The following is a 210,932-nucleotide window of genomic DNA, read 5'->3' as shown; positions in this document are numbered from 1 at the left end:
GTTGATCTGCCACACACATTTCACTTCCATCCTTGGCGGGGGCCCCCCCCCCCCCCCCCCCGCCGGCGGGGGGCGGCCGCCCCCCCCCCCCCCCCCCCCCCCCCCCACCGCCGTACCGGAATAACGTCTTCGCGCCGGGCGGACGCAGGTCCCGTGGGCGCCACCCGGCCGACATTCCGTTGTGGCCGAGCCAGGGAGAAAGGGGGCGTACACGTGCGTATCGCATTGCTCACCGAGGGTGGTTACCCGTACGCGCGAGGTGAAGGGGGTGCGTGGTGCGACCGGCTCGTCCGCGGTCTCGCGCACCACGAATTCGACGTGTACGCGCTCAGCCGGTCACCGCGGACGGAGGCGGGGGGCCGCGTCGAAGTGCCGTCGCACGTACGGCGGTTCCGCGCGGAACGCCTCTGGGGGGAGCCCCCGGCCGCCGCCCTCGCGCCGACGTGCGGCGGCGGCCGGGCGGCCAGACGCGCCAGACGCGCCGACTTCCTCACCCACTACCGCGACCTGGTCGCGGCGCTGGCCGGCGGCGCCGGGCTCGGCTCCGCCGACCGGGCGGACCGTTTCGCCTCCGGGCTGTACGGTCTCGCCGAGGTCGCCGCAGAACATGGCGGCCTGCCCGACCTGTTGCGCGGCGAGGACGCGCTCGCCGCCCTGGAGTCGGCGTGCCGCGCCCCCGGGGTGCGTCCCGTGCTCGGCGACATCGTCGTCACCGAACTCCTCGCCGTCGCCGAGCTGTTGGAACGCCAGCTCAGGCCGCTGTCCGCGCCCTGGTACGGGTCGAGCGAACTGGGCGCCGTCGATGTCTGCCACGCCGTCTCCGGGGGCCCGGCGGCCTTGCCCGGCCTGCTGGCCAAACGGTTCTGCGGAACGCCGCTCATCGTCACCGAGTACACCGTGCGGGTACGGGAGGCGCTGCTCGGGAACCGCGCGGCCGGACTGGCCGGAGCCGTACGGGTGGTGCTCGGCGACTACCACCGGCTGCTCGCCGGGGAGAGCTACCGGCAGGCCGCGCTCGTCACGCCCGGCTCCACGCATGTGCGGCGCTGGCAGGAGCGGTGCGGGGCGCCGCGCGACCGGATGCGGACCATCCATCCGGGGATCGACGCGGCGCGCTTCGCCCTCGCGGGCGAGGCCGCCGAGGCCGAGGCCACCGCGCCCGCCGCGCACGCCGACCCCACGCTCGCCTGGGTCGGCAGGATCGATCCGGCCAAGGACCTCATCGCGCTGCTGCACGCCTTCCGCGCGATACGCGCGGACGAGCCGCGGGCGCGGCTGCGGATCTTCTACCTGCGGCTGCGGGCCGCCGACGAACGCGCGGCCTCCTACCTCGGGCACTGCCGGACGCTCGCCGCGCAGCTCTTCCCGTACGAGGCCGCCGACGCCAACGCCGTCGGTGAGAGTCCCGTCAGCTTCGAGGAGATCGGGTCGCCCGGCGCGCCCGAACTCGCCGACGCGTACGCCGCGGGCGACGTCGTGGTGCTCTCCAGCAGCGCGGAAGGCTTTCCGCTGAGCCTGGTGGAGGCGATGTTCTGCGGGCGGCCCACCGTGTCCACCGACGTGGGGGCCGTCCGCGAGGTCATCGGCGGCACCGGGCTCGTCGTGCCGCCGCGCAACCCCAAGGCGCTGGCGGACGCCGTCGTCGATCTGCTGCGCGGGCCCGAGCGGGCGTCGCGGCTCGGGGCCGCGGCCCGGGAGCGGGCGCTCGCGCTCTTCACCGTCACCCGGTGCGTGGACGCCTTCCGCGAGAGCTATCTCGACGTGGTCGCGCACCATCCCGTGCGGCGCGAGCCGCTGCTCGACGCGGCGGGCGATCCGCGGCCGTTCACGGCCCCCGCCGAGTCGCACGTCCCGGCCCGCCTGGCCCCCACCCCCGCCCACCCCGCCTGGTCCCGCACCCCCGAACCCGTAGGTGCCCCGTCCGCTTCCGGAGGCTCCCCCTCATGACCACGCCGACCCCCGCCCACGCCTTACTCACCCGCCTCACCGCCCAGGCCGCCCCGCCCGCCTCACCCCTGCGGCTCCCGCCCCACGACCCCGACGACCCCACCGCCATAGACATAGACGCCTACGACGACGAGGCCACCCCCCACTCCCTCGACGAGACGGTCACGGCCCTCTTCGGCGCCTCCCGCCTCCCGGCGCGGAACCCGGACACCGACGAGCACCCGGCCGAGCTGCGTGCGGCCCCCCCGGACGGCGACCCGTCGCGCGTACGGTCCCGGACCGCCGTCGCGGACGACGCGCAACCGCCCGCCGCCGCGCCCGAGACCGCCCAGCCCCGCCCAGCCGCCCCCGCCGCCCCGACCCGCGCAGATTCGTTCGGAGCCGCCTCCCCACGCGCCGCCGCGCCATCGAGTCCGGACGCTTCCGCATCCGAAGTGACCGTCGCGGACCGGGACTTGGCGGTGCTTGGCGACCCCGCTCGCGAGCAGCGCGAGCCCCGCTCAGGCGCGGAGCCCCGCGTTACCGACGAGCCGCAGGCCCACGCGGATTCGGCGCGGCGGCCCGAGTCGGGGTCGGCGAAGCCGGGTGATGACGGGGCGCACGGCTTGCCTGACGCTCGCCTCGCGGACCCGGATGGTGCCGCATCCGTGAGCCGTGCGGACCTCGCGCGATCCGAGACCCGCCCGGGCGCGAACGTTTCCGTATCCGAAGCGCCCGTCGTGGACCGGGACTCGGGTGCGTTCGACGCCCCGGCTCCCGAGCGGGGCGGTCCGGTGCCGGTTGGCTTGGACGCCGACGACGATTCCCGCTCGGGCGCGGGCCTCCGCGTTGCCGAGGGGCCCGAGGCGGAGAAGGAATCGGCGCGCGCGGGCGCAAACGCTTCCGTACTCGAAGTGGCGGTCCTGGACGGGGACTTGGCCCTGCCTGGCGGCTCCGCTCGCGAGCGGCGCGGGCCGGTACCGGTCGGCTTGGACGCCGAGGGTGCGGGGCGACGCGGTGCTGGGGCGGGGGCGGGTGGGGAGGCGCGGCCCGGAGGGCGGTTGGTGGGGATCGACGGCGGGCGACGGGCCGCGCGGGGCGGGCCGCAGGCCGGCGGGCGGGTGGCGGACTTTCGGGCGGGGGCGCGGCCGGGCGGTGCGGACGAGCCGCGGCGCAGGGGGCCCGCCGACCCCGTACGGGGAGTGATGCACCGGCACGAGGCGCTGATCGCGGGCGCCGTGGACGAGTGGGAGATCGCGGCCGGGCTGGAAGCCCACGGCGTGACGGACGGAGCCGCGCGACGCCTGCGGCACCGGGACGTCTTCGGGCTCGCGGAGGAGCTGTACGCGCGGGTCCCGAGGGCGGTACGCCGACTGGAGGCGGCGCCGGGGGAGCGGGAACGGGCCCTGCCGCGCTGGCGGACCGGGGCCGCGCAGGCGGTGCCGGGCGCGGTGTGCGCGCTGGCGGCCGGAGCCCCCGGAAGCGTACGGCTGCCGCTGCTGGCGTTCGTCGCCGTCGTCGCGTGGGCCGCCGTACGGATCGGACCGCTGCGGGTCGAGCGCGGCGCGGGCGCCGCCGTATGGACGTACGGTCTGCTCGGCTACGCGCTGTACGCCGGGCACGCCACCGGCCGCACCGCCGGCGCCGCCACCCTCGCGGCGCTCACCTTCGCCCTGCTGCCCGCCGCGTACTGCGCGCACTGGCTCGCCGTCCGCTCCAGGGCCCAACTCGCCCCCAGCCACGGCCTGTCGGACTTCGCCGACGCCGTACGCCCCCGCCTGGCCGCGGCCCTCGCCGCGTACGCCGTCGCGCTGATCGCCCTGCTCGACACGGCCACCGCCGTCGCGGGCTCCGCGCCACTGGCCGGACCGGCCGCCCTCGGCCTGCTGCTCTTCGCCGCGCGCCTACTGTCCGTGCACGGCTTCCCCGGCCACGCGGCGGCCGGTCTCGGAGCGGCCTGCGCCGCCGAGGCGCTGACCCTCGCCGCGACCCCCCTGCACCTCGGCCCTGCCCCCGCCACCGCGCAAGCCGTCATCTGCGGCGCCGCCGCACTCGCGCTGACCGCGCAGGCGTTCCGCGTGCTGCCCCGTGCCTCCGCGCACCGGCCGCCGCCGCGCCACCACCCCTGACCTCAGCAGAACGAACGACCAGGAGAACACCCCTTGACCAGGTACCGAACCGCCCCGACCCCGACCGCGGCCCGACGCCCGGCACGCCCCCTCCTCGTCCGCGAGGACGGCCTTCCGCCCCGCGGGCGCACGACGGGACACTCGGCGCAGGCACTCGGAGGCACGCGATGAGAGTGCTGCTGCTCGGAGCCGACGGCTTCCTCGGCCGGCATGTCGCGGAGCGGCTCCTCGCCGACCCCGCCGTCCAGCTCACCGCGCTCGGCAGGAGCGACGACGCGGACGTCCGCTTCGACCTGGCGAGCGGCGCGCCCGGCGTCCTCGCCAGGTTCCTGGACGCCGTGCACCCCGGAGTGGTGATCAACTGCGCCGGTACGACCAGGGGCGGCGCCCGCGAGCTGACCCGGCAGAACACCGTCGCCGTCGCCACCGTCTGCGAGGCGATGCGCCGCAGCCAGGTCGACGCCCGGCTCGTCCAGCTCGGCTGCGGCTCCGAGTACGGGCCCTCGCCGCAGGGCGCGTCCACCGGCGAGGACGCGGTGCCGCGCCCCGGCGGCCCCTACGGCGTCAGCAAGCTCGCCGCGACCGAGCTGGTCCTCAGCTCAGGTCTCGACGCGGTGGTGCTGCGGGTGTTCAGCCCGGTCGGCCCCGGCACTCCGACCGGGGCCCCGCTCGGCCGGGTCGCCGAGACCTTGCGCCGCGCGATGCAGAACGGAGACGGCGAGCTGAAACTCGGCGGCCTCGGCGTCCAGCGCGACTTCATCGACGCCCGCGACGTGGCCCGCGCCGTGCACGCCGCGTCGCTGTCCGCCGCGCAGGGGGTGGTGAACATCGGCAGCGGCCGGGCCGTCCGGATGCGTGAGATGGCCGCGGCCCTCGCCCATGTGGCGGGCTACGAGGGCTCGCTGCACGAACTGGACGAGACGCCCGCCTCCGCCGGGCCGCCCCCGTACCCCGACGGCTGCGGCGGCTGGCAGCAGGCCGACGTCCGTACCGCCAGGGACCGGCTCGGCTGGCGGCCCCGGATCGGCCTGGAGGAGTCCCTGGCCGATGTGTGGATGGAGGCGGCATGTCGCGTCTGACGCGACCGCACCAGTGGGGCACGGGACTGCGCCGCCGTGCGGGCGCGGGCCGGGACGCGATGGGCTTCGGCGTCCCGGCGTTCGCGCACCCGCTGGTCGCCCCCACCGAATGGGCCGAACTGGCCCGGCCGGGGGCGCCGCTGCACTGGGCCGCCTTCGACGTGGCCCGCGGCCCCGGTACGCGGCCCGACCCGCTGTACGGAGAGGTCGTCGGCCGCGTCCGTGAGAACGGCGTCCCGGTCCTCGGACTGCTGGACTGCCGCAACGGCACCCGGCCCTTCGGCGACCTGCTCGCCGACGCCTCCCACTACCTGGACTGGTACCGGGTCGACGGCTTCTACCTGGACCGCGCCCCGACCGGCCGCGCCGACGCCGCCGAGTGCCGCCGGGTGGTGACCACGCTGCGGGCACTGCTGCACGCGGACGACGAGGACCCCGGGGGCACGGAGGTTACCGGGGGCACGGAGGGCAACGAGGGCAGCGGGGACAGCGGGGACAGCAGAGGCAGATGGGGCAGCGGGGCCAGTGGGGCCAGCGGGAGCGCGGGAGTCGCCGCCTCGCGCCTGCCGGAGAGCGGCGGCGGCCAGATCGTCCTCGGCCACGGCGAGCACCCGTGGCCCGGATACGCCGAACTGGCCGACCAGCTCGTCACCTTCTGCGGCCCCTGGACCAGTTACCGCTGGTCGGAGGCGCCGGAGTGGACGGCCGCGTACCCGCCGGAACGCTTCGTGCACCTGGTGCACGGCCTGCCCAGGTCCCATCTGGACACCGCCCTGCGGATCGCCCGCTGGCAGGGCGCGTCCACGGTGTGCCTCACCGACCGCACGGACCGGGACGGCGCCGACCCGTGGGCGGGCCTGGCCGGATACTGGCACGAAGTCGTCCGTATGCTGCGCAAACAGCCGTCGCCGAGCACGTAGCACCGGCGCGGCGGCCCCTCGGACCGGGCATGGCCAGGGCGCGGGGGGGAGCGCGGCCGGAGCGTGACCGGGACGTGACCGGGATGTGAGCCGATTCCGTCTCGGTCCTCGGACCGGGTGTCTTGGAATGAAGACCGGCGTGGCAGTGTTGCAGGGACAGCACGTACCGCACGTACTGACTGATGACCGACCAACCGTATTGCTGAGGTCCCTGTGTCGCTGCCACCCCTGGTCGAGCCGGCCGCCGAGCTCTCCGTTGACGAGGTCCGCAGGTATTCGCGCCATCTGATCATCCCCGACGTGGGAATGGACGGCCAGAAGCGGCTGAAGAACGCCAAGGTGCTGTGTGTCGGCGCCGGCGGGCTCGGCTCTCCGGCCCTGATGTACCTGGCCGCCGCGGGCGTCGGCACGCTCGGCATCGTCGAATTCGACGAGGTCGACGAGTCGAACCTCCAGCGTCAGATCATCCACAGCCAGGCCGACATCGGCCGCTCGAAGGCCGAATCCGCCCGCGACTCCGTCAAGGGCATCAACCCGTACGTGAACGTCGTCCTGCACGAAGAGCGGCTCGAAGCCGAGAACGTGATGGAGATCTTCTCCCAGTACGACCTGATCGTCGACGGCACGGACAACTTCGCGACCCGCTACCTGGTCAACGACGCGTGCGTGCTGCTGGGCAAGCCCTACGTCTGGGGCTCCATCTACCGCTTCGACGGCCAGGCATCGGTCTTCTGGTCCGAGCACGGCCCCTGCTACCGCTGCCTCTACCCGGAGCCCCCGCCCCCCGGCATGGTCCCCTCCTGCGCCGAGGGCGGCGTCCTCGGCGTGCTGTGCGCGTCCATCGGCTCGATCCAGGTCACCGAGGCCATCAAGCTGCTCGCGGGCATCGGCGAGCCGCTGCTCGGCCGCCTGATGATCTACGACGCCCTGGAGATGACGTACCGCACGGTGAAGGTCCGCAAGGACCCGGACTGCGCGGTCTGCGGCGAGAACCCGACCGTCACCGAGCTGATCGACTACGAGGCGTTCTGCGGCGTCGTGTCCGAGGAGGCCCAGGAGGCCGCGCTCGGCTCGACCATCACTCCCAAGCAGCTCAAGGAGTGGATGGACGACGGCGAGAACATCGAGGTGATCGATGTCCGCGAGCCGAACGAGTACGAGATCGTCTCCATCCCCGGCGCGAAGCTCATCCCGAAGAACGAGTTCCTGATGGGCAGCGCCCTGGAGCACCTGCCGCAGGACAAGCGGATCGTCCTGCACTGCAAGACCGGTGTGCGATCCGCGGAGGTCCTCGCCGTCCTGAAGTCCGCGGGCTTCTCCGACGCCGTGCACGTCGGCGGCGGCGTGATCGGCTGGGTCAACACGATCGAGCCCGACAAGCCGGTGTACTAAGCCAGTTGAAGCGGTCTCACGGCGGAGGGGCCCGGTGCCACGCACCGGGCCCCTCCGCCGTCCCGTCATGTCCTGTTGTTCCAGATGCCCTTGACGGTATCGAAACTGTGACGGACCCATGACCTGCCCATGAGAGAGCCGGGGGGCGAAGGAGGTAGCGTCAGGGGCTCCCGTGCGGAGTGATCCGTACGGAGCAGGGACATTTCACTGAGGGGGACCACTACGTGAAAACGCAGAAAAACCGGCGGACCGGACGGGGAATGAAGGCCAGGGCCGCCGCGGTGACGGCGGGCACGCTCGCCATGGTGCTGGGCGCCTCCGTCGCCGCCAGCGCCGAGGGCGGCTCGCCCGCGCTCACCACCGTCAAGGACGCGCAGAGCCACACCGCCGCACCCGGCGTCTCGACGTTCTCCACGAACGCCGCGCAGGACGACAAGATCTGGTCGTTCGGCATCGACGGCCGCGACTCCAGCGGCCGGATCTGGAGCTACCCGCCGAAGGCGAACGGCTTCGGCTCCCGCACCCAGACCGGCTACGGGATGGGCAGCGCCAACGCGTTCTTCAAGAACAACTCGGGCAACGACACGCACGTGAACGTCTACGCGCGGTTCGGCGGCACGCTCCGGATCTTCTCGGCGGCCTCGCCCGACGAGGGCACCGTGATCGGCACCGGCTGGAACGTCTACAACGCCTTCGTGACGCCGGGCAACGTCGGCGGCGCCGCCAACCCGGACCTGCTCGCCCGTGACAGCAGCGGCGTGCTGTGGCTCTACCTGTCCTACGCGGACGGCACGTTCGCCAAGAAGCGCAAGGTCGGCGGCGGGTGGAACACCTACAACCAGATCGCCGGCCGCGGTGACCTCACCGGTGACGGCAAGCCCGACATCGTGGCCCGCGACAGCAGCGGTGCGCTCTGGCTCTACAAGGGCACCGGCAACATCGACGCGCCGTTCGCCGCGCGGACGAAGATCGGCGGTGGGTGGAACACCTACAACAAGATCCTCAGCCTGGGCGACACCAGCGGTGACGGTCGCAACGACCTGATCGCCCGCGACACGTCGGGTGTCCTGTGGCTGTACAAGGGCACCGGCAACGCCGGCGCCCCGTTCGCGGCCCGCGTGAAGATCGGCGGCGGCTGGAACACGTACAACTACCTGTTCTAAGCCGCGCCGTCCTCCGGATCGCGCCGTTCGAACCGTGAAACGAGGCCCGCCGCCCGGAACTCCTCCGGGCGGCGGGCCTCTCGCATGGTCCGGTTCAGCGGTTGACGGTCTGGATCTCCTGGACCGTGACCGGGTGGTCCTGGGTGATCACACCGTTCGGCAGCGGCGGGTTGTCGGCCGCGCCGTCCGAACCGCGCCAGGAGACCTTCCAGGTGGCCGTCACATTCAGGTCGTACGCGCCGGTGCTCTGCGTGGAGCGCCGATACGTCACACCGCACGGCGGGTTGCCGGTGGCGCCCTCGGTGTACGGGGCGCCGACCTGGCCGCCCTTGCCGATGGGGCACTCGGCGGAGGACGGGTACACGGTGGCGTCCGACGTCCCCGGATCGATGTGGACGCTGGTCGGCGTGGCCGTCGTCTCGGCCCACATGGCCTGCGCGCCGGGGATGTTGAGTTCGGCCCTGACGGTGACCGGCGCGTAGTTCTCGTTCAGCGTCACCCAGGTGGGCAGATTGACGGTCTGGGTGCCCACCGGATTCGTCCGGATGTCCACGCCCGGCACCTTGGTGTGCGCGAAGGCGAGCCGGGCCAGCATCTCCGTGGTGATCACGTTCGGCGTACCGGCGGGCGGGCGCTGGCCGTTGGGGACCCAGAAGGGCAGCGTGCCGTTGCAGTCGAAGCGGTCGGGGCTGTCGGAGTTGGGATTCGTCACCGGACCCCAGAAAGCGCCCTTGCCCTGCTGGTCGAGATTGAAGTTCTTGTACGCCTTCTCGCCGTTGCCGCTCCAGGTCCTGCCCTCCGAGTAGTGCTTCTTGTACTCGTCCATGGCCTGCATGGCGTAATTGGCCTGGCCCGGATACTCGTTGGTCTCCTTGACCTGCTTCTCGACCATCTTCTTGAATTCGGCGGGACCGGCGACGGGGCCGATCCAGCACGGCGGCGGCGTCCACGTCACATTGTCGGCGGCGCCGAGCGAATGGCCTCCCGAGCCCTTCGTGCTGGTGTCCGTGGGATAGGTGACCTGGACGCCCGCGCTCAGATTGCCCTTGTCGTCACCCGAGCCGCTGGTCTTGCCGCCGGGCACGTCGGCGAAGGCCGGGGCGGCGACGGTGGCCGTGGCGGCCGTCACGAGGATCGCGGTGGCCGCGCCAAGAGCCGCACGGCGCAGGCCCGTTGCCGGGCCCGATGGGGTGGTCACTCCTTGCATTGCGTTGCCTTCGCTTTCGCATCGACGGACACGGCTTGCCACAGGTCGGCCCCCGCGGGGAACTTGGCCATGACGATCGTGAAGTACACGTAACTGCTGTCGGTGACCGCGGTGCCGAGGAGCTTGCCCGACCTGACGTCCTTGCCGTAGACCTTGCCCTGGAAGTCGCAGAAGCCGACCGTGGCGGCGGTCTTCGCCGAGGTCACCTTCACCGTGGGCCGGTAGAAGCGGTCGGTGCCGGTCTCGGTCCAGCCGCCGTCCACCGCCTGCCCGATCTGCGTACGGGCATACGCGGCGGCGCTGCCGCCCGGTTGCGCGTACTGCGCCACCAGCGGCTCGTTGACATTCCGCTTCACGATGCCGTGGGCGATGCTGCGCATGAAGTTGGCGGCGTTGCCCAGCGCGGCGGCCTCGGCGTGACCGGTCGGCGCGGGCCAGTCGAAGACCAGCTTCAGATCGCCCGGCAGCGCCAGGTTCGGATCCTGCGTCACGGGCGGCGCGGTCGGCTCGGCGGACGCCGACGCCGTGGGAGAGGCGGCCGTCGCGGTGGGGGAGGCGGTGTTCGCCGAATCCCCGTCGATCGTGTCGGAGCCGCCACCCCCACCGCCGCAGGCGGACAGCGCCAGGACGGCGGTCGCCGTCAACGCGGCGGCCGTGGCGCCGCAGTGGACTCGCATGGTCAACGCTCCCGATCGGTGCTCACCGGGCACCGACGGGCACCGGCCGAACAACACATCGAACGCCGAACACCCCTTGGCCCCGTATCCAAGTGGAATCCAACGTACCCAAGGCGGCGGCCCGTGTTGAGAGGGGAAGTGTGCTGATTCGGTCACGTGCGGGTCACCGCGACGGCACAGCCGCCGATTCCACCCGGATGCCGCGCAACCCGGCAAGGACACAACCCATCCTAACGGATATTCGGCGACCTATTGGATACAAGTGGTGGGTCCCGAACAAACGCCGTAAAAGCAGCGAATGGGCTCGAACGCGTCGAACACCGCGGAGAACACGACGACTTCGCGTGGCGCGGAGCACCCGAGCCCTCGAAGAACCTTCGAAAGGCAAGGCACGTCATGCAGCAGAGCCGCACCACCGGTACCCGCACCCGTACCGTCCGCCGTATCGCCCTCACCACGGCCGCGGTGGCGCTCGCGGTCGCCGTACCCGCCGCCGCGGCGCAGGCGCAGTCCCAGCCGCGGACCGCGTCCCACACGACCGGGCAGTCCCGCACGACCGGGCACGGGCACGCGGTCGCGCACCAGGCGCCCACGGCGCACAAGGCCCACAAGGGCGCCAAGGCCGAGCCGGTGATCGGCTCCGGCAGCCCGCAGTCCACGACGGGACGCGTCGCCGACTTCTACGGGTCCTACATCGACGCCGTCTGGGACACCGACAGCGGCCACCTCGGCGCCGACCTGCGGTCGCACTTCCTGACCAAGGGCCTCCAGAAGAAGCTCGCCGCGTGGGAGAAGAAGAACCACGCGGACGGCGTGCTGCGCGCCCAGGACGTACCGACGGCGTGGCGCGTGACGTACGCGGGCAGCGGCGCGGGACACGCCTTCACCAATGTGCGCCTGACGTTCGGCGGGAAGGGCCACGAGACGTACCAGACGCTCAAGGTGCGGTCGGACCTGGCGACGAAGAAGATCTCCGACATCAAGTAGCGCGCGGGGCCCGCTGATTCGGTCCTTCGGACCGGTCGGCGGGGCCGGCCGGCCACGGAGTACGTCAACCCGCCCGCTACAGCTCGCCCTTGCGGGTGAGGTGGTGGAAGGAGACCCAGCCGGGCAGCACCGGCAGCCAGAAGGTCAGCAGCCGGAAGAAGAGCACGGCCGGAGTGGCGACCTCCTTCGGCAGCCCGGCGGCGATCAGACCACCGGTGAGGGCGAGTTCGACGGCCCCGACGCCACCGGGGGTGGGCGCGGCGGACCCCAGCGCGTTGCCCGCGAGGAAGACGACGGCGATGGCCGCGTAACTGAGGTGGCCGCCGAAGGCCCGTACGCAGCCGTCCAGGCAGATCACGAAGGTGACCGTCAGCATCAGCGTGCCGCCGATGCCGGTGATCAGCTTCGCGGGCCGCTGGAGCACGTCCAGCATGCGCGGCACGACCCCGGCGAACAGCGCGCGTACCCGCGTCGAGACGAACTTCCGCAGCGCGGGCACCGCCGTGACGACCAGCACCAGCACGCCCGCGGTCAGCAGCCCGGCCATGACCGTACGGGACGGCGACAGCGACGGCGTCTTCTCCGTACCGGTGATGAAGCCGAACGCCATCAGCAGCACCACGTGCGAGCCGAGGCCGACGAGCTGGGAGGCGCCGACGCTCGCCACCGCCAGGCCGGGCCGTACGCCCGCCTTCTGCAAGTAGCGGGTGTTGAGCGCGACACCGCCGACCGCGGCCGGGGCGACCAGCTTCACGAACGACCCGGCGACCTGCGCGAGCACCGTCTTCACCAGCGACAGCCGCTCCGGTACGAACCCGGAGAGCGCGCACGCGGCGGCGACGTAACTGGCCGCGGAGCCGAGGACCGCGATCACCGCCCACCGCCAGTCGGCGTTGGCGATGGCGTCGCCGATCGGCACGGAACTGAGCTGGGAGAGCAGGAAATACGCGGCGAAGGCGCCCGCGATGACCGTGATCAGCGTGCGCGGCTTGATGCGTTCGAGACGGACCGGCTCGACCGGCGCCTGCGGACGGATCAGCAGCACCTGCTGGCGGATGAGGGAGAGCAGGTCGTCCTCGCGGGCCTCTTCCAGCGCGTCCTCTATGGCCCGCTTCTCCGCCTTGCTCTCGGCCTTGCGCTCGGCCTTCCGGCCCGCCTTGAGCTTGCCCGCCTTGAGGTCCCCGGCCTTGAGGTCCCCGGCTCTGAGGTCTCCGGTTCTGAGATCCCCGGTCTTGAGGTCCCCGGCTCTGAGGTCCCCTGGCGGCACCGCCGCCGTCGCGCCGCCGTGCGCCACCTCCGCGCCGTGCGCGCGCTCCGCGGCCCGTGCCTCCTTCTCCGCCGCCGACGCCGCGAGCACCGCGTCCCGCTCGCGCTGCGCGCGGGCCCGCCCGAGCACCTTCAGCCGCGCCCGGGTCTCCCGGCTCAGCGCGATCGGCTGGAGCAGCGGCAGCGAGTTGGCGACCCGGTCGGGACCGAGCACCGCGAGCCCCGAGGCCACCGCGCGCTCGGGCCCCACCCGCAGCGCCAGCGTCGTCAGCATCTGCGCGATGTCCATCCGCAGCACGATGTCCCCGGCCGCGATCTCACCGCCGCGCAGCTCGGTCAGCACGACCTTGCCGGAACGATCCACCAGCAGCGACTCACCGACCAGCCGCCGGTGCGCGATCCGCCGCGACTGGAGCGCCCGCACCTGCGTCCACGCCTCGCGCAGCAGGTCGTCGGTGATCTCGTCGTCCGCGAGCGAGTCGAACCGCCGGCCACCGATGTGCTCGTAGACCAGCATCACCGCGTCGGGGCCCAGCTCGGAGGTGGCGATCAGCTTCGGCGCGTTGGCCCCGGCGGCGATGGCCGCGTACGCCAGCAGCGCCTCCTGCTCCAGCGCCTGCCGCAGCGACAGCAGACTGCGCCGCTGCGTGATCCCGCCGACCAGGGCGAGCCGCCGCCACAGCCGGTAGAAGAAACCGTGCGCCTGCTGCTCCCGGTCGACCACCGTGACGTCCAGCGGCGGGCCGTCCTCCAGTGTCACCAGATACGCCCGGCCGCGGTCGGAGTCCGCGGTCTCCGGGCCGTCCAGCTCGACCCGGCGCGCGGTCTGCGGCGCGAAGCCGACCCGGCGCAGGCCCGCGAGCAGGTGCTGCCCGGTCGGCCGGACGTTCGGCGAGCCGACCGCGTAGACCGTGCCGTAGGCGACCGTCCAGCCGATCAGCACGGTCACGGCGATCGAGAACGGTGTCGTGTAGCCGCCGACCAGCACCGCGAAGGCGTCCAGCAGCAGCACGAACCACAGCGCGACCCGCCAGCGCGGTCTGCGCGCCATCCCGACCGCCGTCACATAGGCGATGACGGGCGCGAGATAGCCGTGCACGGGGTCGGTGAGGCCGGTGCCGCCGGGCGCGCTGTGAGTCAGCGCCTCCTGGATCGGATTCGGCGCGGAACTGGTCACCCACAAGTCGGTGGCGAGCGCGGCGCCGTGCGCGAGGACGGCCGCCAGGACGCCGTCGGCGATCCGCAGCCCGTCCCGTTTGACCAGCCGCTCGATCGCGAAGGCGACCGGCACGATCAGTACGGCGATGCTCGCGGTCAGGCCCGCGAAGGACGACAGGGCGTCGGGCGCGTGGTCCGCGCCCTTGGAGATGTCCGTCTCCAGGCCGGTGGTCGTCGCGTGCGCGAAGCCCGCGATGGCCAGCACGACCGCGATGCCCAGCAGCCCGAACAGGAAGCGCATCAGGTCGGCGGGGCGGTGCACGCGGGCGGCGAGCAGCGGTTCGTCGACCAGGACGGTGCCGGGTCCCGGCCCGGGGGTCAGGGTGGGAGCGGGGCCGGGGGCGGTGCCGGACGCGGTGTCCGGGGTCTTCTCGGGCGTGGCGCCGGACGCGGTGCCGGGCGCGGTGCCGGGTGTGGCCTCGGGCGTCGTGTCGTCTGCGGCGGCCCGGTCGGCGTCCGGGCCGGTGTCCGTCGCGGGTTCGGCCACGGCGTCACGCGTGGTGTCGGGCACGGGCAGGTCGGACAGGCGCGCCCTGTGGGCCCCGTTCGCGGCCGGCGCGGCGGGGTGCGCGGGCAGCGCGTCGGGGGCGCGGTCGGCCGGTCCGGCCTGCTCCGCGCCCGGCTGCTGCTCCCCAGCCGTCTCTTCTTCTTGATCTCGTATCACCAGTCACCGCCCGGACGATGGTGGCATGAGAGGTCTGCGAATGGGACCGGAACCCCCCGTTGTCGGTGGTCTGGGGCAGGATTGTTCGGATGAGCGAGGAGTACGACCCCGGTGCCCCCACGGAGTACGCGGAGCGGGTGCTGGACACCGTAGAACTGATCCCGCCCGGCCGCGTGATGACATACGGCGATGTCGCGGAATACCTGGGCGAAGGCGGTCCGCGACAGGTCGGCCGGGTCATGGCGCTGTACGGCGGCGGCGTGACCTGGTGGCGTGTCGTGCGCTCCGACGGGACGCTGCTGCCCGGCCACGAGCTGAGCGCGCTGGACGCGTACCGCGCCGAGGGCACCCCGCTGCGTGAGCGCGGCCCGGCCGCCGAGGGGCACATACCGCGCGTCGACATGCGCAGGGCCCGCTGGGACGGGGGCGCCGCCGACCTCGCGGGGGGCGGCAGCGGCTGACGGCCGGGGACTCATGTCCTCCAGCTTCCGTCATCGGCGCCGCCGCGATGGCATCGGCCGTCCGTACGGAGTACATCCCGCGCGTGGCGTAGCGTCGACAGCTCCCGTCCGGGAACGCGATCCCGGCGGCGTACGTGACCCGGTACGCGGTCCCGTACGCGTCCCCGTACGACCGCCCGAGCCCATGACCGACCCCGTGACCGATCCCGCACCCGAATCCGTACGCGCATCTGATCCTGGCCCCGACAGAACCGGCGAACCACGTGACATCCTCCTCGGTCTCCTCCGCCTCCTCCGCCACCTCGGCAGTGCCGCACCAGGCGCACCGGGGTGCGGGCGGTGGCGGGTACCGGTTGGTGCGGACGCCGCCGGTGGCCGCGACGCCTCCTGTGCTGGACGCGGCACAGCGCGCGGTGGTTGAGCACGGGCAGGGGCCGCTGCTGGTGCTGGCGGGGCCCGGCACCGGCAAGACGACCACGCTCGTCGAGGCGGTCACGGCGCGGGTGCGGGCCGGGACGAATCCCGACCGGATTCTCGTGCTCACCTTCAGCCGCAAGGCCGCCGTCGAGCTGCGCGACCGGCTGGCGGCGCGGGCGGCGGCGGAACCCGACGGTCCGGGCGGCGCGACCGGCGGAGTGGTGGCACCGCACGCCACCACCTTCCACTCCTTCTGCTACGCCCTGGTCCGTGAGCACCAGGCGCCCGAGCTGTTCGCCGACCCGATCAGGCTGCTGTCGGGCCCCGAGCAGGACCTGCTGGTCCGCGAGCTGCTGGCCGGAGAGGCCATGCTCGAACGCGACGGGCGCGGCAAATTCCGCTGGCCGGACGACCTGCGGGCCGCGCGCACCACGCGCGGATTCGCCGACGAGGTGCGCGCGGTGGTCGCGCGCAGCCGCGAACTGGGGCTCGGCCCGCGCGCCCTCGCGGACTTCGCCCGCCGCATCGGGCGGCCCGACTGGACCGCGGCGGCGGCCTTCCTGGACGAATACCTGGAGGTCAGCGACCTTCAGGGGGTCATCGACTACACCGAACTCGTCCACCGGGCCGCGCTGCTCGCCGAACGCCCCGAGACGCACCGGGAGCTGGCCGGGCGGTACGACGCCGTCTTCGTCGACGAGTACCAGGACACCGACCCGGCGCAGGTACGGCTCCTCCAGGCGCTGGCGGGGCAGGGCCGCACGCTGGTCGCCTTCGGCGACCCCGACCAGTCGATCTACGCCTTCCGCGGCGCCGACATCAACGGCATCCTCGACTTCCCCACCGACTTCCCGCCCCGCGACGCCAAGGCCGCCGCCGTCCGCGTCCTCACCGTCTCCCGCCGCGCCGGGGCCGAACTCCTGGACGCCACCCGGCGGCTCACCACCCGCATGCCGCTGCCCAAGCTGCCCGCCGCGGCCGTACGACAGCACCGCGCGCTGCACGCCGTACGGTCCGACGGCGCGGTCGCCGTCCGCACGTATCCGACCTCCGGCGCGGAACTCGACGGCATCGCCGACACCCTGCGCCGCGCGCATCTCGAAGACGGCATCCCCTGGCACGACATGGCCGTCCTCCTGCGCTCCGCCTCGCCCCTCCCGGCCCTGCGCCGCGCCCTCACCACCTCCGGTGTCCCCGTCCACCTCGACGCCCCCGACATCCCCCTCCACGCCGAGCCCGCCGTCGCCCCCCTCCTCCTCGCCCTCCGCCTAGCAGCCGAGTCGGCTGCCCCTGAGCCCCCCACCCTCCCCGGCGCCCCGGGAACGCCCGACGGGGGCGTGGACTCCGTTCGGCCTGGCGGCTTGGGAGCGTCCGGCGAGGACGCAGACTCCGCTCGGCCGGGTGGGCTGGGAATCCCCAGCGGGGATGTGGACGCTGCTCTGCCCGGCGGCCCGGGAACGCCCGACGAGGACGCGGACCCCGCCCGGCTTGGCGGCTTGGGAGCGTCCGGCGGGGACGCGGTCGCCCTTCTGCCCGGTGGGCCCGGAACGCCCGGCGGAGGCGTGGACTCCGCTCGGCCGGACGGCCTGGGAGCGTCCGGCGAGGACGCGGACGGGGGGTCCGCCGAACCCGCTCGGCCGGGTAGGCCGGGAATCCCCGGCGAGGACGCGGACGCCGCTCGGCCGGGTGGGCAGGGTGCGTCCGGCGAGGACGCGGGCGGGCGGTCCGCCGACCCCGCTCTGCCCGGTGGGCCGGGAGGGCCCGGCGCCTCCTCGGCGTCGGCGGCCGGCCCCGCCGAGCCCGGCCGATCGTCGGCCCCCCTTTCCGGGCCTGCGCCGTTCGGCGGCCCGCAGGGGCGGGGCGAGGTCGCTGCTTCGTCGGCGGCACCCGACGGGTATTCGCGGGGCGACGTGCGGGGGGTGGGGCGGGTGGTTGTTGGAGTGGAGGACGCCGTCGCGCTGCTGACGTCGCCGTTGGGGGGGATGGACGCCGCGGATCTGCGGCGGTTGGGGCGGGCGTTGCGGGAGGAGGAGTGGGCCGCGGGCCACGCGGTGCCGCGGGGGTCGGACGAGCTGATCGCGGAGGCGGTGGGGGAGCCGGAGCGGCTGGTGGCGCACGACCCGGCGTATGCGCGGGGGGCGCTGCGGGTGGGCGGGCTGCTGAGGGCCGCGCGGGACACGCTGGCGGGCGGCGGCACGGCGGAAGAGGCGCTGTGGGGCCTGTGGGACGGCTCGCCCTGGCCGGGGAGGCTGGAGCGGGCGGCGTTGCGGGGCGGGGCGGGCGGACGCCACGCCGACCGTGACCTGGACGCGGTGTGCGCGCTGTTCGAGACGGCGGCGCGGGCCGAGGAGCGCACCGGCGGCCGGGGCGCGCTGAACCTCATCGAGGAGCTGTCGGCGCACGACATCGTCGCCGACACGCTCGGCGGCCCGGCCGTACGCCCCGACGCCGTACGCCTGATGACCGCGCACCGGTCGAAGGGCCTGGAGTGGCGGCTCGTCGTGGTGGCCGGGGTGCAGGACGGCGTCTGGCCCGACCTGCGGCGGCGCGGCTCGCTGCTGGAGGCGGACCGGATCGGCACCGACGGCCTCGCGCCGCCGCTCAGCCAGGGCGCGCTCCTCGCGGAGGAACGGCGGCTGTTCTACGTGGCGGCCACCCGCGCCCGCGAGCGCCTGCTGGTCACGGCCGTGAAGTCGGCCAACGACGACGGCGACCAGCCCTCCCGCTTCCTGGCCGAGCTGGGCGTGCCCCCGCAGGACGTCACCCACCGCTCGCGCCGCCCGCTGGCCGTCGCGGCGCTCGTCGCCGAACTGCGCGCCACCACCGTCGACCCCGCCGCGTCCCCGGCCCTGCGCGACGCCGCCGCGCGCCGGCTGGCCAAGCTCGCGGCGCTCAACGACGACGGGTACGCGCTCGTGCCCGCCGCGCACCCCGACCGCTGGTGGGGCCTGTACGAGCCGACCCGCTCGACGGTCCCGCTGCGCGACCGCGACCAGCCCGTCGTCCTGTCCGGCAGCGCGCTCGACCAGCTCGCCAACACCTGCGCGCTCCAGTGGTTCCTCGGCCGCGAGGTCAAGGCGGAACCGCCGTCCACCGCCGCCCAGGGCTTCGGCAACGTCGTCCACGTCCTGGCCGACGAGGTCGCCTCCGGACGCGCCCCCGCCGACCTCGACGTCCTGATGGAACGGCTGGACTCGGTCTGGGACGCCCTCGCCTTCGACGCGCCGTGGAAGTCCCGGCAGGAGAAGGAGAACGCCCGCGCGGCCCTGGAGCGCTTCCTGCGCTGGCACGTCATGGAACGCGGCCGTACCCCCGTCGCCACCGAGCACGGCTTCGACGTCACCTTGGAGGCGGGCAACGCCCGGGTACGGATCCGCGGCAGCATGGACCGCGTCGAGACCGACGCCGAGGGCAACGCGTACGTCGTCGACTTCAAGACCGGCCGTTCCAAGCCCACCGCGGCCGAGGTCACCCACCACCCGCAGCTCGCCGTCTACCAGCTCGCCGTGCGCGAAGGCGCCGTCGACCCGCTCTTCAACGACACCCGCCCGCCGTCCGGCGGCGCCGAACTCGTCCAGCTCAGGCTCGGCGCGACGCGCAAGGCGGGCGGCGAGACCGTACCGGCCGTGCAGCGCCAGGAACCGCTGGCGGGGGAGTGGGCGCAGGAGCTGCTGGCCGAGGCCGCGGGCCGGGTCCTGGACGAGCGCTTCACCCCGTCCACCGGCCAGCACTGCGCCAACTGCGCCTTCCGGGCGGCCTGTACGGCGCGACCGGAGGGACGCCAGGTGGTGGAGTGAACGACGGCCGCGCCCCGGTGTGAGCGACGGCCGCGCCCCGGTGCGAACGACGGCCGCGCCCCAGAGTCAGCGACGGCCGCGCCCCGGTGCGAGCGACGGCCGCGCCCCGGTGTGAGCGACGGCCGCCGTACGGGCGCCCAGCGTGCGTACGGCGGTGTCGTACGGATCGCGGAATGAGGGGTTCCGCCGCCACGGCTGTCGGCGGAGCCGGATAGCCTCACCCGAGTGGCAACCCCCCTCACCGACCCCGAGCAGCTCAAGGAGCTGCTGGGCATCCCGTTCACCCCGGAGCAGATGGCGTGCGTCACCGCACCCCTCGCGCCGGGAGTGATCGTGGCCGGGGCCGGGTCGGGGAAGACGACGGTGATGGCCGCGCGGGTGGTGTGGCTGACCGGCACCGGGCAGGTGGCGCCCGAGCAGGTGCTGGGCCTGACCTTCACCAACAAGGCGGCGGGCGAGCTGTCCGAGCGGGTCCGCAGAGCCCTCGCGCGGGCCGGGATCACCGACCCCGACCCGGACCCGGCGGCGGAGGGCGACCCCGAACACCCGCCGGGCGACCCGCAGATCGCCACGTACCACTCCTTCGCCGGGCAGCTCCTGAAGGACCACGGGATGCGGATCGGCCTGGAGCCCGGCGCGCGGCTGCTCGCCGACGCCACCCGCTACCAGCTCGCCGCGAAGGTGCTGCGCCGCGCGCCGGGACCGTATCCGGCGCTCACCAAGGGCCTGCCCACACTCGTCGGCGACCTGCTGGCGCTGGAAGGCGAACTGGCCGAGCACCTGGTGCCGGTCGAGCGGCTGACGGCGTACGACACGCGCCTGGCCGAGGAGCTGGCCGACATCGACCCGGCCACGCGCGGCTACGCCTGGGCGCGCGAGGTGAAACAGGCGGTACGCGCCCGGCTCGACCTCGCCGGGCTCGCCGCCGACTACCGCGCCGAGAAGCGCTCCCGCGACCTGCTGGACTTCGGCGACCAGATCGCGCTGTCCGCGACGCTCGCGCAGGACAGGGCCGAGGTCGGCGCGATCCTGCGCGACCAGTACCGAGTGGTGCTGCTCGACGAGTACCAGGACACCTCCGTCGCCCAGCGGCTGCTGCTCGCCGGGCTGTTCGGCGGCGGCACCGGACACGCCGTCACCGCCGTCGGCGACCCTTGCCAGGCCATCTACGGCTGGCGCGGCGCCTCCGTGGCCAACCTCGACGACTTCCCCCGGCACTTCGCCCACGCCGACGGCCGCCCCGCCGACCGCTACTCGCTCAGCGAGAACCGCCGCTCCGGCGGGCGCCTGCTCGACCTCGCCAACACCCTCGCCGTCGAACTGCGCGCCCGCCACGAAGGCGTCGAGGCCCTGCGGCCCGCCCCCGGCGCCGAACGCGACGGGCTGGTGCGCTGCGCCCTGCTGCCCACCCAGGACGACGAGACGGCCTGGCTCGCCGACTCCATCGCCCACCTGGTGCGCACCGGCACCCCCGCGGGCGAGATCGCCGTCCTGTGCCGTACGGCCGCGCACTTCGCCGACTTCCACGCCGCGCTCGTCGCCCGCGACATCCCCGTCGAGGTCGTCGGCCTGTCGGGGCTGCTGCACCTGCCCGAGGTCGCCGACCTCGTCGCCGTCTGCGAAGTCCTGCACGACCCCACCGCGAACGCCGCCCTCGTCCGCCTCCTCACCGGCCCCCGCTGGCGGATCGGCCCCCGCGACCTGGCCCTCCTCGGCCGCCGCGCCCGGCAGCTCGTGCGGTACGGGGCCGCGGGGGACGGGCGCGATCCGCTGGCGGCGGCCGTCGAGGGCGTCGACCCGGCGGAGGTGATCTCGCTGGCGGACGCGCTGGAGACATTCCTCGCATCGGCGTCCCCGGGGTCCGACGGGAGCGACGGCCCGGACGACGACCTGCCGTTCTCGCCCGAGGCACGGGTCCGCTTCGCCCGGATCGCCGCGGAGATACGGGATCTGCGGCGCGCGCTCGCCGACCCGCTGATGGACGTGCTCCACCGGGTCCTGGCCGTCACCGGCCTCGAAGTCGAGCTGTCCGCGTCCCCGCACGCGCTCGCCGCCCGCCGCCGCGAGACCCTGCACGCCTTCCTCGACATCGCCGCGGGCTTCGCCGCCCTCGACGGCGAGGCCACGCTGCTGGCCTTCCTCGGCTTCCTGCACACCGCCATCCAGTACGAGAAGGGCCTCGACAGCTCGCTGCCCGGCGGCGAGAACACCGTCAAGGTGCTCACCGCCCACAAGTCCAAGGGCCTGGAGTGGGACGTCGTGGCCGTGCCGGGCCTGGTCGCCAAGGGCTTCCCGAGCGAACGCGGACGCGAGCTGTGGCCCGCCAACGCGAAAGTGCTGCCGCACGGGCTGCGCGGCGACGCGGCCACCCTCCCGGACGTGGCCGAATGGAGCCGCGCCGGGCTCGACGGCTTCCGCGCGGCCATGAAGGAACACCAGCGCGTGGAGGAGCTGCGCCTCGGCTACGTCACCTTCACCCGCCCGCGCTCCCTGCTGCTGGGCTCCGGCCACCGGTGGGGCCCCACCCAGAAGAAGCCGTTCGAGCCGTCCGCCTTCCTCGACGCCCTGCGCACCCACTGCGAGGCGGGCCACGGCGAGATCGAGCACTGGGCGGAGCCCCCGGCCGAGGACGAGCAGAATCCCGCCCTCGCCGCCCCCGTCGAGCCCCCCTGGCCGCTGCCCCTCGACCCGACCGCCCTGGAACGGCGGCGCCGGGCGGCGAAGACCGTCCTCACCTACCTGGAGTCCGGCGCGGGCCCCGAACCCGGCGCGGATTCCCCGGCGCCGCTGCCGTACGAGCCGTCGTACGAGCCGGACGATCAGCCGGATGACGAGCCGCCGTACGACGACGTGGGTGACATGGACGACGTCGCGGACTGGGACGCGCTCCCCACGCAGCGCCCGCCGGTACGGGAGCCGGACGGCGTACGCGAGGACGTACCGGCGCGCGGCCCCGTGGCGCAGGACGCACCCGTACGTGAACCGGCACGGGACGGTGAACCCGCACGGGACGCTGAACCCGGTCTCGTAGCGGAAGAGGCGCGGCTGGTGGCGTCCTGGGACCGGGACCTCGACGCGCTCGCCGACGAGCTGCGGCGGGCGCGGGCGGGCGTACGGGACGTGCCGCTGCCCGCCGCGCTCACCGCGACGCAGCTGCTGCGGCTGGCCGCCGACCCCGACGGTCTCGCCCGCGACCTGGCCCGGCCCATGCCGCGCCCCCCGGCGCCCGCCGCCCGGCGCGGCACCCGCTTCCACGCGTGGGTCGAGTCGCGGTTCGACGCCCGCCCGCTCTTCGGGCCCGAAGACCTCCCCGGCATCGAGGGCGACGACGACATCGCCGACGAACGCGACCTCGCCGCGCTCAAGGACGCCTTCCTGCGCGGTCCGTACGCCGACCGCACCCCGTACCGGGTCGAATTCCCCTTCCACCTGGTCCTGGCGGGCCGCGTGATCCGCGGCCGGATGGACGCGGTGTACCGGGACGGCGACCGCTACGAGATCCTCGACTGGAAGACCGGCCGCGCCACCGACGCCGACCCCCTCCAGCTCGCCGTCTACCGCCTGGCCTGGTCGGAGCACCAGGGCGTCCCGCTCGACCGCGTCAGCGCCGCCTTCCTCCACATCCGCACGGCGACGGTCATCCGGCCGCCGGACCTGCCGGACCGGGAGGGTCTTGAGCGGCTGCTGGGCCCGACCGCGGGAAAGCGGGGCCCGACCGCGTAAATCGGGACCACCCCCGCCAAGCTAGGCTGCACGTATGTGCACGACCACCGGGAGTTGAAAGCAGCCTTGACCGGATTCGACGCTATGTCGCAACCGCTCGCCCTCACCCACGAGGGCGTCGACCGAGCCGCGCACCACCGCCTGGACGAGGCGTGGCTGGCCGCTGCCTGGAGCCACCCGACAACCCGCGTCTTCGTCGTCTCCGGCGGCCAGGTGCTGGTCGAGGACGGGCCCGACGGGCGTACGGCCCTGGTGATGACCCCCGCCTTCGACGCCCCGGAAACCGAGACGCACCGCTACTTCCTGGGCACGGCCCCGGACGGCGTGCGCTACTTCGCGCTCCAGAAGGACACCCTTCCCGGCCGGATGGACGAGGAGGCGCGTCCCGCGGGGCTGCGCGAGGTCGGCGGGCTGCTGTCGCCGCTGGAAGCCGGACTCATGGTGCACGCGGTGGCGCTGGAGAACTGGCAGCGGATGCACCGCTTCTGCTCCCGCTGCGGCGAGCGCACCGTCATCGCCGCCGCGGGCCACATCCGCCGCTGCCCCGCCTGCGGCGCCGAGCACTACCCGCGTACGGACCCGGCCGTGATCATGCTGGTCACCGACGAGGAGGACCGGGCCCTGCTCGGCCGCCAGGTCCACTGGCCCGAAGGCCGCTTCTCGACCCTCGCGGGCTTCGTGGAGCCCGGTGAGTCCATCGAGCAGTCCGTACGCCGCGAGGTCTTCGAGGAGGCGGGCGTCGTCGTCGGCGACGTCGAGTACGTCGCCAGCCAGCCCTGGCCCTTCCCCTCCAGCCTCATGCTGGGCTTCAACGCCCACGCCACCTCGTCGAAGATCACCGTCGACGGCGAGGAGATCCACGAGGCCCGCTGGTTCTCCCGCGAGGATCTGCGCGCCGCCTTCGAGTCCGGCGAAGTGCTGCCGCCCTTCGGCATCTCCATCGCCGCCCGGCTCATCGAGCTGTGGTACGGCAAGCCCCTGCCCCGCCCCGGCGCCAACGCCTGAGCCTGCTGCTGCGCCAACGCCTGAGCCCTCAGCGGCAGCAACGCCTGAGCCCGCCGCGCCTCACGGCGACGACGGGCTCGTACGTACGGTGCGGGTCAGGCGCCGATCTTCTGCTTCACCTGCGCCAGCGACGGGTTGGTGAGGGTGGAGCCGTCGGGGAAGAGCACGGTCGGCACCGTCTGGTTGCCGCCGTTCGCCTTCTCCACGAACTTCGCCGACTCCGCGTCCTCCTCGATGTTCACCTCGGTGTACGCGATGCCCTCGCGGTCCATCTGGCTCTTCAGCCGACGGCAGTAGCCACACCAGGTGGTGCTGTACATGGTCACGGTGCCCGACATCGCTTCTCGCTCCTCGTCGCCTGCGGGTGAAGGGGGTTCTGCGCCAGTAGAACACCATGGCGGGAGTGGGCATTCCGGGGGGCGGCCGGCCGGCCGCGAGGGGGTTACGGGGCGGCTTGCGGGTGCGGGTCCAGGGGCAGGTTCCGGGGCGGGGTGCGCGGCGGGTTTCGCGGGCGGCTGTGGATAACTTCGCCGGGGTGTCGGTCGGACCTGGCAGAGTGGCGGGGTGACTGCGACAACCCACGAATCGCTCTTTCCCGCGCAACCCGACTCCGCGGACGCGGTGCTCGCCGGACTCGACCCCGAGCAGCGCGCCGTCGCGACGGCGCTGCACGGGCCGGTGTGCGTGCTGGCGGGGGCCGGTACGGGCAAGACCCGGGCGATCACGCACCGGATCGCGTACGGGGTGCGGGCCGGAATCCTGCAACCCGCGAGCGTGCTCGCGGTGACCTTCACCGCGCGGGCGGCGGGGGAGATGCGGGGGCGGCTGCGGCAGCTCGGCGCGGGCGGTGTGCAGGCACGGACGTTCCACTCCGCGGCGCTGCGGCAGCTCCAATACTTCTGGCCGCGGGCGATCGGCGGGGAGATCCCGCGGCTGGTGGAGCGCAAGGTGCAACTGGTGGCGGAGGCGGGAGCCCGCTGCCGGATCAGGCTGGACCGCAACGAACTGCGCGATGTCACCGGCGAGATCGAGTGGTGCAAGGTCACGCAGACGGTGCCGGAGGAGTACGCGGCCGCGGCGGCCAAGACCGGCCGTGACGTGCCGCGCGACCCGGCCGAGGTGGCGAAGATCTACACCACGTACGAACAGCTCAAGCGGGACCGCGGGGTGATCGACTTCGAGGACGTGCTGCTGCTGACCGTCGGGGTGCTCCAGGACCGGCCGGACGTGGCGGACACCGTGCGGTCGCAGTACCAGCACTTCGTGGTGGACGAGTACCAGGACGTCAGCCCGCTCCAGCAGCGGCTGCTGGAGCTGTGGCTCGGCGGCCGGGACGACCTGTGCGTGGTCGGCGACGCCTCGCAGACCATCTACTCCTTCACCGGCGCCACCCCGGACTTCCTGCTCGGCTTCCGCTCCCGGCACCCCGACGCGACCGTGGTCAAGCTGGTCCGCGACTACCGCTCCACCCCCCAGGTCGTCGGCCTCGCCAACGGCCTGCTCGGCAAGGCCCGCGGCCAGGCCGCCGCCCACCGGCTGGAACTCATCTCGCAGCGCGAGGCCGGACCCGAGCCGGTGTACTCCGAGTACGCGGACGAACCCGCGGAGGCCGAGGGCGCCGCGCGCCGGATCAAGGAGCTGATCGCCGCCGGCGTACGCCCCAGCGAGATCGCCGTCCTCTACCGGATCAACGCCCAGTCCGAGGTCTACGAGCAGGCGCTGGCCGACGCCGGGGTGCCGTACCAGCTCCGCGGCGCGGAACGCTTCTTCGAACGGCCGGAGGTGCGCGAGGCCGGGCTGCTGCTGCGCGGCGCCGCCCGCGCGTCCACCGACCCGGAAGAGGCCGACAACACCGTGCCGCAGCAGGTGCGCGCGGTGCTCAGCTCCCGCGGCTGGGCCTCCGAGCCGCCGGCCGGCTCCGGGGCGGTACGGGACCGCTGGGAGTCGCTGGCCGCGCTGGTCCGGCTGTCGGAGGACTTCGCGGCGGCCCGGCGGGACGCCACCCTCTCGGACTTCGTCGCGGAGCTGGACGAGCGGGCCAACGCGCAGCACGCCCCGACCGTCGAGGGCGTCACGCTCGGCTCGCTGCACGCCGCCAAGGGCCTGGAGTGGGACGCGGTCTTCCTGGTCGGCCTCACCGAGGGCACGCTGCCGATCACCTACGCCAAGACCGACGAGCAGGTCGAGGAGGAGCGGCGGCTGCTGTACGTCGGGGTGACCAGGGCCCGGCTGCACCTGTCGCTGTCCTGGGCGCTGTCCCGCTCACCCGGCGGGCGCGGCGGGCGCAGGCCCTCGCGCTTCCTGGACGGGCTGCGCCCCGGCTCCGCGCCGCGCGGCGCACGCGGCGCGGGCGCGGGCGGCAGCGGCGGCGCGGAGCGCGGCTCCGGCGGTCGCAAGCGGCGCGGCCCGGTGCTGTGCCGGGTCTGCGGCCGGACGCTGTCCGAGGCGGGCGAGATCAAACTGATGCGCTGCGAGGACTGCCCCTCGGATCTCGACGAGGCGCTGTACGAACGGCTGCGCGAGTGGCGGATGGAACAGGCCAAGGCGCTCGGCCAGCCCGCGTACTGCGTCTTCACCGACAAGACGCTGCTGGCCATCGCCGAGGTCAGGCCGGGCGGCGAGGCGGAGTTGTCGCAGATCGCGGGGGTCGGCGCGCGGAAACTCGACAAGTTCGGCGCGGACGTTCTGGCGCTGTGCGCGGGGGAGGAACCGGGCGGAAACGAGGCCGCCGAAGGATCTTCCGAAGAAACTGAAGAAGAGGCGGAAAAATAGTTTGCGCATCCCGAGGAAGTCCCCATAGCCTTCGGGAGCACGGTCGAGAGCGGCTCTTCCAAGAGCGGGTCTGATCGTGATGTACTAGCAGTCCGTTCCATCCGCACTACGACGCCGAGAGGAGGCGAGCCCAATGATCAGCATCATGACCACCGTGAAAATGACCGATCGTTCGGTCGTCGCCACCTGCCCGCTCGGCGTTTCGCCGCGTGCCACCCGTCTGTCCTCCGCCCTGCTCCCGGTTCTGCCGATCCGTGAGCGGAACGAGCGACCGATGCAGGCGCCCGCGGCAGCGGTAGCGGCGAAGGTTCTGGCGCATGCCTCTGCCTTCGCGGCGGCGGCCAACGGCGCCGGCGCTGGTACCGCCAAGGCTGCGATTGAGGCCAAGGGTGCTATCGACGGCTTCGCCAGCGGCGGCTTCGCCAATGGCAATGGACAGCAGAAGACGCAGCAGTACGGCAAGTGGGCCTTCCGCGGGCTCGAACCCTGGAGTGATCCAGCCTGATAACGCATCAGGTCGGCGCCTCAGGGCCGCGGAATCCCAGACCGGGATCCGCGGCCCTTCTGTTTTCTCTCCAGACAGAAAGCCTGTTCCGCAGGACAGGCAGAAACAGAAAACCGGCCCACCGGCCGGACCGACAGACGAGGAACGAACCAACCGTGCCTACCGCCCAGCACGCCCCGTCCGGACCCCAGCCCGACCTGAACCGCTCTCCCGCAGAAGCACACCACGACCCGGAGACTCCCTTGCTGCCCCTCACCGAGCTCGACGACGAGATCGAGCGACTCGGCGTGCCCGTCCCGTGCCGCACCTACGACCCGGAGGTCTTCTTCGCCGAGTCGCCGGCGGACGTCGAGTACGCGAAGTCCCTGTGCCAGACCTGTCCCGTCCGTGAGGCCTGCCTCGCCGGGGCCAAGGACCGCCGCGAGCCCTGGGGTGTCTGGGGCGGCGAGCTGTTCATCCAGGGTGTAGTCGTGCCCCGCAAGCGGCCCCGTGGCCGTCCGCGCAAGGACGCGGTCGCGGTATGACCGCCAGGAGGACCCGGCCGACCCGGAACGTCAGGAAGGCCCGCACCACCCGAAGCGCCACCACGGCGCATCTGCCCGGAACGATTGACCGCCCACTCACGCTCGACCCGAAGAATCAGGCCCCGATGAACCCCACACTCACCGAGATCCCCGCAGCCCGTACTTCCGACGCCCCCGCGTCGTACCAGAACAGGAACCTCGAAATGCAACTCATGCCAGAAGCACTGGCGCGTGCCCATATGCAACAGCGCCTGTACGAGGCCGAACACGAACGAAGGTCCGTGCGGCTGCTCGCCGCCCGCCGACTCCAGCGCCGTGCCGAACGCGCCTCGCTCCGTGCCCGCCGGGCACTGGCGATGGCCGTCATGCAGTAACCAGTCAGGCAGTTACCAACATTTGACGCGGGGCCGGTCCGAAAGGACCGGCCCCGCGGTGCGTTACGGCGACAAACGCGGCGCATGCGGAGGTATCGTCAACCAGTGGATCAGAAGAACTCTCAGACCACGACCACGACCACGTGCGCCCGCTGCGGCGAGACCCACGATGGCCTGCCGCTGACGTGGACCTGCTCCGTCGAGAACGGACACCGCGTGTACTTCTGCGTCACGTGCGCGCGCCAGCACCTCCGCAGCATCGAGAGCCGCCTCGACTCCGCGTGGTGGTAGCGCGGCTCCCAACCGCCGGCCGCCCAGCCGCCCGGCCGCCCCAGCACCCAGCCTTCAGCGCCAGCCGTCCGCCGCCGCCCGGCGTCCGTGCCCGCTCAGGCCGACTCCGCCGTGCCCTCGGGGTCGAAGCCGGGGAGCCACGCGTTGAGCTCGTCGCGGAGCCGGACCGTCGCGCCGAGCTGGCACAGCACCCCGACGGTGCTGAGGGTGACGCGGTGGATCAGCAGATAGGAGGGCGGCAGATTGAGCTGCTTGCCGAGCTGGTGCGCGGGTGAGCGCGGGTCGGCGATCCGGGCCGCCTGAGCGCGCATCCACGCCCGGTCGAAGGTGAACTCCTCGCGCCCGGCCGGCTCGATGATCGGCCGCAGATAGTCCAGCACGGCCTCGGCGTCCAGCTTGATCGTCGGCTTCACGAAACCCTCCTGGCGGAGCATCGCGTAGACCTCGTCGGCGTCGCTCTCCAGGGCCAGCCGCAGGGCGGTGCCGATCGGCAGCGGCAGCCCCTCCGGCAGCCGGTCGACGGTGCCGAAGTCCAGCACGCCCAGCCGCCAGCCCTCGGCGGGCCCATCGTCGACCAGCAGCCGGAAATTCCCCGGATGCGGATCGGCGTGCAGCAGCCCGGTGCGGGCGGGCCCGGCGAACAGGAAGTGCGCCAGGAGCTGCCCCGCGCGGTCCCGCATCTCCTGACTGCCCCCGGAGATCACCTCCGACATCGGCACGCCGTCCATCCACTCGGTGACCAGCACCTCGTCGGCCTGGTGCACCACATCCGGCACGTGGACGTCCGGGTCCTCGGCGAACTCCTCCGCGTGCGCGTGCTGCGCCCTGGCCTCCAGGGCGTAGTCCAGCTCCTCCTCGACCCGCTCGCGCAACTCCACCAGCAGCGGCTTCACGTCCACCCCCGGCACCAGCGGCCCGAACAGCCGTGCCACCCGGCCCAGTTGCGTCAGGTCGGACAGCAGCGCGTCGCCCGCCCCCGGATACTGGACCTTCACCGCCACCTTGCGCCCGTCGCTCCACACCGCCCGGTGCACCTGGCCGATCGACGCGGCGGCGGCCGGGGTGTCCTCGAACTCGCTGAACAGTGAGCGCCAGTCCTTGCCCAGCCGCTCCGCCAGCACCTTGTGCACGGTGCGGGCGGGCATCGGCGGGGCGGCCTCCTGGAGCTTGGTGAGCGCCGCCCGGTAGGGCCCGGCGATGTCCTCCGGCAGCGCCGACTCGAAGACCGACAGGGCCTGGCCGAACTTCATGGCCCCGCCCTTCAGCTCGCCGAGCACCTTGAAGAGCTGTTCCGCGGTCCGCTCCTGCAACTCGGTCGCGACCTCGTCGGCCGGTCTGCCCCCCAGCCGCTTTCCCAGTCCGAGCGTGGCCCGTCCGGCGAACCCGAGAGGGAGCGCCGCCAGCTTCGCGGTACGGGTCACAGCCTTGCGCGGAAGATCAGACATGCGCCCCTCATTTCCCGTCGGTCACATGGCCATTGTGCCCCCCGCCACCGGCGCCCCGTCCCAGCGAGCACCGGTTGTCGTCGGCTCCGCCGCTTTGCCCCCGTCTGCGTCGCCCCAGGTGTCCCGGCCGTCCCGCGCCCCGCGGGCGGTCCCGGCACCGCACCCGCAGCGGCTGTCACCGGACAGCGCCCTGACCTTGGTGGTGAGCCGGGACAGCGACATCTCCACCCGGCCGCCTACCCCCGGCGCGACCCGTCCATCCAGGTGCGCCAGCACGTGTCCGGCCGCCAGCCCGGCCACCGAGGTGGCCAGCGCGATGTCGCAGGCGGGCACCGCGGGCTGCCGCCCCGACCTGAGCTGGGCCAGTATCCGGGGCCAGGCCGGGTCCTCGTCGGCCAGCCGCAGCCCCAGGCACTCCCCGCACGCCGTCCGCCCCGGCAGCACCAGCGGACCGACCACGCCCGTCCCCTCGACCACACCCGTGTAGAGATGCGGCACCCCGGAGGCGACCAGCCGCCGGGACTCGCCCGGATCCGGTGCCCAGGCGTCCAGCCCGTCCCTCGGCGCGATCACCACCACCGTGGCGCCGGGTCTGCCGCGCTCGCCCGGCGTCGTACGCGGGCCCGGCGCCGCCCGCCGTACCGCGCCACGGGCCGCCGCGTCCCGCCGGTCCCCGATGTGGTCGGCCGGGATGCCGCAGGGGCCGGTGTCCCACGGCTCGACGCGCCCGCTGTCCAGCACGTCCACCGAGCCCACCCCGGCCGCCGACAGCACCGAGGCCACGGCGGCGCCGACCCGCCCGGCCCCGTGCACCCGCACCCGTGCCGCCCTGCGGTGCCGTATCCGGCCCGCCGCCCCGCCGGGACCCGGGTGGACCACCGAGAGCGCCGCCAGATCGGGTCTCAGCCGGTCAAGGGCCGCCGCCCGGTGCCGTACCGCCTCCGCCAGCGCGCCGTGCGCCGCCGCGTCGTCCAGCACGCCGCCCTCGGCGAGCAGCCCCAGCAGCCGTCTGACCTGCGCGGGCCCGAGGCCCAGCGCACCCGCGTCACGGGTCAGCCTGTCGGCGCCGCGCGTGCCGTCGAGCAGGTCGAGAAAACCGGCCGCCGCGCCGTCGACCGGCTCCAGCACCACCGCGTGCGCCGGGTCCACCCCGAACTGCACGCTCTCCCTGTCCCGCCAACTGCGGCGCAGCGCGCTCTTGAGCATGGGACGCATGACCGTCACCCCCGTCCATCCGTTCACTCGATCCACCAGGAGGTCCACCGGGAGGTCCACCAGGACGTCCGCAAGAAGGTCCACCGGGAGAGCCGCCCACCGGCCAGCCCGTCCCGTCCATCCGGCCCGCCCGGCGAAATTCCCCATTCCGACTTCCCTCGTCACTCTCCGTAAGCGACAGAACTCAGCATGCCATTTCCCGGCGAAACTCCCGGAGAGTTATCCACAGGTTGTGGGGGATAGTCGTTCAATATGCGTATGAAGCGAGGTGATTCCCATGCGAACCGGCCGGGAGACGGGACTTCCCGGACACGCAGCGGGTAACGTCGAAGGCGTGTCCGCCGATCCAGCGCGTAGCCTCTCCAGCCAGCCCGCAAGCGGCCTACGGACCAATGCGGTGGAAGTACGCCGCAGTGCCCGCAGGCGCCGAACGGTTTCGGCATATCGCGACGGCGACCGAACTGTCGTGCTGATTCCGGCCCGAATGTCGGCGGCCGAGGAGCAGCGCTGGGTGACCACGATGCTGGAGAAGCTGGCGGCGCAGGAGAGCCGCCGGATGCCCGGCGACGACGAGCTGGCCGCCCGCGCGGAACGGCTGTCCGAGCAGTATCTGCTCGGCCGGGCCGTGCCCGACACGGTCCGCTGGGTCACCAACCAGAATTCCCGCTGGGGCTCGTGCACGCCCTCCGAGGGCAGCATCCGCCTGTCGCACCGCCTCCAGGGGATGCCCGAGTACGTCATCGACTACGTGCTGCTGCACGAGCTGGCGCACCTGCTCGTGCCGGGACACGGCCCGAGCTTCTGGCGACTGCTGGAGAGCTATCCGCGCACCGAGCGCGCCCGCGGCTTCCTGGAGGGCGTCGTGGCGGCCGACCGGCTGCCGCATCCGCCTGGTTCCCGCGAGGAATAGCCGCTGTCGGCACGACCGGTTAGCCTGTCGCCACGTCGGCGCGGCAGCACAAGCGCCGCATCGCGAGCGCAGCAATGAGGGGATGGGGGACGGTCGTATCCATGGCCAGGGAATTCCAGCGTGGCCACAAGGCCAAGATCAGTGATCTGACGGCGGGGACGGATCTGTATGTCGGTGTACAGATCTCCGGCCCCGGCCTGACCTTCGACATCAGTTGTTTCGGGCTCGACGACAAGGAACAACTGTCGGACGACCGTTACTTCATCTTCTTCAACCAGCCCAAGTCGCCCGAGGAGTCGATCCAGCTCCTCGGCGCGCAGTCCGGCGACACCGAGTCCTTCCGCGTCACTCTCGACCGCATACCGGCGAACGTGCACAAGCTGGCGTTCACCGCGACGATCGACGGCAACGGGCAGATGTCGCAGGTCGCCCCCGGTTATCTGCGGCTCGTCGCGGGCGGTGAGGAAGTCGCGCGGTACGCCTTCACCGGCGCGGAATTCACCACCGAACGCGCCGTGATGGTCGCGGACATCTATCTCAAGGACGTGTGGCGTTTCGCCGCCGTCGGCCAGGGCTTCGACGGCGGGCTCGACGCGCTGCTGCGGAATTTCGGCGGCGAGGTCGCCGAGGACGAGCCCGCCGCGCCCGAGCAGGCCGCGGCCCCCGGTTTCGCGCCGCCCGGCGCCGTACCCGGCTTCGCACCCCCGCCCGGCCCCGCGGCGGCCCCCGCTCCGGCCTTCGGAGCACCCGCGCCGGCCGCCCCCGTACCGCCCCCGGCTCCCGCGCCCGCCTTCGGCGCGCCTCCCGGCCCGCCCGCCGCGCCCGCGCCCCAGGGCTTCGCGCCGCCGCCCGGCAACCCCGGCCTCCACCAGGCGCCCACCATGGTCGCGCCCCTGACCGCGCCGCCCGGCCAGGCCCCGCCGGGACAGCCGCCCTTCGGCCAGGTCCCGCCGCCCGGCGCGCCCCCCGCCGCCCCCGGATTCGGCGGTCAGCCGCCCTTCGGCCAGGTGCCGGGCCAGCCGGGTCCCCCCGGCCCGCCCGGCGGCGGCTACGCGGCCCCCGCCGTCCCCGCGCAGAACGCGGGCCTCGCCGCCGCCATGCAGAAGTACCGCGAGACGCCCACCGGCCAGCGCTGGACGCAGCAGAATCCGAAGATGATGCGCGCCGACCTCGGCCAGGGCGGCGGCCAGCCGGTCCTCGCCCGGCAGGGCAGCATGGTCCTCTACCAGGGCAAAGTCGATTTCGGCTACAAGGGTGCCGGTTTCACCGGCCGCATCGTCGGCAACGCCACGGGCCAGGAGATGCAGCTCATGCGCTGCACCGGGGGCGGCCAGGTCTTCTTCGCGGAGAACGCCGCCTATCTGCACCCCATCGAGCTCCAGGGCGACGCCATCTGCGTCTCGGCGGAGAATGTGCTGGCCTTCGACGAATCCCTCCAGCACGAGGTGCGCAGGATCGAGGGCCACGGCATCCCCGGCGGCGCCCTGTTCACCATGCAGTTCCAGGGCACCGGCACGGTCATCGTGAAGACGCACGGCACCCCCGTCGTGCTGCCCGTCACCCCGACCACCTACGCGGACAGCAACGCGATCGTCGCCTGGTCGGCCGCCTCACAGGTGATCGTCTCCAGCCAGGTACGGCTGCGCAGGACCGCGTATCCCGGCCACAGCGGCGAGACCGTGAACCTCCAGTTCCGCGGCGCCCCCGGTAATTTCATCGTCGTCCAGCCCTACGAGGTGTGACCCGCCATGGACCAGCAGATGATCGCGGGCTACGCACCGGCACCGGTGGCCGCCCGGATGGAGAACCACGGCTCGTCGATGCTCAAGGTCGCCATGGTGACCGGCCAGGACCTCTTCGCGCGCACCGGCTCAATGGTCGCCTACGAGGGCTTCGTGCAGTACGAGCCCAACCCGCCCGCCGTACGGCAGATGGCCTCGGCCTGGCTGACCGGCGAGAGCGCCCCGCTGATGAAGTGCAGCGGTGACGGCCTGCTCTACCTCGCCGACTACGGCGCCGACGTGGTCTGTCTCAATCTCAACAACGAGTCGGTCTCCGTCAACGGCACGAATCTGCTCGCCTTCGACGCCCACCTCACCTGGGGTGTCGAGCGGGTCAAGGGGCTGGCCAAATTCGCCGGTCAGGGCCTGTTCAACGTCGGGGTCAGCGGTCAGGGCTGGGTCGCGGTGACCTCGCGCGGCACGCCGATCGTGGTCGACTGCGGCAGCGGCGCCGACGAGACCTACGTCGACCCGGACGCGCTCGTCGCCTGGTCGTCGGGGCTGAAGATGAAGGCCAAGCGCAGCTTCAGGGCCGGGGCGCTGATCGGCCGCGGCAGCGGGGAGGCATTCCAGATCGCCTTCTCCGGCCAGGGCTTCGTGGTCGTCCAGCCCAGCGAGGACAGCACTGACCGTCTCCGGATCCGGGGCTGAGGGGGAGCGACACCATCATGCAGAGCCCGCTTTTCGCATTCACCGAGGTCCAGAACCAGGACCACTACACCCTGCAGAATTCCTACCTCCTGCGGGTCCGCCTCGACGGCAACACCGGCCCCGACTGCCTGGCCCGCAAGGGCTCGATGGTCGCCTACCAGGGCATGATCGAATTCGACGGCGAGTACCAGTCGCAGGGCCAGCGCGGCGCCCGCCGCCACACCGGCGAGGGCCTCGACCTGATGCGCTGCTCCGGGCAGGGCACCGTCTACCTCGCCAACCTCGCCCAGCAGATCCACATCCTGGACGTCGACCACGAGGGCCTGACCGTTGACAGCGCGTACGTCCTCGCGCTCGACTCCGGGCTGCACTGGGACGTGATCGCGGTGGACAGCCAGTTCGGCCTGTCCGGCACGGGCGCGTACAACCTCAACATCTCGGGGCAGGGCAAGGTCGCCCTGATGACGTCGGGCAAGCCGCTGCTGATGCCGGTCACGCCCGACAAGTACGTGTCCTGCGACGCGGACGCCGTCGTCGCCTGGTCGACCAGCCTGCGCGTCCAGATGCAGGCCCAGACCAGCAGCTCCTCCGTCTTCCGCCGCCGCGGCAACACCGGCGAGGGCTGGGAGCTGAACTTCGTCGGCCAGGGATACGTCCTGGTCCAGCCCAGCGAGCTGATGCCGCCGCAGAACGCGGTGATCGGCCAGGGCGTACGCGCCCAGTACGGCATGGGCCCGCAGGGCCACGGTCAGAACCAGGGCAACATCTGGTCCAACTGACCTCGCCGTACGAGAGCCGCCGACCTCGTCGTACGAAGGCCGTGAAAAGCCGCACAAAAGAGGTGGCCGTTCAGGACCCGGGTCCTGAACGGCCACCTCTTTCCGGCCGGTGTCAGGCGCTCCGCGTCAGCGCGCGTATCCGGCCCAGCAGCGCCTGTACGGAGCTGTCGGCGACCGCCGCGACCTCGTCGTAGCCGAACCAGCGCAGATCCAGCGACTCGTCGCTGATCGCCTCGACGGCGCCCTCGGGGGCGACGACCGCGTACTGCACGTCCAGATGCCACGCGCAGGGCGTACGGTGCCGGTCCAGAGCCACCGGCTCGGGCCGCAGCAGGCCGAGACCGGCGATCCCGGACTCCTCCGCGCTCTCCCGCAGCGCCGCCCCGGCCAGGGTGGTGTCCTGCGGCTCGCAGTGGCCGCCGGTCTGGAGCCACATGCGCAGCTTGGCGTGCAGCGTCAGCAGGGCGCGCTCGCGCGGCGGGTCGACCACCAGCGCGCTCGCCGTGATGTGCCCGTCGGCGCACGCCTTCCACATGCCGTCGGGATACGCCGCCAGGTGCGCCAGATACTCCTCGCGCAGCCGCTCCTGCCCCTCGTCGGGCGCACTCCACCGCTCCAGGACGCCGACCGCGTCCGCGTGCAGAAGGCTCACTTGCCGGAGTCGCCGTCCTCGTCGGGGTTCTCGCCCTTGTCGGCCGCGTCGCCGGGCGCCTCGGGCTTGCGGTCGCCGCCGCTCGCGGCCTCGCCGAGCATCTTGTCCAGCTCGGAGAAGTCGACGCCCTCGCTGTGCACGAAGCCGTCCGGGTCGTCCAGGTCGGCGGCGGTCGGCAGCATGTCGGGGTGCGCCCACAGGCCGTCGCGGCCGTCGACACCGCGGGCGTCGGTCAGCGAGGCCCACAGCCGGGAGGCGTCCCGCAGCCTGCGGGGCCGCAGCTCAAGACCGATCAGGGTGGCGAAGGTCTGCTCGGCGGGACCGCCGGTGGCGCGGCGGCGGCGCAGCGTCTCGCGCAGCGCGCCCGCGGACGGCAGGTGCGGGGCGGCGGCCTCGTGCACGACCGCGTCCACCCAGCCCTCGACGAGCGCGAGGGCCGTCTCCAGCCGGGCCAGCGCCGCCTTCTGCGCCGGGGTGTCCTCGGGCTGGAACATGCCCTGCTGAAGCGCTTCCTGAAGCTGCTCGGGCTGCGAGGGGTCGAGCTGCCCCACCGCCTCCTCCAGCCGCGCGGTGTCGACCTTGATCCCGCGCGCGTAACCCTCCACGGCGCCGAACAGATGCGCGCGCAGCCACGGCACGTGCGCGAAGAGCCGCTGGTGGGCGCTCTCGCGCAGCGCCAGGTAGAGCCGCACCTCCTCCTGCGGGACGCCCAGGCCCTCGCCGAAGGCGGTCACATTCGCGGGGAGCAGCGCGGCCTTGCCCGCCGGGCCCAGGGGAAGGCCGACATCGGTGGAGCCGACGACCTCACCGGCCAGGGTGCCGAGCGCCTGCCCGATCTGGGAGCCGAACATCGCGCCGCCCATCGAGCGCATCATCCCGATCAGCGGGCCGGACATGGCCTGCATCTCCTCGGGCAGCACATCGCCCATCGCCCCGGCGACGCGCTCGGCGACCGGGTCGACCAGCTCCTTCCACACCGGAAGCGTCGCCTCGACCCACTCCGCGCGGCTCCAGGCCACCGCGGAGCCGGACCCGGACGGCAGCGAGGTGGCGCTGTCCAGCCACAGATCCGCCAGCCGTACGGCCTCCTCGACCCACGAGCGGTCGGCGCGGCCGACGGTCGCGTCCTTGACGCCGTCCTGGGTGCCCTGGGCGACCGTCTGGCGGGCGATGTCCTTGGCCATGTCCCAGTTCACCGGGCCGCCGTCGTAGGACAGCATCTGGCCGAGCTGCTGGAAGGCGGCCCCCAGGTCGTTGGGGTTGAGCGAGCCGAACATCGCCGCGAACGGGTTGTCGCCGGCGGCGCCGCCGCCGACGCCACCGAAGCCGAACGGGTTCGGCGCTCCGCCCTGGCCCCCTTCGCCCTTGTTCTTCCGGCCGTCGTCCCCGTCCTCGGGCTCCTCGGGAGGGACGCCGAATCCGAATGGGTTGTCACTCACGGGATTCCTCGGCTCTGTGTTGTGATGGGCTGGGGTTGTGTCGGGCTCGGTGTACGGGCAGTACCTCCAGCCTAGACACGTGTCAGGCAGGATGGCTGCGTACCGACGTCACGCCGATGGCGTGCGCCAGCCGCACCCGTACTTGAAACAACCGTGGGAGACACCCGGTGAGTTCCCCAGAAGGACACGTTCGCCCAGAGCGGAGCGCGGGCAGGGCCGCGTCGGGACCGGTGGTCGCGATCACCGGCGCCGCGTCCGGCGTGGGCCGCCAGCTGGCGCTCAGGCTCGTGGAATCCGACCAGGTCAAGAAGGTCGTGGCGATCGACGAACGGCGCGGTGACGTGCCCGGTGCGACCTGGCGGGTGCTCGACGTGCGGGACCCGGCCATCGCCGACAAATTGCGCGGCGCGGACGTCGTCGTCCACCTCGCGCTCGACCTGGACCTGGAATCCGACGCCAAGGCGCGGTCCGCGTTCAATGTGCGCGGTACGCAGACCGTACTGACCGCCGCCGCTGCCGCGGGCGTGCACCGCGTGGTGCTGTGCACCTCGGCGATGGTCTACGGCGCCCAGGCCGACAACGACGTGCCGCTCGCCGAGGACGCCCCGCTGCGGGCCACCTCGGAGGCCAGCTTCGTGGACGACCTGCTGGAGATCGAACGGCTCGGCCGCCGCGCCCCGCGCGCCCACCCCGGCCTCAATGTGACGGTTCTGCGCCCTGCCGTCCTGGTCGGCGGCACGGACACCGCGCTGACCCGCTACTTCGAGTCGCCGCGGCTGCTGGTGGTGGCGGGCAGCAGGCCGTGCTGGCAGTTCTGCCACGTCGAGGACCTGGTGTCGGCGCTGGAGTACGCCGTCCTGGAGAAGGTCGACGGCGAGATGGCGGTGGGCTGCGACGGCTGGCTGGAGCAGGAGGAGATCGAGGAGCTGACCGGGATCCGGCGCATGGAGCTGCCCGCGGCCATCGCCTTCGGCGCCGCCGCCCGGCTGCACCGCCTCGGCCTGACCCCGTCGCCCGCGGGGGACCTCGCGTACACGATGCACCCGTGGGTGGTCAGCGGCAGCCGCCTGCACGAGGCGGGCTGGCGCCCGCAGTGGTCCAACGAGGAGGTGCTGGCCGAGCTGCTCGCCGAGGTCGAGGGCCGCAATTCGCTCGCGGGCCGCAGGCTCGGCCGCAAGGACGCCACGACGCTGGGCGCGGCGGGCGCCACGGTCGCGCTGGTCGGTACGGCGGCGCTGGTGCGCAGGGCCCGCAAGCGGCGCGGCCTCTAGATCCGATAGATCCGAAGGCGTGTCCGTCGCCCCGCGGCGGTGGAAGCCGCTTTCCGTATCGCGGGCATATGAGGCAGCATGTGCCGCATGGCATCCACGCACGGCGAACACGCCGCCCCCGCCGACCGCGCCCGGGCCGCCGACGGTCCGATCCGGCTGCTCGCGATCCGCGACACCCCGCTGTCGCTGGACGAGGTCTTCGCCTCGGTCGGCGACGACGCGGCCGGCGGCACGGCGCTGTTCGTCGGGACGGTACGCGACCACGACGGCGGTTCGGCCGCCGAGGTCACCGGTCTGGCGTACTCGGCGCACCCCAGCGCGGAGGCCGAACTGCGCGGGATCGCCGAGAAGATCGCCGCCGACTACCCGGTACGCGCGCTGGCCGCCGTCCACCGGGTGGGTGAACTGCGGGTCGGCGACATCGCGGTGATCGTCGCCGTCTCCTGCCCGCACCGCGGCGAGGCGTTCGAGGCCAGCCGCCGCTTCATCGACGACCTCAAGAGCGAGGTCCCGATCTGGAAGCACCAGACGTTCACCGACGGCACCGAGGAATGGGTCGGCGTCTAGGGCCTGTCCGGCGGATCGTGAGCGACGCGCGGGGGCGTAACCCCGTACCCCACCGGGCCGTTGGTGCACAGAGCGGTTAATCTGCTCATACGTCCGTTTTGGTGTACATGGGGTCGGGAGTTCGACGTGGCAGCACTCGCTTGGTTGCTCATTCCGTTGGTCGCCGCGGTGTTCGCCGCGGTCTGGGCACGCTGGGCGTCGCACACCCGCACCACCGGGGACGGCGCGTCGCTCGCCGGGTACGAGCGGTTCCGGCAGGCCATGCAGGCCGAGTCGGCGGAGAAGCCGGACACCGAGACGGTCTGAGGACCGGGCACCGGGACGGCAGAACAGGCGCCGCACGGCCGCGTACCCGTCCGGACTCACCCCGCGGGCCGGTTGTCCGGCGGTTCCCGTAGGGTCGTGCCATGCCACGCCGCACCGCGACGCTGCTCGCCTCGACACTGACGCTGATAGCGCTGCTGTGCATCGCGCTGCTGGCTCCCGCACCGTACTCGGAGATGTCGCCGGGACCGACGGTGAACACGCTCGGGAGCTACGACGGCGAAATGGTCATCCAGATCGGCGGCCACAAGACGTACGCGACGTCGGGTCACCTCAACATGACCACCGTGCGGGTCACCGGCGCCGACTACTCCATGAACCTGGTGGAGTCCCTGCTCGGCTGGGCGCGGCGGGACGACAAGGTCGTGGAGCACGACACGCTGTACCCGAAGGGGCAGACGGCCCAGGAGGCCGACCAGCAGAACGCCGAGGAGTTCAGCCAGTCACAGGACAGCGCCAAGTACGCGGCGCTGACCTCGCTGAAGATCCCCGTGCCCTCACGGGTGATCGTGGCGGCCGTCGTCAGCGGCGGGGCGTCCGAAGGCGAACTGCACGCGGGCGATGTGATCAAGGCCGTCGACGGCACCGAGATCACCAAGGCCGACCAGGTCGCGGGCCTGGTCACCAAGCACAAGCCGGGCGAGAAGGTGGTCTTCACGATCATCCCGGCCGCCGACGCGAAGAAGAAGCTGGACACCACGCAGAAGGTGACCATCACCACCCGCGCCTCGGACGACGGCGGCCCGTCGCGCGCCGTGGTCGGCATCCAGGCGGGCGTCGAGCACCTGTACCCGTTCACCATCGACATCAAGCTCGCCGACGTCGGCGGACCCAGCGCGGGCATGATGTTCGCGCTCGGCATCATCGACAAGCTGACGCCCGACGACCTGACCGGCGGCAAATTCGTCGCGGGCACCGGCACCATCGACGACAACGGCAAGGTCGGACCGATCGGCGGCATCAGCCTGAAGACGATCGGCGCGCGCGACAAGGGCGCGCAGTTCTTCCTCACCCCGGCCGACAACTGCGAAGAGGCCGCCAAGAGCATCCCCTCGGGCCTCACCCTGGTGAAGGTGAAGACCCTCGACGACGCCTTGGCGGCGCTGAAGGACATCAAGTCGGGCAACGACGCGGCGCTGCCGAGCTGCAAGAGCTGAGACCGGCTCGGTCCCGGTCAGCTCAGACCCGGTCAGCTCAGGTCGGTTCAGCCCGGCGGCGCCACCGGGCGCTCAGACCTCGAAGGTCGCCGACAGCGCCTCCGCCAGACCCGGCACCAGATCGGAACCGGTCAGCACCTCGGTCGGCGTGTCCTTGGCCCGCAGCCGTACGGCCGACTCCCGCGCGCCGTCCCGCAGCACCGCGACCGTCATCCGCACCTCCTGGCGCTGCGGGTGCGCCGCCACCCACGTGGCCAGCGAGGCGTCGTCCAGGCCCTCGGGGATGGCCGCCTCGGCGGCGGGCGGCAGCATCAGCCGCTCCACGGTCAGCGCGCAGCCCGCGATCACCTCGGGCCACGCGATCGTCGCCAGGAACTCGTCGAGCGCCGTACCGGACGGCAGCTCGTCCTGCTCGATCGGGGTCAGCGACCCCGTCTCGTTCGTCTCGGTCAGGCCGAGTTGATCGGCGAGGCCGGGTTCCTGCGTACGGAGCTGCGCGGTGTCGACAAGGGCGAACAGCCGTGCGGGCCGGTCCCAGCCGAGGCCGGACGCGTACTCGTCGATTTCCAGTACGGCACGGGTCAGCGGGCTCGCCGCGAGCGGTGCACCATCGGTCGCATTGTTGGACATGGTCAGTATCCTGCCTCTTCCCTTGCCGGAATCGGGAACCGGCCAAAGCGTAGGTAAGTTGCACCAGTGGGAGTCCGACCCGGGACACCCCAGAAATACGGACAATTCGAGGTGCGCACCTTGGTATTCGAGATGCCGGACCGCGGCGGAGGATCGTCGGGGCCACGGATCAGAGTCGGCCGCCCATCCCGGCGGACCCGGACGTTGCTCATCACGATCGGCGTGCTCGCCGGTCTGATGATCGCGTTCGTGATCTTCGCGGGATTCTGGACCGACTGGCTCTGGTACCGATCGGTTCACTACTCGTCGGTCTTCACCACCACGCTCTGGACCAAGGTCGGTCTGTTCTTCGTCTTCGGCCTGCTGATGGCCGGAGCGGTCGGCGTGAACATCTATCTGGCACACCGGCTCCGCCCGCCGCTCAGCGCGATGTCGCTGGAGCAGCAGAGCCTCGACCGCTACCGGATGGGTCTCGCGCCGTACAAGAAGTGGGTGCTCCTCGGGGTCTGCGCGGTGGTCGGGCTCATCGCCGGCGGATCGGCCTCGGGGCAGTGGCGGCTGTGGCTGCTGTGGACGAACGCCACGAAGTTCAACGTCAAGGACCCGCAGTTCCACAAGGACGTGTCCTTCTACGCCTTCGACCTGCCCTGGTACCGCTTCCTGCTGAGCTTCGGCTTCGCGGCCGTGGTGCTCTCACTGGTCGCCGCCGCCCTGGTGCACTACCTGTACGGCGGGCTGCGGATCACCTCGCCCGGCGGCCGGGCCACGGCCGCCGCCACCGGGCATCTGTCGGTCCTGCTGGGCATCTTCATCTCGCTCAAGGCGGTCGCCTACTGGCTGGACCGCTACGGCCTCGCGGTGAAGTCCAGCGGCTTCAAGGCCACCGACAACTGGACCGGTCTGCGGTACGTGGACGCGAACGCGTATCTGCCCGCCAAAACGATCCTGTTCTGCATCGCGGTGATCTGCGCGCTGCTATTCTTCGCGACGCTCTGGCGCCGCACCTGGTCGCTGCCGATGATCGGCTTCGGCCTGATGGTGCTCTCGGCGATCCTGATCGGCGGCCTCTACCCGGCCATCGTGCAGAAGTTCCAGGTGCAGCCGAACGAGGCGGCCAAGGAAGCGCCGTACATCCAGAAGAACATCGATGCCACGCGGGCCGCGTACGGCATCAAGGACAGCCAGGTGAAGCCGTACAGCGGCACCAGCGAGTCCAGTACGGAAAAGCTGCGGGCCGACGCGGACACCACGGCGAGCGTGCGCGTGCTGGACCCGAACGTGGTCTCGCCCACGTACCAGCAGTTGCAGCAGACGCGCGGCTACTACGCCTTCCCCTCCACGCTCGACGTCGACCGCTACAGCGACGCCAAGGGCAAGGAGCAGGACACGGTCGTCGGCCTGCGCGAGCTGAACATCAACGGCATCCCCGAGAACAACTGGATCAACGACCACTTCAAGTACACCCACGGCTACGGCATCGTCGCCGCCAAGGGCACCGACGTGTCCGGTGACGGCTCACCGGCCTTCACCGAGAAGGACCTGCCGACCACCGGCCAGCTCGGCACGTACGAGCAGCGGGTCTACTACGGCGAGCGGACGACGCAGTACTCGATCGTCGGCGGTCCGACCCAGGAGATCGACTACACCGACGCGGGCGGCGAGAAGCCGTTCACGTACACCGGCAAGAGCGGCGTGGACCTGTCCAACCCGCTGACGCGGGCGGCGTACGCGGTGCAGTTCGGCGAGCCGCAGATCCTGTACTCGGGGGCGATCGGCAAGGGCTCGAAGATCCTCTACAACCGCACTCCCAAGGAGCGGGTGGAGTCGGTCGCGCCCTGGCTGACCATCGACGGCGACCCGTACCCGGCCGTGGTCAACGGCCAGGTGGAGTGGATCGTCGACGCGTACACCACCACCAACGGCTATCCGTACGCGTCGCGCACCACGCTCGGCGACACCACGACCGACTCGCTCACCGACGACCAGCGGTCCGTCATCGCGCAGCAGAATCAGGTCAACTACATCCGCAACTCGGTCAAGGCGACCGTGAACGCGTACACCGGTGAGGTCACGCTCTACCAGTGGGACACCCAGGACCCGGTGCTCAAGACGTGGATGAAGGCGTTCCCGCACACGGTGCAGCCGAAGGACAAGATCAGCGCCGAGCTGATGGACCACCTGCGCTACCCGCAGGACCTGTTCAAGGTGCAGCGGCAACTGCTCACCAAGTACCACGTCACCAAGGCGTCCACCTTCTACACCGGCAGTGAGGTGTGGGAGGTCCCGGACGACCCGGCCGCCCAGACGGGCAAGGCGGTGCCGCCGTACTACCTGAGTCTGAAGATGCCCGACCAGTCGGAGCAGGCGTTCTCGCTGACGTCCACCTTCACGCCGAACGACCGCTCCAACCTGAGCGCGTTCATGGCGGTGAACGCCGACGCGTCCAGCAAGGACTACGGCACGATCAGAGTGCTGCAACTGCCGCCGAACACCACGGTCGACGGGCCCAAACAGGTCCAGGCCAAGCTCAACTCCGACAACAAGGTCGCGCCGCAGATCAACCAGCTCAAACGGGCGGGCGCGGACACCACCGTGGAGTACGGCAATCTGCTCACCGTGCCGATGGACGGCGGGCTGATGTACGTGGAGCCGGTGTACGTACGCGGCGCGGGCAACAACTACCCGCTGATGAAGAGCGTGGTGGTGCTCTTCGGCGACCGGATCGGCTTCCAGCCCACGCTGAAGGCCGCGCTGGACGAGGTGTTCGGCCCCGACGGCGAGTCGACGACGAAGCCGCCGCCGGACGACACCACGCAGCCGCCGACGACGACCAGCCCGCCGACCACCAGCCCACCGGGCGACGCGACGCTGGAGCAGGCCCTGACGGACGCTCAGAAGGCGTACGACGACGGTCAGGCGGCGCTGAAGAAGGGCGACTGGCAGGCGTACGGCGAGGCGCAGAAGAAGCTCTCCGAGGCGCTGAAGCAGGCGCGGGAGGCGGAGAAGGCGGCCAAGGGGACATAAGGCGGGGCCGATCGACCTGATGGGTCGACAAGCGGGCTGATCGGGTGACACTCCGCGTCGTGGTACGGTGAGGACACAACGACGCGGGGTGGAGCAGCTCGGTAGCTCGCTGGGCTCATAACCCAGAGGTCGCAGGTTCAAATCCTGTCCCCGCTACTGTACGAAGAGGGCCAAAGTCAACTGACTTTGGCCCTCTTCACTTATATGGGGGATGTTCGGCGAACGGGGTTTCGCAAGCCGCCTTGTCGGGAAGTCGACAAACCGCTGAAGTGACCAATCGGGTTGCGGTATACCAGGTGTACGGCGGTAGTGGACGGTGCGACGATGGACCTCATGGGGGATGGTGCAAGACTGCTGAACACTCGTCAGATCCACGAACGGCGTGGTTCTACGGGCGATGTCGACATGTCGACCGAAAGGTTGGCCCAGGAGTCGGCTTCGACGCCCGTGACCGCGTCCGCGACCGTGCCCGTCACCGCGACCGCGCTGCTGCCCGCACCGCGCCCGTCGGCTGAGCAGCCCGCGTCCGCCGAACTCACCGCGTCCACCGGGACGGTGGCCACCCGGTCCCTGGGGCCCGTCGCCGCCCCGGTCCCGGCCGCCGGGCTCAACGACCTGCCCGGGCTTCCCGAACCGACCGACGAGGACGGCCTCGCGCTCCGCGAGGAGGCCGAGATCGAGGCGCGCCACCGGCACGCCGCCGACCTCGGCGACCCGTACGCCATGAGCGCGCTCGGCACGCTGCTGCTGCGCCGCGGCGACCTCGACGGCGCGGAGCCGTACCTGCGCGCCGCCGTCACGCACGGGGACCGCGCCGCCGCCAACAACCTGGCCCTGCTGCTGCACCAGCGCGGTTACGCCGACGAGGCGGCCGACTGGTGGCGGACCGCCGCCGTGGCGGGCTCCGCGCCCGCCGCGCACGCGCTGGGCCGGCACTACCGCGAGCGCGGCGACGAGCCCGCGGCCGAGTACTGGCTGCGGCAGGCCGCCGAGTCCGGCCACACGCTGGGCGCGTACGCGCTGGCCGACCTGCTCGAACACCGGCGCGAGAGCGGCGCCGAGCGCTGGTTCCGCGCCGCGGCCGAGCACGGCCACCGCGAGGCCGCGTACCGCCTCGCCCGGATATGCGCCGCGCGCGGCCAGAACCACGAGGCCGAGCAGTGGTACCGGCAGGCCGCCGCGCGCCGCCACCGGCGGGCCGCGCTGCGCCTGGGCACGCTCCTGGAGGAGCGCGGCGAGCAGGCGGAGGCGGGCCGCTGGTATCTGACGGCCGCCAGGGACGGCGAGGCGCGGGCCGCCTGCGCGCTGGCGTTCCTGCTGCGCGACGCGGGCGACATCGACCAGGCCGCCACCTGGTGGCGGCGCGCCGCCCAGGCGGGCGACGGCCAGGCCGCCAACGCGCTCGGCGCGCTGCACGCCCAGGAGGGCGAGACGCAGACCGCCGAGCGCTGGTACCGCACGGCCCTGGACGCGGGCGACATCAACGGCGCCTACAACCTCGGCCTGCTCTGCGCGGGCCAGAGCCGCAACGCGCAGGCCGAGCAGTGGTACCGCAAGGCCGCGTACGCCGGACACCGCGAGGCCGCCAACGCGCTGGCCGTGCTGCTGCTCCAGCGCGGCGACGCGATGGGCGCCGAGCCGTGGTTCTCCAAGGCCGCGGAGGCGGGCAGCATCGACGCCGCCTTCAACCTCGGCATCCTGCACGCCGGGCGCGAGGAGGCCGACACCGCGCGCGCCTGGTACGAGCGGGCCGCCGCCGCCGGGCACGCCGAGGCCGCCCTCCAGGTGGCCATCGCGCTCCAGCGCGACGGCGACCACCACGCCGCCGAGCGGCACCTGCGGTGCGCCGCGGGCGGCGGCAGCCCGGAGGCCGCCTTCCGGCTCGGCGCGCTCCTGGAGCGCAGGCAGCGCGAGCGGGACGAGGGCGACGCGGGCGTGGAGGCCACGGGCAGCGTCGAGGCCGAGGAGTGGTACGAGCGGGCCGCCCGGCAGGGGCACCGCCGCGCCCAGGTACGGCTCGGCATGTGCGCCGCCAAGCGCGGGGACGTGGTGGACGCGGCGCACTGGTACCGGCAGGCCGCCGAGGCCGGTTCCCGCAACGGGGCCTTCAACCTCGGGCTGCTGCTGGCCCGCGAGGGCGCCGAGCCCGAGGCCGCCATGTGGTGGACGCGGGCCGCGGACGCCGGGCACGGCCGCGCCGCCCTGCGGATGGCGCTGCTCTCCGCCCGGCGCGGCGAGCTGGCCGAGGCGCAGCACTGGTGCTCCCGCGCGGTCACCTACGGGCCCGCCGAGGTCGCCGAGCGCGCGGCCCGGCTGACCGCCGCGGTCAAGCACGAGCTGACCGCGTGAGCCGACGGTCGTCAGCGGCGGTTGACCAGGTCATCCGTACGGTTCCTGACCGTTTCCGGCTGAGGGGCGCCCCGCCCGGGGCACCCCTCAGCCGGAATGGCCACCCGCTCCGACGGTCGCCCGCCTATGGATTTGCGCTGGTCAGGAACGCTGGTCTACAGTGAGGGCACAACGACGCGGGGTGGAGCAGCTCGGTAGCTCGCTGGGCTCATAACCCAGAGGTCGCAGGTTCAAATCCTGTCCCCGCTACGGAAAAAGAAGGCCCGGAAGCCATTGGCTTCCGGGCCTTCTTCCTGTGCGACACCGGTCGTCGGCCGGGCTCCGGGGCCGGGTCGCTGGGCGCTGCGCGCGCGGCGGCACCACGCGCTTTCTCTTAGTCTCCTTGTGCGGGCTTCTTATTCGGGCAAAGACCCGCCGAACCGTCTTGGGCGCGGCACCTTCGCGCGCGATCCTGGTCGGGTACGACGGGCGAGGAGGCGGGATTGCTGCGCAGGCGGCGAGGGCGATCCGAGGCGGGTGTCACCGTGGTGGACACGGGACGCTGGCAGCGCTGGTGCGAGGCCGCGCTCGGCGGGCGTCGCGAGGACGCGGTGACCTTGCTCGCGGGCCTGCGCGCCGTCGTCGAGGACGGACCGCCGTACGACAGGGCCGCCGCGCTCGCCGCGCTCGGCGACGCTCCCGCGGACCTCCTGCTGCTGCTCGACCGGCACGCCAGGCCCTGGCACGGCGGCGGCGCCCACCGCTGGGCCGCCGGCGGCCACGCCGGTGTCGATCCGCTGCGTCTGCTGCTGGCCTCGCTCGACGAGGACGGCCGGGTGCGGGCCGGGGCCGTCGAGAGCCTGGCCGGGTGCGGCGGGCCGCTGGCCGTGGCCGCGCTCGCCCTGCGGACGGTCGACTGGGTGCCGGAGGTGAGCGAGCGCGCCACCGCCGCCCTGGTGGCCCGCAACGCGCCGGACGAGGTGGCCGCGGCCGTCCGCGTCCTGCTCAGGCTCGGCGGCAGGCGCCGGGCGGGCGGGCTGCTCGCCTCGTACCGCGCGGTGCTGAGCGAGCCTCCGCACCGCCGCGCCGTGCGGGCGCTGGCCGCCGACTCCGACCCGCTGGCCCGCCGCTTCGGCGTCGAACTCGCCCTGGACCTCGGCAGTTACGTCCGCGGCGACCTGCTGCGGACCGCGCTGCACGACCGCGACCAGGTCTGCCGCAGGCTCTGCGCACAGCGGCTGCTGGAGCTCGACCCCGACCAGGCGGGCCGGTTGATGTGGGCGCGCGGCGCGGGCGTACGGGAGCTGGCGGTGGCCGCGCTGCCCGGCGACGTGCCCGCCACGCGGCTGGTCGCGCCGCTGGCCGACCGGGCCAGGATGGTACGGGCGCAGGCCCGTTGGCAGTTGTACCGGCGCGGGGAGCCGCCCGCCGACGTCTACCGCAGGCAGCTCCGCAAGGTCGGCAGGACGACCGCGCCCCGGCTCGTCGCGGGACTGGCGGCCGGTCTCGGGGAGTGCGGGGACGCCTCCGACGCGGCGCTGCTGACGCGGCTGCTCGGACCCCGCGAGCGCGATCATGCCGAGAACTGGCCGCCGATGGTGCGCAGGGCCGCCGCCCGCGCGATCGGACGGCTGGCCAAGCCCGCCGAACTGGTCGGCCTGCTCGGCCCGTTGGCGACCGACCCCGATCCGGGCGTGGCGCGCGAGGTGTTCGAGGCGCTGGCCCGAGTGCCGGCCGATGTCCCGGTGGAGACCCTGTGGGTCGGCAGGACCCGTACGGAACCGGCCGTACGCAGGGCCGCCGAGCGGATCGGCGGCAGGGCCTGCGAGCGGACCGTGCCTACGAGCAGTCCGGGCACAGTCCCCGGTAGGTGACCTCGGCCGCCTGGACCGCGAAGCCGAAGCGTTCGGTCGGGGGGAGGGCCGCGAGCGGGTCGCCGTGCGGGTGGACGTCGCGGATGGTGCCGCAGCGGGAGCAGACCAGGTGCTGGTGCGGCCGGTGCGCGTTGGGGTCGTAGCGCTTGGCGCGGCCGTCGGTGGCGACCTCGATGATCTCGCCGATGCTCACCATCTCGCCCAGCGTGTTGTACACGGTGGCGCGGGAGATCTCCGGCAGCCGTGCGATGGCACGCGCGTGCACCTCGTCGGCGGTGAGATGGACATGGTCGCCGTCGAGGACCTCCGCCACCACGCGCCGCTGGGCGGTCAGCCGCCAGCCGCGTTCGCGCAGTCGTTCCAGCAGGTCGCTCATGCGAGCCAGGGTAACAGCGGGGCAACCTGGATCGAAAGGGTCTGTTCCTGACCCCCATCCTCTATTGGCTCTCTTCTTGACTTAGACATTGTCCAGAGTAGGATCGGCTCCGGCGCGAGTCGATGGGCATGCCGGGGGGCCGGACGATCTGGAGGAGAAGCACGTGACGGTTCAGGAGACGGGTCCGCTGACCACGAGTGCGCTGACCACGGAGGCCGGAGCGCCGGTCGCGGACAACCAGAACAGCGAGACGGCGGGCCTCGGCGGCCCGGTGCTCGTCCAGAGCCAGCACCTGCTGGAGAAGCTCGCGCACTTCAACCGCGAGCGCATCCCGGAGCGGGTCGTGCACGCGCGGGGCGCCGGTGCGTACGGCACCTTCACGCTGACCCGGGACGTCTCGCGCTGGACGCGGGCGAAGTTCCTGTCCGAGGTCGGCAAGCGGACCGAGACGTTCCTGCGCTTCTCCACCGTCGCGGGCAACCTCGGCTCGGCCGACGCCGTCCGCGACCCGCGCGGCTTCGCGCTGAAGTTCTACACCGAGGAGGGCAACTACGACCTCGTCGGCAACAACACCCCGGTGTTCTTCATCAAGGACGCCCTGAAGTTCCCCGACTTCATCCACACCCAGAAGCGCGACCCGTACACCGGCTCCCAGGAGGCGGACAACGTCTGGGACTTCTGGGGGCTCAGCCCGGAGTCGACACACCAGGTGACCTGGCTCTTCGGCGACCGCGGCATCCCGGCCAGCTACCGGCACATGAACGGCTACGGCTCGCACACCTACCAGTGGAACAACGAGGCCGGAGAGGTCTTCTGGGTCAAGTACCACTTCAAGACCGACCAGGGGATCAGGAACCTCGCCACCGGGGAGGCCGTGCGCGTCTCGGGCATGGACCCCGACTCCCACCAGCGCGACCTGCGCGAGGCGATCGAGCGCGGCGCGTTCCCGTCCTGGACCGTGCAGGTGCAGATCATGCCCGCGGCGGACGCGGCCACGTACCGCTTCAACCCGTTCGACCTCACCAAGGTGTGGCCGCACGCGGACTACCCGCCGGTCGAGATCGGCAGGCTGGAGCTGAACCGCAACCCGGAGAACGTCTTCGCCGAGGTCGAGCAGTCGGTCTTCAGCCCCGCGCACTTCGTGCCCGGCATCGGCCCGTCCCCGGACAAGATGCTCCAGGGCCGCCTGTTCGCGTACGGCGACGCGCACCGCTACCGGGTCGGCGTCAACGCCGACCACCTGCCGGTCAACCGTCCGCACGCCACCGAGGCGCGGACGCACAGCAGGGACGGCGCCCTCTACGACGGCCGCCACCAGGGTGCCAAGAACTACGAGCCGAACAGCTTCGGCGGCCCGGCCGAGACCGGCCGCCCGCTGTGGGAGCCCGTCGAGGTGTCCGGCGCGCCCCGGTACTCCGCCGCGCCCGCGCACGCCGAGGACGACGACTTCGGGCAGGCGGGCACCCTGTACCGGCTCATGTCCGAGGACGAGAAGACCCGGCTGATCGACAACCTGGCGGGCTTCATCGCCAAGGTCTCCCGCGAGGACGTCGTCGAGCGCGCCGTCGACAACTTCCGCCGCGCGGACCCCGACTACGGCAAGCGACTGGAGGCAGCGGTCCAGGCCCTCCGCACCTGACCCGTCGCTCGCCGTTGGCCGAAGAGGCCGGACGCCAAAGGGCTCCGGCCTCTTCTGCGCGTCCGCGTGCGGAACCGAAGGCGCGTGTGTGCCGTTCCGAAGCCGAGCGTGCCGGCCGTTCCGAAAAGCGGTTACGCGCTGGTCAGGGCGGTCGCGGTCGGTGTCGTGGACGGCGACGCGGACGGCGTCGTGGACGGTGTCGCGGGCCGCTGCGCGGACCAGCAGCGGATGATGTCGCGGACGGAGACCACGCCGATCGGATCGCGGCCCTCAAGGACGACCAGGTGACGGAAACCGCCGTGCAGCATGGCGGCGGCGGCCTCGTCGAGGGTCCACTGCGGGGCGGCGAAGACGACATCGGTCGTGGTGTGGGCGTGGGCGAGTTCGCGGTCGGGGCTGAGACCGTCCCCGATCGCGTCGAGGACGTCGCGCTCGGTGAGGATGCCGAGACCGCAGGTGTCGGTGTCGAGGACTATGGCCGCGCCGACTCGGCGGGCGGACATCAACTGGGCGGCCTGGCGGAGGGTGTGGGCGGGGCCGATGGTGAGTACCACCGTGCTCATCGCGTCGCGGACCAGCATGGGATGGGCACCTCCTTGTGTGAAGCCCTCACACGGGACCGCCGTCCGGCGAGCCGGGAGACGCTCGCGTGAACGGTTTCACAAGTTCACAAGCGGGGGCACCTTCATAGTCACACGCCCCCGGAGGACCGGCAAGGGGGCGCGCGAAGCTCCCGCCGCGAGGTGACCCGCCGCCGCGCGCGGCTCGCGCCGCGCCGCTCCGACCTGCTAGGCGACGCCGTCCGAACCGCCCACGTACCCCAGCAGCTCCTCGTGCAGCAGGCCGTTGGAGGCCGCCGCGTTCCCGCCGAAGGGGCCCGGCTCGCCGTCGAGCGAGGTGAAGCGGCCACCGGCCTCGCGCACGATCACGTCGTTGGCCGCCATGTCCCACGTGCTCAGCTCGGGCTCCGCGCAGATGTCCACCGAACCCTCGGCGACCATCATGTACGGCCAGAAGTCGCCGTAGCCGCGGGTGCGCCAGACGTCGCGCGACAGGCGCAGGAAGCCGTCGAGCCGCCCCCGCTCCTCCCAGCCGCTCAGCGAGGAGTACGCGAAGGACGCGTCCTCCAGCCGGCTCACGCCCGAGACGTGCAGCCGGGTCGCCGACGACAGGCTGCGGCCGGTGTACGCGCCGTCGCCCTTCGCCGCCCACCAGCGGCGGCCGAGCGCGGGCGCGGAGACCACGCCGACCACGCTCTCGTCGCCCTGCTCGCGGCGGACCATCAGCGCGATCAGGGTCGCCCACACCGGAACGCCGCGCACGTAGTTCTTGGTGCCGTCGATCGGGTCGATCACCCAGCGGCGCGGCCCCGCGCCCTGGCTGCCGTACTCCTCGCCGAGCACCGCGTCCCGCGGGCGCGCCCGCGCCAACTGGCCCCGGATCAGCTCCTCGGCCGCCTTGTCCGCCTCGCTCACCGGCGTCAGGTCGGGCTTGGTCTCGACCTTGAGGTCGAGCGCCTTGAAGCGGGCCATGGTCGCGGCGTCGGCGGCATCGGCCAGCACGTGGGCCAGGCGCAGATCGTCGTTGAATTCGGGCATAAGCCGAACAGTAGCGATCTCGCCTGGTCCCGGTCATCTCCGCCCTGCGCGCAACCTTGACAGACCAGGACAGCGCGTCAATTCTTTCCGCACGGCCGCTGTCCGCGCCATCGCGCGGACACCTCGTGGCGCCTTGGAGGCAATGATGCCTACAGCGCGGGAATCGCTCCTGGACGCGGCGTTCGCCGCGCTCGGCGACCGGCCCTGGGAAGCCGTACGGATGGTCGAGGTCGCGGCGGCGGCCGGGGTGTCGCGGCAGACCCTCTACAACGAGTTCAGCAGCAAGGAAGGGCTCGCGCGCGCCCTCGCCCGGCGCGAGACCGAGGGCTATCTGGCCGGTGTCGACCGCGAGTTGGCCGCCGCGGGCCGGGTCGGCGCCGACGCGGGGGAGTGCTTCGCGGGCGCCGCGGGCTGGACCCTGCGGTCCGCCCGGCGCAGCCCGGTGGTCGCCGCCGCCCTCACCGGCGCCGACGGCGGCCTGGTCGAATCCCTCAAGGCCCGTACGGTCGACGCGCTCGTCCGCGGCTACCCGCGGCTGCGGCCCCAGGACATCGGATGGGCCTGCGAGGCGGCGATCCGGCTCACCCTGTCGTACGTGATCGCGCCCGCCGCAAGTGACGAGGAGGCGTGTCTGCGGGTGGCGCAGCTCGTCCGCAGCCTGCTGTCGTGGCCCGCGACGGGGGAGGAGCCGTAGCGGGCCACGGTCCGCGCGGGCGCCGCCCGTGAACCGTCAGTGCGCCGAGCCGGAGATCTGGAGGCCGATGACGCCCGCGATCACCAACGAGATGGACACGATCTTCAGCGTGGAGACGACGTCGCCGAGGAAGATCATGCCGTAGATCGCGGTGCCCGCCGCGCCGATGCCGGTCCAGACGGCGTACGCCGGGCCGACGTCCAGCTTCTTCAGCGACAGCGTCAGCAGACCGAAGGAGCCCAGCGCGAACAGGGCGAAGGCGATGGTCGGCCAGATACGGGTGAAGCCGTGCGACAGCTTGAGGCAGACCGCGAACCCCGTCTCAAGGATGCCTGCGACCACCACGAGCAGCCAGGCCATCGGGTGCCTCCCGTTCCCACTCCGTCTCCGAAACCTGTGTGCGCTGTCGATCATCACACAGCCTGCCCGGAAACCGCCCCTCCGGTCGCCGAAAGCGCGTCAGTCTCCCTCGCGCCGCTCGCGGGTGGCCAGCAGCCGCCGCAGCGAGTCCAGCCGGGCGGGCTCGGCGTGCCCCGCCGCGACCCACGCGTCCAGCGCGCACTCCGGCTCGTCGTGCGAGCAGCCGCGCGGGCACTCCTCGGTGCCCGGCTCCAGGTCGGGGAAGGCGTGGATGACCCGCGACGGATCGATGTGGTGCAGGCCGAACGACCGTACGCCCGGGGTGTCGATCACCCATCCCGTGTCGCCCGGCAGCGGCAGCGCGAGCGCCGAGGTGGTGGTGTGCCGGCCGCGCCCGGTCACCGCGTTCACCGAGCCGGTGGTGCGCTGACGCTCCACCAGCGCGTTGACCAGCGTGGTCTTTCCGACGCCGCTGTGGCCGACGAAGGCCGTCACATGCCCGGCCAGCCGCTCGCGGATCTGGTCGACCCCGCCGGTCAGGAAGTCGTCCCTGTTGGTCACCACATACGCCAGGTCCAGCGCGCCGTACGTCTCCAACAGCGGCGCGGCCGGGGCCAGATCGGACTTGGTGAGCACCAGCAGCGGCTTCAGGCCCGCGTCGAAGGCCGCGACCAGGCAGCGGTCGATCATCCGGGGGCGCGGCTCGGGGTCGGCCAGCGCCGTGACGATCGCGAGCTGGTCGGCGTTGGCGACCACCACCCGCTCGAACGGGTCGTCGTCGTCGGCCGTCCGCCGCAGCACCGACTTGCGCGGCTCGATCCGTACGATCCGGGCCAGGGTGTCCTTCGCGCCCGACAGGTCGCCGACGACCGCGACCCGGTCGCCGACCACCATCGACTTGCGGCCCAGTTCGCGGGCCTTCATCGCGACCACCTCGCGGTCGTCGACCAGCACGGTCAGCCGCCCGCGGTCCACGGTCAGCACCATGCCCTCGGTGGCGTCCTCGTGCTTGGGCCTGATCGTGCTGCGCGGCCGGTTGCCCTTGGCGTTGGGGCGGACTCTGACGTCGTCCTCGTCGGGGTTCTTTCCGTAGCGGCGCACGGCGGTCCTCAGCCCCGGCCCGGTGCGGTGGTGTCCGCTGTGTCTGCCGTGTCCGTCGCGTCCGCCGTATCCGTCGGGTCCGCTGTGCCGGTTGTCTCCGCTGTCTCCGGTGCGGCGGCGCCCGGGGTGACGGCGCCCGGCGTGGAGATCCCCGGCGCGGGCGCGCGGCCCGCGAGCATCGCCGTCCACAGCTCGGGGAATTCGGGCAGGGTCTTCGCGGTCGTCGCCACGTTCTCCACCTGGACGCCGTCCACGGTCAGGCCCAGGACGGCCGCGGCGGTCGCCAGCCGGTGGTCCTCGTAGGTGTGGAAGACCCCGCCGTGCAGGGTGGTCGGCCGGATGCGCAGGCCGTCCTCGGTCTCGGTGACGTCACCGCCCAGCTCGTTGATCTCCTTGGCCAGCGCGGCCAGCCGGTCGGTCTCGTGCAGCCGCAGATGCGCGATGCCGGTCAGCACGCTCTCGCCCTCGGCCAGCGCCGCGACCGCCGCGATCACCGGGGTCAGCTCGCCGACCTCGTGCAGATCGGCGGTGATGCCGAGCACCCGGCCGGTGCCGCTGAGCGTCAGCCCCTGCTCGGTCAGCTCGTACGAGCCGCCCATCGCGGTGAACAGCGTGCGCAGCGCGTCACCCGGCTGGGTGGTGCGGCGCGGCCAGTCCGGGATGGTCACCCGGCCGCCGGTGATCAGCGCGGCGGCCAGGAACGGCGCCGCGTTGGACAGGTCGGGCTCCACCGTCAGGTCCCGGCCGAGCAGCGCGCTCGGCGCCACCCGCCACACATTGCGCGCGCCGCCGTCCTGCGGGGCGTCCACCTTGGCGCCGGCCTTCCGCAGCATGTCCACGGTCATCCGGATGTGCGGCTGGGACGGCAGGGTGCGGCCGGTGTGCCGCAGTTCGAGGCCCCGGTTGAAGCGCGGCGCGGACAGCAGCAGCGCGCTGACGAACTGCGAGGACGACGACGCGTCCACGGACACGCTCCCGCCGGACAGCGAGCCCGCGCCGTTCACGGTCAGCGGCAGGGAGCCGCGGCCCTCGTCGTCGATCCTGGCCCCCAGCGCGCGCAGCGCGTCGATCACGCCGTGCAGCGGACGCTCGTACGCCCGCGCGTCGCCCTCGAAGCGGACCGGGCCGTCGGCGAGCGCGGCGACCGGCGGCAGGAAGCGCATCACGGTGCCCGCGTTGCCGACGTCGATCCGGGCGGGGCCGTGGAGCCCGGCGGGGATGATCCGCCACGCCTCGCCGCCGGACGGGTTGACCGTCTCGTCGATCTGCACGCCCATGGCGCGCAGCGCGTCGGCCATCAGGACCGTGTCGCGGCTGCGCAGGGGACGGCGCACCCATCCGGGTTCCGTGGAGTGCGCGGCGAGCACCAGAGCGCGGTTGGTCACCGACTTCGAGCCGGGCACCGTGACGGTCGCGTCCACGGCGCGGGGCGCGGTCGGGGCCGGCCAGAGGGCGGTCTGCGCGGTGCTGTCGCTCATGGGGCCCAAGCGTAGTGGCTCAGGCACAGGGAGATAGGACGGCGAATGCGGCGAAATCTGCCGGAAACAGGTGCTGTCACTCTCGGCCACATGCGCCGGGGTCGTGCGCCGGGCTCATGCGCGGGGCCAGTGCCGTGGGTCTGTGCGCCGGTCTGCCCCCGTTGCCCCGGCCGTTCTCTCCGCCGGGGCCGCCACGGCCGCCACGGTGGGTGTTCCCCGTCACTCCCGTCACCGCGGTCACCGCGTTATTGGAGGAGCAGCCACCGGGCGCCGCCCACCAGCGAGCAGATCGCGACCGCGTAGAAGAGGAGCAGCCACAGGGCCGCCGGAGTGTGCGTGAGCCGGGCGAGCTGGTCCGCGTCCGAGGTGCCGGAGCGCTCACGGCGCCGCGTACGTTGCAGCTCGGCGACCGGCCGCGCGCCGCCGACCAGCAGGAACCACACCACCAGATACGCGAACGCCGCCTGTACCTGCGCCTTGGTCAGCCAGGACACCAGCAGGAAGATCGCGCCGGTGACCACCACGGTCAGCGCCCCGTACGCGTTGCGGATCATCACGAGCATGACCAGCAGCAGCGCCGTCGCGCCCCACAGCAGCGCGGTGATGTGGCCGGATGCCAGCAGCCCCGCGCCCGCAAGGCCCAGCAGCGGCGGCGCGGTGTACCCGGCGGCGGCCGTCAGCACCATGCCCACCCCGTGCGGCTTGCCGCGCGAGACGGTCAGGCCCGAGGTGTCCGAGTGCAGGCGTATGCCCTCCAGGCGCCGCCCGGTCAGCAGCGCGAGCAGCCCGTGACCGCCCTCGTGCGCGATCGTCACCGCGTTGCGCGTGACGTGCCACACCCGCCGCAGCAGTACGGCCGCCAGCGCGAGCAGCGCCGTCGCGCCGATCAGCCAGCGCGAGGGATCGGGCTGTGTCCCCGTCAGCCGGTCCCACATCTCGGTGACGCTCGCGACGTTCATGACGTGGCCAGTCCTTGCTACTAGGGGGCTGCGGAGGGGAGTGCCGGGGGCTTGCGAAAGGGCGGACCGTGGGCCGTTCGGGTCCACGGTCGTGGCAGTCTGGCACCTATGTGCGGTCGATATGCGGCGAGCCGGAAACCAGAGGATCTCGCAGGACTCTTCGAAGTCCGTAAGTGGGACCCCACCGAGACCATCGCCCCCGATTGGAACGTCGCGCCGACGAAGGACGTCTACGCGGTGCTTGACCGTCCCGTGCGCGACTCCGGTTCCCCGGAACCGGTCAGACAGTTGCGCGTGCTGCGCTGGGGCCTGGTCCCGTCGTGGGCCAAGTCGCCGGAAGGAGCGGCCAAACTGATCAACGCGCGGGCCGAGACGGTGCACGAGAAGCCGTCCTTCCGCCGCGCGCTCACCGCCCGGCGCTGCCTGATACCCGCCGACGGCTATTACGAGTGGGTGACGGCGCCCGAGGAGCGCGCGCTGGAGGAGCAGGGCAGGAAGAAGCGGTCCCGCAAACAGCCGTATTTCGTGACGCCCGCCGACGGCTCGGTGATGGCGATGGCCGGGTTGTACGAGTTCTGGCGCGACCGGACGCTGCCCGACGACCACCCGATGGCCTGGTGGGCCACCTGCACGGTGATCACCACGGCGGCCGAGACCGACACCCTGGCCGGATACGCGGGCGAGGGTCCGCGCTCGCTCACCGACATCCACCCCCGGATGCCGCTGATGATGACCCCCGACCGCTGGAACGCCTGGCTCGACCCGGCCACCACCGACCCCGACACGCTCGGCGCCCTGCTCGCCCCGCCGCCCGGCGGCCTGATGCGCGCCTATCCGGTCGGCACCGGTGTGAGCAGTGTGAAGAACAACGGACCGGAGCTGCTGACGGAGCTGGAGGCGCCCGAGGAGGAGACGCTGTTCTGATGACAGCACGCGCAGCACACACAGCGTCCCCGTCCCCCGAGCGGTCGGTGGAAACGGTCGGCACCCCCGCGGGCGAGGCCCGCGTCACCTGGCACCGCGCCCGCGCCGCCCGCGCGGTCCTCGCGCTCGGCCACGGCGCGGGCGGCGGCATCGAGGCCCGCGACCTGGCCGCGCTCGCGGCGGCGCTGCCCCCGCACGGCGTGACCGTGGCACTGGTCGAGCAGCCCTGGCGGGTGGCGGGCAAGAAGCTGGCGCCCGCGCCCAAGACGCTGGACACCGGGTGGACGGCGGTATGGCCCGCGCTGGCGGAGCCGGGGCTGCCGGTGGTCGCGGGCGGACGCAGCGCCGGCGCCCGGGTGGCCTGCCGTACGGCGAAGGAGCTGGGCGCCGCGGCCGTCCTCGCGCTGTCCTTCCCGCTGCACCCGCCGGGGAAGCCGGAGAAGTCCCGCGCGGCCGAGCTGGACCTGGGCGCCGCGGCCGGGCCGCTGCTGATCGTGCAGGGCGGCAACGACACCTTCGGGCGGCCCGCGGAGTTCCCCGCCGGGTACGAACCGGTCGAGGTGCCGTACGGCGATCACTCGTTCGCCGTACCCAAGCGCGCGGAGTTGACGCAGGACGCGGCGCTGGCCGTGCTGACCGGGGCCGTCAGCGACTGGCTGGCCGGGCTCGGACATGCATCCGCTCGCCCTGGCGGCCGAAAAGGCTGAGCACCTCGACGGTCTCGTCCCCCGCGGGCCCGAACCAGTGCGGCAGCCGGGTGTCGAACTCGGCTGCCTCGCCCGCCCGCAGCTCCAGATCCTTGTCGGCGAGCAGCAGCCGCAGCCGCCCGGAGAGCACGTAGATCCACTCGTAGCCCTCGTGGGTGCGCTGCTCACAGGGCTTGTTCGGCTCGATGATCATCTTGTACGCCTGAAGCGCGCCGGGGTGCCGGGTCAGCGGCAGCACCGTCATGTGGTCCATCTTGCGCGGCACCGTGCGCACCCGCGGGTCGCCGACCTCGGGCGCGCCCACCAGCTCGTCCAGCGGCATCTGGTGCGCGCGGGCCAGCGGCAGCAGCAGTTCGAGGGTGGCGCGCCGCTGCCCCGACTCCAGCCGCGACAAGGTGCTCACCGAGATCCCGGTCGCCTCCGCCAGCGCGGCCAGCGTCACCCCGCGCTCCAGCCGCGCCGCCCGCAACCGCGGCCCGACCTCGGCCAGAGTGCGCTCGACGCCGTCGTCCGTGCCCTTGGGTGCTTTCTCCGCCATGCGTCGATTTTGCCATACCGGCAAGCACGTTTGCCGTACGACCCCGGCGCGGACTGCGGACGACCGCCGTGCGACTTCCGCGCGATCCGCCCGCGCGCCCCCTGTGCCACCGGGAATGAGCCGCGCGATACCGGTGTTGTGCGAATCGGCAGAACGATTCGATCCCGCATTGACGAAGCAATCCGTGAGATCTGTGAGAGAGGCAGCCGCATGGTTTCAGCCGCTTGCCGGTCCCGCGCAGAGGCCGCACAGGCCACCGCGCGACCGGACGCAGCCGCGCCCTACCTGAACTGGGCCGAATGGCCGGTCAAGGACGACGGCAAGGGCGCATCCGGCACGTCGATCTCCAGCGGGATATCCTCCGGAACAGGCGTGGCCGCTTTTGGGCGCGCTGACGTTTCTGAGGAGGTGGGTGCGGTCACCGGCACCGACGACAGCACGGCGGAAAACGCGAGTGCGTCCGGTGAGGCAGCACAGGAGAGCAGCGCGGAGCGCACCGAGCGCTTCGAGCGGGACGCCCTTGGCTTCCTCGACCAGATGTACTCGGCCGCGCTGCGGATGACCCGCAATCCGGCCGACGCGGAAGACCTCGTCCAGGAGACGTACGCGAAGGCGTACGCCTCCTTCCACCAGTTCCGTGAGGGCACCAACCTCAAGGCGTGGCTCTACCGCATTCTCACCAACAGCTTCATCAACTCCTACCGCAAGAAGCAGCGCGAACCGCTGCGCAGCGGTTCGGAGGAGATCGAGGACTGGCAGCTCGCACGAGCCGAATCCCATATGTCGACCGGCCTGCGCTCCGCGGAGTCCCAGGCGCTCGACCACCTGCCCGACTCCGACGTGAAGGCGGCGTTGCAGACGATCCCCGAGGAGTTCCGCATCGCGGTCTACCTCGCGGACGTCGAGGGCTTTGCCTACAAGGAGATCGCGGACATCATGGGAACACCCATCGGCACAGTGATGTCCCGGCTGCACCGCGGGCGTCGCCAGTTGCGTGAGCTGCTGGAGGACTATGCGCGGGACCGCGGTCTTGTACCCGCGGGCGCGGCGGATGAGAAGGGCGCGGATTCATGAGTTGCGGCGACGCACATGAGACGGACTGCTCGGAGGTGCTCGGCCACCTCTACGAGTACCTCGACAACGAGATGCCCGACGAGAGCTGCGCCAAGTTCAAGGAGCACTTCGACGAGTGCCACCCGTGCCTGGAGAAGTACGGCCTCGAACAGGCCGTCAAGAAGCTCGTCAAGCGGTGCTGCGGCTCCGACGACGTGCCGACCGACCTCCGTTCGAAGGTCATGATGCGGATCGAGCTGATCCGCTCCGGTGAGGTCGCCCCGGTCCCGGACCAGGCGCCCGACATCCTCGCCACCCCGACCGAGGCCGAGGCCCGCTAGCTCCTGTCTCCACCGCCGGGCGCGCCAGGGCTTCCCCGCCGCCGTCGGCCACCGCCGGGACACCCCCCGGCACCCCTTCGTCCCGGCTCGTACCCCGTTGCGCTTGTGGACGGGGTTCGGGCGTTCGGACGAGGGCGCATACGCCTCACGTCACCCGTGCGGGTGAGCGTCGGGTCCCACGGACGGCCCAACGCCGGCAAACGCCTCTTCCACGACGGGCGCGGCCCTATCCTCCTGACTCTCAACGGGCCGGGAGCCGATCGGGCCGCGCCCGCCGCGCGTTCGCGTACGGAGGAGGCCGCCTCTCGTGTCCGCCATGCCGACACCCGCACGGGTCACCGTGGCCGCCGTGTGCGCCGCCGGGCGCTGTGCGCCGCGCCCGCCCTGCGGCCCGCCACCGCGTGGGGGACCGTCGCCGTACTCGCCGCCCTGTACGCGCTGTGCGAGCCCGGCGTGCTCCCCGACCGCGCCGCGGGCCGCCACCCGCCCGCCGCCGTCGGCCCGTTCCTGCCCGTCCTGCTGGCCGCCGCCCTGCTGCTGCCCCCGGCCGCCGCCGCGCTGGTGGCCGTCCCCGGCTCGCTCGCGGGCCGCGTGGAGCAGGAGCCGCGCCGCGTACGGCGGCTGTGGCGCGCCGCCCACCTGGCCGTCGCCGTCTGGGCCGCCGCGCTCGCCGCCCGGCTGCTCGACGGCCCCCGCGCGCTGGCCGCCGCCGACCTGCCGTACGCGCTGCTGCCCGCGACCGCCGCCGCGCTCGTCCTCTGCGTCACCGCCACCGCCCTCACCGGCGCCGTCCTGTTCACCGCCGAGGGCCGCACACCGCGCGCGGCCTGGGGCGCCCCGCTGCTCGGCGCCCTCGCCCCGCACCTGACCTACGGCCTCGTCGCCCTCATGACCGCCGTCCTGTGGCAGGCCCGCTACGGCGCCTTCGCCGCGGTGCTCGTACCGCTGCCGATGTACGCGGCCTGCTGGGGATTCGCCCGCGCCCGCCGGGAACGCGACGCCCACCGGGCGACCGTGCGCGCGCTCGTCCAGGCCGTCGAGATCAAGGACCACTACACGCGCGGGCACAGTGAACGCGTGGGCCGCGCCTCGGTGTTCATCGCCCGCGAACTGGGCATGCCCGAACCCCGCGTCGACGCCCTGCGGTTCGCGGGAATCCTGCACGACATCGGCAAACTCGGCGTCCCCACCCGCCTGTTGCGCAAGAACGGGCCGCTGACCCCGGCCGAGCGGCGGGTGGTCGAGCTGCACCCGGAGTACGGGCACGAGATGGTCCGCGGCATCGCCTTCCTCGGCGAGGCGCGGGACGCGATCCTGCACCACCACGAACGCCTCGACGGCAGCGGCTACCCGCACGGGCTCGCGGGCGACCAGATCCCGGAATTCGCCCGCGTGGTCGCCGTCGCGGACGCCTTCGACGCCATGACGTCCACCCGCTCCTACCGGCGCGCCCGGCCGGTTCGCGCCGCGCTCGACGAACTCCACGCCTGCGCCGGTACGCACTTCGACCCGGCGATGGTCGCCGCCCTGACGCGTGCGCTGGCGCACCACTCCTGGCCGGTGGCCGCCTCGGGGCCGGTCGGTGCCACCACCGCCGGGCGGGGCCCGCTGCTTCTTCCGGCCGCCGTCTCCGCGCCGGTGCCGCGATGAGGGCCCGGCTCGTCCGGGGCGTGTACGGCGCCGCCCTCACCCTGACGGCCGCCGCCGTCGCGCGTACCGCCCTCACCGGCCTCTCCGCGCCCGGCACCGCCCTCGCCTTCGCCGCCGTCATCGCCGTGGGCGTCACCTTCCGCCTTCCCGCCCCCCTCGCCCCTCTCGCCTTCGGCGTCGACCGCGACACCGCGCCTCTCGCCACGGCGACGGCTCTCGCCTACGCCCTCCTGGCGCCGGGCCGCCACAGCCTCGCCCAAACCGTGGCCGTCTCCGCCCTCGCGGCCGCCGCCCCGCTGACCCTGAGCCGCCCCCGCCACGCAGCCGCCCCCGCCCCGCCCCCCTCACCCAGGTGGGCACCCCCCAGGGCCGCGGCGGCCGCGGGTCCCTTGCGCAGATGGCTGCCCCCCAGGGCCGCGGCGGGTGAGGGCCCTTTGCGCAGGTGGGTGCCCTCCAGGGCCGCGGCGGGCGCGGGTCCCTTGCGCAGGTGGGTGCCCCGTAGGGGCGCGGGGCTGCATCTGATGTGCGGCTGCCGCCGCGTGGGCGCGGCCGGCCGCGATGGGGCTGTGCCCTCCAGGGGTGCGGCGGGCGCGGGCCCTTTGCGCAGGTGGGTGCCCCGTAGGGGCGCGGGGAACTGCGCGCTCAGCCACGACGCTCCCGCAGGTCACCACCCGCCCCGGCGGGGCAGTTCGGTGGTCTCCGGACCACCGGCCGGTGGGGGCGGGCCGCGCAGTTCCCCGCGCCCCTACGGGGCGGACCCTCCTGGGCAGGCGCGCCCGCGCGGCGGCAGCCGCACATCAGACGCAGCCCCGCGCCCCTTCGGGGCGGACCCTCATGGGCAGGCGGACCCTCCTGGGGAGGCGGGACCTTCTGGGGAGGGGCGCCCGGGTTCGGGGCGGCATGGGGGGCCGGGGGCCAAGGGGGACGGTGAGGTGCGGCGGGTCGCGGCAGCGACCTTCGCCGGGGTGTGCGCCCAACCCTTCGCGGGAGGCGAAGGCCCCGCGTACGCCGCCGCACTCCTGGCGGTCCTCGGCCTGACGGCGCTGTGCGACGCGGCGCTGGCGGCGGCCCTGGGCGCGGCCAGGACCGGCCACCCGTACGCCCCGGCGCTGCGCGACGAGGTGCGGGCACTGGCGGGGATGGCCAGCGCGGTGTGCGCGGGCGGTGTGGTGATGGCGCTGGCGGTCGCGACCGCCGGGCTGTGGGCGCTGCCCATGGCCGCGGCGCCGCTGCTGCTGGCGCAGATGTCGCTGCGGGGCCAGGCGGCGGTGCGGGCCACGTACCGGCAGACGATCGGGTCGCTGGCGCGGGCCACCGAGGTGGCCGGGTACACACCGGAGGGGCACGCGCGGCGGGTGAGCGAGCTGGCGACCGCGGTCGGCAGGGAGCTGGGCCTGCCCGCCCGCCATCTGATGCTGCTGGAGTACGCGGCGCTGATGCACGACATCGGCCAGCTCTCGCTGGTCGACCCGGTGCCGCGCGGGGCGACGGAGCCGCTGGACGGCGAGCGGCAGCGCGCCATCGCCGCGCTCGGCGGCGAGGTGGTGCGGCAGACCGGCGCCCCGGCCGAGGTGGCGCTGATCGTGGAGCGGCAGGCGCACCCGTACCGGGAACAGCCGTTGGCGGGCCGGATCGTCCGGGCCGTCAACGCCTACGAGGACCTGACGGGGGAGCCGGGCGCGGCCCTCGGCCACCGGCTCGCGGCGGTCGAGCGGCTGCGGTTGGCGACCGCACGTGAGTACGATCCGCAGGTGGTGGCGGCACTCACCAGGGTGCTCGCACGGCGCCCCACCTGGGCATGGTTGGATGCCCACGGGAGTGGCAAGGGTGTCGAGTGAGGAAGCGCGCTCACCGGGGAGCCGCGGACCGCACGGACCGGGTCGCCGGCCCCGGGGGACGGGGGCGACGGCCGGGCTGAGACAACGGCCAAAATGTGCAAGGTTGGAGTCGTACGGGGGGACGCGATCGTAGTGGTGCGGGAAGGCGACGTCCTGGCAGTGATCGGCTGAGCGGGCAGGCGGGTAACGACGTTGAACATCTTCGGAAGAGTGCGGCACCGGCCGTCGCCCACGTGGCGGCAGGCCACTGACCGGGCGTTCTCGCTGATCGGCGACGGCCGTTACGAGGACGCCGGAGCGCTGCTGACCCGAGCCGCCGATCTGGAGCCGTGGCTGTCGGAGTCCTGGTACAACCTCGCGCTGCTGCACAAGTTCCGGCACGACTGGGCGCAGGCCCGGATCGCCGGGCTGCGCGCGGTGGCGCTGCTCGACCGCCCGGTCGGCTCCCCCGACTGGTGGAACCTGGGCATCGCCGCCACCGCCGTGCAGGACTGGCCGCTGGCCCGCCGCGCCTGGCAGGCGTACGGCCTGCGGATGCCCGCGGGCACCGCGAGTCACAACGGCGAGGAGTCGGTACGGCTGCCGCTGGGCAGCGCCGCCGTACGGCTGTCGCCCGAGGGCGAGGCCGAGGTCGTGTGGGGCCGCAGGCTCGACCCGGCGCGGGTCGAGGTGCTCTCCATCCCGCTGCCGTCGTCCGGGCGCCGCTGGGGCGAGGTCGTGCTGCACGACGGCGTCCCGCACGGCGAGCGCGCCACCGCCGACACCGCGGGCGGCGCGGTCTACCCCGTCTTCGACGAGATCGAGCTGTGGGCGCCGTCCCCGGTGCCGACCTGGCTGGTGCTCCTCGAAGCGGACACGGCCGCCGACCGCGACGCGCTGGAGCGGCTGGCGGCGGAGGCCGGATACGCGGCCGAGGACTGGTCGTCGTCCGTCCGGCTGCTGTGCCGCACCTGTTCGGAGAGCCGGATGCCCACCGACGACGGCTCGATGGCCACGCGCGACCCGCACGACCACGGTGAGCCCGGTCACCCCGGCCATCTCAGCCACCACAGCGCGGGTGTGCGCTGGTCGCCGGAGCGCGAGTGCGGGATCGCCGCCCCCGCGTCCCTGGTCCGCGGCCTGCTCGACGGCTGGGTCGCCGACAGCCCGGACACCCGGGACTGGCGGGACCTCGAAGAGGTCTGCTGAACCGCACGCCCTGAACCGCGTGCCCCGAACGGCGAGGTGCGACGAACCACGAGGTGTGGGGAACACCGTCGTGCGCGGGCCCGTACCCTAGGGGGGTTCGTTTACGGGTTCGCGGAAGGCGTACGGCGCAGATGTCCCAGCAGCACACCGAGCACGGCCACGGTCACCAGCACCACCACGGGCATGACCACGACCACGCGCACAGCCACGACGCGGCCACCGAAGGCTTCCTCGACGACGTGACCGACGCGCAGGCGCGCGAACTGGCGTACCGCGAGCGCGGCACCGTCCGCCCGATCACCGTGGTCGGCAACCCGGTGCTGCACCGGGAGTGCAAGGACGTCACGTCCTTCGACGACGACCTGGACGCGCTGATCGCCGACATGTTCGCCAGCCAGCGCGCCGCCGAGGGCGTGGGCCTGGCCGCCAACCAGATCGGCGTCGACCTCAAGGTCTTCGTCTACGACTGCCCGGACGACGACGACAACCGGCACGTCGGCGTCGTCTGCAACCCCGTACTGGACGAACTGCCCGCCGACCGGCGCCGCCTGGACGACTCCAACGAGGGCTGCCTGTCCGTCCCCGGCGCCTACATGGAACTGGCCCGCCCCGACTACGCGGTGGTGCGCGGCCAGAACGCCAAGGGCGAGCCGATCGTCGTCCACGGCAGCGGCTACTTCGCCCGCTGCCTCCAGCACGAGACCGACCACCTCTACGGCCGCCTCTACATCGACCGTCTCTCCAAGCGCGACCGCAAAGACGTCATGAAGCAAATGGCCGAGGCCACCCCCAAGTTCGAGACGGTCCCCAACGACTGACCCGCCCCGCGCGCCCGCCCGACGGGAAAGGGGCGGCGGAAGGCTCATCGCCTTCCGCCGCCCCTTTCGCCGTTGACCGTTCCAACCCGGGGTCTAGAAGTCCTCGTCCAAGGCGAAGCTGCCCTCCACCGCGACCTGGTAGGCGGACGGGCGGCGCTCGAAGAAGTTCGTCAGCTCCTGGACGCCCTGCAACTCCATGAAGGAGAAGGGGTTCTCCGAGCCGTAGACCGGGGGGAAGCCGAGGCGGGCGAGGCGCTGGTCGGCGACGCACTCCAGGTAGGCGCGCATGGACTCGGTGTTCATGCCGGGCAGGCCGTCGCCGCACAGGTCGCGGCCGAACTGGAGCTCGGCCTCGACGGCTTCGCGCAGCATGTCGGTGACCTGCTGCCGCAACTGCTCGTCGAAGAGGTCCGGCTCCTCCTTGCGGACGGTGTCGACCACGTCGAAGGCGAAGCTCATGTGCATGGTCTCGTCGCGGAACACCCAGTTGGTGCCGGTCGCGAGCCCGTGCAGCAGGCCGCGCGAGCGGAACCAGTAGACGTACGCGAAGGCGCCGTAGAAGAACAGGCCCTCGATGCACGCGGCGAAGCAGATCAGGTTGAGCAGGAAGCGGCGGCGGTCGGCCTTGGACTCCAGGCGATCGATCTTCTCGACCGAGTCCATCCAGCGGAAGCAGAACTGCGCCTTCTCGCGGATCGAGGGGATCTCCTCGACCGCGTCGAAGGCCGCCGCGCGGTCCTCGGGATCGGGCAGGTAGGTGTCGAGCAGCGTCAGATAGAACTGGACGTGCACGGCCTCCTCGAAGAGCTGGCGGGACAGGTACAGCCGCGCCTCGGGGGAGTTGATGTGCTTGTAGAGCGTGAGCACCAGGTTGTTGGAGACGATCGAGTCACCGGTCGCGAAGAACGCGACCAGGCGGCCGATCATGTGCTGCTCGGCGGGGCTGAGCTTGGCGAGGTCGGACACGTCGGAGTGGAGGTCGACCTCCTCCACGGTCCAGGTGTTCTTGATCGCGTCGCGGTAGCGCTCGTAGAAGTCCGGGTAGCGCATCGGACGCAGGGTCAGCTCGAAGCCCGGGTCGAGCAGATTCTTGTCGGTGGACGTCATTACTGGCAGGCCTCGCAGGACTCGGGGTTCTCAAGGGAGCAGGCGATCGCGTCGGCGTCGGCGATCACCGGTACGGGGACGGGGGTGGCGGCCGTCTGCTGCTGGGCGCGGGCCGCGCGGGCGATCCGGGTCGCGGGCCGGGACCGCAGGTAGTACGTCGTCTTCAGGCCCTGCTTCCAGGCGTACGCGTACATCGAGCTGAGCTTGCCGATGGTGGGCGTCTCCAGGAACAGGTTCAGCGACTGGCTCTGGTCGAGGAACGGCGTACGCGCCGCCGCCATGTCGATCAGGCCGCGCTGCGGGATCTCCCACGCCGTGCGGTACAGCTCACGGATCTCGGCCGGAATCCAACTGAAGCCGTTCACCGAGCCGTTGGCCTCGCGCAGCGCCTCGCGGGACTGCGCGTCCCACACGCCGAGCCGCTTGAGGTCGGCGACCAGGTACGAGTTGACCTGGAGGAACTCACCCGACAGCGTCTCGCGCTTGAAGAGGTTGGAGACCTGCGGCTCGATGCACTCGTAGACACCGGCGATGGACGCGATGGTCGCGGTCGGCGCGATGGCCAGCAGCAGCGAATTGCGCATGCCGGTGGCCGCGATCCGGGCGCGCAGCGCCGTCCAGCGCTCCGGCCAGTTCAGCTCGGTCGCGTAGTGGTCGGGGTGCAGCACACCGCGGGCGGTACGGGTCTTGTCCCAGGCGGGCAGCGGGCCCTGCCGCTCGGCGAGGTCGCAGGACGCCTCGTACGCGGCGAGCATGATCCGCTCGGCGATCCGGGTGGACAGCTCGCGCGCCGCGGCCGAGTCGAAGGGCAGCCGCAGCTTGAAGAAGACGTCCTGAAGACCCATCACGCCCAGGCCCACCGGGCGCCACTTGGCGTTGGAGCGGCCCGCCTGCTCGGTCGGGTAGAAGTTGATGTCCACGACCCGGTCGAGGAAGGTCACCGCGGTCCTGACGGTCTCGTCGAGCCGCTCCCAGTCCATCTCGCCGCCCGCGCCGCCCCCCGGGGTGGCGAAGGCGCCCAGGTTCACCGAACCCAGGTTGCAGACCGCGGTCTCGCCGTCGTCGGTGACCTCCAGGATCTCGGTGCACAGATTCGAGGAGTGCACGGTACGGCCGGGCTCCGCCGTCTGGTTGGCCGTACGGTTCGAGGCGTCCTTGAAGGTGATCCAGCCGTTGCCGGTCTGCGCGAGGGTCCGCATCATCCGGCCGTACAGCTCGCGCGCCGGGATCGTGCGCTGCGCCAGGCCCTTGGCCTCGGCCCTGCGGTACGCGGCGTCGAAGTCGTCGCCCCACAGGTCGACCAGCTCCGGCACGTCGGACGGCGAGAACAGCGACCAGTCGGCGTCGGTCTCCACGCGGCGCATGAACTCGTCCGGGATCCAGTGCGCCAGGTTCAGATTGTGGGTGCGGCGCGCGTCCTCACCGGTGTTGTCGCGCAGTTCGAGGAACTCCTCGATGTCGGAGTGCCAGGTCTCCAGGTAGACCGCCGCGGCGCCCTTGCGACGGCCGCCCTGGTTGACCGCGGCCACCGACGCGTCCAGCGTCTTCAGGAACGGCACGATGCCGTTGGAGTGGCCGTTGGTGCCGCGGATCAGCGAACCGCGCGAGCGGATCCGGGAGTAGGACAGGCCGATCCCGCCCGCGTGCTTCGACAGCCGCGCCACCTGGTGGTAGCGGTCGTAGATCGAGTCCAGCTCGTCCAGCGGCGAGTCCAGCAGGTAGCAGGAGGACATCTGCGGGTGCCGCGTGCCGGAGTTGAACAGGGTGGGGGAGCTGGGCAGGTAGTCCAGCGCGCTCATCAGCCGGTAGAGCGAGGCGACTTCCTCGGCGGCGCGCACCGAGTCGTCCTCGGCGAGACCGCAGGCCACGCGGAGCATGAAGTGCTGCGGGGTCTCGATCACCTGACGGGTGATGGGGTGCCGCAGCAGGTAGCGGCTGTGCAGGGTGCGCAGGCCGAAGTAGCCGAAGCGGTCGTCCGCGCCGGCGGCCAGCGCCTCGTCCACCAGCGCGTCGAGCCGGGGCTTGTGCAGGGCCACGAAGGCGGCCGTGCGGTCGGCGATCAGGCCCTCGCGGTGCCCGACCGAGACGGACGCGGAGAACGACACCGCGCCCTGGCCCGCGGCCTCTTCGGCGATGGTCGAGGTCAGCAGCCGGGCGGCCAGCCGCGAGTACGCCGGGTCCTCGGAGATCAGGCCGGCCGCCGCCTCGGTGGCCAGGCTGTGCATCTCGGCCGCGTCGGAGGCGGCGTTACGGCCGCGCAGCGCGGCGGCGGCGACCCGGCCGGGGTCGGTGTCGGTCAGGTCGGCGGTGAGCCGCACCAGCGTACGCAGCAGGTCCGCGCCCGGGCCCTCGTCGGGACCGGCGGGAGGTCCGGGGAGAGGTCCGGAGGGGGGAGCCGAGGGAATCCGGGGGGCGACGGTGCGGAGTTCGGCTGAAGCGGGGTCTGCGGGCGCGATGGTCACGGTGGTGCTCTCTCCCTCGAACGCGGCGACGGCCAGGCGGGAGGAGCGGGTACGCGTGCGGAGGCGCACCCCTGCTCAGGCATGGGCGTGCCGCGACGCGTCCGCCGGCCCAATCCGCGAGGCCCGGACACAACTGCGCCCGTCGCTTGTGGGCGCTACGGGCGCGCTGGCGGCAGGTCCTCGGGCTGTGCGGGCGTACGCCCGCTCACCGTTGCGGGGCAGCGCCGGATTCGCACCGGCTTCCCCTGCTCGACAGCGAAGTTGAGCATACATGTAGTGCCGCGGTTCGCGTGGAAGCCCAGATGTTGTGTCGTGAGGGCGGGTCGCCGGGGCCGGCGCGCAAGCGCCGGAGGGGATTTTATTCCCTCCGGCGCCCTCAGATCCGCGGGGCCGCGACCGCTGTGAGGGCCGGTTCGCGGCCTGGTTCGCGGCCTGGTTCGCGGCCTGGTTCGCGGCCTGGTTCGCGGTCCGCGCGCGCGGCGCGTCTCGCGTGCGCCCGGCGTGTCGCCTCGGCCTCGCGGGCGGCGTCGGCCGCGCGGATCTGGCGGGTGATCCTGGCCTCGGCGCGCAGGCCCAGGACGGGGACGAAGGAGAGGATGAGGAGGAGGGCGGAGAGGGCTGCGATGTCCAGGAGAACGGTCATGGGTCAATCGTGCTCGCGCCGCTTACCCGCGAACAGTGGCAGGACCGCCGTACTACCGCGACATCCTGCCAAGTGGCATCCTCGGGAGCATGCTGAAGAACGTGGCCGCGGTACTGCTCGACGGTGTCCACCCCTTCGAACTCGGGGTGATCTGCGAGGTGTTCGGCCTCGACCGCAGCGAGGACGGGCTGCCCGTGTACGACTTCGCGGTGATCTCCGGCGAGGGCCCGACGCTGCGCACGCACGCCGGGTTCGAGCTGTCGGCCTCCTGCGACATGGACCGGCTGGACGAGGCGGACCTGATCGCCGTACCGGCCGGGGACTCGTACATCGACCGGGACTTCCCGCCGCAGGTGCTCACGGCGCTCAACCGGGCCGTGGAGCGCGGCGCGACGGTGCTCAGCGTGTGCTCGGGCGTCTTCGTGCTGGCCGCCTCCGGCATGCTCGACGACCGGCGCTGCGCCACGCACTGGCGGCACGCGGAACGCCTCGCGAGCCGGTACCCGCAGATCAAGGTCGAGTCCGACGTGCTGTACGTGGACGACGCGGGGGTGATCACCTCGGCCGGTACGGCCTCCGGCATCGACGCCTGCCTGCACCTGGTGCGCAAGGAGCAGGGCAGCGCCGTCGCCAACGGCATCGCCCGCCGCATGGTGGTGCCGCCGCACCGCGAGGGCGGCCAGGCGCAGTACGTGGACCGGCCGCTGCCGCGCGGGCAGAGCGACACCGTGGCCGGGGTGCTGTCCTGGATGGAACGGCACCTGGACCGCGAGGTGACCGTCGAGGAGCTGGCCGCCCGCGCCCACATGTCGCCGCGCACCTTCGCCCGCCGCTTCCAGCAGGAGACCGGCACCACCCCGTACCGCTGGCTGCTGGGTCAACGGGTGCTGCTGGCACGGGAGTTGCTGGAGGCCACCGACCACACCATGGACGCCGTCGCGCTCCGCGCGGGGTTCGGGAACGCGGCGACCATGCGGCATCACTTCGCCCGCTGGACGGGGACCACGCCGCAGGGGTACCGGCGCACTTTCGCCTCGCGCTGAGGCGCGGGTCCCCAAGGCGCGGGTCCCCAAGGCGCGGGCCGCACACCACAACGCGGCCTCGCGCCCCCGGGACCCGCCCCCTCGCGCTCTACTACGCCGGTGCGGGAACCGCCTCCTTCGCCGCCTCCTCCGCCTCCACCACGTAGTCGCCCTTCGCCGTCTCGTCCACGCCGTCGGGGGCCTTGAGGGCGCGCAGGACCAGGGTGAGGACGACCGCGACCGCCGCGTTCAGGACGAAGGCGGTGAGGCCGATGTAGCCGAGCTCGCCGATGCCGGGGATCTTCGCGGAGTTGCCGCCGAAGTGCGACTGGCTGGCGCTGGTCTGCTCGTACGCCTTCCACGTGCCGTACGCCATGCCCGCCGCCCAGCCGGCCAGCAGCGCCCAGCGGTGGAACCAGCGGGTGAACAGGCCGCCGACGATGGCCGGGACGGTCTGGAGGATCCAGATGCCGCCCAGGAGCTGGAAGTTGATCGCGACCGTCTTGTCCATCGACAGCACGAAGACGAGCGCGCCGACCTTGACCACCAGGGACGCGGCCTTGGAGACCTTGGTCTCCTGCGCGGGGGTGGCGTCCGGTTTGAACAGGTCCTTGTAGATGTTGCGGGTGAACAGGTTGGCCGCCGCGATCGACATGATCGCCGCCGGGACCAGCGCGCCGATGGCGATGGCGGCGAAGGCCACCCCGGCGAACCAGGAGGGGAACATGTCCTCGAAGAGCTGGGGGATGGCCAGTTGGGCGTTGTACCCCTTGACGCCCTTTCCGACGCCCGCCGCCAGCGCCATGAAGCCGAGCATCGCCAGCAGGCCGAGCATCAGCGAATACAGCGGCAGGATCGTGGTGTTGCGGCGGATGGTGTTGCGGCTCTTGCCGGAGAGCACGGCCGTCACCGAGTGCGGGTACAGGAAGAGCGCCATCGCCGAGCCCATCGCGAGCGTGGCGTACGCCCATTGGGCCTGCGGCGCCGACACCAGTGAGCCGCGCGGCTTGCCGGTGGCGGGGTTGGTCACCTTGTAGGCCGCGTCCGCCTTGTCGAAGATGTCGCCGAACCCGCCCAGTTTGTACGGGATGTAGATGATCGCGACCACGATGACGATGTAGATCAGCGCGTCCTTGACGAAGGCGATCAGCGCGGGCGCGCGCAGCCCCGAGGAGTACGTGTACGCGGCCAGCACACCGAAGGCGATCAGCAGCGGCAGGTCCTTGACGAACCAGTTGGTGGAGTCGCCGCCGCCCACGCCCATCACGTCCAGCACGGCCTGGATGCCGACGAGTTGGAGCGCGATGTACGGCATGGTCGCGACGATCCCGGTGAGCGCCATCGCGACCGACAGGCTCTTCGAACCGAACCGGCCGCGGATGAAGTCCGACGAGGTCACGTACCCGTGCTTGTGCGAGACCGACCACAGCCGCGGCAGGAAGAGGAACACCAGCGGGTAGGTGATGATCGTGTACGGGACCGCGAAGAACCCGGCGGCGCCCGCGGAGTAGATCGCGGCGGGCACGGCGACGAAGGTGTACGCGGTGTAGAGGTCGCCGCCGAGCAGGAACCAGGTCACCCAGGTGCCGAAACTCCGGCCGCCCAGGCCCCATTCGTCCAGGTGCAGGGCGTTCTCCGCGCGTCGCCAGCGGGCGGCGAGGAAGCCCATCACCGTGACCAGGAGGAAGAAGAAGACGCAGACGCCGAGCGCCACGCCGTTCACGTCGTTCGTCACTTGCCCGCACCCCCCTTGCGCGCCCGCTCCTCGCGGCGCACCAGGACGTACGCGGTGTACGTCAGCAGCGCCGCCGCCGGCACCCACGCCATCTGGTACCAGTAGAAGAACGGGATGCCGATGAACCTCGGGGTGAGCCGCGAGTACGAGCTGACCCAGAGCAGCGCCACGAAGGGCGCGACCAGGCATGTCCCGGCGATCACGCGCGACGCGGTGACCACCGGCCGCCGCGGCGGTGCGGGGTGTTCCTCAAGTGATAGGTCGTCGGGCATACGTGCGGCTCCCGTCCCCTAGAGCTACGAGTGTGACTCGCGGGAATCTAGGGGAGGGGAGTAGCGCACGTCACCATGTGTGCGGCGATCTCACTCGTGAGAAGTCAAACCGACGGTCTCAGTCGGTGGGGCGGCTCAGTCGTGCCACGAACTTGTAGCGGTCGCCGCGGTAGACCGAGCGCACCCACTCGACCGGTTCGCCGACGGTGTCGATCGAGTGCCGGGAGAGCATCAGCATCGGCAGGCCGACGTCGGTGCCGAGCAGTCCGGCCTCGCGCGGGGTGGCCAGCGAGGTCTCGATGGTCTCCTCCGCCTCGGCCAGCCGCACGTCGTAGACCTCGGCCAACGCCGTGTACAGGGACGTGTACTTGGCGAGGCTGCGGCGCAGCGCGGGGAAGCGCTTGGCCGACAGGTGCGTCGTCTCGATCGCCATCGGCTCGCTGTTGGCCAGCCGCAGCCGCTCGATCCGCAGCACCCGGCCGCCGGCCTTCATGTCGAGCAGCCCGGCGAGCCGGTCGTCGGCGGTGATGTAGCCGATGTCCAGGAGCTGGGACGTGGGTTCGAGACCCTGGGCGCGCATGTCCTCGGTGTACGAGGTCAGTTGGAGCGCCTGGGAGACCTTCGGCTTGGCGACGAAGGTGCCTTTGCCCTGGATGCGTTCGAGCCGGCCCTCGACCACGAGTTCCTGGAGCGCCTGGCGGACCGTGGTGCGCGAGGTGTCGAACTCGGTGGCCAGCGTGCGCTCCGGCGGTACGGGCGTGCCGGGGGGCATGGTCTGGGTGATGTCCAGAAGATGCCGCTTGAGCCGGTAGTACTTGGGCACGCGTGCGGTACGGCCCGCGGTGCTCGCGGTCCCCGCCGTACTCTCCGCGCCACTGCCCGCGTCGCTGTCCATGACGTCTACTCCCGACTGCTGTCGTGCTGCCGTCACCGGCTCCTCCGTTATATGCGGCTCACATCGTGGCACGGCCTGACCTGGAGCGGGGAGGCGGTAGTGGTCGCTTCCCGCTCAGGTGTCGGTCCGATAACAGAGCCGACATGGGTTCTTATACACCCTTGACACCCCCAAAGGTCTAGGCCAAGCTCCGGGTACTGGTCTAAACCATTAACGACCAAATCCCAGACCCACGAGCAGGACGCGGCTGCACACGTGTCTCGCGGTAGCCGACATTTCGGGTGGTGGGGGGAGTTTCGGGCATCCTGAGGAGGGTGGCGTGAAGCGCAAGCTCATCGCGGCGATCGGCGTCGCGACCATGATTGCTGGTATTGCGGCCTGTGGGTCGGACAAGAAGGACGACAAGGCCGCTGAGAAGCCGGCCGACCAGACCGGCACGGTGACCGTCTGGCTGATGGCCGAGGCGCAGACCGCCTGGCCCGAGCTGGTACAGAACACCACCGCCCAGTTCAAGGCGAAGTACCCGAAGGTCAACGTCAAGATCCAGTACCAGCAGTGGAGCGACAAGGTCCAGAAGCTGGACGCCGCGCTCTCCGGTTCCAGCGCCCCCGACGTGGTCGAGCTGGGCAACACCGAGACCCAGACGTACATCCTCAACGGCGCTCTCGCCGAGCTGGACAAGAAGACCTTCCAGAACTCGGACACCTGGATCAAGGGCCTCGAGGACACCTGCACCTACCAGGGCAAGCTCTACTGCGCGCCCTACTACGCCGGTGCCCGCGTCGCGATCTACAACACCGCCGACTTCAAGGCCGGTACGGGCTCCGACGCCTTCCCCGCCACCGAGGACGAGCTGACCGCCGCCCTGGACAAGATCGAGGCGAAGAAGGGCGGCGACAAGACGTACTCGCCGCTCTACCTCCCCGGCCAGTACTGGTACGCGGCCATGTCGTACGTGAAGGCGTACGGCGGCCAGATCGCCAAGACCGACGGCAGCAAGTGGACCGCCGACCTGGAGAGCCCGCAGGCGCAGCAGGGCATCCAGCACTTCATCGACCTGGTGAAGAAGTACAACCACGGCGACCAGACCAAGGACGAGGCGGACCACGCCAACGTCATGGCCCACGAGAAGGCCGGCGTCATCTACGGCAACGGCTGGGAGTCCGGCTCGGTCATCACGCCGCCGAACGGCAACGCCAAGCTCAAGGACGTCATCAAGACGGCCACGATGCCCGGCCCGAACGGCAAGGCGCTGCCCTCCTTCATCGGCGGCTCCGACCTCGCCGTGGTCAACAAGTCCAAGGTGAAGGACCTCGCCAAGGAGTGGATCGCGGACTTCACCGACGAGAAGAACGAAGCCGCGCTGGTCACCAAGGCGACGCTGCCGAACAACACCAAGCAGCTCGAGCCGATGAAGGCCGACCCGGCCACCGCCGCCGCGGCCAACGCCGTGCCGGACGCCTGGTTCACGCCGATCGCACCGGGCTGGGCCGCGATCGAGAAGCAGGGCATCCTCAAGTCGATGCTGCTCGACATCCTCAAGGGCAAGTCCGTCGCCGACGCCACCAAGGCCGCCGACGACAAGATCAACTCGCTGATCAACACCGCCTCCTGACACGGCGGTCGTCACCAGGGGAGGGCGGTCCGCGGTCGCGGGCCGCCCGCCCCGGTATCCCGGCATGGACACCGAAGAAAGGTCAGAGCGGATGAGTGCCGCCGACACGCATGCCACCGAGCCGGTGACGGGGGGCCGCCCGCAGATCCCGCCGCCGCGCTCGACCGGTCCGGTCGCCACGACAGCGGGCCGCGCCGCCGGGCGCAACCGGCAGAGCAGATCGCTGCCGTATCTGCTGATCGCTCCGGCGCTGCTGATCATGATCGGCGTGCTGGGCTACCCGCTCGTCGACACCATCGTGCTGTCCTTCCAGGACGAGCGCCGCAACAACCTCTGGAACGGCGTCGCGGCGCCCTGGGTCGGCTTCGACCAGTACAGCTCGATCCTCGGCGACAGCGAGTTCTGGGCCGTGGTGCTGCGCACCGTGGTCTTCGTCGTCGTCTGCGTCGTCGCCACCATGTCGCTCGGCCTGCTGATCGCGCTGCTGATGCAGCGGGTCTCCAACTGGGTCCGGGTCACCATGAGCAGCGTGATGATCGCCGTGTGGGCGATGCCGCTGCTGGTCGCCACCTCGGTCTTCAAGTTCATGTTCGACTCCGACTACGGCCTGGTGAACCAGCTCCTCACCCGGCTGCCCGGCGTCGACTACACCCGGCACAACTGGTTCCTCAACCCGACCACCGGCATGGCGATCATCGCCGTCCTGGTCGTCTGGGGCGCCATCCCCTTCATCGCCATCAGCCTGCACGCGGCGCTCACCCAGGTCCCCAAGGAACTGGAGGAGGCCGCGCGGATCGACGGCGCCAAGGGCTTCGGCATCTTCCGCTACGTCACCTTCCCGATCATCAAGCCGGTCTTCGTGATGACCAGCACCCTGTCGGTGATCTGGGACTTCGGCGTGCTCGGCCAGATCCTGCTGATGCGCGGCGGCCAGCCCGAGCAGGACTACCAGACGCTCGGCCTGTACGCGTACACCCAGGCGTTCATCTCCAACTCCTTCAGCCGGGGCGCGGCCATCTCCGTGGTCTCCGTCCTGCTGCTGTCGGGTGTCGCCGTTTACTACCTGCGCCAGCTTCTGAAGATCGGAGAGGTCGAGTGAGCACCGCTGTCAAGAGCGGCCCCGCGACCCAGGGCCCCACGGCCGGAGTCGTCTACCGCACTCCGAAGAAGAAGCGCAACGGCTGGAACGTGCTCGGCCTGATCGTCACCGTGATCATGGGCTTCCCGGTGTACTGGATGGTCATCACCGCGCTCCGCCCGAGCCAGGAGATCCTCAGCTACCACCAGAAGCTCTATCCCAGCTCCGTCACGTTCAACCAGTTCAAGCGCGCGATGGACATGCCCAACTTCTGGGACAACGTCAAGAGCAGCGTGATCATCTCGGCGTGCAGCGTCGTGATCGCCATCGGCATCGGCCTGCTCGCGGCGTACGCCATCGGCCGGTTCAAGTTCTGGGGCCGCCGCGGCCTGGTCATCGCGCTGCTGGTGATCCAGCTCATCCCGGCCACCTCGATGCTGATCCCGATCTACATCCAGCTCAACAAGATGGGCGGCCTCAACCAGTACTGGGGCGTCATCGTCGTCTACGCGGCGAGCACCCTGCCCTTCGCCGTATGGATGCTGCGCGGCTTCATCGTCAACATCCCCAAGGAACTCGAGGAGTCGGCGATGGTCGACGGGTGCAGCCAGATGGAGGCGTTCCGCCGCGTCGTCCTCCCGCTGCTCGCGCCCGGCCTGGTCGCCGCGTCGATCTACGCGCTGATGACCGCCTGGAACGAGTACCTGTTCGCCTACGTACTTCTCCAGGACAATGACAAGTACACGTTGAGCATCTGGCTGCTGAAGTTCACCGGACAGCGCGGTACGGACTACGGAGCCCTCATGGCGGGCTCGATCCTGATCGCCCTGCCCGTCGTGATCTTCTTCCTGTTCGTCCAGCGCAAGGTGGCCTCCGGCCTGACCGCAGGCGCGGTGAAGGGATGACCGTCATTACCGTCGACACGCCCGCGGACGTCCTGGCCCGCGACGCCCTCACCGTCCTCCAGCCCGGCTTCCGCGGCACCGAGGCCCCCGACTGGGTGCTGCGGCTGCTCGCCGAAGGGCTCGGCGCGGTCGCGCTGTTCTCCCGCAACATCGAGTCGCCCGAGCAAGTCGCCCGGCTCACCGCCCAGTTGCGCGCGGTACGGGCCGACGTGCTCGTGGCCGCAGACGAGGAGGGCGGCGACGTCACCCGCCTCGAAGCGCGCGGCGGCTCCTCCTTCCCCGGCAACCTCGCGCTCGGCGCCGTCGACGACGTCAAGCTCACCCGGGCCGTCGCCGCCGAACTCGGCCGCAGGCTCGCCGCGTGCGGCGTCAACCTCAACTGGGCGCCGTCCGCCGACGTCAACTCCGACCCCGGCAACCCGGTCATCGGCGTCCGCTCCTTCGGCGCCGAGCCCGAACTGGTCGCGCGCAACACCGCCGCCTACGTGGAGGGAATGCAGTCGGCGGGCGTGGCGACCAGCGTCAAGCACTTCCCCGGCCACGGCGACACCGCCGTCGACTCGCACCACGCGATGCCGCGCATCGACGTCGACCTCGACACCCTGCGCGACCGCGAACTCGTGCCGTTCAAGGCGGCCGTCGCCGCTGGCACCAAGGCCGTGATGAGCGCTCACATCCTCGTCCCGGCCCTCGACCCCGACCTGCCGGGCACGCTCAGCTCCGCCGTCCTCACCGGCCTGCTGCGCGCCCCGCGCGAGCAGGGCGGCCTCGGCTACGACGGCCTCATCGTCACCGACGGCATCGAGATGCAGGCCATCTCCGCCGCGTACGGCATCGAACGCGGCACCGTCATGGCGCTGGCCGCCGGGGCCGACGCGATCTGCGTCGGCGGCGGCCTGTCCGACGAGCAGACCGTGCTCGGCCTCCGCGACGCCATCGTGCGCGCGGTGCGCGAGGGCGACCTCCCCGCCGAGCGGCTGGCCGACGCCGCCGCCCGGGTGCGCGACCTCCAGGTGTGGGCCGCCGAGCGGGCGGCCGCAGCGGAGGGGACCGCGTCCGCCGCCCCGGCAGGGGAGTCCGACATCGGCCTGGAGGCGGCCCGCCGCGCCCTGCGGATCACCCGCCGCGCCGAGTTCACCCCGCTCACCGAGGCGCCCTACGTCGCCGCCCTCACGCCGGTCGCCAACATCGCCGTCGGCGACGTGACCCCCTGGGGCATCGCCGCCGACCTCGCCAGGCTCCTGCCGGGCACAGTCACGGGCACCTACCCCGGCCGCGAGGTGGAGGAGCTGGGCGTCGAGGCGTTCGCCGCCGGACTCCTCGACGAGGCCGGCGACCGTACGATCGTCGTCGTCGTCCGCGACGCCCACCGGCACCGCTGGATGTCCGAGGCGCTCGCGGCGGTCGTCTCCCGCCGCCCAAGCACGGTCGTCGTGGAGATGGGCGTGCCCCAGGCGCCCGCCACCGGCGCCCTCCACATCGCCACCCACGGCGCGGCCCGCGTCTGCGGCACGGCCGCCGCCGAGGCCATCGTGGGCTCCGTCTGACGCGGGCTCCGTCTGACACGACAGAGCGCCGGACGGACTGCGATCAGTCCGTCCGGCGCTCTGTCGCGTTCCGCCGGGCAGGCCCTAGACGCCCTGCCAGGCGGGCTTGGCCGCGAAGGTGGCGCGGAAGTACGGGGCCAGCTTCAGCTTGGAGGCGGCGGCCTCGTCCACGACCACGGTGGCGTGCGGGTGGAGCTGGAGCGCCGAGGCGGGAACGACGGCGGCGACGGGCCCCTCGACGGTCTGCGCGACGGCCTCCGCCTTGCCCTCGCCGGTGGCGAGCAGCACCAGGTGCCGGGCCTCCAGGATGGTGCCGATGCCCTGCGTGATCACGTGGTGCGGCACCTGCTCGATGTCGCCGTCGAAGAAGCGGGCGTTGTCGACCCTGGTCTGCTCGGTGAGCGTCTTGATCCGGGTCCGGGAGGCGAGCGACGAGCAGGGCTCGTTGAAGCCGATGTGCCCGTCGGTGCCGATCCCCAGGAGCTGGAGGTCGACGCCGCCGGCCGCGGCCAGCGCCGCGTCGTACGCCTCGCAGGCGGCCTGCACGTCGTCGGCGGCCCCGTCGGGCCCCATGAAGGACTCCTCCGACAGCCCCAGCGGCTCCACGACCTCCCGCAGCACGACCGAGCGGTACGACTCCGGGTGGCCGGTGGGCAGGCCGACGTACTCGTCGAGCTGGCAGACGCGGGCACGGGCCGCGTCGACGGCGCCCGAGCGGACCTTCGCCGCCAGCGCCTCGTAGATGGGCAGCGGGGTGGATCCGGTGGCCACGCCGAGCAGAGCGTCCGGCTTGCGGCGCAGCAGCGCGGCCATGGCCTCCGCGATCAGCTCGCCGCCTGCCGCGGCGTCCGGGACGATGACAACTTCCACGCTGGGCCTGCCGTTCTGGAGGGGACTTGTGTGGTATAGACCAATCTAGCAGAGCAGGGCCCCGTCGGCGCTGCGCCGGGGCACCTCTGCCCGCCACCCAGACCTCCACCGCGGAACTGCTGGTCCTCCACCTCCTCGTGGAGGGCCTGCGCGGTGGGGTTCACCGCTCGGGTGCGGCTGCGCGTGGCGCTGAGCCCCTGGGCCACGTGTGCGCGAGGTGGGTGCGCCGGATCTAAGCGCCCGGAGGCGAGAGGGCGGCAATAAAAAGGGAATTACGGCGCCCCCACAAAAGACGGCTCCCACCCCACGGCGCCCCCACAAAAGAGCCCCCCCGCCCACAAAAGAGCCCCCCCGAAAAACCCACGGGCCGCGGTGCGCAGCGGGGACCCTCAACCCCGCCGGCACCGCAGCCCGGAGCAGCCGTCGGCACCTGGCCGGCGGGGTGTGCGGTTCCCCCCGGCGCGATGGGCCGACCTTGAGGTCAGGGCGTAGTCAGGGCAGAGAACGCCTTGCCTCGGTCCGTCCTCCTGTGCGGGGAGGACGGAGGTCTGATGCCACGCGTGTCCGCGACACACGAGGTGTCACGTTCGACGCGCGGTACGCGCCACGCGTGGTGTCACGCTTCATTGTGGACTAGACCATTCGGCCTTGTCTACGGTTCCCGGCGACGCTTCCTCGCCAGGCCCCCGGCGGGTCGATGCACCCTCCAGCGAAATCATCTCCGAAAACGGCTCGTCCCGCACCCCCCTCCCCGGCCGGTACGCTCACAGGCGTGCCCTCCATGAACGACCTCGTACGCGAGCACACGGCCCTCGACGACTCCGACCTCGAATGGCTTCATCTGCTCGTCTCGGAGTGGCAGCTGCTCTCCGACCTGTCCTTCGCCGACCTCGTGCTGTGGGTCCCCACCCGCGACGGCACCCGGTATGTGTCCGTCGCGCAGATGCGGCCGAACACCGGTCCGACCTCGTACCAGGACGACATGGTCGGCCACCTGGTGCCGCGCGGACGGCGTCCGCTGCTGGACATGGCGCTCGACGAGGGCCGTATCGTCCGCGAGGGCGACCCGGAGTGGCGCGAGGAGGTGCCGGTACGGGTCGAGTCGATCCCGGTGCGCCGCGACGGCCGGGTCCTCGGGGTGATCGCGCGCAACACCAACCTGCTGACCGTACGCACCCCCAGCCGCCTCGAACTCACCTACTTGCAGAGCGCCAGCGACCTGGCCCAGATGATCGCCCAGGGCGCCTTCCCGTTCCCGGCCGAGCAGGTCGACATGGACGCCTCACCGCGCGCCGGTGACGGCCTGATCAGGCTGGACGCGGACGGGCTCGTGCAGTACGCCAGCCCCAACGCGCTGTCGGCGTACCACCGGCTGGGCCTGGCGGCCGACCTGGTCGGCCACCACCTGGGCAAGGCCACCGCGGAACTGGCCCCGGCCCGCGGCCCGGTGGACGAGGCGCTGGTGAAGCTGGCCAGCGGCTGGGCGCCGCGCGAATTCGAGGTCGAGGGCGGCGACGGCGTCATCCAGCTGCGCGCGATCCCGCTCAAGCCCAAGGGCGTCCACACCGGTTCGCTGGTGCTGCTGCGGGACGTGACGGAACTGCGCCGCCGCGAGCGCGAGTTGATGACCAAGGACGCCACCATCCGGGAGATCCACCACCGGGTGAAGAACAACCTCCAGACGGTCGCCGCGCTGCTGCGCCTCCAGGCCCGCCGGATGGACTCCGACAACGCCCGTGAGGCGCTGGAGGAGGCGGTCCGCCGGGTCGGGTCGATCGCCATCGTGCACGAGACGCTCTCCCAGACCCTGGACGAGCGGGTCGAGTTCGACGAGATCGCCGACCGCGTGCTGTCGATGGTCGCGGAGATCTCACCCGGCCGGGTCACCCCGCGCCGCACCGGCCGGTTCGGCATCCTGACCGCCGAGATCGCCACTCCGCTGTCCATGGTCCTGACCGAACTGCTCCAGAACGCGCTCGAACACGGCTTCGGGCCGGGGGAGTCGGGCACGGTGGACGTCACCGCCACCCGCGGCCGGGAGCGGATCACCATCTCGGTGCAGGACGACGGCCGGGGCCTGCCCGACGGCTTCGACGCCCAGGAAGCGGGCAACCTCGGCCTCCAGATCGTCCGCACCCTCGTGGTCGGCGAACTGGGCGGCACCTTCGACATGGTCCCCGCCGAGCCGCGCGGCACCCGCGTCGTCCTCGAACTGCCCCTGGAGAGCTGAGAGTTCGCCCTTCCTGCGCGAGGGCACAGCAAAGGACCCCGACCTGGAAGGTCGGGGTCCTTCATGATGCTGTGTGCTGCGCGTGTTGGTGGGTGCTGCGCGCTGCGGCTCGGGGGGAAGCGGTAAGTGCGCGTCAGGCGCTGGCGTTGCGGGCCCGGTTGCGAGCGGCGCGGCGCTTCATCGCGCGGCGCTCGTCCTCGCTGAGGCCACCCCAGACACCGGCGTCCTGGCCACTCTCCAGCGCCCACTGCAGGCACTGCTCCATGACGGGGCAGCGGCGGCAGACGGCCTTGGCTTCCTCGATCTGCAGCAGCGCAGGACCGGTGTTGCCGATGGGGAAGAAGAGCTCGGGGTCTTCCTCGCGGCAAACGGCGCGGTGACGCCAGTCCATGGCTGCTCCAACTCCTTGTGTGACAAGCACGTTGCTTGTGAATGTGAACGCTTTCACGAATCCCTACGCAGGCAACGGGACGCCGCCCAGTCTTCACTGGTGCTGGTCCCGCTGAGTGAGGTAGAAGATTCGGGCTCTCAAGGGGGTCGTTGTCAGACCGTCCCGAGCGCCACCTAGAGACTCGCAAACCTCGGCTGGAGATACAACCCCTTCAGAGAAGTTTTTTTGGATTCCTCGGTGTCGCCTCGGTCACAGCCGTACTTCCATGGGGTGCAGGGCAGTCTAAACGTTCGAGTAAAAGGACTTTAGGCTCTTCGACTTACACAATCACACGCAGTGCACGGCGTACGCCTGTGAAGGTCGCGCTCGTTCGCAGCCCCAGGTGGTCACCGTCCACCTGGAAGGGCAGTGCCGCCTGCGATTGCAAGGTGAAGTCGGTCAGGTCGTGGAGCGCCAGCGCGTTCTTCCCGCGCGGTCCCCGCTCCGGAGTGGAACGGAGCAATTGCGCCGAGTAACGCGTGGCAGAGGCCATGGACATCTTTGTCACGCCCAGCAGATCGAGGGCGGTGTCGAAGGACGCGCCGGGGGAGGCGTACACCGGTCTGTTCCCGAGATAGGTCCACGGCGAGGTGTTGCAGATTATCGCCATCGCGAGCCCCGACACCGGTTCGCCGTCCGGGCGTTGCAACGAGATCGTGCCGTGCCTGCGGTGCGGATCGGCCAGAAACTGACGTGCGACCTGGCGCAAATACAGCGCGTGCGTGGAGCGCTTGCCCAACTCCCGCTGCTGTTCGACCCGTCCGACCACCCCGGCGTCGAACCCCAGACCCGCGCAGAAGGTGAACCAGCGCGGCGGCACCCCTTCGTCCTCGGTGCCCGGCGTCCCGCTCACCAGACCGAGCCCCACCGTCCGCGAGGACCCCTCGCGCATCGCGTCCAGCAGCGCGCCGGTCGCCTCCACCGCGTCGTTGGGCAGCCCGAGCGCCCGCGCGAAGACATTGGTGGACCCGCCGGGCACCACCGCGAGCTGCGGCAGCGCCTCCGGGTCGGGGCCGTGGTGCAGCAGCCCGTTCACCACCTCGTTGACCGTGCCGTCGCCGCCGAGGGCGACCACCAGGCCCACCTCGCCGCCTTCCGCGGCCCGCCGCGCGAGGTCCCGCGCGTGCCCGCGGTACTCGGTCGTCGCGACGTCCAGCTTGAGGTCGCTCGCCAGTGCGGTACTGATCACATCACGCACCCGCGCGCTGGTGGTGGTGGCGGCAGGGTTGACCACGAGGAGAGCGCGCATGGTCGACAGCGTACCTACCGTCTGGTACAGCGGGCTACGCTGGCCGGTGTGAGCCAGCCCTCGAAGAAGACGCGGAAGCCGCCTCAGCGGGTGGCGGAGAAGATGCAGAAGTTCGTGCCGCCGATGCGCGAACAGCCCACCGAGCGCGAGCGGGAGGCAGCCGCCGCCGCGAAGGCCGCCGCCGACGCGGACGCGGGACCGCCGCCGCTGCGGCTGACCGCCGCTGCCGCCGTCGCCGCCGTGGAGGGCCTGGCCGTGGTCGCCTGGGGCGTCACGATGTTCTTCGGCGGCTCGGGCAAGGCCGTGCTCGCCGGGCTGCTTGTCCTCGTCCTCGCGGGCTTTCCGCTCGGCGCCGCGTACGGGCTGCGCAAGGCCCGCCGGTGGAGCCGCGGGCCCGCGCTGATCATTCAGCTCCTGTCGCTGCCGATCGCCTGGACGCTGCTGCACAGCGACGGCGGCGGCTTCGTCGCGGGCGGCGCGGTCCTGGGCGCCCTCGCCCTGACCTGCCTCGTCCTCCTGGCCCACCCCGCCACCACGGACGCCCTGGGAATGAGCCGGACGTCGTCCTGACCGCCCGGACGTCGTCCTGACAGCCTGACGTCGTCCTGACGGACCGCGCGCCCCGGCGGTCCGCGGCCGGTCTCTCGCGGGCGTGCGGGTCCCGGTCGCCCGGGCGGGCCTGGTCGTCGGCCGCCCGCCCGGCGAGGGCTACTCCTCGATCAGCAGCTTGTCCCGGAGCTGGGCCAGCGTGCGGGCCAGCAGACGCGAGACGTGCATCTGCGAGATGCCGACCTCCTGGGCGATCTGCGACTGGGTCATGTTGCCGAAGAACCGCAGCAGCAGAATCGTCTTCTCCCGCGGCGGGAGCTGTTCCAGCAGCGGCTTGAGGGACTCGCGGTACTCCACGCCCTCCAGCGCCTCGTCCTCGGAGCCGAGGGTGTCGGCGACGGCGGGCGACTCGTCGTCGGTGTCCGGGACGTCCAGGGAGAGCGTGCTGTAGGCGTTGGCGGACTCCAGGCCCTCCAGCACCTCCTCCTCGGAGATCTTCAGGTGCTCGGCCAGCTCGTGCACCGTCGGCGCCCGCCCGTGCCGCTGGGACAGCTCACCGGTCGCGGTGGTCAGCGCCAGCCGCAGCTCCTGGAGGCGGCGCGGCACCCGTACCGCCCAGCCCTTGTCCCTGAAGTGACGTTTGATCTCGCCGACCACGGTGGGGGTCGCGTACGTCGAGAACTCCACGCCGCGGTCCACGTCGAACCGGTCCACGGACTTGATCAGCCCGATCGTGGCCACCTGCGTCAGGTCGTCCAGCGGCTCACCGCGGTTGCGGAACCGCCTGGCCAGGTGCTCGACCAGCGGCAGATGCATCCGTACGAGCTGATTGCGCAGCTCCGCGCGCTCGTTGGAGCCCTCGGGGAGCTTGCTCAGCTCGACGAAGAGGGCGCGGGCGCCCGCCCGGTCGTGCGGGTCGTGCGCCTCCCGCTGCTCCTCGCGGTCGGATTCCCGGTCGGACTCGCGGTCGGAGCCCCGGTCGGGCTCCTGGTCGGCTTCCCCGTCGGACCGGGGCTCCGCCTCCTGGCGCGCGGACGGGGGCCCGGCCGGCTCCGCCTGCTGCTCCGGCGGCGCGTCCCGTCGCTCGGGCGGCTCGGGCTGTCCGGGCCGCTCCGGCTGCTCGCGCTGGTCCTGCTGCTCCATGGGGTCCGCCTGCTCCGCCTGCTGCGCCGCGTCCATTCCGTCCATACGGTCGTCCGTGCGGGTCTCCCCGCCGGGTTCGGGGTGCTGCCTGGCCGTGTGCCGCCGCCCGGCCGGCCCCGCGGGATCGGGTTGGGCCGGTACGGAGGCGCGGCCGTGCACCGCGGGCGACTGACGCGCGTCGTGCGCGTCGTCGTGGCCCGCGGGCGTGCCGGGGTCTTCACCCCGGGATAGCTCAGCGCTCATGGCGATTCCCCGTCTTCCCGCACGCGAGAGTCACGACAGCCCTGGACCGGCGCCGCGCTTCTTGTGGAGGCTGATGCTGACGGTCTTGTCCTCGGCGACGGTGGAGTCCACCTCGCCGGCCAGTGCCGACAGCACCGTCCACGCGAAGGTGTCCCGCTCCGGCGCCCTGCCGTCGGTGGTGGGCGCGGAGACGGTCACCCACAACGAGTCCCCGACGAGCCGGAAGACACAGCTCAGCACGGACCCGGGGACGGCTTGCTGCAACAGGATCGCGCACGCCTCGTCCACGGCGATCCGCAGATCCTCGATCTCGTCGAGGGTGAAGTCCAGCCGTGCCGCGAGTCCGGCCGTGGCCGTGCGCAGCACTGACAGATAGGCTCCCGCCGCGGGCAGCCGGACCTCGACGAAGTCCTTCGACCCGGGCTCGCCTGCGATCTGGGACACCCTCACCTCCACGGTGGCACACAGTGATTGCTCTGGTTCGCAGCGACGCTATCGCGATCCGTACCCCGCTGTCGCCCGGACGGCGCACGGTAGGGGAACGGTACGGTATCCGTATCTCTGTCACCCATGGTAAGCGCACGAGCACGGACCGTGGGTAGTGGTCTGCCGACTCAATTCGCATGAGAATCCGCCCGGTTCACCGAGCGTGCGCCAGCGCGGCCAGTTCGGCCAGCGCCGGGCCGGAAAGCCGCTGTACGGTCCACTCGTCCTGCGGGCGGGCGCCGATGGAGCGGTAGACGCCCAGCGCCTTCTCGTTCCAGTCGAGGACCGCCCACTCGAAGCGCTCGTAGCCGCGCTCCACGCAGACCGCCGCGAGCGCGGCCAGCAGCGCCTTGCCGTGCCCGCCGCCGCGCGCCTGCGGGCGTACGTACAGATCCTCCAGGTAGAGGCCGGGGGTGCCGGTCCAGGTGGAGAAGTTCCGGAACCACAGCGCGAAACCGACCACGGTGCCCGCGCCCGAGTCCGAGTCCGAGCCCGCGCCCTCGCCCTCGCCCTCGCTTGAGCCGTCGCCCGCACCGTCCGCCGCGGGCTTCGCGGGCTCCTCGGCGATCAGCGCGTGCGCCACCGCGTCGGGGCCGAACAGGGCCGCGTGCAACTGCTCCTGCGTGGCCCGCGCCTCCTCCAGCGCCCGCTCGTACTCGGCGAGTTCGCGGATCAGCGCGTGGATCACGGGGACGTCGTCCGGGGTCGCGGTGCGGATCATGCCACCAGGTTACGGCTCGATGATGTGACGCAGGTAAGCGCGGGGGTCGGCCAGATAGCGACGCCAGTGGTCGACGATCGCCAGGTCCTCCCAGGCCGTCTCGCGCACACCGCGCTCGCCCACCTCCAGGATGGCCGCGTCGGGGGTCGCGGTGAGCAGCGGGGAGTGGGTGGCGCAGATGATCTGCGCGCCGGAGCGGCCCAGCTCGTGCATGAGGCCCACCAGGTGCAGACAGGCCGTGAACGACAGCGCGGACTCCGGCTCGTCCAGCACGTACAGGCCCACCGGGTGGCTGAAGCGCTCCCGGAAGGCGAGCAGGAAGCCCTCGCCGTGGCTCATGGACTCCACCGGCAGGAATTCGCGGCCGAGCGCGTCCATCGCGGTCTCGGCGCGCAGGAAGAAGCCGCGGCGGCCGGTACGCGGCCCGCCGAGCATCCGGCCGCCCGCCGCCGTGGTGTCGAAGCGGATGCGCTCGCCGAGCGGGGAGCGGGGGCGGTCCGAGACGTAGCGGTAGCCCGCCCGGCCGCCGTGCGGGTCCAGGCCGAAGCCCTCGGCGATGGCCTCGACCAGCGTGGACTTGCCCGAGCCGTTCTCACCGACCAGGAAGGTGACGGGCGCGGTGAAGCGCAGCCCGTCGCGCAGCAGCCCGGCGACGGCCGGGACCGACCACGGCCAGCGGTCCCCGCGGAACTCGTCGTCGCCCTCGGCGGCGGGGATGTGGGCGTACGCCCTCTCGATGATCATGCGGTCCCTCCGGGGTCGGTGCCCGTGATCACCGCGGCCACCCGGGTGCCCGGCGGGAAGACGCCCTCCTCGGCCAGGGAGTGGACGCCGTGCAGCATCTTCGCCACGTAGACCGGCTCGGGGCGCAGTCCGTGCCGGGCGGCGAAGTCGGCGGCGAAGGCGTCGAGTTCGGGGGTGGTACGGGCGTAGCCGCCGTGGTGGAAGCGGTCGTCGAGGCGCCACCGACCGCGTCGGCCGCCGAACGCCTCCTCCTGGAGCCGCAGCACCTCGGCGGCCAGGAAGCCGCCGCCGCGCAGGACGGGGAAGCCGATCGCCTCCGCCCGGCCGAGCCCGGCCGCGAGCCCGGCCAGGGTGCCGCCGGTACCGACGGCGACCGCCACCACGTCGGCCTCGCCGTCCAGCTCGCGCCCCAGCTCGGCGGCGCCGACGGCCGCCAGCGCGTTGCTGCCGCCCTCGGGCAGCACATAGGCGGGCCCGAACCGGTCGGTGAGCGCGGCCAGCGTCTCGGGCTCGGCCTTGCGGCGGTACGTGGCCCGGTCGACGAATTCCAGTCGCATCCCGTCGGCCGCGGCCCGTGCCAGCGAGGGGTTGAGCGGCCGGTCGGCCAGTTCGTCGCCGCGCACGACGCCGACGGTGCGGAAACCGAGCAGGCGACCGGCCGCCGCCGTCGCCCGCAGGTGGTTGGAGTAGGCGCCGCCGAAGGTGAGCAGCGTGGTGTGCCCGGCCTCGGCCGCCGCGGCCAGATTCAGCCGCAGCTTGCGGTATTTGTTGCCCGGCAGGTCGGGGTGGATCAGGTCGTCCCGCTTGAGCGCGAGCCGGACCCCGCGGGCGGCCAGGCGCTCGTCCGCCACCTCGACGAGCGGCGACGGCAGCCGGGCGTCCAGCGGGTCGGCGGCACCGGAGCCGGCGGATTCCGGGGCGGCGGGCGGCGGTAGGGTCACGCCGACATTGTCACCCGGACGTGTGACATTCGCCGGGGGCGGCCGGGTGCCGCGACGATCCCCTGGCGGCACAAGAGAATCCTCCCGGCAGGTCCCACGCGGAGGATTCACGGTGCATTCTTTCCCCGTGCACGAAAAAGTCCCGGGACGACCGGCCACCAGAGCAGCCAGCGTCACTGCGGCCAGTGACGCCGGTGACGCGCTCACCGCCACGGTGCGGGGGCTGCTGCCCTCGCTCACCCCGGCCGCCGCCAGGATCGCCTCGCTGATCGTGGAGGATCCGGCGCAGGTCGCGCGCAGCACGATCTCCGAGCTGAGCGCCCTGGCGGGCACCAGTGAGTCGTCGATCGTCCGCACCGCGCGGGCGCTGGGCTTCGCCGGATACCCCGAGCTGCGGCTGGCGCTGGCCGCGTCCGCCGCGCGGCAGGCGCCGCGCTCCACGCTGACCTCCGGGATCACCGAGGACGACTCGCCCGCCGAGGTGATCGCCAAGCTCGTGCACACCGAGTCGCAGGCGGTGCTGGAGACCGCCACGCAGCTCGATCCCGAGCAGCTCGCGGGCGCCGTGAAGGCCGTCTGCGGCGGCGGGCAACTCCACATAGCCGGGGTCGGGGCGTCCGGCCTCGTCGCCCAGGACCTCCAGCAGAAGCTCGCGCGTATCGGGCGGCCCTGTCACGCCCACGGCGACTCCCAGTCGGCGCTCACCAGCGCCGTGCTCCTGGGGGCGGGGGACGTCTTCCTCGCCGTCTCGCACTCCGGCGAGAGCCGTGACGTCCTCGCGCCGCTGCGGCGCGCCGCCGCCGAGGGCGCGACGACCGTGGTGATCACCAACCACCCGCTGTCCACCGCCGCCCGGCTCGCCGATTTCATTCTCGTCTCGGCGGGCCGGGAGACGACGTTCCGTCCCGGTGCCATGGCCAGCCGCATCAGCCAACTGGTCGTTGTCGACTGCTTCTTCGTCTGCGTCGCCCAGCGCACCTTCGACACATCCAGCCGCGCCCTGCGCGTCACACACGCCGCCCTGGAGGGCGACCGCACCGGCTGACCCCGGTGGTGCCGCCCGCCCCGCCGGGCCAGTCCGGTTGTCGCCGGACCACCCGCCGGTGGGGGCTGGCCGCGCAGTTCCCCGCGCCCCTGACGGGGCGCACCGTCTTTCGTCCGGACGGCGAGCCGATCTTTTAAGGGGCGCGGGGAACTGCGCGACAAGCCACGACGCTTCCGCAGGTCACCGCCCGCCCCGGCGGGGCAGTTCGGTTGTCACCGGACCACCGGCCCGGTGGGGGCGGGCCGCGCAGTTCCCCGCGCCCCTGACGGGGCGCACCGTCTTTCGTCCGGACGGCGAGCCGATCCTTTGAGGGGCGCGGGGAACTGCGCGACAAGCCACGACGCTTCCGCAGGTCACCGCCCGCCCCGGTGGGGCAGTTCGGTGGTCGCCGGACCACCGGCCGGTGGGGGCTGGTGGCGCAGTTCTCCGCGCGCCGGAAGAAGCCGGCCTGCCCGGGCGGGGAACTGCGCGCTCGGACAGGGCGGGCTGCAAGCCATGCTAGTGGGCCGGGATGACGTCGACGTCGGCCGCGTTCACGAAGGCGACGCGGTGGTTGTAGACGATCTCGTACACCTTGGTCGTGCCGACGAAATCGTGCTGGTCGTAGGGGGCGGAGCCGTCGTAGTAGATGGCGAAGTAGGAGTCGGTGTACTCGGCGGGGCCGGCGGAGACGTAGGACTGGCCGGCCGGGATGGTGTATTTGGCGCGGGCGAGCTGGGCGCGGGGGGCGACGCCGCCCTCGAAGGCCACGAAGTCCGGCGGGTAGACGGAGGCTTCGGGGTAGGCCGTGGTGTATACCGGGATCGAGGTCTTCCCGGCCTTGGGGACGATGCGGGACGCCTTCACCGGGACGGTGGCCGGGTGTTGCGCGGAGTCCTGGAGCCAGGCCTCGGTGCCGCCCCACCAGATCGCGGTCCAGCCGGGCCTGCGCTCGGCGACGACGTACTGCTCACCGGCCGGTGCCTTGTCGCCCCAGTCGTTCATCGCGGTGGTGCCCGCGCTGCCGTCCGGGTGCAGATACGGGTCGGCGACCAGCGGCGCGCTCGTGCTGGGCGCGGTGTGGAGCGGTACGAAGCTCGACGGCGTGTCGGTGGACGTCACCGGGCAGTCGAAGGCGCGGTACGGGCCGGGGAACTGCTTGTAGCCCTGCACGTCGTCGCAGTACGTGGTGGTCTGCTTGTTGCGCGCGTAGCCCGGCTTGATGGCGACGACGGCGCTGCCCGGCTTGGCGGTCGCGCGGATCGGCGCGCCGAGCAGGTCGAAGAAGTGCTCCCAGTCCCAGCCGGGTCCGGGGTCCCAGTGCTGGGTGGCGACGCCGCTCTCGGTGCCGCCGGGGATGTTGTCGTGGCCGAGGATGTGCGCGCGGTCCAGCGGGATGTCGTACTTCGCCGCGAGGTAGCGCACGAGCTGGGCGGTGGAGCGGTACAGGTTCTCGCTGTACCAGCTCGCGCCGTGCGTCGCCCAGCCCTCCTGCTCGATGCCGATCGAGTGCTGGTAGAAGGAGCGGTTCGCGCTGTCCCACGCGATGTCCTTGGTGGGGATCATCTGCGTGACGTGGCCGTCCTGCGAGCGGACGACGTAGTGCGCGCCCGCCGCGTAGGTCGGGTCGCGGAAGAGGTCGAGCGTGCCGTCGTACGTCTCGTCGGTGCTGTGCAGCGTGATGTAGCGGACGTCGAGGTTGCCGTGGGGACGGTCGGCGAGGTCGTGGCTGCCGTAGTCCGCCAGGTCCGACGGGTCGAGCAGGGTGTACGCGCCGGGTATGAAGTCGCAGTTCAGCGACGTGGGGCACTCCGGCTTCCGAGAGCTCTTGGGCGGAGTGACCTCCTTCAGGCCCAGCTTGCGCACGTCGTCGCGGTTCGGGCGCAGGTGCCCGGTCGGCGCGAGGGTGATGTGCTGGCCGTCCTGCGTGGTGCGGGTCGCGCCGGCGCGCATCGTGTCCCACACGCCGTCGGCGAAGGTCTGCGCGACCTTGTTCTCGGTCGACTGGCTGTAGCGGGCGGCGGCGGCGTACCAGCCGTCGATGTCACGCGGCAGCCTGCCGCGGCCGTAGCCCTTGGCGTACGAGGCGAGCAGCGCGGCGCCGCCGCGGATGTTCAGGGTCTCGTCGCTCTGCACGGCGGCGGTGTCGGTGCCGAGGAGTCCGGCCGCGACGGCGGCGGTGTGCTCGGCTGGGGCCTTCAACAGGTCGGCGTAGCGCGGCGACTGGGTGGTCAGGCCGTCCGCGTCGAGTTCCCCGGCGGTGAGGTTCGTCAGGTTCATCGGGCCGTATCCGGCCTCGGCGTTGGACTGCCCGGCGTGTGCCTCCCACCGGGTCTCGTAGAACGACACGGCTTCCAGTACGGGCAGCGGTACGCCGAACTCGTGGGCCGCCGCGGTGAATTCCGCCTGCCGGGCGGTCCGCGGGTCGTCCGCCGTGGCGGAGGTCGTGGTGACGGCGGTCACCGAGAGGCCGGCCAGCAGGGAGAGCGCGGCGGCCACGGTGAGGGTTCTGCGGCTGCGCGGTTGTCTGAGCGGGCGGTGCATCCGTGCTCCTCGCGTGTGCGTGGGTCTGCGTGGTGGGGCTGTCATCCGGGGGCGTATGCGGGGATGTGCGGGGCAAAACTGTCGGGGGTACGTCAAGAAACTGCTCCGCGCAGCCTGTCGAGCCGGACTGGCAGTAAGCAACCACCTGGACGTAAATCTTGGAACTTTTTGCCAGCGCGGCCGGAAATCGTCCTGGCCTTGACGCGTACGTCAAGGTCTAACGTCGTCCGTATGCGCATCGGCGAACTCGCGGAACGGGCGGGCACCACCACCCGGACCCTCCGCTACTACGAGTCCCTGGGCCTGCTGCCGCCGGCCGACCGGTCGGGCAACGGGTACCGGTCGTACGACGAGGAGCATCTGCGGCTGCTGGAGCAGATCCGGGTGCTCCAGGACTTCGGCTTCGGCCTGGAGGAGACCCGGCCGTTCGTGGACTGCCTGCGCGCCGGGCACCCGGCGGGGGACACCTGCGCCGCCTCGCTGGAGGTCTACCGGCGCAAGCTCGCCGAGCTGGACGCGGTCGTCGACCGGCTCCAGGAGGTACGGGCCCAGGTCGCCGCCCAGCTCGCCCGCGCGGAGCTGGAGGCCGGGCCGGGCGGGGTGGGGAACGCCGCCGAGCCGATGTGCGAACTGTCCGTCAGTGAAAGGGATTCACCATGACCAGTACCGCCACATCCGTCCCCGCCGTCACCGACGCGACCTTCGCCGCCGAGGTGCTCGGCTCCGACCTGCCCGTCCTGGTCGACTTCACCGCCGACTGGTGCCCGCCGTGCCGGATGATCGCCCCGGTGCTGGCCGAGATCGCCGCCGAGGAGTCGCACCGGCTGCGGATCGTCCAGCTCGACGTCGACACCAACCCGGCGACCCAGGCCGCGTACGGCGTGATGTCGATGCCCACGCTGCTGCTGTTCCGCGCGGGCGAGCCGGTCAAGGTGCTGGTCGGCGCGCGCCCCAAGCGGCGGCTGCTCCAGGAGCTGGCCGACGTCCTGTGAGCGGGCGCCCCGAGACAAAAAGCCCCCGTCCGCCGGTACGGGGGACCTGACGGACGGGGACGTTCTGTGATCGTGCCGGTTTCCTCCGGCGCTACATAAGAGTGCGCCGGACGGCACGATGTGACAGCACATCGCTGTGGCGCACGCCACATTCTTGAATGATGACGGGGACTAGAAAAACGCCCGCGCTCGGCCGTATGGGTGACGGCCGGGCGCGGGCGGTTGACGCTCCGGGGTGAACCGGGGGGTCAGGCCTGCTTGGTCTCCCAGAAGATCTTGTCGATCTGGGCGATGTAGTCCAGGGCCTTCTGTCCGGTCGCCGGGTCGTTCGACGCCTTCGCCGCGCTGAGCGCCTTGAGGGTGTCGTTGACGAGCTGGTGCAGCTCCGGGTACTTCTCGAAGTGCGGGGGCTTGAAGTAGTCGCTCCAGAGCACCGAGACGTGGTGCTTGGCCAGCTCCGCGCGCTGCTCCTTGATCAGAACGGCACGGGTGCGGAAGTCCGCGTCCTCGTTGGCCTGGTACTTCTCCTGGACCGCCTTGACGGACTCGGCCTCGATGCGGGCCTGGGCAGGGTCGTATACGCCGCAGGGCAGGTCGCAGTGGGCGCTGACCTTGACCTTGGGCGCGAACAGGCGAGTGAACATGGCTGTCCTTCCTCGTGATCGTCTTTCCACGTGGGAGATTACTCCCTGGGAGAGTCGTTTTCTCGGGTGCCCCAGGTGGCTTAGGACAAAAGTCTGGTGCCACTCTGGGGTCGGTGGAGGAACGAACCAGGAGGCGCAGGATGCGGGAGCAGGGGGCCAGGCTGTCGTGGCAGTTGGTCGAGGTCACTGGTCCGTCGATGGCACCCACGCTGCTGCACGGGGACTGGCTGCTGATCCAGCGGATCGCCAGTGGCGCCGAGCAGGTGCGTGAGGGCGACGTGGTGGTGCTGCGGCACCCGTTGCAGCAGGACCTGCTGATCGTCAAGCGTGCCGTGGAGCGGCGCGAGGGCGGCTGGTGGGTGCTGGGCGACAACACGTTCGTCGAGAACGACAGCCGGGAGTTCGGCGCGGTGCCCGACGAGCTGGTCATGGCACGTGCGCGGGGCCGGTTCCGGCCACCGGGCGAGGTTCAGCGGTCGGTGGCGGGGGCGGCCTCCTGGGCGGCGTCCTGCGTGCGGCTGCTGCGGCCCGACCGGTCGTTCTCCAGGCGCTTGCGGGCCCGGTAGGCCGCGACGTTGGCGCGGGTGGCGCACCGGTCGGAGCAGTAGCGCCGGGAGCGGTTGGTCGACGTGTCCACGTACGCGTTGCGGCACGGCGCGGCCTCGCAGATGCCGAGCCGGTCGACGCCGAGCGTGGTGAGCTGGACGGCCAGGCCCATGCAGGCGGTGGCCGAGTACGACGCGCCGGCGTTCGCCGCGTGGTCGGCCAGGTGCATGTGCCAGTCGGGGCGTCCCGTGGCGTCGTCCGGATAGTCGTGCCCGGAGATCTGCGGGCTGACCGGGAACTCCAGCATCAGCGCGTTGAGCAGGTCCACCGCCCGGACCTCGTCGCCCTCGTCGGCGGCCTCGAAGATCCCGCGCAGCCGGATACGTACCGCCCGCAGCCGGGCCACATCGGCGTCGACCGCCCGCGCGGCGGCCTGCGTACCGGCGCCGATCAACTCCCGTACGGCCTCGACCGAGGTCAGCGCGTCCGTGCCGCGCTTGGGCTCCTCGGTGTTCACGAGGCGCACGGCGTATTCCGAGTAATAAGCCAGTTCCACTTGTGGTCCTTACTGGGGGCGGTCTAGTCTCGGTAATGGCTGAACGGGCTATCAGGGTATTACGAAACGGAGGCTGGTGTGGCTGTGGCGACGGAGAGTGTCTGGCAGGACTGGCAGCGGAGCTGGGACCGCCAGCAGGAGTGGTACATGCCCGACCGCGAGGAACGCTTTCGGGTGATGCTGGACATGGTCGAGGCACTGGTCGGCACCGCGCCCAGGGTGCTGGACCTCGCGTGCGGTACCGGAAGTATCACGGACCGGCTGCTCCGGAGGTTCCCGGCAGCCAGGAGCACCGGCGTCGACCTGGACCCCGCGCTGCTCGCCATCGCGGCCGGTTCCTTCGCCGGGGACGACAGGGTCACCCTTGTGACCGCCGACCTCAAGGACCCGCGCTGGACCGAGAAGCTGCCGCACGACTCGTACGACGCCGTGCTCACCGCGACCGCGCTGCACTGGCTGCACAGCGACGCGCTCCGGACGCTGTACGGGCAGCTCGCCGGACTCGTGCGCGAGGGCGGGGTCTTCCTCAACGCCGACCACATGCCGGACCCGGCGACCCCCGTCCTCAACGCGGCCGACCGCGCGCAGCGGCACGCCCGGATGGACCGGGCCAAGGCCGAGGGCGCCCTGGACTGGAGCCAGTGGTGGCAGCTCGCCGCCGCCGACCCGGTGCTCGCCGAGCCCACCGCCAGACGGTTCGAGATCTACGGCGAGCACGCCGACGGCGACACCCCGCCGCTCGAATGGCACGCGCGCACACTGCGCGAGGCGGGCTTCTCCGAGGCCCGGGGCGTGTGGAGTTCGCCCAGCGACGCCCTCGTGCTCGGCCTCAAGTAGCCCTGATCGCGCGGGAGTTGACGCCGGGCGTACGACGGAGGGGGTACGGGCCCGAGGCCCGTACCCCCTTGTGGTCCCGCGTCGCGTCACAGTACCTTTGATAGAAAGGCCCTCGTGCGCTCGTGCTGCGGATTGCCCAGCACCTCCCGGGGATGACCCGACTCGACGACGACACCGTCGTCCATGAAGACCAGAGCGTCGCCCACCTCACGGGCGAACCCCATCTCGTGCGTGACCACGATCATCGTCATGCCGTCCTCGGCCAGCCCCCGCATCACGTCGAGGACGTCGCCGACCAGCTCCGGGTCGAGCGCCGACGTCGGCTCGTCGAACAGCATCAGCTTCGGCTCCATGGCCAGCGCCCGCGCGATGGCCACCCGCTGCTGCTGCCCGCCGGAGAGCTGCGACGGGTAGTTCGCCGCCTTGTCGCCGAGGCCGACCCGGTCGAGCAGCCGTACGGCGCGCTCCCGCGCCACCGCCTTGGGCTCCCGCTTGACCTGGACCGGACCCTCCATGACGTTCTCGATCGCCGTCATGTGCGGGAAGAGATTGAACCGCTGGAAGACCATCCCGATGTCCCGGCGCTTGGCCGCGACCTCGCGGTCCCGCAACTCGTGCAGCCGGTCGCCCTGCTGCCGGTAGCCGACCAGCTCGCCGTCGACCCACAGCCGCCCGGCGTTGATCTGTTCCAGGTGGTTGATGCACCGCAGGAAGGTGGACTTGCCGGAACCGGAGGGACCGATCAGACAGAACACCTCGCGGGGCGCGACCTCCAGGTCGATGCCCTTGAGAATGTGCGCGGCGCCGAACGACTTGTGGACGGCCTCCGACTTCACCATCGGCTGGACGCTCATCAGGCCACCTTCGGTCGGCGCAGGGTGGACAGGTTGGACATGACCTTCTGCCACGGCGTGAGCGGCAGACTCCGCAGCGAGCCACGCGCGTAACGCCGTTCCAGATAGAACTGGCCGACGCTGAACACGCTGGTCAGCACCAGGTACCAGACGGAGGCCACGAACAGCATCTCCATCACGGCGCCGGAGTCGGACCCGATGTCGGAGGTGGCGCGCAGCACTTCGGTGTACTGCACCACCGACACCAGCGAGGAGGTCTTCAGCATGTTGATGAACTCGTTGCCGGTCGGCGGGATGATCACGCGCATCGCCTGCGGCAGCACGATCCGCCGCATGGTCCTGCCGCCGGTCATGCCGAGCGCGTGCGCCGCCTCGGTCTGGCCCTCGTCCACCGACTGGATGCCGGCCCGCACGATCTCCGCCATGTACGCGCCCTCGTTGAGGCCGAGGCCCAGCAGGGCGGCCACGAAGGGGGTCATGACGGCGACGGTGTCGTTCTTGTAGATCGGCCCGAGGTTGATCACCGGGAAGATCAGCGACAGGTTGAACCACATCAGGAGCTGCACGTACACCGGGGTGCCCCGGAAGAACCAGATGTACAGCCAGGACACCGCCCCCGTCACCGGGTTCTTCGACAGCCGCATGACCGCGAAGAGCACGCCCAGCACCAGGCCGAGCGCCATCGAGCACACACTGATCAGGACGGTGTGCCACAGACCCTTGAGCACCTGCTGGTCGAAGACCTTGTCCCCGACCGTGCCCCAGATGACATCACCCTGCGAGAACGCGTAGACCAGCCACCCCAGCAGCACGACCACCACGACGGCGCTGACCCAGCGCCCGTAGTGCCGTACCGGGACCGCGCGGATGGCCTCGTACGGCGTGGCCGGCCGTGTGTCCTTCCGCAGCGGGTCCTGCGGCGGGGTGTCCCGGGGCGGGGCGTCCTGCGGCGGGGTGTCGCCCGACGGTTTCTCGAAGGGGGTCGGTGTGCCCGATGCCACGTCAGGAACCGCCGTTGATCGCGGCCGACGCGATGGCGCCGCTGCTCGCGTTCCACTTCTGCAGCACCTGCGCGTAGGTGCCGTCCGCGATGATCGCGTCCATGGCCGCCTTCAGCGCGTCCCTGAGCTGCGTGTTGTCCTTGCTGACCGCGATGCCGAACGGACCGGCGTCGGCGGGGGAGCCCGCGACCTCGAAGTCGTTGCCGTTGCCGGACTTCTGCGCGATGTACGCGGCCACCGGCGTGTCGTTGAGGTCGGCGACCGCGCCGCCCGCCTTCACCCGGGTCTGCGCCTCGGAGTCGGTGTCGAACTTCTGGATCGTCAGACCCTTGGAGCCGCACTCCTTCTTCTGGGCCTCGAACGCGTCGTCGTAGATCGTGCCGCGCTGGACGGCCACGGTCTGCCCGCACACGTCGGCCAGGGACTTGACGCCCTTCGGGTTGCCCTTCTTCACCAGCAGGGAGGAACCGGAGGTGTAGTAGTCGACGAAGTCGACGCCCTTGCCGATCTTCTTGCCCTTGTCGTCCAGACCGCCCTGGCGGGCCTTCGTGTCGCTCATAGCGGACATCACGATGTCCGAGCGGCCGGTGTAGATGGAGGTGATCAGGCCGTCGAACTTGCCGTTGGTGAACGTGAAGGTGACGCCGAGCTGCTTGGCCAGCGCGTCCGCGATGTCCGGGTCGATGCCGACGATCTTGCCGTTCTCGGTCTGCTCCATCGGCGCGTACGAGGCGTCCGTGCCGACCTTGATCGTCTTGGAGTCCTGGTACTTCTGGGGGAGCTTCGAGAAGAGCGGGGCGACCGCCGAGGTCGCCGAGGACCCCGTCCCACTAGGGGTGACGGTGTTCGCGGGCTTGTCCTTCTTGGTCTGGTCGCCGCATCCGGTCAGTACCAGAGTGCCGGCGACCGCTATGGCGGCGACCGCGGTGAGACGAGTGAGAGCGGCCGAACGCCGGGTCGTACATGCGGTCATCGCTGTGTCCTCCTGCGGAAGTGAGGGGGTCGTGCAGTGGACATGGCACACGCCATCGAGTACCGCCACCGTGTGTGATCTGTGCATCTTGCCATCCGGACACCCCCGGGCAGGGTTCCCGTTGTGTCAAAATCGGATAACGGGCGATCCCCGGGCCTCCACCAGGCCGGCACACCAAGGCCGGACCACGCGGAGGCCATGCCGATCAATTCCCACTCGTCGCCGGAACCGACTTCCGGTAGAACGGGTCCTCACCCCTCATCCGGGGCCCATGGCGTGCGTGCGGCGCGCCTGGCGTCGGCCGTCACCTTGCTCACTCGTACCTGGTGACGCGGACGCCGAGCCCACCTCCACCCCCTTCGGGCGGAGTACCCTCATTCATCATTCAGACAAAGGGGTCAAAAAGTGGCAGCGGAGATCGTCAATCCCCGGACCGATGCGGACAGTACGGACAGCGCCGACAGTGCGGACGGCGCCGACCGTGCGGACGGCATGAGCGGTACGGACGACGCGTTCCCCATCGATCCGGTCTTCGCCCTGCACCGCGGCGGCAAGATGGAGGTCACCTCGACCGTGCCGGTCCGCGACGCCGACGACTTGTCGCTCGCGTACACACCCGGTGTCGCCGAGGTCTGCACCGCCATCGCGAACAAGCCGGAGCTGGTGCACGACTACACCTGGAAGTCCCAGGTCGTCGCGGTCGTCACCGACGGCACCGCGGTGCTGGGCCTGGGCGACATCGGCCCCGAGGCGTCCCTGCCGGTCATGGAGGGCAAGGCCATCCTCTTCAAGCAGTTCGGCGGCGTCGACGCCGTGCCGATCGCGCTGGCCTGCACCGGCGTGGACGAGATCGTGGAGACCGTGGTCCGGCTCGCCCCGTCCTTCGGCGGCGTCAACCTGGAGGACATCTCCGCCCCCCGCTGCTTCGAGATCGAGCGCAAGCTCCAGGAGCGGCTGGACATCCCCGTCTTCCACGACGACCAGCACGGCACCGCCGTCGTCACCCTCGCCGCGCTGCGCAACTCCTGCACGCTCACCGGCCGTACCCTCGGCGACCTGCGCGCGGTCATCTCCGGCGCGGGCGCGGCCGGGGTCGCCATCGCCAAGATCCTCGTCGAGGCGGGCATCGGCGATGTCGCCGTCACCGACCGCAAGGGCATCGTGCACGCCGGACGCGACGACCTGAACCCGGTCAAGCGCGAGCTGGCCTCGTATACGAACAAGGCGGGTCTCACCGGGCCGTTGGAGGCCGCGCTGGACGGCGCCGACGTCTTCATCGGGGTCTCCGGCGGTACGGTCCCGGAGTCCGCGGTCGCCACGATGGCCCGTGGCGCGTTCGTCTTCGCGATGGCCAACCCCACGCCGGAGATCCACCCGGACGTCGCGCACAAGTACGCGGCGGTCGTGGCGACCGGGCGCAGCGACTTTCCGAACCAGATCAACAATGTGCTCGCCTTCCCCGGGATCTTCGCGGGCGCCCTCCAGGTGCGCGCCTCGGCCATCACCGAGGGGATGAAGATCGCCGCCGCCGAGGCGCTGGCCGCCGTCGTCGCCGACGAGCTCTCGCCGCAGTGCGTCATCCCGTCGCCCTTCGACCCGCGGGTCGCCCCCGCCGTGACCGCGGCCGTCGCCGCCGCCGCGCGGGCGGAAGGGGTGGCGCGCCGCTGACCGCGGCCCGGGGTGCGCGGAGCGTCACATGCCGTGGCGGTTCCTCGGGCGCCGGGACCGACCGTAGGGTCGACGGCATGTATGCCGCATACGCCGCACGTATTGACGCCGACAAGCCGTTGAGCGGGTTGGAGTTGGGGGAGCGGCCGGAGCCGTCGGAGCGCCCCGGCTGGACCACCGTCACGGTCAAGGCCGCCTCGCTCAACCACCACGACCTGTGGTCGCTGCGCGGGGTGGGCCTCGGCCGGGAGAGCCTGCCGATGATCCTCGGCTGCGACGCCGCCGGGATCGACGAGGACGGCAACGAGGTGGTGCTGCACTCCGTGATCGGCCAGACCGGTCACGGGGTCGGCCCCACCGAGCGCCGCTCCATCCTCACCGAGCACTACCAGGGCACCTTCGCCGAACGGGTCTCCGTACCGGCCTGGAATGTGCTGCCCAAGCCGAAGGAACTCTCCTTCGAGGAGGCGGCCTGCCTGCCGACCGCGTGGCTGACCGCGTACCGCATGCTCTTCACCAACGCCGGGGTACGGCCGGGCGACGCGGTCCTCGTGCAGGGCGCGGGCGGCGGTGTCGCCACCGCCGCGATCGTGCTGGCCCGCGCCGCCGGGCTGCGGGTGCACGCCACCAGCCGGGACGCGGCCAAGCGGGAACGCGCGCTCGAACTGGGCGCGCACGCGGTGTACGAATCGGGCGCGCGGCTGCCGGAGCGGGTGGACGCCGTCATCGAGACCGTCGGGGCGGCGACCTGGTCGCACTCGGTCAAGTCGCTGCGGCCCGGCGGCACGCTCGTCATCTCCGGCGCCACCAGCGGGCAGAATCCGCCCGCCGCCGAGCTGAACCGGATCTTCTTCCTGGAGCTGAAGGTGGTCGGTTCGACCATGGGCTCCAAGGAGGAGCTGCGGGACCTGCTGGCCTTCTGCGCGGCCAGCGGCATTCGGCCGGTGATCGACTCCGTACTGCCGCTGGACCGCGCCCGCGAGGGCTTCGAACGGCTCGCCGCCGGGGAGCTGTTCGGGAAGGTCGTGCTGACCGTGTAAGCGGTCCGCGTTACGTGGGCGGGAGGTGCAGGGCCGCCGCGATGTGCGCCGCCGCGGCGGACAAGTGGCGCCTCACCTCGCGCAGTTGGGTGTCGTCGACGCCCAGGTCGCGGGCCGAGTCGCGGATGTCGTCGCGGAAGCGGTCCAGCAGGCGTTCGAGGTCGCGGAAGGGGTCGGCGGACGGCGGGGTGTCGTCGTCCGCGGGCTCGGGCGCTTCCGTGTCCGCGTCCGACGTCGCCGACGTGTCCCCTTCCCTCTCCGTCTCCTCCTCCGTCTCCTTCTCCGTCTCCTGGGCGGGCTCGGCCGTGGCGTCGGCCCAGACCGGGGGCGTACCGGGCGCGCCCCAGGGCGTGGTCGGTACGTCCATGCCCTTGCCGAACCGGCCCAGCTCCTTGGTGAGTTCGGCGAGACCGTCGCGCAGCCCCGCCTGCCAGTCGCCGGAGCGTACGTGCGACTGAACCTGCTCCTGGACCTGGCGGGCGATCCGCTCGACCTCCTCGCGCGCGGCCTTGGCCTGGCGGCGGGCGTCGCGCGCCTCCTCCTTGGCCCGGCGGCTCTCCTCCTTGGCGCGCGCGGCCTGCTCGCGCCACTCGTGCTTGGGCGACGGGGGCGTACGCGCCTCCTGCGCGGCGGCGCGCACCTCGCGGCGCAGATCACCGGCGGCGCCCCGGACGTCCTCGCGGATCTCGGCGGCCAGCGTGGAGACGGACTCGCGGATCTCCGCCTCCAGGCCCGCGATCTCGTCGGCGCGGTCGGACAGCTCGCCGCGGCCCGCGTCGGTGAGGGCGTAGACCTTGCGGCCGCCCTCGGTGGAGTGCGTGACCAGGCCCTCCTTCTCCAGTTTCGCCAGCCGCGGGTAGACGGTGCCCGCGGAGGGCGCGTACAGCCCCTGGAAACGCTCTTCCAGCAGCCGGATCACCTCGTAGCCGTGCCGGGGCGACTCGTCCAGCAGCTTGAGCAGGTAGAGCCGGAGTCGGCCGTGGGCGAAGACGGGCGCCATGTCAGATGTCCTTCCGGAACGAGGGCGCGTCCTCCAGCGGCGGCCTGCGCAGCAGGGCGATGGCGCCGGAGACGGTGGTGGCTCTCAGGCGCGCCCCGCCGGAACCGATCCGGCCGGTGATGCGCTTGGCCCCCCACTGCCCGGTGACGCGCAATTCGTCGAAGGCGCAGGAGACATGGCCGCTGGTGGTGTTGGCGTCGACCTCCGCGTCGCCCGGTTCCGGGATACGGATGGCGATCTCGCCGGAGACGCTGGTGAGCCGGACGTCCGCCCCCGCGGACGGATCGAGGTCGAGCACCATGTTGCCGCTCACGGAGTCCGCTTTGACCTCGGCGCCGCTGCCCTCGACCACGGTGAGGTCACCGGAGACGGTGTTGATCCGCAGGCTGCCGGAGACGGACTGGGCCTCGACGCTGCCCGCGACGGTGTTGGCCCGCACCGGGCCGCTGAGGCCGACGAGTGTCGTGTCCCCGTTGACCCCTTGGACGCTGGTCTCCCCGGCGATCCCGGAGATCACGGCGCCGGCGCCGACGACTCCCACTTCGACCTTGGTGTGCTGCGGGACGGCGAGCGTCACGACCGCGTGACGCTGCCAGCCCTTGGGGTCGAGCCACTTCAGGAAGCCCTTCCACGGCAGGTCGTCGTAGGTCACGGTGAGGGTGCCGCCGCGGTGGTACACCTTCAGCGGCGGGCCGTCGATCTCGGTGACCTCGACCCGTGCGGGGCCGTCCTCGGTGCCGACGACGTTCACGGCGCCGTTGACGATGCGCACGCAGAGGGTGTCGACGGGCTCCTCGAACACGAACTTTTCCGGCTCCGCCACGGTCCGGTCCGACGACATGCCGCTCATCGTGCCCCTCCTCGGGTGCGCCTTGGGACGCAACATATCGCGTCTCGTGCATTCACGATATATCGCGTGGCTCACAAGTCAAGTGGTGTCTTTTTTGCCCGCCCGCCCACCCGTGCGGGTGTTTTGTCGTCTGCGGGTGCCGCTTGTGCCTGGTCGGTGCCGGTCCGGGGCACCTCCTCGAAATGCGGCTACCTGGCCTTGCCCATCCGGCACCCTCCCTGTCACCGCATTTCTGCGGGGGCACCCCGGCCCGTCCCCTCCCGGTACGTCGGCGTCCGACGGTCCGGTGGGGGTTGCCGGGAGGGGGGTGGGCTTAGGTACGTCGGCGTCCGCCTGCCGGTGGGGGTGGCCGGGAGGGGGGTGGGCTTGGGTACGTCGGCGTCCGCCTGCCGGTGGGGGTTGCGGAGGGGGGTGGGTGGGGTCGGGTACGTCGGCGGCTGACGGTCCGCTGTGGTGGTGGTGGAGGGGGTGGGTGGGAGCCCGGCCCCTGCGCCCCCGACCTTCCGGCGGGGTAGGTGACGGGGGTGGGAGCCCGGGCCCTGCGCGCCCGACCGTCCGGCCGGGTGGGCGAAGGGGGGTGGGGGGAGTCTGGGCCCTGCGCGCCCCGGCCTTCCGGCGGGGTGGGCAGGGGCTTTGTTGGGCTCTTGGAGGAAGGGCCCGAGCATTCCGACTCACCGGGAGGGGGACCGGCGCAGGGCGGCACGCCGAAAGAACCCCCCTCCCCGGCAACCCCCACCGGACCGTCGGACGCCGACGTACCGGGAGGGGGCGGGCCGGGGTGCCCCCGCAGAAATGCGGTGACAAGAAGGGCACCGGATACAGGAGACCAGGTAGCCGCATTTCGAGGAGGTGCCCCGGACCGGCACCGACCAGGCACAAGCGGCACCCGCAGACGAAAAAGCACCCGCACGGGTGGGCGGGCGGGAAAAGACAAAGACCAAGGACCGAGCCGGAGGCTAGTCCTCGTCGTCGAGCCGCGCCAGCCACGTCGCCAACCGCTCGGTCGGAATCTCGAACTCAGGGTTGAGGTCCACGAATTCGCGCAAGCGCTCGGCCAGCCAGTCGAAAGAGACTTCCTCCTCGCCGCGCCGGGTGGCGAGCTCCTCGATGCCGCGGTCGGTGAAGTACAAGATCTGCTCCGGAACGGGGTGGGACGGTGGTGGACGGGGAAGAACGGGAGGGACGAGACGGGACGTACACCGCAAGGATAGGGAGTATGTCCGAAGGTCCTCGCGCCGGTCCTGGCCGCGGGCTAGCCTTCGGAGACGATCAGTCACTGGGGGTGGGATGGGGGCGCAGACGGCTGCCGCCGCGGCACCGCGATTAGGGCGGGGCGCGCGATGACGGCGTTCGGCGGTCCCGGAGGGCTCGACGAGCCCGCCGACCCCGCCGAGATCCTGACCCCGCTGGTCAGCGAGGCGACCGTACGCGTTCACGGCCGGGAACCCGGCTACCCGCTGCGGGGCAGCGGCTTCTTCGTGGCGCCGAACTGGGTGCTCACCTGCGCGCACGTCGCGCTCGCCCAGAGCGGCGAAGGCGGTGACGGCGGCGGCGGTGACGGCGGCGGCCCGGCCGGCCGCAAGGTCTCCGTCGGATACGGCGACCGCATGCTCAGCGGTGTCGTGGAGTGGGCGGAACCGGCGGGCCACACCGGCACCGGCCGCTGGCCGTCCCCCGACCTCGCGCTGATCCGGCTGCTGGACAGCGTCGACCACCCCTGCGTCTGGCTCACCGAGCGCACCGCCAAGGGCTACACCACCAACCAGGTCGCGTACTTCGGCCACATCCCGATGGAGGGCGAGGTCGTCGCGTACAACGGCCGCTGCTCCATCAGCGGCCAGCTCGGCAGCGGCGGACTGCTGAAGCTCGGCAATGAGGACGAGATGCCCAACGGCGTCTCGGGCGGCCCGGTCGTGGACCTCGTGCGCGGCGAGGTGATCGGGGTGCTGAAGGCGCGCCGTACCGGCCAGGACGGCGGACTCGCCATCGGCGTGCAGGAGTTGCGCAGGCTGCCCGCCACCGGCACCGCCGCCGACCTGTACCACCGCGTGATGACGGCGCACGACCTCTACCACGCCGACCGTTACGCCTTCGTCGGCGGCCAGGAGGTCACCTGGACCGACGCGCACGGCGAGATCGGCGCCGCCGCGGGCCGCGCCCTGACCCCGGGCCAGCGCACCGCACTGCTCGGGATGCTCGCCCAACTCCCGCCGCCCGCCAGCGCGAAGAGCCTCCAGGACATCGTCGGAGCGGTCCGCGGCAGCCCCGCGCAGGGCCTGCCGACCGCGCCGCGCGCCTGGCGGGACGGCCTGGGCCTGCTGTACGACCTGCGGCGCGGCACCAGCGAGTTGGAGGCGGTGCTGCGGTTCGCGGTGCAGGCCGCGACCGCCGACCGGACCCGCGCCGCGGACGAGGCGGCCGAACGCGTCCTGTGGCACTGGGCGCAGGACACCGCCGCCGACGCGATCGGTCTGACCCGGCTGTTCCGCAACACCCTGGTCACCGAGCGCAAGGCCCGGCTGCGCGCCCGCGGCACCCTGGTCACCGGCCTGACCGGCGACCTCGGCGCCGGACTCGGCGCGGACCCGGACGTCGGCCTCGGCACCGGCTTCGGCGGCCCGGGCACGGACCTCGACGATCAGGGACCGGACAGCGGTACGACCGCGGACGCGGCCACCGCGACCGCGGCCGACGCAGGCCCCGGCGGCCGGCCGGACCGCCGTATCCGCCCCGAGGCCCTGCTGGAGATCATCCCGCGCGGCTGGGAGCCGGGCCGCCTCGACTGGCGGGTCTGCGTCGTGCCGGAGAACGGCGAAGTGGAGTGCGTCGAGGAGGACTTCCGCGGCACCGCGCTCGACGACCTGCCGGTCCGGCTGCGCGAGCCGCTGGACGAGGTGTTCCGCCGCTGCGACCAGCCCGGCTACCCGGCGCCGCTGCAACTGGCCGTCCCCGGCGCCCTGGTGGGCTTCCCCGTCGAGACCTGGCCGCTCGGCCCCGGCGGGCGCGCGCTCGGCGCCGTACGCCCGGTCGTGGTGCGCCGCACCGACGCGCCGCCCGACGACGACCCGGCGGTGACCGAGGCCAGGCACGGCCGTTGGCACACCCTGCACCAACAGCGGCCGCGCGCCGACCTGTTCGACTGCGACGACGGTACGCCGGGCCCGCTCCCGGCCGACAACGAGCTGCGCGACCGCGCGCGCGACACGCTGCCGGCGCTCTGCCGCAGCGCCGCGACCGCCCCCGAGGAGCTGCACCGCCTGGTGACCTCCGGCTACCCGGTCGCGGTGTGGCGCAGGGAACCGGTCGCCCCCGAGACGGCCTGCGGCGACTTCCACCGGGGCGTGAACCGTACGGTGCGCGCCGCGCGCACGGCCGCACGGCTGCCCCGCGCCCTCGCCGTCCTGCGCGCGGCGGTGGACGCGGGCGTGCCCGAGGCGTTCTGGTCGGTGGGAATCACCCTGCTCTACGACGATCCGACTCGCCCCCTACCGGGGACCGACGAGCTGTTGGAGACTCCATGAGGACGAGGTATCGAGGTGAGTGAGATGACCGACGCCAGCCCCGCCGGCGAGTGGCTCATCTACCGGGGCACGGGAGAACCGCACACCGGCATCGACGGACTGCCAGAGCCGCCGCCCTGGCGGGACTTCGACGGCGGCCCACTGGTCCAGCAGGGCCCCGGGCCCGACAGTTCCTCCGCCCGCAGGCTCGGCGCGTACCGGCACATGGCCGAGATGCACCGGCCCAGCCCGGAGGAGCTGGAAATGGTCAACGCGGCGCTGTACCTGCGCCGTCCGCTGCTGGTCACCGGCAGCCCCGGCACCGGCAAGAGCACCCTCGCGCACGCGGTGGCGTACGAACTGGGCCTCGGCCGCGTGCTGCACTGGCCGATCGTCAGCCGCAGCGCGCTCCAGGACGGGCTGTACCGCTACGACGCGATCGCCCGCCTCCAGGACACCCAGATCGCGGCGAATTCCGGCACCGCCCCGCCCGGCGGCATCGGCAGCTACATCCGGCTCGGCCCGCTGGGCACCGCCCTGCTGCCGACCGCCAAGCCGCGGGTGCTGCTCATCGACGAGCTGGACAAGAGCGACATCGACCTGCCCAACGACCTACTGAACGTGATGGAGGAGGGCGAGTTCGGCATCCCCGAGCTGGAGCGGCTGGCCGAACGCGAGCCGCAGGTCGAGGTGTTGACCGACGACGGCGCCAAGGTCTCGCTCCGTGAGGGCCGCATCCGCTGCCGGGCCTTCCCGTTCGTCATCCTCACCAGCAACGGCGAGCGCGACTTCCCGCCGCCGCTGCTGCGCCGCTGCATCCACCTGGAGCTGGGCCGCCCCGACCACAAGCGGCTGTCCACCGTGGTCCGCGCCCACCTCGGCGACGAGGCGGCGACCGTCGGCGACGACCTGGTGACCCGCTTCCTGGAACGGTCGCGCAGCGAACTCCTCGCCACCGACCAGCTGTTGAACGCGATCTTCCTCACCCATCACGCCGCGCCCCCCACCCGCAGCCGGTTGGCGGACATGCTCATCCAACGGCTCGACCGGCCCAGGTGAACCGGCCATGGCCACCCGGAGACCCGACCCGCAGGCCCCCGACCCGAGGACGCCCGACCCGAGGACACCACCCTCCGCAGACACCGACACCGACACCGCCACCGAGCGGCCCGACCCGCTCGCGTCCGTCGTCGGCGCCCTGACCGAGGCCGGACTCGACCCGGGACCCACCGAGTTGGCCGACGCGCTGTGGCTGGCCCGCTGGTCCCGCCCGACCTCCCCCGCGAGCGCCGCGGGGGAGGCCCGCGACCCCGGCGGCGCCGGTACGGGCAGCGGCGCGCACCACCCGGGACTGTCCGGCGTCACCGACCCCACCCCGCCCGGCGGCACCGTACTGCCGCGCAGCCTCACCGACCCGGACGACGACCGCCTCGTCCAGCTCTATCCGGGCGTCAGCGCCCCCGGCCGGGCGCGTACGGGACCGGCCGCCGCCGCGCTGTCGGTCGCCGTGCCCGAGGCGGCGACGCTGCCCCGGCTGCTCGAACTCCAGTCGGCACTGCGGCCGTTGCAGCGCTACCGCAGCCCCGCGCGGCCGTTGCGCGAAGTGCTCGACGAGTCGGCCACCGCGGAGAACAGCGCGCGCGCCGCCGGACTGCTGCTGCCGGTCTTCCGGCCGGTGCTGCGCGGCGACGCCTCGATGCAACTGCTCATGGACGCCTCGTCCTCGATGTACGTGTGGGAGCGGATGCTCCGCGAGCTGAGCCAGGTCTTCGAACGGCTCGGCGCCTTCCACGAGGTGCAGGTCCGCTATCTGCACGCCACCCCGGACGGCGACCCCGCGGTCAGCGGACGCTTCGACCCCGAGGCGGTCGGGATGCGCTCCGCCGAGCAGTTGAGCGACCCCACGGGCCGCCGGGTGACCCTGCTGGTCAGCGACTGCGCGGGGCCGCTGTGGCGGTCGGGGCAGGCGCACCGGCTGCTGCACCGGCTGGCCAGACACGGCCCGGTCGCCGTACTCCAGCCGCTCCCGGCCCGGTTGTGGGCCCGGACCCGGCTGCCCGTCTCGTACGGCGTGCTGCACCGCGGCGAAGGGCTGCTGCCCGCCTCGCCGCCGCGCTTCTCCTCGGGCACCGGCGGCTCCTCCCACTACGTGCCGGCCGCACCCGCGGGCGACGCGCTGCCGGTGCCCGTACTGCCGCCCACCGCCGAGGCGTTGGGCGCGTGGGCGCGGCTGCTGGCGGGCACTGGCGCGGCCCGCGTGCCCGCCGCCGTCGGCTGGGTGCGCTCCGACCAGCCCGCGACCCCGGCGCCCGTACGGCAGTCCCCGGTGCCGCCGGTCGCCCTGGTCGGCCGGTTCCGCTCGGCCGCCTCGCCCGCCGCCGCCCAGCTCGCCGTCTACCTCGCCGCCGCCCCGCTCTTCCTGCCCGTCATGCAGCTCGTCCAGCGCACGATGCTGCCCGACTCGGGGCCCGCCGAATTGTCCGAGGTGCTGCTCAGCGGCCTGCTCAAGCGCATATCGGGCGACGACGCGCGCGACCACCGCTGGTACGAATTCGCCGACGGCGTACGGGACGTGCTGCTCGGCCCGCTCGGCAGGGACGAGGCGCTGCTGGTGCTCAAGCACTGCTCGGAGTACGTCGAGCAGCGTTTCGGCAAGAGCGGCCCCAACTTCCCCGCGCTGGCCATCACGCAGCTCACCGAGGGGCCGGGGGACCGGCTCGCGGACGCCGCCGTCGCCACCGCGGCCCGCGCCACCGCGCTCGCCGAGCAGGCGTCGACCGTCGTCGCCGAGTCCCCGCAGCCCTTCGCGGAGGTCGCCGCCCGGGTGCTGGAGCGCTTCATGCCGCTGCCGGGGAACACCGGCCACGACCGGCTGGCCGTGGGAGCCGGTACGGGACAGCCGTCGTCCGCGGTGCAGCGGGCCCGGCAGTTGGTCGCGCGCTTCACCGAGGAGGGCATGGTCCAGAATCTGCTGGACGCGGTGCAGTTGCTGCGCCGCGCGGCGGACGAGGAGCGGGTGCGCGGCTCGGACCCCGACCTGTGGAGCGAGCTGGCGCAGAATCTGATCACGCTGTGGCGGCTGCGCGGCGGGGCCGCGCTGCTGCGCGAGGCCCAGGACGCGGCGGCGACGGCCGCGGCGCACCCGGGCTCGGTACCGGCCCGCGCGGTGCGCGCCCGCGTGTTCCAGGCCGCCGCGGACGAGCGGGCGGCGAACGGGGACACGCGGGGCGCGTTGGAGCTTCTGCGGCGCGCGGACCGGGAGTTCAGCGCGGTCTGCGCCGCCCCGGGACTCGACCCGCAGGACGTGCTCGGCGCCACCCTGGAGCGGGTCAGGGTGCTGGAGGACCAGTGGCAGCTCAGCGGCGACGCCGGGCTGCTCCAGGAGACCGTGGGGATGCTGGAGGCGTTCGCGGACTCCTGGCCGCTGTCCGACGCCCGCCCCAGCGCGCTGTCGCTCGCCCACGGCCGCGCCCTGCTGCGGCTGGCGGGCACGGCGGGGGAGCGGGAGCGCGAGCAGGTCTACGCGCTCCAGGCCGCCGAGTACTTCGCCGCGGGACTGGACGCGCTGGAGCGCGAGGAGGCGGCCCTCGAAGCGCGGACCGCCGCGCTGCTGTCGCTGGTCGACGCCCATCTGCTGGTCGGCGGACGGCTGCCGGAGGCACAGCGGCTGGTCGACCGGGCGCTCGGCGAGACCCGCGACCGGCTGGCGCGGGCCTCGATCCTGCTGCGTGCGGGCCGGATCAGGGTCGCCCGGCACACCGAGGGCGGCCCGGCCGGTGAACTGGAGGCGGCGGCGGGGCGGTTCGCCGAGGCGTGCCGTCTGACCCCGCGCGACCGCCCCGAGTACAGCGAGATCGTCGCCGAATGGGGCGACGCGCTGCTCGGCCGCTCCGCGCTCCCCGGCGGCGAACTCTTCGTCAACCGGGCCGTGCAGGTCCTGCGGGACTGCCGGATGGAGACCCCGGAGAGCGACCCGCGGCTGTCCGGCAGGCTGCTGATGCTCGGCCGGGCCCTGGTGCTGCGCTACCGGGCGGAACAGGACCTGGTGGACCTGCGCGAGGCCGAGCACGTCTTGGGCCTGGCCGTGCAGCCCGCCGTGGACCCGGCGCAAGTGGCGCGGATCTGGTACGAGTTGGGCGAGTCGCACCGGCTGGGCTACGCGCACACCCAGCGCGGTGAGCGCCTCGACCAGGCGGCCGACGCCTACCGCCGCGCCGCGGAGGCCGCGGGCACGGCGGCCGACCGGTCGGCGGAACCCGGCCCCATGGTGCGGCTGTCGGCGCTGGCGCATCATTGGCGTGGCGTGGTCTACGAATTCGCCCGGCGCCCGCGGGCCGCCGCCGACGCCTACCGGGCCGCGCAGGCCGAATGGCGGCGGCTGCCGGACGACGGAGGGGACGGCGCCGCGGACGAGGAGGCACGGCAGCGGACCGCCGAACGGCTGGCGGCGCTGACACGGACGAACTGAGCCCGGGGCGACCGGCCCCGGTCCGGCCGCCTCGGACCGACCGGCCAGGACCCCGCGCGAATCCGGGCCGCGACAACTGCATCCCCCCACGAGCCACCACGGGACGAGAGCTGAGGCCGACGATGGACGACCGAGCGTACGGCGGGGCCGAGCGGCCCCCGGACGAACCCGCTCACCACGACGAGGCGTTACCCGAACGCGCCGTTCACGAAAGGGCTGTTGACGAAAGGGCGGTCGCCGAGCGGACGGTCCCCGAACGGGCGGTCCCCGAGCGGCCAGCCCCCGAGCGGGCACCATCCGACCGGGCGATCCCCGAGCGGGCACCTTCCGACCGGGACCTTCCCGAGGCGGCGTCGCCCGAGCACGCCCCCGCCTACCGGATTCCGGCGGACGCCGACATCGACCTGCTCGGCCTCGACCTGGAATCGCTGCGCACCGTCGAACACCCGGTGCTGTCCGCCCTGGTGAGCGATCTGCGGGCGCGCGCGGCCGGTCCCGGCGGCGAGGCGCTGTGGGGCTTCGAGAGCGACCCCAGCGCGCCGGAGGCCACCGGCTGACGCCGCCCGGCGCACCGGGCACCGGCGCGCGCGACCACCGCCCACGTACCCCCGTATCGCGTGAACTCCTGACGGAACGCCGCTTTTGGCCGTGCTCCAGGGCGAATACGGCCAATTCCTTGCCGAGGTGTTTACTTCCGGCCGCCCAGCGGGAACAACCGCTGGGGCCGACGGGGCGGCCTGAGGTACACGGGGGAGGTGATGTGGTGCGTCATCCGGCCGACGACAGGCCGCGGACCGGCAGTACGGCGGCCGAAGGGGCCTTCCCCCTGCGGCAGTTCATCCTCAAGACGCACAGCCGCTGCAATCTGGCCTGCACCTACTGCTACCTCTACGCGGGCCCCGACCACGGCTGGCGGGACCGCCCCCGCGCCGCCCCCGACGCGGTGACCCGGCGCACCGCCGAACGCATCGCGGAACACGCCGCGACCCACCGTCTGCGCGATGTCGCCGTGGTGCTGCACGGCGGCGAACCGCTGCTCAACGGCGCCGACGCCCTCGCCGCCGACGTCGACCTGATCCGCCGCACCGTCCCCGCCGACTGCGCCGTGCACGCCAGCGTGCAGACCAACGGCACCCTGCTCACCGCCGACCGGCTGCGCGTCCTGCGTGACGCGCGTATACGCGTCGGCGTCAGCCTCGACGGCGGCCTGCCCGCCCACAACGCCGCGCGCGTCGACCACGCCGGCCGCCCGTCCTGGGCCGCCGCCTCCGCCGGGGTGCGGCTGCTCGCCGAGACCGCGCCCGAGGCGTACGGCGGACTGCTGTGCGTCGTCGACCTCGCCCACGACCCGGTCGAGGTGTACGAGTCGCTGCTGGCCTTCCGGCCGCCGCGGATGGACCTGCTGCTGCCGCACGGCAACTGGACCGCGCCGCCGCCGGGACTGCCCGCGTCCGCCGACGACCCCGCGCCGTACGGGAGTTGGCTCTCCGCCGTCTTCGACCGCTGGTGGGGCGCGGAGCGCCGGGAGACCAGGATTCGGCTGTTCGAGGAGTGCGTGGCGCTGCTGCTCGGCCTCCGGTCGCCCGTAGAACGGCTCGGGCTCCAGCCCTTCACCGCCGTCGTGATCGAGACCGACGGCAGCATCGAGCAGGTCGACTCGCTCAAGTCCGCGTACGAGGGCGCCGCCGCCACCGGGCTCGACGTCTTCCGCAACAGCTTCGACGACGCGCTCGCCCACCCCGGCGTCGCCGCCCGCCAGGCCGGGCTCGCCGCCCTCGCCGCCACCTGCCGCGCCTGCCCGCTGGTCACCGTCTGCGGCGGCGGCCACTACGTCCACCGCTACCGGGAGGGCTCCTGCTTCCGCAACCCGTCGGTCTACTGCGCCGACATGGCGCTGCTCATCCGGCACATCGCGCGCCGCCTCGCCGAGGCGGCGGCCCCGGCGCCCGCCGCGTCCCGCGTACGGCGGGAGACGCCGTGACCACCGCCGCTGCGCCCGTGCTCGACGCGGTGCTGCCGGTGCTCGGCAGCACCGGCAGCGGGCCGGACTCGCTGGAGCTGCTGGTCAGCCACCAGCGCGGGCGGCGGCTGCTGGTGCTGCGCGCGCTGCTCGACGCCGTGCGGACCGCGCCCGCCGGGTCGCTGCCCGAGGGGACCGCCGAGCGCGTGCTGGGCGACTGGCGGCTGCTGGAGCGGGCCGAGCGCGCGGACCCGGCCGCCGCCCGGCGCGTCGTGCACTACCCGCTGACCGGCGCGTGGGCCGAGCGCAGCCTGCGGGCGCTCACCGTGGCGGGCCAGGCGCCGCGGGCCGCGGAGGCGCTGCCGCACCTGGGCGCGCTCGCCGCGTCCGCCGCCGCCCGCGCGGGCCTGCGCTTCAGCGCCGACGTACCGGTACGCGACGGCCTGTTGACGCTGCCGACGCTCGGCGGCTACCGGCTGCCGGCCGCGGGCCCCCCGCGCAAGCCCGGCGCCGCCGCGCCCCGGATGCGGGTGGACGGCGACGGCAACCGGCTCTGGCTGCGCCCCGAGGAGCGCACCCGCCACGCGGTCGAGGTGCGCAGGGGAACCGACGGCGTGTGGCGCTCCGCCGCCCCCGGCTGGCGCCCGATCCAGGCGCTGTGGCCGCAGGAGGACCGCCCCGACGGTCACCCGGTGCTGATCGACGACGCCGACCCGTACCGCGCGGAGGGCCGCCGCGCCAATCCGTACGGGCTGTCCGCCGCCGACCGGCTCGCCGACGAGGACCGGGCCAGATGGCGTACCGCCTGGCGCGAGGCCCAGCCCTGGCTGCGGCTCGGCGACGGCACCCGGGCCCGCGAAGTGGCCGCGCTGCTCGACTGCTTCGTGCCGCTGGACGGCGCCGCGTCCGCGCAGTACAGCGCCACCCTGGGCGACGCCTTCGGTGCGCTGCTCAGCAGTACGCCGATGGGCGGCCTGAAGATGGCCGCCGCGCTCGTCCACGAGTTGCAGCACACCAAGCTGCTCGCCCTGGCCGGCGTCACCGCGCTGCACACCGCGGACGACACCGCCCGCTACTGGGCCCCCTGGCGGCAGGACCCGCGCCCCTTCGACGGCGTCTTCCAGGGCGCGTACGCCCACCTCGCGCTCGCCGACTTCCACCTCGGCGTCGCGCTGGCCGCCGCGGACCCCGCACAGCGTGACGCCGCGTGGGCCGCGCACTGCCGCTGCCGCCTCCAGGTCGAGGCCGTCCTGCCGCAGCTGCTCGGCTCCAACCGGCTGACCCCGCAGGGCCGCACCCTGGTCAACTCCATGGCGGCGTACCACACTCGGCTGGGACGGCACACGCCGCCGGAAGGCCACCTGGCGCGCGCCACGGCGTACGTCGAGACGGCCCGGGTCATCTGGCGGCGAAAGCGGGTCTGAACGGGCGTCTTTGGGCGCGCGAAACGGCATGACCGTACGTCAACGGGGGAGTAAAGCAGTGTAGTTTCTGGCGAAAGTCACCTGTGCCGTCGGGCGCACCTGGCTCACTGTCGATCCACTGACCCGCCAGAGCACTACGCGCGTATCACGAGGGAGTCGCACGCATGGCCGGAGGGCGTAACGCCGCCTCAGCAGCACGGGGGCCGGGAATCGTCACGATCAGTTACGCGGGCTACAACAGGGCCTGGGCGGCGTGGATCGCGAGCAGACTCGAACGGCACGGCCAGCAGGTGGCGCTGCAACGCTGGGACGCCGACCCCACGGACTCCATCGAGCGGATGTTACGTGACCTGCTGCTGTCCGAGGGCCGCGTGCTGATCGTGCTCAGCGAGTGGTACTTCCGGCTCGGCCCGCGCACCCACGAGGAGTGGAACGTGGCGCTGCGCGCGGTCGTCCCCGACCACAGCGAGCGCTTCGCCGCGGTCTCCGTCACCCCGGCCGCGCTGCCCAGCGCCGTCGCCTCCCTCGGCGCCGCCGACCTGTGGGGCCTGGGCGCGGCCGAGGCCGAGCGGCGACTGCTCGGCAGGCTCGGCATCACCCCCTCCCGCGCCTCCTCCAGCGACACCCTCAGCGGCTCCGGCGGCCCGCGCTTCCCGCTGGAACAGCCCGACGTCTGGGGCGGTGTCCCGCGCCGCAACACCCGCTTCACCGGCCGCGAGGAGCTCCTCGGCGACCTGCACAACCACTTCACCCAGGCCGAGCCCGGCGCGGGCGTCGCCACCCTGCACGGCCTGTCCGGGGTCGGCAAGACCCACATCGCGACCGAGTACGTCTACCGCTTCGGCCCGGAGTACGACGTCGTGTGGTGGGTGCGCGCCAGCGAGCGCGGCACCCTGCGCGAGAAGCTGGCGGGCCTGGCGCCCGCGCTCGGCCTGGTCACCGGCCGCGAGTACGGCGAACGGCTGCGCGCGGTACGCGACGCGCTGCGCCGGGGCGAGCCCTACTTCCGCTGGCTGGTGGTCCTCGACGGCGCCGACCAGCCCGAGGACATCCACGACCTGGTGCCCACCGGGCCCGGCCACGTACTGATCACCTCCCAGAACCGCGAGTGGGCCGAGCACAACAGCGCCCTGATCGAAGTGCCCGTCTACAGCAGGGCGGAGAGCGTCGCCTTCGTACGGCGGCGCGCGCCGCGGCTGGACGACGCCGACGCCGACAAGCTGGCCGACGCCCTCGGCGACCTCGCGCTGGCCCTGGACCAGAACGCGGGCGCGCTCAACGACTCGTCCATGCCGGTGGACGACTACATCGAGCTGCTGCGGCACGGCGCGGACGTCGAACCCGGCCTCAAGGTCGCCGCCGACTTCCAGATGACGTACTACACCGCCTTCTCGATACTGCTCAACCGGCTCCGCGAGGACAAGCCGGAGGCCGTCGACCTGCTGCGGCTGTGCGTCTTCTTCGCGCCGGGGCCGATCCCGGTCCGGCTGCTGCGCGACCTGCCCGTGCGCGACCTGCCGGAACAGCTCACCGGGCTGATGGAAGACCCGCTGCTGTGGAACTCGGCGATCAGCAAGCTCGCCCAGTGGGCCGTCGTGCAGTCCGACCCGCCGGAGGCCGAGGACGACGAGGCCGCGGGCAGCGCCGAGGTCGTCCAGATGCACCGGCTGGTCTACCAGGCGGTGCGGGCCGACATGCCCGCCGCCGAGCAGAACCTGTACTCCCAGGTGGTCCGCAAGATCCTGGCCGCCGCCGACCCCGGCCGCCCCACCGACACCCGGCTGTGGCCGCGCTACGCCGAGATCGTCCCGCACCTGGAGGCGTCCGGCGCGCTGCGCAGCACCAACCCCGACATCCAGCTCATGATCGTCAACTGCCTGCGCTACCTGCACCTGTCGGGCGAGTACCGGGCCGGACTGCGGCTCGCCGAGGCCACGGCCAAGCACTGGCCCGAGCTGCTGGAGCCCGGTCACCCGCGGCTGTGGGACCTGGTGAACAACCGGGCCAACATGATGCGCGCCATGGGCGACTACGTCGCCACCGAGGCCCTGGACCGCGACGCCTTCGAGACCCTGCGCGCCGACCGCGGCGAACAGGACCTGCTGACCCTGCGCGCCGCCAACGGTCTCGCCGCGGACCTGCGCAACCTCGGCCGCTACGACGAGGGCCTGGAAACGGCCCGGTTCGTCGAGCGCGGCTACGCCCGACTCGTCGGGGAGCAGGACCCCCGCACCCTGCTCGCCAAGAACAACCTGGCCGTCACCTACCGGCTGCTCGGCCGCTACCAGGAAGCCCTCGACCTCGACGGCGAGATCCTGGAGGCGCGCCGCGAACTGCTGCGCGCCCGCAACATCGTCACGCTCTCCTCGGAGAACTCCTACGCGTACGACCTGCGGCTGCTCGGCCGCTACGACCAGGCCACCTCGGTGCAGGAGCGCAACGCGGAGACCCACCGCACCGTGCTGGGCGCCGACAACCCCCAGACGCTGCGCGCCGAGCACAATCTGGCGCAGTGCTACTACCGGGCGGGCGACCGGCCGCGTGCCGCCCATCTGATGGGCCGGCTGCTGGAGCGCTGCGAGCGGGTGCTGGGCAGCACCGACCCGCTGTCGCTGCGGGTCGCGGTCACGTACTCCAGCTTCGAGCGGGAGCACGGCGACCTCGACCGGGCCAGGGAGCTGTCGGAGTTCGTACTGCGGCACTACCGCTGGCAGTTCAACGCCCGGCACGCGTTCGTCGCCGGCGCGCTCGCCAACCACGGCCTGCTGCTGCGGGCGGCCGGAGAGCGGCAGCAGTCGCAGATCGAGATCGAGGACGCGCTGACCGGCATGTCCCGCGCGGTCGGCGACGACCACCCGTGGACGCTGGGCTGCGCGCTGAACGCCAGCGGCGCCCGCAACTTCGCGGGCGACCCGGAGAGCGCGGCCGAACTCTCCCGCGCCACCGCCGAGCGGGCCACCGCCCGGCTCGGCAAGGACCACCCGCTGACGCTGTCCTGCCGGATCGCGCTCGCCACCGACCTGCGCAACATGCGCAAGCGGCAGGAGGCCGACAAGATCGAGGAGGAGGCGCTGGCCGCGCTCTCGGCCACCCTCGGCCCGCAGCACCCGCACACGGTGACCGCCCGCTCCCGCACCCGCCCCTACTGGGACTTCGAGCCCATCAGCTCCTAGGGCGTGTCCGGAAAGTCTCGTCTGGCTGGCGGCGCCTGGCACGCGCCCCGCGCGAACGGCCGCCGGCCCCGTACCCCTTGAGAGGGTGCGGGGCCGGCGGCCGTTCGCGACGGGCGGGAGGTCAGATCGAGAAGACCTCTTCGATCAACTGCTGCTGCTGCTCCTGGTGCCGCTTGGCGGAGCCCACCGCGGGCGAGGACGACGCCGGGCGGGACACCCGGCGGAGCCGGTCCGCGTTGTCCGGGGCCGCGCCGAGCAGCAGGTCCAGGTGGTCGATCAGATTGAGCGCGATGAACGGCCACGCGCCCTGGTTCGCGGGCTCGTCCTGCGCCCACACGAACTTCTGCGCCTTGGTGTACGGCGCGATGGCCGCCTGGATCTCCACACCCGGCAGCGGGTACAGCCGCTCGATGCGGATGAAGGCCACGTCGGTCGCCCCGCGCCGCTCCCGCTCGGCGATCAGGTCGTAGTAGACCTTGCCGGAGCAGAAGACGACCTTGCGGACCGCCTCGGGCTGCACCGAGGTGTCGCCCATCACCGGCTGGAACTGCCCGGTGGTGAAGTCCTCGGCCTTCGACGCCGCCGCCTTCAGCCGGAGCATCGACTTCGGGGTGAAGACGATCAGCGGCTTGTGGTGCGGGTTGTGCACCTGCCAGCGCAGCAGGTGGAAGTAGTTGGCCGGGGTGGTCGGGGTGGCGACCGTCATGTTGTTCTGCGCGCAGAGCTGGAGGAAGCGCTCGATCCGGGCCGAGGAGTGGTCCGGGCCCTGGCCCTCGTAGCCGTGCGGCAGCAGCAGGGTGACGCCGGACGTCTGGCCCCACTTCTGCTCGGCCGCGGTGATGTACTCGTCCACCACGGTCTGGGCGCCGTTGACGAAGTCGCCGAACTGCGCCTCCCACAGCACCAGCGCCTCGGGCCTGGCCAGCGAGTAGCCGTACTCGAAGCCCATCGCCGCGTACTCGCTGAGCAGCGAGTCGTAGACGTTGTAACGGGCCTGGTCCTCGGACAGGTACAGCAGCGGGGTGAAGTCCTCGCCGGTCTCCCGGTCGATCAGCACCGCGTGCCGCTGGCCGAAGGTGCCGCGCCGCGAGTCCTGGCCCGCGAGCCGGACCGGCGTGCCCTCCAGGAGCAGCGAACCGATCGCCAGCGTCTCGCCCATGCCCCAGTCGATCGTGCCGTCCTCGACCATCGCCGCGCGGCGCTGGAGCTGCGGCAGCAGCCGCGGGTGGACGGTGACGTGCTCGGGGATGTTGACCTGCGACTCGGCGATCCGCTTGACGACCTCGGCGGAGACCGCCGTGGGCATCGCGACCGGGAACTCCGGCTGCACGGACGTCTCGTGGCTCGCGGGCGGCGCGGACGCCGCCTCGCGGACCTCGGTGAAGACCTTCTCCAACTGCCCCTGGTAGTCCTGGAGCGCCTGCTCCGCCTCTTCCAGGGTGATGTCGCCGCGGCCGATCAGCGACTCGGTGTAGAGCTTGCGCACCGAGCGCTTCTTGTCGATCAGGTCGTACATCAGCGGCTGGGTGAACGCCGGGTTGTCCGACTCGTTGTGCCCGCGGCGGCGGTAGCAGATCAGGTCGATCACGACGTCCTTGTTGAACGCCTGCCGGAACTCGAAGGCCAGCCGCGCCACGCGGACCACGGCCTCCGGGTCGTCGCCGTTGACGTGGAAGATCGGCGCCTCGATCATCCGGGCCACGTCGGTGCAGTACATCGACGAGCGCGCGGACTCCGGGGCGGCGGTGAAGCCGACCTGGTTGTTGATCACCACGTGCACGGTGCCGCCGGTGCGGTAGCCGCGCAGTTGCGACATGTTGAGCGTCTCCGCGACGACGCCCTGGCCCGCGAAGGCCGCGTCGCCGTGCAGCGCGATCGGCAGCACCGTGAAGTCGGTGCCCGCCTTGTTGATGATGTCCTGCTTGGCGCGGGCGATGCCCTCGATGACCGGGTCGACCGTCTCCAGGTGCGAGGGGTTCGCGGCCAGCGAGACGGTGATCTGCTCGCCGTCGAGACCGGTGAAGGTGCCCTCGGCGCCCAGGTGGTACTTCACGTCGCCGGAGCCGTGCATCGACTTCGGGTCGAGGTTGCCCTCGAACTCGCGGAAGATCTGCGCGTACGACTTGCCGACGATGTTCGCCAGCACGTTGAGCCGCCCGCGGTGGGCCATGCCGATCACGGCCTCGTCCAGCCGCGACTCGGCCGCCGCGTCGATGACCGCGTCGAGCAGCGGGATGACGGACTCGCCGCCCTCCAGCGAGAAGCGCTTCTGGCCGACGTACTTCGTCTGGAGGAAGGTCTCGAACGCCTCGGCCGCGTTGAGCCTGCGCAGGATGCGGAGCTGCTCCTCGCGCTCGGGCTTGGCGTGCGGGCGCTCGATCCGGTCCTGGATCCACTTGCGCTGCTTGGGGTCCTGGATGTGCATGAACTCGACGCCGACGGTGCGGCAGTACGAGTCGCGCAGCACCCCGAGGATGTCGCGCAGCTTCATCAGCGACTTCCCCGCGAAGCCACCGACCGCGAACTCGCGCTCCAGGTCCCACAGGGTCAGTCCGTGCTCCAGCACGTCCAGGTCGGGGTGCTTGCGCTGGCGGTACTCCAGCGGGTCGGTGTCGGCCATGACGTGGCCCCGGACCCGGTAGGAGTGGATCAGCTCGAAGACCCGCGCGGCCTTGGTGACGTCGTCGTCGTGCGCGGTGTCGATGTCGGTGCGCCAGCGGACCGGCTCGTACGGGATGCGCAGCGCGGCGAAGATGTCGTCGAAGAAGTCGTTCTCGCCGAGCAGGAGCTGGTTCATGATCCGCAGGAACTCGCCGGAGGCGGCGCCCTGGATCACCCGGTGGTCGTACGTGCTGGTCAGCGTCATGACCTTGGAGATGCCCAGCTTGTTCAGGGTGTCCTGCGAGGTGCCCTGGAACTCGGCCGGGTAGTCCATCGAGCCGACGCCGAGGATCATGCTCTGGCCGGGCATCAGCCGCGGCACGGAGTGCACGGTGCCCAGGCCGCCGGGGTTGGTCAGCGAGGCGGTGACGCCGGTGAAGTCGTCCATCGTCAGCTTGCCGTTGCGGGCGCGGCGGACGATGTCCTCGTAGGCCTGCCAGAACTCGAAGAAGTTCAGCGTCTCGGCCTTCTTGATGGCCGCGACGACGAGCTGGCGGTCGCCGTTGGGCTTCACCAGGTCGATGGCCAGACCCAGGTTGACGTGGTCGGGCTTGACCAGCGTCGGCTTGCCGTCCTTCTCCGCGAAGGAGTGGTTCATCGCCGGCATCGCCTTGAGCGCCTGCACCATCGCGTACCCGATCAGGTGCGTGAAGGAGACCTTGCCGCCGCGGGCGCGCTTGAGGTGGTTGTTGATGACGATGCGGTTGTCGAACAGCAGCTTCACCGGGATGGCGCGGACCGAGGTGGCGGTCGGCAGCTCCAGCGAGGCGTTCATGTTCTTGGCGACCGCGGCGGCCGGGCCGCGCAGCGTCACGTACTCGGTGCCCTGGGGCTCCGGCGCGGGGGCGGCCTGCCGGGGCGCCGCCTGCTTCGGGGCGGGCGCGGGCGCGGGAGCGGCCGGAGCCGCCGGTGCCTGGGCCGCGGGGGCCGGGACGGGCGCGGGGGCCGCCGCGGGCGCCACGGGGGCGGCAGGCGCGGCGGGGGAGGCCACGGGGGTGCCGTTGGCGACCGGCTGCGCGGGAGCGGGAGGGGCGGCGGGCGCCGGGGCGTCCGTCGCGCCCGCGGGGACCGGCTGCGCGGCGCCTACGGCGCTGCCCTCGTCGGGGGACGTCGCGCGAGCGGCGGCGCCGGAGGCGCCGCCCTGGCCGGGGGCGGCCGCCGAATCGGCGGAGCCGTCCGGCTTGTAGTCGGCGAAGAAGTCCCACCAGGCTCGGTCTACCGAGTCCCGATCCTGGAGGTACTGCTGGTAGATCTCATCGACCAGCCACTCATTGGGGCCGAAGCCCGCTGCGGGGCCTTCGCCCTGCGCTTCGTGGTCGGTCGAGACACTAGAGCTATTGGGGGACTGTGACGACACGGCGGCAACCGCCCTCTTCCGCTTCACAAGATGGTGGACAGCGGAAATAAAGGCTACGCCTACTGGAGGGGTCGATGCAGGCCCGGGGCCCTTACGTCGCGCATGTCACACCCGAAGACTGGTTTCAGTGCTGTTCCTGGCGGGAAATTGATCCCTCTTGGGGGTCGTTCGATCAGCCGCGCTCGCACGGCGTCGGTGCGGCGGAGGGCGGCTGGGGGGCGGCCGCGAGCGGCTCGCCCCAACTTTAGGTCAAGGTTGCGCCGTGGAGACACCCGGAAGGGTGACGTGGATCCGGCAGCCGCGAGGGGATTCGGCCACTTCTATCCGCCCGCCGTGCAGGTCCACCGCCCAGCGCGCGATGGCCAGACCGAGCCCCGTCCCGCCGTCGCCGCCCGGATGCGCGCCGCGGTGGAAGCGGTCGAAGACGCGGGTGCGGTCGGCCTCGGGGATGCCGGGCCCCTCGTCGCGCACGTCCAGGTCGAGGCTGCCGGGCGCGCCGCCGCGCCTGGCCCGTACCGTCACCCGGCCGCCCGGCGGGCTGTGCTTGACCGCGTTGTCGACCAGGTTGGCCACCACCTGGTGCAGCCGCTCGCCGTCGGCGTAGGCCGTCAGTTCCGGGGGTGACACGTCCAGGTGCAGGTGGACGTCGGCGCGCGGCCGGGAGCGGGAGCCGGTCGCGGAGGAGCCCTCCATGCCCAGGCTCGCGGTGCGCAGCACCGCCGACAGGTACGGCCACACCTCGAAGCGCTTGGCCTCCAGCCGGACCGCGCCGCTGTCCAGCCGCGAGAGGTCCAGCAGCTGGGTGACCAGCTTGCCGAGCCGTTCGGTCTGCTGGAGCGCCAGCCGCATGGTCTCGGGGTCGGCGGCCGACACCCCGTCCACCACGTTCTCCAGCACGGCCCGCAGCGCGGCGATGGGGGTGCGCAGCTCGTGCGAGACATTCGCCACGAGTTCCTTGCGGTGCCGGTCGACGGCGGCCAGGTCGGCCGCCATCTGGTTGAAGGTCTCGGCCAGCTCGCCGACCTCGTCCCTGCGCACCCGCGCCACCCGGCGGCTGTAGTCGCCGCCCGCCATCGCCTTGGCGACGGCCGTCATCTCGCGCAGCGGCGCGGTCAGGCCGTTGGCGACGATCTGGGTCAGCAGCAGCGAGGCGATGATCGAGAAGATCGTGATGACCCGCAGCTCGGTCGCCGAGTGGATGGCGACGATCACCAGCAGGGTGGTGATCAGCACCGAGATGATCACCAGGAGCTGGAGCGCGGCCTTGATGGAGCGGTACGGGTCCCAGGGCCGCAGCGCGTCCCACACGCGCCGCCACAGCCGGCGCCACCACCGGGTCATGGCGCCGGGGTCTCCAGCGCGTACCCGACGCCGTGCACGGTACGGATGCGCTCGGCGCCGATCTTGCGGCGCAGCGCCTTGACGTGGCTGTCGACGGTCCTGGTGCCCGACGCGTCGGCCCAGTCCCACACCTCGGCGAGCAACTGCTCGCGGGAGAGCACCGCGCGCGGCTGCTGCGCCAGGCAGACCAGCAGCTCGAACTCGGTCGGGGTCAGGTGCACGTCGGCGCCCCTGACCCGGACCCGGCGCTGCGCGTGGTCGATCTCCAGGTCGCCGAGCTGCATGCTGGCGCCGCGCGGGTCGTGCGCGGCGATCGAGGCCCGCTCGACCCGGCGCAGCAGGACGTGCACGCGGGCGGCCAGCTCGCGCATCGAGAACGGCTTGGTCATGTAGTCGTCGGCGCCGACGCCGAGCCCGACCAGCATGTCCGTCTCGTCGTCGCGCGCGGTGAGCATCAGCACCGGCACCGGCCGGTCGGCCTGCACCCGGCGGCAGACCTCGAGGCCGTCGTAGCCGGGCAGCATGACATCGAGAACCAGCAGGTCGGGCTGCCAGGTGTGCGCGGACTCCACCGCGGAGGGACCGTCCCCCGCCGTCCGCACCTGGAATCCCTCGGCCTGCAGCCTGGCCGCGATGGCCTCCGTGATGGTCTGGTCGTCCTCGACCACCAGCACCCGGCGCTGCGTGCCCGTCGTCTGCGCGCTGTCCAATTCCGCCCCACAAGGTCGTCCTGGTTACGGGGGAGCCTACGGGGCAGGTGGGCGCCCTGACTACGCGGCGTTGATCGCCAGGTGCACGACATCCGGAACCCCACGCGTCACTTCCACCTCCAGAGTGCGTACTCCGGAGAAGCCCGCGGCCCGCAGCGCGTCCTCGAAACCGGCCGACGGGCTCGCCGACCACACGGCAAGGACGCCGCCGGCCGTCAGCCGGTTCCGGCAGGCCGCGAGGCCCGCGGGGCCGTACAGACCGCCGTTGTCGTCGGTGACCGTCCAGTCCGGGCCGTTGTCGATGTCCAGGCAGAGCGCGTCGTACCGCTCGCCGGGCTCCGCCACGTACGCCACCAGGTCCCGCTCGACCACGGTCACCCGCGGGTCGTCCAGCGCGCCCGCGGAGAACGGCGCGAGCCGCCCGTCGCGGTGCCAGCCGACGACCGCGGACTCGCGTTCGACGACGGTGATCCGGGACCAGCCCGGCCGCGCGGCGGCGCGCGCGAGGGAGAATCCGACGCCGAGACCGCCGATGAGCACCGAGCGGCCGGGCCGGTCCGCGCTGTTCGCCGGTTCTTCGTCCAGGTATTCCAATGCCGCGTCGACCAGAAGGCGTTCGGACCGCCCGTCGGAGGTGTCCATGAGGAAACACCCGTTCGCGATGATCTGGAGCAGGTCGCCGTGCCGTCGCAGCACCACCTCCCCGTACGGGCCTTCCTGCCGGTCGAGCACCACGGGAGCGGTGTGGTCGAAGGCGCGGGTTCCGCTGTAGGAGGATGGGTGTTGGAGGGTCATACGGCCAGTTTGGCGTATGCCGCACGAGGTCATGACCTTATGTCGGCCACCTTTCCATCGGGCGTTAACTGCTCGGTCGTGAGAACTTCATTTCCTCTGCATCGGGGCATGACCTGGGCGGCGAACCGGCGGCGTAAATTCCGCGCATGTCCTCCCTACTGAAGAATCGACTGACCAGGCGGGTGCTCGCCCCCGCTGCCGCACTGGTCGACCGTCGCGTGCAGAGCTCCGCCTCCAAGCTCCGCAAGGAGATCGAGAGCGACCGCAGGTCCCGGGTCGCCGATCTCGACTCGATGCGCAAGAAGGTCGCGGAGCTGGGCGACCAGCAGTTCGCGATCGGTCTGCTCTTCGACAAGACCGGGCGCAGCGGTCCCCGGCTGCCCACCCCGGACCGGATCGACACCCTGGTGCGGGAGATGGTCGCCGTCTCGGGCCGCGACGAGGCCGACGCGCGGCGCAATGTGACGATCGCCTTCCGCAATGTGATCGCGCTCGAAGCCCTGGCCGTCGGCCGCCTGGCCGGTTCCACCTACAACATCTGCGGGAAGCTGGCCACGGTGCCGCTGCTCGACCCGCCCAACGAGGACGTGCTGGAGATCGGCACGTTGCACGGCCTGTTCTCCGCCGCGCTGATGCGGATGCTGCACCGGGCCGGTGTCGAGGCGCGGCTGACCATCGTCGACCCGCTGGCCGGGACGCAGCTCCAGCCGGGCGCCCGGCCGGTCGGCGAGCCCACCGGCACGCCGGTGCGGATGGACGTGGTGCGCGCGAATCTGGCGCTCGGCGGCAAGGCAGGGGAGCGGGCCAGGATCGAGCAGGGCTTCTCCGGCGACCCGGACACCCAGGCCGCGGTCTCCGACCGGAAGTACGGCGTGATCATCGTCGACGGCGACCACTCGGCCGAGGGCGTCATGGCCGACCTGGAGTGGGCAGAGAAGATCGCGGCGCCCGGCGGCATCGTGGTGCTCGACGACTACGGGGACGCCGCCTGGACCGGTGTCCAGGAGGCGGCGGACAAGTACCTGGAGACCGGGGAGTCCCGGTTCGAGATGCTGGGCCGGGTCTCCACCTCGGCCTTCCTGCGCGCCAGGAGCTGACCGGGGGAGCTGCGGGGGACCGCCGGGGTCGGGGATCGCCGGGAGTTGGATCGCGCAGGTCAGGACCGCCGAGGCCGGGGATCGCTGAGAGCGAACGCGCCCCGGGGAACATTCGAAGTGCCCCACGCATTGAGTCGACATAGCTCAACTTGATTGCCGAAGGGGAGATCATGGCTTCGACGCCCACAACGCTCACTCTGCCCGTGCTGCCCCTGTCCGACGAGGTCGTCCTGCCCGGCATGGTCGTGCCGGTCGACCTGTCGGACACGGAGGCGCGGGCCGCGGTGGAAGCCGCGCACGCCGCCGCCGGAACCGGCGGCCTCGCCGGTGACAGCGGCGACAACAAGCCGAAGGTGCTGCTCGTTCCCCGCGTGGACGGGACCTACGCGGGGATCGGGGTGCTCGGCACCGTCGAGCAGGTCGGCCGGCTGTCCGACGGCGACCCCGGCGCCGTGATCCGGGGCCGCTCACGCGTGCGGATCGGGGCCGGTACGACCGGGCCCGGCGCCGCTTTGTGGGTGGAGGGCACGCCGGTGGAGGAACCGGCGCCCGCGGAGTCGCCCGGCACGGTCGCCGAGCTGATGAAGGAGTACAAGGCGCTGGCCACGAGCTGGCTGCGCAAGCGCGGCGCCTGGCAGGTGGTGGACCGGGTCCAGCAGATCGACGACCTGTCCCAGCTCGCCGACAATTCCGGCTACTCCCCTTACCTCACCACCGAGCAGCGCGTGGAGCTGCTGGAGACCCTCGACCCGATGGCCCGGCTCAAGCTGGCCGTCCAGTGGCTGCGCGACCACCTCGCCGAGCAGGACGTGGCCGAGAGCCTGCGCAAGGACGTGCAGGAGGGCATGGAGAAGCAGCAGCGCGAGTTCCTGCTGCGCCAGCAGCTCGAAGCGGTCCGCAAGGAACTGGCGGAGCTGAACGGAGACCCGGAGAACGAGAGCGAGGACTACCGCGCCCGCGTCGAGGCCGCCGAACTGCCGGAGAAGGTCCGCGAGGCCGCCCTGAAGGAGGTCGAGAAGCTGGAGCGCTCCTCGGACGCCTCCCCCGAGGGCTCCTGGATCCGCACCTGGCTGGACACCGTCCTGGAACTGCCGTGGAACACCACGACCGAGGACACCTACGACGTCCCGGGCGCCCGCGCGGTGCTGGACGCCGACCACTCGGGCCTGGACGACGTCAAGGAACGCATCACCGAGTACCTGGCCGTGCGCAAGCGGCGCGCGGACCGCGGCCTCGGTGTCGTCGGCGGCCAGACGGACGCTGCTTCCGGCAAGAGCGGCGGCGGGCGGCGGGCGGGCGGCGCGGTGCTGGCCCTGGTCGGGCCGCCCGGAGTCGGCAAGACCTCCCTCGGCGAATCCGTCGCGCGCGCCATGGGCCGTACCTTCGTCCGGGTGTCGCTGGGCGGCGTCCGCGACGAGGCGGAGATCCGCGGCCACCGGCGTACGTACGTCGGCGCGCTGCCCGGCCGGATCGTGCGGGCCATCAAGGAGGCCGGGTCGATGAACCCGGTGGTGCTGCTCGACGAGATCGACAAGGTCGGCTCCGACTACCGGGGCGACCCGGCGGCGGCGCTGCTCGAAGTCCTCGACCCGGCGCAGAACCACACGTTCAGGGACCACTACCTGGAGGTCGAACTCGACCTGTCCGACGTGGTGTTCCTGGCCACCGCCAACGTCCTGGAGACCATCCCCGAGCCGCTGCTCGACCGGATGGAGCTGGTCAGGCTCGACGGCTACACCGAGGACGAGAAGGTCGTCATCGCCCGCGACCACCTGCTCCCGCGCCAGTTGGAGCGGGCGGGCCTGGCCGAGGACGAGGTGGCGCTGGAGGAGGAGACGCTGCGCAGGCTGGCGGGCGAGTACACCCGCGAGGCGGGCGTCCGCAATCTGGAGCGCACCGTCGCCCGGATATTGCGCAAGATCGCGGCGCGGCACGAACTGGGCGACCAGGAACTGCCGTTCACCGTCCGCCCCGACGACCTGCGGGCGCTGATCGGACGGCCGCATCACGTACCGGAGTCCGCGCAGGACCCGGAGGAGCGGCGCACGGCGGTGCCGGGCGTGGCCACCGGGCTCGCGGTGACCGGCGCGGGCGGTGACGTCCTCTACATCGAGGCGTCGCTGGCCGACCCGGAGACCGGCGGATCGGGACTCCAGCTCACCGGCCAACTGGGCGACGTCATGAAGGAGTCGGCGCAGATCGCGCTGTCCTTCCTGCGGTCGCACGGCGCGGAGCTGGAACTGCCGGTCGGCGACCTCAAGGAGCGCGGCGTCCACCTGCACGTGCCCGCGGGCGCGGTGCCGAAGGACGGGCCGAGCGCCGGTGTCACCATGACCACCGCGCTGGCGTCGCTGCTCAGCGGGCGCCGGGTCCGTACCGACGTCGCCATGACCGGCGAAGTGTCCCTGACCGGACGGGTGCTGCCGATCGGCGGCGTCAAGCAGAAGCTGCTCGCCGCGCACCGCGCCGGGATCACGACCATCGTCATCCCGAAGCGGAACGAGGCGGACCTGGACGACGTCCCGGCCGAGATCCTGTCGGCCCTCGACGTCCACCCGGTCAGCGACGTCCGCCAAGTCCTGGCGCTGGCGCTGGAGTCGGCCTCCGCCGAGGCCGCCGAGGCGGAGGTGCCGCTGGCCGCCTGACGGCCTCCGGCCGCGGGTCCGGTCGAAGACCGCGGTCCGGCCGTGAAGACCGCGGTCCGGCCCTGAACACGCGAGTTCCCCGCACCCTTGGGACGAGGGTGCGGGGAACTCGTGCGTGCGGGAGCCGCCGCGAGGTGACTAGCCCAGGGCGAGGGCCTGGAGACGGGACAGGTCTCCGTTGAAGCGGTCCTGGTCACCGGGGAAGGTGCCGGCGTCGCCGTACTGCCAGAAGGTGTAGAAGCCGTAGCCCGCGGGCAGGGTGCCGACCGTGCTGGTGTACTTCGCGATCCAGATCGGGCTGGTGGTGGCGAAGCCGCTGTTGTTCCCGGTGCAGGTGTTCCACCAGTCGAAGGTGGTGTAGATGACCGGGTAGACACCCTCGCGCGCGTGGTACTGGTTGGCGAAGGCGTGGATCCAGCTCACCATGCTGGCCTGGCTCAGGCCGTAGCAGGTCGCGCCGTAGGGGTTGTACTCGATGTCCAGCGCGCCCGGCAGCGTCTTGCCGTCGCCGGACCAGCCGCCGCCGTGGGCGATGAAGTAGTCGGCCTGCGCGGCGCCGCCGGAGGTGTCGGGGGTGGCGAAGTGGTACGAGCCGCGGATCATGCCCACGTTGTACGACCCGTTGTACTGCTGCGTGAAGTACGGGTTGGTGTACGACGTGCTCTCGGTCGCCTTGACGTAGGCGAACTTGCCGCCGTTCGCCCACGCGGTGGCCCAGTTGACGTTCCCCTGGTAGCCGGAGACGTCCATGCCGAGCGTCTGCGTCGCCATCGGGGTGACGGTCCCGGCGGACGACGACGAGGAGGCGCTGGAGCCCTCGTGCGCCTTGATGGTGGAGCCCATCCAGTCGAGTTCGGGGTGCGTGAGGTGCCCCGTGCCGCTCGCCGCGCTGGCGGAGCCGGGCAGGACGAACACCATCGCGAGCATGGTGACGAACAGACCGGCCAGCAGGCCGAGCCTCTTCCGGACCGAGCCGGGGCCGTGCACGACGGAGAGATCTCCGTGGGACATTCGTGCCTCCATGGTGGGGACTCGGCATGGCCTTGCAGTGGCCATGACAGATTTGAAGGTAGAGGCGCGACTCCGGGCGTGAAAGGGGGTCAGGAAACCGCCGATGGTCTACTCCTGCGAAATACTTGACGTGCTGCGGAAACAACCGTGAGTGAAGGAAACTTTCAGGCGTTGAAAGCGGGAACGGTGTGAACGAGGCGAGACAGGCGGCGGAAGCGGCCGGATCCGACGACAGCGACATGGACGCGCTGGAGCGCGAACTGACCGTGCTGTTCCGGCGCGCCCGCGCCACCTCGGGCGACCTCGCCCGCGCCGTCCACCCGGAACTGGAACCCGCCGCGTACGGCCTGCTGGTCCGGCTGGAGGAGACGGAACCCGAGCGCGCCACCGAACTCGCGGCGTACTTCGGGGTCGGAAAGGCCACCATGAGCCGCCAGTTGCGGGCCATGGAGGAACTGGGCCTGGTCACCCGCGAGCCCGACCCCGCCGACGGCCGCGCCTTCCTGATGCGCCTGACCGCCGAGGGCCGCGAGCGCTTCTCCCGCGTCCGCACCGCCCGCCGCGAGCGCTACCTGCGCCAGCTCATGGCCTGGGACCGCACGGACGTCGCGGAGCTGGCCCGCCTGCTCCAGCGCCTGAACAACGAGGAGTAGCGCGCCCCCGCGCGGCTACAGCTCCACCAGGACCGCTGTCGCGTCGTCGTGGCGCTTTCCGCCGGGGGACTCCTCGGCGGCCTCGCGGGCGCGCACGCGGGCGATCAGGGCCTCGGGGCCCGCCTTGCGGAGCAGGGTGAGGACATCGGGCCAGGCGTCGTCGCCGAACACCTCGACGGTACGGGCGGCGCCGTCGGTGAGCGCGGCCAGCGCGCGGACCCGGGAGCGCGGGGTGCGGCCGGTGACGGCCCGCGAGACGACGGCGGGATCGGCGGCGGCGGTGAAGAAACCGCCCTCCAGATTGCGCAGCGGCCCGACCCGTACGCCCGCGGCGCGCAGCCGGTCGATCCGGTCGTCCAGCACCGCGGTCACCTCGCCGTCCGGCGACTCCAGCAGCAGCGCCGAGTCCGACAGCACCAGGTGCTCGACGTACTCCTCGTCCCAGCGGACGGCGACCACCGTGGCCTGCGGGGTGAGCGGGTGAGAAAGATCACAGGTGTCACGGTGTGCCGCGGCCGTCCTGCCGATCGCGGCGGACAGAGCGTCGGGAAGCGTCATCTCCGGCCGGGAAACGGACAGTTCGAGCAACGCGCCGCCGAGCCGGGCGGTGAACCACGGCACCGAGTGCACGCAATCTCCGTTGTCCGGCGGCGGCGTCACCCCGTCCAGCAGGACCACGGCGCCGCCCTGCCCGGAAGCGGGCAGGGCCACGGAGACGAAGTCCTCGTTCGGACGGTCGGGGGTGCCGGGCGCGGTGGCCGTCTCGATGCGCATGGGACCAGTGTGCGGGACCCGCGGGTACGGACGGCGGCCCGCGGGTGTCCCGGCGGTGGCCGGACGGCGGCTCCCCGGCACCCCGCGCGGCGGCCCGGCGTTCGAAACCGCGCCCCCCGCGGACGGCCCCATTGGTACGGACCGGGGCGCACGGGCCTATGCGCGCGGGCATCCTGCCAAAGGTCGCAGCACCGCGCCAGTGCCGTCCACGCCGGGCGAAGTGTCCCCGCGCACGCCGGACTTGTCGGTCAACTCCTCGTTGCGATTCACTCGTTCGAGTGTCCGGGGGAGCGACGCGTGGCACCTCTCCGGGCGGGGCTGCAAGGGTCGGAGGGACTTCTGCATATTCCCCGGGGACACTCCCGGGCCCGCCGGCGATACGTGATTGCGAGCACCGAAGTTGCGTGAACGACGTCAACCGCGAGAGCGGAGGGTCCGGCAGCGTCTGCTCGCCGCCCTGCTCGTCTGCGCCGTGACCGTCCTGGCCGCCGCCGCTCCAGGCGTCGCCCTCGCGGTCCGCGACCTGTCGCGGGCCCAGGACCGGGCGGACGCGGCCCAGCTCACCACCCGCGCCACCGTGCTCGCCCACTCCCTCGCCGACGAGCGCGACGACCTCGCCGCCTTCGCCGCCGACGGCCGTGACGCGGCCAACGGCGACGGCCTGCCGGAGGACAGCCGCTCCCGCGTCGACCGCCAGGTCCAGGACGTCGCCGCCGACGCCCCCGCCGGCCTGCGGACCGCGCTCGCCGCGCTGCCCCGCGTCCGGCAGGGCGCCCTCGGCGGCGACGGCGGCCCGCAGAGCGTCATCAGCGCCTACCAGCCGCTGCTCGACGCCCTCGGCAGGACCGCGGGCCCGGTCACCGCGCCGCTGACCCGCGCCGTCACCGCCGCCGCCGTCCAGCGCGGCCTGCTGGTCGCCGCGCTCACCGCGGGCGGCACCCAGCCGGAGCTGACCGCCGCGGCCCAGGTCGCCCACGTCCAGGAACAGGCCGCGCTCGCCGAATTCCGCGCCACGGCCCCCGCCGACCTGCGCGGCCAGTACGACCAGACCGTCACCGGCGCCGACACCGCGCAGGCCGACCGCGACCTCGCCCAGCTCCTCGACGGCGGGCAACTCACCCGCTCCGACCGGGCGCTGGGCGCGAAACCGGTCAACGCGGCGCTGACCGCCAGGATCGGCCTGATGCGTACGGTCGAGGCGTCCGCCGCCACCGACGAGGCCCGCGCCGCCGCCCACGACCGCGACGACGACGTCACCGCGCTGGAGCTGCGGGCCGCGCTCGCCGCGCTCTGCCTGCTGCTCGTGGTGGGCGTCCTCGTCACCGTCTTCCGCAGCCTCACCCGCCCGCTGGCCGCGCTGCACCGCTGGTCCCGCGCCGACGCCGAGAGCGGCCAGGGCGCCGAGGTGACCGGCACCGACGAATTCGCCGCCGTCGCCCGCCGGGCCAACGCGCTGACGCAGGAGGCCCAGGCGCTGCGCTCGCGCTCCGCCGACCTGGCCGCCGACCGCATCCGCGCGCTCGGCGTGCACGGGGCGCTCTCCGCCGAGCGGGACACGCTGCTGCGCCGCCAGGACGAGCTGACCCGGCAGCTCGCCGCCGCCACCACGCAGGGCGCCGCGCAGCTCACCTACGTCAACCTCAGCCTGCGCACCCTCGGCCTGGTCGAGCGTCAACTCACCCTGATCGAGGGCCTGGAGGACCAGGAGCAGGAGCCGGACCGGCTGGAGACCCTGTTCAAGCTGGACCACCTCGCCACCCGCATGCGGCGCAACAGCGAGAACCTGCTGGTCCTCACCGGCACCGAGCACAGCCACGGCGCCGCCGCCCGCCCGGTCCCGCTGGTCGACGTGGCACGCGCCGCGATCTCCGAGATCGAGCGGTACGACCGGGTACGCATCCAGGTGCTCGCCGTCGCCCGGATCGCGGGCCGCGCCGCCGACGACATCAGCCACCTGCTGGCCGAACTCCTCGACAACGCCACCTCCTTCTCCGCCCCGCACGCCGAAGTGCACCTGTCCGGCTGGCTGCTGGAGAGCGGCGAGGTCATGCTGTCGGTCGAGGACGCGGGCATCGGCGTACCGCCGGAACGCCTCGGCGAGCTCAACGCGGTACTCGCCGACCCCGACCCGGCCCCGCCCGGCACGGTCTCCGGCATGGGCCTGTACGTGGTCTCCCGGCTCGCCCACCGGCACGGCGTCCGGGTGCAGTTGCGCCCGCAGAAGCTCGGCGGCACCGCCGCCGTCGTCGTGCTGCCGCGGGTCCTGCTTCCGGCCGCGCAGCCCGACGAGCAGCCCGCCACGCCGGTGGAGGCCGCGCTGGCGGGCGAGCCGATGCCCGCGGCCACGACGCCGGCCGGCGCCGGGGCCGACGCCCCGTCAGCCCCGGAACCGGCCGCCGAAACCGCCACCGCCGCACCGGAGTTCGGCCGGGCGCCCGCGCCCGCCGCCGACCCGGCCGTACCGCGCCAGACCGAGCACACCCGCCCGGCTCCCGACGGCGGGACCGCGCCAGGACAGGGCGCCTCCCGGCCCAGGCACCGTAGGGTGTCCGCAGCCGACACGCCTGCCGCGCCCGTCGGCGGCAGCCTCACCGGCAAGGGCCTGCCGCAGCGGACCCCGCGCAGCACCGGTCTGACCGGAGAGCCCGCGACGCGCGAGCCACAGCGCGGGGGACCGGTCGACGCCGAGGCGCTGCGGCGCAAACTGGGCGGTCTGCAAAGGGGATTGCAGGCCGGACGGCGGGACGTCGAGGAGGAGATCACCAGCGGATCAGGACCGGTCGCCGGGGCAGGAGTGGTGATACCGGAGCAGGGAGCCGGAGCGGGACCGGGAGCGGTGGAGGGCACCGCGGTCACGACCACGGACGTGCGAGGGGACGACCAGGGGGACGCAGGCCCAGCCGAAACCGTTGAGGAGGCGACCCGTTGAACGCGGTCGGCACGCAAACGAAGGACTTGAGTCATGAGGCGCGCAATCTCCAGTGGCTGTTGCAGAGCTTCGTCGAGGAGGTGCACGGCGTCCGCTCGGTCGCCGTGGTCTCCTCCGACGGTCTGCTGCTGATCACCTCGCACGCCGAGGCCGACGCGTCGCCGCCCCCCGCGCCGCCGGCCGACGAGGACCCGGCGGTCCCCGCCCCGCGGAAGAACCCCGCGGGGGACCGCGGCGACCTCGCCGCCGTCGTGTCGGGCCTGGCCTCCCTCACCGTCGGCGCGGCGAAGCTGATGGACGGCGGCAAGGTCCGGCAGACCACCGTCGCGATGAGCGACGGCGCGTTGTTCGTCATGTCGATCAGCGACGGCTCGCTGCTGGGCGTGCACGCGGGCGCCGACTGCGACATGAGCGTCATCGCCTACCACATGGCCCTGTTCGTCGGACGGGCCGGACACGTCCTGACCCCCGCACTGCGCAGTGAGCTGCGCCACGCCCTGGAGAGTGCCCGCTGATGCCGTCGCTGCCCCAACGCGGAGCCGACCGGCGCACCGCGCGCGTACGCCCGTACGCTTTGACCGGCGGTCGCACGCGGTTCGGCCATGTGCTCATGGTCGAGACGTTCGTGGCCACCGTTGACGGTCCGGGCGAACAACTCGCCCTCACCAGGGGCGACTGGGCCGAGCGCGTGATGCCCGAGCTGCGGGCGATCGTCGAACTGTGCCGCAGAATGCGGTCGGTGGCCGAGATCTCCGCACTCCTGCGGATGCCGCTCGGCGTCGTCCGTGTCCTGATCAGTGACCTGGCGGACCAGGGAAGGATCCGCGTGTACGGAACCGGGCACGGGCCCGGCAGCCCCGACCGCGCGCTGCTCGAAAGGGTGCTCAGTGGACTTCGCAGGCTCTGACCAGCAGGACGGCCTGCAAGAGTGGCAGAAGGAACGCGGCAGGGCGCCGGTCTCCACGAAGATCGTGGTGGCGGGCGGCTTCGGCGTGGGCAAGACCACCTTCGTCGGCGCCGTCTCCGAGATCGCACCGCTCACCACCGAGGCGGTGATGACCCAGGCCAGCGAGGCCGTCGACGACCTCGCCGCCACTCCCGACAAGACCACCACCACGGTGGCCATGGACTTCGGCCGGATCACCCTGGACCAGGACCTGGTGCTGTACGTCTTCGGCACGCCGGGACAGCAGCGCTTCTGGTTCATGTGGGACGACCTCGTGCGCGGCGCGATAGGCGCGGTCGTGCTCGCCGACACCCGCCGACTGGCCGACTGCTTCCCGGCGTTGGACTACTTCGAGGGCACCGGTCTGCCCTACACGGTCGCCGTCAACCAGTTCGAGGGCACGGCGCAGTACACCCCGGACGACGTCCGTGAGGCACTGGCCGTACCCGCCCACATCCCCGTATTGGTGATCGACGCTCGCAAGCGGTATTCAGTGGTGGAGGCGCTGCTGGCGCTGGTCGGGCACGCGCTGTCCGAACAGCCCATGTAGTGGCCGCGGTTGCCGCCGCCTTACGAAGTCCATCGACCTGAAGCGAGCCGTTGTGCGCAAGATACTCATCGTCGGAGCCGGGCAGGCCGGGCTCCAACTCGCCCTGGGCCTCCAGTCCCAGGGCTATGACGTCACCGTGATGTCCAACCGGACCGCCGACGAGATACGCGGCGGCCGGGTGATGTCCACCCAGTGCATGTTCGCCACCGCGCTCCAGCACGAACGCGACCTCGGGCTGAACTTCTGGGAGGACCAGGCGCCGCGCATCGAGGGAGTGGGTGTCTCCGTCTCCGCGCCCGACGCCTCACGGCCGATCGACTGGGTGGGCAGGCTGCGCGGTCACGCGCAGTCCGTCGACCAGCGGGTGAAGATGGCCGGCTGGATGGAGACCTTCGCCGAGCGCGGCGGCAAGCTCGTCATCCACGGTGTGGCCGTATCGGATCTGGACTACTTCTCCCGCGCCTACGACCTGGTGCTGGTGGCCGCGGGCAAGGGCGAGATCGTCTCCATGTTCCGCCGGGACGCCGCCCGTTCGCCCTACGACGCCCCCCAGCGGGCGCTCGCGGTGTCGTATGTGCACGGACTCGGGCCGCGCCCCGAGCACCCCGACTTCTTCGCGGTGCGCTGCAATCTGGTGCCGGGCGTCGGCGAGTTGTTCGTGATGCCGACGCTGACCACCTCGGGCCCGGCCGACATACTCTTCTGGGAGGGCGTGCCCGGCGGCCCGGTCGACGTCTTCCAGGGCGTCAAGGACCCCGCGGAGCAGCTCCGCCTCACACTTGACCTGATGCGCCGCTTCACGCCGTGGGAGTACGACCGGGCGGGCTCGGTCGAGCTGACCGACGCGGGCGGCACGCTCGCCGGGCGGTACGCGCCGACCGTGCGCGAGCCGGTCGGTGAACTGCCCTCGGGCGGGCTGGTTCTGGGCGTCGCGGACGTCGTGGTGGCCAACGACCCGATCACCGGCCAGGGTTCCAACAACGCCGCCAAGTGCGCGGCCTCGTACCTGGCGAGCATCGTCGAGCGCGGCGAGCTGCCCTTCGACCGCGCGTGGATGCAGAGCGCCTTCGACCGCTACTGGAACCACGCGGCGCCGGTCACCAAGTGGACCAACGCGATGCTCTCGCCGCCGCCGGAGCACGTCCTCGGCCTGATCGGCGCGGCGGGCGGGCTCCAGCCGGTCGCCGACCGCTTCGCCAACGGCTTCGACGACCCGGCCGACTACGAGGAGTGGTTCTTCGACCCGGAGCGCGCCGGGGCGTATCTCGCCGAGGCGCAGGCCGCGGCGGGCGCCGGGCCCTCCGCCTAGGCGTCGGACCCGGCTCCCACGAGCCGCCGGACAGGCCCTAGCTCGCGCCCCCGCTCGCGGTGGCGGAGGGCGTGGGCGTCGGGCCGCCGGACGGGGTGTCCGAGGGCGTCGGCGTCGGGGTGATCCTCGGCGGCGGCGTGCTCTCGCCCGGGGTCGGCCGGGTGACGGGACCCGTGGAGTGCGGCGGCGGCGTGGCCGGCGCGGTGCCGGTCGACCCGCCGGAGGTCCTGGGCTTGGGCGCCGGGGGCGTCACCTGCGGGCTGAACGGCGTCGGCTGCTCGGCCTGCTTGGGGATCTTCGGCAGGGTGTAGTCCCCGGCCGGGGCGCTGCCGAGGTCGGGGCGGACGGCGCCCAGTATCGGGTTGGCGGCGATCGGCGAGACCTTCACCACCGAGCCGGGGCGCGGCGCCTGGACCACCAGGCCGTCGCCGATGTAGATCGCCACATGGGTGGCGCCGGAGAAGTAGATCACCAGGTCGCCGGGGCGCAGCAGTTCGAGCGGCACGTGCGGGAGCCGCGCCCACTGCTCCTGGCTGGTGCGCGGGATGGTCACCCCGGCGTGCGACCACGCCTGCGAGGTCAGCCCCGAGCAGTCGAAGGAGTCCGGACCCTGCGCGCCCCACACATACGGCTTGCCGAGCTGCATGAAGGCGTAGCTGATGGCCCGCTTCCCCGCGTCGGACGGCAGGCGGCTGTCGGCGTCGGAACCCAGCGCCTTGGAGTCGAGGAACTCCTGCTGCGCCTTATTGACGCCCTTTTCCTCCAGCGACTGCAATTCGCTGATCTGCACGCCGGTGAGCCCGGCCAGTATCGACTCGACCTCCTGGAGGCGCTTTTCCACCGTGTTCTTCTGCGCCTGCTGGACGGCCAGCGCGGACTGCGCCTTGTCCAGCGCCTGCTGCGCCTGGGTGTTCAGCTCGTTCAGCCGCTGCTCGCCGCTGGTCAGCTCGGCCAGCACGTCCTGCTGGTGGTCGGCGGCCCGGTCCAGGACGTGCCGCTGCCCGAAGAAGTCCTGCGGGGTCTGGCCGGTCAGCATTGACAGGTACGGCGACACGCTGCCGTCCTTGTACATCTGGCGGGCCATCAGACCCACCTCGTCGCGCTTGTCCGCGACCGAGACCCGCTGGTCGGCGAGTTGTGCGTCGACCTGGTCGGCCTGGGCGCGCTGCCGGTCGGCGGTCTCCTTGGCCTTGTTGAACGACTCGGTCGCCGTCTCCGTCTGCGCGTAGAGGGTCTGGAGCCTGGTCAGCAGATCGGGCAGCGAGACCTCCGCCGCGGGCGGTGGGTCGTAGGGTCGCGCCGCCGCTTGCTGGGCCGGCAGGGCGAGTGCCGCGGCGGCGAGCAGAGTGCCGCAGACCGCGGCCGAACGCAGCCACCTCCTGGTACCTCGGGCCACTGACTACCCCTCATCTCCCGTAACCGGTCGGTAACACGCTACGCGATCCGCATCCTGCCACGAATTGTCATATGTTCGACAGAGGGAATAGGCGATTCCGCGCAACCCGGTCACTCTCACAGGTGATCTTCGCCGTGCGATCACCTTCCGGACATAAAAAGCGTACGGCCCGGTCACCGCCCTCGGCGGCCGGGCCGTACGCGTTTCAGGAGCCGTCACCGGCTCGGTCGAAGGCCGCCGACGGATCGGCGGGGGGATCTGCGGGCGGTTCAGCCGAAGTAGCTGGTGAAGTTCTTCTGGAACTCCCAGTTGCTGAACTTGTCCCAGTTCACCGACCACGTCATCAGGCCGCGCAGCGCGGGCCAGGTGCCGTGGGTGGTGTAGCCGCCGCAGTTGGTCTTCTTGGTCAGGCAGTCGAGCGCCTGGTCGACGGCGGCCGGGGCGGTGTAGCCGTTGCCCGCGTTGACGGAGGCGGGCAGGCCGATCGCGACCTGCGAGGGGGCGAGCGCCGGGAACATGTTGGCGGTGTTGCCCGCCACCGGGAAGCCGGTGAGGAGCATGTCGGTCATCGCGATGTGGAAGTCCGCGCCGCCCATGGAGTGGTACTGGTTGTCCAGGCCCATGATCGAGCCGGAGTTGTAGTCCTGGACGTGCAGCAGCGTCAGGTCGTTGCGCATCGCGTAGATCACCGGCAGGTACGCGCCGCAGCGCGGGTCCTGGCCGCCCCACGGGCCCGAGCCGTAGTACTGGTAGCCCATCTGGACGAAGAACGTCTCGGGCGCCATCGTCAGCACGAAGCCGCTGCCGTACTTGGCCTTGAGCGTCTTCAGAGCCGAGATCAGGTTGACGATCACCGGGGTGGTCGGGTTCTTGAAGTCGGTGTCACCGGTGTTCAGGGACAGCGAGTGGCCCTCGAAGTCGATGTCGATGCCGTTCAGGCCCCAGGTGTCGATGATGCCGCTCACCGAGGAGACGAAGGCGTCGCGGGCGGCCGTCGTGGTGAGCTGCACCTCGCCGTTCGCGCCGCCGATGGACAGCAGCACCTTCTTGCCCTTGGCCTGCTTGGCCTTGATCGCGGCCTTGAAGTCCGCGTCGGACTCCACTCCCGGGCACTCGCTGGCCGAGCAGCGGGTGAAGTGGATGCTGCCCGAGGTCGGCGAGCTGGTCTCGCCGAACGCCAGGTCGATGATGTTCCAACTGTCCGGCACGTCCGCCAGCTTGGTGTAGCCGGAGCCGTTGGCGAACGTCTCGTGCAGATAGCCGACCAGCGCGTGGGTGGGCAGTCCGCCGGAGGGCGGGGGCGAGGTCGGGGGAGTGGTCGGCGGCGTCGTGGGAGGCGTCGTCGGCGGGGTGGTGGGGGGAGTGGTCGGGGGCGTCGTGGGCGGAGTCGTGGGCGGCGTGGTCGGCGGGGTCGTGGGCGGCGTGGTCGTGCCGCTGCCGGGGCCCTGGAGCGAGACGTCGTCGGCGAGGTACGCGGGCTGGCCGTACCAGCCGTGCACGTAGACCGCCGCGCTGGTCTGGCTCGCACCGGTGGTGAAGGACACGCTCAGCGCCGCGTAGCCGCTGCCCGTGCCGGGCGTCCACGTACTGGTGCCGCCGTCCACGCCGAGGTAGACGTACGCGCCCTTGACCTGGGCGGTCAGGGTGTACGTGGTGTTCGGCGCGACGGACACGTTCTGCTTGCACTGCGCGGTGCCGCTCGCGCTCGGGGTGCCCTGGAGGGCGTAAGTGCCGCTGTGCGCCTGGCCGCTGACGACGGCGGCGGTGCCCGCGTCGCAGCTCCAGCCGGACAGGCCGCCGGTCTCGAAGCCGCCGTTGGTCAGGAACTCGCCCGCGCTGGCGGACGGGGCGAGCGCCACGAGCCCGCCGAGCGCGACGGCGCCCGCGAGGGTGGCGGAGGCGGCGATGAAGGTTCTGCGTCTGTTGCGCGGTGCGGTGGAGAGCATGGGGGGATGCTCCTTCGGTGAGGACGGCGCATGTCACCGCGCAGCAAACAGGTCCAGACCAATGCGTGTCAATGGTCCGGACCAATACCCGGCCCTTTGACCTGTGGAACCGTCCGGTTCGGCCGCCTTTGCGCCGCGCGCCGCGCGGCCCGGTCCGACGCGATGTCCCGCGTGGCCGCGCGGGCCCGTCCGGCGGGGCGTCAGGCGCCTTTGCGCCAGGGCCACTTGGGGCCGTCCGGGCGGTTGCCCTCCGGGTCGTACACGAAGACCCAGCGGGTACGGCGGGAGCCGCGCGGGCCGGGGCTGGGCTCGCGGTGGTAGACGTGCACCACCGGCGGACCGCCCTCGGGCGTGGGTACGGGCACGGTGTAGACGCGCGGCGGCTGCCCGGTCATCCCGGCGAGCACGCCGAGCACCCGCCCGTCCAGCGGGCCCCCGACGAATTCCGTGTCCTCGTGTCTCACCCGCTCAGGATGGCACGGCGGGCGGCGCGGGGTTCCCCGGTCGGGGTCAGGAGGGGTCGGGGAGCAGATGTGCGACCGCGTCCGCGATCGGCGCGAGCCGCCGCGCCAGCCCGCCGGCCGGGCTGCTCGGGGTCTCCAGCGCCAGCGCGCGGGCGGCGGCCTCCGCGGCCTCCGGGTCGGTCGTCGCGGTCACCAGCAGCAGCCCGATGAAGTGGTCCACCAGCCACGCCCGCAGCTCCGCGACCGGCGGCTGCTTGCCCTCGTCCAGCCAGATCAGCGATATCGCCTCCACGCAGGCGATCCACGACCTGACCATCATCGCCAGCCGCGGCCCCGGCGCCGTCACCCCGAGGTGGTGCAGCACCTGCTCCGCGGCCCTGCGCCGTACGTCGTCCACGATCGCGTCCGTACGGCTGGTCTCGGCGACGCTGCCGCCGCGCAGCAGCGCCCCGTACGCCGCGTCGTGCTCGTCCACATACGCCAGGTAGCGGTCCAGCGCGTCCGCGAGCCGTTCGGTCGGCGGCCCCTGCGAGGGGACGCCGAAGCGGCCGATCAGCTCCTGCGCCGCGTCGTGCACCGCGGCCTCGTACAACTGCTGCTTGCCGCCGGGGAAGTAGCGGTAGACCAGCGGCCGGGAGACCCCGGCCGCCGCCGCGACGTCGTCGACCGACACGTCCTCCGGCCGCCGGTGGCCGAACAGGTCGACGGCGGCGGCCAGCAACTGCGTACGGCGCTGCTCGACGCTCATCCGGCGGTATGCGGGCGCCGCGCTGCTGGTCATGTCCAGCAGACTATCCGCCCGCACACGTGAACGGGTCGGCCCGGGCGCGGGGCTTCGCACGGGTGTCCGGGTCCGCGGGCGCGGCCGGGTCAGCCGAGCAGTCCGGACGAGCGCCACAGCTTGCGGCTCGGGCCCTTGATCAGCCCGATCTCGTCCAGGAAGTCCATCAGCCGCTTCGCCGACTGCCGCATCACCTCGCGGCGGTGCGGGCTGGTGCGGGCCGCCTCGGCCGCCCGGACGGGGTCGAGGCCCACCGACGCGTAGACCTGCGGGCTGATCAGCGAACGGGCGATGGTCCTGGCGGCCTGCGCGGAGGTCAGCCGGGTGAATTCGACCTCCCAGCGCGGCGCCGTCACCATCTGGCGGCGCAGCTCCTCGCGGGCGTAGCGGATGTGCCGGGCCTCCTCGACCACGTGAATCCGGGTCACACCCTGGACGAAGGGCTGCACGCGGTCGTCGGGGAAGGTCAGCCGCTGCATCCAGTCCAGGATCTCCTCGGCCAGCAGCGTGCCGGTGAAGGCGCCGGGCGTGGTGGACACCGTCTTGATCAGCCGGCCGAGATTGTGGTCGAGCCTGCTGGGGCGGTAGGTGGGCGTGCCCATCTTCGTCACGGCCCGCGCGAACATCTTCGAGTGCCGGCACTCGTCGGCGATCTCCGTCAGCGCGTACCGCACATGGTTGCTGGTCGGGTCCAGGTCGTAGGTGTGCCGCAGCAGGAGCTGCATGAGGATCGTCTCGAACCAGACGCCGATCGAGCACAGCGACGCCGCCTCGTGGCGGCTCAGCTCGACGCGCTGCTCCTGCGACATCCGCTGCCACAGCGGGGTGTCGTACAGCGACACCAGCTCCGGCGGCCAGAACCACTTGCCTTCCTCGAAGGGCGCGTCCCAGTCCAGCTCGGTGTCCGGGTCGAACGAGTGCTTGGCGGACGCGGCCAGCAGCCGCTCCGCGGTCTTCTCGCGGTCGATCAGGCTGGTGTCCATCGTGAAGTGGCCTCCGGCGCATGAGGGTTACCTGCGGTACGACTCTTATGAGACTCTGTGTCAACAAGCCCGTCAAGACCCCGCGCACGTGGAATGGAGCCGCCGATGTCGACGGAAGCCCTGTACACGCAACCGCCCACCGAGTGGATCTGGCAGGTCCCGGCCCAGGGCGCCGCCCGCTTCTCCTGGGAGTACGGCGACGGCCGCGAACGCCTGCTCGCCCTCTACCAGAAGGGCAAGGACAAGCAGTGGGACGCGGCCAAGCGCATCGCCTGGGACCTGGAGGTCGACCCGTACGACCCGCTCGGCACCCCCGACGAGGCCATGTCCATCTACGGCAGCCGCTACTGGGACGCGATGAACGCCCGCGACCGCGGGCTGCTGCGGCAGCACTACACCTCCTGGCAGTTCAGCCAGTTCCTCCACGGCGAGCAGGGCGCGATGATCTGCGCCGCCCGGATCGTGGAGTCCGTCCCCGACCTCGACGCGAAGTTCTACTCCGCCACCCAGACCATGGACGAGGCCCGGCACGCCGAGATCTACGGCCGCTTCCTCCAGGACAAGGTCGGGATGGTCTACCCGATCAACGACAACCTCCAGGCGCTGCTCGGCGACACCCTGCGCGACGCGCGCTGGGACATGCCCTACCTCGGCATGCAGGTGCTCATCGAGGGCCTGGCGCTCGCCGCCTTCGGCATGATCCGCGACACCACCACCAAGCCGCTGCCCAAGCAGATCCTGGCCTACGTCATGCAGGACGAGGCCCGGCACGTCGCCTTCGGACGGATGGCGCTGCGCGACTACTACAAGCAGCTCACCGACGCCGAACTGCGCGAGCGCGAGGACTTCGTCATCGAGGGCTGCTACCTGATGCGCGACCGGCTGCGCGGCCTCGAAGTCCTGGAGAACTTCGGCATCCCCACCGCCGAGGCCGCCGAGATGACCGAACGCTCCGAATTCCTGCACCTGTTCCGCAAGCTGCTCTTCAGCCGCATCGTGCCGTGCGTGAAGGACATCGGCCTGTGGGGACCCCGGCTCCAGAAGGCGTACCTCGACATGGGCGTCTTCGACCTCGGTGACTCCAACCTCGACCAGCTCATGGACGAGGACGAGGAGATCGCGGAGAAACTCGACGCGGAACGCTTCGCCGCCGAGGAGCAGGCCCGCGTGGCCGAGGTCACCGACGCCATCGCGCAGGGGGCGGCCCCGCACTGACCTACGGCGAGCGGATCGTACGCTTGTCCGATGAACGAGGGAGCCGGACCGGAATCGCGGCGCGAGACCCGCCGGGCCAGAGCACGCCGCCGACGCAGAAACACCGTCGTCGGCGGTACGGCGCTGCTGCTCGTCGCCGCCGGTTCCCTGTACGTGGCCTACGGCCGCGGCGGCTCCACCGAGGCCGGACCCGCACCGGACTCGCGCACCGCCGCGACCGGCGGCGCCGCGCCCTCCTCGACGCCGCCGGCGGCCGCCGCCGCGCGCCCGGCCGAGCCCGTCGGCACCGTCACCCTCGCCTTCGCCGGGGACGTGCACTTCACCGAGCGGACGGCGAACCGGCTCGGCATCGACCCGGCGCTCGGACCGATGTCGACGGCGCTGGCCGCCGCCGACTTCTCGATGGTCAACCTGGAGTCCGCGATCACCACGCGCGGCACCCCGCAGCCGAAGAAGTACCACTTCAGGACCGGCCCCGACGCGCTCGCCGCGCTCCAGCGGTCCGGCGTCGACGCCGTCACCATGGCCAACAACCACGCCGTGGACTACGGCGCCCAGGGCCTGGCCGACAGCCTCGCGGCCAAGCGCGCCGCGCCGGTCCCCGTGGTCGGCATCGGCGCCGACGCGGCGGAGGCGTACCGCCCGTACACCGAGACGGTCAACGGCGTACGCCTCGCGGTCGTCGCCGCCAGCCAGGTCTACGACATCACCAACGAGAACTTCCGGGCCACCGCCACCGCCCCCGGCATCGCCTCCGCGCTCGACCGCCCCCGGCTGCTGAAGGCGGTCAGGGACGCCAAGGCGCACGCCGACGTCGTGGTGGTCTATCTGCACTGGGGCACCGAGGGCCAGAGCTGCCCGGGGCCCGAGCAGAAGTCGATCGCGGCCGACCTGTCGGCGGCCGGGGCCACCGCGGTCGTCGGCACCCACGCCCATGTGATGCTCGGCTCCGGCATGCTCGGCCCGACCTATGTGGCCTACGGGTTCGGCAACTTCCTCTGGTACGGCTCCTCGCCGTACCCGCACTCCGACGAGACCGGCGTCACCACACTGACCGTCCGCCGCGGCAAGGTCACCCGCGCCGTCTTCGCGCCCGCCCTCGTCGACGGCGCGGGCGTACCGCAGCCGCGGACCGGCGCGGCGGGGCAGCGGATCACCGACCGGTACGAGCAGTTGCGCCGGTGCGCCGGGCTGACGTCGCCACCAGGGAGTTAGCCGGACGTCCGGGTTCTGTAACGGCAGTGTCGCCGACGTGCCCATGGCGGAACCGACGCGGAGGCAGCAGCATCTATTCGGTCGCGGAGCCGGGGGGACGGCCGGCCGTGCGGACAGCGCGTGGAACACGGCGCGGACCGGGTCGATGGAATCAACGAGGCGGGCGGGTACAGACGATGACCGGAGGGCGATTCTCGGTGGGGCGACTGAGGACGATGCCGCAGGCGGCGGCCATCACGATGGCGGTCCTGGTGGTGGTGATCGCGTCGGTGGCCACCGCGGTCCTGGCACACGGGCACGGCAAGGCGTCGGCGAACAACGGCACCGGCGTCATCGGGGGGGTGAACGGCGGCGGCAAGGGCGGCGCCAACGGGAGCGACGGCGGCGGTACGGGCGCGGGTTCGACCGGCCCGTCCAGTACGCCCACCAGCCACATACCCACCGTGGCCGCGGTGCCCGACACGATCGTGCACGCGCCGGAAGCCGCGGGCAAGGCCGTCAACATCACCATCGACGACGGACCCGACCCGGTCTGGACGCCCAAGGTGCTCGACGTCCTCAAGCAGCACGGCGTCCACGCCACCTTCTGCATGATCGGCCCGCAGGCCAAGGCCCACCCCGATCTCGTACGCGCCGTCGTCGCCGCGGGACACCGGCTGTGCGACCACACCGTGACCCACGACGAGTCGATGGACCACAAGCCCTTCGCGTACCAGCAGAAGGAGATCATGGACGCCTACGCCATGATCGAGGAAGCCTCGGGCGGCGCGCCCGTGCAGTACTACCGCGCCCCCGGCGGCGCCTTCACCCCGGCCAGTCGCGCGCTCGCCGCCCAGCACGGCATGCGCCCGCTCGGCTGGAACGTCGACACCAAGGACTACACCAAGCCCGGCGTCGGCACGATCGTGCAGACCATCAAGTACGAGCTGAGCAACGGCCCGACGATCCTCTTCCACGACGGCGGCGGCGACCGTGAGCAGACCGTGGACGCGCTGGAGCAGATCCTGCCCTGGCTCAAGGGGCAGGGCTACGCCTTCAGCTTCCCCAAGGTGAAGTGACCGCCGTCGCACGGTACTTGTCCCCGACGGCACGTCAGCGCGCGTTCAGCACCGCCTGCATGACCGCCCGCGCGACGGGCGCCGCGTTCCCGCCGCCGGAGATGTCCGCCCGCACCGCCTCCGCGTCCTCGACGACCACCGCCACCGCCACCGACGCCTGCGTACCGCCCGGCGGCTTCGCGTAGGAGATGAACCAGGCGTACGGCGTCCCGGTGTTGTCCACACCGTGCTGCGCGGTGCCGGTCTTGCCGCCGACGACGACACCGGGGATCGCCGCGTTGGTGCCGGTGCCGTCGGTGACCACCGCCTCCATCAGCTGCTGGAGCTGCTGCGCGGTGCCCTCGCTCATCGCCCGGTGCAGCGTCCGCGGCCCGTCGGCGGAGACCGTCGCCCCGCTGTGGTTGGTCACCGAGTCCACCAGGTACGGCGCCATCAGCACCCCGCCGTTGCCGACCGCCGCCGCCACCATCGCCATCTGCAACGGCGTCGCGGTCGTGTCGAACTGCCCGATCGAGGAGAGCGCCACCTGGTCGGGGCTCATCCACGTGTCGAAGTTGCTCTTCGCGACGGACGGCGGAATCCGCAGCCGCGTGTCGTTGAAGCCGAACGCCTGCGCCTGCGCCCGCATCCCGGCCAGCCCCACGTCGGCGCCCAGCTTGGCGAAGACGGTGTTGCACGACACCCGGAAGGCGTCGTACATGCTGGCGTTGGCGCAGCCGCCGCCCTCGTTGGTGAGCGTGGCCGTCGAACCCGGCAGCCGGTACGGATCGGGGGAGCGCGTCGGCGCCAGCAGATCGGTGACCTTGCCGCTCTGGAGCGCGGCGGCGGCCGTGACGACCTTGAACGTCGAACCCGGCGGATACGTCTGCCGGATCGCCCGGTCCAGCATCGGCTGACTTGTGTCCGTGGTCATCCGCGTCCACGCGTCGTTCACCGCCGCGCCGGTGCCCGACAGCGCCGCCGGGTCGTAGGACGGCGACGACACCAGCGCCAGAATCCGCCCGGTCGCCGGATCCACCGCGGCCACCGCGCCCCTGCGGCCCGCGAGGCCGCTGTACGCCGCCCGCTGCGCCGCCGCGTCGATCGTGGTGTGCACATCGCCGCCGCGCTGCCGCGCCCGGGTGATCTCGTTCCACAGCGGCACCGACGCCAACTGCGAGGCCGTGCCCGACAGCACCCCGTCCTCGGTGCCCTCCAGCAGCGTCGTGCCGTACGTCTGCGAGGCGAAGCCGGTCACCGGCGCGTACAGCGGCCCGTCCGCGTACGTCCGCTGGTACCTCAACTGGCCGCCCGCGTCGCGTGATCCGGTCACCGGGGAGCCGCCGACGAGGATGTCGCCGCGCGGCTGGTGGTAACGGGTGATCGCGATCCGCCGGTTGGCCGGGTTGCCGTCGTACGCGGACGCCTTGACGACCTGCACCCGCGCCGCGTTGAGCAGCAGCGCGACCAGCAGCAGGAAGCAGAAGGCGGCGGCGTGCCGCACACAGCGGATCACCGGGTCCGCTCCAGCGGCGTGAGCTGGTCCGGCGGCCCCTCGGGCAGATCGGGCGCCGGGCGGCGGGCGCTGTCGCTGAGCCGGATCAGCAGCGCCACGATGATCCAGTTGGTCACGACCGACGAGCCGCCCTGCGCGAGGAACGGCATCGCCATGCCCGTCATCGGAATCAGGTCCATCACCCCGCCGGTGATCACGAAGACCTGGAGCGCCAGGATCGAGGCCAGGCCGACCGCGAGCAGCCGCCCGAAGGGGTCGCGCAGCGCGAGCCCGGCCCGGAAGCCGCGCGCCACCAGCAGCGCGTACAGCAGGAGCAGCGCGGTCAGTCCGAACAGGCCCAGCTCCTCGCCCGCGGTGGCCAGGATGAAGTCCGACTTCGCGGCGAAGCCGATCAGCGCGGAGTGGCCCTGGCCGAGTCCGGTGCCGAGCACCCCGCCGTTGGCGAAGGCGAACAGCGACTGCGAGATCTGGTTGGGGCCGATGCCCGCGTCGATGGTCGCGAAGGGGTGCAGCCAGTCCTGCACCCTGCTGTGCACGTGCGGCTCCAGCGCGCCGACCGCGCACGCGCCCACTCCGGCGAGCAGCAGCCCCACGGCGATCCAGCCGGTCCGCCCGGTCGCCACGTACAGCATGATCACGAACAGGCCGAAGAAGAGCAGCGAGGTGCCCAGGTCGCGCTCGACCACCAGGACGCCGACGCTGAGCAGCCAGATCGCCACCACCGGGCCCAGCACGCGGCCGGTGGGCAGTTGCAGCCGCCACACCCGGCGGCCCGCGTACGCCAGCGCCGCGCGGTTGGCCGACAGGTAGGCGGCGAAGAAGACCGCGAGCAGCACCTTGGCGAACTCGCCCGGCTGGAAGGAGAATCCGGCGACCCTGATCCAGATCTTCGCGCCGTTGATCGCGGGGAAGAAGATCGGCAGCACCATGAGCAGCAGCGCGGCGGTCACGCTGATGTACGCGTAGCGGGCCGGTGTCCTGTGGTCGCGCAGCGCCAGCACCACCGCGATGAACAGCGCCACCCCGAGCGTGGACCAGATCAGCTGGGTGGGCGCCGCCCGGCCGCCGAGCACCGGCTCCAGGTCGAGGCGGTAGATCAGCACCAGGCCGAAGCCGTTGAGCAGCACGGCGATCGGCAGCAGCAGCGGATCGGCGTAGGGGGCGCGGGCCCGGACCGCGAGGTGGGCCAGGAGCGCGAGCACGCCCAGGCCCGCCCCGTAGGCCGCGGCGTCGGGCGGCACCGCGCCGTTCCTGGCCAGGCCGACCTCGGCGTAGCCGTACACCGAGATCAGTACCGCGGCGACGATCAGCGACAGCTCCACACCGCGGCGGCGGGGCATCCGCAGGGCGGCCGGGGGAGCGTCCGCCGCCGCGGCGCTGGTTGCGCTCATGGGCTGCAACCTAGCAAGGGGTGGGGTGTATGTCCCTTAAGTCGGCTTCCCGGTGGGCCGCCGATGCCTCACGGGGCGCTGTCGGAGGTGCCGCGTACGCTGGCCGAGTGACACCCCCGGACGAACTCGCCGACCTTCCGTACGCCGATCTGCTGCGTCCTCACACCGGCCCGCTGGCCGTCGAAGGGGACTACGACACCGTCCACTTCGACCGCCTCGCCTTCGAGGACGAGGCGGCCAACGGCTCCCGCTTCCTGGAGTGCGCGGTCACCGACTGCACCTTCACGGACACCACCCTGCGCCGGTCCCGGATCAACGACCTGTGGGCCACCGGCAGCCGCTTCACGGGCGTCTCGCTCGCTGAGAGCGACTGGCTGGACTCCTCGCTCACCGCCTGCTCGCTGGCGGGCGTGGAGGCGTTCGGAGCCGTGCTGCGCCGGGTCACCTTCCGGCGCTGCAAACTGGACTCCGTGAATCTGCGCGCCACCGCCCTGTACGACGTGGCCTTCGAGGACTGCGTCCTGCGCGACGTCGACTTCGGCGAGGCCAAGCTGAACGGGGTGACCTTCCCCGGCAGCAGCATCGAGCGCGCCCGGCTCGGCCGCGCGACGCTGAAGAAGGCCGACCTGCGCGGCGCGGTCACCATCGACCTCGCCGACGGATACGAGTCGCTGCGCGGCGCCGTCATCAGCTCCTCGCAGCTTCTCGACCTCGCCCCCGCGCTCGCCCAGACCCTGGGCATCACGGTCACGGACCGATAGGAGAATTCACTCATGAGCAACCCCGCAAGCCTCTACGACATCCCCCTGAACACCGTCGACGGCGACCCCACCACCCTCGGCGCCCACGCGGGCAAGGCCGTCCTGGTGGTCAACGTCGCCTCCAAGTGCGGCCTGACCCCGCAGTACGAGGGCCTGGAGAGGTTGCAGAAGCGCTACGCCGACCGCGGCTTCACCGTCCTCGGCGTGCCGTGCAACCAGTTCGGCGGACAGGAGCCCGGCACCGCCGAGGAGATCCAGACCTTCTGCTCCACGACCTACGGCGTCAGCTTCCCGCTGCTGGAGAAGGCGGATGTCAATGGCGCGAACCGGCATCCGCTCTACGCCAGGCTGACCGATGTGCCCGACGCGGCCGGAGAAGCCGGTGACATCACCTGGAACTTCGAGAAGTTCCTGGTCAGCGCCTCGGGAGAAATCGTCGGGCGTTTTCGGCCGCGGACCGAGCCCGAGGCTGCGGAGGTCGTTGGGGCGATTGAGGCACAGCTTCCGTCGTGACCTTGCCACGTGCTTAGATGCGCGATTGCGCCATGGCAGAATCCGGCCGGTCCGTGGACATTGTCCGGATCACCCTGTTCCTGGTTCGCTCTTCTTACCGCCCCAAGCGAGGAAGGGACAGCGGCAGTGCAGGAGATTGATTTCCGTAGCGGACACCTTTGTGTCGAGACGGACCCTGCCCTGTGCGTTCCTTGCCAGGAGCGGTTGGATCGGCAACTCGCCTTGCTTCCCCGGGTATACGGCGAGTTGGAGGTGGCACTCGTACCGGCGCCGAACTCCGGCGACCGACTGACCGGCACTGCCCGGCCCGGCATCCCCCTGAACGGGCCGGCTGTCGAGGCGCGCGCCGCCATACGAGGCACACTCGCCTCCTGGGCCGATCTGATTGTCGAGGGCCGCACCGTCCGTCTCCCCCTACGGACGGTGCCGGCCCTCGCGGCCTTCCTGCGCCGCCACCTCGGGTGGCTCGCCGTACATCCGGCAGCCGAGGACGCGGCCACGGACATCGATGAACTGGTGCGGCGGTGCCTGCGGATCGCCCGCCCCTGTCAGGAAGTGACATCGGCTCCCTGAGCCCCCAGGATTCCCCCCACAATGCAGGAAACGCTGTACGGCCCGTGAATATCGCTCACGGGCCGTACAGCGCTGTGCGGGTCTTGGCGGGTCTTGCGGCGCCGGGGTCCGGCGGGGAAACCAGGACCTGGTGGCGCGGAGAGCTCGGGGAAATTAAACCGACAGTGATGACACGGTCACATCGGTCGGGGCGATATTCGGGAACCAGTTCCCGGCGGGGACGGCGTTCGGGAACCAGTTGTCGGGGGAGACGGCCACGGCGCTGGGGAACCAGTTCACGGGTACCGCACCCGGGAACCAGTTGTCGGGGGATACGGCGCTCGCGGTGGGGAACCAGTTCGCCGGTACGGCGTTCGGGAACCAGTTGTCCGGGCCGGTGTCCGCGCTGGCACCGGGGAACCAGTTCGCGGGCTGAGCACCGGGGAACCAGTTGTCCGGGGCCACCGACGTGTCCGCGGGTGCACTGGGCGCCGGAGCGGAATCCGAACCGGCGTCGGCGAAGGCGACGGTTGTTCCGATAGCCGACGACAGAGCGAGCACCAGGGCGGCGACGGCGGAAATCTTGGTCGTGTGCCGGATGCGCGACATCGTGATCCTTCGTTGGGAGGGCAGGCGCTCAAGGGGGTGATAGGTACGCGTAGCCCTGCCGATGATGTCAAAATCGGACAGGGCCAGGCCAGATTCCGGTTGTGCGTAAGTGCGCAATGGCGCGAATGCGCAGGTCAAATTAGCCCATGGGCCGCAGCGAGGACTCCCGCCTGGAACCGGCTGTCCGCCTGGAGATATCGCATGATCTCTGATACCAGGCGACTCACAGTGCGCAGGGACACCCCTAGTTTGCGCGCGATCCGCTCATCTGTCAGCCCGTTGGCCAGAAGTCGCATCGTCGTGCGGTGCTGTTCGGTCAGCTCGCCCCCCGAGTCGAAGCTCCCCGCCGACTTCGCCGAGTACGGCACCGCGCGCAGCCAGCAGTCCTCGTAGAGCGCCACGTACGACCGGACCAGGGCCGCGCCGCGGACGATGACCGCGGGGCCCGAAGGGTTGTCGGGATTGGCCGAGACAAGCGCGCTGTGCGAATCCGCTATCAGGAGGTCGAAGGGGACCTGGGTCGCCAGCCTGACCTCGACTCCGACCGCCGAGAGTTCCGTCAGGTATTTACGTTGACGTGGCGCGGAATTAATGCTCTGCCCGTATACGGCGCGGACTTTCACACCCCGCTCGATAAGCGCGCTGTCCGCGGCGATGGAATGCACGAGAACTTCGGCGGGCGGCAGCGGTCCCGGATGCATCGAACCGGTGGATTCCGTGATGCGCGCATTGAAATCGCCGATGGACTGCCGCTTACGGTTTTCCCCGATGAGGAGTTCCACCTCGATCTCCGCCGCGTCGCGCAACACCGCGGGGCGGTAGCGCTCCATCAGCGACTCGGCCGCCCGCACGATCGAGGACAACTCGTCACGCTGGGCCTGGAGCGCCTCGCGCTGCCGGGCCAGCAGGCCGATCAGGGCGGTGTCGGGCTCCACCGAATCGACCTCCTCCGGCACCCGACCGGCGCGTATGAGCCCCAGCTCCCGCAGCTCCGACCAACCGGCCCTGGCCTCGGCGTCGGTCAGCCCGATGCCCGCGGCCGCCTTCTCCGGGGCTATGGATCCGTTGGTGCGCAGCGTCTGGTACAGAGCGAGACCGATGTCCTCGGCATCCGCCCCGCCACTGCGAACAACTCCCGCCACGGCTAGCCCCCTCTCGTCACCGCGGACCGGTCCCGTGGGTCGGCCCGCGGCGTGCCGACAGCACCCGAAGCGACTCTAGCAACGGTTCTGTCCTAAGCCGGCGGACGAGTGTTCGCCGCCGGTTCCATGAGTGCTTCCAGGAGTGAGGGGTATTACCGGCGCGGCCCGGCGACCGGAAGCCCGCAAGTGCGACTTTTCCGGTTGCACATCGCCTATTCGTCGCCCGCGTCGAATGGGTGCGGAGGCGCAGGGCGCCAACGTGGGAAACATCCTCTTGGGCACACGTCGGCATGTCAATACCTGTTTTTGACACTGGCCACCGCATCGTCGCACCTCCACGCATACATGGTCGGGCACCATCGGTCGCCACGCCAGTGACCCTCACCCCGGCGGGCGCGCGCCGCCCGCCGTGTGATGCGCTGGGAGAGAGACGGAAAAGGGGTGCGGACCGATGGGACAACCGGTTCCCGTGGCGTTGATCGGCGCGGGCAAGGTGGCGCACGCGGCGCATCTGCGCGAGATGCGGGACCTCCCGGAGCTGCTGCGCCCGGTCGCCGTCATCGACCCCGATCCGGCGCACACCGCGGCCGTACGGGCCTGGTTTCCCGGTACGCGGGCGGGCGCCGGGTCCTGTGCGGCGGACGGGGCCGGTGGGGTGACACCGGCCGGAACCGGGAGCCCGGTCGGTGGCGTGCGCCCGGCGGACGGTGTCGCCGTCTGCCGGACGCTGGACGAGGCGGTACGGGCCGGGGCGCGGGCCGCGCTGGTCTGCACGCCGTGGTGGACGCACCGGGATGTGGTCCTGGGGTGTCTGGAACGGGGCCTGCCGGTGCTCTGCGAGAAACCGGTCAGCCTCGACCTCGCGGAGATCGACGAGCTGGCGGCGGCCGAGCGGCGCTCGGGGGTGCCGGTGGCGGCGGGTTACATGAAGCGGCACGACCCGGTCGTGGCCCGCTTCCTCGACCACTGCCGGGAGCACCTGCCCGCCGTCCGCCGGATCACCGCCGACATCCACGACCCCAACGCGCCGCACCAGGTCGAGCACCTGCTGCCGTATCCGCCGCCGCCCTTCGGCCCGCAGCCGCCGCCGGCCGAGGCGGCGCTGGTCCGCGCGCTCGGCCCCGGAGTGACGGAGGCGGTGGCGGAAGCGACGGAGGCGACGGAGGCGACGGCGGTGGCGGCGCGGCGGCGTGAGGCGTACGCCCGCGGCCTCGGCGGCTCGCTGATCCACCAGGTCAATCTGGTGCACGCGATCCTGGCGGGCGGGGACCTGCGGCTGCACGGGCGGCTGCTCGACGCCACCGGCTGGGCGGGTACGAGCGCGGTGAGCGCGCGCTGGCGCCCGGCCGACGGCCTGCTGGTCGACCTCACCCATGTACGGCTGCCCGGGCACCGCCGCTACCGGGAGACGCTGGAGTGCGTGGCGGAGGACTCGGTGGCCACGCTCACCCTGCCCTCGCCGTACGCCCGCGACGAGGCGGCCACTCTGCACGTCGACACCTGGGACGCCGGGCCGGCCCTCGGGACGCGGCGCACGTACACGGCGGAGCCGGGGCGTACGGGTTTCCGTCGGCAGCTGGTGGCGTGGGCGGGGAGCCTGCGCGGGGACGGCAGCGGCGGGGCCGGGGTCGGGGTCGGTGCCGGGATCGGGGTCGGCGGGGGTGTCGAGGGCGGCGTCGGGGGTGGTGCCGCGCTGCCCGGTCTGCGCGAGGTCAGGCAGGACACGCTGGCCGTCCGCGAGGCGGCGCTGCGCCTCACCTGACCCACGAGGGCCATCCGTCGGCTGCTGTCACACATTGGCCTAGACCTATTGCTGCGGCCTGTAGTCAACGGCTAACGTTCGATCACGGCGCGCGGCCCGAACAGCTCTGATCTGGACGTCTGATCCGCACACGCAAGCCCCCTTCCCTCCCCCCGCAGGCGCTTTCGCCTGCCCGGAAAGGAGTTGTGCACATGACCAAGCGACTGATGGCCCGCACCGGAACACTGGTGGCCACCGCCCTGCTCGGCCTCGGCGTCTTCGCCGGCGCGGCCCAGGCTTCCCCGCCGCCCGGCAGCGGCTTCATGTTCATGGGCTACTTCCCGACCTACGCGTCGTGTGTCGCCCAGGCACAGGCCAACGCGCCCATCCACGGCCCGGTCTACATCTGTGAGTTGGGCACCAACAACTTCTACCTGCTCTGGATGCACTGACCTCGCGTCAGGCACAGGGCGAGGCGGGCCGGTCGTTCACGGGGGCGGCCGACTCGCTCGTACGAAGGGGTGTTCCGCCGACCGGGCGGGGCGCCCCTCGGCGTTCTCCCCCAAGTCCGCGCGTCCGTAGGGCCGTACGTCGGTACGTCGGTACGTCCGCACGTGCCGCGAGGCCGTGTTCGCGTCACGTACGCACGCTCGCCGTCAGACCTCGTGGCGGTCGGCGGCCGGGTGGTCGAGGGCGACCCTGGCCAGATCGACGCGCGAGCGGACGCTGAGCTTGCGGTAGGCGCGGGTGAGGGCGGCCTCGACGGTCTTGACGCTGATCACCAGGGTCGCGGCGATCTCCCGGTTGCTCGCGCCGCGCGCCGCCAGCGCGGCGACCCGGCGCTCGGCGTCGCTGAGCGCGGTGAGCGGCGCGGCGCGGTCGTGCGCACGGCCCGGCGGGTCGACGCGGTCGAACCCGTCGTACCCGCCGAACCGGTCGTACCCGCCGAACCGGTCGAACCGGTCTGCGCGGTCGACGCGGTCGGCCTCGGCGTCGGTCAGCGCCAGCCACGGGTGCGCGCGGGCCGCGCGGAAGACCCGCGCCGCCGCGTCGAGCGCGGCCCGCGCCGCCCGCGGATCGCCACGCCTGGCGTGCAGCCGGCCCAGCGCCAGCCGCGCCCTGCCCTCCTCCAGCGGATACGGCAGCGCGGTCAACGTGGTGACGGCCGCCCCGAGTTGGGCCACCGCCGCGTCCGAGTCGCCGCGCGCCTCGGTGACCAGCGCGGCGGCCCTGTCGAGCACCGCGAGCAGCCCGCGGCGGCCGAGCCGGGCGGCCTGCGCGCGGGTCGCGGCGACCAGGTCGGCGGCCTCGTCGGTGGCGCCCGACCTGACCAGTGCTTCGGCGAGGTCCGCCTGCCAGCGGCGCATCGCCGGATCGCCCTGCCCCTGTCCCGTCTCCAGCAGCCTGGCCCGCTGGAGCGCGTGCACGGCCGCGGCCGTCTCGCCGCGCAGCAGCCGCACATGGCCCTCCGCGTGCAGCGCCCTGGGCAGGAAGAGCTGGTCGTCGTCGTCCTCGCTGTGCCGTCTGGCCCGGTCGGCGGCGGCCAGCGCCCGTTCCGTACCGCCGCCCGCCGCCTCCGCGAGCGCGACCGCGTACCAGGCGGGGCCCTGGCTCAGCCCGCCCTGTTCCGCGATCCGCAGGCTCTGGTGGGCCAGGTCGAGGGCGCGTTCGCAGCGGCCCCGCAGGATCTCCACCTGGGCGAGGCCCGACAGGCACTGGCACAGGCTCTCGGCCGAGCCGCGCCGCCGTACCGTGTAGACCAGCGCCCGCAGTTCGGTCCGCGCGTCGTCCAGCCGGTCGTGCAGCAGATGGCGGCGGTGCTTGAGGAAGACCGGGCCGTTGTGGTCGAAGAGCACGCGCGGGTCCTGCGGCCCCGCCAGCGCGGCGGCCAGGGTGTCCTCGGCCTCCGGGCGGCCGAGGTAGAACTCGACGGCCGCCTGCTGGCTGAGCGCCGACAGTTCGGTGCGGCGGTCGCCCGCGCTCCTGGCCAGTACGGCCGAACGCGCCGCGTGCGTATGGGCCTTGACCGCCGTGCCCTCCACCATCCAGGCCCGCCAGCTCATCCGGTGGTGCAACTGGGCCAGCAGCCGCGGGTCGTCCCGCGCGTCCTCGAGCGCCTGCGGGAAGACGTCCGCCACTTCGGCCATCGCCTGGCCGCACGAGTCCACGATGACCATCCACGCCCTGACCCGGTCCGCGGGCCTGCCCGGTTCGGCCGGCGGTTCGTGCAGCACCTCGTGCGCGATACGGCGGGCCAGCGGGTAGTCGCCCGCCGCGACCGCGTCCTCCGCCGCCGTCAGCAGCCGGTCGGTCTCGGCCGCCGCGTCCCCCGGCGGAGTGCGGTCGGCCGCGAGCCGCCCGAGTCTCGCCGCGGTCGCGGGGGAGCCCCGGCGGCGCGCCGCGGTCGCCGCCGCCGACAGCGCGGCGGCCACCTCCGCGTCCCAGCCGGGCGTCAACGACGCCAGGTGGTGGGCCCGTTCGACCGGATCACCGGCCGCCGCCGCGAGCGCCGTGTGCACCCGCCGCCGCGCGTCGGGCTCCGCGTCCTCGTACACCACCCGCGCCAGCAGCGGCGGTACGAAGCGCACCGCCCCGCCGTCCGGCACCGGCTCCACGACCCCCTGCCGTACCGCCTCGGCCAGTTCGGCCACCGCGTTCTCCCGCCCCGCCCGGCGCAACAGCCGTACGGTCGGCCGCTCGGCGGCGCTCGCGGCGAGCACCGTGGTCCGCGCCCCGGCCGTGAGACCTGACACCCGGCCGAGCAGCGACTCGCGCAGCGAACGGGGTACGGGGAGCGGCCCCGCCGTCTCGCCCTCGCCGAGCGCACGGGTCAACTCCAGCGCCACGTAAGGGTTTCCGCCGCTCTCGGCGTGCACGCGGGCCGCCACCGCGCGCCCGCCGAGCAGTTCGGCCACCTCCCGCTCGGTCATCGGCGGCACGTCCAGCACCGCGGCCCCTTCGGCTCCCGTCCACGCGGCGCCGTCCGCGCGGAGGGCGACGGCGGTGGTCAGCGGCAGGCGGGCGGCGCGGCGGGTGGCGAAGGCGAGGAGGGCGGCGGTCGGTGCGTCGAGCCACTGGACGTCGTCCACGGCCAGCAGGACGGGGGAGCGGGCGCAGAGCGCGGTGAGCAGGCGGAGCAGGGCCAGGCGCAGGGTGAGCGGGTCGGGGGGAGCGGCCCCGGCCGCTGCGGGCGGGCGGCGCAGGGCGGCGCGCAGCGCGTCGCGTTCCGGCGGCGGGAGGTCGGCGAAGGCGGTGTCCCCGACGTCGGACAGCAGGTCGATGAGGCCGACGTACGGCAGGTGCCGCTCGGCGGGGGAGGGCGCGCAGCGCAGGACGCGGTGGCCGGCCGCGGCGTGTTCGTCGGCCAGCGCCGTCAGCAGGGTGCTGCGGCCGATTCCGGCGGGGCCGGTGAGCAGGACACCGGCGCCGCCGCCGAGTGCGGCCCGCGCGGCGGTCATCAGCGCGGCGCGGCTGCGGACCGCAGCCCGCCTCGTGGGGGTGGGGCGGGCGGCGGTCCTGCCTGCGGAACGCGTCGCTTCTGTCATGCCCGGGGCCCTCCCGACACGGTGTGGGCCCCGATCATCAGCTTCGATCGTGCACCTGTCAAGAAGGCGTGACGGTCGTCGGAGGCGTCGCGTGTGGGGCACCCCGTCCGGGAACCGCCGCGGCTCCCGGACGGGGGCGAGAAGTGAGGGGCCGGGTCCCGGCCGGGCCTGGACCCGGACCCGGCCCCTCGGCCTTGAGGGCCGGCGGCCCGGGGCCGGTGGCGCGGCCCCGGCCGTCGATCCGCCGGACAGGCCCTAGCCGTCGATCCGGTGCTGCGTCCAGAAGGACGTCAGGTCGACCGTGGTCGCCGCCTGGGCCGCGGCCTTGAACTCCGCGGTGGTGGAGACGCCGTACCAGTGCGACTGCGCGTAACCGCGCAGGAGTTGGGTCATCGCGGTGTCACCGATGAGGCGCCGCAGGTCGTGCAGGGCGCACTTGCCGTAGTTGTAGACGACCGTGCCGTAGCGCGAGGAGTGCGCGTCCCAGTACGCCATCGAGTTGGTGATCTTCTCGGCGGAGGACGCCCAGGAGACGCTGTTCCAGCAGCTCGCGCCGGTCTTGCCGAGCGCCAGGTCGGTGGAGTAGTCCGCGAACGACTCGTCCAGCCACGGGCTGTTGTACTCGTCGTCGCCGACGATCCCGTACCACCACTGGTGCCCGATCTCGTGGGTCAGCGCGGTGGTGTCGACCAGGTCGAGGACGAAGCCCGGGTACTCCATCCCGCCGAACCAGAAGTTGTTGTCCAGCACCGCGTCGATCTCGCTGTACGGGTAGGCGCCGAAGCGGCCCGCGTGCGCGTCCACCGCGTTCTCCGAAACGGTCAGCATGGAGTTGGAGTTGGCGGTGCTGATGCCGCTCACCGCGTACACGTTGACCTTCACGCCGCCCGGCGACGTACCGGAGACCTTGCTGAACGGGCCCGCGGCCCAGGCGAAGTCGCGGACCTTGCTCGCCGTCGCCTTGGTGACGGTGCGGCCGGAGGCGCCGGGGGTGTCCACCGAGGTGCCGGTCGCCGGGACGGAGATGCCCGTCGGGTGGTCGAGCGTCACCGAGAAGTCGGCGGCCAGCGAGTAGAACGCCTCGCCGTTGTTGGTGTACGGGTCGAGGTGCCAGCCCGCCGCGTCCCGGATCGCCAGCACCGGCAGCGCGTTGCCGATGAAGCTGAAGGAGCCGTCCTTGCCGAACCGGTCGGCCCCGCTGGGCACCACGATCTTCAGGTCGAACCCGACCGTGCCGCTCTGCCCCTGGGCCAGCGCCGCGGGCAGCGTCACCTTCAGCGCGGTGCAGTTGACCGTCAGGGCGGACGCGGTGCCGCCGGTCACGTTGGTGACGGTGATCGGCGTCGTCGGGCAACTGCCGTGGTAGTTGTCCCACAGCCGCAGGTACACCTCGGTGAGCGGCGTGGCCGAGGCGTTGGTGAAGTTCACGCTCTCGTGGCCGTTCCAGGTGCCGCCGGTCGTGTCGCTGGTCAGGCTGACGGTGTACGCGGGCGCCGCGGGCGTACGGGTCGCGTCGGCCGCCGGGGGCGGTGTGGTGTCGCCCGAGGTGTTCAGCGCGATGTCGTCCAGGACGAAGCTGGTCTGGAGGCCGGAGTCCTCGGTGCCGGTGAAGGCCAGGGTGACGCTCTGCCCGACGAACGCGGACACGTCGACGGTCCGCTGCACATAGCCGGTGGCCGCGTCGAGGTTGGAGTACGTCGCCAGCGTGGTGCTGCCGATCTTCGCGGTCAGCTTGTCGTAGGCGGTGGTGGTCGTGGTCTCCGCGGTGTCGATGTGCAGCCAGAAGGTCAGGCTGGCGGCCGAGCACCCGGCGGGGATCGTGACGGCCTGCGACAGGCTCTCGGTGTGCGTGGAGCCGTACCCGTTCAGCCAGGCGAACTGGGTGCCCGCGTGCGCGCTCTGCCCGCCGCCGGTGGTGATCACTCCGGTGGAGCTCGTCCAGGGTGAACTGCCGGACTCGAAACCGCCGTTGGCGATCACCTGGGTGGGGGTGCAGGCGGCCGGGGCGGCGTGAGGGGCGGTCCGTGGGGGTGGTGCGGCCTGCGCGGGCGCCGCGGCGACCGCGCCGCCCGCGACGAGGACGCCCGCGGCGGCGACCAGGGACAGAAGTCTGTTTCTCATCGGATCCTCTTGTGGGGTAGGCGGATGAGCCGACGGCGGAGGGTCGGAAGGCGGGTGGCGTGGGTGGCACCCCGGGTGGGAGTCTGCACAGTGCGCTCACAGGAAGTAAGGCCCGCCGGAAATCCGTAGGGATATCCCTATGCGCGCGGCTTCGAAGCGACATCGAAGCGGCCTCGAAGCGGCTTCGGTGCCACGCGCAATCGTATGAGCGCGCGCGGCGCCGATTCACGGGTGCCGAATGCCCGCGTGTCGAATGACCGGACATGCGCCGTCGGCACGCGCGTCCACCGGGCTGACGGAGCGTCAATGAGAAGCGGGAGCGCTCCCGCGCGAATTGCGACCGGCTTTCAACCATGTCACACAACTGCCCCTCTGGCCTGGGGAGTTGACGCATCGCCGCTGCTAAACCTGGATCGGGGTGTCACGTATGTGGCGTAGGTCACGTGATTGCCTCGCCTGAACCGGGCGGCGGACAGCCCCCGTTGTTTACTGTCGGGGAGTGGGCGGAGCGTCAATATCCGGCCGATCACCGCGAGCTCATGAAGCCCGGCGAAGGGAGTGACGATATGAACGGTCAAATTCGGTCGGGCGATTGGCGTGTTCAGCCCATTCGGCACCTTCTGCGTTGAAGGTCTTCATTGGGAGTTGGGGAGTAGCGTGTACGGGGACAAGCTTCTTACTGACCGTCAAGGATTGAGTCGGTTCGACAGGGGACGGGGTGGCGGCGCGGGTCTCGCGCCACTGGAGCGCTCGGCGCTCAGCACCCTCACCCCCCGCGAGCGCGAGGTACTGAGCGTCATGGGCTTCGGCGAGGGCAACAGGGCACTCGCCTCCCGGCTCGGTATCGCCGAGCGCACCGTGAAGGCGCATCTGACGAGCATCACCCGGAAGCTGGGGCTGCGCTCCAGGGTCGAGACGGTGCTCGTGTCACTGGAGTGGGCCGAGGATCTACGCCGCGTGGAGTGACATCCGCACGGACCCTGTGAAGCGCCCCGCGGCAAGGCCCGCCGCCCGGCACGGCACAGGGGCCGTCGTGCGGTACGCGGCGTGACCGCGTTCCCCCGCGCTCACCCGCGCGAGGTGATCACGCCGCCGACGCGACGGCGGCGAAGCGCAACGCCACCTGACGCCATACGTCGGCCGCGGCCGCGTCGTCTCGCACGGCGGCGCGGTGCAGCTCGTCGCGGTCCACGCCGTGCCGCCGCAGGCGTTCGACGTTCCACCCGCGGATGCGGTCCGCCGTGGTCTCCGGGTGGAACTGGACGCCCCAGGCGTTCTCGCCGACCCGGAACGCCTGGTACGGGCAGCGCTCGCTCTCGGCCAGCCACCGCGCGCCGTCGGGGAGTTCGACGATGGCGTCCACATGGTTCTCGATCGCGGTGGGATGCTCGGGCAGCCCGGCGAACAGCGGGTCGTCCGCCGCCTCCTGACGCAGCGTCAAGGTCGTGCTGCCGAATTCGGGCCGCCCGTGCTCGCCGCGCACCGCGCCGCCCGCGACCTGCGCCAGCATCTGGCCGCCGAGGCAGATCCCGAACACCGGTGTGCCGGCCTCCAGCGCCTGCCGCACCAGCTCGCGCGTGGCCGCCAGCCACGGGGCCCGCTCGTCGTCGTCGGGCAGATAGCCGCCGCCGAGCACGATCAGGGGGCGCCGCCCCAGCCGCTCGGGCACCTTCTCGCCGTCGTACGCGGCGACCACGTCCACGCCGACGCCGCCCTCGCCGAGCCAGCCCTCCCATCGGCCGGGCCCTCCGGATGCCCCGTGCTGCACCACCAACGCCGCCGTCACGCCCGTACCTCCGCTCGCCCGCCCGTCGTCCGCACCCATGATCCCCCGCGCCCCGCTCCGGAGCCACCCTGCCCCCTGTGACCCCCGCCACCGCGGAAGGCCCCGCCGCCGCGGAAGACCGCGCCGCCGCAGAAGGCCCTGCCCCCCAAGGAAGGCCCCGCCACCGCCCCGCCACCGCCCCCGTCCCGGCCGCCGGAACCGGGACGGACGCCGGGACCCGAAGGGTCGGCGCGTTCAGAACAGCGTGTCGTGTTCATGTTCTTGACGCTCTTCCTGGGTGAGCGCAGACTTCGAGGCGTTTGCGTTCACCTCCTGAATTCGCCGGCAATGACGCCCCTTTGGAGAACGTATGCGCATGGCTCGTCTCGCGGTCGCAGCAGCCGCTGTCACCGCCCTCGCCGTACCGCTGGCGCTGGCAGGACCCGCGTCCGGCAGCACCGGGCCCGCCGGAGCCGGGCAGCGGCCCTGGCTCAACTCCCGGCTTCCGCTGGAGAAACGGATCGACCTGCTGCTCGGGCAGATGACCAACACCGAGAAGGCCACGCTCATGACGGCGGTGGGGGTGCCGAGCGGGTCGCACGCCACCGGCTACATACCGGGCATCGACCGCCTCGGCATCCCCGGCACGCAGTTCACCGACGGCCCCGGCGGCGTACGCGACGGGCAGCCCGCCACCGCGCTGCCGTCCCCGGTCTCGCTGGCCGCGTCCTTCGACACCGAACTCGCCAGGCGGTACGGCACGGTGATGGGCTCGGAGGCCAAGTCCCGCGGCTACCAGGTCATCTACGGCCCCATGGTGAACATCGTGCGCACCCCGCTCGGCGGGCGCGACTTCGAGACCTTCGGCGAGGACCCGGCGCTGGCCGGTGACATCGGCGCGTCCGAGATCGACGGCATCCAGAAGCAGGGCGTCGCCGCGCAGGTCAAGCACTACGCGGGCAACAACCAGGAGAACGGCCGCACGACGACCAGCTCGAACATCGACGAGCGCACGCTGCACGAGATCTACCTGCCCGCCTTCGAGAAGGCCGTCAAGGACGCCCACGTCTGGTCCCTGATGTGCGCCTACAACAAGGTCAACGGCACCTACGCCTGCGAGAACGCGCAGATCCTGCGCGACATCCTGATCGACACCTGGAAGTACGACGGCGTCGTCGACACCGACTACCCGGCCAACCACAGCACCGTGGCCTCCGCGCTGGCCGGTCTCGACCAGGAGTTCAGCGGCACCACCTACTTCCAGCAGCTCCCGGCGGCCGTCGCGGCCGGCCAGGTGCCGCAGTCCGTCCTGGACGACGCGGCCCGCCGCATCCTGCGACTGGAGTTCCGCACCGGGCAGTTCGAGGCCAAGACCCCCACCACCGTCGACTACGAGGCCGACAGCGCCTTCGCGCGCAAGGCGGCCGAGGACGGCAGCGTCCTGCTGAAGAACAGCGGCAGCACCCTGCCGCTGGACACCAGGAAGCTGAAGTCCCTGGCCGTCATCGGCCCGAACGCCGAGACCGCGGTCACCGGCGGCGGAGGCAGCTCCGCGGTCACCCCGTACAAGAAGGTCGACCCGGTCTCGGGGCTGAAGGCCAGGCTGGGCAGCGGAGTCGACGTCACCTCGGTGAAGGCGGGCGGCGCCGGCGGCTTCCCGGCGATCCCGGCCTCCGCGCTCACCGGCCTCAAGGGCGAGTACTTCGCGAACAAGACGCTCTCCGGGAGGCCCGCGGTCACCCGCGACGACCCGGACATCGACTTCGACTGGGTCCTCGGCTCCCCGGCCGACGGCATCCCCGTCGACAACTTCTCCGCCCGCTGGACCGGCACGGTCACCGCGCCCGCCACGGCCGCGTACACCTTCTCCGCGACCAGTGACGACGGCAGCCGGATCTACCTCGACGGACAGCTCATCGTCGACAACTGGTCCGATCACGCGGCCAGTACGGTCAAGAGCGCGCCCGTCCAGCTCACCGCGGGCGAGCCGCACAGCCTGCGCGTGGAGTACTACGACAGCGCCCAGAACGCCTCGGTGACCATCGGCTGGTCCGGGGCAGGACTGCCCGACCCGACCATCCAGGCCGCGGCCGACGCCGCCGCCAAGGCCGACGCGGCCGTCGTCGTGGTCGGCGACTCCTCCAGCGAGGGCACCGACCGTACGACGCTGGCGCTCCCCGGCAACGAGGACGACCTGATCCGCGCGGTCGCCGCCGCCAACCCCCGTACCGTCGTGGTCGTCAGGGCCGGGGCGCCGGTGCTCATGCCGTGGCTCTCCGACGTCCCCGCCGTGCTCGACATGTGGTACCCGGGCCAGGAGGACGGCAACGCGCTGGCCGCGCTGCTCACCGGCGACGCCGAGCCCGGCGGCCGGCTGCCCGTCAGCTTCCCGAAGTCCGACACGCAGACCGCCGTCGCCGCCGCCCCGGGCCGCTACCCCGCGGTCAACGGTGTGTACGACTACAGCGAACGCCTGGACGTCGGCTACCGCTGGTACGACCAGCAGGGCCAGACCCCGCTCTTCCCGTTCGGATACGGCCTGTCGTACACCACCTTCAAGCAGTCCCGCCTCAGGGTCGACCACGACCGGGTCGAGGCCACCGCCCGCGGCACCCAGCCGGTCCGGGTCTCGGTGGACGTCACCAACACCGGCCGCCGCACCGGCACCGACGTGGTGCAGCTCTACATCGGCTACCCGGCCGGGTCCGGCGAGCCGCCGAAAGCCCTGAAGACCTTCGCCAAGGTCCAGCTCAAGCCGGGCCGGACGAAGACCGTACGGCTGACCCTGTCCGCCGACGCGTTCCGGACGTGGGACGCCGACGCGCACGACTGGACGGTCCTCAGGGGCCGTTACCCGCTGTACGTCGGCCAGTCGTCCGCCGACACCCCGCTGACGTCCGCGGTGACGGTGAGCAGGACGGTCGGCGCGCAGTACACCGCGCTCTCCGTGCCCGCCGCCGCCGACGCCGGTGCCTCGTACCCGGTGAAGCAGACCTTCACCAACACCGGCGACTCGACCGTGCGCGACCTCGCGCTGAGCCTGAAGGTCCCGGCCGACTGGACGGCGACGCCCGCACCCGGCAAGGCCGTCGGCCGTACGGTCGCGCCGCACTCCTCGGTGAGCGCCACCTGGGTCGTCACGGCGCCCGCGAACGCGGTGCCGGGCGCGGCCACACTGACGGGGAAGGCGACGTACGACCTCAGCGGCAGGCAGAGCAGGACCGCGGACGCCGCGACCACCGTCCCGTACGCGACGACGGCCGCCGCGTACAACAACAAGGGGATCAGCGCCGACAGCGATCCGAGTACCGGCACCCTCGACCCCGCCGGTTACAGCTTCTCCGCCACCCAACTGGCGGCGGTCGGCTACACGCCGGGCGCCACGGTGACCGCGGGCGGACTGCCGTACACCTGGCCGGACACGCAGCCGGGCCAGCCCGACAACGTGGCGGCGGCCGGACAGGTGATCCGGTTGCGGGGCCAGGGCACCCGCCTGGGCCTGCTCGGCACGGGCATCAGCTCCACGCACGCCGGGACGGTCAAGGTGACCTACACCGACGGCACGAGCGCGGACCTCGCGGTCGTCCTGCCCGACTGGTACAGCAACGCGGCCAGCGGCAACAGCCAGTTGGCGGTCACCACGGCCAACTGGAACCGCCCGCCCGGTGACACGCTCGGCGACCACGCCGTCAGCCTGTACACCACGGGCGGCGCGCTCGACCCGGCCAAGACGGTCGCCACGGTGACGCTGCCGAACGACAGCGGCTTCCACGTGTTCGCCCTGTCGGTCGGCTGAGGCCGAGGCCGATTCCGAGGCCGAGACCTGCGCACAGAGAGCCGCCGCCCGTCCCGGGCTCCGGGGCGGGCGGCGGCGTGTGACGCTCACGGCGGGGACGTCAGCTCGCCTCGGACGCGTTGAGCGCGTCCAGCGCGCTCTGCTGGCAGCCGTAACCGGTCCCGGCCAGCGGCCCGTTCCAGTGCGGCCCGTACACGTCCAGCGCGTTGCGGTCGTTGGCGTGCGCCGCGTTCGCCTGCGTGCGCAGATACCCGCTGTACGGGCGGTCGGAGAGCTGCTTGTTGAGGTCGCGCAGCCCCCGGACGTACGCGCCCTTGAACGACGCCCCGTCGTTGTCGCACGAGTCGCCCTCGCCCGGCTCGCGCAGCACCCCGCCGGAGTTGACCGCGGTGGACGTGGTCGAGGCGTTGCCGAGGGTGCGCGCGGTGGTCAGCAGCCCGCTGTCGCCGGTCGCCTTGTACAGCTCGCTCAGACCGCCGAGGATCACGCCCTGGTTGTACGTCCACGTCGGCTGGCCGTTGTTGACGCAGGAGTCGTTGAGCCCGTCGTTGACCAGGTGCGAGGAGTTGATCATCCCGCTGCTCTGGAACCAGCTCCACTCGCTCCGCGCCCGCCCGAGATAGACGCTGTCACCGGAGATCCGGTTGTGGAGCGCGGCGTTGAGCTGGAGGTACAGCTCGTTGGTGATGGCGTTCTTGTACGCGTTCGTCTCGTTCCACTGCACTCCGCCGCCGCACTTGCTCGTCCAGTAGCCGAACATGTGGTCGGCGTCGGCGCGGGCGGTGTTCAGGTAGCGGCTGTCGCCGGTCAGGTCGTACGCGTCGACCCAGGCCAGGCCCCACCAGCCGGTGTCGTCCAGGTAGTCGTTCCTGAACTGGCCCTCGCGCGCGTTGACGTTGAGGTCGTAGGTGCGCGAGACCGCGTAGCCGTAGCTGGGCATGCCGCTGGTGCGGATGTTGTCGATCACCGAGGTGAGCGCGTTGGCCGCGGTCCACCAGCCGTTGCCGCCGAACAGCCCGGTGCCGCGGTCCCACTTCATCATCAGCGCGGTGGCGGCGGCCGTGCTCCGGCTCCAGGCGTTCCAGTTGGACCTGGCCCACTGGGTGCAGGCGATCTCGGGCCGGTCGCCCGCCTTGCCGCAGGCGCGCAGCGCGCCGACCCCGCTGGTGTTCCAGTCGTCCACGTTGTACATCAGCGTGCGCCAGCCGCTGTTGGCCGCGGGCGTGACGGTGTCGCCGAGCTTGCTGCCGTTCGTCCAGGTGGCGCCGCCGTCGAAGGACCGGTCGAGCCAGACCTCGTCGCCCGGACTGCCGTTGCCGATGGACGCCCAGCCCATGGCATCGTTGTCATCCATATGAAGTTGAATGCTGCGGGAGTAGATCGAGGCGCTGACGGGCACGCGCTCCGAGGGCGCGGCGGCCGGATCGCGCGCGTCGCAGTACGTGTTGCAGATCGCTGTCGCGGCCTGTGCCCTGAAGGTCGTGGGGACCAGACTCAGCAGCAGGCAGGACAGCACGAGGACGAGGACGCGCGAGGAACGCACGCGCGACGGACGGTGGGGGACCGCGTGGTGAGCGGACAGGTGCGCGGGCATGTGTGCGGGCATGGCTCCGCTTCCCGGCGGCTCGGACGCCGCCTGTGCGACGGATGGTGGGGGGTGACCGGGACCGGGGACCGGGCCGGGCCGCGGGGTCCGGCCAAGTGCCGTCCTCCGGGCCGTGGTCGAGACCAGAACACCTCTATGTCCTGCCCATGTCAAGATGGCCGCCCTGCGTCCCATGGGACGGATGTTCCCCGGAACGGACACATGTGCGGGATAGGCTTTCCGCGCGACGGCCGGAAACAGTCCCCCCAAGCCCAGCCCCGAAGGGGATCAGGAACTTGATACAGATAGATTCGGTGACCAAGCGATACCCCGACGGCACTGTGGCGGTCGACGAACTCTCCCTTGACATACCCGACGGCTCGATCACCGTACTGGTCGGACCCTCCGGCTGCGGGAAGACCACCACCTTGCGGATGATCAACCGGATGGTCGAGCCCAGCGGTGGCCGGATCCTGCTGGACGGCGCCGACATCCACGCGCAGCCGGTCAACGCGCTGCGCCGGTCGATGGGTTACGTGATCCAGAACGCCGGACTCTTCCAGCACCGCACCATCGTGGACAACATCGCGACCGTGCCGCGCATGCTGGGCTGGGACCGCAACCGGGCCAGGAAGCGCGCCAGGGACCTGATGGAACGCGTCGGCCTGGACGCCTCGATGGCCAAGCGCTACCCGTACCAGCTCTCCGGCGGCCAGCAGCAGCGCGTCGGCGTGGCCAGGGCGCTCGCCGCCGACCCGCCCGTCCTGCTGATGGACGAGCCCTTCTCCGCGGTCGACCCGATCGTCCGCAAGGGACTCCAGGCCGAACTGCTGCGCATCCAGGCCGAGTTGGGCAAGACCATTGTCTTCGTCACGCACGACATCGACGAGGCCATCAAGCTCGGCGACATGGTCGCGGTGCTGCGGACCGGCGGGAAACTCGCCCAGTACGCGCCGCCGGACGAGCTGCTGACCGCCCCCGCCGACGCGTTCGTCGAGGACTTCCTCGGCACCGACCGCGGCATCCGCCGGCTGTCCTTCTTCACCTCGGCGGGACTCGAACTCACCACCGCGCCGATCATCGCCGTCGACTCGAGCTCCGCCCAGGTCGCCGAGCGCACCGCGGCGTCCGACGCCCCCTACCTCCTGGTCACCGACACCGACGGCAGGCCGATCGGCTGGACCGAGCCCGCCGCCGCGGCCAAGGGCGCCGACCGGCTGGACCGCGCCGATCTGCTGCCGCACGGGCGCCCGTTCGTCTTCGGCGAGGAGTCGCTGCGCGACGCGCTGGACTGCGCGGTGCTCTCGCCCACCGGCTGGGCGGTCGCCGTGGACGACACCGGGCGGGTGGTCGGCGTCACCTCGCAGACGACGATCGCCGAGGCCATCCGCGGCGCCCACGCGGAACGCGGCGCGGGCAGGGGCGCCGCGAAGACCGCCGCGTCCGGCGGGCACGGCGGGTCCGGCGCGAAGGCCGCGGACTCGGCCGACGCCGACCCGGAGACCGCTGCCAAGGCCGCCCGATGAGCGAGTACTTCACCATCCCCAGCGACCTCCAGCACTCCTATCTCGGCCTGATCGGCCTGCACTTGCGCGAGGCGCTGCTCCCGGTGCTCTTCGGCACGCTCATCGCGCTGCCGGTCGCCCAGCTCTGCGTCCGCTTCAAGTGGATCTACTCGCCCGTCCTGTGGGTCACGACCGTGCTGTACGCGATCCCGTCGCTCGCCTTCTTCGTCGTCCTCATCGACTACACCGGCGCGACCGAGACCACCGTGATGATCCCGCTGACCGTCTACAGCCTCGTGCTGCTGGTCCCGGCGATCGTGGACGGCGTCCGGTCGGTGCCCGAGGAGACGATGGCCGCCGCGACCGCCATGGGCCTCGGCCCCGGACGCCGTTATCTCCAGGTGCAGTTGCCCATCGCGGTGCCCGCGATCTTCGCCGGGCTGCGGGTCGCGGCCGTGTCCAGCATCAGCCTGGTCAGCGTCGGCGCCCTGATCGGCAACCAGGGAGCGCTCGGCAATCTGCTCACCGACGGCATGTTCTACCACCGCACACCGCTGGTGGTGACCTCCGTGGTCTCCATCGCCGTACTGGGCATGGCGGTCGACGGCGTACTCGTCCTGATCCGCATGCTGCTCACGCCGTGGATGCCGCGCGGCGGACAGGCCAGGCGCAAGGGCGTACCGCTGTCGGAACCGGCGGAGCCCGCCTCACGACCCGCGCCCACCGCGCCCACCCTGAAGGACGCCGCCCGATGAACGTCCTGCACTTCGTCAACGCCTTCTTCAGCGACGGCTCGCATTGGCACGGCGCCGACGGCATCCCGCACCGGCTGTTCGAGCACGTCCAGTACAGCCTCATGGCCCTCGCCATCGCCGCCGCCATCGGACTGCCGATCGGCATGTTCACCGGCCACACCGGACGCGGCGGGAACGCGCTGGCGGCCATCGCGACCGCCGCGCGGGCGCTGCCCAGCTTCGGCCTGCTGGTGCTGATCACCGTCTGGGTCGGCATCGGCCTGACCCCGGTGATGATCCCGCTGGTCGCGCTCGCGGTGCCGCCGATCCTGGTCACCACCTACGAGGCCGTGCGCACCGTCGACCCCTCGCCGGTCGACGCGGCCCGCGGCATGGGCATGAGCACCACGAGCGTGCTCTTCCAGGTCGAACTGCCGGTCGCGCTCCCGCTGATCCTCAGCGGCCTGCGCTCCGCGGCGATCCAGGTGGTCTCCACCGCGTCGATCGCCGCGTACGTCAGCTTCGGCGGTGTCGGCCGCTACATCATCGACGGCCTCTACCAGCGCAACTACGAGAAGGTCGTCGGCGGGGCGACCCTCGTGGCGGGCCTCGCCCTCACCACGATCGGCCTGTTCTGGCTGGTCAACCGGCTCGTGGTGTCCCCGGGAGTGCGCCGCGGCGGCTGACCGCCGGGCAGCGCGAAGGAGCAGGGGGAAGCCACGCGGGAGCGGGGGAACGGTCGGGGGCCGTACGGCAACGGCCCCCGCTCAGCCCTCCGCGCGCGCCAGCGCCAGCTCCAGGACGACCAGCAGCGCGTCCCGTACCGAACCGCGCTCGCGCGCGTCGAAGGTGAACACCGGCACCTGCTCGGCGATGTCCAGCGCCCAGCGCACCTCGTCCATGGCGTGCTCGACGTGCCCGTCGAAAGCGTTGACGGCGACGGCGAACGGGATCGCCTTGTGCTCGAAGTAGTCGACGGCGGCGTAGCAGTCGTCGAGCCGCCGGGTGTCGACGATGACGAGCCCGCCGAGCGCGCCCTCCACCAGGTCGTCCCACATGAAGCCGAAACGGTCCTGCCCCGGCGTGCCGAACAGGTACAGCTTCAGCGACGCGTCGATCGTGATGCAGCCGAAGTCCATGGCGACCGTGGTGGTCGTCTTGTGCGGCGTGTGGCTGAGGTCGTCCACGCCCGCGGCGACCTCGGTGATGGCCGCCTCCGTGGTCAGCGGCCTGATCTCGGAGATCGACCCGACGGTGGTGGTCTTGCCGACACCGAAGCCGCCCGCGATCACCATCTTCACCGGCAGCGGCGGCCGGACGGCGGTCGGCAGCCCTGAGTCGGTCCTGCGGGCGCCCCGGCCCGCCGGCTCACTCGGTGTCACGTAATGCCCCCCTGGAGTCGGGGATGGTGCGGAGCCCATCGATAACCCTTCGCAGTACGGAGATGTCCTGGGCGATGTCGGAGCTGGGAACGTAGACCGACAGATGGCCGCCGGACTGGAGGTCCTCGGCCAGCACGCGGACCACGTTCAGATGCAGGCGGAGCTTGGCCGCGATCTCCGCCAGCGACTGCGGCACGCGGCAGAGCGCGACGATGTCGTGCTCCTCGAAGGAGAGCCCGTCGAGCGCCCCGACACCGGCCGCGGTCGTCACCACCTGGGTCTCGACCGGGATCGGCGGTCCCGACCTGGTGCCGGCCACCCGGCCCGCGGTGACCAGGAACGGCCGTACCGCGGGTGCCCGGCCGACCGGGTCGTCGGCGGAGCCCGTACGGGACCCCTCGCCGACTGGCGTGTCACCGGCCGCCATGTGCCTGCCTCCTCCTTCTGCTCTCCTCGCTTCTTGCTAGTCCCAGGACCGGCCGCGCGGGGACGGAACGGCGACGCTGTTCTTGAGTTCGAGGACGAGCTGCGGGCTGAGGGCGGCGCCCGCGCGGTTGGCGAAGACCGTCATCTCGTAGGCGATGTTGCCGAGCTTGGCTTCCTTGGAGGTGACGACGCCGAGCACCGCGCCGCTGCCGATCGCGGAGACCAGCACATGGCCGTCCTCCAGATCGATGATCACCTTGTTGAGGCCGCCGAGACCGTAGTTGCCCGCCGCGCCCGCCGCCAGGCTCGTGATGCCGGAGACGATGGCCGCCAGCCGCTCGGAGTCGGCCGCGTCGCGCAGTTGCGAGACGGCGATGAGCAGGCCGTCCGAGGATACGGCGATGGCGTCTACCACGCCCGCGGTCTCGGTGGCGAAACGGTTCAGCAGCCAGGTGAAGTCGGCTGCGGCGGCGCGCAGATCGGCGGGCGGGTCCTGTCCGGCCGGGGTCCCACCTGTCGGCGATGTCACTGGTCCGCTCCTTCCGGAAGCCCTGCTTGGCTGTTCGTCGTACCGGGTGCCGTGCCGCTCGCGACGTCACGGTTGGCCCGCTCCACTGCGGCCTCGAACTCGTCGAGTTCCGAGCGGACTTCTTCTGCGTCTGTCTGACGGGGGGCCCGGCGCGCGGCCGCGCGTCCCGCGTCGGTCAGTGTGGTGGCGAGCGTGGCACCGCGCACCCGGCGGCGCAGCGGACGGGCGCCGCCGTCCTCGCCGTCGCTCGGGGGCCGGTCCTGCTCGGAGTGGGGGGCGGTGGGTCCGCCCGCCGCGGGCGCCGGGGCGGCCGGGGTCTCCTCGGCCGCCTGGCGCTGCGGGACGCGGCGGGGGAGCGGGGTCAGGCCGTCGCGGCCGTCGCCCGGTCCGCCGAAGCCGCCGGGTTCGCCCGGTCCGGCTGATCCTGATCCGTCGCGTCCGTCGTCGCGTCCTGCCGCCGGTTCCGGCGCGCGCGGCGCGGGCACCGGGGCGGGGCCCGCGGGTGTCGTGGGGGAGCCTGCCGCGGGCGTACCGGCCCACGACGGCGCGGTACGGCGTTCGGGCAGCGCGACCGTCTCCTCGGCCTCGACGTGGCGGGGAGCCGCGGCGGCCTCCCGCGCGCCGCCGACGGCCTTGGCGGCCGGAGCCGCCCCCTCGGCGACGGGCTCCGCGAACGGGCTCATGAGCAGCAGCAGCGTCGCCGGGATCGTCACCCGGCTGGTGACACCGCCGCCGGGCGTCCGCGTCAGCGTGACCCGTATGCCCCAGCGCCGGGCCAGGCTGCCGACCACGAACAGGCCGAGCACCTTCGTCGGCACCAGGTCGAGGCGCTCGCGGCGGATCAGCCGGGCGTTCTCCTCCGCCAGCCGCTCCGCGCTCATGCCCAGGCCGTGGTCGGTGATCTCGATCAGCGCGCCCTCGGCGCCGTCGCGCACCGACACCTCGACGGGGCTGCGGGCCGGGGAGAACGCCACGGCGTTCTCCAGGAGTTCGGCCAGCATCAGCGTCAGGTCGGCGATGATGTCGGGCGCGACCGTGACGTCGGTGTCCGCGAGCAGCGAGACCCGCTGGTAGCCCTCGATCTGGCCGAGCGCGGCGCGTACGACGTTGGTCAGCGCGGTGGGGCTGGCGTCCAGGCCCGCCTCGCGGATACCGGCGAGCAGCATCAGGCTGTCGGCGTTGCGCTGGAGGCGTACGGCCAGGTGGTCGATCCGGTACAGCCGGTCGAGCAGCGCGGGGTCGGTCTCGCCGCGCTCCAGGGCGTCGATCAGGGTGAGTTGACGGGCCGTCAGATTGCTGACGCGGCGGCCGACGTTGCCGAACATCTCGGCCACGTTGCGGCGGCTGAGCACCTGGCGTTCCAGCAGCGCCGCCGCGGTGGACTGCACGCGGTTGAACGCCTCGGCCAGGTCGCCGATCTCGTCGTGCGCGGTGACCGGCACCTCCTGGAGGCGCGGCGCCCCGGCGAAGTCCGCGTCGTCGTCGGCGACCCGGGCCAGTTCCTGCCCGGCCACCTCGGCGACCTCCGTCGCGGCCCCGGTCAGCACCTGCACCGGCCGGATCACCGAGCGGCGTACGGCCACGGAGAAGGCCAGCCACAGCACGAACGCCAGGAGCGCGCCGCCGAGCAGCCACGCGGCCCGCCACCAGGCGTCGTCGGACGCCCGGTCGGCGCGGTGCGCGATCTGGTCGATCAGCGAGCCGGTGATCTTCAGCCGGGTCTGCGCCTGCTTCTGGTAGTCCGGGTAGGACTTGAGGGCCTTGGTGAAGGCCGCCCGCACCTGCGCGGGGCCGCTGGCCTCCAGCGCGCTCGGGTCGATCTGGAGGCCCGCGTACTGGAGCGCGATGCCGTTCCAGACCGGGTTCATCTCGATCCCGGCCAGCTCCGTGCGCTGCGCGTCGCTGGCGAACCGCCCGAAGCGGCTGGCCTGGGAGACGTAGAGCTGCTGGTAGCCGACCGCGTTGTTGAACTCGATCAGCGCGTTGGTGTCACCGGTCTGCGCGGAGAAGACGCTGGTCTCGAAGGAGGCGTGCGCGGCCTCCGCGCGCAGCAGCGAGTCCAGCATGCTGCCGGTGCGGGTCGAGCTGAGGTTCTTGTTCAGATCGAGGCCGAGGCCGTCGATCAGGCCGTCCACGGTCGCGGTGTACGCCGGGTCGATGTTGTCCGCGGGCAGATAGCTCTGCTCGATGGTGCTCCGCAGGCTGCCGAGGCCGTTGATCTCCTTGAGGACCTGGGCCTCCGCGGCGGGCAGCCGCGATCCGAAGGTGGCGCGTACGTTCTCCACCTGCGCGTCCACAGCGGTGCGCGCCTGCCGGTAGGCGACCAGCGACGGGCGCTTGCCCGAGGTGGCCGATTCGTAGCGCACGGACAGCAGCAGAGCCTGCTGGTGCTCGGTCTCGACCAGGTCGACGAGTTCGGCGACCTGGCGGCTGTCGCGGACGAGCTGCGCGGCCGAGGCCGCGTCCTGGGCCTGGCCGACGAGGCCGGTGATCACGTAGGCGAGCAGCATCGCGACCACGACAAGCGGAACGCCGACGAGGACGTTGAGCTTGCGCCGGAACGGCCAGCGGTCGGCGAAGTTCCGTACCCCGCCCCTGACGTGTGGCTCCGGGTCAGGACGTGCCGACCCGTCCACCTCGTGCACGGACACCAAGCCTCCTCCGGAACCGCTTACCGGCTCGCCGACAACCGGACACGACGACAGTGGCGCAAAATGAACGCTTCTGTACGTAACCGGAATGAAGTGACCGGATACTCCCCGCGGTTGTCCGAGCACCTGACCAACGTCGGGGAGACTACCTCCTCTTGACCACGACTACCTGACCACACCATCAATAATTTGTTACGGACACGACCGTACGGAACGGGAATCACCGACCAATCCACCGGTGTTCAGACATCGATGCCGATCGGTGATCAGGCTGCTCTTGACTGACGCAGAAGCGGCTGGATTGGATCGCTGGGTAGCACTCGCAACCGCACGTGTGTGCGTACTCGACGTACGTCCGCGTGTGTGGGTGCGCCTACGCCACGAGTACGCCCGATCAGAGACCGAAACTCCCCGAGCCCGGAAGCGGAAATCGTGACCTCTCACGTGAAGAGCACCTGGTCCAGCCCGAGCCACATACGCCGCCTCGCGGCGGTCGCCGTCGTCGCCGCCGTCGCGGCGCCCCTGCTCGCGGGTTGTGGTGACTCCGGCTCCGACAAGGCCAAGGACCCGCTGGCCGGGTCGAAGGCGAGCGGCGACACCGTGGTCGTCGGCTCCAACAACTTCCCCGAGAGCATCCTCATCGCCGACATCTACGGCGAGGCCCTGAAGGCCAAGGGGATCAAGGTCAGCTACAAGCCGAACATCGGCAGCCGGGAGACCACCTACGGCCTGCTGAAGAACGGTTCGCTGACCGTACTGCCGGAGTTCAACGGCGCACTTCTGGCATACCTGGACGCCAAGGCCACGCCCAAGACGGCCCAGGCCACCAACGAGGCGGCACTCGCCAAGCTCGACCCGAAGCTGACGTTGCTCGACATGGCACCGGCCGAGGACAAGGACTCCCTGACGGTCAACGCGGCCACCGCGGCGAAGTACAAGCTGACCGAGAAGTCCACCATCGCGGACCTGGCGAAGTACGGCTCCGAGATCACCATCGGCGCCTCGCCCGAGTTCCAGACCCGGCAGCAGGGCCTGGTCGGCCTGAAGTCGGTCTACAACCTCACGCCGAAGTCGTTCAAGGCGCTCGACGCGGGCGGTCCGCTGACCGCGGCGGCGCTCAAGAACAACAATGTGCAGGCCGCCGACGTCTTCACCACGGACCCGACCATCGAGAAGGAGAAGTTCGTCGTCCTCCAGGACCCGGAGAACCTCTTCGGCTTCGAGAACGTGATCCCGCTGGTCTACAAGAGCGGTCTGTCCAAGGAGGGCGTCGCCGCGCTCAACGCGGTGTCGGCGAAGCTCGACACGGCGGCCCTGCTCAGCCTGGACACCCAGGTGCAGAGCGACAACAAGGACCCGCTGGAGGTCGCCAAGACCTGGCTGACCTCCGTCGGCCTCGGCTGACCGCGGCAGCGGGACCGATACAGCGCAGTGGGTACAGCCTCTGATTCCGAGACGCCGACGCACCGCACGACGGCACCCTCCGCCGAGGAGGGGGCCTTCGTGGTGCTCGACGGCGCCGGCCTGGACGCCGACGCCGTGACGCGGATCGCGGACCGGACGGCCGTACCCACCGTGCCGCCCGAGGCGCTGGCCCGCGCGGACCGCTCCTGGCGGGCCGCGCGGCAGGCCGCCGCCGCGGGCCGGATGTACGGGCGGCACACCGGCGTCGGCGCGAACCGGCTCGTGCCGGTCAGCGACGAGGACCAGGCGGGACAGGACCTGCGGCTGCTGCGCAGCCACGCGGGCGGGGTCGGGGCGCTGCTCCCGGCCCGCCAGGTGCGTGCCGCGCTCGCCGTCCGCGCCAACCAGGCGCTGGCGGGCGGCTCCGCGCTCCAACCGGCCGTCGTGCAGGCCCTGGTGGAGGCGCTGCGGCTCGGTGTGCACCCGGCGGTCAGCGAGTACGGGGCCGTCGGCACCGGGGATCTGACGGCGCTCGCCGAGACCGGTCTCGCGCTGATCGGCGAACGGCCGTGGCTGCACGAGGACTTGGGGCGGCTGCCGGATCCCGCGGACGCCTTCCGCGAGGGGCTGTGGCCGTCGCCGTCGCCGCAGTCCTCGCCGTCGCCGTCGTTCTCGCCGCAGTCCACGCCATCGTCCTCGCGGGCACCTTCGCCGTCGCCTTCGCCGTCGTCCGGTCCGTCGCCCGACGGTGAAGTGCCGCCGTCCGCCGGTGGGTTGGACCCGGCCGTCGCGCTCGACCCGGCCGCGGTGCCCGCGCCCTTCCCCGGCCGCGTCACCCTCCAGCAGGGCGACGCGCTCGCGCTGATGAGCAGCAGCGCCTTCACCCTCGGGCAGGCCGCGCTGGTCTGCCACGACCTGGACATCCTGCTGCGCGCCTCGCACGCCGTGACGGCCCTCTCGCTCGCCGCCGTCTCCGGCTCGCTCGAGGCGTACGCGGCGCCCGCCCTCGCCATCCGCCCCTATCCGGGCGCGCTGCGCGCCGGGGCCGAGGTCCGCAGACTGCTCGGCGTCCCCGACCGGCCGCGCGCCACCGGCCGCCGCATCCAGGACCCGTACGGCTTCCGGGCCTTCCCGCAGGTGCACGGCCCCGCGCTGGAGGCGGCCTGGGCACTGCGCCGGATTCTGGACGTCGAGGTCAACTGCCCCTCGGAGAACCCGCTGATCGGCGAGGAGGGACCGGACGGCGGGCCGGTCGCGTACCACCACGGCGGTTTCATGGCCACGCCCGTCGGGCTCGCGCTCGACCACCTCTGCCTCGCCGTACTCCAGACCGCACAGCTGTCCGCCGCGCGGCTGACCGCCTTCGGAGACCCCGAGATCACCGGCCTGCGCTCCTACCTCGCCGGGGGCTCGGCGGCCAGCTCGGGCATGATGATCCTGGAGTACAGCGCCAATTCCGCCCTCGCGGAGATACGCGCCAGCGCCGCACCGGCCTCGGCCGGGCACGCGGTGCTCTCGCGCGGGGTCGAGGAGGCCGCGAGCTTCGCCTCCCAGGCGACCCGGCAGGCGCTGCGCGCCGTGGACGCCTACCGGCTCGTGCTCGCCTGCGAACTCGTCGCCGCCGTACGGGCGTTGCGGCTGCACCCGGCGCTTCCCGCGCTGTCGGCGGGCGCCGGTACGCACGCGCCGGTCTTCGCCGTCCTGGACTCCGCGCTGCCGACGGCCACCGAGGACCGGGCGCTGACCCCCGACGTGTCGCTTGCGGTGGACCTGCTGCCGGAGCTGGCGGCGCTCTGACATCCGCCGCCGGGAGCGGGCGGAAGCGGCGGCGCTCTGACATCCGCCCGCCGGGAGCGGGCGGAAGCGGCGGCGCTCTGACATCCGCCCGCCGGGGACCCGCGGAAGGCGACTGACCTGCGGCAGGGCGCCGCGCGGCGGACGGGCGGCGCCTGTAGAGTCCGGGTGCATGGCTCAGATCATCGAAGGGGTCTCGCGCACCTTCAACGAGTTCCTGCTGCTGCCCAACCGGACGCGGACGGACTGTTCGCCGGAGGCGGTGGACCTGCGGACGCCCCTGGTCCGGCACGCGCGGGACGAGCCGTCGCCGATCGAGCTGCGGACCCCGTTCACGTCCGCGATCATGCAGTCGGTGAGCTCTCCTGAGCTGGCCATCGCGCTCGCGCGCGACGGCGGGCTGAGCTTCCTGCACCACAACCGGCCGGTGGCCGACCAGGTCGCGGACGTCCGCGCGGTGAAGAACTTCAAGGCCGGATTCGTGGTCAGCGACACCAACGTACGGCCGCAGGACCCGCTGGGCCGGCTGCGGGAGCTGATGCGGACCACCGGTCACAGCACGGCCGCCGTCACCCACGACGGCACCGGCACCGGGCGGCTGCTGGGCCTGGTGACCTCCCGCGACTTCCACCCGCAGCGCCACCGGTCCGACGAGCCGGTCTCCAGCCGGATGGTCCCGGTCGACGTCCTCGCGTGCGCGACCGACGACATCACCTTGTCGCAGGCCAACTCCCGGCTGTGGGACGAGCGTCTGGACTGCCTGCCGGTGGTCGACGCCGAGGGCTTCCTGCGCTACCTGGTCTTCCGCTCCGACTACTCGGACAACAAGCGCTTCCCCCACCAACTGGTCGACCAGGACAAGAGGTTGCGGGTCGGCGCGGGCGTCAACACGCACGACTACCGCGAGCGCGTCCCGCGACTGGCCGAGGCCGGGGCCGACGTGCTCTGCTTCGACTCCTCCGACGGCTTCAGCGACTGGCAGGCCCAGGCGATCGCGTGGTCGAAGGAGCACTTCCCGCGGATCCCGGTCGGCGGCGGCAACGTCGTGGACGGCGAGGGCTTCCGCTTCCTCGCCGAGGCGGGCGCCGACTTCGTCAAGGTCGGTGTCGGCGGCGGTTCCATCTGCATCACCCGCGACCAGAAGGGCATCGGCCGCGGCCAGGCCAGCGCCGTCCTCGACGTCGCCGCGGCCCGCGACGCCTTCGCCGAGCGGACCGGCCAGTACGTGCCGATCTGCTCCGACGGCGGCCTGGTGCACGATTACCACATGTCCCTGGCCCTCGCGATGGGCGCCGACTTCGTCATGATGGGCCGCTACTTCGCCCGCTTCGACCAGGCACCCGGCGCCAAGCTCCCCACCCCCGACGGCTTCGTCAAGGAGTACTGGGGCGAGGGCTCAAGCCGCGCCCGCAACTGGCAGCGCTACGAACAGGGCGGCCAGGGCCTGGTCTTCGAAGAGGGCGTGGACGGTTACGTCCCCTACGCGGGCGACCTCAGCGAAGGTCTCGCCGTCACCGTCGCCAAAATGAAGGCCACCATGGTCTCCTGCGGCGCCCTGACCGTCCGCGACTTCCAGGCCACCGCCCGCCTCACCGTCGTCTCCGAACAGAGCTTCCAGGAAAGCCACGCCACGGTCGCCCTCCGCGACCCCACCGACTCCTTCGACCGCGCCTGACGGTCAGTCGCCCGCTGCGGGCGACACCGGCTCGGCCGGTTCCTCGGCTTCCGCCGCCTCGACGGGCGTCAGGACCGCCGCCGGGTCGGGGAGGTGGGGGAGGACTTCGGTGGTGTAGCTCTCGACCGTGGCGTCGAGGCCCACGTCGCGCTGGGCGCGCTCGGAGAGGTACCAGCGGTGTTCGAGGAGTTCGTGGTAGACCTGCGCCGGGTCGACGCGGGCGCGCAGGTCCTGGGGGACGGAGCGGACGGCGGGGCGGAAGACGTCGCGCAGCCAGCGGTGGGCGAGGACTTCGGGGCGGGCGGCGGGCAGGCCGTCGGCGGGGGCGTGGTCGTCCTGGGTGGCCATCCAGGACTCCAGGTCGTTGAGGAGGCTGCGGGCCTGGTTCTCCTCGGTGTCGAGGCCGGTCAGGCGCAGGAGTTGGCGCTGGTGGTGGCCCGCGTCGACGACCTTGGGCAGGAAGGTCACGGTGTCGCCCCCGGGTGAACGCTCGATCTGCATCTCGGCGACGTCGAAGCCGAGGTCGTTCAGGCGGCGGATTCTGCGGTCGATGTAGTGCCGCTTGCTGGCCGGGTAGACGGACTCGCGGGTCAGCTCGTGCCACAGGTCGGCGTAGCGGCGGACGATCGCCTCGCCGAACGGGACCGGGTCGACCGAGGGGTGCAGGGAACCGCCCGCTTCGAGGTCCATCAGCTCGCCCGCGATGTTCACCCGGGCCAGCTCGATGTCGTACTCCCGCTGCCCGCGCGTGAGTTCGGGCTGGATCTGCCCCGTCTCGGCGTCCACCAGGTAGGCGGCGTACGCGCCCGCGTCACGGCGGAAGAGCGTGTTGGACAGCGAGCAGTCGCCCCAGGCGAAACCGACCAGGTGGAGCCGTACGAGGAGGACGGCGAGCGCGTCCAGCAGGCGGTTGACGGTGTCGGGGCGCATCGTCGTCTCGAACATCGAGCGGTAAGGCAGCGAGCCGTTCAGATGCCGGGTGATGAGCGCGGGCTCCAGCGGGGTGCCGTCGGCGGCGGCCCGGCCGGTCACCACCGCGATCGGGTCCACGGCCGGTATCGCGAGCCGGTCGAGGTCGCGCAGCAGCCCGTACTCGCGCACGGCCGCCCACTCGCTGACCTCCTTGATCGCCACGACCTCGTCCCCGGCCCGCGCGAAGCGCACGACGTGCCGGGAGATGCCGCGCGGCAGCGCGACCAGTGAGGTGTCCGGCCACTCCTCCAGCGGCAGGTTCCACTCCAGGTCGAGCAGCGCCGACGGGTGCTCCGCGTCGGTGGCGGTGATCTGCAACGGCATGGTGTGCGCCTCTCGCTTCCTGGTCCGGTCCGGCCGTCCCCGATGCTGCCATGCCCCGCCGGGGAGGCGGTGGCGCCCACCCGGCCATACTCGGTATACATACTCAGTATGCATACCGAGTATGGTCTTTCCCGGCCGACCCGCTGTCCCCGCCGCTTCCGGGGAAGGCGTCCGCTATGAGTGACGTGTCGGTCGTTCAGCCCGCGGTGCTGCCGCGGCCCACGCAGCGGACCGGACAGGTACGGCCGGCCCCACGACGCAGGCGCTGGCCGGTCCCGGCGGTGGCGGTCGCCTGCGCGGCGCCGCTGTACGCGCTCTGGGCGTGGCTGCTGGCCACGGGCGGCGGCGACCTCGCGGCCCAGGTCGCGTGGGCCGGTTTCGCGGGGCGGCATCCGGGCACGCCGTACAACCTCGCCTGGTACGGCGGCATGCACACGATGGACTACAGCGTGCTCACCCCGCCGCTGATGGCGTACGCCGGGGTCCGGGCCGTCTCGGTCGCGGCCGGTCTGGCGGCGACGTGGGCGATGGCCGTGCTCTTCGTCCGCTCCGGCGTGCGGCGCCCGATGGTCCCGGCGCTGCTGGGCGCCGTGTGCCAGTGGTGCGACGTGGCCTCGGGGCGTACGACCTTCGCGGTCGGCGCGGCCTTCGGGCTGCTGGCGCTGTGCCGGGTGCGACGGGCGCCGGACCGCTGGGCGGGCGCCGCGGTCCTCGCCGCGCTGACGGCGATGTCCAGCCCGGTCGCCGCCCTCTTCTTGTGGGTCGCGGGCGCGGGTCTGCTGGCGGCGGGCCGCCGCGCCGCCGCGCTCGCCCTGGCGGCGCCGCCGGTGCTGGTGCTGGGCGCGGTGTACGTGCTCTTCCCCTTCCAGGGCGAGCAGTTGATGAGCGCCGACGCGGCGGTCTGCCCGCTGGTGACCTCCCTGGCGCTGGCCCTGGCCGCGCCGCGGTCTTGGCGCACGGTCCGGGCGGGCGCGGTCGCGTACGCGCTCGGCACGGCGCTCACCGCCTGCGTGGCCTCGCCCGTCGGCACCAACGTCGAGCGGCTGGCCGGGATCGCCGGACTGCCGCTGCTGGCCGCCGCGCTGATGGAACGCGTGGCCCGACGCCCGCGCGGCGGCTCGTACGTGCGCCTGGACCGGGGCCCGACCCGTACGGCCGGCCGCGCCCCCGTGCTCGGCGCGGTCCTCGTCGTCGTGCTGACCGGCGCGCTCGGTCACAACGGCTACGCGCTGGCCGCCAAGACCGGCAGGGAACTGCGCATGTCCACCGCCGTCCCCGACTGGGCCTCGCACACCGAGGGGGTGACCCGCGCGCTGCGCGGACTGCGCGCCGAGCGGCACCGTATCGAGGTCGTTCCGGCCCGCGATCACCGCGAGTCGACGCTCTTCGCCGACGTCGCCCAGATCGCCCGCGGCTGGAACCGCCAACTCGACGTGAAGAGGGACCCGTTGTTCTACGGCGGGACGCTGCCGGACGGGACGCTTCCGGCCGCCGCCTACCGCCGCTGGCTCGACGACTGGGCGGTGGCGTATGTCGTGCTGCCCCACGGCGACATGGGCGGTCCCGGCGCGGCGGAGGCCGCGCTGCTCGCGCCCGCCGCCCGCCCCGACTGGCTGCGGCCGGTCTGGCGGGACCCGTACTGGACGGTCTTCGCGGTGGAGCGCCCGGTGCCGCTGGCCTCGGCGCCCGCGCGCGTGCTGCGGGCGGGTGAGGCCGACGTGACGGTCCGGCTGCCGAAGGCCGGGAGCACCGTCGTCCGCGTCGCCTGGTCGCCCTGGTTCCGGGTGACCGGCGGATGCGTGAGCCGCGCGGGCCGCTGGACGCGGATCACCGCGCCGTCCGCCGGCGACTACCGCCTATACAGCATATACAGTCGCGCTAAAAGGAGTTGCGGATAAAAAAGACGCTGTCTTTGCGAACCCGCGCGCATATGCCGACACCCGACGGACATCTTCGTGCGGGTGCGCGCGAGCATGTGTAGGGTATACGTTGTACACATGCTCAACCATGCCCCATGGGGCAATTGACGGCACCGGCACCGACCGCGATCATCGGCCAGCACCCTGGATCGGCCTGTCCGCCGACGCGGGGCGCCTCGGCAGCGGTGCTTCCACCACGGCATGGTCACCATCCATAGTCAGCAGCCAGATTCGCCGGATACGGCGACTTTCCACACTCTGGAGTCGGCATGACCGAAACGCCCCACCCCCCCGCTGCTTTAAGGTGGTGGACCCTGGCAGTGGTATCCGTCGGCACATTCATGCTGATGCTGGACCTGAGTGTGGTCTCGGTCGCCCTGCCCGGCATTCATGATTCACTGCACGCCAGCTTCAGCGGTATGCAGTGGGTGTTCGACGCGTATGCGCTGACGCTCGCGGCTTTCCTCGTGACCGCCGGATCGGTGGCGGACAGGACCGGCCGCAAGCGGCTCTTCCTGATCGGCCTGATCATCTTCACCGCGGCTTCTCTCGCCTGCGGACTGGCCGGGGATATCGGGGTATTGAATGTCAGCCGCGGAGTCCAGGGTGTCGGCGCGGCCATCATGTTCGCCGTGGGCCCCGCTCTGCTCGGTCATGAGTTCCGCGGCAAGGAACGCGCCACCGCGTTCAGCGCGTTCGGCGCCGCGGTGGGTCTCGCCGTCGCCACGGGACCGCTGATCGGCGGCGCGCTGACCAATGGCCCCGGCTGGCGCTGGATCTTCTATCTGAATGTGCCGGTCGGCCTGATCACCGTCCTGATCGCGATGCGCCAGGTCCGTGAATCGCGGCTGCCCAGCGCCGCCGCCCCCGACTTCGTCGGCATGGTCTCCTTCACGCTCTCGCTGGCCGCCCTGGTGCTGGCCATCATCCGCGGCAACACCGACGGCTGGTTCTCCGGCAGCAACATCGCGCTGTACGCGGTGGCCGCGGTGTGCCTGGCGGTCTTCCTCGCGGTCGCGCGCTCCCGCGGCGAGCAGGCGATGTTCGACACCCAGCTCTTCCGCAACCGCACCTTCCTCGGCCTGTCCGCGACGACCTTCCTGGCCAACGCTGCGGGTCTGCCGCCGATCTTCCTGGTCACGACGTATTTGCAGAGCGTCGAGGGCGCTTCCGCCTGGTCCGCCGGCCTGCGCTTCCTGCCGCTGACGCTGGCGATGTTCTTCTTCGGCGCGCTGGCCGGCGGGCTCACCGGCAAGGTGCCCTTCCGGGTCATCATGGCCACCTCCCAATTCGCCCTGGGCATCGGCCTGTTGCTCATCCACCTCAGCGGCGCGGGCGACAGTTGGACCTCGCTCATCCCCGCCCTGGTGGTCATCGGCCTGGCCTTCGGCCTGTTCAACCCGACCCGCGCGGCGCTCGCCATCGGTGTCGCGGAACCGGCCAAGGCCGGTGTCGCCTCCGGTATCAGCGAGACGTTCCAGCAGGTGGGAACGGCTCTGGGCATCGCGGTCGCGGGCGCGTTCTTCGAGAACCACGTCACCAGCGCCTTCAAGGCGTCCGACGCCGCGGCCACGCTCACCAGCGCCCAGAGCGACAAGATCGCCAACGGGATCAGCGCGGGCAGCATCGACGAGGCCGCGCACTCGGCGGGCCCCGGCCTGGCCGACAAGGTGCTGGCCGCCGGGCGCGACGCGTTCACCACCGGCTTCCACGACGCCATGACCCTGTGCGCCGTGTTCGCCTTCGTCGCCGCGGTGATCGCCGCGCTGACGCTGCGCCACAAGGACCTGCACGAGAGCGCGTTGACCGGCATCCTGCCCGAGCTGCCCGAAGAGGGCGAGGAGTCCGTCCGCGAGACGGCGCCGGCCGGACAGCGCTGACGGAACCCGCCGGGCGGCACTGACCCGGCTCAGGAGGACCGCCCGCGGCGCCGTACGACAGGCGTCCGCACGGCGAGCGTGACAGTGGCGGCGGACCCGCGGAAGCGGCCCGCCGCCACTGTCGTTGTCGCCGGGCTTCACAGGAATTCACTTTGACCGATCTGGTCAGTAATGCGACGGCGTCCCGGTGACCAGCCCATTGTGACTCCCGCAGGGAAAATGCGCTGGTCACCGGGATGAGTTCCGGTCATCGGGACGCGTTCCAGTATGGTATTGCCATCGGAACTGCCGGACGCTAGGCTGTCAAACAATTCCAGTACTGATACGGGGGTATGCGAGTGCTGGCACGAGAATATTCGAGGTCCGACACCTGGTCGGCCTCTCATGCACGGTTGATCGACCCCGCACCACCAGGCCGTACGGCCGGTGACGTCCGGACATCCCGTCCCTCCGTGCCTTCGGGCACGAATCCACGGGAACAGCAATCCGTGATCTCGCACAACTCGTGACTTCGGCTGGAGCCTGACGCGCCGCCGAGGCACTGAGTAATCGTTGTGCCGAGGCACGACTCCACCGCGCTTCACCGTTCCTCCCGCCGAGATTTTTCGCACCCAAAAGCCCAATGCCTGACTTTGTCATGCCGGAAATCAATTCCCCACGAGGGTGCCGGCCCGGTCAGGCATGCGCAGGTCCGTACGAGTGTCACTGCATTTCGTCAGCAACCACGCTCTTAAGGGGACGCAAGGTATGAAGCCGCTCGGCTTAATCGACCGTGTCGATCTTCCGGTCGATAAGATTCCCACCCGTTGGTACAACGTCATCCCGGATCTGCCCCGCTTGCCCGAGGAGTACATCGACAACTCCACCGGCAAGAAGGTCACGCGGGAGTGGCTGGAGCGGCTGTTCGTCAAGTCGATGGCCGCGCAGGAGACCTCGCTGGAGCGCTGGATCACGATCCCCGAGCCGGTACGCGAGGCGTACAAGCTCTGGCGGCCGACCCCGCTGATCCGCGCCGTCGCGCTGGAGCGGGAGCTGGGCACTCCGGCCCAGATCTGGTTCAAGTACGAGGCCACCTCGCCCAGCGGCAGCCACAAGCTCAACTCCGCCCTCGCCCAGGCGTACTACGCCAAGCGCGACGGCCACACCCGGCTGGTCACCGACACCGGCGCCGGCCAGTGGGGCAGCGCCCTGGCCATCGCCTGCCAGATCTTCGGCCTCGACCTCACGGTCTTCATGGTGCGGGCGAGCTACCACACCAAGCCGTACCGCCGGAATCTGATGGAGACCTACGGCGCCGAGGTGCGGCCCAGCCCCGGCGACACCACGGACTACGGCCGCAAGCTCCTCGCGGAGTACCCCGACCACCCCGGCAGCGAGGCCACCGCGGTCAGCGAGGCGCTGGAGTGCGTCGACGCCGACGAGGGCACCCGCTTCGCGGTCGGCGCCTTCTCCAACCACTGCCTGCTGCACCACTCGGTGATCGGCCTGGAGCTGAAGGAACAGCTCAGGATGATCGGCCGGACCCCCGACTACCTGATCGCCTCGGTCGGTTGCGGGTCCAACCTCAGCGGCTTCGCCTCGCCTTTCGTCGAGGACAAGCTCAACGGCGCCGACATCACCATCCTGGCCGCCGAGCCGGAGGCGTGCGCGCCGCTGACCTACGGCGAGTACCGGCTGGACTTCGCCGACTCCAACGGCCGCGGCCCCGGTGTGCACACCTACACCCTCGGCCACGAGTTCGTGCCGCCGCCCATCCACGCGGGCGGCCTGCGCTACCACGGTTGCGCCCCGATCGTGGGTCTCATGCGGCACGAGGGGCTGCTCGACGCCGAGGCGTACGGGCAGGTGTCCGTCTTCGACGCGGGCACCACGTTCGCGAAGCTCCAGGGCTACCTCCCGGCCCCCGAGACCTCGCACGCCATCCGGGCCGTCATCGACAAGGCCCTGGAGTGCAAGCGGACCGGGCGCGAAGCCACCATCGTGTTCAACTACAGCGGCCACGGCCTGCTGGACCTGGGCGCGTACGGCCGGTACAACGAGGGCCTGCTGCGCGACGTCGAGAAGGAAGACTTCGTCGCCCCCAGCATGGAGGGCCTCCAGGCATGAGGTCCTACCCTCAGTACATCGACGGCAAGGACGTCGAGGGTGCTCGATGGACGTACGTCCTGCGCGCCTCGGCGTACCTGAAGGAGAACCGCCCGACGTTCAACCTCAAGCGGGCGCTGGAACTCGGGCGGCCCGTGGAGTCGACCGAGGCCGTGGTGGCCCGGTGCGCGGTGGGCGCCCCCGAGGACAACGACCGGGCGCTGGAAGCGGCCCGCAGGGCGAGCCGGACCTTCCGGCTCCTCCCGCAGGAGACCCGCAGCCAGATCGTCCTGGAGTTCAACGAGACGCTGGCCGAACGGTCAGAGGAACTCATCGACATCCTGATCGCCGAGGGGCACCCGCGCCGGCTCGCCCAGTGGGAAGTCAGCGGCATGCTGCGCTGCTGCGACGAGCCGACGGTCCGCTGGTACGAGAGCCAGCTCCACCAGGAGTTCGCGCCGCAGGGCCGCACGCTGGAACTGGTGCGCAAGCCCGACGGCGTGGTGTGCGTCAACCCCCCGCAGAACGCGGCGGGTTCGAACTCCACGCTGGGCGTGCTCGCCCTCCTGGCGGGCAACACGCTGGTGGTGAAGGCGCCGCGCACCACGCCGCTGAGCGTGATGTTCGTCTACCGCGACATCCTCGCGCCGATCCTGGAGAAGCACGGCGCCCCTCCGGGGACGCTCAATGTGATCTGCGGTCACACCGAGGCCGTGCTGCGGACCTGGCTCGCCAGCCCGCTGGTGGACGACATCCTGTTCTTCGGCGACAGCGCCGCGGGCCTCAAGCTCGGCGAGGACTGTCTGCGCAACGGCAAGAAGGCGATCCTGGAACTCGCGGGCAACGACGGCTTCGTGGTCTGGAAGGACGCGGATCTCGAAGCCGCCGCGCGGGCCCTGGAGGAGTCGTTCTACGGCTCCAGCCAGATCTGCATGGTGCCGAAGTACGCGATCGTGCACCCCGAGGTCGCCGACCGCTTCCTCGAGGTGTTCGTGGAGCGCGCCAAGGCCATCGTGCCCGGCTACCCGGAGAACCCGGAGATCCTGCTCAGCCCGGTACTGAAGGTCGACGGCTTCTTCGACTTCCTGTCCGAGGCCGAGACCAAGGGCGCGTCCGTGCTCTGCGGCGGCACGCGCGTGGACGTCGACGGCGAGACATCGAGCACCGGGATGTTCTGCCTGCCGACGGTGGTCAGGGTCGACGGACTCACCGAGTCGCGGGACCTGTCCTGCGTACGCGAGGAGACCTTCTTCCCGCTGCTGCCGGTCGTGGTGCCCGAGGCGACCACGGACGACGACGCGCTGCTGGAAGACATCATCGACTTCCTCAACGCCAACAAGTACGGGCTGCGCAACTCGGTGTGGACCGGCGACGAGCAGACCGCTCACCGGTTCGCCGACGGCGTGACCAACGGCGGCCTGCTGAAGGTCAACGACTCGCACATCGGGTTCAACTCCATCCTCTCCACCCACGGTGGCAACGGCCTCACCGGCGGACCGTACGGAGAGCTGAACTACGCGGGACTGCGCACCACGCACCTCCAGGGCATTTCGTGGGGTGACGGTGATCCGCGTCCGCTGGACTCGCAGATCGTCCCGGCCGGCGAAAGGGCGCGGAGCTAAGACCATGACGACCAAGGGCCTGGCCGGGAGCGAAATCCGGCGAAACCGTACGGACGCCGAGCACTTCGACGTCATCATCGTGGGCGCCCGCTGTGCCGGGTCGCCGCTCGCCACGCTGCTCTCGCGCGCGGGCCTGAAGGTCGTCGTGGTCGAGCAGGCGACGTTCCCCCGTGAGGTGCTCTCCTCGCACCTCATGGAGGCCGACGGACTCCTGTTCCTCAAACGCCTCGGTGTGCTCGACTCCGTCGAGAAGACCGGTGTGCGTTTCATGCGCCGCGCCGACACCAAGCTCAACGACTTCCACGTCGTCTCGCAGTTCCCGCTGCGTTTCGATGACGTGGGCGGCGCGACCTTCCTGCGTCGGCACCTGCTCGACTCGATCCTCCACGAGGCCGCGGTCGAGGCCGGTGCCGACGTCAGGATGGGCACCAAGGTCGTCGAAATGATCTGGGAGCGCGGCCGGGTGGCCGGTGTGCGCGCCCAGCACGACGGCAAGGAGACGGTGCTGCGCGCGCCGCTCGTCGTGGGCGCGGACGGCCGCAACTCGACGGTCGCGTACATGGTCGGCTCGCGCAAATACAACGTTGTACCCAACGAACGCTCCTACTACTTCACCTTCTTCGAGGGCGCCCACCCGTCCTCCGACGACACCTTCGTCTTCCACCGCTGGGGCGACCGGATGGTGTGGGCGGGCCCCGCGGACAACGGCCTGTACCTGGTCGGCGTCTCTCCCGAGGGACACGAACGCGAGTACTTCCGCCGCAACACCGAGGCGGGCCTGCTGGCCCACATGCGGTCCTGCGAACCGACCGCGGAGGCGCTGGCCGACGCGAAGATCGCCACCAAGATCTCCGGGATCGTCAAATTCGAGGGCTACTTCCGGCAGTCCTCCGGACCCGGCTGGGTGCTGGTCGGCGACGCGGGCCACTTCAAGGACCCCTCCGCCGGCCGCGGCATCGGCGACGCCTTCCGCCAGGTGGAGCGCCTCGCGCCCGCCATCGTCGCCGCCCTCGGCCGCTCGGGCCCCGGTGTGTCGGCGCTCGGCCAGGACGAGACGCTGCGGCAGTGGACGCAGTGGCGCGACCGCCGCTTCGAGGGCCACTACTGGCTCGCGAACATCCTCGGCGAGGCGGGCGCGCTGCCCGCCGCCGTCCCCGAGGCGCTCAAGGGCATGGCCGAGCGCGGCGAGATCGGCCGCTTCCTCGACCTCTACCACCACCGCTCGAAGTACTACGAGGTCTTTCCGCTGACCGACATGGCCGTGATCACCGGACGGATGATGCTGTCCGGCAAGCACAAGCGGCTGCCGCTGGTGCGGGAGACCGTCAAGCTGCTGGCCCGCGAGCCGCGCCGCCGGTGGATCAACCGCCACCCGCAGTTGGTGTCCTCCGACGTCACCGCGGCCCCGCCGGTACGCGTACGGCCCGTCCCGTCCGCCGCCGCCGACCCGCTCCCTGCCCCGGCCCCGCAGAACGGCTCCAACGGCTCCGCCGGCGCGAACGGGACCAACGGCTCCAACGGCTCCGCCGGCTCCGTAGTGAAAGACGCCGATCAGAAGAACGCGGAGGTCTGAACGTGCTGCATGTGACAGACGAGCCCAGCGCGGAAGCCGATGTCATCGTCGTCGGCGCGGGCCTGGCGGGACTGACGGCGACCCGCGAGCTGAAAGAGGCCGGGTGGACCGTCAAGACGCTCGAAGCGCGCGAGCGCGTCGGCGGACGGCTCAAGGGCCTCGACGTGGGCGGCGGCAAGGCGGTCGACCTGGGCGGCGAGTACTTCGGCGACAAGAGCACGATGATCGCCGAGACCGCCGAGTCCGTTGGCGTGACCGGCTTTCGCAGCTACGACGAGGGCGAACGCCTCACCTTCGTCAACGGCCGCCGCCACGCGTACTCCGGCCTGTTCCCCTGGCGGATGGGCCCGGCCGCCATCGCCGACCTCGGCCAGGCGATCCTGAAGATCGAGCGCATGGCGCGCACGGTCCCGCCCGACGGCCCGTGGAACGCGCCGAACGCCGAGAAGCTGGACAGCCAGACCCTCTGGTCGTGGATGCAGCGCAACGTCACCACCTCCACCGCGCGGGCCTTCATCACCATGATGATCGAGGCCGCCTTCTGCGCCCGCCCGGCCGACCTTTCGCTGATGCACGTGCTCTACTACGCCAACGCCTCCGGCGGCTTCCGCTACCTGCTGGAGGTCAGCGGCGGCATCCAGCGCTACCGCTTCGACGGCGGCGCGCACAGCATCCCGAAGAAGATGGCCGCGCGGATGCCCGACGAGGTACGCGTCGGCGCCGCCGTCCGCACCATCGAGCAGCGCTCCGACTCCGTCGTGGTCTCGGGCCCCGGCTTCGAGTACCGCGGCCGGTGGGTCGTCGTCGCCATCCCGGTCACGCTCGCCGGACGCATCACCTACGCGCCCTCGCTGCCCGGCTACCGCGACCAGTTCGCGCAGCGGATGCCCGCGGGCGCCGCCATGAAGTGCCTGGCGGTCTACGACGAGCCGTTCTGGCGCGCCGCCGGGCTCAGCGGCCAGATCACCAGCAGCGACGGCCCGTTCCGGGTCGCCTTCGACACCTCGCCCGCCGACGGCAGCCCCGGCGTGATGTCGGCCTTCGTCACCGGCTCCGCCGCCCGCGCGCTGACCCGCCTGTCGCCGTCCGAGCGGCGTACCGCCGTACTCGACGGACTGGTCGCCGGGCTCGGCGCGAAGGCGGGCAAGCCGCGTGAATTCGTCGAACAGAACTGGCTGGACGAGGAGTTCACCCGCGGCTGCTACCACGGCTTCGGCCCGCCCGGACTGTACACGGCGTACGGCAAGGCGCTGCGCGAGCCGATCGGCCGGATCCACTGGGCGGGCACCGAGAGCGGTGTCCACCAGATGGGTTCGATGGGCGGCGCCGTCGACTCCGGCCGCCGGGTGGCCCGCGAGCTGTTCGCGCGGGCGGCGGAGGAGCGCGGCGAGGAGCGCAAGCCGGACACCACGATCAGCGGCGCGGTGAGCCATGGCCAGTAGGCCCAGACGCGCCGCCGCCCGGCCGCCGCTGCTCATCGTGGGCGGTTACGGAGTGGTGGGCGAGCACGCGGCGCGGCTGATCCGGCAGCGCCACCCCGACCTGCCGATCGTGCTGGCGGGCCGCAACCCCGAACGGGCGACGGCGCTGGCCGCGCGGATCGGCGCGAGCACCGCCGTCATCGACGTACGCGCCGAACGCCCGCTGGGGGCGCTGCCCGAGCGGCCCGCGGCCGTCCTCGCCGTGGTCAGCGACCCCGGCGACCACCTCATCGTGGACGCCATGCGCCGGGGCATCCCGATCGCGGACATCAACCGCGCGGGCCACGCCGGGATTCTCGACGTCACCGTCGCGGTCTCGCGTGAACGGCCCACGTCCCCCGTGCTGTTGTCGGGCGCCTGGTACGCCGGGCTCAACGCGCTGATGGCCGCCGCTGCCGTCCGCGAACTCGGCCAGGCCGAGCGGGTGGAGATCGCGGTGCTGTCCTCGTCCGACGACAAGGTCGGCCCCGACTCCTGGGGCTTCGCCGAACGGCTGGCCTGGCCGTACTACGCGATGCGCGACGGCAGGCGGCAGCCCACGCACCCGCTGACCGGCCGCCGCCTGGTGCGCTGCGCCGACGGCAACGAGCGGCCCGCCGCGTATGTGAGCACGCTGGAGCAGACCACCGTGCCGCTCACCCTCGGCGTGCCGACGGTCGAGACCCGCATCGCGCTCCAGAGCGTGCCGTCGCTGTACGCGATGATCGGGCTGAAGCGGTCGGGCGCGCTGCGGGCGCTGACCAAGCCGCCGCTGCACGGGGTGCGCGCGGCGCTCTTCCAGAGCGCGGGCACCGGCGACTTCTGCGGGCTCACCGTCACCGCGCACAGCGCGAACCGCTCGGTCTCCATCGATCTGCTCGACACCCGCGGCCAGGGCCACCTCAGCGCGATGGGCGCGGTCCGCGCGGCCGAGCGCGTGCTGAGCCGGGACCTGCCGGCCGGGATCTCGTTCCCCGAGCAGTCCGCGGAACCCGAGACGGACATCGAGATGTTGCGGCAGGCCGGAGTCGTCGTCCGGCTCACCGGCTTCGCCAAGGAATTCCCACCGACACCGGCTCCCAGTGCCACGACGTGATGTCGATGGCCGAGGCGCGAGAGGAACTCGCATCACTATGAACAAGAGCGATACGCCGGCTGTTCTGCTCAGCACCCTGCGTACGGTCGGCGCGGCGGCGTTCCTGGCGCCCGCCATCGGGGCGAAGAAGCTGCACATCAACGAGGACGCCGACGGCGAGTACCTGGTCCGGCTGTTCGCCGCCCGCAACATCGCCCTGATCGTGGGCGTCCTGGCCAGCAGGGGCGAGACCCGCAGGCTGCTGCTCAAGGCCGGCATCCTCTGCGACGGCCTCGACGTCGCGGCCGGAATCCTCGGCCACCGCAAGGGCCGGCTGAAGAAGTCCACCGTGGTCGACACCAGCGCCGCGGCCACCGCGACCCTGCTCGGCCTGCTGGCGCTGGCGAGCACCGAGCGCGCGGGGGAGTCCTGATGACCACCACGCACGAGCCGGTGGCCGATGCCGCGTCCGCGCCCGAGGACCGCAGGGACAAGGTCTGCGTCATCGGCGCGGGCTCCGCGGGCATCGCGATGTGCCGCTCGCTGAAGATCCGCGACATCGCCTTCGACGCCTACGAGCGGCGCTCGGAACTCGGCGGCCTGTGGCGGTATCCCGCGCAGGGCGGCAAGAGCTGCGCGTACCCGGCGCTGTTCGCCAACACCTCCAAGACCGTCATGCAGTTCCCGAGCTTCCCGATGCCGGACGACTACCCGGACTACCCCCACCACACCCAGGTGGCGCGGTACTTCGACTCCTACGTCGACCACTACGGGCTGCGCGAGCACATCCAACTGGACACCGAGGTCAGCCGGGTCGAGCAGGCGGCGGGCGGCGGCTGGGCGGTGACCTTCGGCGACGGCACGACGCATCTGTACCGCGCGGTGATGGTCGCCTCCGGCGGGCGGCACGGGCTGCCGCTCTTCGGCTCGTACGAGGGCAAGTTCACCGGCACCGAGATGCACTCCTACGACTACGAGGGTCCGGCGGACCTCGCGGGCAAGAAGGTCGTGATCATCGGTCTCGGCGCCACGTCCGCCGACATCGCCACCGAGGTGTCCCGGGTCGCGGAGGCCACGTACCTGTCGGTGCGCACCGGCCACTACGTCGTCCCGAAGATCCTCGAAGGCGGCCCGATCGACAAGCTGTCGCCGATGATGAAGAAGCTCTCGGTCGAACAGCGGCGCCCGCTGGTGACGTTGATGATCAAGCTGGTGCACGGCCACATGTCGGCGTACGGGCTGCCCGACCCGCCGTACAAGGTCGGGCAGGGGCCGCTGGTCGCCAGCAGCGAGCTGCTGCCCGCCATCGCGCACGGCAGGATCACCGCCAAGCCGGTGATCGACACGGTCGACGGCCGTACCGTCCGCTTCTCGGACGGCACCGAGACCGAGGCCGATGTGATCATCCACTGCACCGGCTACAAGATCGACTACCCCTTCCTCGACGACACGCTCGTCGGCGACGGCGAGGACGCGCCCGCGCTCTACCACCAGGTGGTGCCGCCGGAGACCGAGGGCCTGTACTTCATCGGCCTGCTGCACTCGATGATGTCGCTGATGCCGCTGGCCGAGTTCCAGTCGGAGTGGGTCGGCGACCTGCTGACCGAGACCGTCAGCCTCCCCTCGCGCGCGCAGATGTGGTCGGAGCTGAGGAACGCCCGCCGCCGCCAGGACAAGCGGTTCCACGACTCGTCCGGCCATCTGCTGGTCGACCCCAACGAATACGAACGGCTCATGGCGGACGAGCGCCGCAAGTACGCAACCACCGATCGCACGGGTGTCGGCACGGCAACCCGCAGGAAGGGATGAGTCGTATGGTTTCGATCGCTGGCGACCGGACACGGTCCAAGATCCCGCTCTCCGCCCGGCGTCTGGACGCGGCCAAGATGCTCAAGGCCCAGTTCAAGCCCGACCGGGTCGCCCTGGTCAAGCCGCTCAACGTCGGCCTGGTCGCCGAGCGCGCGGCCGAGAAGCACGGCCGGGTGCCGATCTACCTCGACCAGCCGTTCACCTGGGACCCCGAGCAGCGCGTCGAACTCGACTTCGTCGAATTCGCCACCCTGGTCGACCAGATGGCCGCCGTCCTGAAGTCCGCGGGCGTCAAGCGCTGGGACCGGGTCGCGATCGTCAAGTCGCCCAACTACGACATCCAGGCGCTGGCCTGGGCGACCGCCAGGATCGGCGCGATCCCCGCGCTGCTGTCGGCCCGCCTGGACCCGGACATCATCAACATCCTGCTGGAGCGCCTCCAGGCGAAATTCCTGGTCACCGACCCCGAGGTCGCCAAGTACGCCCGGCTGGACGGCGAGCGGCTGCGGCACCTGGGCATGACCGCCATCGCCGACATCGACGGCGGCATACCGGTGGCGGACCTGTGGGGCGGCCGGATTCCGGCGCCGAGTCCGCTCAAGGACGACGAGCCGATGCTGATCACCCACACGTCGAGCACCACCGGGGTGTCCAAGCTCGCCGAGGCGTCCGCCAAGGGCGTGTCCTACAACGCCCTGATGGAGTCGATCTTCCCCGGCTTCCACACCCCCGACGAGCTGTTCGCCAGCGCCATCTCGCACGTCCATGTGCGGGCCGCCATCACGCAGATGGCGTCCTTCTCGCGCGGCACCCCGCTGCTGGGCATCGCCAGGCCCGACGAGGAGACGATGCTGCGGCTGCTGCCCCAGTACCGGCCCACGATCCTGGAGTCGCACCCCAACAACTTCATGGGCTGGGAGCGGATCATCGACGATCCGTCGGAGCCGTTCTCCAGCATCCGGCTGTACTTCAACTCCTTCGACGCGATGCACCCGCGCACCATCCAGGCGCTGCTGGACGCGTCCAAGCGCAAGTACCCGGTCTGGCTCCAGTGCTACGGCATGACCGAGACGCAGGTGGTCTCGGTCCGCCCGTACACCCGTGGCTCGTTCGGCCGGCTCAAGGGCCGCGACACCCGCAGCGTCGGCTGGGAGGTGCCCGGCATCCGGGCCAGGATCGCCGACCCGGAGACCGGCAAGCGCCGCTCCGACCAGTCGGAACCGGGCATGATCCAGGTCAAGACCCCGGCCCGCGCGCTGTCGTTCGTGGGCACGCCGGAGAAGTTCGCCGAGCGGCGGCACGGCAAGTGGTTCGACACCGGCGACTGGGGGCGGCGCGGCCGGCTCGGGCAGATCGAGATCCTGGACCGCATCGCGGACCGGATCGAGGGCGTCGAGAGCTGCCTGTGGATCGAGGACGTGCTGCTGGAGCGGATTCCCAACGCCGAGGAGATCGTGGTCGTCCCCGACGAGCAGGGCAAGCCGGTCCCGGTGGTCTGCATGCGCGACGGGAAGTCCCTCGACCCCGAGGTCTGGAAGTCCGCCTCCGCCGGGATCACCGGCCTGGGCGTCCCGTTGGAGGTCACGCCCGACGACCTCCAGCGCACCGCGACCGTCAAGGCCCGGCGCTACCTCCTCACCGAGATGATCAAGAACCGCGACAACGGCGGTCTGGAGGCGGTCAGCCAGGACGTGGTGCTGCGCGACGGCGCGTAACCACGGTCCACGTCACGGCCGGTGCACGGCGGAACCCAGCGCGGATCGACACCCGAACTGTAGGAGAGGGCATTGCACGACATCAGCGAGTACCCATCGATAGAAGCCGATGTGATCGTCGTCGGTGCGGGTTTTGCCGGGATCACGGCCGCGCGCGAACTGAAGATGGCCGGGAAGAGCGTGGCGCTGCTCGAAGCCCGCTCCCGCCTCGGCGGCCGGTCGCTGAGCAAGCCCCTCGGGGACGGCAAGGTCGCCGAACTGGGCTGTGAGTTCTACGGCCAGGCCGGGACGATCAGCCACCGGGCCGCCCAGTCCGTCGGCATCAAGACCGCGAAGGTCTACGACACCGGCTACCGGCTGATCGACGACGGCGGCAAGATGCAGCCCTGGAAGGGCATGGCGCCCAAGGTCAGCGCGGCCACGCTGCTGGACTTCGGCCAGGCGGCGCTGCGCATCGAGCGGATGCGCCGCGAAGTACCGCAGGACGCCCCCTGGGAGGCCCCGCACGCCACCCAGTGGGACAGCGAGACCATGTGGTCCTGGACGCAGCGCAATGTCCGCACCAAGGGCGGCCGGGCCCTGATGCGGCTGATGATCGAGGCGGGCATGGCCGCCGCACCGGCCGACGTCTCCCTGCTGCACGTCCTCAACTACTCCAACGGCACCGGCGGGTTCAGGGCCATGACCCAGATCACCGGCGGCACCCTGGAGAACCGCTTCGTCGGCGGCTCGCACAACCTCGCGACGACCCTGGCGAAGACCGTCGACGACGAGACGTACCTCAACGCCGAGGTCCGCAGCATCCAGCACTCCGGCGAGCACGTCCGGGTGCGCGGCGCCGGATTCGAGGCGGTCGGCCGCTGGGTCGTGATGGCCGTGCCCGTGCCGCTGGCCGGGCGGATCGAGTACGACCCGCCGCTGCCCGAGCACCGCGACCACGTCAGCCAGCGCATGACGATGGGCGCCGCCATCAAGTACCTGGCCCTGTACGACGAGCCGTTCTGGCGCGCCGAGGGCTTCACCGGGCATGTGATCAGCCACTCCAGCCCGGTACGCGCCACGGTCGACAGTTGCCCGCCCGACGGCACGCCCGGCGTCCTCACCGGCTTCGTCACCGGGCCGCCCGCCCGGCAGGTCGCCAAGCTGCCCGCGGGGGAGCGACGCGCCCTGGTCCTGCGGGAGCTGGAGCGCTTCTTCGGACCGCGCGCGGGCAAGCCGTACGACCTGCTGGAGCAGAACTGGATGGCGGAGCCGTACACCCGCGGCTGCTACCACGCCTACGCCCCGCCCGGTCTGTACACCGAGTACGGTCCCGCGCTCAAGCAGCCGGTCGGCCGGATCCACTGGGCCGGAGCGGAGTCCGTGCCCCACGAGTTCGGGTCGATGTCCGGGGCGATCTACTCCGGCCGCCGCGTCGCCACCGAGATCATCGGGCGCGAGACCGGCGAGGACCCCGGGCGGCTGCTGGTGACCCAGAAGACCGCCGTGCCCGTCGAAGAGCCCACGCGATGAGATCCGGAAGCGCCCACGCGACGAAAGGCGACTGCCAGCGTGCCTGAGAACCTGGAAACACCCCGTATCGGCTCGGGCATGATCATGTCCCTGCACCTCGCCGAGGTCGGCCCCGCCAAGGCCATGAGCGCCCTGCGCAACGGGCCCAAGCCCGAGGCGCACGAGGGCCTGCACTGGGCGAGCCCCTTCCTGATGAGCCCGCTGCGCTCGCAGAGCGCGATGTTCGACGTCAAGCCCACCGGCGCCGCGATGATCGCCGCGTGGGACAACGACGAGGCGCTGGACCGCTTCCTGTCGCACCCGGTCGCCAAGCCGTACGAGAACGGGTGGCGCGCCCGGTTCGAGCCGGTCCGCACCCTCGGCGCCTGGCCCGGCCTGCTGGAGCTGCCGCGCCGCGAGATACCCGTGGACGATCACCCCATCGGGGTGCTCACCCTGGCCCGCGTACGCCTCAACCGGGTGGTGCCGTTCGTCGCCGCCGCCTCGCACGCCGAGCGCGACGCCGCCCACCACCCCGCCTTCCTCGAGGGCACCTCGCTGATCAGGCCGCCCAATCAAGTGGCGACCTTCTCGCTCTGGCGCAGCGTCAAGGAAATGCGCCAGTACACGGTCGGTTCCTACCCCGGCGGCCACGTCAGGGCGATGAAGAAGCACGAGGAACGCGATTTCCACCACGAAACGCTGTTCGTGCGGCTCAGGCCGTACGCGGTCGACGGACATTGGAGCGGGCGCAATCCGCTCGATATGCTCAAGCCGCTGACCACCAACTGAGGCCAATGCGGGGAGTGCTGACGGAGCATCCGTCGAATAAACCCCGCCACGGCGAGCCGACAGACGGGTTTGACGTATGACCATGGAACAGATCGAACTCTCGGCCGGGACGATCGACTACCAGGACACCGGCGGCGACGGGCCGGTGCTCGTCCTGCTGCACGGCCTCCTGATGGACGAGACCCTCTGGGCGGACGTGGTCGCCGATCTGCGCGCGGACCACCGGTGCGTGGTGCCGGTGCTGCCGATGGGCGCCCACACCAAGCCGGTCAAGGAGGACGCCGACCTTTCGCCGCGCGGACTCGCCCGGCTGGTCGGGGAATTCCTCGAACGGCTGGATCTGGACAATGTCACCCTGGTCGGCAATGACACCGGCGGCGCCGTCGTGCAATTGCTCGTGGACGAAGGCGCGCCGCGCGTCGGCTCAATTGTGCTGGCGTCCTGCGACGCATTCGACAACTTTCCGCCGGGGCTGACCGGCAAGACCGTCGTGATGACCGGCAAGTTGTCGCCCACCTTCTTCGGCCTTTTCATGCAGCAGATGCGGCTGAAGCTGGTACGGCGCCAGCCGATCGCCTTCGGCTGGCTCACCAAGCGGGGCGACGCCGTCAGCAAGAACTGGATCAAGCCGATCCTCGCCCAGGCCGACGTGCGGCGCGACACGGTGCGGGTGCTCCGCGGTATCGCCGCCGACAAGAAGCTGCTGGTCGGCGTGAGCGAGGGCCTCTCCTCCTTCGACCGGCCCGCGCTGGTGGTGTGGGCCGAGAAGGACCGCGTCATGCCGCCCGCGCACGGCCGCCGGCTCGCCGAGATCCTGCCGCAGGGAAGCCTCGTCGAGATCGCCGACAGCTACTCGCTCCTCCCGCTCGACCAGCCCACCCAATTCGCTACCGCGGTACGGGAGTTCACCCGCAAGAGCTGATCCTCCCCATGCCGTGACGACCCGGTGCCGGCGGTTCGGGGCACCGCCCCGAGCCGCCCGTACGCCTTGCCCTGCCCGAAAACACCCGCCCACAAGGTTCCCTCTCGCCTCCGCCTCCCCTCATGGCAACCGCCCGCGCCGGTCACCACCGGCGTATCGCGCCCGCACCCGTGCCCGGTCGGGGGACCAGGCCACCGGATGGAGAAGACCCATGAGCATTGCGGCGGACCTCGCCGTCTGCCTCGTCGGCGCCGGCCCGCGGGGCCTGTCCGTACTGGAGCGGCTCTGCGCCCACGAGCGCAAGTCGCCCTCCTGCTCCTCGCTGACGGTCCACGTGGTGGACCCCGCCGAGCCGGGGGCAGGAAGCGTCTGGCGCACCGACCAGTCGCGGCATCTGCTGATGAACACCGTCGCCTCCCAGATCACCGTCTTCACCGACGACCGGGTGACCATCGACGGCCCCATCGAGCCGGGCCCGAGCCTGTACGAGTGGGCGAAGGGCCTGCTGGGGCCGGGGGACGGCGATCCGGGGGCCGGGGCGCCGGGCGGTGCCGTGCCGGGGAGCCGTATGCCCGACGCGCACGACCCGGAGGACCTGGCCGAGGCCCGGCGGCTCGACCCCGACTCGTACCCCACCCGCGCCTTCTACGGCCGCTACCTGCGCTCCTGCTTCCTGCGGATCACCGGCAACGCGCCCGCGCACGTCACCGTCGAGGAACACCGCTCGCGCGCGGTGGCCGTCGCCGACGCCATGGGCGACCCGGACGGGCCGCAGAGCATCCGGCTGGACAACGGCGCATGGCTGCACGGGCTGGACGCGGTGGTTCTCGCCCAGGGCCATGTCGCCGCGCGCCCGACCCCGCGCGAGGAGCGCACCGCGACGCTGGCCGCGATCCACCGGCTGACGTACATCACCCCCGCCAACCCGGCGGACGTCGACCTGTCCCGGATCGCTCCCGGCGAGACGGTGCTGCTCAGGGGCCTCGGCCTGAACTTCTTCGACCACATGACGCTGCTCACCGCGGGCCGCGGCGGCACCTTCCGCAGGGAGGGCGACCGGCTGGTCTATCTGCCCTCCGGGCGCGAGCCGTCGCTGTACGCGACCTCCCGGCGCGGGGTCCCGTACCACGCGCGCGGCGAGAACCAGAAGGGCGCGTACGGCCGTTACCACCCGCGGCTGCTCACCCCCGCCTACATCGCGGCCTCCCGCGACCGGGCGACCGGCGGTCCCGGACTGCACTTTCGGACCCATCTGTGGCCGCTGATCTCCAAGGAGGTCCAGAGCGTCTACTACCAGGCGCTGCTGCACGCCCAGGACCGCGCGGCGGAGGGCGCGGAGCTGGGCGTGCGCTTCCTGGAGACGGCCGGGTCGCGCGAGGAGACCGAACTCCTCGACAAGTACGGCGTCGAGCCGGAGGAGCGCTGGAGCTGGGAGCGGCTGCTGACGCCCTACCTGGGACGGCGGTTCGCCGACCGGGAGGAGTTCAGGGTCTGGCTGCTCGGGTACTTGGCGCGCGATGTGCGCGAGGCCAGGGCGGGCAATGTCAGCGGCCCGCTGAAGGCCGCGCTCGACGTGCTGCGCGATCTGCGCAACGAGGTGCGGCTGGCGGTGGACCACGGCGGACTCGACGGCACGTCGCACCGGGACGAACTGGAGGGGTGGTACACCCCGATGAACGCCTTCCTGTCCATCGGGCCCCCCGCCTCCCGCATCGAGGAGATGATCGCGCTGATCGAGGCGCGGGTGCTGGTCGTCACGGGACCCGGCACCGAAGTGCGCCTCGACCCGGCCAGGCCCGCCTTCGTCGCCTCGTCGCATGTCGTACCGGGGCCGCCGGTCGTGGCCTCCGCGCTGATCGAGGCGCGGCTGCCGGAGCCGGACCTGCGCCGGACCGCCGAGCCGCTGCTGAACTACCTCATGGCGACCGAGCAGTGCGCGCCGTACCGCATCCCGACCGGATCGGGCGGCGGATACGAGTCCGGCGGCCTCGCCGTCACCGAGCGCCCCTACCGGCTGCTCGACCCGCGCGGGCAGGCGCATCCGCGCCGCTTCGCCTACGGTGTGCCGACCGAGTCCGTGCACTGGGTCACGGCGGCGGGCATCAGGCCCGGCGTCGACTCGGTGACGCTCGGCGACTCGGAGTCCATCGCGTGCGCGCTGCTCGCGCTGGCGGCGGGCGGCCGGGGCGCCGGTGACCCGGAGGCGCGGGGCGCGGTCCCCGCGGCCAGACTGGCCGGGGCCGGGTCCGGGGCTTCGGGCAGCGGGGCTTCCGGGAGTGGGGTTTCCGGCAGCGGTGTTTCCGGGAGGGGCGTTTCCGGCAGCGGGGCCGCGGGCAACGGGACTTCCGGCGAGGGGGCCACGGGTGCCGGTTCCGGCGTCGGCACTTCCGCCGCTGTCGCCGGGGCTGCGGGCGCGGACCCCGCCGTACTGGCCGAGACCCACACCTTCGGAGTGATCGTATGAGCAGCCGGCCCAGTGAGCAGGACACCCTCATCGACGCCGGGCTGCTCTCGCCGGTCCGGGCGGGCACCCCGGTCGAGGCGGCGGTGTCCGACATCGCCTGGCTCCAGGCGATGCTGGACGCCGAATCCGCGCTGGCCCGCGCGCAGGCCAGGCTCGGCACGCTGCCGAAGTCGGCGGCCACGGCCATCGCGGCGGCGGCGCACACCGACCTGATGGACCTGCGCGCGCTGGCGCTCGCCTCCCGCGAGACCGCCAACCCGGTGGTCGGCCTGGTCCAGGCGCTGACCCGGGCGGTCGCCGAACACGACCCGGCGGCGGCCGAGTACGTCCACCGCGGCTCGACCAGCCAGGACGTCCTCGACACCGGGATGATGCTGGTCGCCGGGCGGGCGCTGCGGCTGATCCGCGGCGACCTCGCGCGGGTCGAGCGCGCGCTGGCCGCGCTCGCCGCCGAGCACCGCGACACCCCGATGGCGGGCCGCACCCTCGCGCTGCACGCCGTGCCGACCACATTCGGCCTCAAGGCGGCGGGCTGGCGCCAGGGCGTACTCGACGCGGACGCCCGGCTGGCCGCGCTGCTCGACCACGGACTGCCGGTCTCGCTCGGCGGGGCCGCGGGCACGCTGGCCGGATACCTCGCGTACGCGCGGGTCGACGGGTACGGCGCCGGTGCCGGGGACACCGCCGCCGGTACGGGAGTCGACGGCGGCGGGCGGGCCGGTGACCCGGGGGAGTACCTGGACGAGCTGGTCGCGGCCTTCGCCGACGAGACCGGCCTCGCCAGGCCCGTACTGCCCTGGCACGCGCTGCGTACGCCCGTCGCGGACCTGGCGGCGGCGCTCGCGCTCACCGCGGGCGTCCTCGGCAAGATCGCGGTCGACGTGCAGTCGCTGGCCAGGACCGAGGTCGCGGAGGTGGCGGAACCGGGAGTCACGGGGCGCGGCGCGTCGTCGGCGATGCCGCACAAGCGCAATCCGGTGCTGTCCACGCTGATCCGCAGCGCTGCGCTCCAAGTCCCGGTGCTGGCAGCCGGTCTGACGCAGTGTCTGGTCGCGGAGGACGAACGGTCGGCCGGGGTGTGGCACGCCGAGTGGCAGTTCCTGCGCGAGTGCCTGCGACTGGTCGGCGGGGCCTCGCACACCGCGGCGGAACTGGCCGAGGGGCTCGCCGTCCACCCCGCCCGTATGCGTGACAACCTGGACATGACGGGCAGTCAGGTCGTCTCCGAGCGGATCGTGGCCGTCCTCACCCCGCATCTCGGCAAGGCCGCCGCCCGCGCGTTGCTCACCGCGGCCTCCGCGGCAGCCGCCGACTCCGGCCGTCCGCTCGCCGACGTCCTCGCCCAATCCCCCGACCTGGCGGGCCACTTCGGCCCGGACGAACTGGCCGCCCTGTGCGACCCGGCCGCGTACCCGGGCGCGGCGGGCGCCCTGGTCGACCGTGCGCTGCGCGAGGACGGGACGAGGCCGTAGCGGGGACCGCGCCGGCCGCGGGCGTGGCGGCGCGTCCGGAGCGCGCCCGCGGTGGCCCGATGTGACGGTCCGTCAGGCATCGGCCCTCGTCGCCGAACGCCCCGCCGGTCGCCGTGGTGACATGGCGTCAGGCATCCCCGTCGTTGCTCCCCAACTCACCGCCGCGCGGGGCGCGCTCGCTACTCCCCGGTGAGGCCGTCCACCGACTCGCGGATCAGGTCCGCGTGGCCGACGTGCCGCGCGTACTCCTCGACCATGTGGAAGAGGATCCAGCGCAGGCTGGGCGCCCGGCCCGCGGCGTCCGCGCGCCGCGAGAGCGTGTCGAGCCCGCCCTCGGCCAGCGCCGCGGCGGTCAGTTCACGCGAGCGCGCGACGCAGTCCTCCCAGAGCGTACGGATCTGCTCGGGGGTGTCGTCCGCGGCCGAGTGCCAGTCCCAGTCGGCGTCCGCCGACCAGTCGACCGTGTCCCACGGCGCCTCCGGCGACCGCCCGGCCAGCCACTGCGAGAACCACCACTGCTCCACGTACGCCAGGTGCTTGAGCATGCCGCCCAGCGTCATGGCGGAGGTGGGAAGGGCCGCCGCGAGCCCGGCCGCGTCGAGTCCCGCGCACTTCCACGCCAGCGTCGCCCGCTGGAAGTCGAGGAAGCCCAGCAGTGTCTCGGTCTCCCCGCCCGTCTCGGGGGGAAGCGGCCGGCCCTGCTCGTCGATGTCGGTCATGAGCAGGGAGTATAGGAGCCGTTCGCGGTTCCGGGCGGTCGCCGCGGCTCCGCCTACACCTTGTCGAGCCAGATCACGATCCCGGTCAGGTCGCTGAGCACGGCCGCGACCCCCGCCCTGATCGAGGCCGCGCAGCGCGCGGCGGTGAACGAACCGGCGTCGTACGTCGAGGACATGCCGAGCCCTTCGCCGCGGAAGGACGCGCCGGACCAGTCGACGGCGGTGACATTGTGCGTCGGCTCGGCCAACTCCGCACCCACGACGAGGAATTGCTGCGACAGGTGGTTCGCGGTGACCGGCACGAGCGGGTCGATCAGGTCGTTGCCCGCGCTGACGATGAGGTCCGCGTGCATGTCGAGCGCCCTGGTGACGCTCGGCAGCAGGTCGGCCGCACCGTCCGCGACGACGGTCCTGAGCTTGACGTGCTCCTCGTCCGCCCACTTCTCGACCGCGTCGACCAGCGACCGTGTCGGCCGGTCGGTGCCCGCGCTGAGCAGCACCACGCGGTAGCCCTTCGGCGGGTGGACGCCCTCCCACGAGCCGGGCGCCGGGGTGACGGTCGACTCGGGCGCGGGCGGCGACACGCTGTCCACGAAGCGCGGGCCGAGCGTGCCGACGGGCGAGGGTTTGGCGCGCGGCTGCGACCAGTCGTCGTCGGAGCCGCATCCGGCGGTTCCGAGGGCCAGCGCGGTGACCGCCGCCAGCATGGCAACGGCCCGAAGCGGGGGGCGCACGTCGATCGTCCTCCGAGATGAGTGGTGAGCGGTGAGCGGTGAGCGGTGACTGCTGAGCGATGGGTGCTGAGCGGTGAGAGGTGAGCGGTGAGCGGTGAGCGATAGGTGCTGAGCGCTGAGCGATAAGGGGTGAGCGAGGTGCCGAGGGCTTGCTGTGAACGGTGTGACGAGAGAACGCCCTGGTGAGAGCCATGGGCGGGTGCCGCGGGTCCATCCTGCGACGCCGATCGCCTCCGTGGGGAACCTCGAACGCCTTTGCGGACCTTGTTGGCCCAGGGTTCGCCGACCCGCCGGTTTCAGTTCACCCGTGACGTGCAGCGTGCTCCTCCTACCCAAGGAGTCCCATGTCAGAGCGGGTCCGTCGCGCCGTCATCTGCATCGCCGCGGCGCTGATCGGTTTCCTCGGCGCCGTCCAACCGGCGTTCGCCCACGGTTTCTCGTCCACCGCGTACGTCCATGTGACGGCGGCGGACGAAGGCCATGTCCGTACTTCCCTCAAGCTTGAATACGACCTTTTCGTCATATCCGCTGCCGATGCCGAACATGACGACGACCTCTTCCGCACCGGCAACGGCGCCTTCGACGCCGGTGACACCACAGCGCAGGCCGCGGCCCTCAACGCCCACAAGAAGTCGGCCGTCGCCTATGTCACCCAGCGCTTCTCGGTCACCGCCGCGGGCAAGGCGTGCGCGCCGGAGCAGGTCGGCGACTTCACGATGGACCGGCAGGAGGGCGTGCCGTACACCGTCCTGCTGCTGGACTGGGACTGCCAGGAGCTGGCCGGTGACCACCGGGTCCGCAGCGGTCTGTTCCCCGACAGCGAGACATACGTCCGCGGTACGAAGACGATCGTCACGTACGACCTGGACGGCCGCTCCGGCAGCGCGGCGCTCGACGCGGCGCACCCGTCCTTCTCGATCGACCAGCCCTGGTACGCCTGGTTCTGGGAGTTCTTCCGGCTGGGCGCCGAGCACCTGCTGACCGGCACCGACCACATCCTGTTCCTGCTGGCGCTGATCGCCGGGTCGCGGCGGCTGCGCGAGATCGTGCTCGCCGCCACCAGCTTCACGCTCGCGCACTCGGTGACCTTCATGCTCGCCGCGCTCGGGGCGGTCGACGTGCCGTCGCGGCTGGTCGAGCCGGTCATCGCGCTGTCGATCGCGGTGGTCGCGGGCTGGCACCTGTGGCGGATACGGCAGCGCGGCAGCCACGCCTCCGACCTGGATCCGGGCGCTTCGGCCCGGGGCGCCTCCGGCTCGGGGCCCGGCTCCGGCGGGCGCGGCTTCCTGCGCGACCACGTCGCCCTCGACCGGGCGGGCTGGCTGCGGCTCGCGGTGGTCTTCTGCTTCGGCCTCGTCCACGGCCTCGGCTTCGCGGGCGCGCTCGGCATCGACCAGGCGTGGTCCTGGACGCTGCTCGGCTCCCTCCTGGTCTTCAACGTCGGCATCGAGGTCGTGCAGTTGTCGATCATCGCCGTCGTCTTCCCGCTGCTGGCCCTGCTGCGCCGCCGTTCGCCGACCGCGGGGCTCTGGGTGACCGGCACCGTTTCCGCAGGTGTAGCGCTTATGGGACTTGTGTGGTTCCTGCAACGGGTGGGCGGTGGCTGAGCCTTCAACTGAGGTGAAGTTCAGGTCAGGCGAAGATCGCATTTGCCGCCTGTTTACCAACCGATGGGAGCTTGATGACCTCAGCTCCATGCAGTTCCGTCCAAAAAGGAACAAACACAGATGAGATCGATCAGATCGGTACGGACCCACGGGTCCGTACGACGCCGCGTGGTCACCGGGGCCACCGCGGTCACCATGGGTCTGGCGCTCGCCGTCGGCGCGGGAATCACCTCCCCCGCCGTGGCCGCCGACCCCGCCGCCCTCACCAGCATCATCCTCGGTGTCGGCGCGAACGAGACGCAGCGCACGGTGACCTGGTACTCCTCGGCCGACACGGCCCAGGTCATCCAGGCCGCCCCGACCGCGACCCTGGTCAACGGTGAATTCCCGGCGGACGCCGCCACGTTCGACGCCATCGGCGGGGCGAACATCGCCACCAGCGGCGGCTTCAACCGGCACGCCACCATCACCGGCCTGAAGGAGAACACGGCGTACTCCTACCGTGTCGGCTCCGTGGGCAACTGGTCGCAGACCTACGCCTTCAAGACGCAGGACTTCGAGGGCGACTACGACTTCCTGTTCTACGGCGACCCGCAGATCGGCTCCTCCGGCAACCTCGCCAAGGACCAGGCGGGCTGGAAGGACACGCTCGACGTCTCGCTGGCCGCCAACCCGAACGCCGAACTGCTGGTGTCCGGCGGCGACCAGGTCGAGACCGCGAACACCGAGGCGCAGTGGGACTCCTTCCTGGCCCCCGACAAGCTCCGTCAGTACCCGTGGGCCGCGACCATCGGCAACCACGACGTCGGCGGCAAGGCGTACGAGCAGCACCTGTACACCCCGAACACCGACCGCTCGGCGCCGTACTACGCCAACGGCAACCCGGGCTCGAACACCTCGGGCGGTGACTACTGGTACATCTACAAGGACGTGCTGTTCATCGACCTGAACAGCAACAGCTACGCCGCCTCCTCGGGCGGCGGCGGTGACGAGGCGCACGTCAAGTACGTCACCGACATCATCAACAAGCACGGCTCCGAGGCCAAGTGGAAGGTGCTCACGTACCACCACGCGATCTACTCCCCGGCCAGCCACGCCAAGGACTCGGACAACAAGCAGCGCCGTACCGACTTCACCACCGCCTTCTCGCAGCTCGGCGTGGACGTCGTCCTCCAGGGCCACGACCACAGCTACTCCCGCAGCTACCTGATCAAGAACGGTCAGAAGGCGGACGCGGCCGAGCAGCCCGGCCAGGCGGACGTGTACCCCGGTCCCGGCGGTGTGCTCTACGTGACGGCCAACTCGGCGTCCGGCTCGAAGTACTACGACATCACCAAGCCGGACAGCAGCGGCACCGGTGTCACGGGCCAGGGTCCCGACCCGCTGAACCCGGACAGCTACTGGTACAACTCGGTGCAGAACCAGGAGCACGTGCGCTCCTACGTCAAGGTCCAGGTGCGCAACGACAAGCTCGTCGTCGAGAACCTGCGCAGCGGCACCTGCACCGCGCCCAACGCGGCGGTCGAGCTGGGCCAGGTCTCCTGCGTCAACACCCCCGAGGGCCAGCCGATCGGCTCGGTCGTCGACAAGGTGACGGTGCACCCGTACCACGGCACCGGCCAGGACCTCGCGGTCAAGGTGCCCACCGCGCCCCCCGGCGAGTTCGGCTGGACCATCGACGGCTACAACGGCCTGGTGGACCTCGGCACCGCCAAGGACCACGACGGTGACTACTTCGACGCGACGGGCACGATCAACCCGATCGTCGTGTCGGACAGCCGCCGCTCGCTCGCTCCCTGGTCGATCTCGGCCAGCGTGGGCGACTTCACGGACGGCGCCAAGAAGTTCTCCGGCGCGTACCTCGGCTGGACGCCGAAGATCCTCGCCCCCGGCGCGGGTGCCAAGGCCGGCGGCACGGTCAACTCCGGTTACGACGGCGGCTCCGGCCTGTCCGTCTCGCGCGGCCTCGGCTGGGCGGACCAGGGTCACACCAAGGGCACGGCCAAGCTCGGCGCCGACCTGGATCTGAAGATCCCGGGCAGCGTCGCCAAGGGCGACTACCGCGCGACTCTCACGATCACCGCGCTCAGTAGCTGATCCCGCCCGCTTGACCGCTCCACCTGAGTGACCCCGCACCACCCGGTGGGGCAGGCGCCCGCGGGCGCCCGCCCCACCGGTTCCTCAGCTCCGACAGCTCCGACCAGAACGCCCGAGGACCCCGACATGCATGTGCCCGTGACCCGCCGGACGACCGTCGTCGCCACCTTCGTCCGTACCGCCGTCCTGGCGCTGCTCCTCGCCCTCGTGGTCACCGGTCTGTCCGCGCGACCGGCCGCCGCCGCCGAGGGCGACGTCGCCTGGACCGTACGCACCGCGTCGAACAGCTTCGGCGCCGACCGGTCCAGCTACAGCTACGCCGTCAACCCCGGCGGCAAGGTCGAGGACGCGATGGTCGTCGCCAACCGGGGCAAGGCGCCGGTCGACCTCGGCGTGTACGCCGCCGACGGCTTCACCACCGACAAGGGCCAACTCGACCTGCTGCCCGCCGACAAGAAGTCCCGCGCGATCGGCGTGTGGGCGCGCGCGGCGCGCGAGCGCGTCGTGGTCCAGCCGGGCAAGACCGTCGAGGTGCCCTTCACCCTCGCCATCCCGGCCAACGCGACGCCCGGCGACTACGTGGGCGGCATCCTCACCTCGCTGACCCAGCCCGACGACGCGCAGGGCATCAACGTCGACCGGCGGCTCGGCATCAAGATCAAGCTGCGGGTCAGCGGCGCGATCAAGCCCACGCTCGCGGTGGAGGACCTGCACGTCTCCTACGGCGGTACGGCCGCCCCCTTCTCCAAGGGCGACGCCACCGTCACCTACCGCATCCGCAACACCGGCAACGCGATCATGTCGACCCGTCAGTCGGTGAAGCTCAAGGGCCTGTTCGGCTGGTTCGCGGTCACCGGCGGCAAGACGGCCACGCCGCCCGAACTGCTCCCCGGCGAGAGCTGGAAGGTGAGCGTGCCCGTCCACGACGTGGCCCCCGCCGTCCGCCTCACCGCGACCGTGACCCTCACCCCGCTGTTCACCGACGCCTCCGGCTCCACCACCCAGCTCAAGACCGTCCAGGCCACGGCCCACACCTGGGCCTTCCCCTGGACCCTCACCGCCCTCGTCCTCGTCCTCCTCGCCCTGGCCGTCGCCGCCTTCCTCCACACCCGCCGCACCCGCACCAAGCGCAAAGCCGCCGAGGACGCCCGCGTCCGCACCGCCGTGGAACAGGCCCTCCGCGAGGCGTGAGCCCCCCTAGGACACACCCTGGGGCCTCCGGGGCAGGTGCCAGCGGCGCGGCCGTCAAAATTCTTTGACAGCCGCGCGCGTTGTCAGGGAACCTTGAGGAACGTTTTTCCCGGTGCGGAGAGGGCTGAGCCATGGAGTGGGTGGACGAGACCCGGCGCCACACCGGTTATGTGACAGCGGTGTTGGCCGACGGCGCGGAACCGGCGGCGCCGCCCGAGGGCCGTCAGCCCTGGTGGTCGTACAACGGAGCGGACGGCCCCCGCGCGATCGGCGTCAAGGGCGCCTGCGAGTGCGGCTGGCGCGGCGCCGAGACCCACCCCATCATCCGGGGCGACGACGACGCCACCGAGGGCAACGACTCCCGCACCGGCCCGATGGCCGACTGGGAGTACCACGTCACCGCGACCGAAGGCGCCGTCCCCCACGACGTGGAGCAGATGCTCGCCGCCCTGCGGCGGCGCGTCGAGGAACTCTCCCGCGACCAGCCCCTCACCGCGCTGCGCGTCGTCGCCCGCGTCGAAGAGACCGCCCCCGCGCTCAGCCGCGAAGCCGTCCGCGCCGCCCGCCGCTCCCTCGTCTCCTGGGAGGCCATCGGCCGCGCCTTCGGCACCAGCCGCCAGACCACCCACGCCCGCTTCGCCCGCCACCTCCCCGACTGACACCGGCCCGGCCCCCCCGCTCCCGACGCGTTCAGAACCTGCTCAGACTCTGCTCACTGCGGCTCGTGCGGCCCGGACCGGGCCCAAACGGTGTTTGACTGCCGGGGTATCGGGCGAGGAAGGGCGGATTCCATGGCTGACCAGCCTTCTGTGAGCGTCGGTGGTGTCACGTACCGGGTCACACCCGAGTACCTGGCCACCGCCTCCAGCAACACGATGTCCACGGCGAGCGAGATCGCCGGGCAGTTGGCGGAGCTGAAGACGTATGTGAGCAGTCTGGAAGCGAGTTGGCAGGGCATCGCCCACAACCAGTTCCAGACGCTGATGGCGGAGTACGACGTCTACGCGCGGATGCTGCACGACGCCCTGGAGGGAATCTCCAAGGGCCTCCAGGGCAACTACGTGAACTACAAGGACTCCGAGCAGCAGAACCTCAACAACCTCGCCGCGCTCGGCGAGGACCTGCCGAAGGCACCGTCCGGCACCAACTTCAACTGATCCGGGCCGCACAACGAGGAGCGATTCATGGCCGATATCGACGGCACGCCGATCTACGTCGGTGAGGGACTGGCGGCGGCGGGCGGCGTGATCAACGCCAGGGCCGGGGAGATCTCCGGCGAACTCCAGTCGCTGAAGTCGCAGTTGGCGCCGATGGTGGAGGCGTGGCGGGAGAGCCAGGCCGCCACCTACTACCAGGACATGCAGAACGAGTGGGACCTGGCGGCCGACGGCCTGTTCGGACCCGACGGTGTGCTCGGCCGCATCGCCCAGGCGATGCATGTGAACTGGAGCAATTACAGTGACGCCGAGTGGTCCAACATCTCCACCTGGCGCCACTGAGACCGGAACCACGAAGACCACGCGTCACAAAAACCCCACGCCACCGAAACCAGGCGCCGCCGAACGCCGTCTTTGACGTCGGTGTCTCCGAACCCGGCGGCACCGACCCACCGCGGCCCGCGGACGCGCGGCCGTGAGGTCCGACACCGAAGGAAACATCCGTGCCCGATGAACGCTGCCGGGTTACCGTGGTCGGCGAACGCAGGCGGATCGACCTCGCGCTTCCGGCGCAGGCCCCGATCGCCGAGTACGTTCCCCGACTCGCCTCCCTGTGCGGGCAGTCCGAGTCCGAGGCGCTGCCGCCGGTCTGGTCGCTCGCCGAGTCGGGCGGCGCTCCGATGGCCCCCGGCGACTCGCTGTCGGCGGCGGGCATCGTGGACGGCGCCACCTTGTACCTGCGCGACCAGCGGGCGGCGGAACTGGGCGAGTTGACCGTCACCGACCTCGACGAGCAGGTCGCCAGCGCCCAGGACGACGGCGGCCTGTGGAGCTCCCGCCGCCGCGCCCAGTGCGTCGTGGGCGCGGGCCTGGTCTTCATGGTGGCCGCGGCGGCCTGGCTCGGCGCGCTGCGGCCGGCCGGCCCGTGGGCGGCGCTGTTCGCGCTCGCCGCGCTCTGCTCGGCGCTGCTCGCCTGGTACGCGGAGCGCAAGAACTGGCCGCTGCCGCGCGCAGTACGGCAGTTCTTCGCGCTCGCCACCGTCCCGCTGCTGGCCTGCGTCGGCCTGGACGGACCGGTGCACGGCCCGGTCGCCACCCCCGTACTCGTCTCCGTCTTCGCCGTGCTCGGCGCGGTGATCGGGCTGGTCGCGCT

At 72.1% G+C, this 210,932-nt stretch carries 170 protein-coding genes, 2 tRNA genes and 1 riboswitch (1 of these 173 cut by a window edge); of the genes, 106 read left to right on the top strand and 66 right to left on the bottom strand.

Features of this window, described 5'->3' with window-relative positions; genetic code table 11:
• The first annotated feature begins 213 nt into the window (after positions 1-213).
• From ACIQCJ_RS08890 to ACIQCJ_RS08865, 6 genes are all read left to right on the top strand, one after another.
• Positions 214-1,947: a DUF3492 domain-containing protein gene (locus ACIQCJ_RS08890; RefSeq protein ID WP_355348641.1), complete on the top strand. Its 1,734-nt coding sequence runs from the start codon at positions 214-216 to the stop codon at positions 1,945-1,947.
• 1,184 nt (positions 1,948-3,131) lie between these two features.
• Complete coding sequence (locus ACIQCJ_RS08885) at positions 3,132-4,055, top strand: hypothetical protein (RefSeq protein ID WP_402711053.1); 924 nt, start codon at positions 3,132-3,134, stop codon at positions 4,053-4,055.
• A gap of 167 nt (positions 4,056-4,222) precedes the next feature.
• Positions 4,223-5,134, top strand: coding sequence for an NAD(P)-dependent oxidoreductase (locus ACIQCJ_RS08880; protein WP_188283310.1), 912 nt, complete (start codon positions 4,223-4,225; stop codon positions 5,132-5,134).
• Positions 5,122-6,054, top strand: a complete 933-nt coding sequence (locus tag ACIQCJ_RS08875) for a spherulation-specific family 4 protein (protein WP_402711052.1) — start codon at positions 5,122-5,124, stop codon at positions 6,052-6,054. Before ACIQCJ_RS08880 ends, ACIQCJ_RS08875 begins: the two co-directional genes overlap by 13 nt.
• A 213-nt stretch (positions 6,055-6,267) precedes the next feature.
• Complete coding sequence (moeZ, locus tag ACIQCJ_RS08870; protein WP_355348647.1) at positions 6,268-7,446, top strand: adenylyltransferase/sulfurtransferase MoeZ; 1,179 nt, start codon at positions 6,268-6,270, stop codon at positions 7,444-7,446.
• Positions 7,447-7,706: 260 nt separating this feature from the next.
• Positions 7,707-8,609 carry a VCBS repeat-containing protein gene (locus tag ACIQCJ_RS08865; protein ID WP_355348651.1) on the top strand — a complete coding sequence of 301 codons (903 nt, stop codon included), beginning with the start codon at positions 7,707-7,709 and terminating at the stop codon, positions 8,607-8,609.
• Positions 8,610-8,703: 94 nt separating this feature from the next.
• On the opposite strand, the gene ACIQCJ_RS08860 is transcribed toward ACIQCJ_RS08865, so the two are convergent.
• Entirely contained in the window at positions 8,704-9,807 is a 1,104-nt protein-coding gene (locus ACIQCJ_RS08860) for a hypothetical protein (RefSeq protein WP_401725631.1), read from the bottom strand.
• Positions 9,804-10,493, bottom strand: coding sequence for a hypothetical protein (locus ACIQCJ_RS08855; protein ID WP_402711051.1), 690 nt, complete (start codon positions 10,491-10,493; stop codon positions 9,804-9,806). The genes ACIQCJ_RS08860 and ACIQCJ_RS08855 overlap by 4 nt, the downstream gene beginning before the upstream one ends.
• Positions 10,494-10,889: 396 nt before the next feature.
• On the opposite strand from ACIQCJ_RS08855, the gene ACIQCJ_RS08850 reads away from it, so the two are divergent.
• A complete protein-coding gene (locus ACIQCJ_RS08850) occupies positions 10,890-11,480 on the top strand; it encodes a hypothetical protein (protein ID WP_401306549.1) in 591 nt (196 codons plus the stop codon).
• A 76-nt stretch (positions 11,481-11,556) separates the two neighbouring features.
• On the opposite strand, the gene ACIQCJ_RS08845 is transcribed toward ACIQCJ_RS08850, so the two are convergent.
• Positions 11,557-14,628: a lysylphosphatidylglycerol synthase domain-containing protein gene (locus tag ACIQCJ_RS08845; RefSeq protein WP_402711050.1), complete on the bottom strand. Its 3,072-nt coding sequence runs from the start codon at positions 14,626-14,628 to the stop codon at positions 11,557-11,559.
• Positions 14,629-14,717: 89 nt separating this feature from the next.
• Here ACIQCJ_RS08845 and ACIQCJ_RS08840 point away from each other — a divergent pair, with 89 nt between their 5' ends.
• The 4 genes from ACIQCJ_RS08840 to nudC all read left to right on the top strand — a co-directional run bounded on the left by ACIQCJ_RS08840 (position 14,718) and on the right by nudC (position 24,031).
• On the top strand, positions 14,718-15,089 hold the full coding sequence (locus ACIQCJ_RS08840) for an MGMT family protein (RefSeq protein ID WP_355348662.1): 372 nt from the start codon (positions 14,718-14,720) through the stop codon (positions 15,087-15,089).
• A gap of 263 nt (positions 15,090-15,352) precedes the next feature.
• Positions 15,353-19,303 carry a UvrD-helicase domain-containing protein gene (locus tag ACIQCJ_RS08835; protein WP_402711049.1) on the top strand — a complete coding sequence of 1,317 codons (3,951 nt, stop codon included), beginning with the start codon at positions 15,353-15,355 and terminating at the stop codon, positions 19,301-19,303.
• A 225-nt stretch (positions 19,304-19,528) separates the two neighbouring features.
• Positions 19,529-23,026 (top strand): UvrD-helicase domain-containing protein, encoded by a 3,498-nt coding sequence (locus tag ACIQCJ_RS08830; RefSeq protein WP_402711048.1) that lies wholly within the window; start codon positions 19,529-19,531, stop codon positions 23,024-23,026.
• 84 nt (positions 23,027-23,110) lie between these two features.
• Positions 23,111-24,031, top strand: coding sequence for an NAD(+) diphosphatase (nudC, locus tag ACIQCJ_RS08825; RefSeq protein WP_355348668.1), 921 nt, complete (start codon positions 23,111-23,113; stop codon positions 24,029-24,031).
• Positions 24,032-24,126: 95 nt separating this feature from the next.
• Here the strand turns inward: nudC and ACIQCJ_RS08820 are convergent, their stop codons facing one another.
• On the bottom strand, positions 24,127-24,369 hold the full coding sequence (locus ACIQCJ_RS08820) for a mycoredoxin (RefSeq protein WP_355348671.1): 243 nt from the start codon (positions 24,367-24,369) through the stop codon (positions 24,127-24,129).
• 226 nt (positions 24,370-24,595) lie between these two features.
• Between ACIQCJ_RS08820 and ACIQCJ_RS08815 the strand changes: the two genes are divergently transcribed.
• From ACIQCJ_RS08815 to ACIQCJ_RS08795, 5 genes are all read left to right on the top strand, one after another.
• Complete coding sequence (locus ACIQCJ_RS08815; protein ID WP_402711047.1) at positions 24,596-26,803, top strand: ATP-dependent DNA helicase UvrD2; 2,208 nt, start codon at positions 24,596-24,598, stop codon at positions 26,801-26,803.
• 133 nt (positions 26,804-26,936) lie between these two features.
• Positions 26,937-27,308, top strand: coding sequence for a hypothetical protein (locus tag ACIQCJ_RS08810; protein WP_355348677.1), 372 nt, complete (start codon positions 26,937-26,939; stop codon positions 27,306-27,308).
• Between the two features lie 155 nt (positions 27,309-27,463).
• Positions 27,464-27,832, top strand: coding sequence for a WhiB family transcriptional regulator (locus ACIQCJ_RS08805; RefSeq protein ID WP_391044318.1), 369 nt, complete (start codon positions 27,464-27,466; stop codon positions 27,830-27,832).
• Positions 27,833-27,957: 125 nt separating this feature from the next.
• Positions 27,958-28,206 (top strand): hypothetical protein, encoded by a 249-nt coding sequence (locus tag ACIQCJ_RS08800; protein ID WP_188283322.1) that lies wholly within the window; start codon positions 27,958-27,960, stop codon positions 28,204-28,206.
• A 105-nt stretch (positions 28,207-28,311) separates the two neighbouring features.
• Positions 28,312-28,497 (top strand): hypothetical protein, encoded by a 186-nt coding sequence (locus ACIQCJ_RS08795; protein WP_223187396.1) that lies wholly within the window; start codon positions 28,312-28,314, stop codon positions 28,495-28,497.
• A gap of 95 nt (positions 28,498-28,592) precedes the next feature.
• Here the strand turns inward: ACIQCJ_RS08795 and ACIQCJ_RS08790 are convergent, their stop codons facing one another.
• The gene (locus ACIQCJ_RS08790; protein ID WP_355348681.1) at positions 28,593-29,942 is read right to left on the bottom strand and encodes an AarF/ABC1/UbiB kinase family protein; all 1,350 of its coding nucleotides are present in this window, start codon (positions 29,940-29,942) and stop codon (positions 28,593-28,595) included.
• A gap of 21 nt (positions 29,943-29,963) precedes the next feature.
• A complete protein-coding gene (locus ACIQCJ_RS08785; protein WP_402711046.1) occupies positions 29,964-31,157 on the bottom strand; it encodes a ThiF family adenylyltransferase in 1,194 nt (397 codons plus the stop codon).
• Positions 31,158-31,434: 277 nt separating this feature from the next.
• Here ACIQCJ_RS08785 and ACIQCJ_RS08780 point away from each other — a divergent pair, with 277 nt between their 5' ends.
• The 4 genes from ACIQCJ_RS08780 (at position 31,435) to ACIQCJ_RS08765 (ending at position 35,278) form a co-directional block, all read left to right on the top strand.
• Positions 31,435-32,067, top strand: coding sequence for a M48 family metallopeptidase (locus tag ACIQCJ_RS08780; RefSeq protein WP_355348687.1), 633 nt, complete (start codon positions 31,435-31,437; stop codon positions 32,065-32,067).
• Between the two features lie 101 nt (positions 32,068-32,168).
• Complete coding sequence (locus tag ACIQCJ_RS08775; RefSeq protein ID WP_355348690.1) at positions 32,169-33,809, top strand: TerD family protein; 1,641 nt, start codon at positions 32,169-32,171, stop codon at positions 33,807-33,809.
• A 6-nt stretch (positions 33,810-33,815) separates the two neighbouring features.
• Positions 33,816-34,499, top strand: coding sequence for an AIM24 family protein (locus ACIQCJ_RS08770; RefSeq protein ID WP_188285752.1), 684 nt, complete (start codon positions 33,816-33,818; stop codon positions 34,497-34,499).
• Between the two features lie 17 nt (positions 34,500-34,516).
• A complete protein-coding gene (locus ACIQCJ_RS08765; RefSeq protein ID WP_355348694.1) occupies positions 34,517-35,278 on the top strand; it encodes an AIM24 family protein in 762 nt (253 codons plus the stop codon).
• 112 nt (positions 35,279-35,390) lie between these two features.
• Here the strand turns inward: ACIQCJ_RS08765 and ACIQCJ_RS08760 are convergent, their stop codons facing one another.
• Positions 35,391-35,930 (bottom strand): NUDIX domain-containing protein, encoded by a 540-nt coding sequence (locus tag ACIQCJ_RS08760; RefSeq protein WP_391044330.1) that lies wholly within the window; start codon positions 35,928-35,930, stop codon positions 35,391-35,393.
• Positions 35,927-37,369: a zinc-dependent metalloprotease gene (locus ACIQCJ_RS08755; RefSeq protein ID WP_355347395.1), complete on the bottom strand. Its 1,443-nt coding sequence runs from the start codon at positions 37,367-37,369 to the stop codon at positions 35,927-35,929. The genes ACIQCJ_RS08760 and ACIQCJ_RS08755 overlap by 4 nt, the downstream gene beginning before the upstream one ends.
• A gap of 167 nt (positions 37,370-37,536) precedes the next feature.
• Here ACIQCJ_RS08755 and ACIQCJ_RS08750 point away from each other — a divergent pair, with 167 nt between their 5' ends.
• The 4 genes from ACIQCJ_RS08750 (at position 37,537) to ACIQCJ_RS08735 (ending at position 40,688) form a co-directional block, all read left to right on the top strand.
• Positions 37,537-38,640 (top strand): SDR family oxidoreductase, encoded by a 1,104-nt coding sequence (locus ACIQCJ_RS08750; protein ID WP_402711045.1) that lies wholly within the window; start codon positions 37,537-37,539, stop codon positions 38,638-38,640.
• 87 nt (positions 38,641-38,727) lie between these two features.
• Positions 38,728-39,207 carry a molybdenum cofactor biosynthesis protein MoaE gene (locus ACIQCJ_RS08745; RefSeq protein WP_355347389.1) on the top strand — a complete coding sequence of 160 codons (480 nt, stop codon included), beginning with the start codon at positions 38,728-38,730 and terminating at the stop codon, positions 39,205-39,207.
• Between the two features lie 126 nt (positions 39,208-39,333).
• Positions 39,334-39,513 (top strand): hypothetical protein, encoded by a 180-nt coding sequence (locus ACIQCJ_RS08740; protein WP_355347386.1) that lies wholly within the window; start codon positions 39,334-39,336, stop codon positions 39,511-39,513.
• A 101-nt stretch (positions 39,514-39,614) separates the two neighbouring features.
• Complete coding sequence (locus ACIQCJ_RS08735; RefSeq protein ID WP_402711044.1) at positions 39,615-40,688, top strand: PDZ domain-containing protein; 1,074 nt, start codon at positions 39,615-39,617, stop codon at positions 40,686-40,688.
• 72 nt (positions 40,689-40,760) lie between these two features.
• Here ACIQCJ_RS08735 and ACIQCJ_RS08730 read toward each other — a convergent pair whose 3' ends face one another.
• Positions 40,761-41,318 carry a PPA1309 family protein gene (locus ACIQCJ_RS08730; protein WP_355347380.1) on the bottom strand — a complete coding sequence of 186 codons (558 nt, stop codon included), beginning with the start codon at positions 41,316-41,318 and terminating at the stop codon, positions 40,761-40,763.
• A 132-nt stretch (positions 41,319-41,450) separates the two neighbouring features.
• Between ACIQCJ_RS08730 and ACIQCJ_RS08725 the strand changes: the two genes are divergently transcribed.
• The 5 genes from ACIQCJ_RS08725 (at position 41,451) to ACIQCJ_RS08705 (ending at position 48,544) form a co-directional block, all read left to right on the top strand.
• The gene (locus ACIQCJ_RS08725) at positions 41,451-44,342 is read left to right on the top strand and encodes a UPF0182 family protein (RefSeq protein ID WP_401725600.1); all 2,892 of its coding nucleotides are present in this window, start codon (positions 41,451-41,453) and stop codon (positions 44,340-44,342) included.
• Between the two features lie 82 nt (positions 44,343-44,424).
• Positions 44,425-44,498 (top strand) — tRNA-Met (locus ACIQCJ_RS08720).
• 249 nt (positions 44,499-44,747) lie between these two features.
• On the top strand, positions 44,748-46,691 hold the full coding sequence (locus ACIQCJ_RS08715) for a tetratricopeptide repeat protein (protein WP_402711043.1): 1,944 nt from the start codon (positions 44,748-44,750) through the stop codon (positions 46,689-46,691).
• A 175-nt stretch (positions 46,692-46,866) separates the two neighbouring features.
• Positions 46,867-46,940, top strand: a tRNA-Met gene (locus ACIQCJ_RS08710).
• Positions 46,941-47,215: 275 nt separating this feature from the next.
• On the top strand, positions 47,216-48,544 hold the full coding sequence (locus ACIQCJ_RS08705; RefSeq protein ID WP_391161621.1) for a HEAT repeat domain-containing protein: 1,329 nt from the start codon (positions 47,216-47,218) through the stop codon (positions 48,542-48,544).
• Here the strand turns inward: ACIQCJ_RS08705 and ACIQCJ_RS08700 are convergent.
• Entirely contained in the window at positions 48,510-48,920 is a 411-nt protein-coding gene (locus tag ACIQCJ_RS08700) for a Fur family transcriptional regulator (RefSeq protein WP_355347371.1), read from the bottom strand. The genes ACIQCJ_RS08705 and ACIQCJ_RS08700 overlap by 35 nt on opposite strands.
• Positions 48,921-49,107: 187 nt before the next feature.
• Between ACIQCJ_RS08700 and ACIQCJ_RS08695 the strand changes: the two genes are divergently transcribed.
• Positions 49,108-50,559: a catalase gene (locus ACIQCJ_RS08695; protein WP_402711276.1), complete on the top strand. Its 1,452-nt coding sequence runs from the start codon at positions 49,108-49,110 to the stop codon at positions 50,557-50,559.
• Positions 50,560-50,690: 131 nt separating this feature from the next.
• Here ACIQCJ_RS08695 and ACIQCJ_RS08690 read toward each other — a convergent pair whose 3' ends face one another.
• Positions 50,691-51,140: a cyclic nucleotide-binding/CBS domain-containing protein gene (locus ACIQCJ_RS08690; protein WP_402711042.1), complete on the bottom strand. Its 450-nt coding sequence runs from the start codon at positions 51,138-51,140 to the stop codon at positions 50,691-50,693.
• A 207-nt stretch (positions 51,141-51,347) separates the two neighbouring features.
• Entirely contained in the window at positions 51,348-52,157 is an 810-nt protein-coding gene (gene hisN, locus ACIQCJ_RS08685; RefSeq protein ID WP_402711041.1) for a histidinol-phosphatase, read from the bottom strand.
• A 145-nt stretch (positions 52,158-52,302) separates the two neighbouring features.
• Here hisN and ACIQCJ_RS08680 point away from each other — a divergent pair, with 145 nt between their 5' ends.
• Entirely contained in the window at positions 52,303-52,851 is a 549-nt protein-coding gene (locus ACIQCJ_RS08680; RefSeq protein WP_391122323.1) for a TetR family transcriptional regulator, read from the top strand.
• Between the two features lie 36 nt (positions 52,852-52,887).
• Here ACIQCJ_RS08680 and ACIQCJ_RS08675 read toward each other — a convergent pair whose 3' ends face one another.
• The 4 genes from ACIQCJ_RS08675 to ACIQCJ_RS08660 form a co-directional block, all read right to left on the bottom strand.
• Complete coding sequence (locus tag ACIQCJ_RS08675) at positions 52,888-53,211, bottom strand: multidrug efflux SMR transporter (protein ID WP_355347359.1); 324 nt, start codon at positions 53,209-53,211, stop codon at positions 52,888-52,890.
• 99 nt (positions 53,212-53,310) lie between these two features.
• The gene (rsgA, locus tag ACIQCJ_RS08670; protein WP_391044347.1) at positions 53,311-54,312 is read right to left on the bottom strand and encodes a ribosome small subunit-dependent GTPase A; all 1,002 of its coding nucleotides are present in this window, start codon (positions 54,310-54,312) and stop codon (positions 53,311-53,313) included.
• 8 nt (positions 54,313-54,320) lie between these two features.
• On the bottom strand, positions 54,321-55,790 hold the full coding sequence (gene aroA / locus ACIQCJ_RS08665) for a 3-phosphoshikimate 1-carboxyvinyltransferase (protein WP_402711040.1): 1,470 nt from the start codon (positions 55,788-55,790) through the stop codon (positions 54,321-54,323).
• A 245-nt stretch (positions 55,791-56,035) separates the two neighbouring features.
• The gene (locus tag ACIQCJ_RS08660; RefSeq protein ID WP_355347350.1) at positions 56,036-56,749 is read right to left on the bottom strand and encodes a M50 family metallopeptidase; all 714 of its coding nucleotides are present in this window, start codon (positions 56,747-56,749) and stop codon (positions 56,036-56,038) included.
• 108 nt (positions 56,750-56,857) lie between these two features.
• Between ACIQCJ_RS08660 and ACIQCJ_RS08655 the strand changes: the two genes are divergently transcribed.
• Both ACIQCJ_RS08655 and ACIQCJ_RS08650 read left to right on the top strand, forming a co-directional pair.
• Positions 56,858-57,673: an SOS response-associated peptidase gene (locus ACIQCJ_RS08655; RefSeq protein ID WP_401306498.1), complete on the top strand. Its 816-nt coding sequence runs from the start codon at positions 56,858-56,860 to the stop codon at positions 57,671-57,673.
• Positions 57,673-58,380: an alpha/beta family hydrolase gene (locus ACIQCJ_RS08650; protein WP_402711039.1), complete on the top strand. Its 708-nt coding sequence runs from the start codon at positions 57,673-57,675 to the stop codon at positions 58,378-58,380. The genes ACIQCJ_RS08655 and ACIQCJ_RS08650 overlap by 1 nt, the downstream gene beginning before the upstream one ends.
• Here ACIQCJ_RS08650 and ACIQCJ_RS08645 read toward each other — a convergent pair.
• Positions 58,319-58,918 carry a helix-turn-helix domain-containing protein gene (locus ACIQCJ_RS08645; RefSeq protein WP_391044359.1) on the bottom strand — a complete coding sequence of 200 codons (600 nt, stop codon included), beginning with the start codon at positions 58,916-58,918 and terminating at the stop codon, positions 58,319-58,321. The genes ACIQCJ_RS08650 and ACIQCJ_RS08645 overlap by 62 nt on opposite strands.
• 408 nt (positions 58,919-59,326) lie before the next feature.
• On the opposite strand from ACIQCJ_RS08645, the gene ACIQCJ_RS08640 reads away from it, so the two are divergent.
• The 6 genes from ACIQCJ_RS08640 to def all read left to right on the top strand — a co-directional run bounded on the left by ACIQCJ_RS08640 (position 59,327) and on the right by def (position 65,806).
• Entirely contained in the window at positions 59,327-59,992 is a 666-nt protein-coding gene (locus tag ACIQCJ_RS08640) for a sigma-70 family RNA polymerase sigma factor (protein ID WP_391044361.1), read from the top strand.
• Complete coding sequence (gene rsrA, locus ACIQCJ_RS08635) at positions 59,989-60,312, top strand: mycothiol system anti-sigma-R factor (RefSeq protein WP_355347335.1); 324 nt, start codon at positions 59,989-59,991, stop codon at positions 60,310-60,312. The genes ACIQCJ_RS08640 and rsrA overlap by 4 nt, the downstream gene beginning before the upstream one ends.
• A gap of 351 nt (positions 60,313-60,663) precedes the next feature.
• Entirely contained in the window at positions 60,664-61,962 is a 1,299-nt protein-coding gene (locus ACIQCJ_RS08630; protein WP_402711038.1) for an HD-GYP domain-containing protein, read from the top strand.
• Positions 61,963-62,483: 521 nt separating this feature from the next.
• Positions 62,484-63,800 (top strand): HD-GYP domain-containing protein, encoded by a 1,317-nt coding sequence (locus ACIQCJ_RS08625; RefSeq protein ID WP_402711275.1) that lies wholly within the window; start codon positions 62,484-62,486, stop codon positions 63,798-63,800.
• 192 nt (positions 63,801-63,992) lie between these two features.
• A complete protein-coding gene (locus ACIQCJ_RS08620) occupies positions 63,993-64,988 on the top strand; it encodes a hypothetical protein (protein WP_188283420.1) in 996 nt (331 codons plus the stop codon).
• 131 nt (positions 64,989-65,119) lie between these two features.
• A complete protein-coding gene (gene def, locus ACIQCJ_RS08615; RefSeq protein WP_355347329.1) occupies positions 65,120-65,806 on the top strand; it encodes a peptide deformylase in 687 nt (228 codons plus the stop codon).
• A gap of 93 nt (positions 65,807-65,899) precedes the next feature.
• On the opposite strand, the gene ACIQCJ_RS08610 is transcribed toward def, so the two are convergent.
• The 3 genes from ACIQCJ_RS08610 to ACIQCJ_RS08600 all read right to left on the bottom strand — a co-directional run bounded on the left by ACIQCJ_RS08610 (position 65,900) and on the right by ACIQCJ_RS08600 (position 70,018).
• Complete coding sequence (locus tag ACIQCJ_RS08610; protein ID WP_355347326.1) at positions 65,900-66,913, bottom strand: ribonucleotide-diphosphate reductase subunit beta; 1,014 nt, start codon at positions 66,911-66,913, stop codon at positions 65,900-65,902.
• A complete protein-coding gene (locus tag ACIQCJ_RS08605; RefSeq protein ID WP_391044805.1) occupies positions 66,913-69,318 on the bottom strand; it encodes a ribonucleoside-diphosphate reductase subunit alpha in 2,406 nt (801 codons plus the stop codon). Before ACIQCJ_RS08605 ends, ACIQCJ_RS08610 begins: the two co-directional genes overlap by 1 nt.
• A gap of 210 nt (positions 69,319-69,528) precedes the next feature.
• Positions 69,529-69,674, bottom strand: a riboswitch (cobalamin riboswitch).
• Between the two features lie 77 nt (positions 69,675-69,751).
• Complete coding sequence (locus ACIQCJ_RS08600) at positions 69,752-70,018, bottom strand: hypothetical protein (RefSeq protein WP_402711037.1); 267 nt, start codon at positions 70,016-70,018, stop codon at positions 69,752-69,754.
• An 89-nt stretch (positions 70,019-70,107) separates the two neighbouring features.
• Here ACIQCJ_RS08600 and ACIQCJ_RS08595 point away from each other — a divergent pair, with 89 nt between their 5' ends.
• On the top strand, positions 70,108-71,061 hold the full coding sequence (locus ACIQCJ_RS08595) for a helix-turn-helix domain-containing protein (RefSeq protein ID WP_355347320.1): 954 nt from the start codon (positions 70,108-70,110) through the stop codon (positions 71,059-71,061).
• Between the two features lie 91 nt (positions 71,062-71,152).
• Here the strand turns inward: ACIQCJ_RS08595 and mctP are convergent, their stop codons facing one another.
• From mctP to ACIQCJ_RS08580, 3 genes are all read right to left on the bottom strand, one after another.
• Positions 71,153-72,775, bottom strand: coding sequence for a monocarboxylate uptake permease MctP (gene mctP / locus ACIQCJ_RS08590; protein ID WP_355347317.1), 1,623 nt, complete (start codon positions 72,773-72,775; stop codon positions 71,153-71,155).
• Positions 72,772-73,047, bottom strand: a complete 276-nt coding sequence (locus tag ACIQCJ_RS08585; protein WP_402711036.1) for a DUF3311 domain-containing protein — start codon at positions 73,045-73,047, stop codon at positions 72,772-72,774. Before ACIQCJ_RS08585 ends, mctP begins: the two co-directional genes overlap by 4 nt.
• Before the next feature lie 118 nt (positions 73,048-73,165).
• A complete protein-coding gene (locus tag ACIQCJ_RS08580) occupies positions 73,166-73,942 on the bottom strand; it encodes a GntR family transcriptional regulator (RefSeq protein WP_355347422.1) in 777 nt (258 codons plus the stop codon).
• A gap of 319 nt (positions 73,943-74,261) precedes the next feature.
• Here ACIQCJ_RS08580 and ACIQCJ_RS08575 point away from each other — a divergent pair, with 319 nt between their 5' ends.
• The 4 genes from ACIQCJ_RS08575 to ACIQCJ_RS08560 all read left to right on the top strand — a co-directional run bounded on the left by ACIQCJ_RS08575 (position 74,262) and on the right by ACIQCJ_RS08560 (position 79,087).
• A complete protein-coding gene (locus tag ACIQCJ_RS08575; RefSeq protein ID WP_355347311.1) occupies positions 74,262-75,557 on the top strand; it encodes an extracellular solute-binding protein in 1,296 nt (431 codons plus the stop codon).
• Positions 75,558-75,648: 91 nt separating this feature from the next.
• On the top strand, positions 75,649-76,656 hold the full coding sequence (locus ACIQCJ_RS08570; protein ID WP_355347308.1) for a sugar ABC transporter permease: 1,008 nt from the start codon (positions 75,649-75,651) through the stop codon (positions 76,654-76,656).
• Complete coding sequence (locus ACIQCJ_RS08565; RefSeq protein ID WP_391044377.1) at positions 76,653-77,540, top strand: ABC transporter permease subunit; 888 nt, start codon at positions 76,653-76,655, stop codon at positions 77,538-77,540. The genes ACIQCJ_RS08570 and ACIQCJ_RS08565 overlap by 4 nt, the downstream gene beginning before the upstream one ends.
• On the top strand, positions 77,537-79,087 hold the full coding sequence (locus ACIQCJ_RS08560) for a glycoside hydrolase family 3 protein (RefSeq protein ID WP_402711035.1): 1,551 nt from the start codon (positions 77,537-77,539) through the stop codon (positions 79,085-79,087). The genes ACIQCJ_RS08565 and ACIQCJ_RS08560 overlap by 4 nt, the downstream gene beginning before the upstream one ends.
• An 84-nt stretch (positions 79,088-79,171) precedes the next feature.
• On the opposite strand, the gene nagB is transcribed toward ACIQCJ_RS08560, so the two are convergent.
• Positions 79,172-79,957 (bottom strand): glucosamine-6-phosphate deaminase, encoded by a 786-nt coding sequence (nagB, locus tag ACIQCJ_RS08555; RefSeq protein ID WP_391161610.1) that lies wholly within the window; start codon positions 79,955-79,957, stop codon positions 79,172-79,174.
• Between the two features lie 781 nt (positions 79,958-80,738).
• On the opposite strand from nagB, the gene ACIQCJ_RS08550 reads away from it, so the two are divergent.
• On the top strand, positions 80,739-82,187 hold the full coding sequence (locus tag ACIQCJ_RS08550; protein WP_355347416.1) for a histidine kinase N-terminal domain-containing protein: 1,449 nt from the start codon (positions 80,739-80,741) through the stop codon (positions 82,185-82,187).
• A 133-nt stretch (positions 82,188-82,320) separates the two neighbouring features.
• Here the strand turns inward: ACIQCJ_RS08550 and ACIQCJ_RS08545 are convergent, their stop codons facing one another.
• A complete protein-coding gene (locus ACIQCJ_RS08545) occupies positions 82,321-82,578 on the bottom strand; it encodes a WhiB family transcriptional regulator (RefSeq protein WP_031520293.1) in 258 nt (85 codons plus the stop codon).
• Between the two features lie 319 nt (positions 82,579-82,897).
• Positions 82,898-83,866, bottom strand: a complete 969-nt coding sequence (locus tag ACIQCJ_RS08540; protein WP_355347298.1) for a diacylglycerol kinase family protein — start codon at positions 83,864-83,866, stop codon at positions 82,898-82,900.
• A 48-nt stretch (positions 83,867-83,914) separates the two neighbouring features.
• On the opposite strand from ACIQCJ_RS08540, the gene ACIQCJ_RS08535 reads away from it, so the two are divergent.
• The gene (locus tag ACIQCJ_RS08535; RefSeq protein WP_355347295.1) at positions 83,915-84,436 is read left to right on the top strand and encodes a hypothetical protein; all 522 of its coding nucleotides are present in this window, start codon (positions 83,915-83,917) and stop codon (positions 84,434-84,436) included.
• 138 nt (positions 84,437-84,574) lie between these two features.
• Here ACIQCJ_RS08535 and ACIQCJ_RS08530 read toward each other — a convergent pair whose 3' ends face one another.
• From ACIQCJ_RS08530 to ACIQCJ_RS08510, 5 genes are all read right to left on the bottom strand, one after another.
• Positions 84,575-85,603 (bottom strand): SigB/SigF/SigG family RNA polymerase sigma factor, encoded by a 1,029-nt coding sequence (locus tag ACIQCJ_RS08530; protein WP_391044809.1) that lies wholly within the window; start codon positions 85,601-85,603, stop codon positions 84,575-84,577.
• 228 nt (positions 85,604-85,831) lie between these two features.
• Entirely contained in the window at positions 85,832-86,245 is a 414-nt protein-coding gene (locus tag ACIQCJ_RS08525) for an anti-sigma regulatory factor (RefSeq protein WP_188283433.1), read from the bottom strand.
• 196 nt (positions 86,246-86,441) lie between these two features.
• Positions 86,442-87,008 (bottom strand): GNAT family N-acetyltransferase, encoded by a 567-nt coding sequence (locus ACIQCJ_RS08520; RefSeq protein ID WP_402711034.1) that lies wholly within the window; start codon positions 87,006-87,008, stop codon positions 86,442-86,444.
• A 9-nt stretch (positions 87,009-87,017) separates the two neighbouring features.
• Complete coding sequence (locus tag ACIQCJ_RS08515; RefSeq protein ID WP_355347288.1) at positions 87,018-87,752, bottom strand: AAA family ATPase; 735 nt, start codon at positions 87,750-87,752, stop codon at positions 87,018-87,020.
• Positions 87,749-88,693, bottom strand: coding sequence for a 1-aminocyclopropane-1-carboxylate deaminase/D-cysteine desulfhydrase (locus ACIQCJ_RS08510; RefSeq protein ID WP_402711033.1), 945 nt, complete (start codon positions 88,691-88,693; stop codon positions 87,749-87,751). Before ACIQCJ_RS08510 ends, ACIQCJ_RS08515 begins: the two co-directional genes overlap by 4 nt.
• Positions 88,694-88,820: 127 nt before the next feature.
• Here ACIQCJ_RS08510 and ACIQCJ_RS08505 point away from each other — a divergent pair, with 127 nt between their 5' ends.
• Complete coding sequence (locus ACIQCJ_RS08505) at positions 88,821-89,738, top strand: MurR/RpiR family transcriptional regulator (protein ID WP_355347285.1); 918 nt, start codon at positions 88,821-88,823, stop codon at positions 89,736-89,738.
• 498 nt (positions 89,739-90,236) lie between these two features.
• On the opposite strand, the gene ACIQCJ_RS08500 is transcribed toward ACIQCJ_RS08505, so the two are convergent.
• Positions 90,237-92,261 carry an N-acetylmuramoyl-L-alanine amidase gene (locus tag ACIQCJ_RS08500; protein ID WP_402711032.1) on the bottom strand — a complete coding sequence of 675 codons (2,025 nt, stop codon included), beginning with the start codon at positions 92,259-92,261 and terminating at the stop codon, positions 90,237-90,239.
• 231 nt (positions 92,262-92,492) lie between these two features.
• Between ACIQCJ_RS08500 and ACIQCJ_RS08495 the strand changes: the two genes are divergently transcribed.
• Positions 92,493-92,921: a MerR family transcriptional regulator gene (locus ACIQCJ_RS08495; RefSeq protein ID WP_391044389.1), complete on the top strand. Its 429-nt coding sequence runs from the start codon at positions 92,493-92,495 to the stop codon at positions 92,919-92,921.
• Positions 92,918-93,253, top strand: a complete 336-nt coding sequence (gene trxA / locus ACIQCJ_RS08490; protein WP_355347276.1) for a thioredoxin — start codon at positions 92,918-92,920, stop codon at positions 93,251-93,253. Before ACIQCJ_RS08495 ends, trxA begins: the two co-directional genes overlap by 4 nt.
• A gap of 248 nt (positions 93,254-93,501) precedes the next feature.
• On the opposite strand, the gene sodN is transcribed toward trxA, so the two are convergent.
• The gene (gene sodN / locus ACIQCJ_RS08485; RefSeq protein ID WP_355347273.1) at positions 93,502-93,897 is read right to left on the bottom strand and encodes a superoxide dismutase, Ni; all 396 of its coding nucleotides are present in this window, start codon (positions 93,895-93,897) and stop codon (positions 93,502-93,504) included.
• A 140-nt stretch (positions 93,898-94,037) separates the two neighbouring features.
• On the opposite strand from sodN, the gene sodX reads away from it, so the two are divergent.
• Positions 94,038-94,463, top strand: coding sequence for a nickel-type superoxide dismutase maturation protease (sodX, locus tag ACIQCJ_RS08480; protein WP_355347270.1), 426 nt, complete (start codon positions 94,038-94,040; stop codon positions 94,461-94,463).
• Here the strand turns inward: sodX and ACIQCJ_RS08475 are convergent.
• Positions 94,367-94,999: a CGNR zinc finger domain-containing protein gene (locus tag ACIQCJ_RS08475; RefSeq protein WP_401306459.1), complete on the bottom strand. Its 633-nt coding sequence runs from the start codon at positions 94,997-94,999 to the stop codon at positions 94,367-94,369. The genes sodX and ACIQCJ_RS08475 overlap by 97 nt on opposite strands.
• A gap of 78 nt (positions 95,000-95,077) precedes the next feature.
• Between ACIQCJ_RS08475 and ACIQCJ_RS08470 the strand changes: the two genes are divergently transcribed.
• Positions 95,078-95,836 carry a methyltransferase domain-containing protein gene (locus tag ACIQCJ_RS08470; protein ID WP_391044393.1) on the top strand — a complete coding sequence of 253 codons (759 nt, stop codon included), beginning with the start codon at positions 95,078-95,080 and terminating at the stop codon, positions 95,834-95,836.
• Between the two features lie 86 nt (positions 95,837-95,922).
• Here ACIQCJ_RS08470 and ACIQCJ_RS08465 read toward each other — a convergent pair whose 3' ends face one another.
• The 3 genes from ACIQCJ_RS08465 to ACIQCJ_RS08455 are packed head-to-tail and all read right to left on the bottom strand — an operon-like array spanning position 95,923 to position 98,664.
• Entirely contained in the window at positions 95,923-96,690 is a 768-nt protein-coding gene (locus tag ACIQCJ_RS08465) for an amino acid ABC transporter ATP-binding protein (RefSeq protein WP_355347265.1), read from the bottom strand.
• On the bottom strand, positions 96,690-97,691 hold the full coding sequence (locus ACIQCJ_RS08460) for an ABC transporter permease subunit (protein WP_391044396.1): 1,002 nt from the start codon (positions 97,689-97,691) through the stop codon (positions 96,690-96,692). The genes ACIQCJ_RS08465 and ACIQCJ_RS08460 overlap by 1 nt, the downstream gene beginning before the upstream one ends.
• Position 97,692: 1 nt before the next feature.
• Complete coding sequence (locus tag ACIQCJ_RS08455; protein WP_355347262.1) at positions 97,693-98,664, bottom strand: ABC transporter substrate-binding protein; 972 nt, start codon at positions 98,662-98,664, stop codon at positions 97,693-97,695.
• A 492-nt stretch (positions 98,665-99,156) separates the two neighbouring features.
• On the opposite strand from ACIQCJ_RS08455, the gene ACIQCJ_RS08450 reads away from it, so the two are divergent.
• A complete protein-coding gene (locus ACIQCJ_RS08450) occupies positions 99,157-100,332 on the top strand; it encodes a malic enzyme-like NAD(P)-binding protein (RefSeq protein WP_391044811.1) in 1,176 nt (391 codons plus the stop codon).
• 77 nt (positions 100,333-100,409) lie between these two features.
• On the top strand, positions 100,410-101,372 hold the full coding sequence (locus tag ACIQCJ_RS08445; protein ID WP_355347256.1) for a zinc-binding dehydrogenase: 963 nt from the start codon (positions 100,410-100,412) through the stop codon (positions 101,370-101,372).
• A gap of 10 nt (positions 101,373-101,382) precedes the next feature.
• Here ACIQCJ_RS08445 and ACIQCJ_RS08440 read toward each other — a convergent pair whose 3' ends face one another.
• From ACIQCJ_RS08440 to ACIQCJ_RS08430, 3 genes are all read right to left on the bottom strand, one after another.
• Positions 101,383-102,372 carry a helix-turn-helix transcriptional regulator gene (locus ACIQCJ_RS08440; protein ID WP_391044400.1) on the bottom strand — a complete coding sequence of 330 codons (990 nt, stop codon included), beginning with the start codon at positions 102,370-102,372 and terminating at the stop codon, positions 101,383-101,385.
• 1 nt (position 102,373) lies between these two features.
• The gene (locus ACIQCJ_RS08435; RefSeq protein WP_391044403.1) at positions 102,374-103,222 is read right to left on the bottom strand and encodes a DUF4097 family beta strand repeat-containing protein; all 849 of its coding nucleotides are present in this window, start codon (positions 103,220-103,222) and stop codon (positions 102,374-102,376) included.
• A 956-nt stretch (positions 103,223-104,178) separates the two neighbouring features.
• The gene (locus ACIQCJ_RS08430; protein ID WP_355347247.1) at positions 104,179-104,352 is read right to left on the bottom strand and encodes a DUF6104 family protein; all 174 of its coding nucleotides are present in this window, start codon (positions 104,350-104,352) and stop codon (positions 104,179-104,181) included.
• Between the two features lie 210 nt (positions 104,353-104,562).
• Between ACIQCJ_RS08430 and ACIQCJ_RS08425 the strand changes: the two genes are divergently transcribed.
• From ACIQCJ_RS08425 to fxsT, 7 genes are all read left to right on the top strand, one after another.
• Positions 104,563-106,743 (top strand): trypsin-like peptidase domain-containing protein, encoded by a 2,181-nt coding sequence (locus ACIQCJ_RS08425; RefSeq protein WP_402711031.1) that lies wholly within the window; start codon positions 104,563-104,565, stop codon positions 106,741-106,743.
• A 24-nt stretch (positions 106,744-106,767) separates the two neighbouring features.
• Positions 106,768-107,781 carry a MoxR family ATPase gene (locus ACIQCJ_RS08420; RefSeq protein WP_188283451.1) on the top strand — a complete coding sequence of 338 codons (1,014 nt, stop codon included), beginning with the start codon at positions 106,768-106,770 and terminating at the stop codon, positions 107,779-107,781.
• 7 nt (positions 107,782-107,788) lie between these two features.
• Positions 107,789-111,190 carry an SAV_2336 N-terminal domain-related protein gene (locus tag ACIQCJ_RS08415; protein ID WP_402711030.1) on the top strand — a complete coding sequence of 1,134 codons (3,402 nt, stop codon included), beginning with the start codon at positions 107,789-107,791 and terminating at the stop codon, positions 111,188-111,190.
• 122 nt (positions 111,191-111,312) lie between these two features.
• Positions 111,313-111,747, top strand: coding sequence for an FxSxx-COOH cyclophane-containing RiPP peptide (gene fxsA, locus ACIQCJ_RS08410; RefSeq protein WP_402711029.1), 435 nt, complete (start codon positions 111,313-111,315; stop codon positions 111,745-111,747).
• A 206-nt stretch (positions 111,748-111,953) separates the two neighbouring features.
• A complete protein-coding gene (locus ACIQCJ_RS08405) occupies positions 111,954-113,171 on the top strand; it encodes an FxsB family cyclophane-forming radical SAM/SPASM peptide maturase (protein ID WP_402711274.1) in 1,218 nt (405 codons plus the stop codon).
• The gene (locus ACIQCJ_RS08400) at positions 113,168-114,574 is read left to right on the top strand and encodes an aKG-HExxH-type peptide beta-hydroxylase (protein WP_355347235.1); all 1,407 of its coding nucleotides are present in this window, start codon (positions 113,168-113,170) and stop codon (positions 114,572-114,574) included. Before ACIQCJ_RS08405 ends, ACIQCJ_RS08400 begins: the two co-directional genes overlap by 4 nt.
• A 164-nt stretch (positions 114,575-114,738) precedes the next feature.
• Positions 114,739-117,747, top strand: coding sequence for an FxSxx-COOH system tetratricopeptide repeat protein (fxsT, locus tag ACIQCJ_RS08395; RefSeq protein ID WP_355347232.1), 3,009 nt, complete (start codon positions 114,739-114,741; stop codon positions 117,745-117,747).
• A gap of 121 nt (positions 117,748-117,868) precedes the next feature.
• On the opposite strand, the gene ACIQCJ_RS08390 is transcribed toward fxsT, so the two are convergent.
• The 4 genes from ACIQCJ_RS08390 to ACIQCJ_RS08375 all read right to left on the bottom strand — a co-directional run bounded on the left by ACIQCJ_RS08390 (position 117,869) and on the right by ACIQCJ_RS08375 (position 124,611).
• Positions 117,869-121,765, bottom strand: coding sequence for a multifunctional oxoglutarate decarboxylase/oxoglutarate dehydrogenase thiamine pyrophosphate-binding subunit/dihydrolipoyllysine-residue succinyltransferase subunit (locus ACIQCJ_RS08390; protein WP_401723761.1), 3,897 nt, complete (start codon positions 121,763-121,765; stop codon positions 117,869-117,871).
• 249 nt (positions 121,766-122,014) lie between these two features.
• Entirely contained in the window at positions 122,015-123,106 is a 1,092-nt protein-coding gene (locus tag ACIQCJ_RS08385) for an ATP-binding protein (RefSeq protein ID WP_355344450.1), read from the bottom strand.
• Positions 123,103-123,816 carry a response regulator transcription factor gene (locus tag ACIQCJ_RS08380; protein ID WP_188281597.1) on the bottom strand — a complete coding sequence of 238 codons (714 nt, stop codon included), beginning with the start codon at positions 123,814-123,816 and terminating at the stop codon, positions 123,103-123,105. The genes ACIQCJ_RS08385 and ACIQCJ_RS08380 overlap by 4 nt, the downstream gene beginning before the upstream one ends.
• A gap of 60 nt (positions 123,817-123,876) precedes the next feature.
• The gene (locus ACIQCJ_RS08375) at positions 123,877-124,611 is read right to left on the bottom strand and encodes a spermidine synthase (protein ID WP_402711028.1); all 735 of its coding nucleotides are present in this window, start codon (positions 124,609-124,611) and stop codon (positions 123,877-123,879) included.
• 146 nt (positions 124,612-124,757) lie between these two features.
• Between ACIQCJ_RS08375 and ACIQCJ_RS08370 the strand changes: the two genes are divergently transcribed.
• Together ACIQCJ_RS08370 and lon are read left to right on the top strand one after the other, a co-directional pair.
• On the top strand, positions 124,758-125,708 hold the full coding sequence (locus ACIQCJ_RS08370) for a class I SAM-dependent methyltransferase (protein ID WP_402711027.1): 951 nt from the start codon (positions 124,758-124,760) through the stop codon (positions 125,706-125,708).
• Between the two features lie 170 nt (positions 125,709-125,878).
• Entirely contained in the window at positions 125,879-128,353 is a 2,475-nt protein-coding gene (gene lon, locus ACIQCJ_RS08365) for an endopeptidase La (protein ID WP_402711026.1), read from the top strand.
• Positions 128,354-128,491: 138 nt separating this feature from the next.
• On the opposite strand, the gene ACIQCJ_RS08360 is transcribed toward lon, so the two are convergent.
• Positions 128,492-129,364, bottom strand: a complete 873-nt coding sequence (locus ACIQCJ_RS08360; protein WP_355344437.1) for a lysozyme — start codon at positions 129,362-129,364, stop codon at positions 128,492-128,494.
• Between the two features lie 239 nt (positions 129,365-129,603).
• On the opposite strand from ACIQCJ_RS08360, the gene ACIQCJ_RS08355 reads away from it, so the two are divergent.
• A complete protein-coding gene (locus ACIQCJ_RS08355; protein ID WP_355344462.1) occupies positions 129,604-130,017 on the top strand; it encodes a MarR family transcriptional regulator in 414 nt (137 codons plus the stop codon).
• Positions 130,018-130,032: 15 nt separating this feature from the next.
• Here ACIQCJ_RS08355 and ACIQCJ_RS08350 read toward each other — a convergent pair whose 3' ends face one another.
• Positions 130,033-130,791: a hypothetical protein gene (locus ACIQCJ_RS08350; RefSeq protein ID WP_402711025.1), complete on the bottom strand. Its 759-nt coding sequence runs from the start codon at positions 130,789-130,791 to the stop codon at positions 130,033-130,035.
• 400 nt (positions 130,792-131,191) lie between these two features.
• Here ACIQCJ_RS08350 and ACIQCJ_RS08345 point away from each other — a divergent pair, with 400 nt between their 5' ends.
• From ACIQCJ_RS08345 to ACIQCJ_RS08325, 5 genes are read left to right on the top strand one after another with little or no spacing between them, the layout of a single operon-like run.
• Positions 131,192-133,720, top strand: a complete 2,529-nt coding sequence (locus ACIQCJ_RS08345) for a nitrate- and nitrite sensing domain-containing protein (protein WP_402711024.1) — start codon at positions 131,192-131,194, stop codon at positions 133,718-133,720.
• A gap of 26 nt (positions 133,721-133,746) precedes the next feature.
• Positions 133,747-134,235: a roadblock/LC7 domain-containing protein gene (locus ACIQCJ_RS08340; protein WP_355344428.1), complete on the top strand. Its 489-nt coding sequence runs from the start codon at positions 133,747-133,749 to the stop codon at positions 134,233-134,235.
• Complete coding sequence (locus tag ACIQCJ_RS08335) at positions 134,235-134,627, top strand: DUF742 domain-containing protein (RefSeq protein WP_188281760.1); 393 nt, start codon at positions 134,235-134,237, stop codon at positions 134,625-134,627. Before ACIQCJ_RS08340 ends, ACIQCJ_RS08335 begins: the two co-directional genes overlap by 1 nt.
• Complete coding sequence (locus ACIQCJ_RS08330) at positions 134,608-135,216, top strand: ATP/GTP-binding protein (protein WP_355344424.1); 609 nt, start codon at positions 134,608-134,610, stop codon at positions 135,214-135,216. Before ACIQCJ_RS08335 ends, ACIQCJ_RS08330 begins: the two co-directional genes overlap by 20 nt.
• A 52-nt stretch (positions 135,217-135,268) precedes the next feature.
• Complete coding sequence (locus ACIQCJ_RS08325; protein WP_402711023.1) at positions 135,269-136,525, top strand: styrene monooxygenase/indole monooxygenase family protein; 1,257 nt, start codon at positions 135,269-135,271, stop codon at positions 136,523-136,525.
• 37 nt (positions 136,526-136,562) lie between these two features.
• Here ACIQCJ_RS08325 and ACIQCJ_RS08320 read toward each other — a convergent pair whose 3' ends face one another.
• From ACIQCJ_RS08320 to ACIQCJ_RS08300, 5 genes are all read right to left on the bottom strand, one after another.
• Positions 136,563-137,921: an NlpC/P60 family protein gene (locus ACIQCJ_RS08320; RefSeq protein ID WP_355344418.1), complete on the bottom strand. Its 1,359-nt coding sequence runs from the start codon at positions 137,919-137,921 to the stop codon at positions 136,563-136,565.
• Positions 137,922-138,190: 269 nt separating this feature from the next.
• Positions 138,191-139,867, bottom strand: coding sequence for a carbohydrate binding domain-containing protein (locus ACIQCJ_RS08315; protein ID WP_355344415.1), 1,677 nt, complete (start codon positions 139,865-139,867; stop codon positions 138,191-138,193).
• Positions 139,868-140,067: 200 nt separating this feature from the next.
• Positions 140,068-140,331 (bottom strand): hypothetical protein, encoded by a 264-nt coding sequence (locus ACIQCJ_RS08310; protein ID WP_355344412.1) that lies wholly within the window; start codon positions 140,329-140,331, stop codon positions 140,068-140,070.
• 46 nt (positions 140,332-140,377) lie between these two features.
• Positions 140,378-141,112, bottom strand: coding sequence for a TetR/AcrR family transcriptional regulator (locus tag ACIQCJ_RS08305; protein ID WP_355344409.1), 735 nt, complete (start codon positions 141,110-141,112; stop codon positions 140,378-140,380).
• Between the two features lie 89 nt (positions 141,113-141,201).
• Entirely contained in the window at positions 141,202-142,095 is an 894-nt protein-coding gene (locus ACIQCJ_RS08300) for a diiron oxygenase (protein ID WP_402711022.1), read from the bottom strand.
• Positions 142,096-142,200: 105 nt separating this feature from the next.
• On the opposite strand from ACIQCJ_RS08300, the gene ACIQCJ_RS08295 reads away from it, so the two are divergent.
• From ACIQCJ_RS08295 to ACIQCJ_RS08285, 3 genes are all read left to right on the top strand, one after another.
• On the top strand, positions 142,201-143,310 hold the full coding sequence (locus ACIQCJ_RS08295) for a ferritin-like domain-containing protein (RefSeq protein WP_355344403.1): 1,110 nt from the start codon (positions 142,201-142,203) through the stop codon (positions 143,308-143,310).
• A 30-nt stretch (positions 143,311-143,340) separates the two neighbouring features.
• Entirely contained in the window at positions 143,341-144,525 is a 1,185-nt protein-coding gene (locus ACIQCJ_RS08290; RefSeq protein WP_402711021.1) for a CapA family protein, read from the top strand.
• Positions 144,526-144,701: 176 nt separating this feature from the next.
• Positions 144,702-145,583 carry a polysaccharide deacetylase family protein gene (locus ACIQCJ_RS08285; RefSeq protein WP_402711020.1) on the top strand — a complete coding sequence of 294 codons (882 nt, stop codon included), beginning with the start codon at positions 144,702-144,704 and terminating at the stop codon, positions 145,581-145,583.
• 34 nt (positions 145,584-145,617) lie between these two features.
• Here ACIQCJ_RS08285 and ACIQCJ_RS08280 read toward each other — a convergent pair whose 3' ends face one another.
• On the bottom strand, positions 145,618-147,078 hold the full coding sequence (locus ACIQCJ_RS08280) for a peptidoglycan D,D-transpeptidase FtsI family protein (RefSeq protein WP_402711019.1): 1,461 nt from the start codon (positions 147,076-147,078) through the stop codon (positions 145,618-145,620).
• Entirely contained in the window at positions 147,075-148,469 is a 1,395-nt protein-coding gene (locus ACIQCJ_RS08275) for an FtsW/RodA/SpoVE family cell cycle protein (RefSeq protein ID WP_402711018.1), read from the bottom strand. The genes ACIQCJ_RS08280 and ACIQCJ_RS08275 overlap by 4 nt, the downstream gene beginning before the upstream one ends.
• 107 nt (positions 148,470-148,576) lie before the next feature.
• Between ACIQCJ_RS08275 and ACIQCJ_RS08270 the strand changes: the two genes are divergently transcribed.
• The 3 genes from ACIQCJ_RS08270 (at position 148,577) to ACIQCJ_RS08260 (ending at position 150,316) form a co-directional block, all read left to right on the top strand.
• On the top strand, positions 148,577-149,230 hold the full coding sequence (locus ACIQCJ_RS08270; protein WP_402711017.1) for a pentapeptide repeat-containing protein: 654 nt from the start codon (positions 148,577-148,579) through the stop codon (positions 149,228-149,230).
• Between the two features lie 12 nt (positions 149,231-149,242).
• Positions 149,243-149,743 (top strand): glutathione peroxidase, encoded by a 501-nt coding sequence (locus ACIQCJ_RS08265; RefSeq protein ID WP_402711016.1) that lies wholly within the window; start codon positions 149,243-149,245, stop codon positions 149,741-149,743.
• Positions 149,744-149,869: 126 nt separating this feature from the next.
• Positions 149,870-150,316 carry a hypothetical protein gene (locus tag ACIQCJ_RS08260; RefSeq protein ID WP_402711015.1) on the top strand — a complete coding sequence of 149 codons (447 nt, stop codon included), beginning with the start codon at positions 149,870-149,872 and terminating at the stop codon, positions 150,314-150,316.
• Positions 150,317-150,469: 153 nt separating this feature from the next.
• Here ACIQCJ_RS08260 and ACIQCJ_RS08255 read toward each other — a convergent pair whose 3' ends face one another.
• Entirely contained in the window at positions 150,470-150,904 is a 435-nt protein-coding gene (locus ACIQCJ_RS08255; protein WP_391044452.1) for a hypothetical protein, read from the bottom strand.
• Between the two features lie 134 nt (positions 150,905-151,038).
• Positions 151,039-152,046: a LuxR C-terminal-related transcriptional regulator gene (locus ACIQCJ_RS08250; RefSeq protein WP_188281775.1), complete on the bottom strand. Its 1,008-nt coding sequence runs from the start codon at positions 152,044-152,046 to the stop codon at positions 151,039-151,041.
• 451 nt (positions 152,047-152,497) lie between these two features.
• On the opposite strand from ACIQCJ_RS08250, the gene ACIQCJ_RS08245 reads away from it, so the two are divergent.
• The gene (locus ACIQCJ_RS08245) at positions 152,498-153,808 is read left to right on the top strand and encodes a Gfo/Idh/MocA family protein (RefSeq protein WP_402711014.1); all 1,311 of its coding nucleotides are present in this window, start codon (positions 152,498-152,500) and stop codon (positions 153,806-153,808) included.
• 191 nt (positions 153,809-153,999) lie between these two features.
• Positions 154,000-154,239, top strand: coding sequence for a hypothetical protein (locus tag ACIQCJ_RS08240; protein WP_355344375.1), 240 nt, complete (start codon positions 154,000-154,002; stop codon positions 154,237-154,239).
• Between the two features lie 204 nt (positions 154,240-154,443).
• Here ACIQCJ_RS08240 and ACIQCJ_RS08235 read toward each other — a convergent pair whose 3' ends face one another.
• Positions 154,444-157,332, bottom strand: coding sequence for an AAA family ATPase (locus tag ACIQCJ_RS08235; protein WP_402711013.1), 2,889 nt, complete (start codon positions 157,330-157,332; stop codon positions 154,444-154,446).
• A 255-nt stretch (positions 157,333-157,587) separates the two neighbouring features.
• The gene (locus tag ACIQCJ_RS08230) at positions 157,588-159,453 is read right to left on the bottom strand and encodes a M1 family aminopeptidase (RefSeq protein WP_401306402.1); all 1,866 of its coding nucleotides are present in this window, start codon (positions 159,451-159,453) and stop codon (positions 157,588-157,590) included.
• Between the two features lie 693 nt (positions 159,454-160,146).
• On the opposite strand from ACIQCJ_RS08230, the gene ACIQCJ_RS08225 reads away from it, so the two are divergent.
• On the top strand, positions 160,147-160,419 hold the full coding sequence (locus ACIQCJ_RS08225; protein ID WP_355344366.1) for a LuxR C-terminal-related transcriptional regulator: 273 nt from the start codon (positions 160,147-160,149) through the stop codon (positions 160,417-160,419).
• 118 nt (positions 160,420-160,537) lie between these two features.
• Here ACIQCJ_RS08225 and ACIQCJ_RS08220 read toward each other — a convergent pair whose 3' ends face one another.
• Positions 160,538-161,278, bottom strand: coding sequence for a type 1 glutamine amidotransferase (locus tag ACIQCJ_RS08220; protein ID WP_355344363.1), 741 nt, complete (start codon positions 161,276-161,278; stop codon positions 160,538-160,540).
• Between the two features lie 316 nt (positions 161,279-161,594).
• Between ACIQCJ_RS08220 and ACIQCJ_RS08215 the strand changes: the two genes are divergently transcribed.
• Entirely contained in the window at positions 161,595-165,014 is a 3,420-nt protein-coding gene (locus tag ACIQCJ_RS08215; RefSeq protein WP_402711012.1) for a glycoside hydrolase family 3 C-terminal domain-containing protein, read from the top strand.
• 100 nt (positions 165,015-165,114) lie between these two features.
• On the opposite strand, the gene ACIQCJ_RS08210 is transcribed toward ACIQCJ_RS08215, so the two are convergent.
• Positions 165,115-166,608 carry a glycoside hydrolase family 76 protein gene (locus ACIQCJ_RS08210; protein WP_402711273.1) on the bottom strand — a complete coding sequence of 498 codons (1,494 nt, stop codon included), beginning with the start codon at positions 166,606-166,608 and terminating at the stop codon, positions 165,115-165,117.
• A gap of 287 nt (positions 166,609-166,895) precedes the next feature.
• Between ACIQCJ_RS08210 and ACIQCJ_RS08205 the strand changes: the two genes are divergently transcribed.
• The 3 genes from ACIQCJ_RS08205 to ACIQCJ_RS08195 are packed head-to-tail and all read left to right on the top strand — an operon-like array spanning position 166,896 to position 169,524.
• Entirely contained in the window at positions 166,896-168,125 is a 1,230-nt protein-coding gene (locus ACIQCJ_RS08205; protein WP_402711011.1) for an ABC transporter ATP-binding protein, read from the top strand.
• A complete protein-coding gene (locus ACIQCJ_RS08200; RefSeq protein WP_355344354.1) occupies positions 168,122-168,859 on the top strand; it encodes an ABC transporter permease in 738 nt (245 codons plus the stop codon). Before ACIQCJ_RS08205 ends, ACIQCJ_RS08200 begins: the two co-directional genes overlap by 4 nt.
• Positions 168,856-169,524: an ABC transporter permease gene (locus ACIQCJ_RS08195; RefSeq protein ID WP_355344351.1), complete on the top strand. Its 669-nt coding sequence runs from the start codon at positions 168,856-168,858 to the stop codon at positions 169,522-169,524. The genes ACIQCJ_RS08200 and ACIQCJ_RS08195 overlap by 4 nt, the downstream gene beginning before the upstream one ends.
• Positions 169,525-169,605: 81 nt before the next feature.
• Here the strand turns inward: ACIQCJ_RS08195 and ACIQCJ_RS08190 are convergent, their stop codons facing one another.
• From ACIQCJ_RS08190 to ACIQCJ_RS08175, 4 genes are read right to left on the bottom strand one after another with little or no spacing between them, the layout of a single operon-like run.
• Positions 169,606-170,220, bottom strand: a complete 615-nt coding sequence (locus ACIQCJ_RS08190; RefSeq protein ID WP_401723706.1) for a GTP-binding protein — start codon at positions 170,218-170,220, stop codon at positions 169,606-169,608.
• Entirely contained in the window at positions 170,207-170,647 is a 441-nt protein-coding gene (locus ACIQCJ_RS08185) for a DUF742 domain-containing protein (protein WP_188280651.1), read from the bottom strand. Before ACIQCJ_RS08185 ends, ACIQCJ_RS08190 begins: the two co-directional genes overlap by 14 nt.
• Before the next feature lie 36 nt (positions 170,648-170,683).
• Entirely contained in the window at positions 170,684-171,175 is a 492-nt protein-coding gene (locus ACIQCJ_RS08180; protein WP_355344344.1) for a roadblock/LC7 domain-containing protein, read from the bottom strand.
• Positions 171,172-173,826 carry an ATP-binding protein gene (locus ACIQCJ_RS08175; RefSeq protein WP_402711010.1) on the bottom strand — a complete coding sequence of 885 codons (2,655 nt, stop codon included), beginning with the start codon at positions 173,824-173,826 and terminating at the stop codon, positions 171,172-171,174. The genes ACIQCJ_RS08180 and ACIQCJ_RS08175 overlap by 4 nt, the downstream gene beginning before the upstream one ends.
• A gap of 432 nt (positions 173,827-174,258) precedes the next feature.
• On the opposite strand from ACIQCJ_RS08175, the gene ACIQCJ_RS08170 reads away from it, so the two are divergent.
• The 3 genes from ACIQCJ_RS08170 to ACIQCJ_RS08160 all read left to right on the top strand — a co-directional run bounded on the left by ACIQCJ_RS08170 (position 174,259) and on the right by ACIQCJ_RS08160 (position 178,699).
• A complete protein-coding gene (locus ACIQCJ_RS08170; protein WP_391044472.1) occupies positions 174,259-175,230 on the top strand; it encodes a glycine betaine ABC transporter substrate-binding protein in 972 nt (323 codons plus the stop codon).
• Positions 175,231-175,329: 99 nt separating this feature from the next.
• Complete coding sequence (locus ACIQCJ_RS08165; protein WP_402711009.1) at positions 175,330-177,027, top strand: aromatic amino acid ammonia-lyase; 1,698 nt, start codon at positions 175,330-175,332, stop codon at positions 177,025-177,027.
• 169 nt (positions 177,028-177,196) lie between these two features.
• Positions 177,197-178,699, top strand: a complete 1,503-nt coding sequence (locus ACIQCJ_RS08160; protein ID WP_402711008.1) for an IMP dehydrogenase — start codon at positions 177,197-177,199, stop codon at positions 178,697-178,699.
• 3 nt (positions 178,700-178,702) lie between these two features.
• Here ACIQCJ_RS08160 and ACIQCJ_RS08155 read toward each other — a convergent pair whose 3' ends face one another.
• Positions 178,703-179,995: a DUF4032 domain-containing protein gene (locus ACIQCJ_RS08155; RefSeq protein WP_355344332.1), complete on the bottom strand. Its 1,293-nt coding sequence runs from the start codon at positions 179,993-179,995 to the stop codon at positions 178,703-178,705.
• 176 nt (positions 179,996-180,171) lie between these two features.
• Between ACIQCJ_RS08155 and ACIQCJ_RS08150 the strand changes: the two genes are divergently transcribed.
• From ACIQCJ_RS08150 to ACIQCJ_RS08080, 15 genes are all read left to right on the top strand, one after another.
• On the top strand, positions 180,172-181,893 hold the full coding sequence (locus ACIQCJ_RS08150) for a hypothetical protein (RefSeq protein ID WP_402711007.1): 1,722 nt from the start codon (positions 180,172-180,174) through the stop codon (positions 181,891-181,893).
• 368 nt (positions 181,894-182,261) lie between these two features.
• Positions 182,262-183,794, top strand: coding sequence for a DHA2 family efflux MFS transporter permease subunit (locus tag ACIQCJ_RS08145; protein WP_391044479.1), 1,533 nt, complete (start codon positions 182,262-182,264; stop codon positions 183,792-183,794).
• Between the two features lie 747 nt (positions 183,795-184,541).
• Complete coding sequence (locus ACIQCJ_RS08140) at positions 184,542-185,900, top strand: TrpB-like pyridoxal phosphate-dependent enzyme (protein WP_188281833.1); 1,359 nt, start codon at positions 184,542-184,544, stop codon at positions 185,898-185,900.
• Positions 185,897-187,501: an aldehyde dehydrogenase family protein gene (locus ACIQCJ_RS08135; RefSeq protein ID WP_355344320.1), complete on the top strand. Its 1,605-nt coding sequence runs from the start codon at positions 185,897-185,899 to the stop codon at positions 187,499-187,501. The genes ACIQCJ_RS08140 and ACIQCJ_RS08135 overlap by 4 nt, the downstream gene beginning before the upstream one ends.
• A 4-nt stretch (positions 187,502-187,505) precedes the next feature.
• Entirely contained in the window at positions 187,506-189,074 is a 1,569-nt protein-coding gene (locus ACIQCJ_RS08130; RefSeq protein WP_402711006.1) for an NAD(P)/FAD-dependent oxidoreductase, read from the top strand.
• A 2-nt stretch (positions 189,075-189,076) separates the two neighbouring features.
• Positions 189,077-190,516, top strand: coding sequence for an FAD-dependent oxidoreductase (locus ACIQCJ_RS08125; protein ID WP_391044483.1), 1,440 nt, complete (start codon positions 189,077-189,079; stop codon positions 190,514-190,516).
• Complete coding sequence (locus ACIQCJ_RS08120) at positions 190,506-191,630, top strand: hypothetical protein (protein WP_355344312.1); 1,125 nt, start codon at positions 190,506-190,508, stop codon at positions 191,628-191,630. The genes ACIQCJ_RS08125 and ACIQCJ_RS08120 overlap by 11 nt, the downstream gene beginning before the upstream one ends.
• Positions 191,631-191,667: 37 nt before the next feature.
• Positions 191,668-192,042: a hypothetical protein gene (locus tag ACIQCJ_RS08115; RefSeq protein ID WP_188281828.1), complete on the top strand. Its 375-nt coding sequence runs from the start codon at positions 191,668-191,670 to the stop codon at positions 192,040-192,042.
• Positions 192,042-193,418 (top strand): NAD(P)-binding domain-containing protein, encoded by a 1,377-nt coding sequence (locus ACIQCJ_RS08110; protein WP_391044484.1) that lies wholly within the window; start codon positions 192,042-192,044, stop codon positions 193,416-193,418. Before ACIQCJ_RS08115 ends, ACIQCJ_RS08110 begins: the two co-directional genes overlap by 1 nt.
• 5 nt (positions 193,419-193,423) lie before the next feature.
• Positions 193,424-195,133 (top strand): class I adenylate-forming enzyme family protein, encoded by a 1,710-nt coding sequence (locus ACIQCJ_RS08105; protein ID WP_355344300.1) that lies wholly within the window; start codon positions 193,424-193,426, stop codon positions 195,131-195,133.
• A 72-nt stretch (positions 195,134-195,205) separates the two neighbouring features.
• Positions 195,206-196,645: an FAD-dependent oxidoreductase gene (locus ACIQCJ_RS08100; protein WP_391044485.1), complete on the top strand. Its 1,440-nt coding sequence runs from the start codon at positions 195,206-195,208 to the stop codon at positions 196,643-196,645.
• 39 nt (positions 196,646-196,684) lie between these two features.
• Positions 196,685-197,416 carry a spheroidene monooxygenase gene (locus tag ACIQCJ_RS08095; protein WP_355344294.1) on the top strand — a complete coding sequence of 244 codons (732 nt, stop codon included), beginning with the start codon at positions 196,685-196,687 and terminating at the stop codon, positions 197,414-197,416.
• A gap of 76 nt (positions 197,417-197,492) precedes the next feature.
• Complete coding sequence (locus tag ACIQCJ_RS08090; RefSeq protein ID WP_355344291.1) at positions 197,493-198,338, top strand: alpha/beta hydrolase; 846 nt, start codon at positions 197,493-197,495, stop codon at positions 198,336-198,338.
• 211 nt (positions 198,339-198,549) lie between these two features.
• On the top strand, positions 198,550-200,802 hold the full coding sequence (locus ACIQCJ_RS08085) for an FAD/NAD(P)-binding protein (protein ID WP_402711005.1): 2,253 nt from the start codon (positions 198,550-198,552) through the stop codon (positions 200,800-200,802).
• Positions 200,799-202,274: a lyase family protein gene (locus ACIQCJ_RS08080; RefSeq protein WP_402711004.1), complete on the top strand. Its 1,476-nt coding sequence runs from the start codon at positions 200,799-200,801 to the stop codon at positions 202,272-202,274. The genes ACIQCJ_RS08085 and ACIQCJ_RS08080 overlap by 4 nt, the downstream gene beginning before the upstream one ends.
• Positions 202,275-202,453: 179 nt before the next feature.
• Here ACIQCJ_RS08080 and ACIQCJ_RS08075 read toward each other — a convergent pair whose 3' ends face one another.
• Positions 202,454-202,993: a DinB family protein gene (locus ACIQCJ_RS08075; RefSeq protein WP_355344282.1), complete on the bottom strand. Its 540-nt coding sequence runs from the start codon at positions 202,991-202,993 to the stop codon at positions 202,454-202,456.
• Between the two features lie 53 nt (positions 202,994-203,046).
• Complete coding sequence (locus tag ACIQCJ_RS08070; RefSeq protein ID WP_391161561.1) at positions 203,047-203,727, bottom strand: hypothetical protein; 681 nt, start codon at positions 203,725-203,727, stop codon at positions 203,047-203,049.
• Between the two features lie 344 nt (positions 203,728-204,071).
• Here ACIQCJ_RS08070 and ACIQCJ_RS08065 point away from each other — a divergent pair, with 344 nt between their 5' ends.
• The 7 genes from ACIQCJ_RS08065 to ACIQCJ_RS08035 form a co-directional block, all read left to right on the top strand.
• Positions 204,072-205,334: a HupE/UreJ family protein gene (locus ACIQCJ_RS08065; protein ID WP_355344276.1), complete on the top strand. Its 1,263-nt coding sequence runs from the start codon at positions 204,072-204,074 to the stop codon at positions 205,332-205,334.
• A gap of 120 nt (positions 205,335-205,454) precedes the next feature.
• Positions 205,455-207,431, top strand: coding sequence for a fibronectin type III domain-containing protein (locus ACIQCJ_RS08060; protein WP_402711003.1), 1,977 nt, complete (start codon positions 205,455-205,457; stop codon positions 207,429-207,431).
• Between the two features lie 126 nt (positions 207,432-207,557).
• Positions 207,558-208,622 (top strand): WxL protein peptidoglycan domain-containing protein, encoded by a 1,065-nt coding sequence (locus ACIQCJ_RS08055; RefSeq protein WP_402711002.1) that lies wholly within the window; start codon positions 207,558-207,560, stop codon positions 208,620-208,622.
• Positions 208,623-208,753: 131 nt separating this feature from the next.
• Positions 208,754-209,281: a hypothetical protein gene (locus tag ACIQCJ_RS08050; protein WP_402711001.1), complete on the top strand. Its 528-nt coding sequence runs from the start codon at positions 208,754-208,756 to the stop codon at positions 209,279-209,281.
• 132 nt (positions 209,282-209,413) lie between these two features.
• Positions 209,414-209,779: a WXG100 family type VII secretion target gene (locus tag ACIQCJ_RS08045; protein WP_223186817.1), complete on the top strand. Its 366-nt coding sequence runs from the start codon at positions 209,414-209,416 to the stop codon at positions 209,777-209,779.
• Positions 209,780-209,806: 27 nt separating this feature from the next.
• Entirely contained in the window at positions 209,807-210,121 is a 315-nt protein-coding gene (locus ACIQCJ_RS08040; protein WP_188281815.1) for a WXG100 family type VII secretion target, read from the top strand.
• 161 nt (positions 210,122-210,282) lie between these two features.
• Positions 210,283-210,932, top strand: the 5' end (the start) of a protein-coding gene (locus ACIQCJ_RS08035; RefSeq protein WP_355344263.1) for an EsaB/YukD family protein. The gene runs 697 nt beyond the window's last position; the window shows 650 of its 1,347 coding nt (coding positions 1-650); it begins with the start codon at positions 210,283-210,285; the stop codon falls past the right edge of the window.

This window comes from Streptomyces sp. NPDC093221, assembly GCF_044753885.1.
Taxonomy (GTDB): Bacteria; Actinomycetota; Actinomycetes; order Streptomycetales; family Streptomycetaceae; genus Actinacidiphila.
This window is presented reverse-complemented; position numbering and strand designations above follow the sequence as displayed.

Excerpts from the sequence above, each read along its gene's own strand:
- aroA (WP_402711040.1), bottom strand. The coding sequence starts at position 55,790 with ATGAGCGACAGCACCGCGCAGACCGCCCTCTGGCCGGCCCCGACCGCG.
- ACIQCJ_RS08690 (WP_402711042.1), bottom strand. The coding sequence starts at position 51,140 with ATGCTGGTCCGCGACGCGATGAGCACGGTGGTACTCACCATCGGCCCC.
- ACIQCJ_RS08865 (WP_355348651.1), top strand. The coding sequence starts at position 7,707 with ATGAAGGCCAGGGCCGCCGCGGTGACGGCGGGCACGCTCGCCATGGTG.
- ACIQCJ_RS08840 (WP_355348662.1), top strand. The coding sequence starts at position 14,718 with ATGAGCGAGGAGTACGACCCCGGTGCCCCCACGGAGTACGCGGAGCGG.
- ACIQCJ_RS08435 (WP_391044403.1), bottom strand. The coding sequence starts at position 103,222 with ATGAGCGGCATGTCGTCGGACCGGACCGTGGCGGAGCCGGAAAAGTTC.
- ACIQCJ_RS08140 (WP_188281833.1), top strand. The coding sequence starts at position 184,542 with ATGAAGCCGCTCGGCTTAATCGACCGTGTCGATCTTCCGGTCGATAAG.
- ACIQCJ_RS08105 (WP_355344300.1), top strand. The coding sequence starts at position 193,424 with ATGGTTTCGATCGCTGGCGACCGGACACGGTCCAAGATCCCGCTCTCC.
- ACIQCJ_RS08075 (WP_355344282.1), bottom strand. The coding sequence starts at position 202,993 with ATGACCGACATCGACGAGCAGGGCCGGCCGCTTCCCCCCGAGACGGGC.
- ACIQCJ_RS08255 (WP_391044452.1), bottom strand. The coding sequence starts at position 150,904 with ATGTCGCGCATCCGGCACACGACCAAGATTTCCGCCGTCGCCGCCCTG.
- ACIQCJ_RS08800 (WP_188283322.1), top strand. The coding sequence starts at position 27,958 with ATGAACCCCACACTCACCGAGATCCCCGCAGCCCGTACTTCCGACGCC.
- ACIQCJ_RS08350 (WP_402711025.1), bottom strand. The coding sequence starts at position 130,791 with ATGCGCATCGAGACGGCCACCGCGCCCGGCACCCCCGACCGTCCGAAC.
- fxsT (WP_355347232.1), top strand. The coding sequence starts at position 114,739 with ATGGCCGGAGGGCGTAACGCCGCCTCAGCAGCACGGGGGCCGGGAATC.
- trxA (WP_355347276.1), top strand. The coding sequence starts at position 92,918 with ATGACCAGTACCGCCACATCCGTCCCCGCCGTCACCGACGCGACCTTC.
- ACIQCJ_RS08735 (WP_402711044.1), top strand. The coding sequence starts at position 39,615 with ATGCCACGCCGCACCGCGACGCTGCTCGCCTCGACACTGACGCTGATA.
- ACIQCJ_RS08580 (WP_355347422.1), bottom strand. The coding sequence starts at position 73,942 with ATGGACAGCGACGCGGGCAGTGGCGCGGAGAGTACGGCGGGGACCGCG.
- ACIQCJ_RS08120 (WP_355344312.1), top strand. The coding sequence starts at position 190,506 with ATGGCCAGTAGGCCCAGACGCGCCGCCGCCCGGCCGCCGCTGCTCATC.
- ACIQCJ_RS08810 (WP_355348677.1), top strand. The coding sequence starts at position 26,937 with ATGATCAGCATCATGACCACCGTGAAAATGACCGATCGTTCGGTCGTC.
- ACIQCJ_RS08515 (WP_355347288.1), bottom strand. The coding sequence starts at position 87,752 with ATGATCATCGAGAGGGCGTACGCCCACATCCCCGCCGCCGAGGGCGAC.
- ACIQCJ_RS08315 (WP_355344415.1), bottom strand. The coding sequence starts at position 139,867 with ATGCTCTCCACCGCACCGCGCAACAGACGCAGAACCTTCATCGCCGCC.
- ACIQCJ_RS08875 (WP_402711052.1), top strand. The coding sequence starts at position 5,122 with ATGTCGCGTCTGACGCGACCGCACCAGTGGGGCACGGGACTGCGCCGC.
- ACIQCJ_RS08160 (WP_402711008.1), top strand. The coding sequence starts at position 177,197 with ATGGCTCAGATCATCGAAGGGGTCTCGCGCACCTTCAACGAGTTCCTG.
- ACIQCJ_RS08135 (WP_355344320.1), top strand. The coding sequence starts at position 185,897 with ATGAGGTCCTACCCTCAGTACATCGACGGCAAGGACGTCGAGGGTGCT.
- ACIQCJ_RS08715 (WP_402711043.1), top strand. The coding sequence starts at position 44,748 with ATGTCGACCGAAAGGTTGGCCCAGGAGTCGGCTTCGACGCCCGTGACC.
- ACIQCJ_RS08625 (WP_402711275.1), top strand. The coding sequence starts at position 62,484 with ATGTGCGGCTGCCGCCGCGTGGGCGCGGCCGGCCGCGATGGGGCTGTG.
- ACIQCJ_RS08090 (WP_355344291.1), top strand. The coding sequence starts at position 197,493 with ATGACCATGGAACAGATCGAACTCTCGGCCGGGACGATCGACTACCAG.
- ACIQCJ_RS08265 (WP_402711016.1), top strand. The coding sequence starts at position 149,243 with ATGAGCAACCCCGCAAGCCTCTACGACATCCCCCTGAACACCGTCGAC.
- ACIQCJ_RS08785 (WP_402711046.1), bottom strand. The coding sequence starts at position 31,157 with ATGCGTCCCATGCTCAAGAGCGCGCTGCGCCGCAGTTGGCGGGACAGG.
- ACIQCJ_RS08545 (WP_031520293.1), bottom strand. The coding sequence starts at position 82,578 with ATGGACTGGCGTCACCGCGCCGTTTGCCGCGAGGAAGACCCCGAGCTC.
- rsrA (WP_355347335.1), top strand. The coding sequence starts at position 59,989 with ATGAGTTGCGGCGACGCACATGAGACGGACTGCTCGGAGGTGCTCGGC.
- ACIQCJ_RS08520 (WP_402711034.1), bottom strand. The coding sequence starts at position 87,008 with ATGATCCGCACCGCGACCCCGGACGACGTCCCCGTGATCCACGCGCTG.
- ACIQCJ_RS08675 (WP_355347359.1), bottom strand. The coding sequence starts at position 53,211 with ATGGCCTGGCTGCTCGTGGTGGTCGCAGGCATCCTTGAGACGGGGTTC.
- ACIQCJ_RS08730 (WP_355347380.1), bottom strand. The coding sequence starts at position 41,318 with ATGTCCAACAATGCGACCGATGGTGCACCGCTCGCGGCGAGCCCGCTG.
- ACIQCJ_RS08355 (WP_355344462.1), top strand. The coding sequence starts at position 129,604 with ATGGACGCGCTGGAGCGCGAACTGACCGTGCTGTTCCGGCGCGCCCGC.
- ACIQCJ_RS08185 (WP_188280651.1), bottom strand. The coding sequence starts at position 170,647 with ATGGCGGCCGGTGACACGCCAGTCGGCGAGGGGTCCCGTACGGGCTCC.
- ACIQCJ_RS08200 (WP_355344354.1), top strand. The coding sequence starts at position 168,122 with ATGAGCGAGTACTTCACCATCCCCAGCGACCTCCAGCACTCCTATCTC.
- hisN (WP_402711041.1), bottom strand. The coding sequence starts at position 52,157 with ATGCCCGAATTCAACGACGATCTGCGCCTGGCCCACGTGCTGGCCGAT.
- ACIQCJ_RS08080 (WP_402711004.1), top strand. The coding sequence starts at position 200,799 with ATGAGCAGCCGGCCCAGTGAGCAGGACACCCTCATCGACGCCGGGCTG.
- ACIQCJ_RS08660 (WP_355347350.1), bottom strand. The coding sequence starts at position 56,749 with ATGAACGTCGCGAGCGTCACCGAGATGTGGGACCGGCTGACGGGGACA.
- ACIQCJ_RS08645 (WP_391044359.1), bottom strand. The coding sequence starts at position 58,918 with ATGGCGGAGAAAGCACCCAAGGGCACGGACGACGGCGTCGAGCGCACT.
- ACIQCJ_RS08055 (WP_402711002.1), top strand. The coding sequence starts at position 207,558 with ATGCATGTGCCCGTGACCCGCCGGACGACCGTCGTCGCCACCTTCGTC.
- ACIQCJ_RS08595 (WP_355347320.1), top strand. The coding sequence starts at position 70,108 with ATGCTGAAGAACGTGGCCGCGGTACTGCTCGACGGTGTCCACCCCTTC.
- ACIQCJ_RS08570 (WP_355347308.1), top strand. The coding sequence starts at position 75,649 with ATGAGTGCCGCCGACACGCATGCCACCGAGCCGGTGACGGGGGGCCGC.
- sodN (WP_355347273.1), bottom strand. The coding sequence starts at position 93,897 with ATGTTCACTCGCCTGTTCGCGCCCAAGGTCAAGGTCAGCGCCCACTGC.
- ACIQCJ_RS08195 (WP_355344351.1), top strand. The coding sequence starts at position 168,856 with ATGAACGTCCTGCACTTCGTCAACGCCTTCTTCAGCGACGGCTCGCAT.
- ACIQCJ_RS08245 (WP_402711014.1), top strand. The coding sequence starts at position 152,498 with ATGGGACAACCGGTTCCCGTGGCGTTGATCGGCGCGGGCAAGGTGGCG.
- ACIQCJ_RS08235 (WP_402711013.1), bottom strand. The coding sequence starts at position 157,332 with ATGACAGAAGCGACGCGTTCCGCAGGCAGGACCGCCGCCCGCCCCACC.
- ACIQCJ_RS08850 (WP_401306549.1), top strand. The coding sequence starts at position 10,890 with ATGCAGCAGAGCCGCACCACCGGTACCCGCACCCGTACCGTCCGCCGT.
- ACIQCJ_RS08290 (WP_402711021.1), top strand. The coding sequence starts at position 143,341 with ATGAACGAGGGAGCCGGACCGGAATCGCGGCGCGAGACCCGCCGGGCC.
- ACIQCJ_RS08155 (WP_355344332.1), bottom strand. The coding sequence starts at position 179,995 with ATGCCGTTGCAGATCACCGCCACCGACGCGGAGCACCCGTCGGCGCTG.
- ACIQCJ_RS08500 (WP_402711032.1), bottom strand. The coding sequence starts at position 92,261 with ATGCACCGCCCGCTCAGACAACCGCGCAGCCGCAGAACCCTCACCGTG.
- ACIQCJ_RS08540 (WP_355347298.1), bottom strand. The coding sequence starts at position 83,866 with ATGCGCGCTCTCCTCGTGGTCAACCCTGCCGCCACCACCACCAGCGCG.
- ACIQCJ_RS08885 (WP_402711053.1), top strand. The coding sequence starts at position 3,132 with ATGCACCGGCACGAGGCGCTGATCGCGGGCGCCGTGGACGAGTGGGAG.
- ACIQCJ_RS08370 (WP_402711027.1), top strand. The coding sequence starts at position 124,758 with ATGTCCTCCCTACTGAAGAATCGACTGACCAGGCGGGTGCTCGCCCCC.
- ACIQCJ_RS08275 (WP_402711018.1), bottom strand. The coding sequence starts at position 148,469 with ATGAGCGCAACCAGCGCCGCGGCGGCGGACGCTCCCCCGGCCGCCCTG.
- ACIQCJ_RS08725 (WP_401725600.1), top strand. The coding sequence starts at position 41,451 with ATGCCGGACCGCGGCGGAGGATCGTCGGGGCCACGGATCAGAGTCGGC.
- ACIQCJ_RS08210 (WP_402711273.1), bottom strand. The coding sequence starts at position 166,608 with ATGCCCGCGCACCTGTCCGCTCACCACGCGGTCCCCCACCGTCCGTCG.
- sodX (WP_355347270.1), top strand. The coding sequence starts at position 94,038 with ATGCGGGAGCAGGGGGCCAGGCTGTCGTGGCAGTTGGTCGAGGTCACT.
- ACIQCJ_RS08375 (WP_402711028.1), bottom strand. The coding sequence starts at position 124,611 with ATGACCCTCCAACACCCATCCTCCTACAGCGGAACCCGCGCCTTCGAC.
- ACIQCJ_RS08765 (WP_355348694.1), top strand. The coding sequence starts at position 34,517 with ATGCAGAGCCCGCTTTTCGCATTCACCGAGGTCCAGAACCAGGACCAC.
- ACIQCJ_RS08285 (WP_402711020.1), top strand. The coding sequence starts at position 144,702 with ATGACCGGAGGGCGATTCTCGGTGGGGCGACTGAGGACGATGCCGCAG.
- ACIQCJ_RS08360 (WP_355344437.1), bottom strand. The coding sequence starts at position 129,364 with ATGTCCCACGGAGATCTCTCCGTCGTGCACGGCCCCGGCTCGGTCCGG.
- ACIQCJ_RS08780 (WP_355348687.1), top strand. The coding sequence starts at position 31,435 with ATGCGAACCGGCCGGGAGACGGGACTTCCCGGACACGCAGCGGGTAAC.
- ACIQCJ_RS08230 (WP_401306402.1), bottom strand. The coding sequence starts at position 159,453 with ATGAGAAACAGACTTCTGTCCCTGGTCGCCGCCGCGGGCGTCCTCGTC.
- ACIQCJ_RS08040 (WP_188281815.1), top strand. The coding sequence starts at position 209,807 with ATGGCCGATATCGACGGCACGCCGATCTACGTCGGTGAGGGACTGGCG.
- ACIQCJ_RS08110 (WP_391044484.1), top strand. The coding sequence starts at position 192,042 with ATGACCACCACGCACGAGCCGGTGGCCGATGCCGCGTCCGCGCCCGAG.
- ACIQCJ_RS08300 (WP_402711022.1), bottom strand. The coding sequence starts at position 142,095 with ATGGACACCAGCCTGATCGACCGCGAGAAGACCGCGGAGCGGCTGCTG.
- ACIQCJ_RS08445 (WP_355347256.1), top strand. The coding sequence starts at position 100,410 with ATGTATGCCGCATACGCCGCACGTATTGACGCCGACAAGCCGTTGAGC.
- ACIQCJ_RS08775 (WP_355348690.1), top strand. The coding sequence starts at position 32,169 with ATGGCCAGGGAATTCCAGCGTGGCCACAAGGCCAAGATCAGTGATCTG.
- ACIQCJ_RS08060 (WP_402711003.1), top strand. The coding sequence starts at position 205,455 with ATGAGATCGATCAGATCGGTACGGACCCACGGGTCCGTACGACGCCGC.
- def (WP_355347329.1), top strand. The coding sequence starts at position 65,120 with ATGTCCCAGCAGCACACCGAGCACGGCCACGGTCACCAGCACCACCAC.
- ACIQCJ_RS08115 (WP_188281828.1), top strand. The coding sequence starts at position 191,668 with ATGAACAAGAGCGATACGCCGGCTGTTCTGCTCAGCACCCTGCGTACG.
- ACIQCJ_RS08820 (WP_355348671.1), bottom strand. The coding sequence starts at position 24,369 with ATGTCGGGCACCGTGACCATGTACAGCACCACCTGGTGTGGCTACTGC.
- ACIQCJ_RS08415 (WP_402711030.1), top strand. The coding sequence starts at position 107,789 with ATGGCCACCCGGAGACCCGACCCGCAGGCCCCCGACCCGAGGACGCCC.
- ACIQCJ_RS08295 (WP_355344403.1), top strand. The coding sequence starts at position 142,201 with ATGTCGACGGAAGCCCTGTACACGCAACCGCCCACCGAGTGGATCTGG.
- ACIQCJ_RS08220 (WP_355344363.1), bottom strand. The coding sequence starts at position 161,278 with ATGGGTGCGGACGACGGGCGGGCGAGCGGAGGTACGGGCGTGACGGCG.
- ACIQCJ_RS08450 (WP_391044811.1), top strand. The coding sequence starts at position 99,157 with ATGAGCGGTACGGACGACGCGTTCCCCATCGATCCGGTCTTCGCCCTG.
- ACIQCJ_RS08680 (WP_391122323.1), top strand. The coding sequence starts at position 52,303 with ATGCCTACAGCGCGGGAATCGCTCCTGGACGCGGCGTTCGCCGCGCTC.
- ACIQCJ_RS08335 (WP_188281760.1), top strand. The coding sequence starts at position 134,235 with ATGCCGTCGCTGCCCCAACGCGGAGCCGACCGGCGCACCGCGCGCGTA.
- ACIQCJ_RS08085 (WP_402711005.1), top strand. The coding sequence starts at position 198,550 with ATGAGCATTGCGGCGGACCTCGCCGTCTGCCTCGTCGGCGCCGGCCCG.
- ACIQCJ_RS08700 (WP_355347371.1), bottom strand. The coding sequence starts at position 48,920 with ATGAGCGACCTGCTGGAACGACTGCGCGAACGCGGCTGGCGGCTGACC.
- ACIQCJ_RS08385 (WP_355344450.1), bottom strand. The coding sequence starts at position 123,106 with ATGACCCGGTGGTGGCGCCGGCTGTGGCGGCGCGTGTGGGACGCGCTG.
- ACIQCJ_RS08050 (WP_402711001.1), top strand. The coding sequence starts at position 208,754 with ATGGAGTGGGTGGACGAGACCCGGCGCCACACCGGTTATGTGACAGCG.
- ACIQCJ_RS08425 (WP_402711031.1), top strand. The coding sequence starts at position 104,563 with ATGACGGCGTTCGGCGGTCCCGGAGGGCTCGACGAGCCCGCCGACCCC.
- ACIQCJ_RS08745 (WP_355347389.1), top strand. The coding sequence starts at position 38,728 with ATGGCATCCACGCACGGCGAACACGCCGCCCCCGCCGACCGCGCCCGG.
- ACIQCJ_RS08465 (WP_355347265.1), bottom strand. The coding sequence starts at position 96,690 with ATGAGCGTCCAGCCGATGGTGAAGTCGGAGGCCGTCCACAAGTCGTTC.
- ACIQCJ_RS08530 (WP_391044809.1), bottom strand. The coding sequence starts at position 85,603 with ATGGACGGAATGGACGCGGCGCAGCAGGCGGAGCAGGCGGACCCCATG.
- ACIQCJ_RS08305 (WP_355344409.1), bottom strand. The coding sequence starts at position 141,112 with ATGACCAGCAGCGCGGCGCCCGCATACCGCCGGATGAGCGTCGAGCAG.
- ACIQCJ_RS08560 (WP_402711035.1), top strand. The coding sequence starts at position 77,537 with ATGACCGTCATTACCGTCGACACGCCCGCGGACGTCCTGGCCCGCGAC.
- ACIQCJ_RS08420 (WP_188283451.1), top strand. The coding sequence starts at position 106,768 with ATGACCGACGCCAGCCCCGCCGGCGAGTGGCTCATCTACCGGGGCACG.
- ACIQCJ_RS08455 (WP_355347262.1), bottom strand. The coding sequence starts at position 98,664 with ATGACCGCATGTACGACCCGGCGTTCGGCCGCTCTCACTCGTCTCACC.
- ACIQCJ_RS08150 (WP_402711007.1), top strand. The coding sequence starts at position 180,172 with ATGAGTGACGTGTCGGTCGTTCAGCCCGCGGTGCTGCCGCGGCCCACG.
- ACIQCJ_RS08855 (WP_402711051.1), bottom strand. The coding sequence starts at position 10,493 with ATGCGAGTCCACTGCGGCGCCACGGCCGCCGCGTTGACGGCGACCGCC.
- ACIQCJ_RS08215 (WP_402711012.1), top strand. The coding sequence starts at position 161,595 with ATGGCTCGTCTCGCGGTCGCAGCAGCCGCTGTCACCGCCCTCGCCGTA.
- ACIQCJ_RS08440 (WP_391044400.1), bottom strand. The coding sequence starts at position 102,372 with ATGGCGCCCGTCTTCGCCCACGGCCGACTCCGGCTCTACCTGCTCAAG.
- ACIQCJ_RS08045 (WP_223186817.1), top strand. The coding sequence starts at position 209,414 with ATGGCTGACCAGCCTTCTGTGAGCGTCGGTGGTGTCACGTACCGGGTC.
- fxsA (WP_402711029.1), top strand. The coding sequence starts at position 111,313 with ATGGACGACCGAGCGTACGGCGGGGCCGAGCGGCCCCCGGACGAACCC.
- ACIQCJ_RS08495 (WP_391044389.1), top strand. The coding sequence starts at position 92,493 with ATGCGCATCGGCGAACTCGCGGAACGGGCGGGCACCACCACCCGGACC.
- nudC (WP_355348668.1), top strand. The coding sequence starts at position 23,111 with ATGTCGCAACCGCTCGCCCTCACCCACGAGGGCGTCGACCGAGCCGCG.
- ACIQCJ_RS08585 (WP_402711036.1), bottom strand. The coding sequence starts at position 73,047 with ATGCCCGACGACCTATCACTTGAGGAACACCCCGCACCGCCGCGGCGG.
- ACIQCJ_RS08770 (WP_188285752.1), top strand. The coding sequence starts at position 33,816 with ATGGACCAGCAGATGATCGCGGGCTACGCACCGGCACCGGTGGCCGCC.
- ACIQCJ_RS08600 (WP_402711037.1), bottom strand. The coding sequence starts at position 70,018 with ATGACCGTTCTCCTGGACATCGCAGCCCTCTCCGCCCTCCTCCTCATC.
- ACIQCJ_RS08880 (WP_188283310.1), top strand. The coding sequence starts at position 4,223 with ATGAGAGTGCTGCTGCTCGGAGCCGACGGCTTCCTCGGCCGGCATGTC.
- ACIQCJ_RS08065 (WP_355344276.1), top strand. The coding sequence starts at position 204,072 with ATGTCAGAGCGGGTCCGTCGCGCCGTCATCTGCATCGCCGCGGCGCTG.
- ACIQCJ_RS08550 (WP_355347416.1), top strand. The coding sequence starts at position 80,739 with ATGAACGACCTCGTACGCGAGCACACGGCCCTCGACGACTCCGACCTC.
- ACIQCJ_RS08240 (WP_355344375.1), top strand. The coding sequence starts at position 154,000 with ATGACCAAGCGACTGATGGCCCGCACCGGAACACTGGTGGCCACCGCC.
- ACIQCJ_RS08790 (WP_355348681.1), bottom strand. The coding sequence starts at position 29,942 with ATGTCTGATCTTCCGCGCAAGGCTGTGACCCGTACCGCGAAGCTGGCG.
- ACIQCJ_RS08650 (WP_402711039.1), top strand. The coding sequence starts at position 57,673 with ATGACAGCACGCGCAGCACACACAGCGTCCCCGTCCCCCGAGCGGTCG.
- lon (WP_402711026.1), top strand. The coding sequence starts at position 125,879 with ATGGCTTCGACGCCCACAACGCTCACTCTGCCCGTGCTGCCCCTGTCC.
- ACIQCJ_RS08610 (WP_355347326.1), bottom strand. The coding sequence starts at position 66,913 with ATGACGTCCACCGACAAGAATCTGCTCGACCCGGGCTTCGAGCTGACC.
- ACIQCJ_RS08145 (WP_391044479.1), top strand. The coding sequence starts at position 182,262 with ATGCTGGACCTGAGTGTGGTCTCGGTCGCCCTGCCCGGCATTCATGAT.
- ACIQCJ_RS08130 (WP_402711006.1), top strand. The coding sequence starts at position 187,506 with ATGACGACCAAGGGCCTGGCCGGGAGCGAAATCCGGCGAAACCGTACG.
- ACIQCJ_RS08655 (WP_401306498.1), top strand. The coding sequence starts at position 56,858 with ATGTGCGGTCGATATGCGGCGAGCCGGAAACCAGAGGATCTCGCAGGA.